At 38.9% G+C, this 163,922-nt stretch carries 150 protein-coding genes and 3 pseudogenes (1 of these 153 running past the window's edge); 95 read left to right on the top strand and 58 right to left on the bottom strand.

The annotated features are described in order from the left end of the window. Positions 1-162 precede the first annotated feature (162 nt). Entirely contained in the window at positions 163-588 is a 426-nt protein-coding gene (locus I6F43_RS02930) for a hypothetical protein (protein WP_197100912.1), read from the top strand. A 164-nt stretch (positions 589-752) separates the two neighbouring features. Next, positions 753-1,091 (top strand): carbon starvation protein CstA, encoded by a 339-nt coding sequence (locus I6F43_RS02925; RefSeq protein WP_197100911.1) that lies wholly within the window; start codon positions 753-755, stop codon positions 1,089-1,091. Between the two features lie 131 nt (positions 1,092-1,222). Here the strand turns inward: I6F43_RS02925 and I6F43_RS02920 are convergent, their stop codons facing one another. Together I6F43_RS02920 and I6F43_RS02915 are read right to left on the bottom strand one after the other, a co-directional pair. Further along, positions 1,223-1,903 (bottom strand): SDR family oxidoreductase, encoded by a 681-nt coding sequence (locus tag I6F43_RS02920; protein WP_197100909.1) that lies wholly within the window; start codon positions 1,901-1,903, stop codon positions 1,223-1,225. Between the two features lie 48 nt (positions 1,904-1,951). Continuing rightward, positions 1,952-2,632 (bottom strand): SDR family oxidoreductase, encoded by a 681-nt coding sequence (locus I6F43_RS02915; protein WP_076924354.1) that lies wholly within the window; start codon positions 2,630-2,632, stop codon positions 1,952-1,954. 274 nt (positions 2,633-2,906) lie between these two features. Between I6F43_RS02915 and I6F43_RS02910 the strand changes: the two genes are divergently transcribed. Next, the gene (locus I6F43_RS02910; RefSeq protein ID WP_121954167.1) at positions 2,907-3,761 is read left to right on the top strand and encodes a mechanosensitive ion channel family protein; all 855 of its coding nucleotides are present in this window, start codon (positions 2,907-2,909) and stop codon (positions 3,759-3,761) included. Positions 3,762-3,854: 93 nt separating this feature from the next. Here I6F43_RS02910 and astB read toward each other — a convergent pair whose 3' ends face one another. The 3 genes from astB to I6F43_RS02895 form a co-directional block, all read right to left on the bottom strand. After that, positions 3,855-5,201, bottom strand: a complete 1,347-nt coding sequence (gene astB, locus I6F43_RS02905) for an N-succinylarginine dihydrolase (protein WP_004334492.1) — start codon at positions 5,199-5,201, stop codon at positions 3,855-3,857. A 637-nt stretch (positions 5,202-5,838) separates the two neighbouring features. Then, complete coding sequence (locus tag I6F43_RS02900; protein WP_197100907.1) at positions 5,839-6,945, bottom strand: L-dopachrome tautomerase-related protein; 1,107 nt, start codon at positions 6,943-6,945, stop codon at positions 5,839-5,841. Between the two features lie 45 nt (positions 6,946-6,990). Then, the gene (locus I6F43_RS02895; RefSeq protein WP_197100905.1) at positions 6,991-7,425 is read right to left on the bottom strand and encodes a MarR family winged helix-turn-helix transcriptional regulator; all 435 of its coding nucleotides are present in this window, start codon (positions 7,423-7,425) and stop codon (positions 6,991-6,993) included. Between the two features lie 129 nt (positions 7,426-7,554). On the opposite strand from I6F43_RS02895, the gene I6F43_RS02890 reads away from it, so the two are divergent. The 5 genes from I6F43_RS02890 (at position 7,555) to I6F43_RS02870 (ending at position 13,017) form a co-directional block, all read left to right on the top strand. Beyond that, the gene (locus I6F43_RS02890) at positions 7,555-7,983 is read left to right on the top strand and encodes an organic hydroperoxide resistance protein (RefSeq protein ID WP_024594483.1); all 429 of its coding nucleotides are present in this window, start codon (positions 7,555-7,557) and stop codon (positions 7,981-7,983) included. A 164-nt stretch (positions 7,984-8,147) separates the two neighbouring features. Beyond that, positions 8,148-8,504, top strand: coding sequence for a metalloregulator ArsR/SmtB family transcription factor (locus tag I6F43_RS02885; RefSeq protein ID WP_197100894.1), 357 nt, complete (start codon positions 8,148-8,150; stop codon positions 8,502-8,504). 32 nt (positions 8,505-8,536) lie between these two features. Next, a complete protein-coding gene (locus I6F43_RS02880) occupies positions 8,537-9,547 on the top strand; it encodes an ArsJ-associated glyceraldehyde-3-phosphate dehydrogenase (RefSeq protein WP_197100891.1) in 1,011 nt (336 codons plus the stop codon). 24 nt (positions 9,548-9,571) lie between these two features. Next, a complete protein-coding gene (arsJ, locus tag I6F43_RS02875) occupies positions 9,572-10,789 on the top strand; it encodes an organoarsenical effux MFS transporter ArsJ (protein WP_197100890.1) in 1,218 nt (405 codons plus the stop codon). A gap of 107 nt (positions 10,790-10,896) precedes the next feature. Further along, complete coding sequence (locus I6F43_RS02870; protein WP_197100888.1) at positions 10,897-13,017, top strand: methyl-accepting chemotaxis protein; 2,121 nt, start codon at positions 10,897-10,899, stop codon at positions 13,015-13,017. Between the two features lie 103 nt (positions 13,018-13,120). Here I6F43_RS02870 and I6F43_RS02865 read toward each other — a convergent pair whose 3' ends face one another. Then, the gene (locus I6F43_RS02865) at positions 13,121-13,708 is read right to left on the bottom strand and encodes a TetR/AcrR family transcriptional regulator (RefSeq protein ID WP_197100886.1); all 588 of its coding nucleotides are present in this window, start codon (positions 13,706-13,708) and stop codon (positions 13,121-13,123) included. A gap of 112 nt (positions 13,709-13,820) precedes the next feature. Between I6F43_RS02865 and I6F43_RS02860 the strand changes: the two genes are divergently transcribed. After that, positions 13,821-14,363: a carboxymuconolactone decarboxylase family protein gene (locus I6F43_RS02860; RefSeq protein WP_007586212.1), complete on the top strand. Its 543-nt coding sequence runs from the start codon at positions 13,821-13,823 to the stop codon at positions 14,361-14,363. A gap of 62 nt (positions 14,364-14,425) precedes the next feature. Here the strand turns inward: I6F43_RS02860 and I6F43_RS02855 are convergent, their stop codons facing one another. Further along, positions 14,426-14,956 carry a hypothetical protein gene (locus tag I6F43_RS02855; protein WP_197100885.1) on the bottom strand — a complete coding sequence of 177 codons (531 nt, stop codon included), beginning with the start codon at positions 14,954-14,956 and terminating at the stop codon, positions 14,426-14,428. A gap of 52 nt (positions 14,957-15,008) precedes the next feature. Between I6F43_RS02855 and I6F43_RS02850 the strand changes: the two genes are divergently transcribed. Beyond that, positions 15,009-15,401, top strand: coding sequence for a DUF1294 domain-containing protein (locus I6F43_RS02850; RefSeq protein WP_007586205.1), 393 nt, complete (start codon positions 15,009-15,011; stop codon positions 15,399-15,401). Positions 15,402-15,456: 55 nt separating this feature from the next. Here I6F43_RS02850 and I6F43_RS02845 read toward each other — a convergent pair whose 3' ends face one another. From I6F43_RS02845 to I6F43_RS02810, 8 genes are all read right to left on the bottom strand, one after another. Beyond that, positions 15,457-15,801 (bottom strand): PEGA domain-containing protein, encoded by a 345-nt coding sequence (locus tag I6F43_RS02845; protein ID WP_007586203.1) that lies wholly within the window; start codon positions 15,799-15,801, stop codon positions 15,457-15,459. A 219-nt stretch (positions 15,802-16,020) separates the two neighbouring features. Then, positions 16,021-16,350, bottom strand: coding sequence for an immunity protein YezG family protein (locus I6F43_RS02840; RefSeq protein WP_197100882.1), 330 nt, complete (start codon positions 16,348-16,350; stop codon positions 16,021-16,023). 9 nt (positions 16,351-16,359) lie between these two features. Next, a complete protein-coding gene (locus I6F43_RS02835) occupies positions 16,360-17,166 on the bottom strand; it encodes a PoNe immunity protein domain-containing protein (protein ID WP_197100880.1) in 807 nt (268 codons plus the stop codon). Between the two features lie 5 nt (positions 17,167-17,171). Next, positions 17,172-17,918: a PoNe immunity protein domain-containing protein gene (locus I6F43_RS02830; protein WP_197100878.1), complete on the bottom strand. Its 747-nt coding sequence runs from the start codon at positions 17,916-17,918 to the stop codon at positions 17,172-17,174. An 8-nt stretch (positions 17,919-17,926) separates the two neighbouring features. Then, positions 17,927-18,400, bottom strand: coding sequence for a hypothetical protein (locus I6F43_RS20055; RefSeq protein WP_231613999.1), 474 nt, complete (start codon positions 18,398-18,400; stop codon positions 17,927-17,929). 197 nt (positions 18,401-18,597) lie between these two features. Beyond that, positions 18,598-18,942: a DUF600 domain-containing protein gene (locus I6F43_RS02820; RefSeq protein ID WP_197100876.1), complete on the bottom strand. Its 345-nt coding sequence runs from the start codon at positions 18,940-18,942 to the stop codon at positions 18,598-18,600. A gap of 24 nt (positions 18,943-18,966) precedes the next feature. Then, complete coding sequence (locus I6F43_RS02815; RefSeq protein ID WP_197100874.1) at positions 18,967-19,638, bottom strand: SMI1/KNR4 family protein; 672 nt, start codon at positions 19,636-19,638, stop codon at positions 18,967-18,969. A gap of 17 nt (positions 19,639-19,655) precedes the next feature. Further along, complete coding sequence (locus tag I6F43_RS02810) at positions 19,656-23,177, bottom strand: contractile injection system protein, VgrG/Pvc8 family (protein WP_231613998.1); 3,522 nt, start codon at positions 23,175-23,177, stop codon at positions 19,656-19,658. 336 nt (positions 23,178-23,513) lie between these two features. On the opposite strand from I6F43_RS02810, the gene I6F43_RS02805 reads away from it, so the two are divergent. The 30 genes from I6F43_RS02805 (at position 23,514) to I6F43_RS02665 (ending at position 61,363) form a co-directional block, all read left to right on the top strand. After that, complete coding sequence (locus I6F43_RS02805; protein WP_007584504.1) at positions 23,514-23,948, top strand: hypothetical protein; 435 nt, start codon at positions 23,514-23,516, stop codon at positions 23,946-23,948. A 21-nt stretch (positions 23,949-23,969) separates the two neighbouring features. Then, on the top strand, positions 23,970-24,437 hold the full coding sequence (gene tssJ, locus I6F43_RS02800; protein ID WP_007584502.1) for a type VI secretion system lipoprotein TssJ: 468 nt from the start codon (positions 23,970-23,972) through the stop codon (positions 24,435-24,437). Beyond that, positions 24,437-25,777 carry a type VI secretion system baseplate subunit TssK gene (gene tssK / locus I6F43_RS02795; protein WP_169044738.1) on the top strand — a complete coding sequence of 447 codons (1,341 nt, stop codon included), beginning with the start codon at positions 24,437-24,439 and terminating at the stop codon, positions 25,775-25,777. The genes tssJ and tssK overlap by 1 nt, the downstream gene beginning before the upstream one ends. 15 nt (positions 25,778-25,792) lie before the next feature. After that, a complete protein-coding gene (gene icmH, locus I6F43_RS02790; RefSeq protein WP_007584493.1) occupies positions 25,793-26,515 on the top strand; it encodes a type IVB secretion system protein IcmH/DotU in 723 nt (240 codons plus the stop codon). An 8-nt stretch (positions 26,516-26,523) separates the two neighbouring features. Beyond that, entirely contained in the window at positions 26,524-30,195 is a 3,672-nt protein-coding gene (gene tssM / locus I6F43_RS02785) for a type VI secretion system membrane subunit TssM (RefSeq protein WP_024592022.1), read from the top strand. 10 nt (positions 30,196-30,205) lie between these two features. After that, positions 30,206-31,198, top strand: a complete 993-nt coding sequence (gene tagF / locus I6F43_RS02780; protein ID WP_007584486.1) for a type VI secretion system-associated protein TagF — start codon at positions 30,206-30,208, stop codon at positions 31,196-31,198. Continuing rightward, on the top strand, positions 31,195-32,766 hold the full coding sequence (locus I6F43_RS02775) for a TssA family type VI secretion system protein (RefSeq protein WP_169044736.1): 1,572 nt from the start codon (positions 31,195-31,197) through the stop codon (positions 32,764-32,766). Before tagF ends, I6F43_RS02775 begins: the two co-directional genes overlap by 4 nt. A 76-nt stretch (positions 32,767-32,842) precedes the next feature. Continuing rightward, a complete protein-coding gene (gene tssB / locus I6F43_RS02770) occupies positions 32,843-33,364 on the top strand; it encodes a type VI secretion system contractile sheath small subunit (protein ID WP_170071214.1) in 522 nt (173 codons plus the stop codon). 10 nt (positions 33,365-33,374) lie between these two features. Beyond that, a complete protein-coding gene (tssC, locus tag I6F43_RS02765) occupies positions 33,375-34,901 on the top strand; it encodes a type VI secretion system contractile sheath large subunit (protein ID WP_024594497.1) in 1,527 nt (508 codons plus the stop codon). A gap of 245 nt (positions 34,902-35,146) precedes the next feature. Continuing rightward, the gene (locus I6F43_RS02760) at positions 35,147-35,632 is read left to right on the top strand and encodes an Hcp family type VI secretion system effector (RefSeq protein ID WP_007584479.1); all 486 of its coding nucleotides are present in this window, start codon (positions 35,147-35,149) and stop codon (positions 35,630-35,632) included. 56 nt (positions 35,633-35,688) lie between these two features. After that, a complete protein-coding gene (tssE, locus tag I6F43_RS02755) occupies positions 35,689-36,096 on the top strand; it encodes a type VI secretion system baseplate subunit TssE (RefSeq protein WP_007584478.1) in 408 nt (135 codons plus the stop codon). Between the two features lie 21 nt (positions 36,097-36,117). Further along, positions 36,118-37,836 (top strand): type VI secretion system baseplate subunit TssF, encoded by a 1,719-nt coding sequence (gene tssF / locus I6F43_RS02750; protein WP_024592018.1) that lies wholly within the window; start codon positions 36,118-36,120, stop codon positions 37,834-37,836. Continuing rightward, positions 37,833-38,816, top strand: a complete 984-nt coding sequence (gene tssG / locus I6F43_RS02745) for a type VI secretion system baseplate subunit TssG (RefSeq protein ID WP_007584475.1) — start codon at positions 37,833-37,835, stop codon at positions 38,814-38,816. Before tssF ends, tssG begins: the two co-directional genes overlap by 4 nt. A gap of 18 nt (positions 38,817-38,834) precedes the next feature. Further along, positions 38,835-41,570 (top strand): type VI secretion system ATPase TssH, encoded by a 2,736-nt coding sequence (gene tssH / locus I6F43_RS02740; protein ID WP_197100872.1) that lies wholly within the window; start codon positions 38,835-38,837, stop codon positions 41,568-41,570. Positions 41,571-41,595: 25 nt separating this feature from the next. Continuing rightward, entirely contained in the window at positions 41,596-43,617 is a 2,022-nt protein-coding gene (locus I6F43_RS02735; RefSeq protein WP_024594499.1) for a type VI secretion system Vgr family protein, read from the top strand. Positions 43,618-43,634: 17 nt separating this feature from the next. After that, positions 43,635-44,051 (top strand): hypothetical protein, encoded by a 417-nt coding sequence (locus I6F43_RS02730; RefSeq protein WP_007584469.1) that lies wholly within the window; start codon positions 43,635-43,637, stop codon positions 44,049-44,051. 4 nt (positions 44,052-44,055) lie between these two features. Then, entirely contained in the window at positions 44,056-45,216 is a 1,161-nt protein-coding gene (locus tag I6F43_RS02725) for a hypothetical protein (RefSeq protein ID WP_024594501.1), read from the top strand. Further along, positions 45,206-46,237, top strand: coding sequence for a DUF2169 family type VI secretion system accessory protein (locus I6F43_RS02720; protein ID WP_197100863.1), 1,032 nt, complete (start codon positions 45,206-45,208; stop codon positions 46,235-46,237). The genes I6F43_RS02725 and I6F43_RS02720 overlap by 11 nt, the downstream gene beginning before the upstream one ends. Further along, a complete protein-coding gene (locus tag I6F43_RS02715; RefSeq protein ID WP_231613997.1) occupies positions 46,227-46,910 on the top strand; it encodes a hypothetical protein in 684 nt (227 codons plus the stop codon). Before I6F43_RS02720 ends, I6F43_RS02715 begins: the two co-directional genes overlap by 11 nt. A 213-nt stretch (positions 46,911-47,123) precedes the next feature. Beyond that, positions 47,124-48,149 carry a DUF4150 domain-containing protein gene (locus I6F43_RS02710; protein WP_197100861.1) on the top strand — a complete coding sequence of 342 codons (1,026 nt, stop codon included), beginning with the start codon at positions 47,124-47,126 and terminating at the stop codon, positions 48,147-48,149. Further along, positions 48,146-52,003, top strand: a complete 3,858-nt coding sequence (locus I6F43_RS02705; RefSeq protein ID WP_165721751.1) for a hypothetical protein — start codon at positions 48,146-48,148, stop codon at positions 52,001-52,003. Before I6F43_RS02710 ends, I6F43_RS02705 begins: the two co-directional genes overlap by 4 nt. Positions 52,004-52,029: 26 nt before the next feature. Beyond that, positions 52,030-53,199 (top strand): hypothetical protein, encoded by a 1,170-nt coding sequence (locus tag I6F43_RS02700; RefSeq protein ID WP_206006138.1) that lies wholly within the window; start codon positions 52,030-52,032, stop codon positions 53,197-53,199. 94 nt (positions 53,200-53,293) lie between these two features. Next, complete coding sequence (locus tag I6F43_RS02695; protein ID WP_197100859.1) at positions 53,294-54,268, top strand: transposase; 975 nt, start codon at positions 53,294-53,296, stop codon at positions 54,266-54,268. A 240-nt stretch (positions 54,269-54,508) separates the two neighbouring features. After that, a complete protein-coding gene (locus I6F43_RS02690) occupies positions 54,509-55,042 on the top strand; it encodes a hypothetical protein (RefSeq protein ID WP_197100857.1) in 534 nt (177 codons plus the stop codon). A gap of 87 nt (positions 55,043-55,129) precedes the next feature. Beyond that, complete coding sequence (locus tag I6F43_RS02685) at positions 55,130-56,194, top strand: hypothetical protein (protein ID WP_165721749.1); 1,065 nt, start codon at positions 55,130-55,132, stop codon at positions 56,192-56,194. Positions 56,195-56,196: 2 nt separating this feature from the next. Beyond that, a complete protein-coding gene (locus I6F43_RS02680; RefSeq protein ID WP_165721748.1) occupies positions 56,197-56,793 on the top strand; it encodes a hypothetical protein in 597 nt (198 codons plus the stop codon). An 890-nt stretch (positions 56,794-57,683) separates the two neighbouring features. Next, entirely contained in the window at positions 57,684-57,818 is a 135-nt protein-coding gene (locus tag I6F43_RS20225; RefSeq protein WP_269435315.1) for a hypothetical protein, read from the top strand. 721 nt (positions 57,819-58,539) lie between these two features. After that, on the top strand, positions 58,540-59,142 hold the full coding sequence (locus tag I6F43_RS20050) for a hypothetical protein (RefSeq protein WP_231613996.1): 603 nt from the start codon (positions 58,540-58,542) through the stop codon (positions 59,140-59,142). Positions 59,143-59,456: 314 nt separating this feature from the next. Beyond that, the gene (locus tag I6F43_RS02670) at positions 59,457-60,113 is read left to right on the top strand and encodes a hypothetical protein (protein WP_165721747.1); all 657 of its coding nucleotides are present in this window, start codon (positions 59,457-59,459) and stop codon (positions 60,111-60,113) included. Between the two features lie 743 nt (positions 60,114-60,856). Then, positions 60,857-61,363, top strand: coding sequence for a DUF6795 domain-containing protein (locus tag I6F43_RS02665; protein ID WP_024592003.1), 507 nt, complete (start codon positions 60,857-60,859; stop codon positions 61,361-61,363). Positions 61,364-61,423: 60 nt separating this feature from the next. Here the strand turns inward: I6F43_RS02665 and I6F43_RS02660 are convergent, their stop codons facing one another. From I6F43_RS02660 to soxR, 3 genes are all read right to left on the bottom strand, one after another. Beyond that, positions 61,424-62,509, bottom strand: a complete 1,086-nt coding sequence (locus tag I6F43_RS02660; RefSeq protein WP_165721746.1) for a rhomboid family intramembrane serine protease — start codon at positions 62,507-62,509, stop codon at positions 61,424-61,426. Next, positions 62,499-63,140: a hypothetical protein gene (locus I6F43_RS02655; protein WP_165721745.1), complete on the bottom strand. Its 642-nt coding sequence runs from the start codon at positions 63,138-63,140 to the stop codon at positions 62,499-62,501. The genes I6F43_RS02660 and I6F43_RS02655 overlap by 11 nt, the downstream gene beginning before the upstream one ends. Positions 63,141-63,550: 410 nt before the next feature. Continuing rightward, positions 63,551-64,009 carry a redox-sensitive transcriptional activator SoxR gene (gene soxR, locus I6F43_RS02650; RefSeq protein WP_165721744.1) on the bottom strand — a complete coding sequence of 153 codons (459 nt, stop codon included), beginning with the start codon at positions 64,007-64,009 and terminating at the stop codon, positions 63,551-63,553. Between the two features lie 76 nt (positions 64,010-64,085). Here soxR and I6F43_RS02645 point away from each other — a divergent pair, with 76 nt between their 5' ends. The 6 genes from I6F43_RS02645 (at position 64,086) to I6F43_RS02620 (ending at position 68,928) form a co-directional block, all read left to right on the top strand. Next, positions 64,086-64,559: a flavodoxin family protein gene (locus I6F43_RS02645; protein ID WP_165721743.1), complete on the top strand. Its 474-nt coding sequence runs from the start codon at positions 64,086-64,088 to the stop codon at positions 64,557-64,559. Between the two features lie 72 nt (positions 64,560-64,631). Then, positions 64,632-65,141, top strand: coding sequence for a DsrE family protein (locus I6F43_RS02640; protein ID WP_165721742.1), 510 nt, complete (start codon positions 64,632-64,634; stop codon positions 65,139-65,141). An 8-nt stretch (positions 65,142-65,149) separates the two neighbouring features. Continuing rightward, complete coding sequence (locus I6F43_RS02635; RefSeq protein WP_165721741.1) at positions 65,150-65,785, top strand: SGNH/GDSL hydrolase family protein; 636 nt, start codon at positions 65,150-65,152, stop codon at positions 65,783-65,785. Positions 65,786-65,863: 78 nt separating this feature from the next. Continuing rightward, positions 65,864-67,402, top strand: coding sequence for an EAL domain-containing protein (locus I6F43_RS02630; protein ID WP_165721740.1), 1,539 nt, complete (start codon positions 65,864-65,866; stop codon positions 67,400-67,402). Between the two features lie 56 nt (positions 67,403-67,458). Next, a complete protein-coding gene (locus I6F43_RS02625; protein ID WP_165721739.1) occupies positions 67,459-67,980 on the top strand; it encodes a hypothetical protein in 522 nt (173 codons plus the stop codon). 258 nt (positions 67,981-68,238) lie between these two features. After that, positions 68,239-68,928 (top strand): response regulator transcription factor, encoded by a 690-nt coding sequence (locus I6F43_RS02620; RefSeq protein WP_007584415.1) that lies wholly within the window; start codon positions 68,239-68,241, stop codon positions 68,926-68,928. Positions 68,929-69,075: 147 nt separating this feature from the next. Here I6F43_RS02620 and I6F43_RS02615 read toward each other — a convergent pair whose 3' ends face one another. The 4 genes from I6F43_RS02615 to I6F43_RS02600 are packed head-to-tail and all read right to left on the bottom strand — an operon-like array spanning position 69,076 to position 72,206. Beyond that, positions 69,076-69,849: a CsgG/HfaB family protein gene (locus I6F43_RS02615; protein ID WP_007584410.1), complete on the bottom strand. Its 774-nt coding sequence runs from the start codon at positions 69,847-69,849 to the stop codon at positions 69,076-69,078. Beyond that, a complete protein-coding gene (locus I6F43_RS02610; RefSeq protein WP_007584408.1) occupies positions 69,849-70,274 on the bottom strand; it encodes a curli assembly protein CsgF in 426 nt (141 codons plus the stop codon). The genes I6F43_RS02615 and I6F43_RS02610 overlap by 1 nt, the downstream gene beginning before the upstream one ends. Beyond that, positions 70,264-70,665 (bottom strand): curli production assembly/transport protein CsgE, encoded by a 402-nt coding sequence (locus I6F43_RS02605; RefSeq protein WP_007584407.1) that lies wholly within the window; start codon positions 70,663-70,665, stop codon positions 70,264-70,266. Before I6F43_RS02605 ends, I6F43_RS02610 begins: the two co-directional genes overlap by 11 nt. A 38-nt stretch (positions 70,666-70,703) precedes the next feature. Continuing rightward, positions 70,704-72,206 (bottom strand): curlin, encoded by a 1,503-nt coding sequence (locus I6F43_RS02600; RefSeq protein WP_165721738.1) that lies wholly within the window; start codon positions 72,204-72,206, stop codon positions 70,704-70,706. A 583-nt stretch (positions 72,207-72,789) separates the two neighbouring features. Between I6F43_RS02600 and I6F43_RS02595 the strand changes: the two genes are divergently transcribed. Beyond that, a complete protein-coding gene (locus I6F43_RS02595; RefSeq protein WP_197100855.1) occupies positions 72,790-75,294 on the top strand; it encodes a S8 family serine peptidase in 2,505 nt (834 codons plus the stop codon). A gap of 68 nt (positions 75,295-75,362) precedes the next feature. Here the strand turns inward: I6F43_RS02595 and puuE are convergent, their stop codons facing one another. Genes puuE through xdhA form a run of 8 tightly spaced genes read right to left on the bottom strand, consistent with a single transcriptional unit; the run spans position 75,363 to position 84,421 of the window. Continuing rightward, on the bottom strand, positions 75,363-76,295 hold the full coding sequence (gene puuE / locus I6F43_RS02590; RefSeq protein WP_165721736.1) for an allantoinase PuuE: 933 nt from the start codon (positions 76,293-76,295) through the stop codon (positions 75,363-75,365). Between the two features lies 1 nt (position 76,296). Next, complete coding sequence (locus I6F43_RS02585) at positions 76,297-77,508, bottom strand: urate hydroxylase PuuD (protein WP_101216333.1); 1,212 nt, start codon at positions 77,506-77,508, stop codon at positions 76,297-76,299. Positions 77,509-77,513: 5 nt separating this feature from the next. After that, complete coding sequence (guaD, locus tag I6F43_RS02580) at positions 77,514-78,878, bottom strand: guanine deaminase (RefSeq protein ID WP_101216334.1); 1,365 nt, start codon at positions 78,876-78,878, stop codon at positions 77,514-77,516. A gap of 2 nt (positions 78,879-78,880) precedes the next feature. Continuing rightward, a complete protein-coding gene (gene uraH, locus I6F43_RS02575) occupies positions 78,881-79,219 on the bottom strand; it encodes a hydroxyisourate hydrolase (RefSeq protein ID WP_101216335.1) in 339 nt (112 codons plus the stop codon). Next, the gene (gene uraD, locus I6F43_RS02570) at positions 79,216-79,716 is read right to left on the bottom strand and encodes a 2-oxo-4-hydroxy-4-carboxy-5-ureidoimidazoline decarboxylase (RefSeq protein WP_101216336.1); all 501 of its coding nucleotides are present in this window, start codon (positions 79,714-79,716) and stop codon (positions 79,216-79,218) included. The genes uraH and uraD overlap by 4 nt, the downstream gene beginning before the upstream one ends. Next, positions 79,713-80,603: a xanthine dehydrogenase accessory protein XdhC gene (gene xdhC, locus I6F43_RS02565; RefSeq protein ID WP_101216337.1), complete on the bottom strand. Its 891-nt coding sequence runs from the start codon at positions 80,601-80,603 to the stop codon at positions 79,713-79,715. Before xdhC ends, uraD begins: the two co-directional genes overlap by 4 nt. Further along, positions 80,596-82,935 (bottom strand): xanthine dehydrogenase molybdopterin binding subunit, encoded by a 2,340-nt coding sequence (xdhB, locus tag I6F43_RS02560; protein WP_197100853.1) that lies wholly within the window; start codon positions 82,933-82,935, stop codon positions 80,596-80,598. The genes xdhC and xdhB overlap by 8 nt, the downstream gene beginning before the upstream one ends. Next, positions 82,922-84,421: a xanthine dehydrogenase small subunit gene (gene xdhA, locus I6F43_RS02555; RefSeq protein ID WP_197100851.1), complete on the bottom strand. Its 1,500-nt coding sequence runs from the start codon at positions 84,419-84,421 to the stop codon at positions 82,922-82,924. The genes xdhB and xdhA overlap by 14 nt, the downstream gene beginning before the upstream one ends. A gap of 223 nt (positions 84,422-84,644) precedes the next feature. On the opposite strand from xdhA, the gene I6F43_RS20310 reads away from it, so the two are divergent. The 4 genes from I6F43_RS20310 to I6F43_RS02535 all read left to right on the top strand — a co-directional run bounded on the left by I6F43_RS20310 (position 84,645) and on the right by I6F43_RS02535 (position 87,097). Then, positions 84,645-84,785, top strand: coding sequence for an ATP-binding cassette domain-containing protein (locus I6F43_RS20310; RefSeq protein WP_165721730.1), 141 nt, complete (start codon positions 84,645-84,647; stop codon positions 84,783-84,785). A gap of 317 nt (positions 84,786-85,102) precedes the next feature. After that, positions 85,103-85,699, top strand: coding sequence for an RDD family protein (locus I6F43_RS02545; protein ID WP_197100849.1), 597 nt, complete (start codon positions 85,103-85,105; stop codon positions 85,697-85,699). A 265-nt stretch (positions 85,700-85,964) separates the two neighbouring features. Next, positions 85,965-86,204 (top strand): hypothetical protein, encoded by a 240-nt coding sequence (locus tag I6F43_RS02540; protein ID WP_197100847.1) that lies wholly within the window; start codon positions 85,965-85,967, stop codon positions 86,202-86,204. 257 nt (positions 86,205-86,461) lie between these two features. Further along, complete coding sequence (locus tag I6F43_RS02535; protein ID WP_004334621.1) at positions 86,462-87,097, top strand: trimeric intracellular cation channel family protein; 636 nt, start codon at positions 86,462-86,464, stop codon at positions 87,095-87,097. A gap of 2 nt (positions 87,098-87,099) precedes the next feature. On the opposite strand, the pseudogene I6F43_RS02530 reads toward I6F43_RS02535, so the two are convergent. Both I6F43_RS02530 and I6F43_RS02525 read right to left on the bottom strand, forming a co-directional pair. Next, positions 87,100-87,378: pseudogene (locus tag I6F43_RS02530) on the bottom strand (GNAT family N-acetyltransferase); the annotation flags it as partial. A gap of 432 nt (positions 87,379-87,810) precedes the next feature. Further along, complete coding sequence (locus I6F43_RS02525; protein ID WP_197100845.1) at positions 87,811-89,277, bottom strand: DASS family sodium-coupled anion symporter; 1,467 nt, start codon at positions 89,275-89,277, stop codon at positions 87,811-87,813. A gap of 296 nt (positions 89,278-89,573) precedes the next feature. Here I6F43_RS02525 and I6F43_RS02520 point away from each other — a divergent pair, with 296 nt between their 5' ends. The 5 genes from I6F43_RS02520 to I6F43_RS02500 all read left to right on the top strand — a co-directional run bounded on the left by I6F43_RS02520 (position 89,574) and on the right by I6F43_RS02500 (position 92,905). After that, on the top strand, positions 89,574-90,413 hold the full coding sequence (locus I6F43_RS02520) for a DUF417 family protein (protein ID WP_197100843.1): 840 nt from the start codon (positions 89,574-89,576) through the stop codon (positions 90,411-90,413). A gap of 15 nt (positions 90,414-90,428) precedes the next feature. Further along, positions 90,429-90,680: a Rho-binding antiterminator gene (locus I6F43_RS02515; RefSeq protein ID WP_197100841.1), complete on the top strand. Its 252-nt coding sequence runs from the start codon at positions 90,429-90,431 to the stop codon at positions 90,678-90,680. A 535-nt stretch (positions 90,681-91,215) separates the two neighbouring features. Then, complete coding sequence (locus tag I6F43_RS02510; RefSeq protein ID WP_007584363.1) at positions 91,216-91,587, top strand: hypothetical protein; 372 nt, start codon at positions 91,216-91,218, stop codon at positions 91,585-91,587. A 114-nt stretch (positions 91,588-91,701) separates the two neighbouring features. Then, positions 91,702-92,391 carry a hypothetical protein gene (locus tag I6F43_RS02505; protein WP_165721723.1) on the top strand — a complete coding sequence of 230 codons (690 nt, stop codon included), beginning with the start codon at positions 91,702-91,704 and terminating at the stop codon, positions 92,389-92,391. Positions 92,392-92,491: 100 nt separating this feature from the next. Then, a complete protein-coding gene (locus I6F43_RS02500; protein ID WP_165721722.1) occupies positions 92,492-92,905 on the top strand; it encodes a hypothetical protein in 414 nt (137 codons plus the stop codon). A 15-nt stretch (positions 92,906-92,920) separates the two neighbouring features. Here the strand turns inward: I6F43_RS02500 and I6F43_RS20305 are convergent. Continuing rightward, a pseudogene (locus tag I6F43_RS20305) lies at positions 92,921-93,162 on the bottom strand (IS110 family transposase); the annotation flags it as partial. A 269-nt stretch (positions 93,163-93,431) separates the two neighbouring features. Here I6F43_RS20305 and I6F43_RS02495 point away from each other — a divergent pair. From I6F43_RS02495 to I6F43_RS02430, 14 genes are all read left to right on the top strand, one after another. After that, positions 93,432-93,824, top strand: coding sequence for a hypothetical protein (locus tag I6F43_RS02495; RefSeq protein WP_331460590.1), 393 nt, complete (start codon positions 93,432-93,434; stop codon positions 93,822-93,824). Between the two features lie 105 nt (positions 93,825-93,929). After that, positions 93,930-94,442 (top strand): hypothetical protein, encoded by a 513-nt coding sequence (locus tag I6F43_RS02490; protein WP_024596157.1) that lies wholly within the window; start codon positions 93,930-93,932, stop codon positions 94,440-94,442. Between the two features lie 163 nt (positions 94,443-94,605). After that, entirely contained in the window at positions 94,606-94,971 is a 366-nt protein-coding gene (locus tag I6F43_RS02485; protein WP_033038240.1) for a hypothetical protein, read from the top strand. A 265-nt stretch (positions 94,972-95,236) separates the two neighbouring features. Continuing rightward, positions 95,237-95,635, top strand: a complete 399-nt coding sequence (locus I6F43_RS02480) for a hypothetical protein (protein ID WP_165721721.1) — start codon at positions 95,237-95,239, stop codon at positions 95,633-95,635. Positions 95,636-95,713: 78 nt separating this feature from the next. After that, positions 95,714-96,136: a hypothetical protein gene (locus I6F43_RS02475; protein WP_024593235.1), complete on the top strand. Its 423-nt coding sequence runs from the start codon at positions 95,714-95,716 to the stop codon at positions 96,134-96,136. A 327-nt stretch (positions 96,137-96,463) separates the two neighbouring features. Continuing rightward, a complete protein-coding gene (locus I6F43_RS02470) occupies positions 96,464-96,868 on the top strand; it encodes a GNAT family N-acetyltransferase (protein WP_024599991.1) in 405 nt (134 codons plus the stop codon). A gap of 552 nt (positions 96,869-97,420) precedes the next feature. Next, positions 97,421-97,768, top strand: a complete 348-nt coding sequence (locus I6F43_RS02465; protein ID WP_024593237.1) for a hypothetical protein — start codon at positions 97,421-97,423, stop codon at positions 97,766-97,768. A gap of 129 nt (positions 97,769-97,897) precedes the next feature. Further along, positions 97,898-98,200 (top strand): hypothetical protein, encoded by a 303-nt coding sequence (locus I6F43_RS02460; protein WP_165721720.1) that lies wholly within the window; start codon positions 97,898-97,900, stop codon positions 98,198-98,200. A gap of 115 nt (positions 98,201-98,315) precedes the next feature. Further along, positions 98,316-98,633: a hypothetical protein gene (locus tag I6F43_RS02455; protein ID WP_165721719.1), complete on the top strand. Its 318-nt coding sequence runs from the start codon at positions 98,316-98,318 to the stop codon at positions 98,631-98,633. A 501-nt stretch (positions 98,634-99,134) separates the two neighbouring features. Then, positions 99,135-99,431, top strand: a complete 297-nt coding sequence (locus I6F43_RS02450) for a hypothetical protein (protein WP_197100839.1) — start codon at positions 99,135-99,137, stop codon at positions 99,429-99,431. Between the two features lie 501 nt (positions 99,432-99,932). Further along, positions 99,933-101,471, top strand: coding sequence for a glucan biosynthesis protein (locus I6F43_RS02445; protein ID WP_024591956.1), 1,539 nt, complete (start codon positions 99,933-99,935; stop codon positions 101,469-101,471). 223 nt (positions 101,472-101,694) lie between these two features. After that, positions 101,695-102,057 carry a 2OG-Fe(II) oxygenase gene (locus I6F43_RS02440; RefSeq protein WP_101216351.1) on the top strand — a complete coding sequence of 121 codons (363 nt, stop codon included), beginning with the start codon at positions 101,695-101,697 and terminating at the stop codon, positions 102,055-102,057. Beyond that, a complete protein-coding gene (locus I6F43_RS02435) occupies positions 102,051-102,299 on the top strand; it encodes a DUF1272 domain-containing protein (RefSeq protein WP_197100837.1) in 249 nt (82 codons plus the stop codon). The genes I6F43_RS02440 and I6F43_RS02435 overlap by 7 nt, the downstream gene beginning before the upstream one ends. A 44-nt stretch (positions 102,300-102,343) precedes the next feature. Beyond that, entirely contained in the window at positions 102,344-102,646 is a 303-nt protein-coding gene (locus I6F43_RS02430; RefSeq protein WP_033023834.1) for a hypothetical protein, read from the top strand. A gap of 118 nt (positions 102,647-102,764) precedes the next feature. Here I6F43_RS02430 and I6F43_RS02425 read toward each other — a convergent pair whose 3' ends face one another. The 7 genes from I6F43_RS02425 to I6F43_RS02395 all read right to left on the bottom strand — a co-directional run bounded on the left by I6F43_RS02425 (position 102,765) and on the right by I6F43_RS02395 (position 110,388). After that, positions 102,765-104,048, bottom strand: a complete 1,284-nt coding sequence (locus tag I6F43_RS02425; RefSeq protein ID WP_165721716.1) for an allantoate amidohydrolase — start codon at positions 104,046-104,048, stop codon at positions 102,765-102,767. Between the two features lie 14 nt (positions 104,049-104,062). After that, positions 104,063-105,292, bottom strand: coding sequence for a pyridoxal-phosphate-dependent aminotransferase family protein (locus tag I6F43_RS02420; protein WP_165721715.1), 1,230 nt, complete (start codon positions 105,290-105,292; stop codon positions 104,063-104,065). Between the two features lie 3 nt (positions 105,293-105,295). Next, a complete protein-coding gene (locus tag I6F43_RS02415; RefSeq protein ID WP_024593246.1) occupies positions 105,296-106,120 on the bottom strand; it encodes a sulfite exporter TauE/SafE family protein in 825 nt (274 codons plus the stop codon). After that, positions 106,108-107,709, bottom strand: coding sequence for a gamma-glutamyltransferase family protein (locus I6F43_RS02410; RefSeq protein WP_197100836.1), 1,602 nt, complete (start codon positions 107,707-107,709; stop codon positions 106,108-106,110). The genes I6F43_RS02415 and I6F43_RS02410 overlap by 13 nt, the downstream gene beginning before the upstream one ends. Beyond that, positions 107,706-108,911 (bottom strand): amidase family protein, encoded by a 1,206-nt coding sequence (locus tag I6F43_RS02405; RefSeq protein ID WP_197100835.1) that lies wholly within the window; start codon positions 108,909-108,911, stop codon positions 107,706-107,708. The genes I6F43_RS02410 and I6F43_RS02405 overlap by 4 nt, the downstream gene beginning before the upstream one ends. Before the next feature lie 337 nt (positions 108,912-109,248). Further along, positions 109,249-109,731 (bottom strand): putative 4-hydroxy-4-methyl-2-oxoglutarate aldolase, encoded by a 483-nt coding sequence (locus I6F43_RS02400; RefSeq protein WP_165721712.1) that lies wholly within the window; start codon positions 109,729-109,731, stop codon positions 109,249-109,251. 3 nt (positions 109,732-109,734) lie between these two features. Further along, positions 109,735-110,388, bottom strand: a complete 654-nt coding sequence (locus tag I6F43_RS02395) for a TetR/AcrR family transcriptional regulator (RefSeq protein ID WP_024597735.1) — start codon at positions 110,386-110,388, stop codon at positions 109,735-109,737. A 448-nt stretch (positions 110,389-110,836) separates the two neighbouring features. Here I6F43_RS02395 and yddG point away from each other — a divergent pair, with 448 nt between their 5' ends. Continuing rightward, positions 110,837-111,751 carry an aromatic amino acid DMT transporter YddG gene (gene yddG / locus I6F43_RS02390; protein ID WP_165721711.1) on the top strand — a complete coding sequence of 305 codons (915 nt, stop codon included), beginning with the start codon at positions 110,837-110,839 and terminating at the stop codon, positions 111,749-111,751. Positions 111,752-111,812: 61 nt separating this feature from the next. Here the strand turns inward: yddG and I6F43_RS02385 are convergent, their stop codons facing one another. Both I6F43_RS02385 and I6F43_RS02380 read right to left on the bottom strand, forming a co-directional pair. Then, positions 111,813-112,493, bottom strand: a complete 681-nt coding sequence (locus tag I6F43_RS02385) for a LytR/AlgR family response regulator transcription factor (protein WP_165721710.1) — start codon at positions 112,491-112,493, stop codon at positions 111,813-111,815. Beyond that, positions 112,487-113,995, bottom strand: coding sequence for a sensor histidine kinase (locus tag I6F43_RS02380; protein WP_165721709.1), 1,509 nt, complete (start codon positions 113,993-113,995; stop codon positions 112,487-112,489). The genes I6F43_RS02385 and I6F43_RS02380 overlap by 7 nt, the downstream gene beginning before the upstream one ends. A 343-nt stretch (positions 113,996-114,338) precedes the next feature. Here I6F43_RS02380 and I6F43_RS02375 point away from each other — a divergent pair, with 343 nt between their 5' ends. Together I6F43_RS02375 and I6F43_RS02370 are read left to right on the top strand one after the other, a co-directional pair. Continuing rightward, positions 114,339-115,202 carry an ABC transporter ATP-binding protein gene (locus tag I6F43_RS02375; protein ID WP_024593255.1) on the top strand — a complete coding sequence of 288 codons (864 nt, stop codon included), beginning with the start codon at positions 114,339-114,341 and terminating at the stop codon, positions 115,200-115,202. Then, a complete protein-coding gene (locus tag I6F43_RS02370) occupies positions 115,196-118,351 on the top strand; it encodes a M1 family aminopeptidase (RefSeq protein ID WP_197100834.1) in 3,156 nt (1,051 codons plus the stop codon). The genes I6F43_RS02375 and I6F43_RS02370 overlap by 7 nt, the downstream gene beginning before the upstream one ends. Before the next feature lie 72 nt (positions 118,352-118,423). Here the strand turns inward: I6F43_RS02370 and I6F43_RS02365 are convergent, their stop codons facing one another. Beyond that, on the bottom strand, positions 118,424-118,939 hold the full coding sequence (locus I6F43_RS02365; RefSeq protein ID WP_165721707.1) for an ankyrin repeat domain-containing protein: 516 nt from the start codon (positions 118,937-118,939) through the stop codon (positions 118,424-118,426). A 99-nt stretch (positions 118,940-119,038) separates the two neighbouring features. After that, positions 119,039-120,565, bottom strand: a complete 1,527-nt coding sequence (locus I6F43_RS02360; protein ID WP_197100833.1) for a catalase — start codon at positions 120,563-120,565, stop codon at positions 119,039-119,041. Positions 120,566-120,992: 427 nt separating this feature from the next. On the opposite strand from I6F43_RS02360, the gene I6F43_RS02355 reads away from it, so the two are divergent. From I6F43_RS02355 to I6F43_RS02335, 5 genes are all read left to right on the top strand, one after another. After that, complete coding sequence (locus I6F43_RS02355; RefSeq protein ID WP_165721706.1) at positions 120,993-121,667, top strand: HAD family hydrolase; 675 nt, start codon at positions 120,993-120,995, stop codon at positions 121,665-121,667. 210 nt (positions 121,668-121,877) lie between these two features. Further along, a complete protein-coding gene (locus I6F43_RS02350; protein ID WP_024591939.1) occupies positions 121,878-123,599 on the top strand; it encodes a purine-cytosine permease family protein in 1,722 nt (573 codons plus the stop codon). A 60-nt stretch (positions 123,600-123,659) separates the two neighbouring features. Continuing rightward, positions 123,660-125,183 (top strand): mannitol dehydrogenase family protein, encoded by a 1,524-nt coding sequence (locus tag I6F43_RS02345; RefSeq protein WP_165721705.1) that lies wholly within the window; start codon positions 123,660-123,662, stop codon positions 125,181-125,183. A 2-nt stretch (positions 125,184-125,185) separates the two neighbouring features. Next, a complete protein-coding gene (locus tag I6F43_RS02340; RefSeq protein WP_076924267.1) occupies positions 125,186-126,103 on the top strand; it encodes a carbohydrate kinase family protein in 918 nt (305 codons plus the stop codon). Positions 126,104-126,360: 257 nt separating this feature from the next. Further along, on the top strand, positions 126,361-127,830 hold the full coding sequence (locus tag I6F43_RS02335) for a carbon starvation CstA family protein (RefSeq protein WP_197100832.1): 1,470 nt from the start codon (positions 126,361-126,363) through the stop codon (positions 127,828-127,830). An 88-nt stretch (positions 127,831-127,918) separates the two neighbouring features. Here I6F43_RS02335 and I6F43_RS02330 read toward each other — a convergent pair whose 3' ends face one another. Then, positions 127,919-128,437 (bottom strand): TetR/AcrR family transcriptional regulator, encoded by a 519-nt coding sequence (locus I6F43_RS02330; protein WP_024597781.1) that lies wholly within the window; start codon positions 128,435-128,437, stop codon positions 127,919-127,921. Positions 128,438-128,826: 389 nt separating this feature from the next. Here I6F43_RS02330 and I6F43_RS02325 point away from each other — a divergent pair, with 389 nt between their 5' ends. The 4 genes from I6F43_RS02325 to I6F43_RS02310 all read left to right on the top strand — a co-directional run bounded on the left by I6F43_RS02325 (position 128,827) and on the right by I6F43_RS02310 (position 131,270). Continuing rightward, on the top strand, positions 128,827-129,447 hold the full coding sequence (locus tag I6F43_RS02325) for a glutathione S-transferase family protein (RefSeq protein ID WP_165735586.1): 621 nt from the start codon (positions 128,827-128,829) through the stop codon (positions 129,445-129,447). Positions 129,448-129,488: 41 nt separating this feature from the next. Further along, entirely contained in the window at positions 129,489-130,181 is a 693-nt protein-coding gene (locus tag I6F43_RS02320; RefSeq protein ID WP_165721701.1) for a cupin domain-containing protein, read from the top strand. 98 nt (positions 130,182-130,279) lie between these two features. Beyond that, positions 130,280-130,660, top strand: a complete 381-nt coding sequence (locus tag I6F43_RS02315) for an STAS/SEC14 domain-containing protein (RefSeq protein ID WP_024605388.1) — start codon at positions 130,280-130,282, stop codon at positions 130,658-130,660. Positions 130,661-130,817: 157 nt separating this feature from the next. Continuing rightward, positions 130,818-131,270, top strand: coding sequence for a nuclear transport factor 2 family protein (locus I6F43_RS02310; RefSeq protein ID WP_007584284.1), 453 nt, complete (start codon positions 130,818-130,820; stop codon positions 131,268-131,270). A gap of 84 nt (positions 131,271-131,354) precedes the next feature. Here I6F43_RS02310 and I6F43_RS02305 read toward each other — a convergent pair whose 3' ends face one another. Further along, complete coding sequence (locus I6F43_RS02305; RefSeq protein WP_121954412.1) at positions 131,355-132,248, bottom strand: AraC family transcriptional regulator; 894 nt, start codon at positions 132,246-132,248, stop codon at positions 131,355-131,357. A 162-nt stretch (positions 132,249-132,410) separates the two neighbouring features. Between I6F43_RS02305 and exaC the strand changes: the two genes are divergently transcribed. From exaC to I6F43_RS02265, 8 genes are all read left to right on the top strand, one after another. Further along, positions 132,411-133,931 carry an acetaldehyde dehydrogenase ExaC gene (gene exaC, locus I6F43_RS02300; RefSeq protein WP_007584266.1) on the top strand — a complete coding sequence of 507 codons (1,521 nt, stop codon included), beginning with the start codon at positions 132,411-132,413 and terminating at the stop codon, positions 133,929-133,931. A gap of 583 nt (positions 133,932-134,514) precedes the next feature. Beyond that, the gene (locus I6F43_RS02295; protein WP_008165743.1) at positions 134,515-134,862 is read left to right on the top strand and encodes a BufA1 family periplasmic bufferin-type metallophore; all 348 of its coding nucleotides are present in this window, start codon (positions 134,515-134,517) and stop codon (positions 134,860-134,862) included. Then, a complete protein-coding gene (gene bufB, locus I6F43_RS02290; protein ID WP_165721698.1) occupies positions 134,852-135,775 on the top strand; it encodes an MNIO family bufferin maturase in 924 nt (307 codons plus the stop codon). The genes I6F43_RS02295 and bufB overlap by 11 nt, the downstream gene beginning before the upstream one ends. Then, positions 135,775-136,602 carry an HvfC/BufC N-terminal domain-containing protein gene (locus tag I6F43_RS02285; RefSeq protein ID WP_197100831.1) on the top strand — a complete coding sequence of 276 codons (828 nt, stop codon included), beginning with the start codon at positions 135,775-135,777 and terminating at the stop codon, positions 136,600-136,602. The genes bufB and I6F43_RS02285 overlap by 1 nt, the downstream gene beginning before the upstream one ends. Positions 136,603-136,628: 26 nt before the next feature. Further along, positions 136,629-137,177 carry a DoxX family protein gene (locus I6F43_RS02280; protein ID WP_076924255.1) on the top strand — a complete coding sequence of 183 codons (549 nt, stop codon included), beginning with the start codon at positions 136,629-136,631 and terminating at the stop codon, positions 137,175-137,177. 189 nt (positions 137,178-137,366) lie between these two features. Continuing rightward, on the top strand, positions 137,367-138,605 hold the full coding sequence (locus tag I6F43_RS02275) for a cation:proton antiporter (protein WP_197100830.1): 1,239 nt from the start codon (positions 137,367-137,369) through the stop codon (positions 138,603-138,605). Positions 138,606-138,709: 104 nt separating this feature from the next. Next, a complete protein-coding gene (locus tag I6F43_RS02270) occupies positions 138,710-139,081 on the top strand; it encodes a DUF3703 domain-containing protein (RefSeq protein WP_165721694.1) in 372 nt (123 codons plus the stop codon). Positions 139,082-139,254: 173 nt separating this feature from the next. Continuing rightward, positions 139,255-140,727 carry a S41 family peptidase gene (locus tag I6F43_RS02265; protein WP_197100819.1) on the top strand — a complete coding sequence of 491 codons (1,473 nt, stop codon included), beginning with the start codon at positions 139,255-139,257 and terminating at the stop codon, positions 140,725-140,727. A gap of 51 nt (positions 140,728-140,778) precedes the next feature. Here the strand turns inward: I6F43_RS02265 and I6F43_RS02260 are convergent, their stop codons facing one another. The 10 genes from I6F43_RS02260 to I6F43_RS02215 form a co-directional block, all read right to left on the bottom strand. After that, a complete protein-coding gene (locus I6F43_RS02260; RefSeq protein ID WP_197100817.1) occupies positions 140,779-143,712 on the bottom strand; it encodes a TonB-dependent receptor in 2,934 nt (977 codons plus the stop codon). A gap of 65 nt (positions 143,713-143,777) precedes the next feature. Continuing rightward, the gene (locus tag I6F43_RS02255) at positions 143,778-146,438 is read right to left on the bottom strand and encodes a glycoside hydrolase family 16 protein (protein WP_197100815.1); all 2,661 of its coding nucleotides are present in this window, start codon (positions 146,436-146,438) and stop codon (positions 143,778-143,780) included. Between the two features lie 420 nt (positions 146,439-146,858). Further along, positions 146,859-147,650 (bottom strand): sterol desaturase family protein, encoded by a 792-nt coding sequence (locus I6F43_RS02250; protein ID WP_197100813.1) that lies wholly within the window; start codon positions 147,648-147,650, stop codon positions 146,859-146,861. Continuing rightward, entirely contained in the window at positions 147,643-148,323 is a 681-nt protein-coding gene (locus I6F43_RS02245; RefSeq protein WP_197100811.1) for a CDP-alcohol phosphatidyltransferase family protein, read from the bottom strand. The genes I6F43_RS02250 and I6F43_RS02245 overlap by 8 nt, the downstream gene beginning before the upstream one ends. Before the next feature lie 32 nt (positions 148,324-148,355). Continuing rightward, on the bottom strand, positions 148,356-148,994 hold the full coding sequence (locus tag I6F43_RS02240) for an ATP-binding cassette domain-containing protein (protein WP_002960109.1): 639 nt from the start codon (positions 148,992-148,994) through the stop codon (positions 148,356-148,358). 55 nt (positions 148,995-149,049) lie between these two features. Continuing rightward, the gene (locus tag I6F43_RS02235) at positions 149,050-150,804 is read right to left on the bottom strand and encodes an ABC transporter permease (RefSeq protein ID WP_197100809.1); all 1,755 of its coding nucleotides are present in this window, start codon (positions 150,802-150,804) and stop codon (positions 149,050-149,052) included. After that, positions 150,801-152,135: an ABC transporter substrate-binding protein gene (locus tag I6F43_RS02230; RefSeq protein ID WP_197100807.1), complete on the bottom strand. Its 1,335-nt coding sequence runs from the start codon at positions 152,133-152,135 to the stop codon at positions 150,801-150,803. The genes I6F43_RS02235 and I6F43_RS02230 overlap by 4 nt, the downstream gene beginning before the upstream one ends. Further along, positions 152,122-152,940 carry a DUF547 domain-containing protein gene (locus I6F43_RS02225; protein ID WP_197100805.1) on the bottom strand — a complete coding sequence of 273 codons (819 nt, stop codon included), beginning with the start codon at positions 152,938-152,940 and terminating at the stop codon, positions 152,122-152,124. The genes I6F43_RS02230 and I6F43_RS02225 overlap by 14 nt, the downstream gene beginning before the upstream one ends. Before the next feature lie 2 nt (positions 152,941-152,942). Then, complete coding sequence (locus I6F43_RS02220) at positions 152,943-155,096, bottom strand: FAD-dependent oxidoreductase (protein WP_197100803.1); 2,154 nt, start codon at positions 155,094-155,096, stop codon at positions 152,943-152,945. 10 nt (positions 155,097-155,106) lie between these two features. Beyond that, complete coding sequence (locus tag I6F43_RS02215; RefSeq protein WP_197100795.1) at positions 155,107-157,467, bottom strand: TonB-dependent receptor; 2,361 nt, start codon at positions 157,465-157,467, stop codon at positions 155,107-155,109. Positions 157,468-157,893: 426 nt separating this feature from the next. Here I6F43_RS02215 and I6F43_RS02210 point away from each other — a divergent pair, with 426 nt between their 5' ends. Together I6F43_RS02210 and I6F43_RS02205 are read left to right on the top strand one after the other, a co-directional pair. Continuing rightward, positions 157,894-158,307 carry a hypothetical protein gene (locus tag I6F43_RS02210; RefSeq protein WP_007581772.1) on the top strand — a complete coding sequence of 138 codons (414 nt, stop codon included), beginning with the start codon at positions 157,894-157,896 and terminating at the stop codon, positions 158,305-158,307. A 287-nt stretch (positions 158,308-158,594) separates the two neighbouring features. Next, positions 158,595-161,111: a plasma-membrane proton-efflux P-type ATPase gene (locus I6F43_RS02205; RefSeq protein ID WP_197100786.1), complete on the top strand. Its 2,517-nt coding sequence runs from the start codon at positions 158,595-158,597 to the stop codon at positions 161,109-161,111. A 117-nt stretch (positions 161,112-161,228) separates the two neighbouring features. Here the strand turns inward: I6F43_RS02205 and I6F43_RS02200 are convergent, their stop codons facing one another. Further along, positions 161,229-161,654, bottom strand: coding sequence for a hemerythrin domain-containing protein (locus I6F43_RS02200; protein ID WP_024591907.1), 426 nt, complete (start codon positions 161,652-161,654; stop codon positions 161,229-161,231). A gap of 347 nt (positions 161,655-162,001) precedes the next feature. On the opposite strand from I6F43_RS02200, the gene I6F43_RS02195 reads away from it, so the two are divergent. From I6F43_RS02195 to I6F43_RS02185, 3 genes are read left to right on the top strand one after another with little or no spacing between them, the layout of a single operon-like run. Next, positions 162,002-162,256 carry a hypothetical protein gene (locus tag I6F43_RS02195; RefSeq protein ID WP_197100784.1) on the top strand — a complete coding sequence of 85 codons (255 nt, stop codon included), beginning with the start codon at positions 162,002-162,004 and terminating at the stop codon, positions 162,254-162,256. A gap of 59 nt (positions 162,257-162,315) precedes the next feature. Continuing rightward, positions 162,316-162,573: a hypothetical protein gene (locus tag I6F43_RS02190; protein ID WP_024591905.1), complete on the top strand. Its 258-nt coding sequence runs from the start codon at positions 162,316-162,318 to the stop codon at positions 162,571-162,573. Between the two features lie 37 nt (positions 162,574-162,610). After that, positions 162,611-162,829, top strand: coding sequence for a DUF6500 family protein (locus I6F43_RS02185; RefSeq protein ID WP_024600489.1), 219 nt, complete (start codon positions 162,611-162,613; stop codon positions 162,827-162,829). A 36-nt stretch (positions 162,830-162,865) separates the two neighbouring features. Here I6F43_RS02185 and I6F43_RS02180 read toward each other — a convergent pair. Continuing rightward, positions 162,866-163,922 (bottom strand): annotated as a pseudogene (locus tag I6F43_RS02180) (tetratricopeptide repeat-containing diguanylate cyclase); it runs 864 nt beyond the window's last position.

Here is a 163,922-nt window from a genome sequence, read left to right as displayed (position 1 = left end):
ACATCAGAGTGCTTAACATCTATTAAAATAGTTTCGGTGGAATAAACACCTAACAAGGGTTTTCAAGCCGGACAAATTACAGTTGGCTTTTTGTTCGTGCCTCACTTATTTTAGCCAACTGTAATTTGCCGCTTAAAACGGCGTTATAAGGCGTAATCAAGTATGGATAAACAAGCGAGGATGAAGCTTCGTAGAAAAGCTGGTTATAGAGATTTGCCTAAACCACAGGTCAAATATCAGGGGCCAGAGTATTCTATGTCTTTTGCTTGTTGTGAATGTAAAACCTCAAACATGCGCCAATTCAATCTTGAACCATGTCATTACCCCAAAGTAATTGAGTGTCCTGTTTGTAAAGGTGTAGCTGTAAATTTAGGCCGTCATTTTAAACCACCTAAAAAATCAGATACGGCACAATGGAAAAAAGTAGAGTTTTTAATTGAGCATGGTTTTGTATTCCAAAAAATTCGACTAATTAAAAACAGCTACGAGAGTGTGCCTTATCCAGAAACTCTAGCGCAAGCTAAAGAGTTTGTTGTAAAGTATGAAACGTATGCAGTTAAAACGCCATATAACAAGACGATCCAATAAGGACAAAAAAACAGTTAGTTTTGCTCCAGCGTGAATTACAGTGACACTCAACCTAAATCTTGTAATGCTTTAAAAACGCTTAGAGTTAATTAAAGGAGCTCATTTTTTAATTGAATTTGGCTGTTGGAGTTATTTTACAGTCTCGTTAGTTGCCAAGGATAATAATGAGAACATTTCAGCTTTTAGGTTTTATACTTGCGATTGTTGGGTTTATTTTAGGCTACGTGATCCTAGCCCCAATTGATGGTGAAGCATCCGACGCTTCAGCAGGAGGTACAGGCATAGGCATTATGTTTATGGTGTTACCTATACTTGGTTGGTCTGCGTTAATATTAGTGCCCTCTTCAGTAGCATTGTTCAACCACGAAGTAAGAGTACGCACTTATTTCAGAGGCAATTTTTGGCTAAACCTTTGGAAAGTAAACCTAATTATTTCTTTTGGATATATTGCCGTTGTCTTATATTTTGCTTACATATGGTTTAAGGGCAGCATTGGCAATTAATAAGACTTTAAATGCGTAATACCTTTAATTCATTCTTACCTACTAACATCTAACCCAAACTAAGCACTAATAACCATCAGGTTTAACACCATTAGCATTAAACCTGACAGCTCAAACTCAACCAATCAACGTTAATTAGTCGGCATTAAATAAATCTCGCGTACGCTGTTGCGCTGGTTTGCTTCAATAGCAAACAATACCGCGTCGGCTACATCTTGCGGGTCGAGTTTGTCGGGTTTAGCTTCATCAAAAAACGGGGTGTTTACCATCCCTGGTGCTATGGTTGTGCAGCGGCCGTTCCACTGGCTCATTTCCTCAGCTAAGTTTTGTCCAAAGCCATAAGCAAACCATTTAGTTGCCCCGTAAATAGAGCCTCCAATTGGCTTACGGCCAGCGGCAGAGCTGGTTAATATAAAGTGACCTTTGTTTTGGCGTAAATGCGGCAGTGTTAATTTTGCAGTCCACAGTAGGGCTTTAATATTTATGTCGATCATAGTTGACCACTCATCGGGATCACCTTTTTCGGTGCCAGCGGTTGAAACACCCATACCCGCGTTAGCAAAGGCTACATCTAATCGGCCAAACTTTTCAATGCCTTTTGTTACTACGTTTTCAAGTGCGGTAAAGTCTGTGGCATCTGCAGCTACGCTAAGTGCGTTATTTGAGCCTAATGATTCAACTAATTTAGTTAATTTGTCTTCGCTTCTGGCGGTTAAAATGACTTTGTGGCCATTGTTAACCAGCGTTTTTGCGGTTGCTTCGCCAATACCGCTTGAAGCACCTGTAATGAGGACTATTTTTTCTTTCGCCATGACTATTTCTCCTATGTTTACATATTCAAAATTATGAGAATTGTTTTACTAATGAGTTGGTCTTAAATGTATTTCTCTGATGTTATTGCGCTGATTTGCCTCAATGGCAAATAACACAGCCTCGGCAACATCTTGCGGGTATAACTTGTCAGGTCTTGCTTCATCAGTAAAAGGGGTATTTACAGCGCCAGGGGTGATGGTTGTACAACGCCCATCCCATTCACTAATTTCTTGTGCTAGGTTTTGAGAAAAACCGTAAGTAAACCATTTGCTTGCACCGTATATAGAGCCTTTAACAGCTCTGCGACCAGTTGCTGAGCTAGTAATAATAAAGTGTCCTTTGCTTTGGCGTAAATGCGGCATTGTTAGTTTTGCAGTCCACAGTAGGGCTTTAATGTTTATGTCGATCATGGTTGACCACTCATTGGGGTCGCCTTCTTCAACCCCTAAAGTGTCTAGCCCTTTACCTGCATTAGCAAAGGCAACATCTAAACGACCAAATTTTTCAATGCCTTTAGCAACTACGTTTTCAAGCGCGGTAAAGTCGGTTGCATCTGCGGCTACGCTAATGGCGTTATCTGAGCCCAATGACTCTACTAATTCAGTTAATTTATCTTCGCGTCTAGCGGTAAGTATTACTTTATGACCATTGTTAACCAGCATTTTTGCGGTTGCTTCGCCAATACCACTTGAAGCGCCGGTTATGAGTACTATTTTCTCTTTTCCCATAGATAACCTCTTTTGTGAACCTTGAAAGCTTAAAATAACCATACCAATAAACGATTAACCTATATTGAATAGGCGCTATAAATTAGCCGTAAATAGGTGGGCTCTACGTATCAAAAACCATAGTTTTAACGGTATTTTTAAAGTTGAAATAAGTGATTAAAAAAGATAGGTTTAAATTTTTTATTCTATATACTCGCGCCACTTCTTTTGAAGTCGGTTTTATTAGATTTAACCATTATTTTGCTGAGTTTCAGCCACATTTATCGGAACAAACATGAAAGATAAACTCTTAGCGTTTTGGCAAAGCCATTCAGAAACAATCATCACTTTAGGTTACAAGGTGATTTTAGCGTTGGTGATTTTAGTTGCGAGTGCCTTAATTGCACGCTCGGTTAAAAAAGCGATTAAAAACTCTAAATCCCCGTTAAAAAGAGTGGATAGTACGCTGCTTCCTCTTTTATCGAGTATTGCTGGTTATTTAGTTTATATAATTGGCGGTCTATTTATTTTAGATATTTTTGGCGTAAACACGGCCAGTTTAATTGCGCTAATGGGGGCTGCTGGCTTGGCTATTGGTTTAGCGCTTAAAAATACACTGAGTAATATTGCTGCAGGTATCATGCTGCTAATACTTAGACCTTTTAAAATAGGCGATTTTGTTGATGCCAGTGGCACGCTTGGCACTGTGAGTGAAATAAACTTGTTTACCACTATTTTTAAAACCACCGACGGCCTTTATATAGCATCGCCTAACGGCAAAGTGTGGGGTGGCAATATTAAAAACTTTACCCGTAATGGCAAAAGACGAATGGACATAGTGGTGGGTATTTCGTATGCCGACTCTATTGACGTTGGCTTAAATGTACTTAAAGAATTAGCTGCATCAGAGAGCCGATTACTCGCAGAGCCTGCACCTAAAGTAATGGTGACATCAATAGGCGAAAGCGCAGTGAACATTCAATTACGTGCGTGGGCTGTTAATGGTGATTATTGGCAAACCGTGTGGGATTTAAACAAACGCGTTAAAGAAGCAATTGAAGGTGCTGGGCTGAGTATTCCGTTTCCGCAGCGTACGCTGCATATATCTGAGTCTATGGCGTCGGCAGTAACTGTTAACAAAGATGCTTAAATATGTATTAACATAAACACAAATAAAAATAGCGAGCCTTGGCTCGCTATTTTTGTATTAGCCGTAGTATTAGCCTTTGTGTTAACTGAGGTATTAACCTTCTAATTGAAAGTCGTACACTGAGCCTAAATTTAGTAGCTGCGTTAGCTCATCAAGTGCTTGGTAGCTTTCAGTTAATAGGGCTGAGTCTGCAAAGTCACTTGCGCCTAATTTGTCGCGGTAGTTACGTTTTGCCCAGTCACACAGTTGTGTGTATTTAGTATCAGTTAAAATAACCTCTGGGTTTACTGCAGCAAGTTCTTGCTCGTTAAGGGCTACACGTAAACGCAAGCAAGCAGGGCCACCGCCATTTTGCATACTTTGGCGTAAATCAAAAAACTGCACTTGGTTTACTGGGTTATCAGCCATGATCATTTCTTCAATGTAGGCGTTAACCGCGCTGTTGCGTTTACATTCTTGTGGTGCCACTAACAGCATTGAACCATCTTCAAGGCTCACTAGCTGGCTATTAAATAAGTAACTACTTACAGCATCGGTAATGCTTACTTTATCGGTAGGTACTTCAATAATATAAAATTCTTTATTGCCCACATACGCTTCGCGAATATCTTGCAGTGCCAAAGCTTGGTTTAAAAATGCTTGCTGGTGGCACAGTAATACGTTGGCGTTACCTACTGCAATTACATCGTTATGAAACACACCTTGGTCTATTACGTCTGGATTTTGCTGTAGTAAAATTTGGCTTGAATCTTTTAAGTTATGTAAGCGACAAATTGCTTCTGAGGCTTCGAGAGTTTGCCTTGCAGGAAATTTAGCTGGTTTTGGTAATTGGCTATTAAACGCGCTGGCACCAAATACAAACATTTCAAGGCCTTGCTCGCCGTGGCTGTCACAAAAACGAGTATGGTTTGCTGCACCTTCGTCGCCAAAAAAGCCTTGGTCTGGCAAATGGGTATGGTGCGCAAAGTATTTGTCATTGTTAAACATCGCTTTTAATAAGCGTGTAGTGGTTGCAGGCTCTAATGAACGATGAAACTTATTATTTAAATTAGCTGAAGTAAAATGTACTTTGCCGTCGGTTGTATCAGGAGATGGCGATACCGTAGCGGCATTGGCTGTCCACATTGCTGACGCTGAATAACACGCGCGTAATAAAATAGGATCAGCTTTAAATGCTTTATGAATTACTTGTGCATCGTTACCGGTAAAGCCTAAGCGGCGCAGTACGTTTAAGTCGGGGCGCGCATGAGGGGCAAATACACCTTGAGTTAGGCCTTTGTCGTGCATGGCTTTCATTTTTTCAAGGCCTTGAAGCACAGCCTCTTGAGGATTTGAAAAGCTTGCTGCGTTATTTAACGAGGCAACATTACCATACGATAAACCAGCGTAGTTGTGAGTAGGGCCAACTAAGCCATCAAAATTAACTTCCAAAGCGTGCATACACGTTCCAACTAAAAATTATCAATAGGGTGCAACAATACAACGCAATAGGGTTGCTTGCAAAGTTATAAACGCAGTGTTTTTACTAATTTTTTTGATGTTTTTAAATGTGGAGTTTACTACAAGGGGGTTGTTTTTATATTGAACGATTAATTTGAAGTTTAATTAAAATGTACACATAAATTTCATAGTGTGCAAAAGCTTAGCCTAAAGTAGGTTTATACATTTAAGCTTTATGCCAAGCCTTTACACAATACGATGCTACTTAACATAGGCGCGTTCTTTATCAGCGGTAGTGCGGGTATTTGTTGGATCATTAACTTGCCAAACGCTAATGTCTAAACGCCATAAAAGGTAAAGGGTATGGTATAAATTGAACATGGTTTTTCCTTGGTATTTTCACTGAACACATCAGTTTATAGGAAGAAGTATGCCAACATTAACTTGAATATTTTATGAATAGAAATCAGGTGTTTAGTATTTAAGTGTAAATACATACTTAAGGATTAGCACCAAAGAGGTGAAGTATTACTAAAAGATGCACCAACGTGGTGTGTTTTTAACAAAAAGCCCTGCAACTATTAGGTCACTTAAATGTGCAAGGCTTTTTAAAAAATACAGTCACTCAAAAAGTAAATTAACGGCCTACTTTTCCTTTTACTAAAGGCTCGAACGACATTACTTTAAACTTACCGTGGCTTTGATTTTTGCCATTATTAAGTACAGGCGAATTATGTAAATCGTCAACGGTAAAGTATATTTTATGATCGGCTCCGTAACTAAAACCATCAGGCCAGCTCAAACGTTCGTCTTTAAATAATACTTCGTAGTCGCCAGTGGGTTTAACTACGCCAATTGCGCCATTGGTTATGTCGGTTACATATACGTTACCGCCGCCATCAACAATAATACCATCTGAAATTGGCTTAGTGCCGTAACGCGTAACTTTGTCTTCAAGCGCTTTAGCCGAAAGGCTCTTGTTATTTATATCGCTGGTGGCAATGCGGTAAACCGACGTGCCCGACATAGAGCCAAAGTAAAGCCAGTCTTCGTTAGGGTCAAGCGTAATTGGGTTAACACCTAAGCGGGCAGGTTGTCCGCCAAGGCTCATTGTGCGCCCATCAATAACCATATCGATATTTTCGGCAGTGGTGTAATGGCTATTTTGTAACACTCTGCGTGCGACACCTGTTTTAAGGTTAACCGTAATAATAGCGGCTTGTCTGCCTTGGGCTGTGTCAGCAATGTATACAACGCCATGTTTATTATCGATGACTAAATCGTTTAAAAACGAGGTGTCGGTAATGGTCGGTTTAGCCAGATAAATAATTTTGTGCAGTTGCTCTTTGTTTGTATCCCAACCTACTAAGCGCCCAGCGTGATCGGGTCCTGAAGTGTCGAGCATCCATAAAACGCCATCGCTTGATACGTTTATGCCAAGTACATCGTAAAAACCTTTACCGTTATTGTACGCGTATGCCCATTCTTCATTAGGGTAGGGCTTAGTTGTACCATCGCTTAAAAGCTCCATAATTTTTTGCTTTTGGCCAAAAAAGCCATGCACAGATAAAAACTTTCTGCCGGATGGGGTAATAGCAATGTTGCCCGGTGGGTGCTGCGCATCAAAAGTGGCTACTGTTTTTAAATCAGCATTTTGGCCAGCGGTGTTAGCAGATACGGCGTTGCTACCTAAAAGTGCCGTGCTACACGCCGCAGCTAATAGTAATTTTTTAATATGAGTCATTTTTAAAACCTTTTAAAACACGTTTATTGTTTAAAAATTAAGAGCCTAATCGGCTAAGTCGTTTACTACTAAATCGAGCAGCTGCATCAACTGCTTCGCTTGTGTTGCATCTACACTATCAAATTTACATAAAATATTTTTAGGAATATCGGCTGCTTTTAACTTAAGTGATTGGCCATGCTGGGTTAGCTGCACTAGGCGTTTGCGTTTGTCGTGCTCATCTTTAATAACAGCCAGTAATGATTTGTCGCTCATTTTTTTGAGTATTTGGGTCATAGCACCGCCATCTATCGCGGTTTTATCTATTAGCCCTGCAATTGTTATTTCGTCTTGCTCCCACAGCGCCATCATTACTACGTATTGCGGGTAAGTTAAATTTAGCTCGTTTAAAGGCTCGCGATACGCACGCGCAATGCTGTTAGATGCCATATATAACCGGTGGCATAACTGATTTTTTAACTTTAATTGCTCAAACGGCATAACGTTATCCTTTATTTCAATACATGCTATTTTAATTTGCATGCAAAGTATTTGCAATCTCTAATTACTTGATCTATTATTTTGCACACAAACTAAATTGATTGATATTTTAAAACTTTGGAGTTCATTATGAATGTATTACAAAACGTAGCTTACACAGCAAAAGCAACTGCAACTGGCGGCCGTGAGGGCGTAGCTAAATCTGATGATGGTCGTTTAGATGTAAATTTATCAACACCTAAAGGTTTAGGCGGAGACGACGGACAAGGCACTAACCCAGAGCAATTATTTGCCGCAGGTTATGCAGCATGTTTTATTGGCGCACTTAAATTTGTAGCAGGTAGCGAAAAAATAGATTTACCAAGCGACACACATATTAATTCACAAGTGTCTATTGGTGCTATTGAAGGCGGTTTTGGTATTGCAGTAAAACTAGCTGTATCACTAGGTGATATGGATAAAGCTGCAGCGCAAACGCTTGTAGATAAAGCACACCAAGTATGCCCATATTCAAACGCAACACGTGGCAATATTGAAGTAGAGCTTTCTGTTATTTAATAACTGAATAAAGAAAAATTATAAAAGCACACAACGACAATTAGTCGTTGTGTGCTTTTTTGCGTTTAAGGCATAAAAATTAAATATACGATAAAACGTATATTCACTATTCCATATATTGTTATTTTGTTTTATTATGTATGCATAAGCACAGTGAGGACAGTATGGAACAATTCAACCCACTTCAATTTTATAAATGCCTAGCGGACGATACGCGTTTAAAGGCAATGCTGCTAATTAGCCACGAAGAAGAGCTATGTGTATGCGAACTGGTTGCTGCACTTGAGTTAAGCCAGCCTAAAGTGTCTCGCCATTTAGCGCAGTTAAGACAATGCGGATTATTGAGCGACCGAAAACAAAATCAATGGGTTTATTACAGTATTAATAAAGCCCTGCCAGAGTGGGCTAAAAATGTATTAACGCAAACCCTGACTGCTAACCCTTCATTTTATGAAAACGATTTAACGCGCTTAAATGTTATGGGTAATCGCCCTGAACGTATTACTAGCTGCTGCAACTAACTAATAAATTAACTTATTAAAGGTATTTAATTATGACTATTAAAGTAGGTATTAACGGTTTTGGCCGTATGGGACGTTTAACTCTGCGTGCAGCAGTTGATTGGCCAGAAATAGAGTTTATTAAAGTAAATGATGTAGCGGGCGATGCTAAAACCCACGCACATTTAATTGAGTTTGACTCAGTACATGGGCGCTTAGCACAACAGGTTTCTAGTGATGATAATAGCTTTAGTGTGGGTAAGCATACGATTGCAGTTACCAACAACAAAACCATAAACGAAACTGATTGGTCAGATTGCGATGTAGTAATAGAAGCCAGCGGTAAAATGAAAACCACTGAGCTGTTAAATCAATATTTAGCACAAGGCGTTAAGCGTGTTGTGGTAACCGCACCTGTAAAAGAAGACGGTATTTTAAATGTAGTAATGGGTGTAAACGATGATCTTTATAACCCAAGTGAGCATAAAGTTGTTACTGCGGCTTCTTGCACAACTAACTGTTTAGCGCCAATAGTAAAGGTTTTGCAAGAAAAAGTGGGCATTAAGCACGGCTCAATGACCACTATTCACGACATTACTAATACTCAAACGATTATTGATGCCCCTCATAAAGATTTACGCCGTGCGCGTTCGTGCGGTACAAGTTTAATACCTACTACAACCGGTAGTGCAACGGCTATTACGCATATTTTTCCTGAGCTTAAAGGTAAATTAAACGGCCATGCCGTGCGTGTACCTCTTACTAACGCATCAATTACCGATTGTGTTTTTGAGCTCGAGCGAGGTGTTACACAAGACGAAGTAAACACGTGGTTTAAAGACGCTGCAAATAACGAGCTACAAGGTATTTTAGGCTACGAAGAAAAGCCGCTTGTATCTATAGATTACAAAACAGATCCGCGCAGCTGCACTATTGATGCGCTTTCAACCATGGTAATTAACAACACTCAACTTAAACTATACGCTTGGTACGATAACGAGTGGGGTTATGCAAACCGTACTGCTGAGCTAATGCTTAAAGTTGCACAAAGTGATTTGGTTTAATCTCGTTTAAAAAGGTTTAACGCTATGTTTGCGCAGTTGGCTAACTTACCGAGCTCTATAAAACAATATTTAATAATTACTGGTAACTATTGGGCATTTACTTTAACTGATGGTGCGCTACGCATGTTGGTGGTGCTGTATTTTCATCAGTTGGGTTATGGTGCATTTGCGATAGCCATGTTGTTTTTGTTTTATGAAATATTTGGGGTGATCACCAATTTAGTAGGTGGTTGGCTTGGCGCGCATTTAGGGTTGAACAAAACCATGAATGTAGGGCTTGGGCTACAACTTGTCGCTTTAGCCATGCTTTGCGTGCCAGGGGATTGGCTAACCGTTGCCTATGTTATGGCAGCGCAAGCATTGAGTGGCATAGCTAAAGACTTAAATAAAATGAGTGCCAAAAGCGCCATTAAGTATTTAGTACCGCAAAGCGATGAGGGGCAAAGCCAATTATATAAATGGATTGCCATACTTACAGGCTCTAAAAATGCGTTAAAAGGGGTGGGCTTTTTTTTAGGCGGCTTATTACTTACTGTATTTGGTTTTGTAGGTGCACTAATAAGCCTAATTGCATTACTTAGTGTTGCGTGGGTTATTAGTTTAATTTTTTTGAAAGGCGATATTGGCAAAGCTACAAACAAACCTAAGTTTAAAGAGTTATTTTCTAAATCTCGTGCAATCAACTTACTTAGTGCTGCGCGTTTATGTTTGTTTGCAGCGCGTGATGTGTGGTTTGTCGTTGCATTACCGGTTTACTTAGCCGCTCAGTTTAACTGGGATCACTGGTGGGTAAGCGGCTTTATGGCTTTGTGGGTTATTGCTTATGGGCTGGTGCAATCGCAAGCTCCACGCATAACTGGACAAAGCGATTCAAATTCACACTCAGTCAAAAAAGCATATTGGTGGGTTGCTTTATTAAGTGGCGTAACCTGTATTTTAGCGTTGTTGATGCAATTTGATATCGCGGTACATTTTACGCTTGTAATTGGCTTACTTATTTTTGGTGGTGTATTTGCCGTAAATTCATCACTGCACAGTTACTTAATAGTAAGTTTTGCTAAAAATGACGGGGTGTCCCTCGACGTTGGTTTTTATTATATGGCTAATGCAATAGGGCGCTTGCTTGGTACGGTGCTTTCTGGCTGGGTTTTTCAAGTGTATGGGCTTAGTGCATGTTTATGGGTGAGTGTGTGTTTATTAATTGCGGCCTCAATCACAACGGCACGTTTGGCTAAACTTTAAAAAACTCAACGTATTGTATTAAATTCAATTTGTTTAACGATATTCATAGCTTCATTGATTAGATCTACTAAACTGTATCAGTAGTTTTAATTTAAAGGGTGTGATGAATGCGAGAAATATCGTTAGCAAAAAAGTTACTCTGGCTAAGTGTCGGTAGTATATTTATAACTGTACTAGTGCTATCAGGCATTTTGTGGTGGCAGTTATCATCAAGTAATAAGCAGTTAGCGACCAAATCCGAAGAGTACATTATTGTAGAAGTAGAAGAAAAGCTTAATGCTCATGCGGCTGGATACGGAGAAAAAATTGCTGGCTTTATTAATGAAGCTTACCGTGTTCCTTATTCATTAGCGGCATTACTTGGCGATGCAGCAAAACAAAGCACTTTAGACCGAGATACAGTTGTCAGTATAAATAAAGCGGTTTTAGAACAAAATACTCTCTTATCATCTATTTATTCTCAATTTGAACCAAACGCTTTTGATGGGCAAGACTCTCAATATCAACAAGGGTATAAGCATTCAGTAGATAGTGCTGGTACGTTAGAGGTATACATAACTCGCGATCAAAAAGGTGTAATTGAACAACAAAAAGTAGCGAATGCCGCCGATAAATACATAACAACGCTTAATGAGTTTGGTATTCGCGAAGCGCAGTGGTATTTGTGCGCAAAAGACACACTTAAGCCTTGTATTATGGAACCGTATTTATACGAAATCCCATCGGGCGATTCGGTAATGCTAACTTCGTTAACCGTGCCTATTTTAAAGTCAGGCCAGTTTATTGGTTTAGCAGGCGTTGATTTAACTCTACCAACCTTTCAAGTAATGACTGAGCAGCTTTCTAAGCAGCTTTACAATGGTCAAGCTAAAGTAACCTTATTAAGTGATTTAGGTTTAGTTGTAGGCAGCAGTCATTATAAATCTAAATTAGGGCGCCCAATTAAAGAGGCTGTTAGTTCTACTATATTTAATGATATTGAAAAGTCTAAAGGGCAAAGCGGTATTTTTAAAACAAATAGTGAATATTTAGTAAATTATCCAATTGATATAAAACTAGCAAACACTCAGTGGTCATTAATCATAGAAGTACCTACAGACCTAGCACTTGCAGGGCCTGAAGCGCTAGAAAAAAACATGCAAGAAACAGCAGCATCACTCGGGTTTATTATTTTAATTACAGGCTTAATAATTGCTGTGGTTGCTTTTGTTATTATGAAATTAGTAATTGCAGGTGTAATAGCGCCGCTACAACAAATTCAACAGCGGGTTGATAACCTCGCAAGTTCTGAGGGTGATTTAACGCATACATTGCATGTTGATAGCCACGCAGAACTTATTGCATTAGCTGGTGGGTTTAATCGATTTTTAGCAAAACTACGTGATTTAATTTCTGAACTAAAAGCGGTGTCTGAGCAAACTAAACAGCAAGGCGAAATAGCACAACACATCGCTATTGATACTAAGCATAATGTTCAATCTCAATTTCAAGAAATTGAAAGTGTGGTAACGGCTATGAACGAAATGAGCGCAACAGCACTCGAAGTCGCCAGAGCATCAGAGCAATCAGCCCAACAAGCCGATGAAATAAATAGCTTGGTAGTAAGTAGTGAGTCGAGCTTATCGTCAGCGATGACACAAGTTAAAACGATGTCTGAAGAAATTAAAGAAGCCAACCAAGCAGTTGAAAAAGTCGCTTCACGTAGTAAAGACATTACGCAAATATTAGATGTAATTCGTACTATTTCAGAACAAACAAACTTACTTGCACTTAACGCAGCCATTGAAGCTGCGCGCGCAGGTGAGCATGGGCGAGGCTTTGCCGTTGTTGCTGATGAAGTACGTGCACTTGCTTCTAAAACGCGTTCATCAACAGATGACATAAGCCAGTTAATTGATAGTTTACTATCTGAAGTAGGTAACGCATCTACCGTTATTGAAAAAGGCGTAGTACGTGCACAAAATGCCGTTGATGAAACATCAGTAGCTTTTGATGCTCTGCACAGTGTTGTCGTTAAAGTTGATGAAATAACCAATCAAATTACACATATTGCAACCGCTGCCGAAGAGCAAAGCTTAGTAACTGAAGAAATAAACCGTAATTTAACGCTTATATCTGATGCCGCATCGCAACTTGCTGACTTATCTACACAAGCAGGAGATAGCAGCGAAGCGCTTAATGCACTTGTTGCCCAGCAAGATAATGAGCTAAATAAGCTTAAAACGTAACTTATAAATTAAGCTTTAAGCACAAAAAAATGGCCAGTTAATACTGGCCATTTTTATTTAGTAAAATAAGTATAACTTGTTGAGAATGCTCGATAACTGCTATTTATAACTTTTTAATCAACATAAACATTTGGTTGATCATTGGCTCAGCACATTGCTCTACATTAGGACGATTAAAATAACCGCGTAGACCTGTAAATTGCACCTGAAAAAAGCGCGCATATTCAACAGCGGTCAACGTATTACTTAACTCACCTTTGTTTATTGCTTGTGTAAACAACTGCGTTAAATAAGCTTCAAATTGAGCTGTTAAATCTAAGCTTAACTCGTATAGGTTTGAGTCTTTTTCTGCAAACTCGCTGTTTGCTTTAACCAGCATACAAATAGCGCTTGGGCTGCAATCTTTTGTTTTAATTACCACGTTTTCAACAAATGCACGTAACCCACCAAGTACTGTATCTGCACTTGATAGAAACCCCTCTATTTGGGTTTTCATTTGTACTGTGTAATCTTTCAGCGATTCGCAGTATAGCCCTTCTTTAGAGCCAAACGCAGAGTAAATACTACCCGGGCGCATATTAACGGCTTCTTGTAAGTCACGCGTTGAGGTTGCATGAAAACCTTTTTGCCAAAATAGCTGGCTTGCAACGCGAACTACATTATCGCGTTCAAATTTAACCTTATTAGCCATATCATTCTCAATCAATTTGAACATTTGCTCAATTTTAACTTGAACAGTCGCTCAAAATCAAATACTATGTGTCTCGAAGTTACTTAAAACTATTAATTATTAGGAGCTAACCATGGCCGAATTTACTTTATACACTCAAGAAAACGCACCAGAAGAAGCAAAACCGTTACTAGCTGATTCAGTAGCAGCATTTGGTATGCTTCCTAACTTACATGCAGTAATGGCTGAAGCACCAACATTACTTAAAGGTTACCAAGTACTGCATGAGCTGTTTCAAAAAACATCATTCAATGCAGAAGAGCTAACAGTAGTATGGCAATCAATTAACGTTGAGCACGCATGTCATTACTGTGTTCCTGCTCACAGTGGTATTGCAGCGGCAATGAAAGTTGATCAAGGTGTTGTTGATGCACTTGTAAACAAAACACCACTTGAAAACCCTAAGCTAGAAACTCTTCGTGAAACTACACTCGCAATGACACGTGAACGTGGCGTGATCAGCGATGAGCAAATCGAAAAATTCTTTGCAGCAGGTTACGGTAAGCAACAACTACTTGAAATTATTGTAGGCTTGTCTCAAAAAGTAATGAGCAACTACACTAATCACCTTGCTGATACACCAGTAGACGCTGCATTTAAAAAATATGTAAAATAAATACGATTTTATAAATGACAAAAGGCAGCCTAGGCTGCCTTTTTTGTGTTTATAAATCGCGGCTATTTAAATTTAACCGTTTTTGTACTGCGTGTATAACTTCTGCTTTCGGGCTTAGTCCATTCACCCTTTTTAAGATAAGAGGTCGATACAATAAACTTATCGTCTTTTAAATCACTAGTAGATTTAACCTTAGTCACTCCCTCTTTACTGCCTGTTACTTCCTCATAGGCTAAAAACTGAGTAGGGCTTAATACCGTTATTGTGCCTTTAGTGTAAAATCCTGCCGTAGTGAAATAATAAAATACGAGTGACTTCTTTTTGCTATCATAAAAAATCATCGACTCACCGCCATACTCACCCTCGTTAATCGAGTGCATGGTACGAATAGCTTTACCGTTTAAAGCGCGTTCCCAACGGCCAACATCTTGTATTTTTTTAGCGCCTTCTGGTACTTTAAAGTCTGCTTGCCACGTTCCTAAGTAAGGTTTAAACACTTCTAGCTCTTTATCAAGGTTACTGGCAGTTTCATTAGCAAAGCTACTAAATGTGCATAAACATAATGCTAAGAATAGCGATTTAAAATATGTCATAATTTGGCTCTCGTTGTTAGGCTCTTATAAGCCCAGTATAGGTGATAATTAATTGATAAAGAAAATATTAATCACATTCTCATTGCTTTATTTAGCTGCCATTTGGTTAGCTTACCCGCTGCAATACTTACCTGTTTATATACCAATATATGTACCTGGTTATATAAGTGTATTAAGTGCTATAACTTTTTTAATGTACGCGTGGGATAAGCGACAAGCTAAGCGTTCTTCACATACAAAAGTAAACCGCACGCCAGAGCGTACACTGCAACTACTTGCATTATTTGGAGGATGGCCGGGGGCATTACTTGCTCAACAATTACTTCGTCATAAATCGCAAAAGCGACGTTTTATTATTGTGTTGTGGTTATGTATTTTAATTAATGTTGGTAGTTATTTCGCAGTAGGATATTTGTGGCTTTATGAAGGATTTAATATGCCTTAGGCCAGTTATTAAATTAACCAGGCTAAGGCATATAAACTAAAACGTACTGAGAAGCTTATTGAGCCGATTGGCTTGCTTCCATTGTATCGAGTTCAACAGTTAGTATTGTTTTTTTATCAACTGAAACCCATTTTCTGTAAGTAAGGTATCCTGCTTTGCTTACTTCAATATCGTATTTACCTTCTTTAAGCTCAATACCAGCTTTGTAAACAGGGTTGATATTCATAATACGAACGCGAGCATCAGCAGGGTTAGTAATAACTGTTAATGAAATTGGTGCAGCTACTTCGTTAATCTCTGCAATAGGTTCTAAAACTACTTGCTCAGTTTCTTGGGCTGGAGGGGGTGTAGAACAACCGCTTAATAACAGTAAACCCAAAAGTGCGCTTAATTTTTTCATAGGTACTCCGTAAAATTATTTTAAATAATAAATGTTAAATGTCACGAAATATCATGGAGGAGTATTAATAAGTTGGGGTACCTAACTCGTCTTCCTTGACTTTCGTTTGTTTAAAAAACAAATTGGCGTACAGTTTAATATGTATCCAGCTCAGGTTCAATTATTGTTATTAATTTATAAAGTTTTAAATAAACTTAACGCTATGCTTATGCTGCTCATTTAAAGTAATAAAGTGGCTTCATCGCTATTATCGCGTTCAAAGTTTAAGTTAAATTGGCCTTGGCGAGTGATAGTAAAAATAGCGCGTTGCCAATCTTCCACTTCATTTTTAATTGCGTGGTCAAATAACGTTTTAAACAACGCTGTTATATTTTCAGATACAGCAATTGCATGCTGTGTTTCGTCGTCTGCTTTAAAGTGAGCTTTGCACTCAATCACATTATTATTATCGCAATCTAAAATAAGCTGTGCTTCAAGCCACGGAGCATCAATTTGTTGATAAAGATACTGACCTAGGTGTTGCGGGATGTGTTTTATATCAGGTTGCATTGGCTGTCCTTAGCGCTCATGTTTATTACGTATTAAATTATTGGCTAGCATTGGATGTGGCGTAAGTTGTACTTTGGTTATACCAAGTAAGTTTGCCACTAACGCGTGCTCTAAACACCAGTACCCAATGTAATAATCAGTATATTCAAATTCACAATCACATTCATGGTTGCCGTGCCAGTCGGCATCATCAAGTTGGGCATACCACTGCGACATAAACTGGTTTAGCTTCTGTGCTTGCGTATTTTTATCAAGACTAAGGGCGTCAAACAAACACTGGTAAACATCAGGGTAATAGAGGGTCTTTGCCATAGGGCGCTGTGAATCACCGAGTTTTACGGCAATAGCATCAAATAATGCATCTTTACCTTGTTCACCAATGACATCAAGCGTTTTACTAATATGCTCAGTGGGCGCGTCGCAGGCAACTAGCAACGACAGCCACCAAAGCGTATAAATATAGCGATTTATATTCGCAGAGCCACACGCATCGCCAGCGCCTCCAAGTTGCTCAAAATCAACACGGTAAAACTGATGGGGTTGTGGAATGTTATTAGCTACCAAGGTGAGCTGTTCACGATAAGGTAAAATAGCGAGTACAAAAGGGCGTAGTTCATCAATAGAGGCACCATAAGAATAATGCGCTACAGCTCGCATAATCGCTAGTTGAAACAATCTCTGAGCCACATCAACGCGCTGAGTAGGGGAGGTAAATACAGCGTCGTCGAGTGCGGCTTGTGTTTCAGTTAGAGCTTCATCAAGGTCACTCGTAAGTGTTTGAAAGTAGCCTTCATCCTGACGGTTATCACGTAACATCCATGTCATCCTTTAAAGTGAACTAAATCTTTAGGGTAATACGGGTGGTCAATAAAGCTACTGTCGTCAATATTATAAAGTTTAACGACTAAAGCTGCTTCCCAGCTCCAATACCCAATGTAGGCATCCGTATCCATTAAATGATAGTCGGGTGAATCTATCAGTTTATACCATGCATCGAGGTATGCTTTCATTAAAGAAGGTTGTTGCTCAATGTCTGCTGCAATGACATCGTGTAGCTTTTTAAATCGTTTTTTGAATAATAAATCATTAGAAACTGTTCGTTCAGTGTCGCCCATTTTCAATGCAATAGAGTCGAACAATACATCAAGTCCTTGATTAGCGATTAATTCAAGAGCCTGCGTGTAATAGCTATCACCCATATCTAAACAATAAGCAAAAGCGAGCCAGTCGAGCCAGTTTTCAAGATAGTCAGTGCGAATTTCCTCCCATCCAATGCGATCTTTTTGTTCATTTGCAGGCAAGGAATCGGCATAGTTTTTTTGCCATTGACGGTATTCAAGTGCTTCAAGTAAATGAGGTTTAAGCTCAGTTAAATTGTCTCCGCGGGAGTAGCGTTCGTGAAGCAATCTCGAGGTGTAATCTACGAGTCTAAAAGAAAACCTCATTTTTGAATTAACAGTTAAGCTGTTATCTTTTTTTAGGTCATCAATGTATTCTTGAATTGTTTCAAGACTAAATTCTACTTGTTCATCAAAGTAAGCTTTACTTTTTAATTTATCTCTAAGCATTTCTACTCCTAAAACCCTTGGGGTGTCCCAATGATATTACCTTGTTTATTTAGCTCTTTAACTAATAAATTACCGTCAGGTTTATTGCGAATTAGTATCTTTTCAACTGAGCCGTCATTTGTACGTATTGCTTTCAAGATTTTTGCTCGCTCTTTCCTACATAGTCCTGCTTTTTGTAAGCGTTTATCAGTAACCCAATCATCACTCATTTGCTTGCCGTCACCAGTCATTCCTTGCCTGGCTTTGTTGTACTTGGCTTCAGTAATGGCTGTTTTTGGTGGTTCGAATTCATCGAGAGCCTTGTTTACGCGATTGCCAATCTCACTGGCTGCGCCTTTAACTCCTTGGTCTATTTTGGGCGCTATTTCATCAAGCTGTTTAATCGTGGCTTGCATGCCGTCTATGGCAAGCTGTGGCAGCAGTAGGTCGTATTGCCAACTTGTTGATATTTCATGAATAGTAAACTGACTATTTAATAGCACTTTTACTCTTTAAGCGCAGCGCCTCTTAACCTCTTTGTGAATAATTCATTTAAAATATTTTTTGCACAAAGAGAAAAGAATGAGAAGTAAATGAGGGCGTTAACCATAAAAAACAGTCATTATGTGAAGTTAGGCGCTAATTTTTAGCGCCTAACTTCACAACATCCATGTTGTTAAAGAGCGGGTTAAATTAATACTTAACGTGTTGGAACAGCGGCGATTACTTCTTCATCATTATTATCGCGCTCAAAGTTTAAATTAAACTGGCCTTGACGAGTGATAGTAAAAATAGCGCGTTGCCAATCTCCAACTTCGTTTTTAATTGCGTGGTCAAATAATGTTTTAAATAACTCAGTTATATTTTTGGATACTGCAATTTTATGCTGTGTTTCGTCATCTGCTTTAATAAAGTGAGCTTTGCATTCTGATACTTTATTATTTGCGCAATCTAAAATAATATGAGCTTCAAGCCACTGCTCATCAATTTGCTGATAAAGGTACTGACCTAGGTGTTGCGGGATGTTTTTAATGTCGGGTTGCATCTGCTTTCCTTAGCGTGTTATTGATTAGTCTTCAAAACCAATTGTTATCCAAGTATCAACTGTTGCCCACAGATCTATGTTCATAGTTGGTAGTTCATCAGCCCACCAAATTAAGGATTCTTCAAGGCCTTTAATACGATTAAAACAGATGTAACCTCCAGCGCCATTAGTAAAAATGCTTTTGAACTTGTTTAAGTCTATATCCACATCGTGCTCTTCTAATACTTCCCAGTCATACTCATCCAATAATTCTTGCTCATCAATTGGTAAAAGCCCCATTGAGTTTGAGACTAGGTAATTAAAGCCATTAAAGTGTGTGTAAAAATCTTTTAAATCATTCGGAAGTTGAGAGAAGCACTCTGTTAATTCTATATTTTTTGGATTTTTAGATTGATAATATAGAATTTGATTTCCTGACAAAGAGCGAATACCAAAAACTAAATGATACTCTTCAAAGTAATATGCTAAATCAATAGTTTCAAGTTGCTCTGCTAGGTATTCATAGGTAAGCTCTAAATCGTTACGGAATTTGCTAAATAAATTAATAGTTCGTTCAATTTTCGAGTCGTTTTCTTTAAATATTTCAGCCCATACCTCAGGTATTACTGCCGTTATATCGGCGGATAAAATTTTAGTGTCAATAACTTCAGGTTTGTCAAAATATTCGCCTAAAAATTTTTTTAATTCATTGTCCATTAAAAATTACCTTAAATTTATTTTACTAAAGTTTTTATCTTACTTTGAATGTCTAATTCTAATTGCGTCTCAAGTTTCATCATTCTTTCTCTGAATTCTGGGGATACTTTGATACCTCCTTTTTTATACTCAGTCCACTGTGAAAAGCTTTTTGAACCTTTAGAAGTGTTAGCCGTTTTACTTAGACCGATGAAGTTAATGGGGTCGTTGAGTACTTGCTTTTGTTGTTCTAATGTTAGCCTTTCAAAGCCATCCATTCTAGTTATTTTGTCCATTGGAACAACGTGATCGGCTTCCAAGCGCCCTGTGACAATTAGCCCTGGCAACGCTTCATCTGGATAAGGTGGCTTTTTGTTCTTATTTACTTGACTTCTGATCTCAGGAGATGGTGTAGACCTTCTTAGCTTGGCATATAATTCAGGAGCTACTCGCCTATCCTTTTTATTATTCCTAGCCCCCTTCAAATCATTTCCTTTAGGCGCATCTAATTCATTCGCAACGGTCTTTTTAGGTTTGCCCACAATACCAGTGCTTTTCGGCGGCTCGAATTCATCGAGGGCTTTGTTTACGCGATTACCAATCTCACTGGCTGCGCCTTTAACACCTTGGTCTATTTTGGGCGCTATTTCATCAAGCTGTTTAATCGTGGCTTGCATGCCGTCTATGGCTAGCTGTGGCAGCAGTAGGTCGTATTGCCAACTTGTTGATATTTCGTGAAGTGTATCGCGCAGGCCTTTTATAAAGGTTTTTACTTCGCTGGCTGCTTGTTTACCTAGGTCTTGCCAGTTTATTTTGCGTAAATACTGAACGGGGTCGCCTTTGCCCAACTTGCGTAACACTGCAATTGCGGCTTCTATTGTGTCGCCGCTGTTTTTAATCACCACTTTACCGACGCCTTTTACCGCGGAGCCGAGCACAGGCACTAAACCTATCGCGGTGAGCGTAAAGGCAATCCAACCATCACTGTCGTTGGCTTTATCGTCATCAGTAAGCAGCATTACATTGGCTAAAATATCCCGCACGTCCATGACTTGGTCAATAACAGGTATCATTGAAATAATACTGCCTACCACAATCTGCGCCGTTGTAGGGTCTTTATTAAAGTCACCTTGCAGTGCTCCCCATAACCAATCACCTGCTTGGCTGGCTATGTTGCTTGCTTCATCAAGTGTTGCTGTTTGCCCAGCTCTGCTCATTTGTATGGCAGAGGCGGGGGTTATTCTTTTATAAAGTGGATTTGGTGTGGTGTTATCTTGTGGTTCAAACTCGCGCGTATCTTCGCCGTATTGAACAGTAAATTGACCATTTGGTACGTCGGTTAATTGCGCTATCCCGTCTTCATCTAGCTGGCCTGTGCTTTGTGTTCCATCATCAAATTTAATTGTATAAGGTGCGTTTTTTACAGGGCTGCCATCTTGATAAACATAAAGTAAATCCACTACGCTTGACGTTGTTGCAGCAATACCGGAGTCATTAATGGTTATATCACTAATGCGGCTAATATTGGCAGGGCTTGCACTGCTCGGTGTCCGCGCTGTTTGTGGGCTGGTTATGTCGTAATCAACTGGGCCATCAAAGGTTATAAATGTGCCATCGAGTGTGAGTACGTTCGTGGCGGTAATATCAACATTGCCTTGGCTGTCGAGTTTTATCTCGCCGCCCGCGTTGTGAATAATTAAATCGCCATTGCCAGAGCCCGTAATGCTTATATTATTGTTTGTTTGTAAAAACGTAGAGCCATTAGGCACATTAAGCTTTAAGTCGCTGTTATTGGTTTTAAGGAGTATGTCGCTTTGTGCATGCACTTTTACTGCTCGTCCGGTGAGGAGTGATATTTCATTCTCGCTCGTAAGGGTCGCATTTTTACCACTGAAGGCTTGGCTGCCACCACTTTGATAATTTACATGGCTGTTATTTGTGGTTTGCGACACGGTATTTTTAACATCAATAAATTGATTGTTTTTAATAACAAACTGAACATTATTTTGTTCTGTTTCAAGGCACAGGTCGCGCCCTGCGTGTAAATTTATAGTACCGAGTTGGCTTATCCATTGAATAAATTGGCGGCCTGATTTTATAGCATTTAATTCAATATAGTGCTCACTGGCGAGTGTTTGTAAGATGACTTTGGGTACATCTTTATCGTCATCGAACATAAGTTCATTTTGCGCTGCGCTTAATAAGCGATTATGTGTTGGGTTAGCGGCTGTAACTACGCTTGGCTGGTCGGCGTTTAGTGCAAAACCCATTATAAATGTATTATTTGGGTCGTTATTAATACACCCAATAAGTACCTCAGAGCCACCAACGAGTGGGAAGTGCCAGCCAGTGGCTTGAGGTTGATTTTCACAAGCATATAGCGCTAGTTTTTTTAGTGCAGGGCTTGATTGAATTACTGGGCGAGCTGTTTTATCAAACTCGGTACGAATACGGTATTGGCCATGTTCATCTACAAATGCATTACTTGTGAGAGATTCTACGGTTGCTGGAAATACCATGGGCTTAGGCGTGTGGGGCTCAGGCATTGCTTTGTAAGGTGTACCGCGCTCTATAAATTGCGCTACGCAGTGATAATGCGTTTCACCTTCATGGCTGCTTTCGTCATTTGCTTGATTAAGGGTGTGCTCTATTGCAATGCATAGCAAATCACCACTGGCAAACCCCATATTATCGTCAAGCGAAATTGAGCAGCCTGCAAATACATCAGATACATTACCCGTAAGCGTAACCAGTTTATTGTGTGTGGCTAATGCATTACTAAAGCTTTGTGTTTGTGCTGATGCTTCGGCGTCTGAGTTTGCAGCAGGCTCGAAAAAAGATTGACTGTTACTGGCTACTTTTTGGAATTGTCCATGGGCATTACTTTGCGCTGCATTATTATATAAGGTTTGTGTTACTTCACTGTGCATAAAGCCGACAAAGTTACCCCAGTCCTGGGCGTTCATCCCCGCGTTTGCTTTAACTTCTAATACACCCGTACTTAAATAGGGGCTGTTGAGGTTGCTGTCACTTATAACAAGTGTTTCGGTGTTTGATTCACTTTCAATCCAGTAAAAAAGACCATGCTGAGACATCAAGCGATTAAAAAAGGCCCAGTCACTTTCCATTGCTTGCACACATTGCTTTAAATGCGGTAAGGCGGAGCTTGTCCTAAAAACGATTTGTCCTGATGAATAACCTGCTTTTTGTGCTAAGTAATTTAATACATCTTGTACGTTTACGGCAATAAAGACTTTACTGTTTGAGGTGTCTTTTAAGGTGGATAATCGATCTTGAATGTTTATTTTAAAGCGATGTAGATTGTTGAATACACCCATATTGGTTACAGATGTAATCAGGCCGCATTGTTCTCTATATCTTTTATTTTTATTAACAAAAATCACACTGGCATTAGCAAGTAGTATATCTGTATTAATTTTTACTGAAGATTCAACGGTGAGTGAATAACTAAAGCCTTTATTAATTTTTTCGTAGCCATGTAGGTAAGTAACATTAAAGTCTTTGTCATTAACCTTCAAAAAAAAATTAGATTTAGTCAAAACGTTGCAATCCCTGCTCGGTAAAATTAGTGGCGTAAACATACCTTTTTGTGTGTTAATGATCAACTGGATAATTGTAACTCTAAAAATAAATTGAATTATCTTTTTGATTGCTTCATAAATAGGGATTGTTTTGTTTTATTGCGTATTATTCATTTATAACTGTTTTTTAGAGTGTTTATTCTAATTCGTAAATCGCATTAATATTCTAATATTTTAAACCTTATATAGGTTGACAATAGCGGTTAGGTGTTTGTATTATGCGCCAAATAAATGGATTTATTACTAGCCTTAGACTAAGAGTTTTTTAGTTTAACTGATGACAAGGAGCATGTTGTGAATAAAAAAGAGTTTATAAATCAAATAAATAGCTTGTACTCCTTAGCTTGGTCACTTACTGCCAGCGTTTCTTCGCTACTAGACCAGGTAGGTATTCCTGCCCATCGCGTTTTTTCTGAAAATTCTATAGAACACTTTTTCTTTTTTTTAAATAATCCCCCTAAAAGCAATGGAAAAGTTACTTTAATTAACGGTGATGTATCTGTTTATATAAAAGAGCTTTCATTAATAAATACTAAGTTAATTACGTCTATAGATGATGTTGTTACGCAGTCTTTGTTAGTTGATTCTCAAGAGAAAAGCAGGACTAAGACTCTTTTAGGCTTTTTTAAAACTAATAAATGGTCTGATTGTGCGAATGTAAGATTCAATAAAGTTATTTGCCCAGTTTATGAAGCTACTCTTTGCAAAACTAATTTTAATTTTAAATAAAAATATTTATTGAGGTAAAAAATGCGCTTTATTTTAAATGCAATTATAGGTTTATCACTTTCTATAATATTAACTGGTTGTATGAGTACTAACGTAAGTTTAGATGTTAAGGCAACAGATAATTTAAATTTAAACCAATTTGATGAAGCGTTACCAGTGGTTTTAAAGGTATATCAACTGTCTGATATACAAACATTTAAAACAGCCACATTTGAAGAGTTATGGAAGTCAGATAAGTCAGTTTTAGCTAATAGTTTAATTACATTAGAAGAGCGAACAATTCACCCTTCTGAACAATCTAAAATTAAGTTTGAACAAGCTGAAAATGCAAAGTTTGTAGCTATTGTTGCTTTATTTAGAGATCGCAGTGGCGATAACTGGAAAGCGTATTATCCGCTTGCAGATGGCCCTGTTAAGTTGTCTACATCATTAGATGTTTTGGTTACCAATAATGAAGTTCAATTACCTGGCGTGGATAAGGCTGAGTAATGAATTTAAAAGCTCCCGCAAAGCCCGTTTGGGCTGAAGGTGTTTTGCTTGCCCAGCAACACTTTCAACTATTTGACGATTATCACGATCAAAATCAGGTTGTACGTCAAGCGCTAATATCGCCATTGGCGTTCGGTTTACAGCATTTTGCTATTGATGAATCAGCACTTGCTCGCGGTATATTAAAAGTGACCAGTTTTAAATTACTTTTAGAAAATGGTCGCTTGCTTGATTTTGATCGACAGCATCAAGATGATTTAAAGCTTGAGCTCGATACTAACCATCAAGAGAGTGTTATTTATATTGCTATTGCTGCTAATAAAACAGTTAGCAATATTGAAGGTTATGCGGCCAGCGGGCAATTAAGTGCATATGAAGCGGATTATATTGATTTAGAAGATAATCATGATGCGTCGCGTAGTCGTGAGGTATTAGTTGCAAAGCCTAAATTTATATTACTGTCTGACTCAGATGTAAAAACTTATTTTGACACCATTGCATGTTTAAAAATAAGTCGCTCGGAAGATGGATCATTTGTTTTAAATAAACAGTTTGTGCCTCCTTTATTAAATATAAGTGCATCTGCTTATTTAACTGAGCTGTTAAATAGAACGGCTAATTTAGTTAATGCAAAAGTTAATGTGCTGCTTAGCAGACGTAAAAATTATGGCTCAGTTACTGACTTTGGGCCGAATGAAATGAATACATTTTTGTTACTTAATGCAATGGCTCCATCCGCCAAGCGTTTAGATCATCTTAAAAACTTGTCATTGGTCCATCCTGAACGTTTGTATTGTGAGCTTGTTGATTTAATTAGTTCAGTTTCAATGTTTGAGCACAGTGACTTAGTTAACCAAGTACCACCATACCAGCATAAAAATTTAAGCAATGTATTTGGTCAGCTTGATGGCCTATTAACTCGTTTACTTGAAGGGGTTGTACCTAAGAAAATGGTGGGCTTAAAACTTGAAAAAACCTCTAACGCTATTTATCAAGTTGCCACTATTGATTCTGCAACGTTTACTAACAACGACTTTTATTTAGCTGTGTATTTTGAATCTGAAGACACCAAATGGATTGAAACATTTAGTGATCAAGTAAAAGTTGGAGCAAGCGAAAAGCTCGATATCATGATTTCATCTGCTTTAGCGGGTGTGCAACTAACACATTGTCAGCGACCTCCAAATAAGCTGGCCATAAAAAGTGGTTATGAATACTTCAGGCTTGAGTCGCATGGTTTCATTTGGCAGCAAATTATTGAAGAGCAATCATTAAGCCTATTTGTACCATTTGGATTGCAAAGTGCACAAATTGAAATTGTTACCGTAGCACGTAATTAACGTTGAGTTGAAATTATGCAAGAAGCACAAAAAGAACAAGATTTAGTCGCGTGTATTTCGCCTGTAATTAATGCGCTAACACCATTAAAACTAAAGCAATCTACTAACTTAGAGCTTGAAGAGTTTAGAGAAAATTTACTTACTAGTTTTGATGACTATGAGCGTAATTGTTACTCGCAACAGGTAACAACAAGTTTAATGCAAGAAGTTAAGTTTGCTCTTACGGCTATGTGTGATGAATTTGTTATGAGTTCAGGTGCTCATTTTAGAATGGATTGGATGTCTCGACCGCTACAGCTTGAATTTTTTGGTAACAACCGAGCTGGTGAAGAATTTTTTGAACGTTTAGGTAAGTTGCGTACCGGCGGAGAGCAAAAGCTAGCTGCATTAGAGGTTTATTATATTTGTCTGCAGCTTGGCTTTGAAGGCATTTACAAAGTTAAAGGCATTGAGCAATTAAAAGCGTTAATTGTTGATGTTAGAGCTCAAATTGAAGATATAAAAGGAACACCGAGTTCTCAATTATCTGATAACGGTATACCTGCAGAAGGGTTTGCTATGAAGGTGGGGCGTAATATTCCTTACTGGGTGATTTTGGCTATTTGCTTGGGTTCTATTGCCTCATTATTTGCTGGATTTCATTATGTAATTAATAAGCAAGCAACGCAGAGTACTCAGGTAATAGACAACCAAATTGAAGTGCTGACTCAGCTCAATAAAACCAACGAAACACGATAGGTAACACAATGCAGGGAAGAGTTAATAAAAGCGGTTTAGTTCATTTTTTATTGGGCTTGGTATCATCGCGTGCAACGGGTCAACTTATTGGCTTTATAGCCGTTTTGAGTATTGTGTGGTTTGCCGGTCGCATGGTGGGTTTAGATACTACCGATAAAAAATTAATTGCGATGGGTGCTGTAACCGCTGTTTTTGTTTTATTTATTTTTATTCGTTGGTTATGGACTAAGCGCTCAGGCGATAAGTTAGCTTCTGAATTAGCAAGTCATAATGCCGGTTCGAGTGCTGAATTAAGCGAAATTAAAGAAAAGATGCAAGAAGCATTGGGATCTTTAAAAGCATCTCATTTAGGTGCGGGTTATCGTGGTAATACCGCTTTATACGCTTTGCCTTGGTATATGATTATTGGCCCTTCGGCTACAGGGAAAAGTACTTTATTTGCAAATTCGGGCTTACATTTTCCTTACTCTAATTCGAGTGAATTGCATATCCAAGGTTTTGGTGGAACGCGCAATTGTGACTGGTGGTTCTCAGATCAAGCTATTTTAATTGACACCGCTGGGCGTTACACAACTGAGCAGTCAGAAAATAAAGAGTGGTTGTCATTTTTAGCGCTCCTTAAAAAATATAGACCAAAACTGCCTATAAATGGCGTAATGGTGGCCATTAGTGTTGCAGATGTTTTAACTTCCGACAGTGAAGAAATTCGACAACATGTAAAATTAGTGCGTGAGCGTATAGAAGAGCTAATTACCCAGCTTGGCGTTATTTTTCCTGTATATATCACTTTTACCAAAACTGACTTAATCAGTGGTTTTGAACCTTTTTTTAGTGACTTATCTGAAAAAGAGCGTGAGCAAGTATTTGGTGCGTACTTACTCGATATTAGTGAAGATCAAAAAAATGATCCTGCAGAAATGTTTGAAGTTCGTATGCAGGAGCTATATGAGCGACTATGCGAGCAACGTTTGAGCAAAGTTGCACGAGAGCGCAACGAGCATCGTAAACAGCTAATACTTGATTTTCCTAATCAATTTCAATCAGCTTCAACTAAGTTAACTGAGTTTGTTAACTTACTGTTTAAGTCTAATCCATATCAAGAAGTTCCTTGGTTTGCTGGTGTTTATTTTACATCGGGCACGCAAGAAGGCACGCCTATTGAGCGTATTACTAATGGTGTACGAGATCAATTTGGTGCGGTTGTTGTTGACCAAAAACAAGAAAGCATTACTCAAAGTTATTTTATCAACCGCGTATTTAATGATGTTATTTTTAAACTACAGGATTTAACGCGAGGAAATAGAAAAAAACGGTTAGTAGGACGCTGGTTAAAAGGTTTAACAGTCACTTCAGGTTTGGCATCTATTGCAGCAATCACAGCACTCCTTATTACGTCGTACACAAGTAATCAATTATTACTTAATCAAGGTGAGTCACGTGTAAAAGCAGTTGTTGAAGCTAACGTAAGTAAGGCAAAAGATGAGCAGAAGCTTGCTGCTACGCTAGCGCTGTTTGAGCACTATGGTCAGCTTAAAACTTACGAAGATTCATTACCGTGGTACTTTATATTTGGTATTTATGAAGGTGATGAAACCTTAAGTAGTGTTGCAAATGTGCTATTTAATCAGATGAATCAGCTTATTACTTACCCAGGTGAAGAGCATTTACTTGCGCAAATAAAACAGTACGAAACACAATGGTTTGACAATGAAGGTGAAGCGAAAGCAACGATTCGTCAGCAGTATTACGATGCACTAAAAATGCATTTAATGATGAGTACGAACCCTGAGCATATTTCAACGGAGTTTGCTAAAGAGCAATTACTTAATTTTATAGCTGAGCATTTTCATATAGACATAAATGCACAAGAGCAAGCACCCATTTATACACAACTAAGTAGCTTAGTTGATATGTACCTACAAAATATGGGTAACGATATAGAGCAGCCAGGTAAAATTGCATTTTGGCAGGCTAACGAAACATCGATAGCGCTAGCGAGAGACAATTTAAATACCCAGCCAGAGGCTTTCCCGTTATATCAACAAGTAATTACAAGCTTTGCTGAACGTAAAAAGCCATTGTTATTAAACGATTTTATGATTTCTAAAAATCGTGATGTATTTAAAAGTAAGTATAAAATCCCGTATGTTTATACAAACTTAGGTTGGCAGGAATATGTATTCCCAGAGATTAAACGTATTTCACGTTTGGTGTTTTCAGGTGACTGGGTTATGGGTTCTAGTGATGAAAATGGTCAAAATGTTGTTGACGAAGCACAAGCTGAAACTTTGGCAAAGGCTATGCGAGCATATTACTTTAAAGACTACGGCAATACTTGGTTTGCTTTTATAGATAGCATAAAAGTGCCTGCATTTAGAGATCTAAACGATGCAAGTATTGATTTTGCACGCCTTTCATCGATGGATGGCCCCTTTAACGATTTAATGAAACTGATTAACGACAATATTACGCTCGCTGACGCGCCTTCAAAAAGCCAAGCTTCAATAGGTAAGACGGCTGCAGATGTTGCAAATAAATTAGCTTTAAACACGCCAACAATTACTCAAATGAGTACGGTTAGAGCGCCAGAGCTTGAAAGTCGGTTTGCTGACTTAAGACGTTTTGCACAGCCTAATGAAGATAAAAACTCTTCTGATTACTTAAGACAATACATCAGTTCATTAAGTAGCATCCATTCAGACATTAAAGCAATGGCAGCGAGTAATGAAGATGATGCTCAAGCAATGATATTTGCGCAGGACTTACTTTCAGGTAATAGCCAAAGTAATGCATTACAGTCTTCGTGGATTATTATTGAGAGCCAAACTCGAGCACTAGACCCTCAAACCAAAGAAACGCTAGATAAGCTATTTAAGGCCCCGCTTCATGGTGGTATAGCGACTATCATGGCAAAAGCACGTACTCAGCTTAACCAAGAATGGGAAAACCAGGTTTATACTATGTATAACAGCAGTTTAGCTGGTAAATATCCATTTAACTTAACTGGCCCTGATGCTGCGATAGCTGATGTTTCTGAATTTTTAAATTCTGAATCAGGAATTTTATGGAGCTTTATTAACACCCAGCTCAAACCATTTATGAAAGTACGCCGCGGTGTGTGGGAAGAAAAACAATGGAATGGTGTAGGTATTGGTTTTAGCGCGCAATTACTTGATGGTTTAACTAAAGCAAATAAAGTAACTCGTTCGTTGTTTTCTAGTGGTGCCGACAGTGCTGGTTTTACTTTTCAGATGATGCCTGTTCCACACCGAGGTATTCGTGAAACATACTTAGGCTTTAGTGAGCAAGGTTATCGCTATCGCAATGAGCCTGAAGAATGGCGTAATTTTTCGTGGCCTGGTCGAGGGGCTGCAGAGAAAGCGGTTCTGTATGGTTTAGATAATAAAGGGCGTCGTATTTCTATCGAGCAAGACGGACCTTGGGCACTACTAAAAGTGCTTAACTCAGCCAGTGTTAAGTGGATTAAAGGCACAGAATTTTTAGCAACATGGGAATTAAAAGATAAATCTGATGAGGTGTTAACAGTCCAGTTTTCTCTTAAATCAGGACGCAACAGCGGTATATTTTCAAAATACATGCTTACATCGTTTGCATTGCCAAGTTCTTTGTTTTCACAAAGCCCTAGCTTGGCTCAATCGCAGTCGCGAACAATGCAATAGGCCGCTAGCAATGTTTAATTTATTTACTAAAAAGAAAACACCGACACTGGTTAAGCAACACAGCTTTGGTTTTATGGGTAAAACACCGATAAGACCAGACTTTGTAAAGCTTAATATTTCATCTAGAGAATCGGTTGGATTTGATCATTGGTTGCAAGAGGGCTTTGCACATTTAAACCGTGGTAGAAAAACAACGGATACAAGCCACCTGAATGGAACTAAGTCGTTGTTCTTTATATCTGGCAATGCGGATGATGGTGGTTTACTTGGCGTTTTGCAGCCAAGTAAAGATAGCAGTGGTCGTTTTTACCCATTTAGCTCTTTTGTACATAGTGGGCTTGATACATATAAGCGACATCCTGCTTTTCTATTTTTATTTGCAAGCCAAGTAATAGAGCACCTTTTAGGTGTAAATGAAAATATTAAACAAGCTGCCAGTATTAATGAAATGGAGCAAAAAGCACAAGATTATAACCGTGTAGCTGATGCACTTAAACAGCAACCAAATTTAACTCTAGAGCTTGATAAACTTAGAACTATTCCGATGAGCGTTTTTTGGCAGCATTTAGGCTTGAACGATATTGCTAAAAGAGCAATTTTAATTGAAGAGCTATCAGCTGTGCTTAAATCTATCGCTAATAGAGGGTGTTTAAGAAGTCAGTTTGGTATTCGCCTACCAATGCCTAGTTTTAGTCATGAAAGTGCCTTAGTTGCCGGGTTTTGGTTGCACTTAGTTGCATCTATGGTGGCAGATCATAATTGGCAGCCTTGGTTTTTTTATCAGTTAGGTGATGAGAATCAAGCGCCTAGTTTAACTATTTTTTGTAGGCCTATTCCAGCGTCATACTTTAATAGTGTGTGGGAATACGATAAAAAAACAAACGATATTGTTGATCTATGTAATTTAAAAGTAGAAAAACAGCCGTCTTCACAAACACTTAATTTTGCTGATATGGATAACGTGAGTGTTTACGATGCACTTCGTCGTTGGTGTAAATCATGAGTAATAAAGCGCCGCATACACATACCACCTGGATTGAATGGCTTGAAGCATTAAGTGCTCCTTTGCCGGGGAACAAGTGTGGAGAAGATTTAAAATATGAAGAAACATTTAAAGCATTAAAAGCATCTTCATCAGGAGTGGGGGAAGTTGACTTTAAAGTGATGTTTATACAAGCATCAGATTTACTCAACACTCAAAGTAAAGATTTACGCATAGTAAGTTATTTAGCACTAGCTGCAACAAGTGAGTTTGGGGTTACAGGTTTAACGCATACATTATTGTTATTTAATCGTTTGTTGACTACTTATACGGATGAGGTACACCCACTAAAAGCCAGAATGCGCGCTGCAGTTAATACATGGTTTTTACAACAGCAAGAACGTTTAAAGGGTGTAGCCCAAGGGCATAATACAAACGCTGAACAATGGCCTGAACTTATAGCTGCCTTGACTCAATACAACGAGCAGTGTGTTGCGTTATTAGACAACGAATCTGGCCCTCTATCGACTTTGAATGAGTGGGCTAAAGAACAAGAAAAACGAAACCCAGTGCCTGTAGCTGAACCAGAGCAAGAAGAAAAAGCGATTAGCACAGAGCAAAAATTAGCTGAGAATTCAGCTGTGACGGCTCCAAAATCAGAAACTAATAATTCGGCACCAGCCGCAGTTGCTAGCCAGGTTAGTATTGGTAATGCTGATATTGCCTCAGATACAGCGTATTTAAGTGCGGTTAGGCAGCTACTTAACTTTGATAAAGAACAAAATAACATTGAACGAGTAATAAAGTTATCGCGAGCTGCACGTTGGACAAGATTGGCATTACCGGCTAACGAAAATGGAAAAACGCGTTTACCCGCTCCTAGAGCTGCAGCATTTGCTCCAATTGAAAATGCATTGGCAAGTGAGCAACCTGAACAAGCTTTAAATTTAGCCGAAGGGTTGTTTATGGAAGGGGCTATGCAATTTAATTTAAATCTCCAAGTGCTTAGTTTAAATGCATTAAAAAAATTAAATAAATTGCCGCTTGTTCATTGGCTTGAGCAACAATTAGTTAATTTAAATGAGCAGTTTCCTGCTTTAGTTTCCCTACAGTATGACGATGGAAGTCCGTTGTGTTCATCTGTAAATAAAGAGTTTTTAAAAGAGTTATCACATTCTGCAAAAACAGAGTCTGTTAGCTCTCAAAGTAGTGCGTTTGATGAGCAGTATAGCGAGTTAATACAAGACGTCGAAAAAGGGCAGTTATCGACGGCATTAATTAAAGTCGATCAAATAAATATTTTAAACGATTTTGATAAAGCTCAAGCGCAATTATTAAAGGCAAAATTATTAATAAAAGCTGAGCATTACGAACATGCTTTAGCATTATTAAACGTGTTACTAAAACAAATAAAAGCGCATGACTTAGCGCAATGGCAACAATGTTTTTGCATGGAAGTATGGCGATTTTCCAAGCAGTGTTATGCAAGTTTGTCACAAACGCCAGAAGATGAAATGAGTTTAGCTGCTAAACATATTAGTCAGCAAATGATGGTAACTAACCCTGCACAAGCATTAGCGTGGGTTTAGTTACAAGGGCTTGACTAATATGTCGAGGTTTAATTGGAATTGAGTCGGTAGATAACCAAACTGCAAAGGAAAAAACATGAGTGATACATTTCAAAAAGAGATCCCCAGAGCTCGGATCAATATTTCGTTAGAGCTTGATACAGATGGCGCTTCGCAAAAAAGTGAATTGCCATTAAAAATGCTAGTAATTGGTGACTACTCAAATGGTCAAAATAGCCAAGAACTATCTGAGCGTGAGCGCGTAACAATTAATAAAAATAATATTGAGCAAGTGCTTAAAGATATGGCGCCTAAAGCGAACTTTCAGGTAGCAAATAAAATTAAAGGTGACGGCGAAATTAGCGTAAACCTTGAGTTTGATTCTTTTAAATCGTTTGACCCAGAATCAGTTGCTTCTCAAGTGCCAGAGCTTAATAAAATGATGGCTATGCGTAATTTACTTCGCGACCTTAAATCTAATTTATTAGATAACTCATCACTTCGTAAAGAATTAGAGCGTGTATTACAAAATCAGCCAGAGCTAGATGAGTTAAAAGCTAAACTGGATGAAATTGCGCCGCTGGCTTCTGAAGATGAAAAACAACCAATAACTGAATAAGGAGATTACCATGTCAATGCAAGAACAATTAAATGTTGCCGCGCATACCACGGAGCAAGCTCCTTTATCTACTTATGAAAATATATGTGGAATGGTTGATATTTCTCCAGTTTCAGATGAAATCAAACTTGATTCATTTAGAGATGCAAGCAACCTAGCTGAAACTCGTGCAAATGAGCGCTTAACAGCAGCTATAAATGTATTTTTAGATATGGCTAGCAGTAGTGGCCAAGAAGTAACGCGAATTGATAAATTACTTTTAGACGATTACATCGCAAAAGTAGACATTATTATTTCTCAGCAGTTAGACCAAATTTTACATCATCCAAATTTTCAAAAAATGGAATCAGCATGGCGCTCGTTACGCTACTTAATTAGCCGTACGCCTAACAACGCTAATATTAAAATAGAAATGCTTGATGTAGATAAAGAAACTCTAAGAGATGATTTTGAAGAGGCGCCTGATACAACGCAATCTGCACTATACAAGCATGTATATACTTCAGATTACGATACGCCAGGTGGTGAGCCAGTATCTACAATGGTTTCGAACTTTGAATTTGATTGTTCGGCACCCGATGTATCGTTACTGCAAGAAATATCTCGTGTATCTGCGGCAGCGCATTGTCCGTTTATGGGCAGTGTTGGTCCTAAGTTTTTTCTTAAAGACTCATTGGAAGAAGTGTCTAAAATCCAAGATTTGGGTTCTTACATGGAACGCGCTGAGTTCCTTCGTTGGAAAAACTTCCGTGAATCAGAAGACTCTCGTTACATTGGTTTAGCATTCCCACGCTTTTTACTACGTCTGCCTTACGGTGAGACAAATCCTCTTCGTAACTTTAATTACCAAGAAGATGTAAGTGCGCAGCATCATGAACGTTATTTGTGGGGTAATGCAACATTTGCATTTGCTGCAAATATCATCCGTAGTTTCCATGATAATGGTTGGGCTGTAAATATTCGTGGGCCGCAATCAGGTGGTAAAGTCGATAATCTTCCGCTGCATTCATTTGAAGCTGGTAAAGGTGTAGAAACTAAAATACCGACTGAAGTACTGATTTCTGAAACTAAAGAACTTGAATTTGCTAATCAAGGTTTTATACCGCTTAGTTATTATAAAAATTCAGATTTTGCATGTTTCTTTTCAGCTAATAGTGCCCAAAAACCGCAGGTTTTTGAAACAAATGAAGCAACAGCTAATGCAAGAATTAACTCACGCTTACCATATATTTTCTTAGTATCGCGTATTGCGCATTACTTAAAGGTTTTACAACGTGAAAATATTGGTTCAAGCAAACCTCGTCATGAATTAGAGCAGCAGCTTAATGATTGGCTTGGCGCATTAGTAACTAAAATGAACAACCCAGATGAATCTCTTATTGCTACGCATCCACTAAAAGATGCAAAAGTGACTGTAGCAGAAATTCCAGGTAACCCTGGTTACTACAGAGTAAGTACGTACATTGTTCCTCATTTCCAAGTTGAAGGGATTGATGTTCGTTTAGCGCTAGTAGGGCAAATGCCTGGCGAAAAATGAACTGCTACGCCGCCAATGAAACGGATTTAAGTACTATCAAATGCGTCTATTTGGTGAGTAGTTGGCAGGTGTACATAAAGGATTAAGACTTATAGTCTAAAAAATTGCCCCAAGTTGGTTGCATCCAACTTGGGACATATTCCCCAGTGGCATGAAGCAGAGGGCTTTTTGGGGGGCATAAATATTACTGTTTATGCCAATGCCAACTAACAGGAAACACTTCATTCTAAAAGGAGAATAATGAAATGGCAATTCCAGCGTACATGTGGTTAAAGGATGACCAAGGTAATGACATCAAAGGTTCTGTAACTGTTGCAGAGCGTGAAGGTTCAATTGAGATCCTACACTTTGATCATGAACTTCGTATTCCTACGGATAACGATACAGGTGAACTTACAGGTACTCGTAAGCATGAACCTTTTGTAATTACAAAAGCTGTTGATGCGGCTACGCCGTACTTGTACAAAGCGTGTTCAAACGGTCAAACACTTAAGCAATTAGAGCTTAAATGGTACCGTATTGATGACACAGGGACTGAGCGTGAATATTTCTGCCACAAGTTGGAAGATGTAAAGATCACTTCGATCTCACCAACAATGCATAACGTTAAAGACTTAGACAAGGAGCGTTACCCGCACCTTGAAACAGTTTGTCTACGTTACAAACGCATTACTTGGACTTACTTAGATGGCAACATCGAGTTCTCTGACTCTTGGACTGAAGGTCGTTAATTAGTCAGTAATTTTGAAGGATATGCGCAAGCATATCCTTTTATTGAGATCTAAATATGGCGTTATTCGATTTTTTAACTCAACCAGTTACACGCAATGGTCATCATGGTTTTCAAACTGATGAGCAAGTCAGTGTGTGCAAGCATTTAAATGAGCTTTTAAATGCAAGAAGAGGAGTGCTGAAGCACTTGTCTGACTATGGTTTGCCCGATGTAGAAGATATTTACGAGGGGTTACCATACTCACAACACACGTTAGCGTTTGAGGTTAAAAAATTGATAGAAAAGTACGAACCACGCGTACGATATGCAAATGTAACACCTGTTGAAATTAAAGAAGATAATTGTGTAATAAGGCTAGATATTCAAGCTTTTTTAACGAGCGGGCAAAGTATCAAGTTAAATACCCGTTTTGAATCTGGCGGTAAAGCAGACGTTATACAACATGCAAAAAACACTAACTAATGTTATTTAAAGGATTGATGAATGCAGCAATATTTTGATGCACAAATGCGCTTGTTAACCCAAGCTGGTAAGCAGTTTGCTCAGTTTTATCCTGAGCATGCAGGAATGCTTAACATTGATGCATTAAAAGATAGAGACCCTCATATTGAGCGCTTATTAGAAGGCGTAGCGTATTTAACTGCCCATACTCAAAAGCGTTTAGATGAGTCAGTACCTGAAGTTTCAGAGCAAGTGCTGCGTCAACTGTGTCCAATACTCCTAAGTTATTATCCTTCTAGTACTGTGGTGCAATTTAAGCCTAAATTGGCTATGCAAAAAACACACACTATTTTAAAAGGTTTACAGCTTAATCCGCCTAAAGCAAAGGCCGATAATAAAAAAATAATTTTTAGCACAACTCACGGTTTAGACGTTGTCCCATTAGATGTTGAGCATGTTCGATATCAAGAGTCGCACTTAGGTGCAGAGCTACGAATAGGGCTTAAGTTTGTATGCCAAGGTGAACGAAGTAATTTTGATTTATCTAAACTAAACTTTTATTTACGTGGCGATACACCATTATGCAGTGCTTTATTTCAATTATTAAAAACACCTAATAAACAAGCAGAACTTGATTTTGGTGCTAACCATTTTGAGTTCAATAAAAAGTTAAAAGCAAAAGGTTGCAGCGCTACTTATTTAGATATAGATGGCGCTTTACTGCCTAGCGCGGCTAAAAGCCATCCTGGATATGCACTTTTACTTGATTATTTTAATGCAAAAGATAGGTTTTATTTTTTAACATTTGATGGTTTAAAAGACGAAGAGTTTCCTGAACATATTGACCGTTTTGAAATCGTATTTAGGGGGGATAATAAATTACCGCCGGGTCATCAGTTAAGTAAAGAGAACATTTTAATCAATTGCGTGCCAGCAGTTAATTTATTTAGCCAAGCTGCAGAGCCAATTAAAATAGAGCCAAACAGAACTGATTATATGATAAGTGCAGATCAGGCACGTTTTGACCACGTTTTTAGTTATACGGTAGATGCAGTTGCAGGTCGAAACTCTATAACCGGGCAATCGTATGATTACACTCCTCGTTATCAAAGCGTATTTGAAGACGAAAAAAAGCTATTTACTGTGCTCACAAAAGACGTAGGTGCAGCAGCCCCGACTCATTATTTACAACTTCCTTTTAATTTAGAAGATGAAAAAGAAACTCTATCAGTTGATTTAACTTCTTTTAATGCAGGTTGGCCTCGTCAGCTTTTGCAAGAGGGAGACTTGAACGAAGGCGGAAAAGACATGCCGAGCATCGTTGAGGTTAAAAATGTTATACGGCCAACTAATTATTTAGCATGTCCAAGTCAGCCAAAACACTGGCAGCTTATTAGCTTATTAAATGTAAAGTTTTCACAAATTACGCAAGTTACAGAACTAAAAAGATTACTAGTGTTATTTGATTGGTCTAATAAAGCTGAGAATCGATTACGAATTGAAAGCATTTTAAAAATAACAGCAACGCCAATCAGCCAAATTAAACGCGGAATATTTATTAAAGGTGTTGATGTACTTATTGATATTGATGAAAGTAAATTTGTTGGTGATGCTGATTTATATCATTTTTGTAATGTATTACATGAATTCTTTTTAATGTATGCCCCTATAAATGAAAGCGTACAAACGCGTGTTAATGCAATTCCTAGTTATAAATCGTGGAGTTGGGATATTGAACCGGGTAAGAGTTATCAGCTATGAGTTACGCTGATAAAAATCATGCGCACCCAGTTTGGTCTAAGTTACCCGCGCCAATAGAACTACTTATTGAGCAGCCTTGGCGGTTTAACTTATTTAAAGCGATGAGCTTAATAGAAAAACATTGGGCCGCACCTCAAGAGCTAGAGCAAGGGATTAGTAACAGAGTTGTTTTTAAACCTTTTAAAGAGCTTGGTTTTCCGGCTACTGATGTACGCGAATGTGTATTAGAGAATGATGGCAGAGGAAGATTAAGCTTATCGACCTCTTTTTTAGGTTTGTATGGTGTGGATGCACCCATGCCACACTATGTATTAGAGCAAGCAGCAAGTGATGAGCAAAGCGGTGACCGCGTTCGTCAGTTTTTAGATATATTTAATCATGTACTTTATTGCCAACTTTTTCAGGCCTGGAAAAAGTCGCAAATTAATATAGCAGGCAGAGGCGCGAGCCAATTTGATGGGTTAGTTGAATCTATTTTACTGGGAAAAACTGATCAAAAAATTCAGTGTGGTATTGCAAGTTTAAAGCAAACTAGCGCTGCTGGCTTAGCGCAGCTTCTTAAACATAGTTTAAATATAGACACGCTAAAAGTTGACGACACACGAGCAAATTGGCAAAAAATAGATACACCAAGTTCAATCGGCGAAGAAAACCAAATGGTTTTAGGCAGCTCTGCAGTACTTGGAACGAAGGTATTAGTTAGCGGAAGTATTTTAACAATAGATATAGGTCCAGTTAATAGTGATACAGCCATGAGTTTAACGCCAAGAAGCGAAGAAGGTATAAAAATGGCTGCACTTCTGACTGCGCATTTACCAAGTAATGTAGAGTGGGTTTGCCAAATAAAAGTAGCTAATGAGGCTGTTGCCGAACAAGCTTTAGGTCAGCAACCGCTAGTACTTGGACATAATTCATATTTAGGGGCCGCAGCTGCAAATACAACAACACATAGCTACAGCCATCAACAGTATAAACACTAAGGAATTAAGGATAAAAAAATGGATGCTAAAGGCATAAAACAACTCATAGATAAATTAAATGGCCACACCGCAACAGCACTTGAATCAGCAGCTGGATTTGCGAGTAGTCGTAGTCATTTTGAAGTGCTTCCTGAGCATTTACTTATTAAGTTAATGGAAGAAGGAAGTAATGGTGACCTTGAGCACATTTTTCATTTCTTTAATATTAATCAAGACAAAGTATGGCATGAGCTATTAGACTTTTTAAATAGACAGCCTGCCGGTAATCAAAGTAAGCCTACATTTTCTCGTCGTTTATACGAATGGCTAGAGCGTGCATGGTTAAGTGCTAATGTTCAGCATAAAAGTGATTTTATAACAGGTGCTGCGCTTATTGATTCATTAACAGAGTTATTACCTTACAGCCCTGTACTTCAACTACCTGCTTTACTAGATAAAATAGATTCACGCTTTTTAGCTGAAAATTTAGATAAAATTTGTCAGCAATCTTCAGAGCGTTTAAACCCAGTAGCTAAATCAAAGTCTGCAAATCAAGCAGATTCATCGCACGGTACAGCTGCGCTTGATGAGTACTGTGAAGATTTAACTGAAAAAGCAAAACAGGGTAAAATCGACCCGGTTCTCGGTCGTAATGACGAAATTCGTATGATGGTCGATGTGTTATGCCGTCGAAGAAAAAATAACCCTATTTTAGTGGGCGACCCAGGTGTAGGTAAAACAGCAGTCGTTGAAGGTTTTGCCCAGCGTATAATTGATGGCCAAGTACCAAGTGACCTGCAAGGCGTACGCTTATTGGTGCTTGATATGGGGTTATTGCAAGCAGGTGCCGGCGTTAAAGGTGAGTTTGAGCGCCGCTTAAAAACAGTAATAGATGAAGTTAAAAATTCAACAACGCCAATAATTATGTTTATCGATGAAGCGCACACTTTAATTGGTGCCGGTGGCGATGCGGGCATGAGTGATGCGGCTAATTTATTAAAGCCAGCATTAGCACGCGGAGAATTAAGAACCGTTGCTGCTACAACATGGAGCGAGTATAAAAAGTATTTTGAACGTGATGCCGCTCTAGAGCGCCGTTTTCAGCTTATTAAAGTGGATGAGCCAACAGAGCAAGCGGCTCAATTAATGCTTGCAGGCTTAAAAGATAAATATCAAGAGCATCATAATATTCAAATTACGGATGACGCTATAGAAGCTGCTGTCGTTTTATCGTCGCGCTATATAACAGGTCGCCAATTACCAGACAAAGCTATTGATGTATTAGACACCGCAGCGGCAAGAGTACGTATGTCGTTTGCTACAGACCCAGCTGCCATTGAGTCTGAGCGTGAGCACATTAATTACTTAGAAACCAGAATCAATAGCCTCAATGTAGAGCTAGGACAAGGTTTAGTTGTTGATAAAGATAAGCTTACCCATTTAGTTGAAGAGCTGGTTATTGCACAAAATAAATTGGCGCAACTTACTCACTCGCGTGAATCTCAAATTTCGACTTTGAGTCAAATTAACGAGATAAAGCAGGCAACTGATCAAGAGCTTGATAGCGAATCATTGCTGACACTTCGCCAATCACTAAAAGAGCAAAATACACAAGACAACGGCTTATTTAGTGAAGTAGACGGCGATGCTGTTGCGCAAATTATTTCACAGTGGACCGGTGTGCCTGTAGGGGCCATGGTAAAAGATCAGATTAGTAATTTAATTAATCTTGAAGCCACAATTAGCCAAGAAGTTATAGGGCAGCAGGCTGGACTCGCTAAAATAGCGCAAACACTAAGAGTGAGTAAAGCCGGCGTAAGCAACGATGAAGGCCCGCTAGGCGTATTTTTACTAGCTGGTCCATCGGGCGTGGGTAAAACAGAAACGGCGCGTTGTTTAGCAAAACAGTTATTTGGTGGCGATAAGTTCTTAACTACAATTAACATGAGCGAATATCAAGAGTCGCACACCGTATCGCAACTTAAAGGTTCACCACCAGGGTACGTTGGCTATGGTGAAGGTGGTGTGTTAACCGAAGCGGTAAGACAGCGTCCATATTCAGTAATTTTACTTGATGAAGTTGAAAAAGCGCACAAAGATGTAATGAACATGTTTTACCAAGTGTTTGAGCGCGGCACCATGCGTGACGGTGAAGGACGTGAAATAGACTTTAAAAATACTGTAATTATCATGACATCTAATTTAGGCTCAGCAGAGTTAATCGATGCATGTACACCGCCTACAGTTATAGACCTAAGTCCTCAAGATGACGAGGAAGAACAGGTACAGCAAAGCGAGCAAGAAGCAGCTATTAACGAAGCGCTAAATCCAACGCAAGCACCTATTAATGAAGACGGAACGCCTTGGAAAGTACCATCAATCGGTGCGCTGACAGATTTAATTAAGCCGCAGTTACTTGCTTTTTTTGCGCCTGCTTTACTTGCCCGTATGCAAGTTATACCTTACTTAGCGCTTGATTCAGAAGCACTGCAATCTATCGTCAGCTTGAAACTTGAAGCTATTGCCACACGTTTGCACGAAAACCACAAAATGCAGCTACGAGTAGATGCCAGTGTTTTAGAAAAGCTGACTACTCAGTGTACGCTTTCAGATAGTGGTGCACGTATGGTGAACGCGGTTATAGAGCAGCAAATACTTCCTGGTATCGCTAAATCAATTTTAGAGTTTATGGCAGAAGAAGACATGCCTGATATTTTAACGCTGGCCGTTGACGAACAAGACGAAATTACGGCGACATTTGCAGATAACGCTTAAATAAAAGGATGTAAAAATGGGATTCATGGACATATTTAACGAGCTCAAGGCAAATAAGAGTCACTTTAGTGTTGCTATACAGGGCATGCCTGACGGGATGGTCTATGTAACTGACTTTGAGTCTAGGGACGATCGTTTATGTGAAGACTATGAATTTAAAATCCAAGTATTGAGCCCTGAGCATCTAACATCTGAAATGCTAATAGGCAAAGATGTATCGTTATCACTAGTGTGGTCAATGTTAGATCGTACTATTTCAGGGTTAATTAGTGGTTTTATAGCGCATGGTCAAAGTCATCAGGGGTATCACTATACTTTGATCATGAGTTCTCATTTAACATTACTTAAGCATCAGCATTCTAACCGTGTATTTACTGCTATGGATGCAGGTAAAATTATTTCGAGTGTGTTTGAAAAAGCAGGTTTCCCTGCGCAAAAGTTAAATGTACAAGCAAGCTCAACCATGCTCGATATGACCGTGCAATACAACGAAACTGATTACGAATTTGTAACACGCTTAATGCGTAAGCACGGTTTTGTGTACAGCTTTGTAGAGCAAACTAGTGGTGAATGTACATTGTATATTTGCAATGATTCTAATGGTATAGCGCAAGAGTTTGATGAAATAAACCTAAGCTATGTACCGCCATCTGGGCAAGTAAGAACGAGTGAGTCAATTTTTGCTATAAGCAGGCAGGCCCAATTATTTCCGCAAAGTACACACTTAGATGATTACAACTACCAAGCTCCGGGTAATTTGCAAGTTTCAAAAAATAACAGTGCGTCAGTTATTGGTTTTGGTGAAGATAGTCATTACGGTGATAATTACGGGCAATCAAACGAAGGGCAAGACTTAGCAACTATCAGACAGCAAGCGTTTGATTGCCAACGTGAGCAAATAATAATAGACACAGACTGCAGGGCGCTTCGCCCTGGTATGCGTTTAAATATTTATGACCATCCAGAGCATGATGGTCAGTATTTAGTGACGCGTGTAGAGCACAAAGGTAGCCAAAGTGCTTCGGTTGAATACGGCTCTAATGTAAAGGGCTTAACGTATAAAAACCAAGCTTATTTAATTAGTGTTAACCAGCCTTATAAAGCTCCATTACGCCCAGCGAGACGTGTGTTTGCAACGTTTAATGCATTAATTGAGCAAGAAATTGATGACAAAGGTAACTACGTAGTAAAACTACCGTTTAATCAAGATGGAGAAGGCCAAGAAAGCCGTCCTACACGTTTAATGCAACCTTACGGTGGCAGCGGGCACGGTATGCATTTTCCACTAACTCAAGGTACAGAAGTGCTCGTTTGTGGTGAAAATGGTGATTTAGACAGGCCTATAATTTTAGGCGCGCTTTATAATGAAAATGCACCAAACCCTGTTACAAGCGAAAACCCAACTGAAAACAAATTAGTAACTAAAGCTGGGCACAGCTTTGTAATGGATGACAAAAAAGGCGAAGAGAAGATAAGCCTTGCCAATAAAAACAATAAAAACCAATTAATACTCGATGCAACAAATGGTGCGCACCAGGCAATGTTAAAGTCTGTTGATGGTGATGTTAAAATTTCAGCGAAAGAAAACCTACAGTTTGTTGCCGAGAACGACGCAAATTTTACAGTCGCTAATAATTTTACAACCCGAGTAGAAAACAATCTGCAAATTCAAACCCGCGAGGGAGATATTACAGTTACCTCGGCTGCGGATTTAACTCTAAACTCAGCCTCAAATAGTCGTATTCAAGCGACTGACGGTAACTTAGAGCTCACAGCAACTGATGAGCTTAAAATGCAAGCACGACAAGATATTAGCGTTTACTCGGTAGACGGCAACCTTGAGCTACAAGCACCTCAAGGTGATTTAGAATTAAACAGTGGTAAAAATATTACTATAAAAGCAAATGGACAGGGTTCAATTCAGTTAAGCCAAGGTGGCGCAAGTATAGAAATTGATGCTGCGGGTAACCTTACAATTGACGCCACTAATATAACGTTAAGTGCCACTAATATAGCAATCAAAGGCAGTGCAATTAGTAATAACTAAGTTAAAGGAGTAATTTAATGAACGCTAAAGTTAAAAGTATATTTAATCACGATCAGCAACTTGCACCTGTAAGTAAAGTCGATGAATTTGGCCGAGTTAAAGGCGTTACAGTAAATAACGACGAACAGAGTGTTGTAGCACAAGCGGCGCACATAACACCATGCCAAGTGGGCGACACAGTACTACTTACCCACACTGCACAAGGCTTTATAGTAACAGGGCTACTTGCAAATGAAGATCAAGCGCCCGCTGCACTCATTAAAAATAGCCAAGGCCACATAACGATTGAAGCTCAGCAAAGTATTAGCCTCCAAACCGCTAAAGGGACGATAGAAGTATTTGCTGATGGCACCATAGTGCTCGAAGGGCGAGATATAACAGCCAATAGCGAGCAAGATCTTACCTTGGCTGGCTGGCCAATTAGGCTTAATTAATACTATGTTTGCTCAAGTCGCTAAGGTTAAGCAGCATCAGCAGCGCTTAACTACTTTATTAAAACACAAACAAAAGCTGCAAGCGCAAGGTGTTTACCCGCTTGCTCGACTCAATGTAATTGAAAGCCAATTACTAAATCATTTATACACACTCAGCGATTTAAAAAGTGATGCACCCACAGATTACTTTGCAGGTAAAAATTTAACACAAGTAAGCCATTTAGCGCTTGATAAATTTATTACCCTTGCGTTAGAAAGCCCAGAGCACCACAGTATCTACGCGCTATTGCTACAAAGTCTTAATTTAAAAAGTGAACTTAACAGCGGCGAAACTTTTTTAGCTTTAAAGTCGAACAAACATTTAAGTTATTACAGTGTATTACAGCACTTACTTGATTATTGGCAGTTAGATGATAATAAAGCACTGCGCAATAGTGTACTCAACGAAAAAGAAGAGCTTGATAGTACCGCGATTACTTTACTTTTTTCACAGCAATTGAGTGAAACAGAGCTAAATAGTGCCATGCTACATGCTAACTTTGATATTGCTTATGCAGCACTCGTGAATGCCTATTGTAATAAAACAAGTAACGTATCTGACATGCTGTTTAAAGTATTTGCCAAAACAAATGATGACGACAAAAAAGCAAAATTACTTGCCCTAGCAGGGCTTACTAACGATCCGCGCTGGGATGAACCTTGCCTACTTTTTTGTAAAGCTAACCCCGGGCTTTGCCAACATGTACTAAGCCACTTTGTATATAAGCGCGCATTGCCTTTATTTATAAATTTAATGGCGCATGGGGTAACTCAAAAACCAGCTTACGCAGCATGGCTAATTATTACTAACAGAGCGCTTGCCCAAGCAAAAAAAGTAACTGTAGTAGAATCAAATAACGAAAAAAACGTACACAGCGGCATAAACCTTGACGATGCAGAGCATGCAAGGCAAGCGTTTGCACTTGTCCCAGGGGATCAATTATTAAACGGCATTAGCTTTGTGTGCAGTAATGCAAAACAAAAATTAAAAATACTTGCAGGTGAAGTTGTGCAACGTGTTGTAGCACCACATTATCCTCTGCAAAAGGCCTGTGGTTTGTACCATGTATTACTGAGCGCCAAACAATGGCAAAGTGTTATAGCGGAGAGCCCAAGTGCTGAATAATTTTTCTCCTTGGCAGGCTAGTTTTTTTGATGGTTGGTTGAGTGACCGTACGCTGGCTAAAGTTGTCCTTGTAAAACAAAACTTTGAATTTGACGAAAAAGGCAATGTAACACCAAACGAGCCCGGACCCGATATTGTTGTAGCCGATGACTACGATGGCGACCCCGCATATACACCACTTAGAGAAGTAAACGAACAAGTCGCCTTTAAGCATGGATTTGAAGTGTATGGCGACTTTACAGCTTACCCGCCTAAAGCCAAACAAGCGCGAGTAATTGAAGTAGAGCTTGGCCTTCATGATAAAACGCAGCCACTATTTAAAAAGCGTTTACGTGTAACTGGCGCACGCTTTTGGAAGCGCTCTTTACTTGGGCCTGTTGCAACTGATCCGAATATTATTGAGCCTACACCCATTAATTACAGCAATGCTTTTGGTGGAAAAGATCTTAACGATGAGTCTAATTATCTGCTTGAAAATCCGATAGGGAGAGGATTTAAGCTTAAAAACAAACAAGCAAAAGGGCAGCAATTACCTTGCATTGAATACGCAAATCAACTACTTCGTAAACCGAGTCATACTACCTCAGTTGCAAGTTTTTCAGCTATACCATCACATTGGTCACCGCGTATCGAACTTATGCCCGACATTGATAAAAAAGCACTTATGGCAGGCAATTATCCTTTTAAAACAGTGCTTGATGAACATTTTAACAATATGGCACCTTTAGATCAGCGAGTAAAAAAAGAGTTTACACAAGGGTGGGCGTTTTCACTTTCAGGGTTATACCCGTTACAAGAATATGGGCAGCATCAGCGAGTTGAGCTTCCATTTGAAGAGCCTATTGTTCAGCTAGTTAACACATTAAACAGACATACAATTAACTTGCGCTGCGATACGTTGGTGATTGATTCTGACGCGCAAAGTTTTTCTTTGTTATGGCGCGGTTATATTGACGCAATACACGTAGGCGCAAATAGCCAGTTAGTCGTGGCAAAAAGGGAAGCTAACAATGAAGTTTGATGTACTTTGCCATATAAATGCTACAGGGTGTACACCAAGCAGCCTATATACAGCTGTTGCAAACCAAATGTTGTTTTCTAAACCGAGTAAAGCATTAATACGGTGTGATATAAGCTTAGATGCCCCCTACATAATGGTAGAAATAGAAGAGCTTGCTCAGCTTGATAGGCAAACCAAGTGCTTATTGTTATTAAGCCAGCTGCTCGAAAATATTGATATTACAACACTTAGAAAAACATCCCGTATAAGTCAAATAGTGTTTGTATTACCACAGGATGAGTTAAACAACCCAGTAATAAGTGACGATACACTCAGTGAGCTTTTAGCTGAGGTGATTTCGCAGCAAGTCCCTGATTTTGAACAAACTACAACGCTTGATTTAAAAAGCATAGCGCCCGATACACTTATAATTGCACTCGACTCTTGCGTTAGCTACCAATACGTAAGCCATCAAGCAAAAAATAACGTGGTGCAAGTGTTAAACGGCCCGCCAGGCATTATTAATGGTGAAGGTGGATGTGTATTACTTACCCATTTACAAGGCACCCTTAGTGCACACCTTTATAATGGCGAATTAAACGAACAGCTCAACCAAGCCGAGGCTTGTGTTAATGATACTTACCTATTTGCAGGAAAGGAGTCGTTAGCATGGCAAAAAAAAATGGTTTGCTAATACACAAGCATTGTATAGCCCAGAAGACGAATTAATAGAGCTCGCCAACTTAAATAATACTATTGGCCATCAAGGCGTTGCAAACGATCCAGCGGGGTTTGTGCTTGCAAATAGCTATTTAAATAACCCACTAAATGAAGGGTTACAGCATGTATTTTTATTATTTAATTCACCCAATGAGCAACTAATAAAAATTTCAAGGAGTGAAAATTCATGACATACATTAATGCAGCCGCAGGTAAACAAACAGGCAGTGTTCAGTACGACATCGACGCGCTAACCGCCGATGTGCGCTCAGGTGGATCGTTAACATGGCGACACAACAACCCAACACTATTAGGGCTTAATAATAGTGCTCGAAGTAACGGCGCATTAGGTAAAGCCAGCAATGTCGCTATTTTTGAAGACCGAGCCAGTGGAGATGCGGCATTTTTAGCTGAAATAGCACGCCCCAAATACCGCGATAAAACACTTGGCGAAATGGTTAATGTATTTATTCCAGACTATATAATTCCACCACCACAATGGGATGATGAAAAAAACGAACCTATTTTGCCGTGGAACGAGCCACAAACGAGTATGGATGTTAATAAACCTATTACTAATGCCCAAGCATTTTTAGACTTAGTGTCGAGTCATTTAGGGTGGCAAGCCGGCAATCAAGAACAGTTAACTAAAGATGCGCAATCGCAAGCAGCGCAAGTAGCCACAGTATCAGGGCAAAATGTATTGATTAATGGCCGCACTGCAGTGCACCAAAGTAGCGGCGGCAAGCTAAGCACTATTGATATATGTTTAACGACGGTAGGCCCAAGTGTCATCCCAATCCCTTATCCAAATATGGCCGCAGCAAGTGATGTAGCCAGTGTGGCGGGGTCAGTCAAAATAAACGGTAACGGTGCTGCCAACATAAAAAGTAACTTTTCAAAAAGTAAAGGCGATAAACCCGGAGATAAAAGAGGCCTAATGAGTGGCACTAACGATGGTAAAGCTGAATTTATAATGGGCTCATTTAATGTACTCATTGAAGGGAAACCCGCTGTTCGCCAAGGTGACTTAATGATTTCAAACTCAAAAAACACCCCGCCTATGCCGCTAGCGCAATCAGGTGGCGCATCACCAAGGGGGTTGAGTGTAGAAATGAGGGATAGTTTGGCTGACCAGCAAGTCGGTAAAAAAATAGTCATAAAAATATCAGGATCAGAAAAGTTAGATGAAGATGGAGTGTCAATTGTATGAGTGATCTAAATGTAGCAGATAAAATTGATGAAAAAAATGCGCATAGAGAGCTTGTTTTTGAACGCCAATCAGATGGTGTAAAAAATGTATCATTAATGGTTAGAGATGAATCTGTAAATAGAAGCAGTAAAGGCTACTATAAAATCCCGTTATATCAGGTAGATGCTAAAGAGGAGAGTGATAATACAGCTGATATTGAGCTAGTTCATATATTTCCAATTAGATATGCCCACCCTGCAGATGAAATTGACGATCATAAAACGAACTTAAGAGATGGCTTTTTATACATTTTTGTTGACGGTCATTTATGGCGTGAGCTTAAGGTAACGACTAATAAGGATGTTACAAGATTTAATGATATTAACCTTGCTTGGCAAAAAGGCGCTCTTACTTGGAAAACAAATAAAGGTTTTCGCGAGGCAACTGGCGAAGCACTCAAAACAGTCATCGTACCATATAAGCTAAATGGACAAATTTGTGAGGTACAAATTGCTCATTCTGAAATTCAATGGCCCTGGGAGCAGATACAACTTTTTGGTGGCCTTAAACCAGAAGATCCAAGGTTAAACTATGGAGAGCCGGTTAAGCCAGGAGAGAATAATGCTGATGCAATAGAGCTACGAAACAATAGGTTGTTTACGTTAGATAAGCTTGGGGATTTTGAGCAAGGCTATAATAGCGCGCAGCTGCCGAAGCATGTTGTATTAGATGTAACAAATAAAGCTGGGGTTTATCAGCCAATTATTCCAGATGTGCTTGGTAAGGCCCGCCAAGCCTGTGCAGATATAACTCTGGCTCGTTCAATCATCAATACATTACTCTTAGATAAAGCAGCTAAAGGTAAATCCGTTTTAAGTGTCGATGAACTTACTAAAGAGCAGCGAGGAGAGCTTGAATTAGCCTCATTTATTCAACAAACCTTTTTTGCTTTTCCCCAGTCTGTGTCTGACAAATTAGCAACATATGGTGAAGAGAGTGTCTCTGAGCAAGAACAAAAGATTGCTTCAGATTATAAAAAGTGGGTAGAAAATAAATTTGATAAAACAGCATTCAGAAAGTTTTTAGATACAGAGCAAGTGCATGTGCTTGGTCAGTATATCAATGAGTTAAGAGCCAATGTAAAAGACCTTATAGAGGATGAAGAGACTGCTTCTTGCTTTTATCAATGTGCAAGAGATTATGCATATCACACAGGCAACCGACGACTCGACATATATCAACTTATGTGTGATGTATTAGCCCCTCTAAAAGATTTAACGGCAGACATACTTCGCTCAAGTGTAGTGTATGACCAAGACGCGAAAAAGCTTGAGCAAATCGACAGCAATGACTTAGGGCAACATATAATCTTAAAAGTGTTAGGTACACACCCAGAGGATACCAGTGACCGTTCAAATTTATTAAAACTACATAAGTTACTATTCCCTGATGAAACCAGTAGTAAGCCCAATTTAACTGAATATAAGTGTTTTCGAGATAAAAAAGATCCTAAAAATGTTGATTTTTCTATTGATGAGTTTAAGGCTTTGGAGAAGCAAGATGATCAACTTGATGGTTATATAGAAGGCGATTTAACGCAAGTATTTAGGCGTAGTAGCCAAGCTGTATGGGGTTTTTTTAATATTATAATGGAAGTACCTTCAGCCACTTATTCTATGTCTCAAGGTGGCGGAACAATTAAAGATGTGTTTACTGCCCGCATGCAAAAACAATCTAGCTTACAGCGAGAAAGTAATAAACTTGAGCGACAAACAAAGAATTTAGAAATACAGATACAAAATAAGCAACGCGAAATTGAAAGCTCTGAAAAGACACGCAATGATCTCATTCAGGAAGCGCGTAACCAAGGTATAGGTGGTGATGACATCACCGAGCAATTAAACAGGCAGCTTAAACAAAGAAACAAAGAACTAGAGCATTATAAAACACTGCTCAAACAAGCAAAAACAAAAGGTAGTGTAACACGTGCGCATTTATCAACACTAAAAAGTGTGGGTTTAGACATGCTCAATAGTGAGGCACGTATTAAGTCAGTTGCGATGTCGTATAACCCCTATCAAAAAATAATGCATCTCGCGCACATGGTTTCTGATGGTTTACTCGTTGAGATTGATATTGATATTAACGACTATTATGAAGGGAACTTACCTGATTCAGTCGTCCCGCTTAATTTTGACAGCCGTTCTAAGCGTGCCGAACAACGAATTTTAGAATTTAATAAAATAACCGAAGGTATTGATGAAGCACTGAGCCAGGGTAGTTACCCAGGCAATGGCGGAACGCGGCCCATTGTTAAACTTAAAGTTAACGATAAAGTAACCATACCCGCTCGTTTAGACCTTATTACAAGCTTAGATGGCTCTTTAAATGAATTAGAGGCCATGGTCACTAAGCAATACTACCAAGCAGACAGCGCTAAGAAAAAAGTGATGCAAAAAATGGTAGTGCTAGATAAGGATAAATTGACAGCACTAGAAGAGAGCTTTGATGAACTTAGTGATGATTTAAGAGAAGATGAAGCTAAGTTAGAAAAAACAAACTGGGATTTAACTGGGTATAAAGATCATAATAAATCCCTCAAAAAATACGCGAAAACAGCATTGGGTAAGCAGCAAACGGGCAAAGTTGGCTCAGCCAGTATTGGTGTTTTACCGTTTGTCACTGGGCTAGAAGTCATTAATTTTTATACAGTTATAACTGGAGATGGCGTTAGTTTAATGGATAAAACGTCAGCGTATGCTGATTTGTTAGATGTTATGGTGAATATTGGTAAGGATCTTGTTGAGCGTCGTTATGGTATGCCAAGCTCTGAACAGTTGAAACTTTTCTCTAAAAACAAAGTGCCTGCTAGTGAGTTTACTAAAAAAATACTAAGAGGAAGGCTCAGTGTTATCTCTGCGAAGGTAGCCTTATCTTATGCCGCCAATGCAGCGACGTTCCTTGCTGGCGCAATAAGTACATATGTGGCCGTGAGGGATGCGGTTAATGAATATAACAAAGGTAATATAGGCCTTGCGACAGCAAATTCTATTATGGCTTTAGGCTTTTTAAGCATGACAGCCGCATCAGGTATTGCAATCATTACCAAAGGGGCGTCAGCATTAATTGCCGTATTTGGCATTGCCGGCTTAGTAATAGTTCTAATTGCGGCAGGGCTTATTTATTACTTTAGCGAATCAGAGGTTGAAGCCTGGCTACATGCATGCCCATGGGGTAAGGCTGCATTTATTAATGATGGCTCAACGAGTGTACGAGCCGAACAATGGAGAAATCGCCCTGATTTAGCACTACTCGATATATATAACGCGCTTTATAAGCCTTATGCAAAAGTAATCGCGAATGAACACTCCAAAACAGTCTCAATGGGGCTAACAGCTCCCGTAGCTGCAGTGAAAGAAGGTGTCGATACAAAAATTAGCTGGCGAATGCTTCCACCTGATAAGGGAATGCTAAATTATTATGCGGCATCATTATTAACAGATTATGACTCTAGGCTAGCAAAATACAGTAAGCATAAGCACTTCAGTCAAATCCCTTTAGACTCGGTTATTTTTCGCAAAAGTATATGGACTTTGCAGCCAGCTCGAACAGGTTGGCAAGCTGAAATAAATAACCACGTTTTATTGGCCGCGCTCGGGTTAGAATCAGGCGACCAAATAGAGCTTAAATTAGAGGCAACAGTATATCCTAATGGTAAAGTTCAACCGACTATTCAAGGGTTCAATAGTACCTATGGCTTACCAATCGAGTATTACAAAGCGGGTGAAAAACCTGGATCATTATCTTGGGGTGATGACCGTAAGTACAGTCACCGTATTGGTCAAGTTATAAGCCAAGCAGTAATTAATTTATAAGAAGTAGATCGCGTAAAGGAGTAACTATGAACATAGATGATAAAAACGCAGAGGACGAAAGAATACTTGATAAGCTAGTTGAGCGCTATATTGCTGAAGAGGAAGATGGTTTAACTCACGAAGAACGAGAAAAAATAAAAAGAGAAAACCGTATTAACGCAATTAAACAGTGGTGCGTTGAAAACCCAAATCGGGACCCTACAAGAGCGAAAGATAAAACCATAAAGCAACTGGCGTTAGATGAAGAAGCTGTAGTGCGCAGAGAAGAGTTTAGAAAAAATAACCCAGAGAAAGTGGCTGAAATACGAAAGCGAACTAGAAAGGAAAGAAGATACCGTGATGATAGAGCAACCTACGAAGAGCAACTGCCAAGAGACTACTTACATAAAGACAGCTATGAAACGCGATTAAAAAAAGCCGAAGCACTCAATGGTTGCAGGTTCAAAGCTCGTACGTTTAAAAGTAAGCGTTTTACTGATGAATATGCAGCAGAGCTCAAGTCGCCTAATCGTGGCTCAACGCTTGAGGGACATTGGGTAGAGAGCGATGGTAAGCAGTTGGCTATTTCATGGTTTGGAGGGTGGTCAAATTTATTTACTGCTCTAAGCTTCTTGTTAATGGTCGCTGCAGTTCTGTTTTTTTTCGTTGATTTGGGTGTTATTGGTTTTGTGTGGGAGGATTATCGGTGGGTGCCATTTGCTATATATGCACCTATGTTTATTGTTGGTTTTTATATGCTGAAACACCGGGCCATATTAGCGCACCGAGATAATTTTTATTTTAATCGTCATACCGGGCTTGTAAAAACTCCGTATACATTATTCAGAAAACCGTTTTATTTACCTTACGAAGACATTGTTTGCTATGGCGCCAATGAGCGTAATGTAGGCTCAGCCCGTGGTGGTTCACGCGTGTTTGTATCTCTTATGGTGCCGTTAAAATACCCTAAACATTATCGCTTTACCAAGCCTACTTTTTATGTGGGTGGTTCAAATCGTGAATGGGATTCACTGGCATACGCCACAGCCATGACCTTTATGGATACATCAATCCCACTTGGCACGCACTTATACCAATCGATAGAGCATTACTTCAAAATCGATAAAGATATAACAGAAAAACACGCTTTTCCTGAGGAGCTAAAACCTTATTTAGACCCTGATGACTGCCAAGTAAACAGGCGTGAAGTTTGGTGATGTCACCAAAATAAACTAGACGTCCATCCTAAATTTGCGCTTTTTTAATTTAGTGACTAAATTTTAGCAAGTACAATAAATAGGCAGGTGGCTTGTGGCTATTGCAAGAAAGCGCCAAGTAAGTTTGGTTGATACGAAATATTATCATTGTATTTCACGGTGTGTTCGACGTGCCTTTCTGTGTGGTGAAGACCACTTTACAGGTAAGTCTTACGAACATCGACGAGGCTGGGTTGAAGATAAGCTACTTGAATTAGCGAAGGTATTTTGTATTGATGTGTGTGCTTATGCCGTAATGAGTAATCATACACATTTAGTACTGTATGTTGATGATAAAAAAGCCAATAGACTGAATGACAAAGCCATTGTTATTCGTTGGCATAAGCTTTGTAAAGGTACATTGATTACACAAAAATACATCCAGGGCGAAAAGCTAAGCAAAATAGAACTCATATTTTTTAATCAAACAGTACAGCAATACCGAGAAAGGCTATCCAGCATAAGTTGGTTTATGCGGTTGTTAAATGAAAGCATTGCCCGCAGAGCAAATAAAGAAGATAACTGCACAGGTAGATTTTGGGAAGGACGTTTTACGTCACAAGCATTACTAGATGAAGCATCCCTTGCCGCCTGTATGGCGTATGTCGATTTAAACCCAATTAGAGCTAAAATGGCTAACACTCCAGAAGAATCTGACCATACCAGCGTTCAAAAGCGACTAACATACGCAAAAGAGGGTAAACAACCAAAAAAACTGCTCCGCTTTGCAGGCATGTCACGTAAAATCATGCCAAAAGGACTCCCGTTTGAGCTTAAATCGTACCTTGAACTTGTTGAATTAACAGGACGTTGTATACGAGAAGATAAGCGAGGGTATATTGAAAGTACACATTTGCCTTTACTAGAAAGAGTGAATATATCGCCAGAAAACTGGTTAAAACTCACAACCCAATTTACACGTGTATTTCATGGTGCAGTTGGGAGACCATCCTCACAAGCAGGTTACTGTGAAAATTTAAACAGAAAACGGCGAGCGAACATCAGTAACTGCCAAAAGCTTCTCGCATAAACTTAGACTGCTAGGTGAAATTATTCAGTAATAAATCACAACTGCATCATGCAGTTATTTTCGTGCATGTAATTTAGGTTTAACAGCGGTAATGTTTTATTTAATGAATTAAATAAAAGAAATAGATAAGGAAAGGTAAGTTTTTAACTTAAAAAGTAGATTTTATGGCACAGTTTAGCTTGAACAATTAGAGTGGCTGTCTAGTTTAATTATTTTTTATTACCACTGGTAATGTCTATAGTGTTTTTTTTAGTATTAAAAACGGCTGATAAATTTAACCTCTGTGTCTATTTTGTTTTGTCTAATTTTTTTATAGTTATCAATGGTGATTACCCTTATGTTTTTTATTACTTGATTGAGGGTGGAGTGATTTTGTCATTGTTACATTTTTTTAATTTAAAACAGACAAAAGATAAAAAAGAAAAGAACCAAAGTGAACGTTTTTTTAATTTTCGAAATTATTTAAAAACATTAGATAAAACAGGCTTGTTTACTGGGGTGGCTGCTGAAAAAGAACTCTTATCATTCTTTTTGGTCAGTTTTTTAATCTTATTTTCTTTAATTATTATGATTTTATTTCCTTTCTTAAGTCTTTATATTAAAGGTGAAATAGATTTTAATACACTGAGTTTCATATCAGCTTCTTTTATTAAAAGCGCTTTTTTAAATTCAAATATAACGTGGTTTATTTTAATTACATTACTTTCCCTATTGTCGTTGCTATATCGTAAAGTATATGGAATTAATTTAGTTAAAACTAACAATGAGATCTAATTTAGAGGCAAAAACTAAAAAACCGTCTTAATTTTTTATAATAATTAAGTAAATAACAAGAATAGGGATAAGCTAAAAAGGGAATTCATGGACTATACATTTTATACTTCATTTGCCGAAAAAATCTCGCCCAGATTGTATCAAAACCGCATTTTACCTTATTTTAAATCAGAGCAGTTTGATAGGGATAAAAGTTTCTGGTTTGATTGTTTTGGTATAAATGTAGTTAGACGATACTTTGTTAATGAAAGGGCTAGAGCTGAAAGCTTTGAAAAATCAAGCCTAGCAGATAAATCTAAATATCTAGTTGTTGGACGGCGTTTGAATGCGAGGAAAAGGCTAGATATATTTTTTTATACTCTCCCGTTTATTATTTCTTTTTTAATGTTATTTATAGTTGTATTTGGCAGTGATGAGTTTTTTGGAATGCCGACTTGGCTAGGCTTAATAATATTTATGTTTTGGAATGCTATCGTATGCAACTTTAGTTCATTTTATTATTATAGACTTAGTTCAAAAAATGAGGATTTGGTTTATTTAGATAGGTTGAATAATACAATCAACTTTACAGAACAGACAAACAATGAGCCTCCTTTTAAAGATGAGTTTGCTAATGCTGCATTCCCCGTAGGTGAATTTTCACTCAACGTACGTTTTTTAACAAAAACTCAAGGAGTCGGTAAAATAGCAAGCCTAGTACTTATTCATGAAAATATTGCTCAATACAATGACGTCCCTTGGGTACATATTCACGCGTTAAGTGAATATCATGGCACCGTTGATGATGTAATTAAGCAATGGGCAAGGTATCAGCGTTATTTAGATTTAACTTTACCATTACCCGACTCGCCAGATTTGGAACTCTATAGAAAAAACGATCAATCTACTAAAGAGTTTGATATAAAAAACAAACGACCAGAGCGGTTTTGGTGTGACTTTTCATACGAACAACAAAGAGATATTGAAAGAGAGCTGATTAATAATCCGTTTTATGATGATCAGTATGAATTATCAAAAAAAATGCTTGATATATACGATCTAGTTTGTCCTTGGCTTCAATTTAGCGCTAAACAGCGTAATAAAAAAATGAATGTACTTGCTTCAATAGGGGATATATTGGTTTCAATACGGCAGTTATTAATAGGGATATAGCTATGTGGATATTAATTTTAACTATTTTTCTGTTTGTTATTATTATTTTAGTAAATATTGGAAATGAAAATACTTTTAGAGAAAATTTAAAAAAACCATGCTTAATTAAAGTAAATAACACAGAGTTTGATATCTGTATTAATCAAAATCTTGTTAGAGAAGGGTTGAATTTTTTAATTATTAATTTAATGGATATCACTGAAGATAAAGAAGTTAGCTTTATTCTTACAAAAAATGAGTCGTTGCGACATGGTGATTCATATAGAGTTTGCAAATATGTGAATATTGAACCAATTGCTGAACTTGAGTCTGAGGTTACCCATATATCAGTCCTTAAAATACCAATAGGTGATCTGTTACCATCTCAAGGTGGAACAAGAAAAATGAACTTTAACATCAACTTTTATCGAGGCTACCCTGGCGAAAGTAAATCGCTATTTCTAACCGATATTAATTCAAGTTATATATATAACCATCACCTTGAATATAACTTTCAACGGCCGGGTTATGCCGATACTGATCCGGAGTTATTGAAGAGTATTAATGAAGAAGTAGCAGAGTATTTAGTTCTCTGCAGAAAAAAAACACACCCATTTTAGTTTTGCATTTACCAGATCAAATGAAAGTAGCGCATTCGTAAAACATAAATTATCAGTCTTAAATGCAAATTTAGTAACACAGTTTTCTTGTTTAGTAAGAGGACCTAGGTTTATTGTTAATTCGGAAACTCTTTCAAAGTGGTGCGCGGATTAAATGTCAGATAAGGCATAGATAATAAAGGAAATAGAATATGCTGACACAGCTTACAGAGGTAAGAAAAACCCAAAATTCAGGAATGAAATAGCGACTGATGAGCGGGACTCTATGTATTGCTGTTATCAAAGTAAGCAAGCGTTATTCCCTAGAGGTAATGTGTTTGGGCACTGTTTTGATAACTCTCAAAGATTAGAATATAAATTGAATATAAGTGGTGCAGCAAACCAGCATCGAAGTATTCTTAGTCAAAATGAGAGCCGACTGGAATTACCTTTGGCTTCTAACCCTGTAAGTTTCATAGACACTTTAACTTTCGCTTGGGGGATATTCCACATATCAATACTGTTTCTTTTGCTAGCTTTTCCTATTACTAGTTTTTTCTTGGAGATATTGCAGAGGCATTTGATAGTTACACTGTGTTGTTATCTGTTTGGTGTTTTTCAAAAATTTCAAACTGGGTAATATGGCCATATTTTAGATCTAATTTTAAATTAGCAGTTATTTTCGATCGTAAAACAGGTGTAGTTAAAATACCTAAAAGCGGTGCAAAGAGCTTTGTTTATTTAAGCTTTGAAGAATTTAATGCTTATTATAAAGCTACACATAATCCCAAAAGTGGCTTTCCACATAGGGGCTTACGCTTCTAAATTATAAAGAAGATCAGCGTTATGATGTTGCTTACAACAATGAGATAGCTTGCAGCTTTCAACATTGGAAATTATTACAAAACTTTATGGATGTTACCCAGCCTTTAGCAGATATCCCGCAATTTGAATATTACCGTGAGTTTGATAAAACAACCGCTGAATTTGATAAAACCGATGGTCGACCTAAGTACTTTTGGTATCGAGTTGATAAGCATTTTTAAAAAAAATATCTAAAGCAGATGATGAGCTTAGAAAAGAATTTAATGATGAAGAACAGCTCGATAACATATTGATGGGAAAACCTATTAAAAAGCTAACACCGCCAGATATTTTTAAATTTCCATGGAAATACGCAGATAACATCAAGCCTGAGAGTGAAGTTAAGTTTGGGAAAACGTTGTGGCAAAAATTCACTTCATTTTTGATGATAGATTTGTAAGCTGTTGAAAAAATTAGATACAGCTTTCTATTTTTCATGAAGAACCAGGGTTTTAAATCGGTTAACTAACCGTAGTTCTTTAACAATCATAAAAGGAAGTTAAACCTAGGCAGCATTAGTGCTGCTTAGATTATTTAGTGAAAATAGTATGAATATATTTAAGTACTTAGGTGGCCCGCTGGCTAAAAAACAATTTTTAATGCTAAAACAAGCAAAAGTCTTACAAAGCAATTTGGTGGATTATGTATTCTTTATGATTGGCTATATATCGATAAGTTAGGCCTAAAGGCACAACCCCAGCGCTTTCAAGTCCATTCATGCGGTAATGACCCCATGAGAGCACTTATATTTGGTCCCATGTTTTTGGGGTTTTGTGGTAGCTTAGTCGTTGCACTTTTTTATTAGTAGCTCCTTTTTCAGACGAGCCCTTCTCATGATGGTTTCTGTATTTAGTACTCGGCTTTAACCTTACATTTTTAAACCTTCAACCACTTTGGGATCGTATGGCACCTCCTAAGTTAGCATATTTTGATCGTCAAACAGGTAAAGTCGGTTACACCTTTAATATTCCTGGTTGTGACGAGCGCGATGAATTTGGTAATTGCTGTTTTGATTGGCGAGATATGAAATGTGTATTGGTAAACGAAAGCACCTCGCAGTCGGGCTCGCGGGCATTTTTTCCAAGACTCTCCCATAAAGATATAGATAAATACCCGCAAACAAAAATGACGATTGTAGTGACAGAGTTAGCACAAAACCCAATTTATTGTTTACTGCTTTGGGAGCGTTTAGTTCGCTTTATGGATAACACAAAGCCATTACCTAATATACCTGAATATGAGGGTTACAGCCACCTAGATTCAATTACCGCTGAGTTTGATAAGCACAACAATCGCCCTGAGGTTTACTGGCGTGACATGAGTTTTGCACAACAAACAGAAATTTATGCTGAGGCATACAAAATAGATTGGTATAACGACGAGCCACAACCCGAAATCACCAAACCATGGTTACGGTGGACGCCTGAGCCCGAGCGAAAACAAACACTTAATTGGAAATACAAAGCGAAACGTTTATTTATGCAATTAACGTGTGGGATCCCTTGAGTGCCTTTTATGGCGCAGTTTAGTTTATATAATTAGAGTTGCTGTCTAGTTTAATTAAGCTAACACCAAATAGTATAACTTTAGAATTAAGTATATAAAGACCTGGCTCTGTAAAGGTCGCTTCCTACTCATAAATTTAATTTTTACTATTATTTTTTTAAATTATGAATAGGGTTTATATGTTCTTTTATTTTATTTATTGCCTTTTTTTCAACAATTGAATTAGTCTTAGATTGTTATTTTAATGTTGTTTTTTTTGAAATAATTTGTATAATTCTGCGCGGGAATAACAATAAACATTAAAAAGGATGGAAATGAATACATTTTTAAAAAAAGTATTAACTACGGTTACACTTACAAGTACATTAATTTTGACTGGTTGTATGTCAACTGAATTAAAAGTTAATGATAAATATGAACAACCAATCAACCTATCTACTAACAATCCTGCTTTAATCTTTCCGGTTTCATTGCATGGCGTGCCTGGTAACAGCAGTGAAGTTGGCTTAGCTATAACAGCTGGTGTTGCCGGTCAATATGGTACTTCAGTTATTTCAGCTCAGCAGTTATATAGTGTGGTGGGCAATCTTTCTTGGACTTTAGGTGAAAGCATTCGCCGCGGTGCAAGCAAAGGTGATTATAAAATAAATCACTATGGAGAAAAAATTGCTACTGACTTACAGTATTCAATGGAAAAATTAACTAAAGCACTTAAGAGTTCAGGTGTTATTAATGATAAAAACTTTTCTTTTGAAAATGTGATTGTTTTACACGTAGATAGTACTGGTGGGATTCCAGTTCCAGGCGTTAGACGCGTTACAGCTTTTGGTGGCGTAATTAATGTTAAAGATTTAGAAGTTGTATCTTATATTGAAAAAGATTTAGTTTTAGCGAATGACAATGATTCAATACTGGCGCAAATGCCACTAGAAATGAATGCGATTGTTAAAGAACTAATTGGTAAAAAATAATTGCTTTAGCCTTTTAGTATTTTTTCTAAAAGGCTTTATTTTTTGTAGCTATTTAATGTCATTAATACAATAATTAAGAGTTTTTATTTTTATAATTTAAAATATATACCTAATTTTTAGTTATTTTCAACGTTTTATTACATTCTAGTTAATATTAATTCGTTTATTTAATAATATGCCTCCATTTTTCTCATCCCCAAAATGTTTGTCTTTATATAAAGGTGACAGCTTCTAAGTGATAAACAGCCACAGTATAAAAAAGCTATCAACGGGATCGCTCCGCCGCTACATGTGTATTTTAACTTCGTTTAGTGTAATCCCTATAGCTTGAGCGGCTTTTATTACAGATATTCGGCGTAGTGAATCGGGTTTATAACTGTGTTGATTAACGCTATTTATTCAACTATGTATAAGTCCTTTTGTTTCATAAAAGTGTAATGTAAAGGCAATAAGTTAGACCCCACCTTAATCTGCATACTTTAAGAGCAGCTTATCTCGCTTATAGCAATGTATAAATATTTAGACTTTATTATTGTAGTTATTTTTAATATCGCCAGTAAATCAGCTAAATCTATATAGGCATAATCCTAAGAATAGCGATTTAAAATATGTCACAAGTTCGCTTTTGTTGTTAGGCTAAAAATAAAAATACAAATACAAATACAAATACAAATACAAATACAAATACAAATACAAATACAAATACAAATACAAATACAAATACAAATACAAGAGGGATTTTTATGATCAAGACAAGAACAGCAGGCGTGACGTTAACACTTATTCTATTTTTATTAATACCAATGCAAGGATATGCAGATATGTTTGGCTTTTTTAACAAGCAAGACGTTACGTTGTCGTTGTCTATTAAAGGCAGATTATTAAGCAATGGTGAGCCTCAACAAGGCGTTACAGTGACAAGAGAGCTAATTTATGGCGATACTTATGTTGATGAAGCTATAAGTGACAGCAATGGTTACTTCTATTTTAATAATAAAAAAATACGCAGTTCAAAGCCTTCAAACATGTTTTTTAATAGCTCTTTAATGCAAAGTATTCATATAAAAAATAAAAATACTGATGATTCAGTTTTATGGGTTCTAAATACTCTTTTTACAGAGCATCAAGGCTTATTTGCTGATAACTTAAGTAATTTAGAGTGCGAGCTTACTGAAGAGCCAATAACATACGATATACCGATTAAAAACACAGGACATTTTTTTACCGTATATACTCGCTGTAAGTTATAAGTTTATGTAGTGAGATTTAATAAAGTCACCAATTTATTATTGATGACTTTATTAAATTAATTAACGTTTAAGTTGCGCTTCTTTTTGATTTAGCAGACGAATAATAGGGTTTTGCTCTAATATTTTACTTTTTAAAATATAACCAATAATTAATCCAGCTATGAAGCCACCAATATGCGCGCCATAATCAATGCCATCGGGGCCTGTTACTGCACCAAAAATGTTAAATCCTAACCAAATAGCGAAGAACCATACCGCAGAAAGTTTCTTCTGATAAATTATAAACATAAAAGTAAGGCTTGCGTGTCTGAACCACATTAAATACATGCCAAATAAACCGGCTATAGCGCCACTTGCACCCACGCCTGGAATTGTAGACATTGGGCTTACAATGTAGCTTGCAAACGATGCGAGTAGTCCACAGGCTAAATACCATAACAAAAAGCGTTTATGGCCTAACACGTCTTCTAAGTTATCGCCAACGATGTATAAAAAGTACATATTGCCAACTAAATGCATTATTGAACCATGTAAAAATACGCAAGTTAATACAGTCCATAGCTCATTACCTTTGCTTAAATCTGCAGGTGTCATGGCAAAGTTATCAATGACATAGCTGAATGAGCTCGGGTTTAAAAAATAAAGTGCAAAAATCAATGTATTTAAAACAATAAGACCGCGAGTTACCCAAGGAGTCTTTTGTGGCTTAATATTATATTCAACAGGCATTTGCGTTAAAAATTGAAACAAGTAGGTTTTCCAACTCACTTTTTGATTTAGCTCGCCTAAACTCATCTTTATTTCAGGGCTTTTTTCAACACTTTCAAGTTCGTCTTTATCAATCCAGGTGCCATCGCAGTGTCTACAAACATCAATTTCGGTATGAAAAGCTTCCAGTAAGTGAAAACGTTCTAAACTTTTTTTACAATCAGGGCAGTCAAGCTCAGAAACGCCTAATGGCTCACCAAAGTGAGTTTCAAATTTATCACCTTCTGGGCCGTCATTTATCTCGGAAATCATGCGATTTACTTCATTTTTTTCGAACCATAAGCCACCACATTCACGGCAAATATCTATTTCTTCACCCTGATAATTGGTTACTTCTAGTGGATGATCTTTACAATGTGGACAGCTTTTAGTTGGCATTTGTAAGTTCCTTTAACGAACCAACAGAAATATCATTCTGCTGTAATTCCATTTTTAATTGTTTAGCGCTATTTTTTAATGCAGGGAGTGTTTGAGTTTTAATTAAATTAGTAATCTCTTTTAATTCTTCAGCTGCTTGTCTAGCGGAAATCCTTTTATTAGCTACAGCGTCTATTAAAAATTTAGCTCTTGAGTAAAATCGACGTATTTGCGTTAATAATTCACTTGGGGTTTCGAGTGTAGTTGGAGAGTACTGCATCGTTTGCCAAATGTACTTTTCGAGTGTTGGTTCAAAATACTCAATTTCTTTTATTGATGGGCTTTTTGCAAGTAAATTAGCATACTCTTCCATACTGTTTGCATTATCAGCAACTTCGTCAAATAAGGAGGTGCGCAAATAGTAGTTATCTTCCATTTTACTAAATGAGTCAAATTTAAGCGCTTGTTCTAAGCCGCTTTGAGCAGCTAAATACACGCCGAATATAGTAGAAATAACCATAAAAAATTGATTTAGCCAAAAACCAGTACTTTTTAGTTCTTTGTGATCGACCGTTTTAAGGGCTTGCGAAAATTTTTGAGTAACTACAGGTGGTTTTGTATTGTTTTCAGGGGTGTGATTAGTTGGTTCCAACAGTTTGTTCCTTGAATATTTACTTCCTTTTTAGGCGCACAAGAATACTTAAAAATTAACCAGTTAGCAATGCTCCTACCCACATTGAATATACTTTTTACATATATTAAAGAAACCATTCGAGTATAGCCCTTCCCCTAAATTTTAAATGGTTTTTTAAATCATCTAGCGATCCAACTAAACAAGAAACTTCATGACTCTATATTAATGAATAGAGAGTTTTTGTAGTACCTGAGGCTATTTTGTTAGCAAAGTAACGTATTACCAATAAACGGACTAAAAAAACCTTCTTTAATAACTCAATAATGAGGCGTAGTTAGCCTTTATATTTAAGGCGTTGTTGACCCAACGCCTAAGAGGGGTATTTATTTTGTTATACAAAAGTGGAGAACTTTTTATACAGGCAAAGACTATGTATTTAAAAGCACAGCGCCGCTTTTATTTTCGCCTAAATGATCATCTTTATTGTAAATTGGGCAACTTTTAAGTGATAAGCAACCACATCCTATACAACCGTCTACTTTGTCGCGCAGGCGTTGCATATGCGCAATTCGATCATCAAGTTGCGCTTGCCAATGTTTTGAAAGTGCTGACCAGTCTTGTTTTGTTGGTGTGCGGTTGTCGGGTAGGGTCGCTAAGGTGTTTTTAATCTCATCGAGCGTAATTCCCATCGCTTGAGCTGCTTTTATTACAGCTACACGGCGTAATACATCAGGTTTATAACGTCGCTGATTACCATTATTTCGCCAGCTCTTAATTAAAAACTTAGTTTCGTAAAAGTGAAGAGTAGATACTTTTACACCACTTCTTTTTGCTACATAGCCAACGGTTAGGTTAGCTTCGGTTAATTTTTTTTGTCCTAGTGGCATAATTTTAATCCTTCAGTTGACCTCAATATAACTTGAGGTTTTAAGCTTCTACCACATTAAAAAAGGAGCTAACTAAATGCAACAAAAACTTGAGCGTAATACTGTTATTATTTATTCAAGCGCACGAAAAAACGGCAATACCACAGCCCATGTTAATAGCTTTGCCGAGCAAAATGATGTGCGCGTAATTTGTCTGGATGATTATAAAATTGCGCCGTATTGTTATGACAAAAACTATAAAAATGATGACTTTTACGCGCTATTTGAAGTGCTTTTAAAGTACGACCATTGGGTGTTCGCGTCTCCTGTTTATTGGTATAACACTACGGTACAAATGAAGTCTTTTATAGATAGGATCACAGATTACATGGATGACGAAACCTTGAAGCCGAAGTTACGGGCTTTACGTAATAAAGATTTTTCGTTGTTATCAAACGCATCATCGCTTGAAGCGCCTGATATTTTTGTAGAAATGTTTAAACGAACATTTAGCTATTTAGGTATGCAGTTTATTAACCACCATCATAAAAACACTCAATCGGCAGCATGATAAGCTGCCCTTTTTTCTTTGCTTCTGTTAGTTTTATAAATAGGTTAACTTATTTAAAACACAGGATTGTTTATGAAATACCTATTATTGCTTTTACTTATAAGCCCATTTTCGCAAGCGGGTGAAAACCTTATTAAAGACTTTGGTTACTTTTATAGTGTCCCGGAGCATGTTCAGATAAATGACTCTACGGTATTCAAAATAGCCTTTGATGTTGGTGATGGCGCTAAAAAAGGTGAGCAGAACAATTCAATGAACTCACTTGCACGTTTTATTAATATGCATGTAGCACACGGTGTAAAGCCAGATAACATTAAATTAGCGTTAGTGGTACATGGTAGTGCTAGCATTGATGTATTGGCTAATAGTGAATATAAAGAACGTTTTAAAGCGGATAACAAAAATCAAAGTTTAATAAAACAATTGTTGGCCAATAACACCGTGGTTTATGTGTGTGGGCAATCGGCTACGCATTATAAAGTAGCACCAGAACAACTAATTGAAGGTGTGCAAATGTCACTTTCGGCGATGACAGCACATGCCCAGCTGCAACAGCAGGGTTATACACTCAATCCATTTTAATAATTAACATGACAAAAAATATTCTCTGCTTTGGTGATTCTAATACGTGGGGTTTAAACCCTGTAACGGGAAAACGCTTTGATGAAAATACCCGTTGGACATCGTTATTAAATAAAAACTTAGGGTGTGGCTTTAACGTAATAGAGGCAGGGCAGCCTAACCGCACGTTAGTGCATAATCCACCGTTTGATGGCATGCTTAATGGTGTTAGTTATCTAAAGCCTTATTTGGATAAGCATGAGCTCGACTTTATTATTATTGCCCTTGGTACAAACGATCTTAAAAAACGTTTTAATTTAACACCTAGTTTAATAGCAGGTGGCTTAAATGATTTAATTAACTCAATACATATTTATTATCAGCAAGGTAGTACTTTAAAATCTCCTAAAATTATTATTGCTAGCCCACCTAAAATAAGAATCACCGAGCAGTATTCGCGTATTTACGAAGGTGCAGATACAAAAGCAACAAAGCTCTCTAGTGCATTTAAAAGCGTTGCGGCTAATAATAAATGTACTTTTATTGATTTTAATACATTTATTAATGTAACAGCCGGTGATGGGATTCACTTTGAAAGTAATCAGCATTTAACGGTAAGCGCTAAAATCACTCAGTTTATTCAAAATTCGTTCAATAATTTTTGAATCGATCTGTTTGAATTTAATGCGACTTATGCAATCATCTAATAAAGTAGTGATATAAATTAACAACTTCGAGATGCTATGAAAAAGTACCAACAAAAATCTATTATAGCCATTTTAACCGGAGGGTTAGTTTTTGTAATTGGCTGTTTTATTTTGCTCAATTTTGCAGCGCAGCAGTTAACAGCACAAACAAAGTCAGACGCTGAGTATATTCTCACTCATGTAGAAGGTGCAATTGCAGAGAGGCGTCGAATTCTTACCCCATTAAATAAGCTTGCGTTTAAGCAGTGTGACAACACAACCCTTCTTGAGATGCGCCGCGCTTTATTTGATGCAAAATATGTAATTGATATAGGCTTTTTTAAAGGTAACCAGCTAGTTTGCACTACTGGTGCAGGCTTATTAAGTAAACCAATTAACGACAAACAGCCTGACTTTATTCGAGATGGTGAGAAGGTCAGGGTTCGTTTTGAGCCAGAGCTTTATCTATTATTATTTAGTGAGCGCCCTATGGAGGTAATTATAGTCAGACAAGGGGACTATAATTTAATTATGCAGAGCACGCCCTTTACCAACATCGGAATTACTGCGCCAGATTGGGAAGTTATTTATAAAACACCAAATGCTTTGCATCATTTAGCAGGTAAAGAGGGGTTGTACCAGCAGGTAAAAAACAGCGTTTTCTTTCCTTACGAAACTAACTCAGTTTGCAGTTCTACAAGTAGTCAATATTGTGTAGTAGTGCACTTGCCTTGGAGTCTGTTTTTTTCTAATAATCACTTATTATTAATAATTTCGTTAATTTTAACCTGTTTAGCGGGCATATCGAGTGCGTTAATAGTTGATGCGAGGATTGCTGCACGCCGCTCTACCAATCAACGTATTCGTAAAGGGCTTAAAAAGGGATCATTTTATTGGACTTACCAGCCCATTATTTGTTTGCAAAGTGGCAAGCTGATTGGTTGCGAGGTACTTGCACGTTTTGAAGATAAGTACGGTGCTTTATTTCCAGATGAGTTTATTCCGGTTATTAGAAAAAATAATTTAACTTGGACTTTTACTGAGGCAATGATTGCTACCACAATAAAAGAGTTAACCTCTATAGAGTTATTGCCAGAAGGCTTTAAAGTGTCGCTTAATATATTTCCGTGTGATGTAGAGCTGGGTAATGTGTCGTTACTGCCGCAAATTACAGAGCTTACCAACTCACGCTTTATTATTTGTTTAGAGATAACTGAAGACGAGTACCTTGATACAAGCATTGCGCATGCTCATTTTAGAACCTTAGTTGAATCGGGATTTAACTTATCATTAGATGACTTTGGTACGGGTTATTCGAATTTAAGAAACTTACAAAATTTGAGCTTTCATCAACTTAAAATTGATCGTACGTTTGTTCAAGATATAGCAACTGAGGGCTTAAAAGCCTCTATGATCCCAAATATTATGGAACTTGTGCATAAGTTTAATTATACCTGTGTGGCAGAAGGGATTGAAACCACTGAGCAAGAAGCTATTTTAAAAATGGCGGGTGTGCATTATGGACAGGGTTGGAAGTATGGTAAGCCCATGACGGCGTCTAAATTTAAAAATTATATAACTAATCAGCATTTTTAGATCTCAGCTGCCATACTAAACGTATCATTATGAAATTTATAAATATTAGGTTTATTATGATCAAATTAACATTAAGTGCTTTTGCATTTTTACTACTTAGTGCATGTACAACACAGTATCCAAACCAGCAATTAACAGGTAAACAGTTCCCAAGCATTAGCGGCGAAAGTTTAGAGCAAAGCATGGTGGCTATACCCAGCGATTTTAAAGCAGATAAAACACTGCTGCTCATTGGGTACAAGCAAGATAGTCAGTTTGATATAGACCGTTGGTTAATTGGTTTAGATATGGCGGGTGTAACGCTCCCTACATACGAACTACCAACCATTGCCGGCATGGCACCACGCATGTTTAGTACATTTATAGACAGCGGTATGCGCAAAGGCATCCCTAAAGAATTATGGGGTGGGGTAATCACTATTTATAAAGATGGTGAAGCGGTACAAAAGTTTACAGGTAATCAAAGCCCAAATAACTCACGTGTGGTACTTATAAATAACAGCGGCGAAATTTTATATTTTTATGATCGAGGTTTTTCGGTTGATGCGCTAAATAAACTAAAAGCGAGTATAGAATAATTGATCCTAAAAGTTAGTTTAGGCTAATGCATATTTAAGGCTTTATAAGTTATTAAGCCACTAATCCGATCTGTTATTTATCTTATAAAAGCAATTTTAAAAATAAAATTGATGAAGGTTTTACATTGATTTAATTGATTTAATTGATTTTTATCTATTTTAGGATGAGAAAGAATAACAGTACTTTAATATCAAAATCCCATTGTAAGTTGTATTTGATTTAGGTAATGTAGTGTAAATGTTTCAAGGACGAAATTTATGCCCCATAAAAACTCGGTATTTGTAAAAACAACGTTTCAATCATCTTTTCATTCACACAACTACACCGCTATTTTAAGAACACTACAAGCTTTGTTTGGTGATATTAAAATGGACGAGGTTATTCCTAAAGCTGAGCAGCGCACAAATTATGATTTGTTTTTAATAGATGGTGCTAAAAGCAAATGGCAAGACCTTATTCCGACTGACCTTATTTGTTTAGCTAAACACTATAGCGTTGTCATCTTTAATGTTGATAAAGAAGATGTGTGCGAGCAAAACTTATTGCTTAACCATTTTAATGGTGTTTTTTATAAATCTGATCCACCAGAAGATATTTTTAAAGGGTTACTTCGTGTTAATACTGGCGAGCTTTGGTTTACGCGTAAAGTGATTTCAAAAGCTTTTAACGATATTTTAGCCGTGGCATCGTCGTTTAATAGCTTACACGACGACATTGAATTAAAGCAGGACGATTACGATCATTTAACAAAACGAGAAAAGTCTGTTATTCATTTAATTGCACAGGGGGCGAGTAACAATACAATCGCTGATAAACTTAACATTAGCGACCACACTGTAAAAACACATTTATACAGTGCGTTTAAAAAAACTAACTCACGCAACAGGGTGGAGCTTGCTAATTGGGCGCAGCGCTATATATCTGTTTTGCTGCCAATGGCTAAATAAGAGTAGAGCCATTAAGACGTTATTTAAGTAAAAAATTTATCCTTTAGATTTTTATAAGGGTTGGGTTAGCGAAGTACTTTCAAATCACTAACCACACAACTTATAAAGGCTACAATATGTAGCCTTTAGTTAATTTAGGAAGTCAGTTTATGCTGATTTTTTAGCCCATAAGCCTTTATCAATACCTTTTGTTATGAGATCTGTGAGTGCTTTTTCTATTGCTTGGGTAACACAAATGCTCATAGGTTCGTTGTCACTAAAGCCTGCTTCTGCTTCTGCTAGTCGTTTGTAGCTTACGTATCTAAAAAAGCCTGCACGCATTTCTTGGCTAAGTACTTTTTTGCTGGTGGCTACACTTAGTAGTACTTGTCCTGTACGAACATCAACAGCGCGTAAGTATATTGAAATAGCATCTTCACGGTAAAGCTCTGATGCGCCTATACCAAAGTATTCCATACCCAAACCACCTGTTTTTACATTAGTGTCGTAGCTTATGATACCGCCCTCTAAAATGATTTTAGCGGTTGTTAGCGGAGGTAAATCAGCTTGATTAGGATTATCGGCTTGGCCTGCACGAATAATTTTTCGCTCAGTTAAAATGTTTTGTAAACCTTCACGCTCTACCGGCGTAAACCAATCAGATTCATGTAATGCTTGTATGAGTATTGAGTTAGCACCTTGAGTAACGGCAGTCGAAAATGAGCTAACGTTAGTTTGTGGCTTATATTGACCTGTTTGATCTCTAAATGAGTAAACAGATACCGGAATACTGCCAACAGGTTTAGGTAAGTTTTTCAGATCTGCGAATAATTCGGTTGGCTCTAAACTAACTGCTTTTTGTTGCGATGGTGGGATTAAGTTCCCTAGGCTCGCACAACCGCTCAATCCTATTAATATTATTGTTATTAGTAGTTTATACATTATCCAAACCTCGGTACTTCAATGATCACCACGGTGTCATCAATTATATTTGTTATTCTTACTGTAATAGAATCAGTTGTGCTGGTTATAACTTCAATTTGATAATCGCCACTCATAAATATGGAGTCTTGATTGAAAAGGCTATCTTCTATGTCCTCACCAAATGCCATATCGGTAATTTCTCTTACCATACGATTTAAATAGGTGCGCTCTAGAGTTTCTTGAAATTGTTCAGCGTAACCTTTTTCTACTACCGGTGCTTTATGCTTGTTTTGAGCTTGGGCTTTACTCAACAGCATATTTGCATTGAGTGGGTTACCACCAAAGCTTGGGTTAATTGGGGTGTAAATTATTTCAGTTGCTGCTGCTGAAAAGCTTAATGTTGTTATTATTATAAGGGCTATATTTTTCATTTTACCATCCATCTTTAGCCATATCGGGTGTTGACACTGCCATGTTTTCGCGAGCCATTGCATCTATCACTGTATAAACAGCCTGCTCCACACGCTCATTTAAAGGCTCTAGTCGTCTACCTAAATAAGTTGCGTAAACAAGTTGGTTATTCATTATTAACGACAGCTTTGTGCCTGCTTTTGGAATGACCGTTTCTTTAATTTCAATGTTAAAACCTGCAGTTGAAGGGAGATCTCGCCAGTAATTAGAAAACTCAAAATAGAACTGATGACCAAAGCGGCTAATACTCCTATCAAGTAGTAGGCCGTCAATCTCCAACTCTTCAGCGGCATAAGATGCGGGCATTAAAAACAGAGAAAGCGTAAGTAATAATACTTGGTAATGGTTTTTATTATTATGCATAACTAAATGGGGAGAGTTGCTCTCCCCAACCTCAATAATTACATTTGAGTAATAGAAGTCACGTTACCGTCACCAATTTGGGTCACTGAAACAGTGCTGTTGAAACCAATTACGGCGCCTTCAACAATGTTATCGTTACCCATTTGAGTTACGCTAAACGAAACGTTTTCGCCACCTACTAAAAATGCAGGTTGCTCCATTCCTACTACCCAGTTACCTTCGCCAGTTTGTGAAATATCAATGCTGTGGCCATTACCTTCAACCATCATATCAACTACGTTCATTTCACCTGTTTGAGCTAGGTCAACTTGGTTCATGTTGCTATCTAAAATACCTGCAAGTGTAACCATGGCTTCGTTTTGAGAACCATTTTGCATAATATCGATATCGTTGTCGTTTGATGTTAGAGATATATCAGGATATGAAGACTCAACAACAGCAGTGTTTTCTTGGCCAGACTGAATAACGTTAACGTCATTTTCAGACCCATTAAAGTTAACAACGTGTGCTGAATTTGATTCACCTACTTGGTTAATCATAAATTCGTTATCGGTACCTAAAACGCCCATGTAAGCATCATTTAATAAGCCAACTTGTGTAGCCGTTAATTCATTATCGTCACCAATAATATCAACGGTTGTTGAGTTGCTTAAATCAACCTGAGTTACTGTAACTTCGTTGTTTTGACCTTCGAATAAGTTTGATTCGATAGTATTTAAAGAACCTTCTTGGTCTAAATCAATTTCGTTTTCATCGCCTAATACAGCTACAAATGTTACTGCGTTAGTATTGCCTTCTTGTTCAATTGAAAGCTCATTTGCATCGCCTAAAATATCAGTGAAGGTAACAGTATTACGATCGCCGTCTTGTTCAATATCAAGCTCGTTATCATTGCCTTGTAAAGAACTCACTTTGAAGGTATTCCAGTAACCGTTTTGCTCAAGACTCAGACTATTCTGATCGCCCATTACAGAGGTTAATTCAGCTTCATGCCACTCACCTGTTTGTAATGAACTGATTTCGTTGCCATTACCTTTCATATCTAAGTTGTAAAACCAATGACCACCAGTGCCTTGCTCTACATCAACGATATTGTCGTCACCAACAATCATGTTGACAGCTTCGTTGTTTACAAAAAAGCCTTGGCCACTTTGCAAAACATTTAGGTAATTATTATTACCAGTAACTTCGGTAATTACACCGTTGGCAACGCCATCTTGGGCATATACTTGCTCGTTGTTGTTACCAATTGTTGTTACGCCAACATAATTACCTGATTGTAATTGAGTAACTTCTGTTGTGTTCTCGTTTCCAGTAGTCGAAACCTCAATAGTATTACTATCTCCCTCTTGCATTAAAATCGCGGTGTTATTATTTTGCGATTGTGCCAATGTCATTGAATTAGCGGTGCTAAGTATAGATATTTTTGTACTAAGTTCTGAGTTTGATGCTGATTTGTTGTCGGTATCTGCATATGAGGCAAAGCTGGTACCCATTGCTATTGCAACAGCACAACTTAAAAGTGATTTATTCAACTTCATTATTTTCTCCTTGAAATATTAAAATCAAATACCCTAAATGTTATAGGTTTTAATAAGGTATTTGTTGTCTCAGCATGCCGTGCCGATATATTTTTTGTGATCCGCTTGCGTAACTTTAGAAGTAGGTGAAGCGTAATATGTGACTATAAATAATTAAGTTTTAATTTGTCATAAATATTGAACTAACAAAGTTTAAGCTCAAATTCATAATCACCCATTAACTGTATTCCCCTATTTCATTTTCTTAAATCATCATTTTTTACCAAATAATTAACCTTTTATTATCATCGGTTTATGTGTGTAACTGGTGGGTTTTAATGTAATAGTAAGCAAAAGCAGTAAAAAAGTTTGACCCTATAATGGGTAAGGTTGTAATGGGGCAGTTCATTAAAATGACTGTGTTTAGTGTTTTTTTTATAGCCAAACTGGTCAAAATTTATGATTTTTAATTCTTTTTAACTTTTTAACTTGTCAAATATCGTATTTACTAGTTTGCTTATAACTTGCCACGTGATCCCTTGTACTTGAAATAGTGAACAAACCCGCTTAGTGCTTCTAAGCTAACCCAACTATGGATAGAACAATGAAAACAAAATTATCTATTATTACGCTTGCTTTACTACCTTGTTTGGCTTCGGCTAAATTACCTGATGCAGGAGCTCTTCCACAAGCAGCTGCAAGCAGTGACTCTGTTATTGTTAAATATAAAAAAAATGCAACACCTCAAATGCGTAAACAAGCACGAAGCTTGGTTAAAGCAAAAATTACAGATTTAAATAATGATGAAGTTGATGATAACTTCACATCATTATTCTCAGGTCGCCTTGCTAAATTTAAAGTATCTGGCATGAGTACTAAAGAAGCTATTGAGCGTTTAAAGTCTCATCAAGCAATTGAATATGTTGAGCCAGATTACCGCGTTAGTATTGCTGCCAATACACCTAACGATCCACGTTTTGATGAACTTTGGGGCCTAAATAATGAAGGGCAAACAGGCGGCATTGCCGATGCAGATATTGATGCGCCAGAAGCATGGGAAATCTCAATTGGTAGTCGCGATGTTGTAGTTGGTGTTATTGATACTGGTGTTGACTACAGTCACCCTGATTTAGCTGACAATGCGTGGGTTAACACTGGCGAAATTGCAGGCGATGGTATTGATAATGACGGCAATGGTTACATAGACGACATTCACGGTATTAATGCAATTACGGATGCTGGCGACCCAATGGATGACCAAGGTCACGGTACCCACGTATCAGGCACTATTGGTGCAAGCGGTAATAATTCTACAGGTGTTGTGGGTGTAAACCATGAAGTTTCTATTGTTGGTTGTAAGTTTTTAGATGCCGCTGGTAATGGTTCAACATCAGATGCAATAAAATGTATCGACTATATGGTTAATCTTAAAAACTCAGGTGTAAACTTACGTGTTTTAAACAATAGCTGGGGCGGTGGCGGTTATAGCCAAGCGTTAGCGGATGCTATGACTGTTAGTGAGCAAGCTGACATATTATTTGTTGCTGCTGCTGGTAATGACGAAGTTGATAATGATGCAAACCCTCACTATCCATCAAGTTATGAACACGAGAGTGTATTAGCAATTGCCAGTACTGATAGCAATGATAACTTATCAGACTTTTCACAATGGGGCGCGACAAGTGTTGACATGGGAGCACCAGGCTCTGGTATTTTGTCAACAGTTCCGGGTAATGGCTATGCAAATTACTCAGGTACTTCAATGGCAACACCTCATGTTGCCGGTGTTGCTGCTCTTGTGTTGTCAGTAAACCCTGATTTAACAACATCAGAGCTTAAAGCGTTACTAATGAGTAGCGGTGACGCTAATGCTGCACTTCAAGGTAAAACGCTTGCGGGCACGCGCCTAAACGCAAATCAGGCGTTATTAGATGCCGATCCAACGCCAAGCTTTAAAATGTCTGTGACGCCAGCGTCACAACAAATAACAGTTGGTGAGTCTGCAACTTATACGTTTGAAATTGGTTCTATTGCTCAGTGGGATGGTGAAGTAACGCTTGAACTAGAATCTAGCCTTACTGGTGCATATTTATCAGAGCTAACTGCAAGCCCTGGCGAAACAGTACAGCTTAGTGTTGAGACCAATGGAAATACGCCATGGGGTAATTATGAGTTTACTGTTACAGCAACATCAGATGATATTGTTAAAGAAAAAACAGTAAGCTTAATGCTTCAACCTGCTGGTTTAAATGACTACACCTATACTAGCGAAGAAAATGTGGCGATTCCTGATAATGATCCACAAGGTGCTAATTCGGTAATTACAATTTCAGATGATTTAACTGTTTTTGGTACTTCTGTTGATGTAAATATTACGCATACTTGGTCTGGCGATATAGTCCTTACGCTAATTTCACCACAAGGCTCTGAGGTAACTTTACAGAGTAATGAAGGTGGCAGCGAAGATGATATTATTAAAACATTTACATCAAGCGTATTTAACAGTGAAGTAGCAACAGGCGACTGGACGTTAAATGCTGTGGATACAGCGGGTGCAGACACAGGTAATATTAATGGCTGGTCACTTACGCTTAGCGCTATAGGCGAAGTAAGTGCACAACCGCCACGTGCAGGCTTTACTGTTGATACGCAAGGTTTAACAGCCTCGTTTGTAGATACAAGCAATGATGCCAATAACGACATTACACAGTGGAGCTGGAGCTTTGGCGATGGCGCTACATCAACAGATTCAAGCCCTGTGCATGCATATGCGCAATCGGGTAGTTACGATGTAGAACTAACTGTTACTGACAGTGAAGGTAATACAGATACATTTACCCAAGCCGTTGTTGTAAGTGACGTGACCCTTGAACTGAACTTAAAACGCGCTAATAAAACACGCCTAGGTACGATGCGTGTAGAACTTAGCTGGGAAGAAGTGGGTGCAGAGTCATTAAGCGTTTACCGTAATGGTGAGCTAGTTGATACCACTGCAGATAATGGTCGCTACCGTGATTACGTGCGTGGAGCTACATTACCATCGTACGATTACCAATTATGTATAACAGAAAATGTGTGTTCGAATATCATCACCGTTTCTTTTGAATAAATTTCACTACTCCTAAAGTAATTTAAGCCCAGCTTTGCTGGGCTTTTTTATGTTTTAAAAAATATAAACTATGCTTTTTTATACGGGTGGGTTTTAAGCCAGTGCTCGGCTATTTGTTCACGCGTGGCAAACCAAACCTGCTCATGCGATCGGGCATATTCTAAAAACCGTGCTAATGCTTTTATTCTTCCTGGTCTGCCAATTAAGCGGCAATGCAAACCTATCGACATCATTTTTGGGGTGTTTTCACCTTCTGGGTCACCTTCTTCATAAAGCGTATCAAAGGCATCTTTTAAATAATTATAAAACTGATCCCCTGCATTAAAACCCTGTACGGCAGCAAAGCGCATGTCGTTTACATCGAGCGTGTAGGGCACAATGAGTTGTGGCTTACCTTCTTTAATACTGTAAAAAGGTAGGTCGTCGCTGTAATCGTCGGCGTCATATAAAAATGTGCCATTCTCAACTACAAGGGCTGCGGTATTTGGGCTAGTTCGGCCGGTATACCAGCCTTTGGGCTTTTTACCTGTAAGCTTTTTAATGACGTCAATGGCTTGTTGCATATGTTCGCGCTCGGTTTGTTTATCTATATTTTGATAATTAATCCAGCGCAGGCCATGGCTTGCAATCTCGTGGCCTGCTTCAACAAAGGCTTTAGCTACATCGGGGTGGCGCTCAAGGGCCATCGCCACTGCAAAAATGGTGACCGGTATATCGTATTTTTTAAATAAACGCAGTAACCTCCACACGCCCGCGCGCGAGCCATATTCGTAAATAGACTCCATGCTGATATGGCGGTCTTCTACATGGGGAGCACTGACTATTTCTGATAAAAACGTTTCAGCGGCTGCATCACCATGTAATACACAGTTTTCGCCGCCTTCTTCGTAATTTAATACCACTTGCACGGCAATACGTGCTTTATTGGGCCAATTTGCATGAGGCGCATGTGGGCCATAACCAATTAAGTCTCGTGGGTAGTTTTTAAATTGCTCGCTCATTTTATTGCTCCTTTTTAAGTGCCGTGAGCCAAAACTCGAGCGTTTCGCGCTCTGTGTTAGTCATTTGGGTCATATTAGCCAGTGGCATGTCTTTGGTTATAACCGCGCGGGTATGAATAAGCGTGCTGGATTTTTTTACATCACTAATAGAGTCGAGCTTAAAGCCTAGCGGCGCTGTTTGAAAAAGCTCAGAGGTAGGTGTTTCACTATGGCACTGCGTGCAGTGTTTGCTGATTATATCCCACGCTTGTGCGTCGGTAATACTTGCTTGTAAAGGCGCGTTTTCGTCTGCATTTGTTGTACTGCTGGGCCAAGGTGCTATTGCCAACATAAGGGCAAAAAATGCTGCAATACCACTTATAAGTACTGAAGGTTTATTAACGCCTTGATGTTTTAAGTTAAAATAATGGCGTATCCACATACCAATACCAAACAGCGCAATTAAAATAAGCCAGCCAAAGTTGTGGCTATACGTGTAAGGAAAGTGATTGCTAAGCATAATAAATACCACAGGTAACGTGGCGTAGTTATTATGAATAGAACACAGCTTTGCCTTTAAACCTGGGAGCGATTCGGGTATACGGCCGGCTTCTACTTCACTCACCATGTAGCGTTGCCCTGGCATAATAATGTGATACACATTGCCAACCATACACGTGCCAATGAGTGCGCCTACATGAATATACACAGCGCGGTCGCTAAATAATTGATCAACCCCAAAAGTCCACAGAGCTAATAAACCAATAACTACAGCAATAAACACTTTGCCGTTTTCAACCAGCGGGGTTTTACACAATAAACGATAAATACCATAACCTAAGCCAATAAAACCAAGGGATGCGCCAATAGCTGCAAATTTACTTAGCTCACTTTTACTGTTATCAATTAAGTACACATCGGCGCCAACATAATAAAGTAAGCTAAATAGTAATATACCGGTGATCCAGGTTGTGTACGCTTCCCACTTAAACCAATGCAGGGTATGAGGCATTTGTTCAGGGCCATTTTGATACTTAGCCACTTCATAAAAGCCACCGCCATGCACGGCCCATAAATCGCCTTTTATGCCTTTATCTATTTTCCATTGCGGTGGTGTTTGTAGGTTGTTATCAAGCCATGCAAAATAAAATGAAGCGCCAATCCAGGCTATACCAGCAATAACATGAAAGTAACGCAGTACTAAATGAGCAAGCTCAAATAAATAGTTTTCCATAACGGTTAAGCCTCTTCTAATACCGGTGAGCGGGTGTCTGAAAATTGATTGTTATCATCGCGCTTATACACACTTTTACCCATAATGTAGGTTTGCTCAACGCAGCGGTCGTCGCCTAACATCATCATTGCAAATAGTTTTTCATGTAGGGTTTTGGCATGTTGTATTCTAAATTTTAAAAACGAAGTTGCCGAACAATCCATTACAATAAAATCGGCTTCACAGCCGGCTTCAAAATTACCAATTGTCCCTTCTAAATCGAGCGCTCTAGCACCGCCGAGTGTTGCTAAATACAGCCCTTTAAATGCTGAAAACTTTTGACCTTGTAACTGTTGGATTTTGTAAGCTTCGTTACCTGTTTGTAGCATAGAAAAGCTTGTTCCTGCGCCTACATCGGTACCCATGCCTACGTTTATGCCGTGCTCTTCACAGGCTTTTAAATTTAAAAGTCCTGAGCCTAAAAACAGGTTTGAGGTAGGACAGTGCGATATAGCCGCATTGTTATCTGCAAGACAGCAAAGCTCGCGCTCAGATAAATGAATGCTATGGGCAAATACCGAGCGTTTACGTACCATTTTAGCTTGCTCGTACACGCCTAAGTAATCCTCGGCTTCTGGAAATAACCCTTTAACCCATTCGCACTCGTCTTTGTTTTCAGATAGGTGTGTGTGCAGGTAGGTGTCTGGGTATTCTTCAAGTAACTGAGTGCATTTTTGTAATTGCTCAGGGGTTGATGTGGGGGCAAAACGTGGTGTAACTGCGTAGCTTAGCCTGTCAACATTGTGCCATTTTTTTATTAGGGCTTTGGATTCGTCATAGCTTGTTTGCGCGCAATCAGATAAGTCGTCAGGGCAGTTACGATCCATCATTACTTTACCGGCAATCATCCGTAAATTGCGTTTTTGTGATTCTTTAAAAAACGCATCAACCGATTGCGGGTGCACAGTGCCAAATACAAGGGCAGTGGTTGTGCCATTACGCAGTAGCTCGTCTAAAAAGCGATTAGAGATCTCTTTTGAATAATGCTTACAAGTGAATTTTTTCTCTGTCGGAAACGCATACTCGGTTAACCAACTTAGCAGTTGCTCGCCGTACGCCCCCACCATTTCGGTTTGTGGTAAGTGTATGTGGGTGTCAATCATACCAGGCATAACCAGTTTGCCATCGTGGCGGATAACACGCGCTGATTTATCAATTGTTGGCAGTATGTCTTGCTCGTAACCAAGTTTAACTACTTTGCCGTGCTTGATAACTAATGCGCCTTTTTCAAAAAAACGATGGGCGCTTTCGCCAGCAATGGCAGGGTCGTCAATAAAGTCGAGTATATCGGCACAAACTACTGTTAAGTTATTATTGTTTTGCGTGCTCATTATTAGCTACCTCTGTATGTAGAGTAGCCAAACGGGCTAAGCAACAATGGGATATGATGATGTTTAGTATCTTGTAATCTAAACGTTATTTTCGCCTCTGGGTAAAACGCAGGGGTAGGTTGATTTTGGTAGTAGCTATCTAAATCAAATACTAGCTTATAGGTTGCAAATTCTACTTCTGTATTTAGCCAGTCGGTAATTCGCCCATCGGTATCGGTTGTGCCTTGGGTTAGTTGTACCCATTCGTTATTTGTAAGTTTAAATAGCTTAACAGTAACGTTTGCTGCTGGTTCTCCGGTGCTGGTATCGAGTATATGGGTGGTTATAGGGCTTTTGTTCATAGCAGTGACTCCAATCTTATTTTTGTTATTTTGGCTTGTTCGCCCGCGGCTATATTAAGCTCTGTACTGCGGGTGTTGTGTATGCGCTGCTCTATGAGTTCAAGCATTTGTTCGGCCGTTTTACCGGTGGCGCACACAATAAAAATAAAGCCAAACTTGCTCAGGTACTCTTTATTAAGAACGATCATTTTGGTAAGTACGGCTTCGTTTGCTTTGCTCATACCCGATTGCTCATGCCCCGCTTTTTGTGCGGTAGCAGCGTATTTTTTGCTAAGGGTTGATAAGTCGCCTATTTGCGGGTGGCCTTCAAAGGCAGCTAAATAGTCGCTCTCGCTAAGGCTATCCCATATGCTTTTTGCGCATTCAAACAGCTGTTGAGCACTTTTAAATGGCATTGCTTTTACCATGGCTGCCACCCAGTTAGGGGCCGCGCAGCAATGCTCAAGTGCTTGTTTTGCTTGTGCATCATTTAGCGTATTTATTTGTAAGCTACTCATGCGCCTACTTCCTCCTGCGTGGTGCTAATTAAGGCATTTTTTAGTGTGCGCCACTGCAAGCCTTGGCGTTTTGGCGCTTGGGTTTGCATAGCCTGATAAAGGGCAATTAGCTGTCCACTAATCGAAATAGCCACTTCCATTGGTAATTTGCCCGTAATATTTTTTAGCCCAACAGGGCAGGTCATTTGCTGTATTTGATCGGCTGTAAAATCGCGATGTGCTAGGCGTTGTTTAAAACGTTTTGCTTTAGTGTCAGAGCCAATAACGCCCAGCCAATTGGCATCAGCGCGTTTAATAATGGCTTGGGTGAGTGCAAAGTCGAGCTGGTGGTTATGGGTAAGTATTAAGTAGTTATTAGCTTTAGGCGCACGCTTTACTTGTTCTGTTGGCTCTTCATCAACCACTTTTACTACATTAGTTGGCATAGCCTGTGGGAATACATCTGCGCGGCTATCTATCCAGCGTATGCGAATAGGCAGTTGTGCCAATATACCAATAAGCGCTTGTGCTACGTGGCCTGCGCCGTAAATATCTAAAGTAAAGCGCTCGCATTGCATGCATTCAAGCATAACGGTGGCAGCCCCGCCGCAGCACTGGCCTAAATTTGCACCTAGGTTAAATTGCTCAATTACTTGGGCGGCTTCGCCTTTGGCAAGTAGTTCGCGGGCTTTTTCTATTACTACGTATTCAAGGTGGCCACCGCCAAGAGTGTCGTAAATATGCTCGCCGCTTATTACCATTTTAGAGCCTGTGCCGCGAGGGGTTGAGCCATTTGTGCCAAGTACCGTGGCAATTACATAATTAGTGCCGCTTTGTTCGTGCTCGTTTATAGCCTGCGCCCAATTTTGAGTATGAAAACCCTGAAACGACTCATTTAAATTAGTCATGTTGATGCTCCTTAAACCAGCTAGCGGTTTGCTCAATTGCACTCAATACTCGCTCTGGGGTTGCGGGTGTATCCAGTGGGGCTGTGTATTTGTAATCAGCCACACTGCTTATTGCATTACGAATAGCGCTCCATACACTAAAGGCCAACATAAATGGCGGCTCGCCTACGGCTTTTGATCTAAATACGGTGGTTTCTGGATTTGCTGAATTATAGAGATTGACGTTAAATTCGGCGGGTGTATCGCCAATGGCTGGTATTTTGTAGTTAGCAGGACCAAAGCTTGCAAGCTGGCCTTTATCATTCCATTGTAAGTCTTCGGTGGTAAGCCAGCCCATACCTTGTACAAAGGCGCCTTCAATTTGGCCTATATCAAGTGCTGGGTTAATTGAGCTGCCTACATCGTGCAGTATGTCAACGCGGGTTACCGTGTTTTCGCCAGTTAGCGTATCTACTTCTACTTCGCTGAGTGCTACGCCGTGAGCGTAGTAAAAAAATGGGCGGCCTTCACCTTTGGCTCTGTCGTAATGAATTTTTGGTGTGGCGTAATAACCGGTAGATGAAAGCGATATACGATTCATGTAAGCAAGATTTGCAAGTTCGCTAAAGCTAATTTCCCCTTTACTAAAAGTAATGAGGTTATCTTTAAATACAACAGTGTTGCTGTCTACTTCAAAGTGCTCGGTAATAAAGTTTATTAAGCGCTCTTTTATTGTGTTTACTGCATTTAGCGCCGCCATACCGTTTAAGTCGGTACCGCTTGAGGCCGCTGTTGGTGAAGTGTTTGGCACCTTGTCGGTACGGGTAGCACTAATACTTACCGCGTTAAAATCGACCCCAAAGCCATGGGCCACAATTTGCGCAATTTTGGTGTTTAGTCCTTGGCCCATTTCGGTGCCGCCGTGGTTTAAATGTATAGAACCATCGCTATATACATGTACTAATGCACCGGCTTGGTTTAAGTGTTGTACCGTAAACGAAATACCGTATTTAACCGGCGTCATTGCAAGGCCTTTTTTGATAATAGGTGACGATGCGTTAAATGCTTTAATGGCCTCTTTACGTGCCCAGTAGTCACCCGACTCCTCAAGTTGGCTTATCATATCTTTTAAAATATGTTGCTCTACGGTTTGATGGTACGGCGTGGTATCGCGGCCTTTTTTGTATAAATTAAGTTTTCGGATCTCAAGCGGATCTTTACCTAATGTGGCGGCTATATCGTCCATTATTAGCTCGCCCATAATCATTCCTTGCGGGCCACCAAACCCTCTAAATGCGGTATGGCTTACGGTATTTACTTTACAGCGATTACCTTTAATTGTGGCGGCTGGGTAGTAGTAGGCGTTGTCGGCATGAAACATGGCACGGTCTACAATTGCATCCGATAAATCAGGCGAGTAGCCACAAAATCCGTTTACGGTAATGTCGGCACCTTCTATTAAGCCATTTTCGTCAAAACCAACATGGTATTGATTATAAAAAGGGTGGCGTTTACCGGTTAACTTAAAATCGTCGCTGCGGGCTAGGCGCATTTTTACTGCGCAGCCAAGGTGGTAAACCGCTAGCGCTGCAAGGCATGCCCATGGCGCGCCTTGGGTTTCTTTGCCGCCAAAAGCACCGCCCATACGGCGGGTTTCTACGTTTACAAAGCTAAATGGCTTTTTTAAAATTTTAGCAACTAAATGCTGCACCTCAGTAGGGTGTTGCGTAGAGCACTGAACATGAATGCCCCCGTCGTTATCAGGTTGCGCCAGCGCTATTTGGCCTTCTAAATAAAAGTGTTCTTGCCCGCCTATGTTTATTTCGCCTTTAAGCTGGTGGGCTGCGTTATTAATGGCTTGTTCGCTGTTACCACGGTTAAGTGAATGGGGCGGCCTCACCCAGTGCTCTTTGCTAATGGCTTCTTTAATATCAAGTATGGGCGTAGTTTGCTCGCACTCTATAACCACCAAACGTGCAGCGCGGCGCGCTATTTCATAGGTGTCGGCAACTACTACCAGCACAGGTTGTCCGTGGTATTGAATTTCATGACTAGTGAGTAATACATCACCAGGAAATACCGGGCCAATATCAAGCTTACCGGGTACATCTTCGGCCGATAAAATACGTTTAACGCCTTTAACTGCCAGTGCGAGACTTGTATCAATTGATTTAATAAAGCCGCTTGTAACAGGGGCGAGCACTGGGTAGGCATGCAGGCAGCCGTAAGGCTCAGGGTTATCGTCGGCAAAATTTGCACTGCCACAAACTTGTTTAATAGCGCTTTCGTGATATTTAGATTGCCCAACGCTACCACCTTGGGCTTTTAGTTTATCCATTTCAAAGTGACGCATGTGAGATCCTCGTAATGGCAATGTTGTTATTGTTGCGTGCTTGCGGCTCACAAAACTCAATACCAATGCGTTGTAATAAGTTTTTGCTTACCGTAATGCGATAATGCGCACTGCTTCTTACATCGCTCATGGGCGTAAAGTCATCGTTAATAGCCGTTGCTGCGTCTATAAAACTACTTACTTGTAATGATTGAGATACCAGCTTTTGCTCAATATGCTGCGCGCGCTTAGGAATAGCTGCCATACCGCCCATAGCGCAGCGGGCTTGAGTAATCATGTTTTGTGAATGCTCTATAGCAAGCACCAAACACACGGTAGATATATCGTCTTCAAAGCGTTTTGATATTTTATGACAGGCCAGTTTTAGCGACTCTGGGCGCTTTGGGATGGTGAACTTACTAATTACTTCATCGCTTTTAAGAACTGTTTTTTTGTAATCAATAAAGTAGTCGGCAACTTTAATAGTGCGCGAACCAGCGCTGCTTAATAAATCCATTGATGCATTAAGAGCGATTAAAAGTGGAGCGGGATCGCCAATCGGAGAGGCATTCCCTATGCTGCCACCTAGTGTGCCGCTGTTACGTACTTGGCTTGATCCTAAGCGTTCAAATAGCTCTTTTGACTCTGGGTAATGGTTATAAAATGCCTCAACAAATTGGCTATAAGGTAGCGCTGCACCTATGTGTAACTCACCGTTATTATCTGCCAAGGTGCAAAGATCCTTTACTTGGCTAAGGGAGATAATTACATCCGGTAAGAGCATGTTTTGGCTAAGCTCAATGGCAAAGTCGGTGCCACCAGCAACTAAATGTGCATAAAGATAAAGCGCTTTTAGCTCAACAAGTTGCTGGGCCGTTTGTGGTAAGTAAAATTTGCGAGGACCATTTTTTAAAAATGGAATATCGTCATCATATTGCGTATTAAGTGATGCTTTAAATTGAGCGGCCATTGCTGAGTACGGTTCAGCTTTACGCTCATAGCTATAGGCTTTTTCGGCTGCAAGTAATATTGGGCTATAACCTGTACAACGGCATAAGTTACCGGCAAGTGCATGAATAACCGCTTTTTTACCAGGGTACGTTGGTTCATTAATATAAAGAGCCAACAAACTCATTATTATACCGGGCGTGCAAAAACCACATTGCGAACCATGGCACTCAACGAGTGCACGTTGTACGGGGTGTAAATCGGTTAAGTTTGGGTATAAACCAGTAGTCACAGCCTCTACCGTTACTATATGTTTTGCATGCGCATTACCTAATAACAATAAACAGCTGTTCATTGTTTTGTATTGCCAACTAGCTTGCCCGTTTGCATTTATACGCTCTTCACCCACTAAAATTGTGCACGCGCCACAGTCGCCAGTTGCACAGCCTTCTTTGGTGCCCACTTTCCCTTTTTTGGTGCGAAGCCAGTCCAAAATGGTGAGACTTGGCGAGCATTCTTGTACTTCAATTGGCGTGTTATTTAATAAAAATTGAATCACACAGACCCCCTTAATTTTTATAAAGCCCTGATACATAAAGGCTTGGCGTATGTTTTTTCTTGTTGTTTGCGCACGGGTAACAAAAATACTTTTTAATCTTTAATTAGCTTATTGCAGTTACTATGCCATTGTTGACCGCTTGGTCAGTTAAGGGCGGTTGGGTTAAATTGTCGAGGTATAGGTAATAACGGAGTAGCCTTAAAAATAAGGCACGGTGAAGCGAATGCTTTTACTATTTAAATCTAAAGGGGAAAATAGGGCTGGTAAAAGCACATTAATGAAAATGCTTTATGATGTGGTTAAACCTGACCAAGGGGACATGTTTTTTAATGGCCGTATAATACCAATCAGCAATAGTACTTGATCAATTTAAGGGCTTGAATCTGACGCTAATTGTGTTAAAAATTTCTGATATAGAACAACTAAATAGCGAAATTTTTGCCTTGTTATCGACACGATTTTCTTATCTCAAAATAGCTCACTTAATTAAGCTGATAGGTATAATGAATATAAAAGAGCCTGCTGATGCGCTAGATTTAGCAGGACATACCAGCACGCTTGCAGGTCAAATTGTAAAAACGCCAACACGTTATGGTATGTTATTAAAAACACATAAATAATTGAATAACATAAATTAATTATGTTAAATTACGATAAAAAGAAGATACGGACTTAGCTTTTATGGACTCTAAAATTGATTTTTCTACCTACACTTTAGATGAGCTTTACTCATCAGCGAGAGCTATAGATCGCGAAGCCTACCCAGATCGAGCAAAAGAAATAGACGACTTAATTAAAACGCGAGAAGAACAGAGCCCATCTGAAAATATTGTATCAAAAGTAGCAGGGGAAAAAGCAACGCGCTCAGATAGGCTAGTGGCTGCTATTGTTGATGGCGTTTTAGGTGTTGTTTGTTTTATACCTGTATTCATGCTTGTAGGGTTTGATAATTTAAGCCAACCAACACTTACTTTATCTGCAGGTTTGCTAGGTTATGGCATATTTAGCACGTTAGTGCTTCATGGTTACCTTATGTACCAACGCGGACAAACAATTGGTAAATCTTTAATGTCTATCCGTATTGAAAATTTAGACGGTACACAAGCAAGCTTTACTACAATTTACTTTAAACGCATGCTTTCTATGCAACTATTATCACTTGTCCCTTCGGTAGGTCAGTTTATAGCTGGTTTTGTTAATCCATTATTTATATTTGGAAAAGATAAACGATGTTTACATGATCATTTAGCGGGAACAAAAGTGAGTTATGTAGATTAATCAGGATATTAATTATGGCAGCTTTGCCTAGGCAAAAAAAATTACCCGGATTTAAGTTTGATTAGCAAAAGTTACAAAATGGCGTATTTCACTAAATTGTTAATATAATTAAAAAAACCTTACCGATTTTTTTTGACTAGTAACCAAGGATGATTATGAAAAACAACACACAGCTAATTTTAGCACTAGCGGCTTCTTTAATTTGTTACTCAACATATATTATTCATTGGTTTTCTTACCGCAGCGAAAATCAATGAGGTGATACATGAGAATGTTTATAAAAACAAACGAGTTTGATAAACTGGCAAGGCGTTACGCATGTATTAAATGTGGTACTTGGGTGAGCATAAAAGCCCAAAGCTGTAAGCAGTGCCAGCATAGTTTTACTAACAATGATAAAAGCTCAATGCAAACACTCTATGATCAAAATAAAGAGCAAAACTGGCAACATACAATATTGCCTATTATTTTTGTGATATTGGTAATAGCTTTATTGCTCATTTAATTTTTGCTTAAGATTTAAAAGTGCTCGACTGCAACTCTGTAACAAAATCCCTCTGTACTTTAACGTGTAAAAACTACCCATAATTTAAATAATTACTCTTGTTAAGCCTTCTATAAATATCACATAGCTAATGTTTTTTAATACATATAATAAGTTTATAAATTTCAATTACTTAAATTATAAATTTATTTGTATTCACTCGTTTTTTTGGCACGTAAGTTGAAACAACTCCTTATAAATTTTAAAAAGGAATTACCATGACTGCTGAATACTTTATGGTACTAGGGTTACTCGGTGTCGCATTTTTTGCTGTTGCAGGGGCATTGCTTGGGTATGAAAAAAACATTAGTGGCTTTGGCGTAGTAGTGGTGGCAACCGTTACAGCATTAGGGGGCGGTACCCTCAGAGATATACTTTTAAACAAACCGGTATTTTGGATTGCTACCCCCGAGTATTTATATTCAACCTATGGGGCCGTTATAGCAACAATTGCATTTATTCGATACTTACCGCGCGTTAATAATTACTACTTTTTGTTGGTAGACGCTGTTGGTATGGCGTTATTTAATATTATGGGGATAGAAAAAGCACTCATTAATGGCTCTGGCATGGTGGTCGCAATTACCATGGGTATCACTACAGGTATATTTGGTGGTTTAATACGTGACGTAATTTGCCGTGAGGTACCAACTGTTATGCGCAGCGAACCATACGCCTCTGCGTGTTTAGCGGGTGGTGCAGTTTATGCTGCTTTATTTAGCCTTAATGTAGATTACATTTGGTGTATTTTAGGCTCATTTTTCACGACTATTTTTTTAAGATTAGGCTCTTTGCATTGGGGTTGGCATTTAACTATTTTCAGAAAAAAAGACTTCAGAGATCAAAGCGACTAATTTTAGCTACGAGTAGCTCGCGTTTGCATGTGGTACTCGTAATTATCCTCACCCGCTATAGTAAAACCCAGCCGCTTATAAAGTTCTAATGCTGGGTTGTTTTTAAGTACTGTGAGTTTAATCGGTTTTGACTGCGCACTTGTAATAACTTGTTCAATAACAGCTTTCCCATACCCTTTATTTTGATGCAGTGGATGTATTTGTAATTGCATTATTTCAACGTATTGAGCGTGCGTTTGGTATTTTAAAGTACCAATTGGTACCTCATTTATAACTATAAGATGAGAGCAGTCATATTGATTATCAAGCCTTAAAACATGCTGTTACGCAGTTATACCAATCCGCAATAATACTTAATCATTTTGCGGGGCTAAACGTGTCGCTACCTGCGTTAAAAAATGCTCATTTAGAACAACTAAATAGCGAATTTTTTGCCTAGCTATCAACACGTTTTTCCAGCCTCAAAATAGATTACTTAATTAAGCGAATTGGTATTAAAAATAACCCGGCATTTTCTAAGTGTTCAACCATAGTCAGTTTTCTGAGGCTTAATAAGTAGTCTCGGTCTGAATATATGCCTTTATGAATTTAAAAACAATGATACTCCCTTATAACAGCGCTAATGTTTATATTTTTAGAGCTGAAGTACTTGAGTTTGTACTAAACTCAAGTACGCAGCAATAAATGTGCAAACCAAACTAACAAAGGCAATACTACCAATACCCAAGTGCTTTCCACCAAAGCCCGCCAATAATTCCCCATACACTTAAATTAATAACGCTCATTATAAGGCCCATTACCCACCAGTCTTTTAGTGATACATAGCCTGAGCCAAACACTATGGGAGATGTGCCTGTTGCGTAATGCGTTAACGACATCATGAGTGATGAAGCGCCAGCTAACAGTAAACCTAAAAATAAAGGCGGTGCGCCAAGCGCCAAACCTGCGGCGTAAAATGCGGCAAACATAGCAGTAATATGTGCTGTGGTACTGGCAAAAAAGTAATGAGCATAAAAATACACAGCTACCAATATAATGGCCGATACAATCCAGTCAAAGCCCAGTTGCGCAATGTTGCTCTCAACAAGTGTTGAAAACCACGTTACCAAACCTAGTTTATTTAAAAAAGTGGCCATCATTACTAATGCTGAAAACCAAACAACGGTATCCCACGCAGACTTTTCTTTAAGTACATCGTCCCAGCTTAATACACCAGTCACTAATAAAACCGACAAACCTAAAAAAGCCACTGCTGTGGTATTAACCGCGTAGTCAGCCCCTAAAATCATTGCAGGTACGCCGGCCCATAAAACAAGCAGCATAGCAAAAACACCCACCATTATTTTTTCGCCGTAACTCATTGGGCCCATTTCAGTTAATTTAGATTCTGCGTAGGTTTTAGCGTCGGGCGTACTTTTAACTTCAGGTGGGTAAATGGCATAAACAACCAAAGGCACGAGGGCAATACATAGCAAACCAGGAACAAGCGCTGCGAGCGCCCACGTACCCCATGTAATACTAATATTTGCACCGGTAGCATCAGCAATAAGCTTTACAATTAGCGGGTTTGGCGCAGTTGCCGTAATAAACATAGCTGATGTAATAGGGTTTATATGGTAGCTAACTAAAGCAAGGTAGTGCCCAATTTTACGAGAGGTGCCTTCCTCAGGGGACGAGCCAAAACTTGTTGCTATCGACTTCATTATTGGGTGAATAATAGCGCCGCCTCGCGCGGTATTACTTGGAGTTACAGGCGCTATAACAAGTTCAGAAAGTGCGAGTGCGTAACCAATACCAACTGTTTTTTTACCAAAAAGAGAAATAAAATTATAGCCAATACGATTTCCCAAACCAGTTTTAGCTAAACCCCGAGAAATAATAATAGCAATACCAATCAACCAAATTAATGAATTAGAAAAGCCACTTAATGCATCTTTAATAGCGCCAGATGGGCTGTCATTAGTTACGCCAGTTAACGCAACAGAGGTAATAGCTAAAATAGCAATGGCGCCGATTGGCATTGCTTTACCAATAATGGCAACTACAGTACCAATAAATAAAGCTAATAAATGCCATGCGTTTTCGGTAACACCTTGCGGAGGCGGTACAGCAAACCAAAGTAGTAAAACAATGGCTATAGAAATCAGTCCAGAGGTAACTCGAATATCAGTACCCTTCATTAAAAAATGTCCCTAAGTTTTAGAAATGCATGCATTCTGTGTATTGAAAAGGCAACGTTATTCTACTTCATTTTATAATAAAAAAAATGACACACATCATATGAATAACTATGAATATTAGACTTATTTAATTTTATTTATAAAGAGGTAACAAACCATAAACTAAAGTGAATGATTAAATTACCCTATGAGAGCTTACGTTGTGCTTAATCAACTCTTATTTTTTAAGAGTTAGCTTGAATTGTTTTATCGGCTCGTAAGGTCTTTGTAAGTCTTAACGAATACTTGGAAATACAATGAACTTAAAACTAACCAACAACGTAATTACTTTTTTATTAGCGAGTAGCTTTTTACTACTTGGCTTATCGTTTGCGCTAGGAGCAAACTCTAACACGTTAACGGCTACGTTTAGTTTTTATGGCGTTGATTCGCTAATGTCTGTATCTGCATTAGGTTTGATTAGTGGCTCATTTATGGTTGCTTTAGCGTTTGCCACCGTGCTCGCTCACCTTAAGCTAATGAAACCTACGGCAGCACTTTTATTTGCAGCAATTATAAGTTTAGTAGCATTACTTACCTTGTTTGCCAGTAACCGTTGGATGGCTCAACTTGGCGGCTTTCCAATCATTGGTAGTGGGCAGGGCATAATTAAATACTTTGCTGTAGTGCCTTTGTATTTGTTTTTATTTTATAAAGACAAGCTTACCGACAAACAACACGTACTTTTAAACTTTATACCGGTTGCTATGGTTTTATTGTGGATCGGCGGCATGAAGTTTTATGAGTTTGAAGCAAAAGGCATTGTAAGTTTAGTAGAAACCTCACCGTTTATGTCGTGGTTATACACGGTATTTAGCGTACAAGGCGCGTCTAACGTGATTGGCGGGTTTGATGTATTATTTGCTGTGTTATTGGGCTTAGGGCTATTTTTAAATAATAAAAAGCTAATTATTGTAAGTGGCTTAGCGTGTTTAAGCGTATTTATGATGACCCAAACATTCTTAATTACCGCCACCGGTGCATTTAGTTCTTCCACTTTATTGGAGCGCTTAGGGCAGTTTGTAATTAAAGATCTTTGGTATATAGCCAACCTTGTTGTTATTGCTTTTTTAATGATTTTTAAACCGACTAAATAATATAAAGAGGACGTTATGATCAGTTGCAACCAATACGACTACATCGAAATTGCCTGTATGCACCATTTAAGCATTGAGCTTATATTAAAAAATGGTGATGGTGTATGTGGCGTAGCAACTGACACAAAACGCAATGCTAATAGAGACGAATGCATAGTTGTTAACGTAAATAGCGAGCTGCAACTCATTGTGCTTACTACAATCAGCGTACTTAAAGCGCGTGAGAAAAATCCATACTTTGACCACGTGAAATTTGATGTAAAGTAAACACCTCACTCATTCGTTTTATTACAAACACCCCAGCGAGTCTGTATCAATCAATATGTTTATGGCTCGCTTATCTAACCAATGCTTTAGCTAATTACGCGCTAAATACATAAAGCCAAAATTTTCCTATTACTTTTTCCTCTGTTTTATAATCGAGTTTTTCCACCAGATAAGGCTAAACGCCAACTATTAAAGCGTATAACAATGCTAAACCAGTATAAGTAAGCCTCAATAAGCCTTAACTAGCGCTTAGTATCCGTACGTTTGTTAATTATGGTCGTAAAAGGTAGCTACATAAATAAAGCTAACTTACAGAGCCAGCTGTTTAAATAAACAGCTGTTTTAATTTTGTCCGATAACATCATTAAAAATCGTTTTGGTGAAAAATAACAAAGACCTTTTTATAACATGCCTAATCACTTGTTTACATTAAAGTTATTTAGTGGAATTATTAAACAATGTAATATACGCCATTTTGGGGTGTTATAACCCCCAAATGTTGTCAATAAGCTGTTAGCGGTACTCAGAGGTTTTGGTGAAATCTAAAGTTATAGAGTTTGATAATTCAACAAACACGATTGAGGTGATAAACCTCAATTTTGATGTTGAACTTCTAGAGATCACAATATCTATCGATGGTGATAAAATCGATATTATTTTTGAAGATCCAGCAGGTTTTCGGGTTTTAGATGAAGGTGACTTGCTAGAGTTTTGGCCTGATTGTTCTTTACAAGCAGGTTGGCTTCATGAAATAAATTCTGATGGTTGGTTCGACTTAGAAAAGAATAGAAATGGTTTTCTATTAGCAGATAATGCAAAGGTAACTGAGTATTTGGTGGTTGGCGTAAATTACTGTGTAAGCATTCTTGCATGGGAAAAACCGAAAGTTCAGCAAAGTACGCGCTAACAAGTTAATAAAAAAGGATAAAATACGGCTGTCTATCTTGCTCCGCTCGTATTTTAGCTAACCAAATTTTGCCTGTCATTGAGGCGTTAGTGTTCATCTGAGATCGAGAATCGAATGGAATACATAATTGGATTAATATCATTTCTACTTGGAATAGCTTCAGGATATTTTATTGCCTATGGTAAAGAGAAAGGCAAGAATCGAGCGTTAAAAGAAGATATTGAAAGCTTAGAAGACCAGAAGCAGCAAGTTCAGATTAAATATACTAGAGAGCTCGAGGATCTTAAAAAGGATAACGCCCTTAATATTGAGTTAAGAAAACACAAGTACGAAGAAAAGAAGATTCAATTTGCTAAATTCTTTACTCTTCTCGATAAATTCCATGCCAAAAGCAATGAGATTTTCATGGAGCGTTTTGGCCCAATCTACTCAAAGTTTATGGAAAATTATTTAATTAATGATGAGTCAACCCAAAATGAAGGCATCGCTGAGTTTAACCAGAGCATGATGGGTTTATTTGGTGAGCTAAACCAAGAGCACTTAAAACTCACCACAGAAACTAATAGCATACGTCTAATTTCTTCAGAAGTTTTAGATGATCATCTGGATCAACTCACAGCTAAAGTAGGCGAAGCTACTAATACCGCGCAAGAAATGTTGGAAATGATGGCAAGCCCTGAGTTTTGGGCAAATCAGACCATTTTGTATCCGCTTCAGATAAAAGCTGAAGAACAAGGTCGAGAGATTATCTTCGTACGCGACAACATTCGTAAGCAAATGAAAGACGAGTTAGATCAAATATAAAACACTAACAAACTGCGCAAAACAACCAACTCCGTTTCGGCGGCTTAGCCGGGCGTTAGGTTTATTATCAAAGTGTGTACATTAAAAAGGATGAATGGATATGGGCGAATGGTCTGATTATTTCGAAGATCTCCCTGAAGAAGCACTTCAACCACCGATCGCAGCAGAAAGAGCAAAAGAAAAATTTGACTCTGATATCAAAGATATGAATGCAGATGCATTTGCTTTAATAGCGAAAACAAGGAAAAAGGCTATTGATGCGCTTCAAATGCAAAAGAAACAATTTTTTGAGTCGGTTGATTACTGCCCTCAATGTGGTGAAAAAGAGTTAAATGTCTATAAATTAGAGAACAAAACTTATCTATGTGAGTGCCAAAATTGTGGTATCTGTGGTTCAGGAGATAATTTTCCGCAGCATTGCATAAAACAGCGTCAGCAATCGGGGATAATATCGATTGGAGAGTCGGTTCATTATTTTCAATCAGCACAAAATAAAACTAACAACACGCCCTGAGGTGGACAGCAAGCGCTAAAGCTCACTTTCCACCGCAAATTTTAACAGCGGTGATCCCTTACTTTTTAATGCAGTTAAGTAAGTTGATTCATCGTAGGGCTATGTGCTTTCCAGCACCTAAATAGTATTCGTATCCCCTTAAATGCCAATGATCTGATGATGGTATTATAGGGCTTTCCTTTGGCTCCTTGCTGCCAACTATCTTGGTCAATTAACGGTGCTTTAGCCCAAAATAAATAACGCACAGATAATCCTGCTCATTCTAGAAAGAGTAAAAAGGTACCCACACTAAATTTTTCAGTAATACCTTCCAAAACGCCAATTAAAACAACACCAAACACTTCATTATATGCTGCGTAAAAGCACAGTAATCGATTGAACCAAAATAGGAACTCAGCTATGGTTTGTTTATCAAAAAAATAAAAAACGAGTTAATCTACAGGCTCGTTAAGATTAAAGAAACTAATTAATTGAATCTGGCTGTTAGAGCTATTCTACAGCCTCGTTGTATTGCTAAAGGATTATCGTGAAATACTCTAGGATTGTACTCTTTTCAGTAGGCTTGTATTTATTGCTAGTTGCTTTATCAACAATAGCAACAAAGATTGTTGGCTTTGATGAAATGACTCAAAGTACCTCATTAACTTTTACTTATTACGTCCTCGGATTTGTAACCTCTTTAATCGTTTATTGTTACCTAGGCTATAAGCAAACAGTGAGCCCCTATAAACAAGCCTTTTTAGTTGCGGCGGTTTATTGGTTTATTGATCTAAGTGTCGGTGCCTTACTATACATTTTATTAGAAATATCAATGGATCCTCTGATATATTTAATTCCAGCTTTTCTGCATGTTATTGCTGTTTTATTAGGGACATTACTTGGTATTCAATTACGTCGTAAAAGAGTTGAGGGTAAATAAATCGTAAAGCAGAACAAAAAAAGCTGGTTTTTGCTCTTTCATCCTAACCTTAGATAACAACCTTACGGCCTATTTATTCGGCATAAGTAAAAAAGGAATTTAAATTTGCTATTCGATTGGTTTAGCTCTGAAAAGCCAAATGTTTATTTGGGATCGTTAGCTGTAGCTAATAACAGCCATTTTTCTAAGGTAGAGTCGTTTTTTTATATAACGGGCGATTCACTACAAGATCATATGCACAAGAAGCTTGAAGATATTTTTTGTCTTCACAGTATTTCGTCTATTAAAGAGCCTAAAAAGTCAGATATTGGTTTAGATGTTGTTATAGTTACTTTGCATGGTGGTGATGCATTCACTATAGATTTTGATACAGCTATTATTCCGCTATTTTGGCGACCAAAAGTTAAGTTAGTATCGCGCTTGTATAACATTAAACACAACAAAACGATTAAAACGTTCAGCGTTTCTAAATCTGTTACGTGGCGCGAATTCATAGCTAAAAAATTTAGCTTAAGAGGCTTTTTTCGTTGGGGTCCTTTGTATCATAACGAAGACATGGAAATACTGTTGTATAAAGCATGCTACGAGTTATTAAATAAAATGCGAAAGGCTATTTAACCAGTAGCCAATAAGAATAATTAAAATAAGATAAAAATACATTTTGCTCTTGGTGAACATTATTACAAACAAAATAGGAACTCAGCTATGGTTTGTTTATCAATAAAAACAAATAAAAAACGAGTTAATCTAAAGGCTCGTTATGTTTTCAGGGAGTCCGTAGTTGAATTCAAGTAACTGGGATAATGCTGTAATAAAAAGTATTGGCTATGTTGGTATAGGAATCCCTGTATGGTTTTTATTCAATGGGCTGGCACCTTCATCACTTGGTGATATTTCTGGACTTGCCGTTACTTTTTTACTTTATATTGGCGTTTACCTACTAATTTCTATCGTTGGTTGGTTAGTGGTTGGCTTTCCTGTTCACTGGTTTTCAAAAAAGTACACTAACGGCTCTTATGCTTTTTATATCGCAATACCACTAATAGTTGTGGTTGATGGCTTGTTTAATAACACCCCTCAAATATTAGGTTTGGCGGCATTATTCCAAGCCTTTTTGTTTAGGTATTATCTGTACAAAAAAACATAACAAAATAATTTGACATCATCCATCCTAAATTTTGCTACGCACTAAGAAGAGTAAGCCCTTTCAACCTAAATTAAAGCTGTTCAACCACCCGTAATACCTTACAAGATGCCAATTAAAACAACATCAAACCCTTTTATATTCTGCGTAAAAATACAGTAATCGATTGAACCAAAATAGGAACTCAGCTATGGTTTATTTATCAATAAAAACAAATAAAAAACGAGTTAATCTACAGGCTCGTTATGTAACAACGTGAGGAGAGATGATGAACAAGGAAACTATAGGGAAATACGTCGCAGTTTTGGGATTATTGCTTTTCTGGGCACCTCTTTGGGGAATTGTTGATTCGTATTTAATTATGTCCTCTTCATTTCAAGAGATAACGCTGTTTGGAAGTAATGAACCTAAAATATCACAAGAAGAAATGTCATCAACAGCTTTGTCTACAGTAACAGGGTTCATCTTATTTTTAGTTGCACTTTGCTTTTTAACATTTTCCGTTGTGGGCTTAAACTATCGAACTAAGTGGCTTTTTTGGGCACTAATAATATATTCAACATTGTTACTCTTCATGTTCCCTGTTGGTACAGTGTTAGGAGTAACTGTGCTGGCAGCGCTAGTTTTAAACAAGAAAAAATTTGGACTTGACGCTGACGCTATATAACAAAACCATTAACCGGATTAGTACAAGAGCGCCACAAATCGGTTATGGCAGGCGTTAGCTTTCTAAGAGGGTTTCGAGTTGAGAACAATATTTAGCTTTATTTTAGCCTCTTTAGTTGTTGCATTTTTAGCGCCAATGGCAATTGAAATGAAATTTACTATTATTCCTTTTGGTATATTTATTTGGACGTTAATAGTTGTTCTAATTTTAGTTCCAGTAACAGCATTTCCAATTTATAAATTTATCACTAAAAGTTGTGATTATTCGCTAAATACAGTGCTCAAATCTTCAGTTATATCTACTTGCTTAGTTTCTTTCTTTTTTGTTTTCCCTTCAGGTTTAGATAGCTCAATTATTAATGGTAAGGTATTGGTCGAAAATGGTTCAATTACGTTAATAGGTTATGGATATAGCTTTTTACAATTGTTTTTATTTTCTATAGTAGGCCTTGTTGCTGGTATTGTATTTTACGTTTCAAAAATAGAGTTAAACAAAAGCTAAAGAATTAGGATGAAATTCATTCTAACTTTTACATAAATAATAAATTAAAGCAGCGGGTTAAGTGAGTTTTATAAAAATGAATCACGCAAAAAGCTGAGCTACAATGAAAGAAAGAGTAAAAAGCCAACCACACTAAACTTTCCCGTAATACCTTCCAAAACACCAATTAAAACAACAGCTAACAATTTTTTATATTCCACGTGAAATACAGTAAAAGATTGAACCAAAATAGGAACTCAGCTATGGTTTGTTTATCAATAAAAACAAATAAAAAAACGAGTTAATCTACAGGCTCGTTATAAGCCAATGGAGGCTCTGCAAAATCATATGGAAATTCGCAATATTTCCTGGGAGCAAACAATCCCGCTTCGACAAAGTGTTCTTTGGCCAAACAAGCCTCCGGAATATTGCCATGTTGATGGCGATCATGACGCAATGCATTTTGGTGCCTTTGTTAATGACGAGCTTGTTTGTGTTGCCTCCGTATACATAAAATCAGATAAAGCTCGCCTACGTAAGTTTGCTACTAAAACTGATTATCAAGGGCAAGGCATTGGCTCTCAAATGCTAAAGTTTATTCTTCACTCTCTTAATAATACGGTTGTAAATTTTTTTTGGTGTGATGCTAGAGAATCAGCTTTAAGTTTCTATCAGCGCTTCGGTATGCAGCCATACGGGGAACGTTTTTATAAGGCTGATGTTTCTTACTTTAAAATGGAAGTTGCTTTATAGTAAGTTTAAAGCGGCATATAACAACACGCGCTGAGGTGGGCAGCAAGCGCTAAAAGTTAGGATGACACCCATTCTGACTTTTACGTCAATTATCAATGATAGCAGTGAGTTAGGTTACATCCATGAAAGTGCATCACGCAAAAGTCTGAGCTGTATTGACAAGATGAAAGTAGTAATTGGTAGCCCGATAGACGACAACAATTTTTATTAAAAAATGGTAAATAACTCGGCTTCATTGAGCCTAACTTCCTTTAAAATAAAAGTGGGATATTACCAACGTTATGATGATCCTCAACTGCTAGGTTTTTTCTGCTGCATCACTTATTTTAACAAATATATTTTGCCCATCAGAGTAAAAAACACCCACACCAAATTTTCCAGTAATTCCTTCCAAAACGTCAATTAAAACAACACCAAACTCTTTTTATATTCCACGTAAAATACAGTAAAAGATTGAACCAAAATAGGAACTCAGCTATGGTTTGTTTATCAATAAAAACAAATAAAAAACGAGCCAATCTATAGGCCCGTTATAAACCATAAGGAAGTGTCATGAAAAAAATATTTGTCGGAGCAATAATTCTGGTTAGTTCTAGTGTATTCGCTAACCCATATAAAAGTGGGTTCGTTGATGTTTCAATTCAAACACAAGAAGGTAAAGAAACTTTTAAACTAGTTTGTCAGCCTAAAATCACTGTGGGGAAATTACCAAAAAACTGGGTTAGTTCTTGTAACGATATCGGCAAGAAACTTCTGGAGTTAGCTGTCGAAAACGGAGTGAAAGTCGATCCAGTTGACAAAGTATTTGGTATGGCTGGTGACTTTGCTCAAAAGGCTTCTAGTGATCTACCAGAAGATATTGTCCCCGCAGCAATTGTTAGCCGAGAATTTGGTAGTTAATGGTTTATAACAAGTAATAAACTAGGACAAATAACATTTTTCTGCGTCTCTATTTTAACTTACTATTATTTGGCTGTTAGAGCTATTCTACAGCCTCGTTATACGCTTCTAAAGCTCGGTGTAAATAAAATGTTTGATGATGCAATTAGACTTGCTACCAAATTACTTGAAAGCGATGATGATTACTTAAATATAGTTATGAATCTTTGTCAAATTGGAAATAAAAAGTATGGTCAATGCTGGAATACTGAGTTTCATGTATTTGGTGTAATTTCATCTGATACAGATCATTTACCTTTAATTCATGTTAGAGAAAGATGTTCCGCTGAGTTCTTAGTTAAATCAGATAAAGAGTTAGCTGAAATTGTAGAGTATTACCGATCTGATGTGGTGATAGCTTGTAATCTAATAGTGAGTAGTAAAAACGTATAACAAGTCGTAAAGCAGAACAAAAAAAATCTGGTTTTTACTGCTATGTCGCTTACTTTAGCAAATATATTTTGCCTATTTAAGGCAGTACTAGATATAAAAATACAAGGATGCATAATTGAATTATTTAAATTGGTTACAAAAAACATACCCAGAGCTAAATGAGATATCAAATGAAACTATTAACTCTCATATCGACAAAGCAAAGTCTGATACAGAGCTTTTTAGGGAATTCATTAAAGTACTAGGTAGCTTATTTTTTATTATCCCGTTCAACTTATACCTTTATATTTCGGGTATTCAGGAATCTAACAGCTCTTTATATTGGTTGTTGGTTGTGGCTTCAATTGCTGTTGGTGGTTTTATCGGGCTTTATTGCGAGCAAAAGGTCATTAAAAAACGTCTTAAAAAAATAATACAGTTAAAGGCGTTTTGAATGACTAATGATGAAGGGCAGTTAGGGTGACCTTATTCTAACCGTTACGGAAATTATCAATTATAGAATGGTAAACAACTTGGCTTTATTAAGCCTGATTCTCTTTAAAATAAAAAGCGGAATATTACGGTCAATAAATGCATGGGTAAATTGATTTTAAGTTGATAGGAACTCAGCTATGGTTTGTTTATCAATAAAAAATAAAAAACGAGTTAATCTACAGGCTAATTATACGTATCTCAGATTATGGAGAATCTTTTGAATCTTAAAATTAAAACATCTAAAGCCGACTATGACGCTTTTTACGCTCACACAGCATCCAAGGCGTTGAAATCCTATACATGGATACCCATGCTTAAAAATGTGTGTCTTTGGTTGGTGCTAACTTTTAGTTTTATGTCTTTCTTTCAGTTTCAGTCTGGCGGAATAGAAAATAAGTTGTTCTTTTCTGTTTTCACATTATCCATTTTATTTTTTATTTACGTCGCTCTCAGTAAATTTATGGAAGTGAAAATTGCACAATGTTTTACACCAAATGAAAATGGAATAATGATTGGTCCTAAAGAGTTTGAAATAAGCGCTGATGGTATAAAAGAAATCCACCAATATGGTTATAACTTTTATAACTGGGATGTTGTAGAGCATATCGAAGAAGTTAATGGTTCAATCTATGTATATGTTGATAAAGTACTTGCCATAATTTTCAACCCTGAGTCGTTGAAACCTGATAAATGTAAAGAAGATCTTTTAGCTACGATGAACAAACACGTAACAACACGCCCTGAGGTGGACGACTAGTCAAATTTAGCTATTAATTGCAAATTTTAAAAGTGGTGAGCCTCTTTGTTTTCAACACCTAAATGTAATCCTTATCGATTTAAATACCAGAGTTCTATATAGGCTTATCCTTCACTTATTACTGCTTATAATACGCTTTAGCCCAAATCAACTATGTAACTACAACGAATAGAAAAACCAGCCACTCTACAAATATTTGCCTTGGAATAGTGGGCAACTAAAACCTAAATATATCCATACCTCTTGACGGCTTCGTCCAATAAACAGCGCAATCTCCGTTTATTTTCACTTCAGCGATATCATTAAACGCGTGCAATTTCCCTTAAAACCAATTCCCGTAAAAACAAATTAATTATGGGAGGTCCTGTAGTCAAATAAGGATACTTTAGTAAACGCTAGTTCATATTACGTCACGTAATATCCATACAGAACTTTAAGTTAAACATACGTTCGTGCAGCGTTCCCATTTTTATTTGACTCAATTTATTGGACATTCTTTTTATGAAATTAAAGTTATTTATCGCAATTATTTTTAGCACTTCGATGTCGTCTTACGCGACAGAAGCTGTAGATCAAACGGAGTTTTCATTCGAAGATTTAAAAGCGCTGGCAAAAGCCTCAGCCGAAAAGCCCTATACGCCAACTAAGGTGCCAGCGCCGGAGTTAATCGATAAAATTACGTATGACGAACATTGGAAAATACGCTTTAAAGAAGATGAAACCTTATACCCAAGTGGAAAAAAGGCGCCCGTACAATTATTTTACCCTGGCCGATATTTTCCTGAGCCAGTAAGTATTTACATCCGAGATGATAAAAATCAGGTTCAAAATGTACCTTTTAGTAATGACGTTTTTGATATGCCTGATGACAGCCCAGCTCACGATCTCCCAGAGGGGTTTGGATTTGCAGGCTTTAGAATAATGCGCCCAGATATGAAACCAGATTGGATATCTTTTTTAGGTGCGTCTTATTTTCGTACCGACGGGCCAGAGGGGCAATATGGACTGTCAGCCCGAGGTATTGCAATTAATACGGGTATGAATCAGCCAGAAGAATTTCCGCGCTTTTCTGCATTTTGGATTGGCCCCGCAGAGAAAAAAGGTGAAAGTGTGTCTGTTTGGGCATTGCTTGAAGGGCCTTCTATCACTGGTGCTTATCGATTTGGTTTAAGCAAAGATAACAAAGAAGCTAAAGGCCATATTACCTCTGTAACGGCAAATTTGTATATGCGCGCCGATGTTGAACGCTTAGGTGTAGCACCGCTAACTAGTATGTATTGGTACTCACAAAAAGATAAAACAGAAGCTAAAGACTGGCGCCCTGAAATTCACGATAGCGATGGCTTAGCTATTCACACAGGATCGGGTCAATACGTTTGGCGCCCATTAAATAATCCTCAGTCGGTGTCGACCAATAGCTTTATTGATGAGAACCCAAAAGGGTTTGGTTTAATCCAAAGAGATCGTGACTTTAATAACTACCAAGACGACGGCGTATTTTACAATAAGCGTTCATCAGCGTGGATTAAACCTACTGACGATTGGGGCAAAGGCGCAGTACAGTTAATCGAAATTCCTACAAAAGATGAAACGTTTGACAACATTGTGGCCTATTGGGTGCCCGAAAAAGAGGCGCGCAAAGGTGATGAGTTTACCTTTTCTTATGATATTGAGTGGCGTCCACTCGATCCAAAATCAAAAAACCTTGCAAGCGTTGTAAATACTCGCCAAGGCTTAGGCGGAATTCCCGGCCAGCCAATTCCTGAAGGCGTTAACAAAATGGTGATTGATTTTGAAGGTCCAGTATTTAAAGGCTTAGATAACAAAAGTGGTATAAAGCCGATAGTTGAAGCCAGCAACGGTGAAATACTAGAACCTATTGGAGTTTATCCGGTAGTTGGTACAAACCAATGGCGATTAGCGTTTGACTACAAACAAGCTAACAACAATCCGGTGAACATACGCGCGTATTTAGTTGATAAAAATGATGAAGCTATAACTGAAACATGGGTAAGTGATGCAAAGGTAACGATTAAATAAGCATTAAAGTAAAACGGGTGGCTATATTTTGATTTGCTAGGTAATTATAGCCACCATAATGTCTTTTAAAACGCCAATCAAAACACCATTAAAACTCTCTTTTATATCCCACGTAAAATACAATAATCGATTGAATCAAAATATGAACTCGGCTATGGTTTGTTTATCAATAAAAATAAAAAACGAGTTAACCTGCAGCTTGTTAGCTGTTTCGAGGGATTGTATGTTTTTTTTGAGTAAATTATTTTGTTGGGAGCGAGGCCGACAAAAATCAGGCTACGATAAAATGTTGATTTGTGGTGCTACGTGGCCAATTAAATTTGATACATATTTGCTTAAATTCCCACAAGGAAGTGAAATAGCACCACACACAGACAAAGTTGAATCTGGTAAACACTATCGATTGAATATAGTGCTTAAAAAAGCAGATTTGGGTGGTGAGTTTATTTGCAGTGATCCGATATTTGAAACAAAGCGGGTTAAGCTATTCCGCCCTGATGTAAGTGAGCATCAGGTATCAAAAGTTATAAAAGGTAATAGATATTTACTCAGCATTGGGTGGATAAAAGGGAGCTCTAAATGCTAGATTTAAGACCTAATTGTGAATGTTGTGATAAGAATCTACCTGCACAGTCCACAGAGGCTTTTATTTGTTCATTTGAATGCACATTTTGTTCTGGCTGTGCCCAAACGCTGTTAAATAACGTGTGCCCAAACTGCTCAGGTAATTTGGTTCAGCGGCCAATTCGCCCTTTGGCTGCACTAAAAGATTACCCAGCATCGACTAAGCGGGTATTAAACGAAAGTGTTTGTGCGCCAAACACATAAGAACACAAAGTATAATAATTACATTTTCTGAATATGGAGATCTGATGAGAAAATCCTTTGAATTTACTATTAAGTCAATCAAAGTTAAAATAATTAACAATTGGTTTAGTGGTGCTAAATTATATGTGAATGGTGACTTACGAGATACTGACAAAACTTTGTTAGCTATTAGGAATAATACTTTACTATCTGCAAATTTAGGTGAGTTGGGTGTTCTAGAAATCAAGCCATTATCGGGTTTAATTACCGTTGAAATGGATGCATATTTGGTTAATGGTACAAACATTCAACATGTATATAGCTCACATAAACGCCTTAGCCTAAAAGAGCAAAGGGCAGTCCGATAAATCTACTTTAAATAACGAATATTCCTGCATTTAGTAACAACCTCCAAATGACTTTGAGGAGGTTTAAGCCCCTAAGCATACCAAGTTAATATACTTGGTTTACTCGATTACCTTAAAATCACTCACACTCTTTCACATAAAGTAAAAGCGCGCTGTACATTACACTGAGTGCCTTTGTTACATCGCTGTCGATAACTGCTTCTGCAGGGTGGTGGCTTATACCGCCAGGGCTGCGTATAAATAACATGCCAATGGGGCAAATAGGCGCGATTGCCATTGCATCATGCCCAGCGCCTGAAGCAAGTGAAGGCGATGCTTGGTTATTGAGTTTACATGCGCTTGAAAACAAATGCTGAATTTGAGTATCACACGCAACGGCATCGGCGGCATGAGTCCATTGCCAATCAAGCGTTAAATTGCGTTTGCTTGCTATAGATTGAGCGCTGCTTTGTATGGCGCTTAGTAAGTTAGCGAGATCGGTGTCGCTTTGTGCGCGTGCATCTAGGCTTATGGTTGTTTTGCCTGCAATCACGTTTGTAGCGCCGGGGCGCGACTGTATTTGCCCTACGGTGGCAACTTCGCCATTTTTAGCATTGTTTGCTAGTTTTTCGATTTCGGTTACTAATTCAGCGCAACCAGCTAGGGAATCCTGACGTAAATTCATAGGGGTTGTACCCGCATGACCACTTTGACCTGTTAGGGTAAGCATGGCGCGTTTTGCCCCTGCAATAGCCGTTACAACGCCTAACGCCTGATTAACCGATTCGAGTACTGGCCCTTGTTCAATATGAGTTTCCCAGTAACCTAGTAATTCGTTTTTGTTTAGTGCGGCCTTTGCATAGTCGTTAGGGTTTAAGCCAAAGTCGAGCATGGCTTGGCGCATAGTTATACCGCTTGTATCTTGTATATTTAGCCACTGTGGGTCAAACTCGTTAGCGAGTGCTTTTGAGCCAATTAAAGTTGTGGCAAAGCGAGTGCCTTCTTCATCGCAAAAGCCCACTACATCTAAATGAAAGGGCAGGTCGAGCTTTAGCTTATTTGCAAGCGCTGCAATCTCTATCCCCAGTAGTACACCTAAAATACCATCAAATGCACCTGCGTTTGGTACTGTGTCGAGGTGCGATCCTATAATTAAACGTTTAGCATGTGGGTTTGATGATTTAAGCCGCCCCCAAAGGTTGCCCACTTCGTCTTGCCACGATTGCATGCCTGCCTCAACCATCCACGATGCAGTAACGTCGTTACACTCTTTGTGCTCTTTTGATAAGTACACTCGGTGAATGCCGCCTTGCATTTGCGATAGTGCGCTGAGGGTTTTACAGCGAGATAAAGCGCGTGCTGCGTGGGTATTGGCACGTTCTTTACCTAATAAAGGGCTGTGTTGTGGGCTTACAATCGTCATGCTAAATCCTTTTTTTATTTATAGTGAGCAAGGGCTGCAATGGCGGCCTCGCCTTTAGGGCCTTTGTAACCGTTGGCATGTAGGCAAGCGTCTAAACTTGCCAATGTTTGTAGTACGGTGTCTTTTCGGGCGTTGTAGCCCATAGTGCCAATACGCCAAATTTTGCCATGAAGTGGTCCAAACGAGGTGCCAATTTCTATTCCAAAATCGGTTAGCATTTGTCCGCGTACGTGATCGGCATTAATGCCCTCGGGTATATACACTCCCAGTACGTTGTTCATTTTATGTGTTAAATCGCCAAATACATTTAAGCCGAGTGCTTGAATGCCCGTTAGCATGGCATCGCCATGTAATTTGTGGCGCGCTACGCAGTTATCCACGCCTTCTTCAATGACTATGCGGGCGCATTCTGAGGCGCAATACAGCATGCTAGTGGCTTCGGTATGATGATTTAGGCGCTCCTCTCCCCAGTAATTCATGATCATACCTAAATCAAAATAGTTAGAGCGCACAAAGGGTTCTGTGCCATCGGTATGGTCGGCCGTGCGAATGCCTGCTTCTACCTTTTTGCGTTTTTGGATCCAATCGGCGCATTTATCGCTTAGTGTTAATGGCGCTGACCCAGAAGGACCGCCTAAACATTTTTGTAGGCCAACCGAAAGTGCATCGAGTTTCCATTCATCGACAGGAAGTTCGTTACCCACAATAGATGCGGTAGCATCGCAATAAAATAGTACATCGTGCTTTTGGCAAATATCGCCAATATACTCAAGAGGTTGGTTCATGGTGGTGGATGTATCGCCTTGTACCATAGCAAGTACATGGGGTTTTACATCAACAATGGCTTCTTCGATTTGCTCTGGCGTAAACACTTCGCCCCACGGTACTTCTATTGTGTGCACCTTTGCGCCAACGCGTTCTGCTATTTCAGCAAGTAGGTGGCCAAAGCGCCCCATAATTGGCACTAGTACTTTATCGCCTGGGCGTAAAATTGAGCATAATACGGCTTCAATCCCTGCGCGCGATGTGCCATCTATTAGCATGGTCCATTCGTTTTTAGTTTTAAAAATTTCGCGGTAACGCGCCATGGTTTCGTTCATAAAACCGGTCATTACTGGGTCGTATTGACCTATAAGTTGCGCCGACATAGCACGTAAAACACGAGGATCTGCATTAATTGGGCCTGGTCCCATTAATAAACGCTGTGGTGGGTTTAAGGTTTGAACTTGCGTGTTATTAAACATATTTTAGGCTCCCAGAGTCTGAATGAGCATGCGAATGCCGGTTATCATTAAGACAACGGCAAAAGCGCGTTTTAGTTGTTTTTGATCCAGCTTGCTACCAATTTTTACGCCAATAGGTGCAAATAAAATAGTCAGCGGAATAATAAGAAAAAAGGCAGGGAGGTTAACTAACCCCCACGTACCTAGGGGAGCATCGGTTGGCGTTGTGCCAATACTTAATAAGGTAATAACACCTGGTAGCGCAATCAATAAACCAAAAACGGCCGCAGTACCTACTGCAACATGGGCGCGTACATTAAATGCGTTTAGCATAGGTACGCCAATAGTACCGCCGCCTATGCCAATCATTACTGACAAACCACCTACAATACTTGCCATAACGCCTTGACCAAATTTACCTGGCAGTTGTTTTACAAGCGCGGGTGCGCCGGCTCTAAATAACATGTTTAAACTGACTAAAATAGCAATGCAGGCAAACATGAGCACTAATGCGTTACCGCGAACGGTATGAGCAATAATACTACCGACTACCGCCATAACTAATATAAACGGTGCCCAGTATTTTATTAGCGCAAGGTCAATATTCCCTTTGCTATGATGCGAGCGAATAGATGAAAGCGAAGTAGGTACTATGGTTGCAAGTGATGTGGCGGTGGCTATCATCATTGCCGACTCTGGGCTTACGCCAAAACCTTGCAGTAAAAAATACAGCACAGGTACGATAACAATACCGCCGCCTACACCAAAAAGTCCTGCTAAAATTCCGGCAAAAATACCGGTTGCTATTAAGGCCGCTACTATTGGCCATTGGTTTATTATTTCTGACATTGTGTTCCTGCTGTAGTTACTGTTGCACGTCCATCTGAACGAGGATCTGTTGCAGCTTCAAGGCGTGTAGGTGTATCTAAAATAGCCCCAGCGTGCCCCATCATTTCGTTATTATTATCAACGCTTACCCAATCGTGGTCACGTTGATTTAATTCATGTTCTATATGAAAAACTAACCCTTTTTCAATTTTTAAATTTGTACTTGTATCGCCCCATGTGCGTCCAAGTAACCAACGAGGGTCGCTAATTGCTTGTTTTATAGATTTATTTCGCCACGCGTAGCCTGCAAAAACAGCGGCTTGAGTTTGTGGTTGCCCTTCACCGCCCATTGTTCCGTAAGCAAGTCGACGACCATCGCTAAACTTTGCCAGTGCTGGGTTAAGTGTATGAGCCGGCTTTTTATTTGGCGCAAGGGCATTATTATTGTTACTCGCAGCAATATCTTCATTGCTTAAACTAAAACTTAAACCTCGGTTATTCCACACAAAGCCGCCTTCGCTCATTAGTATTCCGCTGCCAAATTCCCAGTAAATACTTTGAATAAAGCTTACTAATTGCCCGTTTTTATCTCTTGCAGCCATCCACACTGTATCGCCAGGCTCTGCGTTAAATGGCCATTTTTTGGCTTTGGCCATATCAATATTGTTAGCAAGTTGGCTTAAGCGATCATCGGTTAGTGCGTTTTTATAATCGTCCCCTAATACTTCAGGATCAGCCCAAAGGGTAGGGCGATGGGTAAAGCTTTGCTTGGTTGCCTCTACAATTAAGTGTGTCCAGTCGGCATCGGTTTTAGCTAAATGCTTTAACTTATTTACGGCACCAATTATTTGCAGCGAATGCACGCCCTGTGTTGGCGCGGGTAAGTTGTAGCAGTCAATACCACTTAGGTTTGCATTTAGCGGGGTAACTACTTCGGCTTGGGTACTTGCAATATCATCTGTGGTAATCGAGCTGCCTGCTTTGGCTAAATCAGCGGCAAATGAGTTGGCAAGTGCACCTTCATAAAATGCGTTTAAACCCTGTTTTGCTAAGTGCTCAAATGTTGCTGCAAGTTTAGGGTTTTTAAAATGCTGACCTGCTTGCAAGGGTTTGCCATTGGGTATGTAGAGGTTTTTAAACGCGTCATTGGTATTGTTAGCAGCGGCTAGTTTTTCGCAGCCTGCCTGCAAGCTTTTTGTAACGGTAAAGCCCTCGCGAGCAAGTTTTATTGCGGGCGCTAAAATTTTTGAAAGTGGCAGTGCTGCGTGTTCATCAAGCTCAAGCGCTTTTTGCCAACCGCGTATTGTACCCGCTTGAGTCAGTGCGCTTAATCCGCCGCGCTCTGGTATTTGCGTGTGCGAGTTATAGGGTGTTGTATTAGTTGCTGCGCGGCCGCAGGCGTCAATAGCGGTGGGTGTTTTTTGATTGGGATTATCGATAAGCCAAAAGCTGTCGCCACCAATTGAGTTCATATGTGGATATACAACGCTAATAGCAGCTGCTGCGGCTACCATAGCCTCGGTAGCTGTACCGCCTTGTTTTAGTATATTTATACCCGCCTCAGTGGCCGAAAAGTGAGACGCGGTAAATGCAATGTTGTGTGTGGTCATGCCGGTGTGTCCTGTTTAAAGTGTGCAGCTAATTGTTGTACGCAAGCAAGTAGGCTTTTATCGTTACCGTGGGTCATCATTAATGAAAAACCATAAGGATGATCATTTGCTAAATCAGCCAGCGGTAAATGCACTTGCGCTGAGCCACTAAGGCCCGCAATTGCCGAAAGCGTAATAATTTGCATGCGTAAGGCGCTTGTGTCGGCGCCTAATTTAGGTGCGGTTGTGGGTGTGGTGGGTAAAAATAAGCAGCTGTGTTTGTTTAGGTTTTTAGCGACTATTGTTTGCCACTCGTGCTGTATTTTTAACGCCTCTTGTTCTTCTTGCTCGGTTAAAGCCAGTGCCATTTTAAAACGAGCCGCAATTGCTGGCGCAAAATGAGAAAGCTGATCTGGGAGTTCAAGCCAGTCTCGGTGCGTTTTAGCAATCGCACGACCTTGTAATATTCTAAAGGTATCGGCAAGCTCACTTAGTAAACCAACGTTGGGGAGCTTAAAATCGATATGATGATTAAAATAAGGTTTGGTTTTTTCTAAAAGGTTACCCAGTGGTGCTTGTAAAGAGGAGTCAACAAGTTCAAAGAGTGCTTCGCAAATAACCAGCGTATTTACTTTATTAATAGGTTGTTGTGGTAATAATACATCGCCAACGCTGCTTAATAGCTCGGCGCTTTGGGTAAGCCAACCTATAGTATCAAAAGGCGGTGCCAACGGTATTAGGCCGTCTTTTTCAATCACGTTATGGCTTGGCCTTATACCAAATAAACCACAATAGCTGGCGGGTATTCTAATTGAGCCGCCAGTGTCGGTGCCTAAGCCAATATCGGCTAAGTTAGCAGCAACGGATGCAGCAGACCCCATACTCGAACCACCGCAAGTATGCCCTTTTAATTTAGGGTTTTGTGCTGCACCATAATGAATGTTATTTCCCTCTAAGCTGTAAGCAAGCTCATCGGTATGGGTAAAGCCTGTAAAGCTACAACCCTCGTCCATTAACATATTTACGGCACTTGCTGTTTGCTGGGCCGGTTTTGCTGCTTTAAACCAGTGTGGGTTACCTGCGCTGTTGCGCTCACCTTTAACAGCAAATACATCTTTTATTGCAAGACGCTTATTAATAAGCGTGCCTTGGTAATGTGTTTGCCATGCCTTAGGACCATGGTCACAAAAAATACCGGTCGTATTATTATTTTTGCTACTCATATCACCACTCGTTATAAAAAATCTGACCAAGCAGTTCAGATTTAGAGTGATTAAAAAGACGGATTAATTTTTATTATTTTTCAGCTCACTGCGTAACATCTTGTTTTTATTTTACAGAGCCTAATCCGCTTTTTAATCGGTTAGCTTATTATATTGTTTAAAACCTAAGCAAGAGGAATGCCACAAATTAAAATCCTGTCCAATTGGTCAGGATTTGGCGAGTTGTATGAGGTTAGTAAATATGGGCTGTAAAAATAGTGGTATTAAAATGAGCTAAAACAAACCAATTTGGTGCGCAGGTGCACCAAATTGGTCTTTATTTATATGGTTGTGAGCGCTAAATAAGGGACGTTTTACTGATGATTAAACCGTTAATATCGGCGTAAACCCAATCGTTAGGTTCCATGGTGGTGCTAAGCATGGTAACAGCTTGGTTTTTATCACCAAAGCCGCGCTTTAAGGTACTACGCGGTGTTGAGCCTAGCGCCATTACAGGTAAGTTCATCGTGGCGAGTATTTCTATATCTCGGCAACAGCCATTTATTATTACGCCTTCCCAACCATTATTTAGGGCACGCTCAGCCATAATATCGCCAATAAACGCAAAGCGTTTGCTCGCAAACCCGTTTATAACTAATACTTTACCTTCACCATTTTCATGCAATATATCGGCAGCAAAAGAGTTGTCTTCTGGACAGGTAACTGTAACTACTTTGCCATAAAACGTGGTTTTTTTACCAAAGTGATAAAGGCCACTGTCGGCTACTTGCACGTTATCGCGATGATCGTCAAATAAATCGGGTGTAGTAAAGGATGTCATGGGTTAAGTCTCACTTTGCTCAGGTATTTTAAGACCAATACCTTTTAAAATTATGTGGGCAATTGATTGCGTAATTTGTGCCACATCGGTTTTGTCGTACTCTAATTTGTTCATTACGAGTAAAACCTCAGCCTGAAAGTCGGCGTAATACTGCGTGGTAGACCAAATAGTAAAGAGCAAATGGTAGGGGTCAACCTTATCCATTTTATCTGCGTCCATCCACGCTTGAAGTACATCAACTTTTTGCTTAACCCAAGGGCGGGTATTGGTTCTAAAGTAGTTTTGTAAATAAGGGGCACCGCGCAGTATTTCACTGGCAAATAAGCGAGATTGCATTGGCTGATTTACGGCGAGTATTACTTTACTTTTAATATAGTTATAAAGCACGGTAGCTGGATCGTCGTTAATTGTGACGTTATCGAGCCCTAAGTTCCAATTAGCTATTATGCGGTCGATCACAGACTCGTACAGACCATCTTTACTTTTAAAGTAATACAAAATATTAGCTTTTGGCACCTGCGCTTCTTTAGCAACCATGCTCATACTTGCTCCGTCGTAACCTAATTGCGAAAACAATTGCTCGGCGGCATCTAAAATTAGTTTTTGGTTTTTTTCGCGTGTTACTTCTTTTTTATTTGGTTTTATTTGTGTGGTCATTGTTGAGTTTGCGTGTTTAACGTATTGATTGATTGTAGCTTTACTGACCAAAAGGTCAATTACTAAAAAGTGTGAATGTAAAAAACAGGGGAAGAGGTTTAAGCTATAAACTTTAGGGTCTGTTGATCTTTGCGGATTAAAATTTGTTCAAACTAGGGGCTATTTAATCGCGGCGCGAGATTTGTAACCTAGTGGGCTAAGTAAAAACCGAGCAACAAAAAGTAAGTAGTCCCTAGGAAGAACCCTTTGGGCAGCGCCTGTTTGGCATTAATGCTACGTTATCGCCCATTTATGGGGAATAACCACACTATATAGGCTCTGCCTTGCCTAAATACCAAACAGACTGCTGCAAATTTAACCTTGAAAGATCAACAGACCCTAATTGTTTAATTAAATAATTACTGTTAGTTTAGTTTCAAATTTACGAGTAGTACTTTTGGATTGGCAAATGGAGTTTTTAAGCAAAAATAAATACACGCTTTATGGAGTTGCTGCAATATTACTGTGGAGTTGCTTAGTTGCATTACTACGGGATATTTCTGAGTTGTTTAGCCCCATCGGTGGTGCTGCGGCTATGTACTCTGTCAGTGCGATATTTTTAATTTTGGTTATGGGAGTGCCTAAGTTTAGTGGGTTTTCAAGACGCTACTTGGTAGTAGGTACTTTATTATTTGTATCGTACGAAATTTGCTTGGCGCTTTCTATTGGTATGGCAAATAGCCGTCATCAGGCAATGGAAATGGCGGTTATTAATTATTTATGGCCCACGCTGACTATATTGCTCTCTATTATCATTGGTCGCAAAAAAGTAAGTTATTGGGTGTACCCAAGCATGATTATTGCTTTTTTAGGCGTTGCTTGGTGTATTACGGGCGATCAAGAAATGTCACTCGATACGCTTGTAGCTAACTTTGCTGATAATCCTGTTACTTATTTAATGGCATTAACTGCAGCGTTTATATGGGCTATTTATTGCGTGGTTACGCAAAAGCTGAGTAATGGCAAAAATGCCATTACGTTATTCTTTACTGTTACGGCAATGAGTTTATGGGCGCAATATGGTTTTAGTAATGAAGCGCCATTAACGTTTTCACTCAGCTCAAGCATAACATTGCTATTAGCAGGGGTAGTGGTAGGGAGCGGGTATGCACTGTGGAACCAAGCTATTATTGGCGGTAACTTAATGCTGCTTGGCACACTTTCGTACTTTACACCGGTGTTTTCTACTATTATTTCAGCGCTGTATTTATCTATTACGCTGAGTGCTTCGTTTTGGCAAGGTGTTGTGCTGGTAACGGTTGGCTCGCTAATTTGCTACTTTGTAACGCGAGAAAAGCCGCAAAGGTTAAGTGCTAAATTTTAGGTCCGGTGTTAGGGAAAAGCTTAAAGTTATGTTTTAGATAAACATAAAATAAGATCTCAGGTTAAATAATGTCGCGCACTTGTTGTTTAAATGACTTGCCAATTTTAACTGACACGCCTGATGCTAGTTGAACGCTTTCATTACTTAACGCAACAACTTTATTTTTGTTAATCACGTAAGATTTGTGGACTTGAATAAATGAAGTATCAAGTTCCTGCAATATGTATTTGAGAGTACTGCTTGCAAGTAATGATTTTTCACCTTGCCATACTCTTACGTAATTACCATACGCTTCAAACATGTCTATATCGCTTAATTGAATTTTATGTTTTTCACGATCGATTTTAAGCGTAATAGTCAGAGGTGCCTTGGGATTTAGCGTTATGTGTTTTCTTTTTTTCCGTACTTTATTGAGTGCTTGTTCAAGGCGCTGCGCAGAGACTGGTTTTAGTAGGTAGTCAGTTACGTCAAGTTCAAAACCGGCTAAAGCATATTCTTGATACGCACTAATAATAATCACTTGTGGTCGATTCGCGAGCACTTTTAGTAATGCAATCCCTGATAGTTCGGGCATGTTTATGTCTAAAAATAACAAATCAATAGATGATGTGGCTAAAGCACATAATGCATCTTTAGCGTTAAGGTATTGTCCGCTTATATTAATATCTTTATGGGCACTTAAATGATGCAGTATAACGTCATGCGCGAGCGGCTCGTCATCAACAATTATTGTGTTTAGCATGCAGCCAGCTCCAATTTAAGTGTGGTTTGCCAAAGGTTTTTATTTTCATTAATAATTAATGTGTGCTTATTTGGATATAAAAGAGTTAGCCTACGGCGTAAATTGTTAAGTCCCATCCCATGCTCTGAATTGTTATTAGGTAGAATAGGGTTAGAGGAAAATAGCGTTAGTATGTTATCGGCCATGGTGATTTTAAACACAACCGTTACTTTTTGTGACGTGGGCTCTACACCATGCTTTATCGCGTTTTCTAAAATCATTATTAACAGTAGCGGCGAAATTAAATAGTGTTGTTGATGTTCAGGCCATTGCACATCAAAGTTGCAGCGCTCAGCGCTTCGCAAACGCTGTAATGCAATAAAACCTTTTAAGTAATTGATTTCTTTTTCTAAACTCACCTGTGCTTTTTGGCCTTCATAAACACTGTAACGCAGTAAATTAGCTAATTGCATAACAAGATCTGGTGCATTATCTGCTTTTTTTAATGTCAGCGCGTAAAGGTTGTTTAATGTATTAAATAAAAAATGAGGGTTAATTTGCTGCTGAAGTAGCATTAGCTCTGTTTTTGTTTGTTGCTGGGCAATGTTGCTAATTTGAACGTGTTGTTGCTGTCGTTCAAACGCTAAAATAATCGGTGTGCTTATAGCTAAAAACAAAAATACGAACTGATAATTTTCAGGGCTGAAAATATTATCATTACCGCCTGGTGTTAAGTTAGCAATGCCTGAGGGTAAATCGTTAATAGGTAACAGTAGCAAGCACGATGTTAATATAGGTGTAAGTACAACGAGGCTTATTAAACTTGCAAACAAAAATATTAATACGCCATGATAGGTTAATACGTAGCGTATTAATAAATATCTATTTAATAAATACACTCCATATACTAATCCGGCACAAACAGTAATTTGCCAAAGGTAACCCAAAAAAGTATCAAACTGTGTGAATACTTTATAAACATCAATAACAGGCTCAATAGGCTGGTTTAACATAGGATCAGTGTGCGTATTGAGTATGCTTGATGTAACTATTGCCCAACCTAAAAGTACTATAAACACGACTGTATCAAGTGAAAACAAGGATTTAAGCCATTTATTACTCAACACATTGTTATTTTTATTAGTGCGTTTAGTAATAAGCCATATACCACTTGCAGATGCGCACAGTGTCCAACATTGTGCATCAAGATATTGCCATTGCGAAAAGTTAAGAAGTTGGTTATTAAATACTAGCAAGAGAGATGGATAGGCTAAAAAGCCTAACAGCCAAACTATGATTGCGGGTGTAAGTAATAAACGATATGCAAACGCATGGGCAATAAAAAAGGGAATACACTGTAAAAAAAGTTGAATATTAATAGTCAGATATTGGCTAGTTGAATCCATATGTGATGACAAAAAGCGTATATGAGAGTCGAGCATAATAGCGGCTATTAGCGGTAAAAAAATTATTAGCTGGGTAATGCTAAAGCGTTGCCATATTGGTGTATTGGCTTGCTGCATATGTGACTCCGTTTTTATTATAGTTTCTGAGCGGGTACGCTTAGATAAAATTGTCTTTTTATTTTAAACATTACCTTTGCACAATTCACTACGCTGAGCGCGCTAGTTTATCCATAAAACTGTTTCAATCATAATTTATTTTTAAAATAATTATTTAATTTCATAGGGTTAATAACCGTTTTAAGCATACTAGGCCGTTTATTTAAATGATGAAAGGTCATATTTAAATGACCAACGTTACTTTTTTATGTTCATCATTTATTTCAATACGTTAACCATTATTTTCTCGCTTGTATTGACTTGCTTTCTTAAGCTGGTGCTATACCAATTAAGGATGAAACTAATGCTTACACTGAAAAATATCAACAAAAAATACGCAGATGGTACGCAGGCTTTGAATGATGTGACGATCACTCTACCCGCCGGTATGGTCGGTCTACTTGGCCCTAATGGAGCGGGTAAATCAACACTTATGCGCACACTCGCGTGTTTACAAAATGCCGACTCCGGACATATTAATTTTAATGGCCTTGATGTGATTAGCCAACCAGATGCGCTTAGATCGCAGCTAGGCTATTTACCACAATATTTTGGCGTGTACCCCAACATGAGTTGTCGGGCGTTACTTGAGCATATTGCCGTATTAAAAGGCATAGATGGTAATGCACGCAAAAACCAAATTAATAGTTTACTTGAGCTAACCAATTTGACTCAGTTTGCTAATAAAAAGGTCGTTAATTTTTCGGGAGGAATGAAGCAGCGTTTTGGTGTGGCTCAGGCTTTGTTAGGTAACCCAAAGCTAATTATTATGGATGAACCCACTGCTGGGCTCGATCCTGTGGAACGAGAAAGTTTAAATAATTTACTCGTTAGTATTAGTCAAAATAGGTTGGTATTGTTATCGACCCATATTGTTGAAGATGTAGAAAATTTATGTCACTACGTGGCCATTATAGATCAAGGAGCACTCATACAAAGCGGTGACGTAAAAGAGTTACTAGTTCCTTTAGAAGGTAAGATTTGGCAGCTCGAAAGTTTACCTACGGGCATACCAAATCAGCATGTATTAAGTAAGAGCCATCGCTATGGTAGAGCGTCATTTCGTGTCTATGCAGATACAGCGCCTGCACAAAATGCAATAAACTCGCCCGCTACGCTTCAAGACAAGTACTTTTTTGCACTCAATGAAGGAAGTCAAACATGTTAATTTTTAATGAGTGGCGATATGCAGTGCGCCAACCACTTGTTTGGTTGTGCATTATTGTTCCTTTAATATTTTCGGTTATGTTGTCCTCTGGGCTTGCAACAGTTGAAGTTGATTCGTTAAAACAATTTAAGTTAAATATTACAATGCTACAAATGATGCAGTTACCTGTGCTTGTAGGAGTATTGGCGCCCGTTATATTTTTACGAGATCAGCACGCGTCAATGCAGGAGCTTATTTATGCTACGCAAACTAGTTTATTTAAGCGCAGTTTAGCAAGAGTATGCTTACTGATTTGCTTGGTTTTTATTATCAGCTTAATTAGCGATTTAGTAATGATATACATGCATGTAAGGCAATTGGGCTATATACCAAATATGGTTTATTTTACTGTATATAATAGTTTTTTAGTATTGTTACCAAATAGCTGCTTTTTAGTTGTTATTGCCTTTTTTGTTTGCCATAAATCAGCTAATTCATTGCCCAATTATGTTGTTTTTACGGTGTTGTGGATAGGCTACATAATGCTTGCAAGTATTACCGGAAATCCAATGCTTGCTGGAAGTAGTATCATAAGCAATCGCTTTTATACATTATTTGTTTGGCTTGACCCTTTTGCATACACCGCCGTAATAAACAGTTTAACCAATTCATTAGGAGCTTCATTTGCTATTAATCGCGTTGTTGTGAGTATGCTTGCTGTTGGTATTTTTTATATTACTTTTAGTAAAAATAAAAAAAACACATTATTAAAGAGTCAAAAAGGTAAAAATAATAACGAATGCGTTCGTTACAACACGTTAGAACCCGCTGAATATAAAACAGCGAAAGTCACAAAAAAACCATTTTTGATGATGGCCAGTTTATACAAAATTACGCTGGTTAATTTGGTTTCACACCCTGTTACTTTACTGATTATTTTTGTTTGGCCGGTGATAGTTTTTAATAGTGTTGCCTCGTCGTCTGGTTATGTTGAACCAATGAGTGTTATGAGCACCACAAGCCTTGATGCGATCAGTTATTATGCATTTGATATGCAATTGTTGTTTGGCACTTTATTAATGGCTTTGTGGAGCTGGCAAGTAAGCTGTTTCGCTAAATACTATAATATAGCTGAGCTGATCGCTGCCACACCGCTCAAAACATATTACTTTTTAAACAGTCAGTTATTGGCCCTAGGTACTATGATATTGTTTTTTTTAACAATGAGCTTATTAGGGGCAAGTGCAGCTCAGTGGTTTTTACACAGTGCATATCAATTTGAAGTACATTTAACCATTTTATTTTTGATGGCAATTGTGCTTGCCATTATTGCGTGTGTATTTTTGTGTGTATTTAATTTGTGTCGTTCGCAGCTTATTGCGGGTTTGCTAATTGCTGTTATTTTACTGATTAAATTTACACCGATAATGACTTATCTTGGTCTTACGCATACATTGTGGAGTGTTGGTTGGACACCTTTGCAGGCACCTGATAACTTTTGGGATTATCGTGCAAGTATAAGTAGTTATTGGCCTTATATATCAGTTTGGTTAGTGGCGTGTATTAGTTTAGTTATAATTACGGGGATTTTTAATCACCGAGGTGCCGGGTTGAGCCAAAGAGTAATGGGGGTTAAACATTTTTGGTTACTTATTCCTTTACTTATCACTGTGGCACTATTTACTCAATTACATTTAAGACTGGTTGAGGAGAAGCCTTTAACCAACTCGCATAAACGCGAGGCATTTAAAGCACAATACGAAAAAGCATTCTCACAATGGCGCAATGTATCACAGCCAAGCATTATGCACATTGATGCTAATGTAGACTTTTATCCGCATCAGCAGCAAGCTCATTTTTCCTTAATATATACCTTAAAAAACACCCATCAAGCCCCTATTAAAGAGATATTGGTTGGGCGCTCTGGTTTTTATAAATGGGCCGATATTGAAATCGATGGCGCGCAAAGGGCTAAAAGCTTTCCCTTGCTTAATCAAGCTGTGTTTAAGTTTGAGAATGAAATGCAGCCAGGAGAAATACGTAAACTAGTTACACGGTTTGATGTTCATCAAGCTAAGCTTTGGCCAGTAAGAGGCCATCAGATAATAACCCCTGAATTTAGCTATATACGATCAGTGCCTTTATTACCGACTGTTGGCTATCAAGATAATTATGAATTAACCGATCCTATACTTCGTCAGCAACACGCACTTAAAGTGAAGTCGGTGATTAGACCCACGAAGCTATTTGCTAAAACGGCGAAAGCAAGTACTCATTACCAGTGGCTTACTATGTCGAGTAAAGTGAGTACAACAAGGGGTTATCAGGTTATAACCCAAGGAGAGGAAATATCACGTACCAGCAAAGATGACCGCGAAATATTTCATTTTGAGACTCGTACACCCATAAATGCAATCCCAGCTTGGGTGACGGTGCCTTATTCCCCTGTTACCAAACAGCAAAATGGCGTGATATTAAACGTGTTTGCTAAAGATAAAAACGAGCCAGCACGAGCGGAGTCTATAGCTGTAAACCTTAGCGCAATGGGCGATACAATAAAATGGCTTAATAATATAAGCCCTTATAGAGCAAAACAATTGAGTTTAATAGGCTCGCCTAGTATTGGTGCTACAGGTTATGCATTGCCGCAACTTATACTTATTGAAGACAGTGTTGGTTTTAGATCAAAGCCAAGCGCTAATGCAGGCTTTGATCAACGCTATCGCCGTGCAGTTCATGAAACCGCGCATCAATGGTTTGGCCATGATATTGGTAATGGGGTATGTTCAGATAGCGCTTTTTTAGTGGAGTCTATGGCAAAGTATATTGAGCTTGTTGTTATAGAGCAGCGTTATGGGAAAGCGACAATGCAAGCGCTGGTTGAGTATGAAACAACACGCTATGAGCAAAGTATGCTGATGAACATAAAGGAGCGAACAGCCTTAGTTGATGCTACACAAAGCTTTGACCAATATTCGCGAGCAACCATTGTCTTTGCTAAGCTACGCGCTGCTATTGGGGATGAACCCATTATTAATGCGCTCAAGTTGGTTTGGAAAAATCATGGTTATCCAAACAGTCCCGCCAATTCTATGGATTTTATACGAGCATTAAAACATGAAGCTGGAAAAGAACAAGAAAGCTTAATAAACACACTGTTTTTAGAGTAAGTACGTTTAATTTGAACATATATTTAGTAAATCAAAAGCCCTATTATTTTAGGGCTTTTTGTTGCGTGCAGATTATTTTGCATTATTTACCTGCGCTAGTAACTCTATAACTTTTTGTTGACCAAATGTTTGTGCAAATTGCTCGGCTGTTTGACCGGCTTTGTTTTGATGCGCGTTGTCGCAATCAAGTGATACGAGTGTTTTAGCTATACTAAATTCACCTCTAAAAATAGCGGCCATTAGCGCTGTGTTGCCACGGTTATCTTCTAGACAGGCATTAGCGCCTAAGTGTAAAAGTGTGTTAACCGTGTTTTTATTACCATGGTAAGTAGCAATCATTAACGCGGTGTAGCCTTTATTGTTGTAGCTGTCGATAGGAATACCAGCATCTACAAATTGCTCTATTACAGCGGTGTCGTTTGTACGTGCTGCGGCAAAGTAATAAGCAAATAAGCTATCGTATTGAGTTTTTGCAGAATGTTGGCTTTCAACTTGCGAACTGGGTGTTTGTGTATCTGATGTATTTTGAGCGTAAACGCTACTGGTAAAGCTCAGAAATAGAGCGACTATAATTAATAAATTACGCATAACAATTGTCTCTTATAAAAGAGGAAGGGGTTTATTCCTTCCTCATGGTTGTGGTTTAAATAGCTATTTAGTTGGGACTAATTGCTTTTAACTAGTTGCTTATAAGTTAGCGGCTAGTTGTTTAACCATTTTAAGGTCGCCGTTTACAGCTTTAGTTAAGCGTGTACCGTACTCGCTATCAGCTTTGTAAAAGTGACTAAGCATTTTGTGTTTAACACTGCTGTTTTGCACTTTGCCTAAATCACCTGCTAGGTTATTAATTAGGTTTGTACGTTCTTGCTTGCTAAAACCACGGTATATAACACCTGCTTGCGCGAAGTTTTGCTGCTTTTTAATCGCGGCTTGTTGTACAAAGCCTTTAAGCTCTGTGTTACTTCTACGTGCAATTGGGTTTTCAGCTACGTTTTCTTGGCTTGGCTGGTAGTTCACATTGCTTGTCGTGTTACCAATATTCATTGCGCCGTCTTGGTTGTAGTTAACCACTTCAACTTTTGCACGGTTAATTGGCAATTGCTGGTGGTTAGCACCTAGGCGGTACATTTGTGTATCAGCGTAAGAAAACATACGACCTTGTAATAAACGGTCTTCTGAAGGCTCAATACCTGGAATAATGTTTGCCGGTGCCATTGCTACTTGTTCCGTAGATTGGAAGAAGTTAGTTGGCATACGGTTTAAGGTCATTGTTCCTACTTTAGTTTCTTTAATGTCTAACCACATTTTTGTTGCATCTAACGGGTTGTAATCAAAGTCATCAAGTTGCGATGGATCAAGCGTTTTAATGTACAGATCCCATTTAGGGAAATTGCCTCTGTTTATTTCAGTGTATAAATCTTGTGTTAAATGCTGAAAGTTTTGACTTTGTACTTTTGCCACTTCTTTTGCGTCAAGGTTATCAATACCTTGCTGGCTTACCCAATGAAACTTAACGTATTTAACATCACCCGATTTATTAATCATTTTGTATGCATGTACACCCCAACCGTCCATTTTACGAAGACTTGCTGGTGTACCGTAGTCGCTGTAAACCCACGTTAGCATTTGTGTAGAACCTGGTTCATGCGAGAAAAAATCGAATACGCGGTTAGGATCTTGAATGTTATCAACCGGAGATGGTTTTAAAGAGTGAACCATGTCTGGAAATTTAATCGCATCACGAATAAAGAACACAGGTAAGTTATTACCGACTAAATCCCAGTTACCTTGGTCTGTGTAAAACTTAGTTGCAAAGCCACGTGGGTCACGCAGTGTTTCTGGGCTACCTTTAGAGTGGATTACAGATGAAAAGCGAACAAATACGTCTGTTTCTTTACCTGCTTGTGCAAACGGTGCTGCAATTGTTAAATCGTCTAGCTCTTTTGATGTTACAAACACACCGTGTGCGCCAGTACCACGAGCATGCACAACACGCTCAGGAATACGCTCACGTGCAAAGCGTTGTAGCTTTTGAATTAGTTGCACGTCTTCTAGTAATACACTGCCACGTTCGCCCGCAGTAATTGAATTTTGGTTGTCGCCAACAGCTGCGCCGTTATCTTTAGTAAGTGTTGTCGCTGCGCTTGCCGGTAATGCCATTGCAAGTGCTAGTGCAGTTAGTGTTAATTTTGTTTTGTTTATTTGAGTATTCATTGTCGACCTCATCTATTTAAAAGTGCCGGCAGTGGTGCAGGCTGTTAATCTGTTAACGATAGTATTGATTTTATTAACTTCGGTAAAACTGATTAATTAGATTGATGTGATTTGTAAAACAGATGAAATAAATTAACAGGAGCACTTTTTACGTTAACGGAATTTTTTTACTACGACCTTGGTCGCAATATGCTTTTATAAAGTTGATTAAATACAAAGGTTTTTAGTTTTATCTGAGTGTATTTTCACCAAGCTGGTGCGTTTTATACTTACAGTGTGTTGACATATTCGTGCAATAAAGGGAATATGCTCAATCGGTGGGCTTATGCTCATTATTGAGTTGCACTAAAAAGCTGCACAATATTAATCGCGCTTAACTCGTTATACTTAAATTAGCTAAACCAAACAGTTTTAATAAGGTGACAAGATGAATACTAACATTGAGCTAGTGATATTTGATTGTGATGGCGTTGTTATTGATAGCGAAATTTTAAGCGCACAAGTACTCATTAATATGCTTGTTGAAAAAGGCGTTGGTATTGACCGTGCTTATGTACAGCAACACTTTTTAGGCTGCAACTTTAAAACAGTAAGCCAAAAAATAGCGGATGCATTTAATGTCACTCTTCCTGAAAGCTTTGAAGGTGACTACCGCGAGGCACTGTTAAACGAATTTGAAACAGGACTAACCACGACTGACGGTATAAAAGACGTACTTAACAATTTAGCTGTGCCTATTTGTATAGCTACTAGCAGCAGCCCAGCACGCACCGCAAAAGCGTTGAGCGTAGTGAGTTTAAGTAAGTACTTTAGCGATACGGTTTTTACCAGCAGCGAAGTTAAGCGTGGCAAACCAGCACCCGATTTATTTTTATATGCAGCTAAACAAATGGGTGTAAAGCCAGAGCATTGTTTAGTGATTGAAGACAGTAAAGCCGGCGTAAATGCAGGAATTGACGCTAACATGCAAGTACTGCATTACAGCGGTGGGCAACATATGCAAGGCTCTGTTAATCATGTACACAGTGCTTACCCAAATGTTGATCATTTAACGCATTGGCAAGATTTTTTTAGTGCATACCCTGCACTTAAAAAGCAGTAAACACGCAGCTTTTTAAATAAACAAAGTTTTAAACGCGATTTGCTCGCCTTACACACTGACAGGCAAGCAAACGAAAAATATAAATGTAGATGGTTTTGCTTTACTAAAAATAAAACAAAACATGGCAAAACATCATGCGTTTATAAGCCAAATTATAAAAGGCGAAGTATTTAGGTATTAAGTACTTTGCTGTTAACAATAGGAAATACCATGGCAACGAGTCCACACACACAAACATTTAAAGATGTAAACGAAGAGCAACTTCCTGTTGCTAATAATAAGCTTCATGGCTGGAAACATTTTGCAGGGCTATATGCTGGCGAACATGTTGCGGCTACTGAATTTGTTATTGGTGCAACGTTTGTTGCATTAGGCGCTTCAACCATCGACATTCTACTGGGTTTATTAATAGGTAACCTGCTAGCAATGTGTTCTTGGTGGCTGATTACTGCACCCATTGCAGTAGAAACCCGCTTAAGTTTATATAACTACTTAAACAAAATTGCTGGTAACTCAATGACCAAGCTCTATAACTGGGCTAACGTGGTTATTTTTAGTGTTATATCGGCCGCGATGATCACGGTATCCTCCACCGCCGTGCGGTTTTTGTTTGATATACCTGCGCAACTTGATTGGTATCCAAATAGCTTTTGGTTTGTAGCCATTGTTTTAGCTGTTGGCTCTATTGTTGTGTTTGTTGCGATGTATGGCTTTTCTACGGTTGCTGACTTTTCGAAACTGTGCGCGCCGTGGCTATTTGTTATATTTATTGCAGGTTCGTTCGCGTTATTCCCTGAGCTTTCAAATCACGTATTAGGTTCTACCTCTTTAACTAGCTTTAGCGACTTTATGACCATAGGCGACTCCTCCATATGGACGGGCACCAATGCCGATGGTGAAAAAGGCATTGGCCTATTAGAAGTGATTGGCTTTGCATGGGCTGCTAACTCAATTACTCATTTTGGTTTAATCGACATGGCTATTTTTAGATTTGCTAAACGCAAAAGCTATGGCTTGTTTTCTGGCGTGGGCATGTTTTTTGGTCATTACTTAGCGTGGATCTCTGCCGGTATTATGGGCGCAGGTGTTGCGGTATTACTTAAAACAACTATTTCATCACTTGATCCGGGCGATGTTGCATACCATGCATTAGGTTGGACTGGCTTTGTTATTGTAATTATTGCCGGTTGGACTACAGCTAACGCAAACCTTTACCGTGCAGGTCTTGCAGCACAATCTATATTTGTTAATCAATCACGTGAACGCACAACTGCTATTGTAGGTGTTGTAACCGTGATTATTGCGTGTTTCCCGTTTGTATTTTCACAAATGCTTCCGCTACTTACCTACGCAGGCTTATTAGTTGTGCCAGTAGGCGGCATTGTGTTTGCTGAACATGTGTTATTTCCTAAAATTGGCCTAACACGTTACTGGGCTAAATATAAAAACATTACCCGCAGCGTACCGGCTATAGCATCTTGGGCGTTAGCGCTTGTGTTTGGCTTTGGTTTAAATGCTATTGATGTAATGTCGTTTTACTACTTGTTTATTCCTACGTGGATTTTCACAATCGTTATTTATACGCTTTTAGCTAAAAAATACGGCGCCGGTGAAGATTACACACAAGAGATTGAAGCAGAAGAGCAAGAGCAACGTGATATTAAAGAATATCAAGCTGCTGAAGCTAAAGACATTCCAAAGCCAGTAATTGACAGCTCTGTATTTACCAAAGTACTTAATGCGGTTTCTACGGTTTCACTGGTTATTATTTTTATATTTGCCAGCCAAGTAATGTTTTTCAGTGAAACTATGAGTATGTACAGCGCTAATAAATCGCAGTTCGAAATAGCCTGTTTTATTTGTACTGTTATTTATTTTGTTACTGCGTACTGGTCGTTAAAACGCCATAAAGTACTCAATACAGCATCGTAATTACTTATCGTAATACAGTATCGTAATTTATATTTTATTTTTGTTTAGTAAGGTCGCACCATGACGCAACATCAACACACTGACGCTCTAGTTACAGGGCTAAACCAACAAAGCTTGGCTCAATTACCAAGCCATGTTGATACACCAACCTACGACCGTAGCGCAGTTAAAGCCGGTATTGTTCATATTGGCGTGGGCGGTTTTCATCGTGCTCATCAAGCGGTATATGTTAACGAGCTTTTAAAAACTCCAGGCTCTGAGCAATGGGGCATATGTGGTGTTGGCCTTTTAGAGGGTAACCGTGGTCTGCGTGATATTTTAAAGCAGCAAGATTACCTTTATACGCTTACTGTTAGACACCCAGACGGTAAAATAGATAACAAAGTAATTGGCTCAATGATCGACTTTTTGTTTGCTCCAGAGGACAAACAAGCGGTAATTAATAAGTTAGCGCACAGCGATACTAAAATTGTGTCGCTTACTATTACCGAAGGCGGCTACAACTTTAACCCTGCAACGGGCGAGTTTGATTACAGTAATCCAGATATTATTAACGACATTAATAACCCGAACGACCCAATTACAGCGTTTGGTTACATTACTGCTGCGTTAAAACTGCGTAAAGAGCAAGGCTTAGGCGCATTTACAGTGCAGTCGTGCGATAACATTCAGCACAACGGTAACGTAACACGCAAAATGCTTTTAGCCTTTGCTACAGAGCAAGACAAAGATTTAAGTGAGTGGATTGAGCAAAACGTATCGTTTCCAAATGCGATGGTTGACCGTATTACACCGGTATCTAAAAAGAGTGATATTGATTACGTGGTTGATGCATATGGTGTTAGCGACGAGTGGCCAATTACCTGTGAGTCGTTTACACAATGGGTAATAGAGGACACATTTAGTGACTCTCGCCCAAATTGGGACGTTGTTGGTGCACAGTTTGTTACTGATGTAACGCCTTATGAAACCATGAAAATACGCTTACTTAATGCAGGGCATTCTGTGCTTGGTTTATTAGGTTCAATCCATGGCTATGGCACTATTGATGAAACGGTATCGGATGAATTATTTGCCACATACCTGCGTGCTTTTATGGATAAAGAAGTAACGCCAAATCTTGAACCACTTGAAGGCATTGACCTTGAAAGCTACAAAGATACGTTAATAGAGCGTTTTGCTAATCCTAATATTAAAGACAGCCTAGCGCGTATCTGTAGTGAAAGCTCAGCTAAACTGCCTAAGTTTTTAATTGCCACAATTAACGAAAACCTAGTACAAGGTCGAGATGTATCACTGGCAACGCTTGTTATTGCAACTTGGTGTTTATACAGCGATAAGGGTTTAAGTGAAAACGGCGAAAAGCTTGAAATTCAAGATGCGATGCACAAAGAGCTTAATTCTTATGCGCAAGAGACTCAAACTAGCCCGTCTGCATTTTTAAAGTTAACGAGCTTGTTTGGTAAGCTTGAGCATAACGAAGCATTTACTGCTGAATATAAAAAGTCGATTGCTGCGTTGTATGCACCTAATAGTAAAATTAAAGCCATTATGCAGGCTGTACTTGATCAAAAGAGTAACTAATTATGAGCATTTTAATTAATCATAAATCAAGTGAAACCGTAAGTGTTAGCTGTTTTGGCGAAGTGCTGTGGGATTGTTTTGATTCAGGTAAACGCTTAGGTGGCGCGCCACTTAATATGTGTGTGCGTATTAACTCACTAGGCATTAAAGCCGATATGATCAGCGCTGTTGGTAACGACGAGTTAGGCGCTGAGCTACTAGGCGAAATTACTAGCAAAGGCGTAAGCTGCGAATACATTGCTATCAATAGTGATAAAAAAACTAGCACGGTTGAGGTAACGCTCGACAGTGGAGGTTCTGCAAGTTATGAAATAGTTGCAGACACTGCGTGGGATAATATAGCGCTTACAGATGAGTTACTTAGTAAAGTTAAAAGTAGCGATGTATTTGTATTTGGCAGCTTAATTGGGCGAAGCGAAGCGTCTTTAGCAACATTAAATCAATTAGTTGATGTAGCAAACTTCAAAGTGTTTGACGTAAACCTGCGTGCACCGCATTACAAGTTAGAAACACTTGTAGATTTAATGAATAAAGCAGACTTTATTAAATTAAATGATGAAGAGCTATACGAAATAGCAAAAGCGATGGGTTGTAAGTTTCATTCGCTTGAACAAAATTTAGCGTTTATTGCACAGCAAACAAATACCGATTACTTATGTGTAACCAAAGGTAGCCACGGTGCTTTGTTAACAATCAAAGGCGATAATTTTTATAATTCAGGTTATTTAATTAGCGTAATTGATACTGTTGGCGCAGGGGATTCGTTTTTAGGTTCGTTAATATATCAGCTTTGTAGCAACGACGACGCGCAATATGCCGTTGACTTTGCATGTGCTGTTGGCGCTATGGTCGCCGAAAGCTCTGGTGCAACACCTACTTTAACGCATCAACAAATTAGTGAGTTTATGAACCCACTTTAAAAAAACATTGTGTGTGAAAGCGGTTATACGTAAAAGTTTAACCGCTTTTTTTGTGCCTAAAATAAGACGTAGGCGATAAGTGAGTGTTAAGTGTGCATGTTGCGTAAATAGTGACTTATATCGATTATTGTATTAGCTAAACGTCTTATTGTTAGGGTTATGACGCTTTGATAAAATCGTCGATTATTCACGGATTGAACAGGCGGGGCGACACACATGCGCTCTATAACACACATACAAAAAGAGAAACGTGCTTTATGATCATCTTTTTTATCTGCCTTACCATTTTAATACTGGGCTATAAGTTTTATAGCCCATTTGTTGAAAAGCAAGCAGGCTTGGATTCAACCGTTGATACACCACAAAAACGCTTTAGCGAAGGTGTTGATTACGTAGCTATTCATCCTGTAAGAGCATTTTTAATTCAGTTTTTAAACATAGCAGGCGTAGGTCCAATATTTGGCCCAATTTTAGGTGCTTTATACGGACCTGTTGCATTGGTATGGATTGTACTTGGTAATGTTTTAGGTGGTGCTGTACACGACTTCTTCTCAGGTGTAATGAGTATAAAAGAAGATGGTAAAAGCTTACCAGAAATCGCAGGCCATTATTACAATGTGGTATTTAAAGGCTTTATGCTTATATTTACTGCCATGCTACTGTTTTTTGTAGGTGTAGTATTTATTATGAGCCCTGCAGGTTTGTTAAGTAACCTTGATTTTTTTGAAGGTACAATACTGGCAAATAACACCTTTTGGGTACTTGCTATTTTAGCGTATTACTTTTTAGCTACCTTGCTACCAATTGATAAAATAATAACAAAGTTTTACCCAATTTTTGGTGCGCTAATGATTGTAATGACAGTGGCAATTGCTATTTCATTACTTATTAATGCGCCGCACTTGCCTGTTCCAAGTGACTTTTTAGCTTACTTTGAAGCTGACCACGCACATGACTTTTTAGAACCAAACCCAGATGGGTTACCAACGTGGCCATTGCTATTTATAACAATTACCTGTGGTGCTATTAGTGGTTTTCACTCTACTCAAGCGCCAATTATTGCGCGCTGTTTAACTAACGAAAAATACGTACGCCCAGTTTATTACGGCGCTATGATGTGTGAAGGTATTGTTGGTTGTGTATGGGCACTTGCAGGTATTGCAGCGTTCCCAGATGGTTACGCTGGCTTAAAAACATTGCTTGATCAAGGTGGTCCAGGTTTAGTTGTAAACCATGTAGCTAACAGTTACTTAGGTGTATTTGGCGGTATAATGGCAATTATTGCAGTAGCCGTTTTCCCGATTACTTCTGGCGATACAGCGTTCCGCTCACTACGTTTAACCGTTGTTGATGCGTTTAATATTCCGCAAAGTTTACGTAACCGCTTATTGGTAGCGGTACCTATACTTGCTATTGCATACTTTATGACGAAACTCGATTTCTCGTTAATTTGGCGCTACTTTGCATTTTCAAACATGCTGCTTTCTACAAGCGTATTATGGCTTGCCACTAAGTACTTGTTTGACCGTGGAGCATTCCACTGGATTGCGAGTGTTCCTGCTGTTATAGCAACAGCGGTAACGGTTTCTTATATTGGCACTGCAGCAATTGGTCTTAACTTATCAAGCGATTTAGGTAAACCTATTGGCGCTGTAGTGACAGTGATTGGCTTAATTGTTTTAGCAATTGTGCACTCTAAGCATAAAGTTAAACCAACAGCGGTTTAATAATAATCACATAAGTTATTTCAAGCATTAAAAAAGCGAGCTATTCATAATGAATAGCTCGCTTTTTTTTGTGCACTAAATTTAGGTATTACTGAGTTGCAAGTTCAAAGTAACTGTTATCGTCGAGCGTTTTGCTTATCATCATAGCGCCCTCAAGCAAGCTCACTGTTTGAATAGCCGCTTTAGTAGGGTTAAGCTCACCATTAGCTAGGTGCGCAGCGCTAAGCCATGTTAGGTTTTGATTAAAAAAGCGTTTTACTTCAAGGCGTACTTTATCTGGAAGGCTATCGCTTTCGGCTCCTAGTAACCCACATAAACACATTTTTCGGTCGGTAACTAAAGCACTTCTAAAAAGCTGAGTGTACACATCAATAGGATTTTTACCGCTGGCTTTAAGCTCGCTTGGCTCGCCTAACGCAGCTAAAAAAGAATTTGTATATTGATGAGCAAGCTCTGCACCTAAATCGGCCTTAGTCGGAAAGTGATAGTGCACACTGGCGCTTTTAATTCCAACTTCGCTGGCAAGCTCTCTAAAACTAAAATTGCTGTACCCGCCAAGGCGTACCTTGTTTTCAGCTGCTTTTAATAAAGCTTCTTTTTTACTCATTTTTAATATTTCCTATCCGTAGCAATACCAATTTTATTAAAACATGATCATTCTATCGCATTAAATAACTTACTAACTGCGTTAAAAATTACTCATATAGAACAACTATATGTCATAATTTTCGCCTTGTTATTGCGCTATTTTCTTAGCGTAATAATAGGTCACCTATTTAATGCAATTGGTATAGTAAAATTATCGACCAGTAGGTAGTTATTTACAAGCGATTTTATTTTTAAGCAACCCCCTAATTTTACAATGAATTAAGTTAAATCCTATACATCAGAAAAATTTAAACGTTGACTTAAATTTAGTTTAATACTATAAATTACCTATCGGTAGGTAGGCTTCTGCCACTAATTCACTTTTAAACAATAAAGATAGAGATTGCTATGAAAATTTATGATGTAGAAAACTTTCCAAATCCACTTCGTGTTCGTATCGCTTTAGCTGAAAAAAATGCCACTGCAAATGTTGAGTTTGTACCTGTTGATTTATTAAATGGTGAGCACAGAACAGAAGCCTTCTTAGCTAAGAATCCACTAGCAGGTGTGCCCGTATTAGAGCTAGATGACGGCACGTTTATATCAGAAAGTACCGCTATTACTGAGTATATTGATACCGCATTTGAAGGCCCATCTTTAATGGGTGAAACCGCAAAAGAGCGAGCAGTAATTAACATGATGCAAAAGCGTGCAGAGTCTATGGTGCTTGACGCTGTGGCAACTTACTTTCATCATGCAACTGATGGCTTAGGTCCAGAGCTTGAAACGTATCAAAATGTGGCTTGGGGTGAAAAACAAGGTGAAAAAGCACGCCAAGGGTTTAGCTATTTTAATGATGTACTAGCGCAGTCGGCGTTTGTTGCTGGTGAGCAGTTTAGTATTGCTGATATTACATTGTATGCTGGGCTGGTATTTGCTGGATTTGCACAAATAGCAATCCCGAATGAGTTAACTCATTTATTAGCATGGCAAGAAAAAGTAGCAAAACGCCCAAGTGTTGCGGCGTAATTAGTTTAAAGTTTAAGTGGAGTTACGGTTAGGAGCCAAATATGAAAATTGCTGCCGATTTTAGTAAACGAGTTGTTGTACACAGCGAAACGCTCCCGTGGGTTGCATCGCCAATGGCGGGCGTTGATAGACGAGCACTGGACCGTGTGGGCGACGAAGTTGCTCGCGCCACGACCATTGTTCGTTATGCACCAGGCAGTGAATTTTCGCCGCATGTACACACCGGCGGTGAGGAGTTTGTTGTACTTGAAGGGGTATTTCAAGATGAGCATGGTGACTTTGTGGCAGGTTCTTATATCCGTAACCCACCGCAATCAAAGCACAAACCGGGGTCTGAAAATGGCTGCGTTATATTTGTAAAGTTATGGCAGTTTCAGCCTGATGATAGAACCCACGTGCGTTTACAAACGGACTTGATGCAAAGTACGGCGCACCCTAGTTTTAAAAATGTAGCTGTAACTCCTTTGTACAAAGACGACTTTGAAGAGGTAAGCTTGCTGCACTTTAAGCCCAACGCCAGCATGGTTATAAACGCAAAAGGTGGAGCAGAACTGCTAGTACTTGAAGGTTCATTTGATGAGCAAGCCGATACCTTTGTAAAAAACAGTTGGTTAAGAGTGCCTATTAATAGCTCCATTAACGTTAAGGCGGGAAGTAATGGCGCAAAAGTATGGCTTAAAACGGGCCATTTAACTGATGTAGAAAACCAGATATCTCGCGTACAAAATGCGTAAATCAGTCGTTTATTTGAGATTATTTATTGATTTAGTTCAGGACTAATTAATTTTAGAAGGTGTACTTTTACCGCTCAGCCTATTTAAGGAGAGCAGTAATGGTACACACAACACATGGTTTATCGATTGGTCTTGAACGTGCAGGAAGAGAGTTTTTTTTAAAACTTAAAGCCGTTGGTACGCTTACTCACGACGACTACAAAATAATTACCCCAATGATAAATTCAGCTCTTGGCGAAGTTAAGCATCCAGTCGTGAACGCCTTAATAGATGGTAGCGAACTTGAAGGTTGGGAAGTACGCGCAGCGTGGGATGACTTAAAGTTAGGTGTTAAGCACTCTAAAGAATTTAAAAAAGTAGCTATTTACGGTAATAAAGAGTGGCAAGCTCGAATGGCAAAAATAGGTAACTGGTTTATATCGGGTGAGGTTCAATACTTTGAAAATGCTACCGCAGCCATAGATTGGCTAGACGAATAGCCTGGTTTAAAAACTTAAATTAAAGCACTCTTATAGAGTGCTTTTTTGCTCTATGGGTAACGTTATTAAGTAGTTACATTCGCTTTATTTCAATTGTTAATACTGCTCTATTAAAATACACTCATTATTATTGAGTAAATTACATATTATAAAAACAATGAAACAAGTACTTACCTTTATTACATTCCTGATATTTTCTACATCAATACATGCAAAAGATAACAACATATTCACGCCGGTGAGCGATCTTTTTTTGGCTGTTTCTAACGTTGACCACACGCAAATGCGTGCAGCCGTTGATGATTCATTTTTACTTTTAGAGCACGGTGAAGTGTGGACTATTAATGACTTTATAAATGTTGTTAAGCCTTCTGACTTTATAAGAACTAATTATTTTAGTGTTATAAATTCGCGTGTAGTGGGTGATGTTGCTTTTATTAATTACTGGAATAAAGCCAATATTAAAAACACCGAAAGAAGTATTGATATTTATTGGTTAGAAAGTGCCGTTGTATCAAAAGTGGGCGATAAATGGTTGTTATCGCAAATGCACTCTACTCGATTACCCCAAGATGAAATACCTAAAGGTGTCACCTTTATAAAGCAATAGATATGACTCTAATTTAAAGCCCCGTAATATGGGGTTTTAATCGTTTAAATTATATCAGCCAGTACAGGTAATGCCCCTTTAGGGCTAATGTCGACACTCTTTAGGCGCAATGCCAAACGTTTGTTTAAATAAACGACTAAAGTGGCTCGCGCTATTAAATCCAACATCAAAGCAAACTTTACTAATTGCATGGCCCTGTAGCAATTGAGTACGCGCTTTTTTAAGTCTTAATTGTTGCTGCCAAAGGGCTGGGCTAGTGCCAAATGCAAGTTTAAACTGCTGATAAAACTTACTGCGGCTCATACATGCTATTTTGCATAAGGTATTTATGTCGAGCGTTTCACTTAAGTGTTCTTCAATATAAAGCAGGGCGTCGCTCACCTTTGTTTTAAGACGTGGCTTATCGCAGCTAGCCAGCAATAGCTCGCGGCTTTGTTGTTGTAATAAACGGGTGATCAATTCGTTTAACGACAAATCAATCAAGTAATGTCGCTGTGCGCCTTGCTCACTAAATAAATGCACCATGCGCTCTAATAATTGCTGCGTTTGAATATTATGTTGGGTATGCACTAACTGAGGTACATATTCAAATAAGCCATCGTGTGCAAAGTTTTGCTGCATGTTAAGTGCATTCGCCACAGCGTTTATTTTATCTTTGCTAATTTCAATCGCTAAACAGGTGGTTGGGGCGTGCATTGATGCTTGTGGAAAATCAATTAAAACACCTTGCTCTGGCGCTAATACAAACGACTCGTGTGGTAAAAATGCTTTATGGTATTGGCTGCTTTCTACGTGCATTACCTTTTTGCCGCTAAGCATGGCACAAAACAGCAGCTCGTTTGAGTGCAGTGCCACCTTTTGCGCGCTTTGATACGTGTCGTAAATACTCAACTCACTGCTATCTGCAGCGAATGTGACTTTATTTTCTATTAATACATCAAGTTGTTGGCGTTTTTTGTTTAACTGAGATGTGTGCATATCAATCCTTTAGGTTTTTATTAGTTTGGACTCACAGACAACTTTTGTGGACAGCTAATCAAGTTTTTAGGTGCTTGTTAGTTTAATGTCGATTAAATATAAAGCATTTTGTTTTATATAAATGTTCGACCTTTAGCTAACAACAATAAAGAGAGCACACACATGATATATGCAAATCCAGGTAGCGACGGCGCACTCGTAAACTTTAAACAACAATACGGAAACTACATTGGCGGAGAGTGGGTAAAGCCTGTAAATGGCCAATACTTTGATAATATAAGCCCAGTAAACGGTAAGGTATTTTGCCAGATACCGCGTTCAGACAAAGACGACATAGAGCTGGCTCTCGACAAAGCGCATGCAGTGCGAGAGCAATGGGGCACAACGTCGGTGACCGACCGAAGTAACATACTGCTAAAAATAGCCGACCGAATTGAGCAAAACCTAGAGTTACTAGCTGTTGCCGAAACATGGGATAACGGTAAAGCAATTCGTGAAACACTCGCTGCTGATATTCCGCTAGCGGCAGATCACTTTCGCTACTTTGCGGGGTGCCTACGATCGCAAGACGGCACTATAGGTGAAATAGACGCAACCACCGTTGCGTATCATTTTCATGAGCCACTAGGGGTTGTTGGGCAAATTATTCCGTGGAACTTCCCTATTTTAATGGCCGCCTGGAAACTAGCGCCAGCACTTGCTGCAGGTAACTGTGTAATTTTAAAACCGGCTGAGCAAACACCAGCTTCTATTTTAGTTTTAATGGAGATAATTGGCGATTTACTCCCTGCAGGCGTATTAAATATAGTAAACGGCTTTGGTAAAGAAGCGGGTGAAGCACTGGCAACAAGCAAGCGTATCGCTAAAATTGCATTTACGGGTTCAACGCCTGTGGGCTCACATATTTTGAAATGCGCTGCTGAAAATATTATTCCTTCAACGGTCGAGCTCGGTGGTAAATCACCTAATATATTTTTTAATGATGTAATGGAAAAAGACGATGCGTTTTTATCCAAAGCTATTGAAGGCGCCGTGCTTGCTTACTTCAACCAAGGCGAGGTGTGTACGTGTCCATCAAGGCTGTTTATTCAAGAAGACATTTACGAGCAGTTTATTGAGCGAATACTCGAACGTACCTTAAAAATTAAACGCGGAAACCCGCTAGATAGCGAAACTATGGTTGGCGCACAAGCTTCAAAAGCGCAATTTGATAAAATACTGAGCTACATTGAAATAGGCAAAAAAGAAGGCGCTGAAGTACTCACTGGCGGTAATGTAGAGCAGCTAAGTGATGACTTAAACGGTGGTTACTACATACAACCTACGTTATTAAAGGGCACAAACGATATGCGTGTGTTCCAAGAAGAAATTTTTGGCCCTGTTATTTCAATGTCGACCTTTAAAGATGAAGCCGAAGCACTCGAGCTTGCCAACAGCTCTGAGTTTGGTTTAGGTGCAGGTGTGTGGAGCAGAAACATGAATCGTGCTTATCGTATGGGTCGCAAAATAGAAGCAGGGCGAGTGTGGACTAACTGTTATCACATGTACCCAGCACACGCTGCGTTTGGTGGTTATAAAAAATCAGGAATAGGGCGCGAAACGCACAAACTGGCACTGGAGCACTACCAACAAACTAAAAACCTATTAGTGAGCTACAGCGAGGATCCGCTCGGCTTCTTTTAAATAAAGAGCCTAAGCTTTAAATAAACAACCATTAAGTAATAATGCCAGCGCTACCTATTTGTAGCGCTTTTTTTATAGGCAATCAACCGTTGATAATGGCCATGTAGTCCAACATTTTAGCGTTGCAGAAAATAACATTATAATGACGGTGTTTACGAGTCCTACTTAAAAAGCGCTAATTTAGCGAGTATAGAGTGGTGTAAATATAAGGAGCCTTTAAATAATATTTTTATCCTTCCTCAGTTAAGTAAATTTCTATTTGTAGATCATTACCAAAACAAAGTGCCTCAATGCATCTAATCCACTAAATATGAACTTTTCCAAGCTTATTCATTATCAAAACAATTAGGTTAGCTTTTCTAATGTTTGTATTAACTGCTTAGTCCACTATATTTACTTCTTGTTTACAGTTGTATTTTCGTTGTAAGCAAATAATCTGAAAGTTTTTATAACAACGATAGGTCTATTAAATTGATAAAACGGCGATATTGCTTATCTCCATTGTGCTTGTTTATGAGAATGTGAATGTTTATTCGCATCCATTGATAAAACAAGAAAAAATATTTTAATCAGGAACATACAAATGAAAAAAGTAAATTTAACTACGGCTTTATTAATTGGCGCATCAGCAGCAGTATTAAGTGCAGGCGCAGTAGCTGGTCCAAACAGTCAATTAACCGTTGCAGAAGGTGCTTCAGCAAAAGTACAAGAGCAATTTAAAGGCTGGGTAGCTGGTGATAAAGTTCGCGGTCGTAAAGATAAATGTTTTGGTATTGCTTTAGCGGGTGAAAATGATTGTAAAGCAGGTGCAGGAACGAGTTGTGAAGGCACTTCAACTACAGACTTCCAAGCTAACGCATGGACATATGCACCTAAAGGTGTATGTGAATCAGTTGTAACTCCTAATGGTAAAGGTTCGCTTGAAGGTTAATAAAGCAGGTTTTCCCCAGTGCATTGTTGCTGGGGAGCAATTAGGTGCAGGTCTTAGTTTAAAACCAGAACATCTTGACGACATTTTAGCTTTACAGGTAGAGCTGCCATCTACAAATAATAATCTTTGGTTTGAAGTGCATACAGAAAATTATTTTGTGGCAGGTGGTCCTCGATTAAATTATTTGAGAGCTGTACGTGAAAATTTTGATATTAGTTTTCATGGTGTTGGTGGCTCTTTAGGCTCTGATCATAAAGCTATGCTTGCTCATACTAAACGGGTAAAAGCGCTAATTGATGAATTTCAGCCAGTGCTGGTATCTGAACACGCTGTATGGTCTAAGTCGAATGGCAAATATTTTGCAGACTTAATGCCGTTACCTCGCACCCAAGATGCACTTGCGTCTTTAATTAATGGTATTGACTGTTACCAGGCGGGCATAGGTCGGTCAATATTAGTTGAAAATCCAAGTAACTATTTAGATTTTATAAGTGATATGGATGAACCTCAGTTTTTAGTTGAGGCAGCGAAGCGTACTGGATGCGGCTTACTTATCGATATTAATAACTTATATATCAGTAGTAAAAACACGGGTATTGATGCGCTTGATTATTTAAAGCAGATCCCTGCTGAGCTTGTTGGAGAAATTCATATTGCAGGGCACGATCCTGATCCAGCTCTTGGTCAGTCATTACTGATAGACAGCCATGCAGCACCGGTAGCGACTCCTGTATGGGATTTGCTAGAACAAGCAATTGAGATATTTGGTCAGCGTCCAGTACTTGTTGAGCGAGATGCGAATATTCCATCGTTTGAAGAGCTTATGATCGAGCGGGAAACTGCGCAAAGCTATTTGAATCAAAGTGAGCTACAAAGTCGCTTAAATATATCTCATAAAGAAGTGGTTCGCTGATGAGTACCAACCAATATATTGATGCTTTTACTCGCTATTTGCGAACGGGCGATCCAAGTGAAATGGAGCATTTTTGCGAAAATCCATCGCATATTAAAAGGTTAGCTGTGTATCGTAACGGGTTTTATAAAGGCTGTGTTGATGCATTAATAGCTAACTTTCCTATGTGTGAAAAAAAAGTAGGTAGTGAGAACTTTCGTAAAATGGCACGACTTTATGTTGACCGTTTTCCGCCAGAGCAGGGCACTTTGGTGGGATACGGACTAAGCTTTCCTGGCTTTGTAACTGATTTGATTAAAGATGGTGAAATTGAAAATAAACATATTTTAGAAGTTACTGAAAATCAGCAAAGTGCATCAAATTTATATATGAACTTAGTTGATATTGCGCATTTAGATTACGCGTGGCTAATGAGTTTGATGAGCGCTGATTCAACTGAAACTTTAACTATAGAATATGTTACTCAACTAATGGAACAAGGTACTGAGCTTACTGAACTTAATGTAAAGGTTAACTCCAGCGTACTGTTACTTAGTGTGAGTGAAGACGCTTTTTTAGAATGGATTTCGCTAAAAACAAATAATAATGATGGCGTTGTAACTAAATCCTCTGCTGAGGATTTTATTATGTTATGGCGTTTGCAAGGTGCGGTGCAAGCCCGCTCTCTTTCTATCGCAGAAGTTGCACTTATGCAGGCTCTACAGGGTACAGGTAGGTCTTTAGGTGAAGCTTTTGATGCAGCAATAACGGTAGATGAACACTTTGAAGTGAGTGATGCTTTTACAGCATGCTTACAAAATGAATTATTAGAAATCCAAATCAATTAGTACATATTACAAGAGTAGGAATAAATATGGGCATGATAAAAAAAATACAACAACTGTACGTGCAGATGGGAGAACAGTTATCGCGGTTCTTGGAACCTATAGCACTGTTTTTTCTTCGTTTTATGGTTGCTAAAGTATTCCTCGACTCGGGATTGAGCAAATGGGATGGCTTTTTACAATTTAATGTTGATAAATACGACCTATTTAAATATGAATTTTTCTGTCCTGATCCAGTTAGAGAAGGTGCTTTGCAGCTTTGTAATCCTCAAACCTTAGATTATGTTGATGGCTCATTTCTTGTAAAAGTAATTGAAACGCTTGCTGTAGTTGCTGGTGTTGTTGAGGTGTTACTTCCAATATTACTGATTATCGGTTTGTTTTCTCGCTTTGCAGCGTTAGGCCTTATTGGTATGACGCTGTTTATCCAGCTTGCAGTTTTTCCTACACTCGATCATTGGATTAATCCTGCTTCGTGGTGGGCTGTTTCATTATTAGTGATATTTGCTCGTGGACCTGGCTTTTTATCTATTGATAAGTTGCTTGGATTAGACGCAAAACGTGCAAGTGCTAAGTAAGCTTTTATATATTAAACGTTAAACGTAACCGGCACGCTAATATCACTTAGGTGCCGGTTATTATTTAGATTAAAGTTAAAAATACACTTATACAAATTAACTCAATAAATTGTGCTGATTTAATATAGCTAACCCCAACCCTGATATTTTCTAATAAAAATACCAAGCCATGCCTAATAGGATTTCCCAATGGAAATAGGATTACTCATTCTTCTTTTCTCAGTTAGTGCTTACGCTATGCTAGCTAAAAAGCTGTCCACAACCATTATTACCGCACCAATGGTATTTTTGGGTATTGGTTTTGCGGTTTCTCAACTTGGGTTTATTAGTATTGGAGACGCACATGAAACCGTATATTTAATAGCAGAAATATCGCTAGTTGTATTATTGTTTTTAGATGCTTCACAAATAAACCTACGAAGATTAAAAAGGCAAAATACGTGGCCTCTAAGAATGCTATTGATAGGTTTGCCGTTGAGTATTTTGATTGGTACAGGCTTTGCTTATTTATTCTTCCCACAGTGGCCTTGGGCAATGCTAGCCCTAGTTGCGGCAATTTTAGCACCTACTGATGCTGCTTTAGGTCAAGCGGTTGTTAGTAATGAGAGCGTACCTTTAAACGAGCGACAAAGTCTATCTGTTGAAAGTGGCTTAAATGACGGGCTAGCATTACCCGTTATTTTATTTTTTGCCAGTGTAGTTGCTATGGAAACCGGTTCTCAAGAAAATGAAATGTCATGGTTAGTGTTTGGATTTAGCCAAATATTTATAGGTATTTTGGTTGGCGCATTAATGGGATACTCGAGCGGACGTTTATTTTTATACTCTGAGTCAAAAAAAATATCATCGACTATATATGAAGGGATTGGCGTTTTAGCACTTACCGGCACATCATATTTAATGGCTACTTTAATGGGTGGAAATGGATTTATATCAGCGTTTGTTGCAGGTTTAGCTTTTGGTAATAGTGTAAAAGGGCATTGCCGATTTATATACCAATTTACTGAAAGCGAAGGGCAAATGTTAATATGGTCTTCGTTTGTTATTATTGGACTTGGCTTACTTCCTTCAGCTGTTGAGAATTTAACTCTCCCTGTTGTTGGTTATATTTTAGTGAGTATATTTATTGTACGGCCTCTTGCTATTTACCTATCGTTAATTGGCACTAAAGCTAAAGTATTAACAAAAGTGTTCATGGGGTTCTTTGGACCTCGAGGTCTTGCCACAGCGCTTTTTGCACTTATTATTTCTAAAGATATTTTAGGCCAGTACGGTCACTCAGTTTTAATTGTTGCGATTAACGCTGTATGGATGAGTACTTTAATACACGGTATTGCAGCAGCACCTATGGCTAATTGGTACGGCGCTAAAATTAAAGTGCTAAAGATTAAATCAAGAGAGCTCGCAAAACTAAAAAAACAAAAGTAGCAATTGAACCAAAATAGGAACTCAGCTATGGTTTGTGTATTAATAAACATAGATTATAAACGAGTTGCTTTAAATACTCGTTATGCGCTTACAAGGATAGAAGTATGTTTAGTCAATTCACTAGAAATATAAAACCATATGTAAATGCCGAATTAGATTTAGCTCATTTAGCTAATAAAAATGGCAAGTTTATAGAGGCATTTGAGCATTTAGAAAATGCTCATGTACTCGGTCAAGAATCTACTTATTTTCATGTTAAAGTGCATATATTGATGTTTTGCTGGGCGTTTAAGCATAACGATTTACGTGAGCTTTTAGGACAGACATTTCGTATTGCTGGAGCAGCTACCAAAACTGCGTTTGGATTAATTCCCAGCGGTAACACCGGCGGGGCAAACGTCAGCCCCTTCAAAGTCATGCCTATTTCTGCTGAGTATTCAGATTATATTGCACGCGCTAAATCAGATGTACAATAAAGCATTATTGATTAGTACTTCATTTTTGGCGAAAAATAGCTTCCCCGACTAATTTTTAAAAATGCTTCAGTTAGCTAACTAGCTCTTAATTATAAATAAAAGTAAACTTTGCATTATTGTCAGCTTATATTTAACTTAGCATGTTTAAAAAGCTAATAATTAAATGGATTTTTATGACTATAAAAACAAAAATAATCAACTATGTATTACTCCCAACTTTACTACTATCACCACTTGTAAATGCTGGACATGAGCAAGCTGTACCCACAACGCCAGAGCAGTGGCGCAGTGTTACAAATAGTGATATAGAAGCTGCTTACAGTATATCTGCACAAAATCACCCTGGTATGTTTGATGTTAATAACCCAACTTTCCCTGATTTATTAAAACAAGCAAAAGCAGAGGCGCTTACATTGTCGGCTCAAGCGAGCGGACCGCAAGTTCATGTTGCGGCAATTGCACGCCTTAGCACTGTGTTGCAAGATGGTCATGCTGGTGCGTTTTCAAGCGTAGATAGACCCGCGCGCCGCTGGCCAGGCTTTAGTGCTGTTTGGCGAGGTGATGCGCTAAAAGTGTATTACAGCGAAGCCAGCAATATTAGCAAAGGCGAGGTTGTAAGCCAATGTGATGGGCAAAGCACTGATACCTTAATGCGTGAGAGAATATTTAAGTTTCATAGTGAAGTGGCACAACCTGGGCACTGGTGGCAGCAAGGTTGGCGGTTACTAATTGACGAGGGCAATCCATTTTTAACTCCCCTAAAAGCATGCGAATTTGTTAAAGCCAATGGCGATACCTATACACACGTATTAAATTGGTCTGTGAGGCCTAAGTCAGCAAGCAAGCATTTAGAAAATGCTTATAACGGTGATGAACTCCCCATTGATTTAACCTGGCCTGAAAAAAACATTGCTTGGATTGTTATGCCTAGCTTTTCATCAACCGAAAAACAAACTGCTGCCTACAATAAAGTATTTGAAAAAATACAACAGCAGCGTAGCAAGCTACTTACTGCAAAAGCCGTGGTATTAGATTTGCGCCATAACCAAGGTGGCTCATCTTATTGGAGCTCACAAATAGCAAAAGGATTATGGGGCCAAAAAGTAGTAGAGCAAAAAGCAAATAATACTTCTCAAAACACGCAAGTATGGTGGAGAGCATCAAAAGATAATACTGACTATGTAGAGTCTTTATTTAGCGTTGTAAAAGATCAACCCGAAGTACTGAAAACTCTTAAAACCGTCGCTGCTGGCATGGCTCTATCACTTGAAAATGATGCCCCGTTTTATGTAGAACAAGAAACTAATACGCTAAATAACATACCACATACACCTTTAGTGAGTGACTTTAAAACCAAGGTGTTTGTTATTGTTCCGCCGCAATGTGCTAGTGCTTGTTTAGATGCACTTGATAAGTTTAAGCTTTTTGAAAATACAACGTTATTTGGTGCACCAAGTAGTGCTGATTCTATGTATATGGAGGTACGTTTAGCTGATTTACCTTCAGGCTTAGGCAAAGTGATTGTACCTAACAAAGTATACGTAAACAGAGCGCGAGGGGCAGGGGCTTACTACAAACCCGATGTGGCGTATAACGGCCTTGATTGGACAACCAATGTGTTGCTTGAGCAAATAAAAACGCTATAAAAAAAGCCGCTTGTTGTAACAAGCGGCTTAACCTTCTAACTAGGAAATAGTTTAGAACGTGTAACGTGCACCAATTGAGTAACGCGGACCGTATTGATTAGCAAATAAGAACTGCTCTTCGTAACGTCCGTAACCTTCTTCGGTTGCATTGTTTAAGTTTATGCCATCAAAAAATACCGTTACGTTTTCGTTTACATCGTAGTTAACGCTCATATCCCATTGGCCGTAGGCTTTAGCATATTGCGGCGGTGCATCAGCTGAGCCTTGTGCTTGGCCTACACCAATTAGGTATGAGTCGCGCCATGCGTAAGTGATTTTAACCGATAGGCCGTCTTTTTCGTAAAAGCCTTGGAAGTTAGCTGAGTCACTTAAGCCTGTAAGCGGTGCTTGTTGATCTAGGCTTTCGCTATCAAATTCAACGTCGCCATCTACAAATGTTGCGTTAACACCAACACCAAAACCGGTTTCACCAATTAAGTGCTGAACTGCAACTTCAAAACCATCTACCGATTTACTGTCGGTGTTTTGTGGCTGGCTAATATTCCATGTAATTAGCGGATCGTCGCTGTTTGGCTCAATAACGCCATTTGCATTGCCGTAACCGCTGGCAATCATTTGTGCAAAAATAGCGTCGGTTGTTGCTTGCTCGCCACGTGATTCAATATCGCTTACGGCTTGTAAGTAACGAGGGCCGTTTAAAATATCGTGCAAGCCATCAATAGTGGTTTGCGTAATGGTGGTTTGAATAAAGTTATCAACATCTTTTTTAAAGTAACCAACAGATGCGTAGCTGCCTTCTGCGTAGTAATACTCAAGTGATAAATCAAGGTTTGTTGATTCAAACGGTAATAAGTTTGTATTACCTTGGCCACCTGTACGAGAACCTGGTTTTGGGCTGCCTGTTAAACTACGACCACCGGCTAGATTACCTAGTGGTGCACGCGACATTGTTTTACCCCAAGATACGCGGGCTACTACGTCTTCAGTTAAATCAACACTTACGTCGATTGAAGGCAGTAAAACATCGTAATCACCTTGTTGCTCTAAGAAGTTATCATCGCCGCCAGCAGCGTATTGCATGATCCACTCTGAAGCGCTGATCCAGTTAACTTGATCTTCAACGCGTTGACGTACAGTACTGGTTACGTCTGTTTGCTCATAGCGTAGGCCTGCATTTACTTTTACGTAGTAGTTACTTACGTCAAACTCCCAGCTTGATTGAACATAAAAGCTATTAGTGATTTCTTCTACGTAGCTCTCGCTATCTATTCCGTCTGCGTATGCATTAGCGGCATATGCATCGCCACCTGTAACATCTGCCGTTAAGTAAGCAATTTGGCGTGCAACAGCTTCGTCAAAGTCATAGGTATAGTAGTAACCAGGTTGTAAGTCACTGCCGCCGCCATCAAACTGATCTAAAAGGCCTGATGTATCATTACGGGTAAACATGCCGTCTGGGAATATTTCTGTATATGATGGGTTAAAACCTGGGCCACCTACTAAACCACTCCACGCGGTGTAACCACCTGTGTTTTGTTCTGTACGTGATGCGCCAAATTTAACTTTAACTAAACCAATGTCATAGCTTTCGTTATACCATGTTGTGTGCAGCTGTAATTGTTCAATGTTTGATTCACCCGGCGAGTGAGTAAACTGACTAAAGTTTGAATCAATTTCGCCAGGCGTTAATTCACTTGTGCCATTTAACCAATTAACTTGTGCACTAGGTACTTCGCCCGTGCGGTAATCATAAATTTTATTAGCTAGCTGATCAGACCCTAAAATTACTTGGCCTGCACTTCCCAGCCCGTTGTCGGCGCCGTTATCGGTTTCGTTTTTAGAGTCGTGGTAATCAAGCTCTACGTGCCACGTGTCGTTAATTTCCCAATCTAGGTTTAAACCAAGAGAGCGGGCTTTTACTTCTGTAGTGCCTTTATTAGCTGTGAATGACGCGTCATTACCGCTAATGTCTGCATATACTGCAGTGCCATTTTCATCTAGTTCGTAGCCATTTATATTGCTACCAAAGTCGTTCCAAATACCCCAACCAATGCTTTGAGAGCCAGTTACAGCTTTACTTGCTGTGTAATCAAGTGTTGCTACAAAGCCATCGACCGGTGCGTATTGAAAAGTAACTTGCCCATTTGTACGTTCACGCTCTACATCTTCAATAGAGTAGTTCATGTCTTTAGGGAAGTAGTAGTTACCTGCAGAATCTGTGCGGTTATCAACTACGTTGCTGCTATCTAATTCAGGTAAGTCTACGTTTGCCTGCCAGCCTTGAATATTGGCACTTTGTTTTTGAAAGTCACGCTCTTGGTGCGAAAATGAAAAACCGAAACCAAAAGTGTCATCTACAAAGGTATTGCTGTAAACAGTAGAAAACTCTGGTGTTACGTCATCGCCAGCTTCGTTCGACGAGTCGTGGTTTGCTTTAACGGTTGCCGAAAAATTTTGACCTGGCTTTTGAAAAGGTCGCGCAGTAGAAATATTAACCGTTGCACCTAAGCCACCGCTTGGCACGTCTGCACGAGCTGTTTTAAACACTTCAAGCGCACTTACGCCTTCAGAGGCAACGTTTTCAAGGTTATACGAGCGTGTATAACCTGTGCCCGGCATTTGGCGGCCATTTAAGGTAATCAAGTTAAACTCTGGACCAAAACCACGTACTGTAATTTGGCTACCTTCACCGTTAGCGCGGCTTACCGATACACCGGTAATACGCTGTAATGATTCTGCTAAGTTTGTATCTGGGAATTTACCCATTTCTTCAGACGAGATAGCATCTACAATACCCGAAGAGTCGCGTTTCATATCCATAGAACGAATAAGTGAACCACGAATACCTTTTACTTCAATAATTTCTACATCAGGCTTTGCTGATATGTCTGCTTCTGCAGCGATAGCTGTGTTTAATGTGCTCGCAGCAATGATGAGAGACACAGAAGCCGCAAGTTGGCTCTTTTTAAAATTGAATGTGTTCATAATAGCTCTGCTTTATAAAATGTTGTTGTGTAGCAATAGGCGCTAAGCGCCCATTGGTGTGTGTTTTATGGATTTGCAATAATCACGTTATCTATACGGTAAAGCGCGCCATCGCCCATGTCCCAGCTAGGAAAAACCATAATTACGTTTAATGCGCTAATGTCCAAGCCTGCATCAAACAATTGCTGAAGAGGGAAGGTGTATGTTTGCCATTCGCCCGTTACAGGTGCTTGGCCTTCAACACTGCTTGATAAAGCAAGCTCTACTGCGCTTGATGTACCAATTGATTCAATTTTAAATAGCCATTGTGCGTCAATATCTGAAGGGGCTGATACAACTTTCATATCAAATTGAACTACACCATTTTCAAGTATTGCAGAGGCATCGAACGATACGTCTTCATCGGCTATAAAGCCCATTACTGTCGCTGTAGAACCAATGCTAAACTGTGCTACTGCGCCATGAGCGTCATCATCGGTTTCTGTTGTTGGTGTAGAGCCACCACAACAATCCCAGATACTCCATTGCTCGGCTGCTGCATCTTTAAATACAGTAAGCTCACCCGTTGTAGCTGGTGCTGCATTTGGATTATAAATTTTAACATTATCTACACGGTAAACAGAACCTTCACCTGCACCCCATGCTGGAAAAATCATCAGTACATCTATAGTACTTACATCTAAGCCAGCAGCTGCAAGATCAGACAGTTTAAATGTATATGTTTGCCACTCGCCAGTAACTGGTGCTACGCCTTCAACACTTGCCGTAAGTTCAAGCTCTACTGCTGAGTCGCCGCCATTTGATTCAACTTTAAATAACCACGGTGTTGCTGGGTCGCTCGGTGCAGACGTTACTTTTAAATCAAACTGAATAACACCTTCGTCTAAAATGCTGCTAGCATCAAATGACTCACCTGCGCCATTGGCATCAGTGCGGCTGTTAAAGCCCATTACAGTAGGTTCTGCACTAATGCTAAACTCTGCGGTTAAACCATGTTCTTCATCATCCATAGCTTCAACAGGCGTTGAGCCACCACAACAATCCCACATTGGCCATGCTAGGTTTTGCTCATCAGTAAAAATAGTAAGCTCAGGTGATACGCCTAAGTTATCTTGAGTAATCTCAACATCGTCAATTAAATAAACAGCGCCTTCACCTGCGCCCCATGCTGGAAACACCATGATCACATCAATTGCACTAATATCTAAATTTGCAGCATCTAGATCTTTTAATAAAAATGTATAAGTTTGCCATTGGCCAACAACAGGACTTACGCCTTCAATGCTATCTGTAATCGGCATTTCTAATGCGCTAGAACCTTCATTACTTTCAAGTTTTACAAGCCAAGCTGCATCAGCAGTGCCTGGTGCATTTGTTACTTTCATTTTAAAACGAACGTAACCTTCATCCAGCATTGGAGATGCATCAAACGGGCTGGCTTTTCCTGCTTCGTCAGTAATAAAAATCTCACGGCTAATAAAGCCCATTACAGTGGGTTCTGCACCTACTACAAATTCAACTACATTACCTTGGGTTTCATCTGCAACAATAGCGGGAGTAGATCCTCCACAACAATCCCATGCAGGCCAATTTGGATTAAATGACTCACCAAAAATAGTCAGTGGTGTTGCAATGCCTGTCGAAGGTGGGCTAGGAATTGGTGCATCGCCTTCAAGCAAAGCATCGTCTAGGCTATTGTAACCCGGGCGAATAGTTTCACAGCCTTTACCTGTTTCAGGGTTTGATGCACATTGATAAACGCGTACGTAATCAATAGCAAAGGTTTGGCCGTTTTCAAATGCGCTAGCATCTACACCTAAATCATTTACGTTTTCAGGCCAGTCACCGCCTACTGCTAGGTTTAGCAATAAGTGAAAATCTTTATCAAATGGTGCGCTATCCCAGTGAGTTTCAAGCTCGCCAGAACCTTGCTCAAAATATTCTGCAAACCAGCCACGGTGTTTTAGACCTACAGCCTCGTCACTTGCATTAGTACGAACTTCTGATTGACGCTGAGTTGCATAAAGGTAACCGTCTACGTACCAGCGAATTTCACCTTCTTGCCATTCAACAGCATACGTGTGGAAATCATCTGCCGGGTTAGTATTTTCAGGGAATTTAAATTCTTTGCCCGTAGAGCTGTTATCTGGCCACGCGCGTCCGTAATGAAGTGTGCCGTGGATGCTTGACTCTATTCCACCGTCTTCATCCGGTGTTTTAAGATTTACTGATTCTAAAACATCTATTTCGCCAGAACGAGGCCAAGTGCCGTAAACTTCATCTGTTGGCAGCATCCAAAATGCTGGCCAGCTACCTTGTCCTGATGGAAGTTTGGCGCGCACTTCAAAGCGACCATACGTAAAGTCAGCGTTGTAACGCGTATTTAAGCGCGCTGAAGTGTAAGGTTTTTCTGCACCTTCTTCAGCGGGTAGGGCAACAATGTTTAACACACCGTCTGCAATAAATGCATTTTGCTCGCTGTCGGTGTAACACTGTTTCTCGTTGTTACCACCGCCATTGCAGTTTAATTCATAGTTCCATTTGTTTGTATCAATGGCTGAGCCTTCAAACTCGTCGCTCCAAACCATTTGCCAATCTGATACTGGTTCAGAGGCATCTACATTTTCAAAATTTGATTTAGTGGCAGAGTCGCCACCACAGCCAGCTAACGTAACTAAAGAGATAGCGGCAAGTAAACGTGTAATGTGCGTTGTTTCAATGTTCATAACTGAACCCCGGTTTCAACAGATTATTGTCAGATTAATTGTTTTTTGAGCTTTGTTTTTTCGTGCTGTAAGCGCTTACATTTTGATATGTGTTTTGTAAGCGCTTACAAATGATATTGTGGAGTACGCAAATGGTCAACATATTTGTTTATTTTATTTACAATTAGTTTACGGTAAGACCAGTTTACCAATTTGAGACTGTACATAAATTGCATTTTATACAAATGGTTACGTTGTTTGTGTTTTTTGATGGGAGCAAGAACGGAATATTTTTTACGTCAAAAAGTAGGAAAGGACTTAACAATTAAAAGGTTAGTGACAGGTATATTTATAGTATTTAAAGAGTATTTTGTTTATACCAATCTACATAACAGCAATTTTAAGTCGATTGGTATTGTATGGGACGAAATATATTTGTTTTTACTTGTTTTTAAAAGGCATTGAAAGTAATCCCCAAAGTGATGCATTTTGCTTTTGGTTGGGGTACTCTTTTAAGCCAATATTTATATCTGCGTCGGTTTTTTTGGCTTTATCTTTGTAGCTACCAAATAATTTATCCCACCAAATTACACTAAAACCATAGTTTGAGTTAGTTTCACTAACCACTTGGCTATGGTGAATTCGATGCAATATTTGCGTCATTAATATTAAACGAAGTGGTTTTTCAATAGCATTAGGTAGGCGTATATTTGCATGATTAAATAATGCTAAACCATTTAGTGCTATTTCAAAAATAAGTACCGCAATAGCAGGTACGCCAAGAGCAGTTACTGCAATGAGTTTTATAAGTATGCTAAGTACAATTTCGATAGGGTGAAAGCGCAAGCCCGTACTGGTATCTACATGCGCATCGGCGTGGTGTACACGGTGCAAGCGCCATAAAATAGGCACTTGATGAAATAATCTATGCTGCCAATAAATTAATATATCGAGTAAAAGTATGCTCAATATAATAATTAAACTGCTTGGTAGGATTATTTGATTAAATAAGCCAATGCCGTGCTCTTGATTGTAAAGTGCAACAGCGGTTAACCCAATGGGTACAACTAAGCGCGCAATAACTGATGAAGCAAACACTAACCCAAAATTAGCAAACCAACGTGTACTGCTTTTAATAGGTGCTTGGCGAGCAGGCTTTTGCCATTCAAGCAGCATCATTATAATTAAAATGCTAAAAAAGCAGCCGAGTCGCCACCATACTTCATTAGTCATTTATTACCTCTGAATTTGCACTGCTAGGCACGTTTTCAGCTGCTTTGTTAGCATCGGCTTCTTGTTGCTTAAGCGTGTGATAACCGCCATGTATACGGGTAAAAATAGTTATGCCACACGCAATAGCAAAAATGCTCGCCATAACTGCAAAGTGCTGCGGCCAAATACAAAATGCAATAAATAGCGCTATTGTTTCAGTGCCTTCGGTTAAGCCGTTTAAGTAGTAAAAGCTTTTGTATTTAAATTGCGGTTTTTCGAGTTTAAATTTTTCGGCGGAAATCGCAAAAGCTAAAAAGCTTGAGCCCGTACCAATAAAAGTGGCAAGTAATAACGATCCCGCTATCGCGTTTTGCTCAGGGTTTGTCAAAATAAAGCCAAGCGGAATAGCCGCGTAAAATAAAAAGTCGAGTGTGATATCTAAAAAGCCACCCGCGCTTGAACTTTGGTTTGCATAGCGTGCTAATGCGCCATCAAGCCCATCTAAAATGCGATTTAAAGCAATAGCAACTAATGCGCCGTACCACATTTCAAACGCCAGTAATGGCACGGCTAATAAGCCTACTAAAAAGCCTACCACAGTGAGCTGATCGGCGGTTATGCCGCGTTTATACATAAGCATAACCACAGGTGTTAAAAGTGGCTTAATTACAGGGGTGATAAATTTGTCTAGCATGTTTGTTGCCTTATGCGTATTAAAGCCACGAATTAAAGTGCGCTATTTAAAGTAATGAGTTTGCCATTTGCAGCGTCGGCGTCGCTATGGTCATGAGTTACCATAATTGCAGGTAGCTTATGATCGCGTATTTGGCTAAACACGAGTTCGCGTGTATCAACACGCAGTTGGGTGTCGAGTTTGCTAAAGGGTTCGTCGAGTAAAATGGCTTTAGGTTCGCTCAGCAGCATACGTAATAATGCAACACGGGCTTGCTGCCCGCCCGATAAGTTATCGGGGTGACGATTGCCCATATCTTTAAGACCTACTTGCTCAAGTGCATGTTCTATTTTTTCAAGACGTTGTTTTTTATTACCTTTGGGCATTGCAAAGGCAATGTTACCAGCAACAGTTAAATGCGAAAACAATAAAGCGTCTTGATAAAGCACTCCAATATGGCGCAAGTGTGGAGGGGTGTTATCGATATTTTGACCATTAAGCCACACCTCTCCATTGGCCTTAAAGCTACTTGGTAAAGTACCCGTAAGCCAATTTAATAAGCTTGATTTACCACTGCCCGATGGGCCCATAATAGTCAGAATTTCACCGCCATTAACTTGCTCGTTTAAGCTAAGTAGCAGCTCATTTTGGCGATAAAGCTGACAATTTTTAATCTGTAACGATGACTGCATTAAAAAACCTTAACCCTGCTAGTGTTAAACATGGGTGCTTTAAATATGTGCACTTTTAAGCACGTGCACTTTTGAAAAAATATTTAGGTAAAACCCATGCCAGTATAAATCCAATAAGCGGTAACACCATTTGCATAATAGCGTACACGGCACTGGTGCGTCTGCTTGCGCCATTGGCAAGCGTAACGGCTTCGGTTGTTATTGTGGCTATGCGCCCGCCGCCAGCTAAAAGCGTAGGGAGGTATTGTCCAAAACTAATTGCTAAGCCCAGTGCGGCTGCAATTAAAATAGGGGCAAACAACTGAGGTAGTTTTACTTTAAAAAACACCTTACATGGCGCTGCGCCTAGGCTTGCTGCAACATGAGCAAAACGAGGATCTAAGCGCCTATAACTGCTCGCAAGTGACAAAAACACATAAGGCAACACAAACAGTAAATGCGTAAGTACCACATTAAAAAATGCGGCTTGGTTATTTACCAATTGCTGTATCCATACTAGCCCAAACAAAAAGGCAATACTGGGTACTAATAACGGTAAGTAAATAATTAAACTGGTAAAACGAGAAATAGGTTTGTCACTCAACTGCTCTGATTCTAAACACACTAAAGTAAGTATAATGGCAAATAGTGTGGTTACTAAACCGATTGCTAGCGTATTAAAAAGCGGGCTGCCCATTTGCATTAGCGCACTTTTAAAATGCAGTAGCGTAAATTGTTCAGGCATTGCATCTGGAAAGCGCCAAAAACCTGCAACCGACCACATAACTAAACCAATAAGTGACAACAGTATAAAACTAATTACTAATGCGGTGAGTACGACCGTTATTTTTTGCCAATAAAATCCGCCGTATTCGCGCACTCCATTGGTGAGAGAGTCGCTAAATAGCACTTTTACGGCCTTTTCTGCGCCAAGCCAAAGGGCTAACAACCCGCCTGTAACAGCCAGTTGTAATAAAGCACCTGCTGAGGCTTTAATACGCAGGTTTAAATCAACATCGTTAAACCAATGCATTATTGCAACGGCCAACGTGGGTGGTGTATTTGGGCCTAAAATGAGTGGCATTTCTACACTGGCACTTGCATAGGCAAGCACGGCTAAAAGGGGTAAACGCAGCAGCGGATAAAGACTTGGCAGTATTACTTTAAAAAAGGCAGTCATTGGGCAATAACCCAAGTTAAGCGCAACCTTATGTTGTTGGCGTAATTTTTTGCCAAGCTCAGGTTGAGCAAGTACGCCCAGTGCCATTAATAATAAAAAGGGAAGCTCTTTTAGTGTTAAGCCTAAAATAATACTAATACCGAATGAATCATGCGGAAACATGCCGTTTGGCGCAAGTTCCCAGCCGCTTAACCAAGGCGACGCTAAGCGTGAAATCATACCTGAAGGGGCAATTAAAAACCCCACCGCAATAGCGGCGGCGGCATGAGGTATAACTAATATAGGGCTCAATAAACGCTGAATTCGGTTAAGCCACGGGCTGTTAAAAAACGCAGCTAAAATCATTAAGGTAATGATAAATGCAAGCAAAGTACTTATTAAGCCCGTTGCAACGCTTAGAGTAACCATTTGGGTAAGGCCAGGTGTTTGCCAAAGGGCATTAAAACCTTGCAAGCTAAACGTTGTTTGCTCAAGTACGGGCGCATAACCAAAGGCAGGCAGCAATACGCTAATTAAGCCACCAAGTACGGGTAATATAAGTAAAGCGAGTAAAAATCGCGGGCTAAATTTTACAATGCGCGTAAACATATCGGTGCTGCACTGCGTTGTTGCTTTGGTATTTACTGGTACACTTTTTGAAATAACGCTCATTGGCTTACTCCATAACGGGTTTGCCAACCTTGCATAATGGCGTTTACCCAGCTTGGATGAGGTTCGCTCAATGTGCGTTTAATACTGTTTAAAGGCAGTGCACTTGGATGCGGTTTAGCTGTTTTAAATAAGGCTTGCTGTTCAGGCGTTAACGTTGATTGAATAAGTACGCTTTTATCGCCCCATATATGCGCTTTTTGTTTTTCAGCTTGCGCCTCAGGGCTGAGTAAAAAATTAGCCACTAATTGCGCACTTTGCTGGTGGCTTGCATTGTAAGGGATTGCCACAAAATGAGTATTACTTAAACTGCCATCACTCATTGCGTAACTGCGAATGCTGTTTGGTAAATCATAGCGTTTTACAGCTGCCGGTACTTCAGGTGCTGAAAAAGTAAAGGCTAAACTTAGCTCTGTATCGTCTACTAAGCGGCGCATTTGAGCGCCACTTTGCATAAAATGAGTGCCACCACGCCAAAGAGTTGGGTGTAGTTTATCTAAAAAGTCCCATAACGGATTTAGCACTTGTGCAGTATTTAAAGCGGTAGCTGGTTGGTTTAACTGCGCTTTAATGTTTTCGCTGCTTTGCTGATGCAGTACAACTAAGGCGTATTTTAAAAAGCTCATACCTAAAAAGTCAGGCGGCTTTGGGTAACTAAAGCGACCAGGGTTTTGCGCGCTCCAGTTTAATAATTTGTTTAATGTCGTCGGCAATTTATTGTTTGCCTTACCATTTATTGCAATGCTGTCGTAATAAAATGTAAGTGACGCTTGCCCCCATGGAGCCTCCATACCATTGGTAGGTAAACCAAAGTCAAAGGTTACAGCAGGGTTGTTAGTCGGATCGGTTAATGCAAAGTAGGGGAGTTTATTAGCCCATTGCTTTAAAAGCAAAGAGTGCTCACTCATGGTGGCAAAGTTAGCCCCGTTGATCCACATTAAATCTACGCTGCCTTGGTTGTTATTGTTTGCTGATTTTTCGGCAAGTACACGGCTTACTGCTTCGCTGGTATCGCTTAATTTTACATGCACTAGGTTAATGTTGTACTTAGTTTTAACTTGCTGCGCTGCCCATTGAATATAAGCATTTATTTGCGCGTCGCCGCCCCATGCATAAAAGTATACATCTTGATTGCTACCAAGTGCTTGAACTTGTTGCCAGCGAGATCCCTGTTGTGTGTTTATTACTAAATTACTTTTACTATTTGAGTTAATAACGGTATTAGCAAACACAGAGCTTGAAAAAGCAGCTAAATTTGCGATTGCACAAACGCAAAACGCGACACAGCAAAAGCTGTATCGCGCCTGTGTTTGCCAAAACTTAATGGCGAACATTTAAATCCCAGTTGTAGTCTAAAAATTTAACTTTCATGTCATCATTTTTAAGTGCTTTTTGCTTAGCGGGTATCAGTTTAAGTGCATCGCTGTATTGCAAGAAAAACTGCTGTAGCGTGTTTGCACCTCTAAAGCCTTTTTCAAAGTCATCGCCGTACCACTTAAATATTGAAGACACGCTTAGCGTATTTTCTTGAGCCATATTACGTGTCATATCTGATAAAAAGCGCACCGTTTGCTCTTGCAATTGGCTTTCTAAATCAGTGGCTGTATACGCTTCTTCTCGAAGCGCTGGGCAACCAATACTTGCGCAATTTACCGCAAAGTGAATGCGTGGGTCGTTGTATTTACCACTGCCACGTATTAAACCATGCTCTATATCATCAAGGCTGCGAGTTTTGCCAAGTAATGGCACAAACTCTTTACTCCATGGTGAGCTAAAAAAGCTTCCTAAGTCTTTGATTGATTTAAGATCTGGATACTTTGTCAATATAAGTTCAACAGTCCACGCATTATAAGCATTGATTAAAAAAGCGAGTTGCTTAGGCTTTTCCCATGCGTCAAATTCGCTTTGCGTTACAGCCGTTAACGAATCTAGATACGTTTTTAGCTGTGCATGCTCACGTTTTATGGCAGCGTAATCAACCTCAGTACTGTGATTATGGTTAATAGCGACAACATGCTTATTTAACAATGCATTCCAGCTATCGTGTATGTTTTGGGCTTGGGCCGAAAATGACGTTGTAAACGATGTTACAACTAAAGCCGAACCAAGTAGTAATGCTTTTAGAGGTGTTTTAAACATAATTAACCTCGACGCCAAGTATGGTATTTTTCAAGCAAGTTAAGCACTTTTTCAGGTGCATGAGCGCGTTTCCACTCGCCTGCTGCGTACTTATTACCTTCAGCCCAAGTAGGGTAGCTGTGTATAGTACCGAGTATTTTATTAAGGCCTAAGCCGTGTTTCATTGCCAGTACAAACTCAGCAATCAAATCGCCAGCGTGTTCAGATACCACGGTAACACCGAGTATTTTGTCTTTGCCTTTGGGTGTAATCACTTTAATAAAGCCTTTTGTAGCGCTGTCGGTAATTGCACGGTCTAGCTCTTCAAATTCAAAGCGAGTAATTTCGTAATCTATGCCTTTGTCTTTTGCGTCTTGCTCGTTTAAGCCAACACGTGCAACTTCTGGGTCAATAAACGTAGTCCACGGAATAACACGGTAATCTACTTTAAACTTTTTAAGGTTACCAAATAAGCCATTTACCGCTGCGTACCAACCTTGATGGGCTGCAACATGTGTAAACTGGTATGGACCTACAATATCGCCTGCTGCAAAAATATTTGGGTATAGCGTTTCCAAGTATTCGTTAGTTACAACAGTACGGTTTGTTTCTATGCCTAGCTCTTCAAGGCCATAACCTTTAAGGCGCGCACTTCTACCAACGGCACATAATAGCTCGTCGTATTCAATATCTATTTCTTTGTCGTTATGTTTAACAACAATATATTTTTTACCATCGCGCGTTTCACAGCGAAGTGCTTGGTGCGATGTTAAAATATTAACGCCACTTTCGGTTAACGCTTCGTGAGCAAAAGTAGACACTTCAAGGTCTTCTTTGATCATGATGCGTTCGCTCATTTCAATTTGCGTAACACTTGAACCTAAACGTGCAAAGCTTTGTGCTAATTCGCTACCAATTGGACCGCCACCTAGTACTACAAGTTTTTTAGGTGCCTCATCCAGCTCTGCAAATTTATTCCACAATGTATCGCTTGTTACATAGCCTGTTTCTTCAATACCAGGTAGTGGCGGTACAAATGGGCGTGCGCCAGTTGCAATCACAATAGTACGAGCGGTGAGTGTTTGCGTGCCACCGTCGTTAAGTTTAATTTCTACAGTCCACGGGTCGATTAATTTACCGTAACCTTTTACAACATCTACGCCTAGGTCGGTGTAGCGCTCAACACTGTCGTGTGGTGCTACATCGGCAATAACTTTATGTACACGTGCCATTACTTTTTTGAACGAAAACTGCGGTGTTGCGTTTTCTAGGCCGTAGTTTTCACCGTGGCGAATTTGCTCTGCAATTTTAGCGCTTTTAATAACTGCTTTACTTGGAACACAACCATAGTTTAAACAGTCGCCGCCCATTTCGCCCGCTTCAATAAGGGTTACTTTTGCTTTAACAGCAGCAGCAATATAACTTGTTACCAAACCACCTGCGCCTGCACCAATAACAATCATGTTACGGTCGAATTTTTTAGGCTTAGTGTAGTTTTTGTATACGCGACGTTTTTTAAACACGTTTAAGATTCCTTTAGCAATGAATGGGAAAATGCCCAATAAAGCGAATGATAAGATTAAGTTGAATGATAAAATTCCAGATAAGCTATCTATTTGAGCCAGTTGCGTACCTGCGTTAACAAATACAAATGTACCGGCTAGCATACCTGCTTGGCTGACCCAGTAATAAGTCCATGACTTTATTGAGGTAACACCCATTAGTAAATTGATTAAAAAGAACGGAAACACCGGCACTAAACGAAGAGTAAATAAGTAAAATCCACCTTCTTTTTCAACGCCTGCATCAATTGCGGCTAAGCGTTCAGGAAAACGTTGTTTAATAGTGTCGCGTAGTAAGTAACGCGATACTAAAAAGGCAAGTGTTGCGCCAATAGTTGAGGCAAAAGATGCAACTAATAAACCCTCTACCAAGCCAAATAATGCACCTGCGGCAAGTGTTAAAATAGCGGCGCCTGGTAAAGAGAGAGCAGTTACAACTACGTATAGTAAAAAGAACCCACCAATAACCAACAACGGTGACTGCTCTTTGTAATCGCTAAACTGATCCATTGACCCTTTTAAACCATCAAGCGTAAGTAGTTGGTGTAAGTCAAAATGAAAGAACAGGCCGACGGCGGCCGCTGCAATCAATAATAAAAATATTTTTTTAATCATGTTCTCTCTCTTAAAAACTATGCGTAAGGGTTAACTTGGCGTTAATTGGCAACTCAGGAAAAGCTAAAGTTGCACCAAAGTAACCGCCTTCAAATACTGGGCGCCAGTTTTTTTGATTCGTTACGTTGTTCACATCTAATCGTAACTTGGTACTAGGCGTAAAAGCATAGCTAGTATTTACGTTTAGTGTGTACTGATCACGAATTTTTACTGTCGCCAAAAAGTCTAATGGGTAACTCTTTGTATATAGACCTGAAAAACCCGTTTGCCATTTCGAATTAATTGAATAATTTCCGTTAAAGCTGAACGATTGCTCAGGGATACCCTGTACACGGGTGTTTGAAGGTGCAAAAGCGGTAAAGCTAGGTGCGCCAACACTGGTACCTTCAATAATATCTGGACGTGAGTTGTCAAATGCATCGGCTACTTGAGCTGAATCTTGGCTACTTGCAGAATTATCGTAGCGAGCATCAATATAGCTGTAGCCAGCACTTAGCCAATAAGGGTAAGCATCATAAAATACTTGGCTTTCAAAGCCGGTAGTACGAATGCCGGTATTGCTACCATCGCGATTACGTAAACTACGACGTTGGCTGAATACTGCTCCATCGGCGTACCAATCACTGTCGGTTGGTGCGTATTTTAAACCAAATTCAACTAAAGTATTTTCGGTTGAAAAGTTTTGCGCGCTAATCGTGTTGTCGCCACCAAGAGACGTGCCGCCAGCCATGCTATTTGATGTGGCTTCGTTGTAACTTGCTGCACCATAAGTGGTGTAATCACCGTTTAATCGGTAGTTAAAGCTTACTTGCCCTGAATGTAGCTTATCGTTAATGCTATCGCGAGCTGCAATTTCACCCTCTGGCGCTATTGGGTCGTGCGCGTCTACGTCATAAAAATCAATACGGTAGCCAACGCTTGTATGAAACTTATCTGTCCAATCAGAATCTTGCTGAATAGCAAAGCCTGTTTGCCATGAGCGCGAATCGGTAGTGTCTGATAAGTTAAAGTCGCCACTGCCGTCATTATTAATATCATATTGACCACCAGGGGATACAAATACACCTGGGCTAATTTCAATTAAACGCGCTTGTTGTACATCAGTTAAAGGAATGCGGCGATTTGAAATTGGGCCAGTTAAATCAATAGGTAAGTCGGCTTCTGTTGTAAATTGGCTGTAGCCTAATACGCGGTTATAACGCACATCAAATGCAAAAATTGTTTGCTGGTCGCTATTCCAAAGATAGGTAAGCTCGGTACGGTTTTGCGCGGTATCGGCACCATCTATAATTTCAACAAAGCTGTTTTGTGCAATTTCTTCACGTTGTAAGTGCTGAAAATACGTGATGTTTTTAATTGATGCATTGTTTGAAAGTTCACGCTTATAAATGCTGTGTAGTAAATAAGTAGTGGCTTCGTTTTGATTATCAGGATCGGTAAGCACTGTACTACGGTCTATTTTTACTTGCCCAGTTGGTGAGATTATTGAACCTGCTGCCGGTACTGTACTGCCATTTGCTTGCACGCCTTGGCCGGTAATATAAAGGCCATTATCTATTAGCGCTTGAGTAGGGCGGTTAATACCTGCGTTATCGGTAAATTCAACTTGATATAATTCAAAGTTAATATCCCAGCTGCTCTTGTCATCGGGTAATACGCGTAATGATGCAAATAAGCTGTCGCTCTTTGTGCCTGAAAAGTCGTAGTAGCTGCCGTTATCAATGTGTTCAGCGCTTACTCTAAAACCTACTTTGTCTTTTACAATGGGTGCACTGTAATCCACTAAAACACTGTACTGATCCCATCGACCTGCAGATACCGTTGCTTTGCCTTTACTTTCGTCAGTTGATGCTTTTTTAGAATGTAAGTTTACAAAACCACCGTTGCGTTGGCTTGAGCCAAATAATACCGGCGGCGCGCCTTTTACCACGTCTATCTGTTCTATAGAGTTGAACGATAACGGCACGCCAAAGCCATTATTACCTGCTTGGCGGCGTGTACCATCTTGGAAAAGCTCACCTAGTTGCCCACGAATAGTAGGTAAACTGGGTGCCCCAAAACCACTGGCTGAATAGGTATTAGGGCTTACTGCGAGCACGTCTTGTAAAGTCGTAATATTAAGCTGCTCAATTAACTCGCTTGAAATTGGTGTGACTGAGCGGGCTATATCTTGTAGGGCTAAGTTGTCGCCAAAAGGGCCGTCTACAGTGGCGTTTTTAACCGAAAGACCTTGAGATTTAATAACTTGGCCTGCCACCTCAATGCGTTCTATTGCGCCATCTTTTGTTGTTTTTGATTCTTCGGCTGCAAAAGCATTAAGTGGTGTATTTAATATGGTGGCTAGGGAAAGTGCTAAATATGCGTGTTTCAAACGTTTTCTCTCTACGGTTAAAATGTTGTTGGCGATAAAGACCGAAAGGATTAAAAATAAATTTCAGTAAAATTTCGATTCTTTTTGTTTTTTAGAACATAACAAAACGGATGCATTATAAAGGTGGTAATTAAGTACTATTGTTTTATTAGTTGATAAAATATTAATAGAGCGATTGTATTAGAGTAAATGTAAATATTTGCTTTTAATGGGCTTTTTTAATTATAGACTACTTTTCACCTGCTAACATTTTAAAATTGTTAACTTTTACGCAGCATTTTAAAATTCCTAAAATAAGCTTCACTTTTATTACTACGAGGCTTAATTACTTTTTTATTTAAAATAATTAAATTTTTTTGAAATAAAAAATAACTTATACGGTCTAGGTTACTTCAACGTTTATTAATATTCTTTTAAGGAAATTTTATGACAGGTTCAATGAGTTCTGATGTGCAAAACCGTTTGCAATGGTCACTTTTATCTTTGCGTTTAGGCGTATTTATTGTAATGGTTATGTGGACGTTCGATAAATTTGTAAACCCTGGTCATAGCGCACGTATTTTTGAACATTTTTACGGTATTAGTGGCTCATCTGACATAGTTGCTTATGTTATCGGTGCTCTACAACTTGTATTAGTATTGGCATTTTTAGCGGGTATTAAAAAGCGCATAACTTACGGAATCATTTTTGTAATGCATGGCTTATCAACGCTTTCTTCGTACAACCAGTATATAGATGGCTTTAACAACTTATTATTCTTCACTGCATGGCCAATGTGGGCTGCGTGTTTTGCACTTTACTTATTACGCGACCAAGACGTGAAATTTACTGTAAAGTAATAAAACAATAGCTATACCCTCAAGGTTGTAGCTAAAAATACATTGGGCTGAGTTATTTACTATTTCAGCCCAATGTATAGCCTTTGAGCACTTCTTCTAATAATCCAATCTCTTTTTCATCTTCTAAAAATAATCCTTTTTATATTATTTCATCTTAAATATTGCGTTAGATCAAAGTTAATATATTTGTAAGAACAATATCGACAGCTTTAGTTTATGTTAGCTATACGGTTAGTAGGTTTTAATTACCTCAAGTTATTCAACTCAATGTTGTATAGAAGGCTCGTATGGAAAAGGTTAAAATTTCGTCGGCGCATCAGTCATCAAATCGTTCAGAGAACAAGTCTTCACACAATCAAAATTGCGATGAATGGAGCAAGCTTGATTTAGTACAATTACAAGCAAAGCTAAAAACATCATCCGACGGGTTAAGCCAAGCTGATGCCACACAAAGATTGGCACAATATGGACCTAACGAACTAGTTGAAGAAAAACCAAATTTATTACTCAAGTTTTTATCTTACTTTTGGGGGCCAATACCGTGGATGATCGAGGCCGCTATTATTTTATCGGCGCTTGCTAAGCACTGGGCTGATTTTTTTATTATTCTTGTATTATTGCTGTCTAACGTATTGGTTGGCTTTTGGGAAGAGCATCAAGCGGGTAATGCAATTGCCGCATTAAAAGCAAAATTAGCTAACAAAGCACGCGTTCGCCGCGATACTCAATGGCAAAATTTAAATGCCAGCGAGCTTGTACCAGGTGATGTTATTAGAATGCGGATGGGCGATATAGTGCCTGCAGATGCGCGTTTGCTCGATGGTGATTCAGTAGAAGTAGATCAATCATTACTTACGGGTGAGTCATTACCGGTTGTAAAGTCGGCGGGTGAAACTGTTTATTCGGGCTCTATTATTCGCCAAGGTGAAATTGAGGCAATAGTATACGCAACCGGCGGTAATACCTTTTTTGGTAAAACAGCACAGTTAGTGCAAGGGGAGCGAACCGCAAGTCATTTTCAGCGTGCGGTGCTTAAAATTGGTAATTATTTAATAATGCTTGCTGCGGCTTTAGTGCTGCTTATAGTTATTGTTGCTTTGTTTCGCGATGATCCAATGATCACCACATTACAGTTTGCACTCGTATTAACTGTTGCTGCAATACCAGTTGCAATGCCAACAGTGCTATCAGTTACTATGGCTGTAGGCGCTCGTTTATTGGCTAAAAAGCAAGTGGTTGTAACACGTTTAGCTGCAATTGAAGAGCTAGCGGGTGTTGATATTTTGTGCTCTGATAAAACCGGCACATTGACACAAAACCTATTAACGTTGGGTGACCCGTTTTATATCGAAAACTCAATAAATAAAGGCTCTGCTGAGCAAGTTATATTGTACGCGGCATTAGCATCTCGCTCAGAAAATAACGATCCGATTGACTTAGCAGTATTACAAAGTGTAAAAGCTGAGCAGTATCTAGATTCTTATCATATAGAGCATTTTCAGCCATTTGATCCTGTGAGCAAACGTACTGAAGCAATCGTTAAAAATGATGATGGCAAAACATTTAAAGTGACCAAAGGTGCACCGCAGGTTATTTTAGCTTTGTCGGCTAATATTGAGGCAGTTAAAACTCAAGTTGAGGCATCAATAGATGAATTTGCAGCACGTGGGTTTCGCTCTTTAGCGGTTGCTAAAACAGACGAGCAAGGTAAATGGCAATTTATAGGTGTATTGCCGCTTTTTGATCCACCGCGTGAAGAAGCAATACAAACCATTGCCGATGCAAAAGAAATGGGTATGAGCGTTAAAATGGTCACGGGCGACCAAGTGGCCATTGCGCGCGAAACTGCAAGTAAACTGGGTTTAGGGACAAACATTCTTGATGCTAGTGGATTTGGTGCAACTGAGCATCATCAAGCCACACAGTTAGATGACTCAATCGAGAGCGCTGATGGATTCGCGCAAGTATTCCCTGAGCATAAATACTATATTATTGATGTGCTTCAGCATAGAGGGCACATTGTTGGCATGACAGGAGATGGCGTAAATGATGCGCCAGCACTTAAAAAAGCTGACTGTGGCATTGCTGTATCGGGTGCTACAGATGCAGCGCGTTCAGCAGCATCAATTGTGTTAATGACCGATGGCTTATCGGTTATTATTGATGCAGTTAAAGAAAGCCGAAAAATATTTCAACGCATGAACAGTTACGCTATTTACAGGGTTGCTGAAACACTGCGCGTACTACTCTTTATGACAATGGCGATATTAATTTTTAACTTTTATCCGTTAACAGCAGTCATGATTGTAATGCTTGCTTTACTTAACGATGCCGCCATTTTGTCTATTGCATACGACAATGTGCATTATCAAAATAAGCCCGAGACATGGAATATGCGGCTCGTTTTAGGTATTGCATCTGTGCTGGGAATTGTAGGGCCAATTGCAGCCTTTGGTTTATTTTACTTAGGGGATAAAGTATTTGAACTCGACCGTCCTCATCTTCAAACATTAATGTACTTATTACTTTCTGTAGCAGGGCATTTGACTATATTTTTAGCGCGTACCCGAGGTCCATTTTGGTCTATTAAACCGTCTGCTATATTAATGGTCGCCGTATTTGGCACGCAAGTTATAGCAACACTTATTGCTGTTTATGGTGTGTTTATGACCCCACTAGGATGGGGATGGGCACTTGCTGTGTGGGCATATGCTTTGGTGTGGTTTTTTATTAACGATGGTTTAAAGCTAGTGGCGTATCGAATTTTTGATCCGACAGAAGCACCCTTACTAGAGAAGAGTTAGCATATAGGCTTAAAAAAATGGTTATAAGCCAAGTGGCTTATAACCAATAGTACACAAGGGAGTGTATATAAGGTGGTTCAATTATTTGTGAGTAAAGTTACTCACAAATAAAAAGTATTAGTGCATTGCATCATTATACTGCTTTGCCAAGCTTTGTTTTTGCCCTTCGGTTAGTGCTTTACCCGCTAATTGAAATACTTCGTGTTCCTCTTCACTTAAATGATGATGTACTAAATGGTGTAGCTTTTTAGCTGCAACTAACCATGCAGACGAGCTCATTTCGGTATCTTCAAGTTGTTCAATTAATTCATCAATTTCGTGATGTTCAGCTACGCTGTGGCGCGCTTTTTCATGAGTTAAGTCATCAAACATAAGTGGGTTATAAAAGTAACGTTCTTCAAATTTTGCGTGTTGTTCTAATTCTGTTTTTAGCTCGTCCATTAGCGTGTGGCGCTGCTCTGTGTCGCCGTGCGTTTGAATAAGTGCATCTACTAATTTTCTTTGTTTGTCATGGTCATGACGTAGTGCTTCAAAAATATTCATAACTAATCCTTTTACAATTTATTTGCTTATACCATTAACTAGCAAACTAAATGCCAAATATTAAGTTGATGTATTTTATTGCTTTTATTTTGATTTTTTATTTTTATGCTCATCTCACTGTAAATTTTACAGTGAGATGAATGCAATAATTTCAGGATTTTACGTAGTTCAATTATAAAAGGAGTATAAATTCCTACAGAACCTTACAAATATTTACTGGTTGTTTATTTTATTGCAGTGATAAAGTAGCAACATTATTTAGGTACAATCTATATGTATTACTCCCACATATAATATCAATCGGTATAAATGCAGGTAGCACGTCAACTTAATAGGATAGTTTAAGGATGAACATAAAAAGCCCCATCTCCGCATTATTGCTGTGCGCTTTACTGAGTGCATGTAGTACTGCCCCACGTTCTGACCCTAACTTATGCATTGAAGAGGCCGAAACGGTTGATCGAAATGGCGCTCAAACAAGCTCAGAAGTTTATAATCAATGCATTAGCGCACAAATTAAAAAGGATGAAAAAAATGACACTTTTTTTGATGCTATCGGTACGTTCTTTTTTGAATTTTTTGTAATGGTGGTAGAAAAGTAAATAGGCTAACTTGCAGCTGTAATTTAAAGTAAATAAGTTGCGTAAAAATAGGATTAGTTATGAAGCAATTATTGATAGTAATTCCACTTTTTTTATTACTAAGCGCTTGTGCGGCACAGCCTTACGCAGGTTCGGCAAAATGTATGGAACAAGCAGATATTGCATACGAAACCGATACACGTAAAAATGAAACATTAGATAATGAATGCAAAGCTGCAAAAGTAAATACGCCTAATAAAGAGCTTGAGAATCACGGTTTGGTTGATAGAAGTCTTTTACAGCTAATCGTTAGCTTTTTAAATGGCGTATTTCAATAGTACATATACAGTAAAAATATAACTAAATAAGGTATGTATGAGGGAAGAACTAAGAGCAAAAATAATTACCGTATGCGATAAAAAAATAGCAGTTAAAGGCGAAAATGTAGGGCTTTCTTTTTATGCCTTTTTTGCTAATAAAAACGACGACCCAGAGCTACTTATGGAAGCTGCTACTTGGTGGATACACACCCATAAATTAGATCATTTTGTAAAAGCACATAAAATTAAACAAATGGTTTTAGACGAACTTTAGTCAAGTAAATGAGCCAATACTTTTAGCTGTGTTTATTTAATCAACTACGACTTGGTTTCTTCCGTTTTCTTTTGCTTTATAAAGTAATTTATCTGCATGCTTAATAAGAATATCTAGTGTGCTTTTTAAAGGGCTACTTACAGAAGCTCCTGCACTAAAAGTGATTTTTGTATCTGTAGGAAAGTCTTCTATATTACTGCAATGCTCGGCGAAGCTAATGGCGAGTCGGTTAAATATATCGCGAATTATTCGTTCATCAGCCGTATTTAGTGCCAATAACCATTCTTCGCCGCCGTAACGGCCAAACTGATGATCATTACATAGTGTTTCTCTTGCAGCTTTTGCAAAGGCAATAAGAACTAAATCGCCAACATCGTGACCAAAATGGTCGTTAACTTTTTTAAAGTAGTCTAAGTCAACAATTGCTATAGTCATTTTACCTTCACCAAACTTTGCTTCTGCTGCGCGCATTATTCCTCTGCGATTAGGGCAATTTGTTAGATAATCTGTTAATGAAATATCGTGATACTTTTGACGTTGTCGAGCCTGCCGATAAAATAAAAATAATGAAGCAATCACTAAAATAAACGCAATAGCAGCGCTGAGTCGCCAAATTATTTTTTGTTGATATTCTTCTTTAGCTTGTAGTTCACTAATATCTTTTGCGTACTCTAGTTGCTGTATTTTTTCTTCTTTTTCTTTTACTTCAAACTGTACCTGTAGTGTTTTTATATTATTTTCACTGGTTGCTTCGTAGTGTTTTTTTGTATAAAGGAGCTTTTGTTCAATTGCTTCAAAAGCCTCGTCAGTGTGGTTAAGGCGTCGTTTTAGCTCATAGCGTTTACTTAAAAAATCGGCTTTATAAATACTGCGGCTGAATTTATCTAATTTTAAAAACACCTCATCGTTTGCTTCATTTGCTTGATCAAGTAAATCTAGTTTTATATATATGTCAGCTAACAAAATGAGCGATGCGAGTTGCATGTCGTAAACACCTGCAGAACGAGCAAGCTCAATGTTTTCTTTAGTTAAAGTTAAAGCTTTATCGTAGTTTGCTTGTAAGTACTCAATATTTGCAATTGAGTACTGAGCA

The sequence above is a fragment of the Pseudoalteromonas sp. NZS71_1 genome, assembly GCF_015864305.1.
Lineage (GTDB): Bacteria > Pseudomonadota > Gammaproteobacteria > Enterobacterales > Alteromonadaceae > Pseudoalteromonas > Pseudoalteromonas arctica.
This window is presented reverse-complemented; position numbering and strand designations above follow the sequence as displayed.

What these genes read in the sequence shown, in the direction of transcription:
- I6F43_RS02405 (WP_197100835.1), bottom strand. Translation starts at nt 108,911, where the DNA reads ATGAGTAGCAAAAATAATAATACGACCGGTATTTTTTGTGACCATGGT.
- I6F43_RS02235 (WP_197100809.1), bottom strand. Translation starts at nt 150,804, where the DNA reads ATGAGCGTTATTTCAAAAAGTGTACCAGTAAATACCAAAGCAACAACG.
- I6F43_RS02200 (WP_024591907.1), bottom strand. Translation starts at nt 161,654, where the DNA reads ATGAATATTTTTGAAGCACTACGTCATGACCATGACAAACAAAGAAAA.
- I6F43_RS02190 (WP_024591905.1), top strand. Translation starts at nt 162,316, where the DNA reads ATGAAGCAATTATTGATAGTAATTCCACTTTTTTTATTACTAAGCGCT.
- I6F43_RS02345 (WP_165721705.1), top strand. Translation starts at nt 123,660, where the DNA reads ATGACGCAACATCAACACACTGACGCTCTAGTTACAGGGCTAAACCAA.
- I6F43_RS02340 (WP_076924267.1), top strand. Translation starts at nt 125,186, where the DNA reads ATGAGCATTTTAATTAATCATAAATCAAGTGAAACCGTAAGTGTTAGC.
- xdhB (WP_197100853.1), bottom strand. Translation starts at nt 82,935, where the DNA reads ATGCGTCACTTTGAAATGGATAAACTAAAAGCCCAAGGTGGTAGCGTT.
- I6F43_RS02860 (WP_007586212.1), top strand. Translation starts at nt 13,821, where the DNA reads ATGGCCGAATTTACTTTATACACTCAAGAAAACGCACCAGAAGAAGCA.
- astB (WP_004334492.1), bottom strand. Translation starts at nt 5,201, where the DNA reads ATGCACGCTTTGGAAGTTAATTTTGATGGCTTAGTTGGCCCTACTCAC.
- I6F43_RS02515 (WP_197100841.1), top strand. Translation starts at nt 90,429, where the DNA reads ATGATCAGTTGCAACCAATACGACTACATCGAAATTGCCTGTATGCAC.
- I6F43_RS02270 (WP_165721694.1), top strand. Translation starts at nt 138,710, where the DNA reads ATGTTTAGTCAATTCACTAGAAATATAAAACCATATGTAAATGCCGAA.
- I6F43_RS02865 (WP_197100886.1), bottom strand. Translation starts at nt 13,708, where the DNA reads ATGGCTAATAAGGTTAAATTTGAACGCGATAATGTAGTTCGCGTTGCA.
- I6F43_RS02400 (WP_165721712.1), bottom strand. Translation starts at nt 109,731, where the DNA reads ATGACATCCTTTACTACACCCGATTTATTTGACGATCATCGCGATAAC.
- I6F43_RS02630 (WP_165721740.1), top strand. Translation starts at nt 65,864, where the DNA reads ATGAAAAAGTACCAACAAAAATCTATTATAGCCATTTTAACCGGAGGG.
- I6F43_RS02705 (WP_165721751.1), top strand. Translation starts at nt 48,146, where the DNA reads ATGAGTGATCTAAATGTAGCAGATAAAATTGATGAAAAAAATGCGCAT.
- I6F43_RS02285 (WP_197100831.1), top strand. Translation starts at nt 135,775, where the DNA reads ATGAGTACCAACCAATATATTGATGCTTTTACTCGCTATTTGCGAACG.
- I6F43_RS02680 (WP_165721748.1), top strand. Translation starts at nt 56,197, where the DNA reads ATGTGGATATTAATTTTAACTATTTTTCTGTTTGTTATTATTATTTTA.
- I6F43_RS02730 (WP_007584469.1), top strand. Translation starts at nt 43,635, where the DNA reads ATGAACGCTAAAGTTAAAAGTATATTTAATCACGATCAGCAACTTGCA.
- I6F43_RS02310 (WP_007584284.1), top strand. Translation starts at nt 130,818, where the DNA reads ATGAAACAAGTACTTACCTTTATTACATTCCTGATATTTTCTACATCA.
- I6F43_RS02710 (WP_197100861.1), top strand. Translation starts at nt 47,124, where the DNA reads ATGACATACATTAATGCAGCCGCAGGTAAACAAACAGGCAGTGTTCAG.
- tssF (WP_024592018.1), top strand. Translation starts at nt 36,118, where the DNA reads ATGCAGCAATATTTTGATGCACAAATGCGCTTGTTAACCCAAGCTGGT.
- I6F43_RS02355 (WP_165721706.1), top strand. Translation starts at nt 120,993, where the DNA reads ATGAATACTAACATTGAGCTAGTGATATTTGATTGTGATGGCGTTGTT.
- I6F43_RS02315 (WP_024605388.1), top strand. Translation starts at nt 130,280, where the DNA reads ATGGTACACACAACACATGGTTTATCGATTGGTCTTGAACGTGCAGGA.
- tssM (WP_024592022.1), top strand. Translation starts at nt 26,524, where the DNA reads ATGCAGGGAAGAGTTAATAAAAGCGGTTTAGTTCATTTTTTATTGGGC.
- I6F43_RS02660 (WP_165721746.1), bottom strand. Translation starts at nt 62,509, where the DNA reads ATGCCAACTAAAAGCTGTCCACATTGTAAAGATCATCCACTAGAAGTA.
- I6F43_RS02670 (WP_165721747.1), top strand. Translation starts at nt 59,457, where the DNA reads ATGAATACATTTTTAAAAAAAGTATTAACTACGGTTACACTTACAAGT.
- I6F43_RS02890 (WP_024594483.1), top strand. Translation starts at nt 7,555, where the DNA reads ATGAATGTATTACAAAACGTAGCTTACACAGCAAAAGCAACTGCAACT.
- I6F43_RS02350 (WP_024591939.1), top strand. Translation starts at nt 121,878, where the DNA reads ATGGCAACGAGTCCACACACACAAACATTTAAAGATGTAAACGAAGAG.
- I6F43_RS02295 (WP_008165743.1), top strand. Translation starts at nt 134,515, where the DNA reads ATGAAAAAAGTAAATTTAACTACGGCTTTATTAATTGGCGCATCAGCA.
- arsJ (WP_197100890.1), top strand. Translation starts at nt 9,572, where the DNA reads ATGTTTGCGCAGTTGGCTAACTTACCGAGCTCTATAAAACAATATTTA.
- I6F43_RS02330 (WP_024597781.1), bottom strand. Translation starts at nt 128,437, where the DNA reads ATGAGTAAAAAAGAAGCTTTATTAAAAGCAGCTGAAAACAAGGTACGC.
- I6F43_RS02665 (WP_024592003.1), top strand. Translation starts at nt 60,857, where the DNA reads ATGATCAAGACAAGAACAGCAGGCGTGACGTTAACACTTATTCTATTT.
- I6F43_RS02480 (WP_165721721.1), top strand. Translation starts at nt 95,237, where the DNA reads ATGAACAAGGAAACTATAGGGAAATACGTCGCAGTTTTGGGATTATTG.
- I6F43_RS02835 (WP_197100880.1), bottom strand. Translation starts at nt 17,166, where the DNA reads ATGTTACGTGATAACCGTCAGGATGAAGGCTACTTTCAAACACTTACG.
- I6F43_RS02535 (WP_004334621.1), top strand. Translation starts at nt 86,462, where the DNA reads ATGACTGCTGAATACTTTATGGTACTAGGGTTACTCGGTGTCGCATTT.
- I6F43_RS02500 (WP_165721722.1), top strand. Translation starts at nt 92,492, where the DNA reads ATGGGCGAATGGTCTGATTATTTCGAAGATCTCCCTGAAGAAGCACTT.
- icmH (WP_007584493.1), top strand. Translation starts at nt 25,793, where the DNA reads ATGCAAGAAGCACAAAAAGAACAAGATTTAGTCGCGTGTATTTCGCCT.
- I6F43_RS02600 (WP_165721738.1), bottom strand. Translation starts at nt 72,206, where the DNA reads ATGAAGTTGAATAAATCACTTTTAAGTTGTGCTGTTGCAATAGCAATG.
- I6F43_RS02625 (WP_165721739.1), top strand. Translation starts at nt 67,459, where the DNA reads ATGATCAAATTAACATTAAGTGCTTTTGCATTTTTACTACTTAGTGCA.
- I6F43_RS02760 (WP_007584479.1), top strand. Translation starts at nt 35,147, where the DNA reads ATGGCAATTCCAGCGTACATGTGGTTAAAGGATGACCAAGGTAATGAC.
- I6F43_RS02185 (WP_024600489.1), top strand. Translation starts at nt 162,611, where the DNA reads ATGAGGGAAGAACTAAGAGCAAAAATAATTACCGTATGCGATAAAAAA.
- I6F43_RS02440 (WP_101216351.1), top strand. Translation starts at nt 101,695, where the DNA reads ATGTTTTTTTTGAGTAAATTATTTTGTTGGGAGCGAGGCCGACAAAAA.
- I6F43_RS02420 (WP_165721715.1), bottom strand. Translation starts at nt 105,292, where the DNA reads ATGTTTAATAACACGCAAGTTCAAACCTTAAACCCACCACAGCGTTTA.
- I6F43_RS02470 (WP_024599991.1), top strand. Translation starts at nt 96,464, where the DNA reads ATGGAAATTCGCAATATTTCCTGGGAGCAAACAATCCCGCTTCGACAA.
- I6F43_RS02260 (WP_197100817.1), bottom strand. Translation starts at nt 143,712, where the DNA reads ATGAACACATTCAATTTTAAAAAGAGCCAACTTGCGGCTTCTGTGTCT.
- I6F43_RS02335 (WP_197100832.1), top strand. Translation starts at nt 126,361, where the DNA reads ATGATCATCTTTTTTATCTGCCTTACCATTTTAATACTGGGCTATAAG.
- I6F43_RS02450 (WP_197100839.1), top strand. Translation starts at nt 99,135, where the DNA reads ATGGAAGTGAAAATTGCACAATGTTTTACACCAAATGAAAATGGAATA.
- I6F43_RS02545 (WP_197100849.1), top strand. Translation starts at nt 85,103, where the DNA reads ATGGACTCTAAAATTGATTTTTCTACCTACACTTTAGATGAGCTTTAC.
- I6F43_RS02725 (WP_024594501.1), top strand. Translation starts at nt 44,056, where the DNA reads ATGTTTGCTCAAGTCGCTAAGGTTAAGCAGCATCAGCAGCGCTTAACT.
- I6F43_RS02360 (WP_197100833.1), bottom strand. Translation starts at nt 120,565, where the DNA reads ATGAATACTCAAATAAACAAAACAAAATTAACACTAACTGCACTAGCA.
- I6F43_RS02605 (WP_007584407.1), bottom strand. Translation starts at nt 70,665, where the DNA reads ATGCATAATAATAAAAACCATTACCAAGTATTATTACTTACGCTTTCT.
- tssE (WP_007584478.1), top strand. Translation starts at nt 35,689, where the DNA reads ATGGCGTTATTCGATTTTTTAACTCAACCAGTTACACGCAATGGTCAT.
- I6F43_RS02815 (WP_197100874.1), bottom strand. Translation starts at nt 19,638, where the DNA reads ATGGACAATGAATTAAAAAAATTTTTAGGCGAATATTTTGACAAACCT.
- I6F43_RS02870 (WP_197100888.1), top strand. Translation starts at nt 10,897, where the DNA reads ATGCGAGAAATATCGTTAGCAAAAAAGTTACTCTGGCTAAGTGTCGGT.
- I6F43_RS02375 (WP_024593255.1), top strand. Translation starts at nt 114,339, where the DNA reads ATGCTTACACTGAAAAATATCAACAAAAAATACGCAGATGGTACGCAG.
- I6F43_RS02445 (WP_024591956.1), top strand. Translation starts at nt 99,933, where the DNA reads ATGAAATTAAAGTTATTTATCGCAATTATTTTTAGCACTTCGATGTCG.
- I6F43_RS02585 (WP_101216333.1), bottom strand. Translation starts at nt 77,508, where the DNA reads ATGGAAAACTATTTATTTGAGCTTGCTCATTTAGTACTGCGTTACTTT.
- tagF (WP_007584486.1), top strand. Translation starts at nt 30,206, where the DNA reads ATGTTTAATTTATTTACTAAAAAGAAAACACCGACACTGGTTAAGCAA.
- xdhC (WP_101216337.1), bottom strand. Translation starts at nt 80,603, where the DNA reads ATGACTAATTTAAATGAGTCGTTTCAGGGTTTTCATACTCAAAATTGG.
- exaC (WP_007584266.1), top strand. Translation starts at nt 132,411, where the DNA reads ATGATATATGCAAATCCAGGTAGCGACGGCGCACTCGTAAACTTTAAA.
- I6F43_RS02280 (WP_076924255.1), top strand. Translation starts at nt 136,629, where the DNA reads ATGGGCATGATAAAAAAAATACAACAACTGTACGTGCAGATGGGAGAA.
- I6F43_RS02230 (WP_197100807.1), bottom strand. Translation starts at nt 152,135, where the DNA reads ATGTTCGCCATTAAGTTTTGGCAAACACAGGCGCGATACAGCTTTTGC.
- tssK (WP_169044738.1), top strand. Translation starts at nt 24,437, where the DNA reads ATGAATTTAAAAGCTCCCGCAAAGCCCGTTTGGGCTGAAGGTGTTTTG.
- tssJ (WP_007584502.1), top strand. Translation starts at nt 23,970, where the DNA reads ATGCGCTTTATTTTAAATGCAATTATAGGTTTATCACTTTCTATAATA.
- uraH (WP_101216335.1), bottom strand. Translation starts at nt 79,219, where the DNA reads ATGAACAAAAGCCCTATAACCACCCATATACTCGATACCAGCACCGGA.
- I6F43_RS02920 (WP_197100909.1), bottom strand. Translation starts at nt 1,903, where the DNA reads ATGGCGAAAGAAAAAATAGTCCTCATTACAGGTGCTTCAAGCGGTATT.
- I6F43_RS02195 (WP_197100784.1), top strand. Translation starts at nt 162,002, where the DNA reads ATGAACATAAAAAGCCCCATCTCCGCATTATTGCTGTGCGCTTTACTG.
- I6F43_RS02775 (WP_169044736.1), top strand. Translation starts at nt 31,195, where the DNA reads ATGAGTAATAAAGCGCCGCATACACATACCACCTGGATTGAATGGCTT.
- I6F43_RS02240 (WP_002960109.1), bottom strand. Translation starts at nt 148,994, where the DNA reads ATGCAGTCATCGTTACAGATTAAAAATTGTCAGCTTTATCGCCAAAAT.
- I6F43_RS02615 (WP_007584410.1), bottom strand. Translation starts at nt 69,849, where the DNA reads ATGTATAAACTACTAATAACAATAATATTAATAGGATTGAGCGGTTGT.
- I6F43_RS02540 (WP_197100847.1), top strand. Translation starts at nt 85,965, where the DNA reads ATGAGAATGTTTATAAAAACAAACGAGTTTGATAAACTGGCAAGGCGT.
- I6F43_RS02365 (WP_165721707.1), bottom strand. Translation starts at nt 118,939, where the DNA reads ATGCGTAATTTATTAATTATAGTCGCTCTATTTCTGAGCTTTACCAGT.
- yddG (WP_165721711.1), top strand. Translation starts at nt 110,837, where the DNA reads ATGGAGTTTTTAAGCAAAAATAAATACACGCTTTATGGAGTTGCTGCA.
- I6F43_RS02845 (WP_007586203.1), bottom strand. Translation starts at nt 15,801, where the DNA reads ATGAAAAAATTAAGCGCACTTTTGGGTTTACTGTTATTAAGCGGTTGT.
- I6F43_RS02595 (WP_197100855.1), top strand. Translation starts at nt 72,790, where the DNA reads ATGAAAACAAAATTATCTATTATTACGCTTGCTTTACTACCTTGTTTG.
- I6F43_RS02395 (WP_024597735.1), bottom strand. Translation starts at nt 110,388, where the DNA reads ATGACCACACAAATAAAACCAAATAAAAAAGAAGTAACACGCGAAAAA.
- I6F43_RS02610 (WP_007584408.1), bottom strand. Translation starts at nt 70,274, where the DNA reads ATGGATGGTAAAATGAAAAATATAGCCCTTATAATAATAACAACATTA.
- I6F43_RS02505 (WP_165721723.1), top strand. Translation starts at nt 91,702, where the DNA reads ATGGAATACATAATTGGATTAATATCATTTCTACTTGGAATAGCTTCA.
- I6F43_RS02840 (WP_197100882.1), bottom strand. Translation starts at nt 16,350, where the DNA reads ATGCAACCTGATATAAAACACATCCCGCAACACCTAGGTCAGTATCTT.
- tssC (WP_024594497.1), top strand. Translation starts at nt 33,375, where the DNA reads ATGTCAATGCAAGAACAATTAAATGTTGCCGCGCATACCACGGAGCAA.
- I6F43_RS02325 (WP_165735586.1), top strand. Translation starts at nt 128,827, where the DNA reads ATGAAAATTTATGATGTAGAAAACTTTCCAAATCCACTTCGTGTTCGT.
- I6F43_RS02255 (WP_197100815.1), bottom strand. Translation starts at nt 146,438, where the DNA reads ATGAACATTGAAACAACGCACATTACACGTTTACTTGCCGCTATCTCT.
- I6F43_RS02910 (WP_121954167.1), top strand. Translation starts at nt 2,907, where the DNA reads ATGAAAGATAAACTCTTAGCGTTTTGGCAAAGCCATTCAGAAACAATC.
- tssB (WP_170071214.1), top strand. Translation starts at nt 32,843, where the DNA reads ATGAGTGATACATTTCAAAAAGAGATCCCCAGAGCTCGGATCAATATT.
- soxR (WP_165721744.1), bottom strand. Translation starts at nt 64,009, where the DNA reads ATGCCACTAGGACAAAAAAAATTAACCGAAGCTAACCTAACCGTTGGC.
- I6F43_RS02880 (WP_197100891.1), top strand. Translation starts at nt 8,537, where the DNA reads ATGACTATTAAAGTAGGTATTAACGGTTTTGGCCGTATGGGACGTTTA.
- I6F43_RS02900 (WP_197100907.1), bottom strand. Translation starts at nt 6,945, where the DNA reads ATGACTCATATTAAAAAATTACTATTAGCTGCGGCGTGTAGCACGGCA.
- I6F43_RS02685 (WP_165721749.1), top strand. Translation starts at nt 55,130, where the DNA reads ATGGACTATACATTTTATACTTCATTTGCCGAAAAAATCTCGCCCAGA.
- I6F43_RS02635 (WP_165721741.1), top strand. Translation starts at nt 65,150, where the DNA reads ATGACAAAAAATATTCTCTGCTTTGGTGATTCTAATACGTGGGGTTTA.
- I6F43_RS20225 (WP_269435315.1), top strand. Translation starts at nt 57,684, where the DNA reads ATGGATGTTACCCAGCCTTTAGCAGATATCCCGCAATTTGAATATTAC.
- guaD (WP_101216334.1), bottom strand. Translation starts at nt 78,878, where the DNA reads ATGAGCACGCAAAACAATAATAACTTAACAGTAGTTTGTGCCGATATA.
- I6F43_RS02525 (WP_197100845.1), bottom strand. Translation starts at nt 89,277, where the DNA reads ATGAAGGGTACTGATATTCGAGTTACCTCTGGACTGATTTCTATAGCC.
- I6F43_RS02435 (WP_197100837.1), top strand. Translation starts at nt 102,051, where the DNA reads ATGCTAGATTTAAGACCTAATTGTGAATGTTGTGATAAGAATCTACCT.
- I6F43_RS02220 (WP_197100803.1), bottom strand. Translation starts at nt 155,096, where the DNA reads ATGATTAAAAAAATATTTTTATTATTGATTGCAGCGGCCGCCGTCGGC.
- I6F43_RS02885 (WP_197100894.1), top strand. Translation starts at nt 8,148, where the DNA reads ATGGAACAATTCAACCCACTTCAATTTTATAAATGCCTAGCGGACGAT.
- I6F43_RS02385 (WP_165721710.1), bottom strand. Translation starts at nt 112,493, where the DNA reads ATGCTAAACACAATAATTGTTGATGACGAGCCGCTCGCGCATGACGTT.
- I6F43_RS02305 (WP_121954412.1), bottom strand. Translation starts at nt 132,248, where the DNA reads ATGCACACATCTCAGTTAAACAAAAAACGCCAACAACTTGATGTATTA.
- I6F43_RS02425 (WP_165721716.1), bottom strand. Translation starts at nt 104,048, where the DNA reads ATGACGATTGTAAGCCCACAACACAGCCCTTTATTAGGTAAAGAACGT.
- puuE (WP_165721736.1), bottom strand. Translation starts at nt 76,295, where the DNA reads ATGAGCGAGCAATTTAAAAACTACCCACGAGACTTAATTGGTTATGGC.
- I6F43_RS02225 (WP_197100805.1), bottom strand. Translation starts at nt 152,940, where the DNA reads ATGTTTAAAACACCTCTAAAAGCATTACTACTTGGTTCGGCTTTAGTT.
- I6F43_RS02820 (WP_197100876.1), bottom strand. Translation starts at nt 18,942, where the DNA reads ATGCAACCCGACATTAAAAACATCCCGCAACACCTAGGTCAGTACCTT.
- I6F43_RS20310 (WP_165721730.1), top strand. Translation starts at nt 84,645, where the DNA reads ATGCTTTTACTATTTAAATCTAAAGGGGAAAATAGGGCTGGTAAAAGC.
- tssG (WP_007584475.1), top strand. Translation starts at nt 37,833, where the DNA reads ATGAGTTACGCTGATAAAAATCATGCGCACCCAGTTTGGTCTAAGTTA.
- I6F43_RS02380 (WP_165721709.1), bottom strand. Translation starts at nt 113,995, where the DNA reads ATGCAGCAAGCCAATACACCAATATGGCAACGCTTTAGCATTACCCAG.
- I6F43_RS02925 (WP_197100911.1), top strand. Translation starts at nt 753, where the DNA reads ATGAGAACATTTCAGCTTTTAGGTTTTATACTTGCGATTGTTGGGTTT.
- I6F43_RS02520 (WP_197100843.1), top strand. Translation starts at nt 89,574, where the DNA reads ATGAACTTAAAACTAACCAACAACGTAATTACTTTTTTATTAGCGAGT.
- I6F43_RS02265 (WP_197100819.1), top strand. Translation starts at nt 139,255, where the DNA reads ATGACTATAAAAACAAAAATAATCAACTATGTATTACTCCCAACTTTA.
- I6F43_RS02370 (WP_197100834.1), top strand. Translation starts at nt 115,196, where the DNA reads ATGTTAATTTTTAATGAGTGGCGATATGCAGTGCGCCAACCACTTGTT.
- I6F43_RS02430 (WP_033023834.1), top strand. Translation starts at nt 102,344, where the DNA reads ATGAGAAAATCCTTTGAATTTACTATTAAGTCAATCAAAGTTAAAATA.
- I6F43_RS02855 (WP_197100885.1), bottom strand. Translation starts at nt 14,956, where the DNA reads ATGACATATTTTAAATCGCTATTCTTAGCATTATGTTTATGCACATTT.
- uraD (WP_101216336.1), bottom strand. Translation starts at nt 79,716, where the DNA reads ATGAGTAGCTTACAAATAAATACGCTAAATGATGCACAAGCAAAACAA.
- I6F43_RS20050 (WP_231613996.1), top strand. Translation starts at nt 58,540, where the DNA reads ATGGCACCTCCTAAGTTAGCATATTTTGATCGTCAAACAGGTAAAGTC.
- I6F43_RS02415 (WP_024593246.1), bottom strand. Translation starts at nt 106,120, where the DNA reads ATGTCAGAAATAATAAACCAATGGCCAATAGTAGCGGCCTTAATAGCA.
- I6F43_RS02465 (WP_024593237.1), top strand. Translation starts at nt 97,421, where the DNA reads ATGAAAAAAATATTTGTCGGAGCAATAATTCTGGTTAGTTCTAGTGTA.
- I6F43_RS02830 (WP_197100878.1), bottom strand. Translation starts at nt 17,918, where the DNA reads ATGCTTAGAGATAAATTAAAAAGTAAAGCTTACTTTGATGAACAAGTA.
- I6F43_RS02205 (WP_197100786.1), top strand. Translation starts at nt 158,595, where the DNA reads ATGGAAAAGGTTAAAATTTCGTCGGCGCATCAGTCATCAAATCGTTCA.
- I6F43_RS02275 (WP_197100830.1), top strand. Translation starts at nt 137,367, where the DNA reads ATGGAAATAGGATTACTCATTCTTCTTTTCTCAGTTAGTGCTTACGCT.
- I6F43_RS02250 (WP_197100813.1), bottom strand. Translation starts at nt 147,650, where the DNA reads ATGACTAATGAAGTATGGTGGCGACTCGGCTGCTTTTTTAGCATTTTA.
- I6F43_RS02645 (WP_165721743.1), top strand. Translation starts at nt 64,086, where the DNA reads ATGCAACAAAAACTTGAGCGTAATACTGTTATTATTTATTCAAGCGCA.
- I6F43_RS02245 (WP_197100811.1), bottom strand. Translation starts at nt 148,323, where the DNA reads ATGCTAGACAAATTTATCACCCCTGTAATTAAGCCACTTTTAACACCT.
- I6F43_RS02715 (WP_231613997.1), top strand. Translation starts at nt 46,227, where the DNA reads ATGAAGTTTGATGTACTTTGCCATATAAATGCTACAGGGTGTACACCA.
- I6F43_RS02460 (WP_165721720.1), top strand. Translation starts at nt 97,898, where the DNA reads ATGTTTGATGATGCAATTAGACTTGCTACCAAATTACTTGAAAGCGAT.
- I6F43_RS02410 (WP_197100836.1), bottom strand. Translation starts at nt 107,709, where the DNA reads ATGACCACACACAACATTGCATTTACCGCGTCTCACTTTTCGGCCACT.
- I6F43_RS02735 (WP_024594499.1), top strand. Translation starts at nt 41,596, where the DNA reads ATGGACATATTTAACGAGCTCAAGGCAAATAAGAGTCACTTTAGTGTT.
- I6F43_RS02640 (WP_165721742.1), top strand. Translation starts at nt 64,632, where the DNA reads ATGAAATACCTATTATTGCTTTTACTTATAAGCCCATTTTCGCAAGCG.
- I6F43_RS02930 (WP_197100912.1), top strand. Translation starts at nt 163, where the DNA reads ATGGATAAACAAGCGAGGATGAAGCTTCGTAGAAAAGCTGGTTATAGA.
- I6F43_RS02700 (WP_206006138.1), top strand. Translation starts at nt 52,030, where the DNA reads ATGAACATAGATGATAAAAACGCAGAGGACGAAAGAATACTTGATAAG.
- I6F43_RS02210 (WP_007581772.1), top strand. Translation starts at nt 157,894, where the DNA reads ATGACAGGTTCAATGAGTTCTGATGTGCAAAACCGTTTGCAATGGTCA.
- I6F43_RS02915 (WP_076924354.1), bottom strand. Translation starts at nt 2,632, where the DNA reads ATGGGAAAAGAGAAAATAGTACTCATAACCGGCGCTTCAAGTGGTATT.
- I6F43_RS02320 (WP_165721701.1), top strand. Translation starts at nt 129,489, where the DNA reads ATGAAAATTGCTGCCGATTTTAGTAAACGAGTTGTTGTACACAGCGAA.
- I6F43_RS02895 (WP_197100905.1), bottom strand. Translation starts at nt 7,425, where the DNA reads ATGCCGTTTGAGCAATTAAAGTTAAAAAATCAGTTATGCCACCGGTTA.
- I6F43_RS02620 (WP_007584415.1), top strand. Translation starts at nt 68,239, where the DNA reads ATGCCCCATAAAAACTCGGTATTTGTAAAAACAACGTTTCAATCATCT.
- tssH (WP_197100872.1), top strand. Translation starts at nt 38,835, where the DNA reads ATGGATGCTAAAGGCATAAAACAACTCATAGATAAATTAAATGGCCAC.